Genomic DNA, 208,683 nt, shown 5'->3' on the forward strand with positions numbered 1-208,683 from the left:
TTCATGCGCAGGATGCATCAGTCGCGGTAAAAGCAGTACGGGCACAGCGGGGAAAATATCTGCGTGCCGAGCCGGTGGCAGCACTCTATGAGCAAGGGCGTATTCGCCATGCACGCCGTTTTCCGGAGCTGGAAGATGAGATGTGTGACTTTGCCGTCAACGGCCTGTCGTCAGGCCGCTCACCGGACAGGATGGATGCGCTGGTCTGGGCGCTGCATACGCTTTTGCTTCAGGACACACATAAGCCGAGAATCCGGCAGCTTCGATAAATTTCATAATTAAGGTCGAGTGAGGTGAACATGGTTCGATCATGGGCTTGGTCATGGCCGTGGCGGCATAGTGCTGCCCAAACACAGGAGCAGAAAAGCGCACAGGTGCCTTCTGTAAAAATGCAGCAGGGTTTTGTTGCGCTGCATATGGATGCGCAGGCACGCTGGACAAGCCGCAATTATATGGCGCTGTCGCAGCAGGGTTTCATGCGTAATCCGATTGTGCATCGCTGTGTGAAAATGATCAGCGATGCAGCAGCCAATGTGCCGCTGTTGCTCTATCAGGGAGAGACGGAGCTTGAAGATCATCCGCTGCTGAAATTGCTGCGTGCGCCTCATGAAGGGGCGAGCGGTTCCGGCTTTTTTGAACAGCTTTACGGGCATTTGTTGTTATCCGGCAATGCCTATATCGAGCGGCTGGATTATGACGGGCAGCCAAAGGAGCTGCACCTGCTGCGCCCTGAGCGGGTGACCATTGAAAGTGACAGTAACGGCTGGCCGCAGACTTTGCTTTATCGCAATAATACGGTCAGCCGCCGTATCAGCCTGAATTCAGGTTTTGAGTCCGGATTGTCTGCACGGGCATTGCATTTGCGGCTGTTCCATCCGCTGGACGATCATTACGGTTTTCCGCCTTTGGAAGCGGCTTCTATGGCACTGGATATTCACAATGCCACAGCAGCATGGAACAAGGCTTTGCTCGATAACTCCGCACGGCCTTCCGGTGCTCTGGTCTATGCGCCGAAAGATGGCGGGAATTTAAGCGAAGAGCAGTTTGACCGGCTGAAGACCGAGCTGGAGGAAGGCTATACCGGTGCCGGTGGGGCGGGTAAACCGCTGCTGTTGGAAGGCGGGCTGGATTGGAAAGCCATGGGACTGTCGCCCAAAGATATGGATTTCATTGAGGCCAAGCATGTGGCCAGCCGCGAAATCGCGCTGGCTTTCGGCGTGCCGTCGATGCTGCTCGGTATTCCCGGTGATAACACCTATGCCAATTATGCCGAGGCCAATCGTGCTTTCTATCGGTTGACTATTCTGCCGTTACTGACGCGAACAGCGCAGACACTGAGTAACTGGCTGTGTCCGCAATTTGGCGCGGATCTGCGACTTGAACATGACCATGACCGCATTGACGGGCTTGCCGAGGAACGCGAAGCCTTGTGGCGGCGCATTGGTGCAGCGGATTTCCTGAGTGATGCGGAAAAACGTCAGGCCGTTGGCTACTCTGCTGAGCCGGAAGGAGGGGCTATATGAACCTGTTCAACCAGCCGGATGCACTCACGCAGGAACAATGGATATGGCTCGCCAAAATCACCGGCGCGGTGAGCGGTTCGGCCGTTTCACTGGCCTATATGTTGCCCAAAGGAAAACGCGAGGCGGCAGTGCGTTTCGCAGTTGGTTTGATTTGCGGCATGATTTTTGGCGGGGCAGCCGGTGTTAAAATCGCAGAACAACTGACTTTGAGTAATAGTCTCGGACAGGCGGAGCTGATGTTGATGGGCTCTGCCGCTGCAAGCTTTGCCGCATGGACAGCGCTCGGTTTTTTCAAACGCTTTACCGACCGGCTGAAAAATCAGGTTGGTGGTTCCGTCCGGCAAGAGGGGGAGCATGATGAAGGCTAAGGCAGATCGGCCTCTATGTTTCAGCGGTTATGCCAGCCTGTTTTCACTCACTGATCTGAGCGGTGATATTATTGAGCGCGGTGCTTTCGCCAAGTCCCTGCGACGGGGTGGTAGTGTTCCAATGCTCTGGCAGCATCAGGCCGATAATCCCATCGGCATCTGGACAAAAATCGCAGAGGATCAGCGCGGTCTTTATGTTGAGGGGCAGTTAACGCAAGGTGTGGCGCGTGCCGATGAAGCTTGGCAGTTGATATCCGAAGGGGCGCTGGACGGTTTGTCGATTGGCTTTCGCGCTATTCGCAGTAAGAAGTCAGCCTCAACCGGAAAGCGGCATATTCTGGAAGCCGAGCTTTGGGAAATCTCGCTGGTGACTTTTCCGATGTTGCCGCAGGCGCGTGTTCATCCGGTGCAGAGCAAAAATCACGATGACATGAGTTCCGCGCAGATTATCCGCCATGCGGCGGCCAGTCTGAAAGCGCAAACTTCTTTTTGAAACCTCCGTCCGGTCGGTTTGTACCGTCTTTTTACACCAAGCCCGAAGGGACAGGAAATGACGATCAAACATAAAGCAACAGCCGCTCAACCGCAGATGCTGGAGATTAAGGCGCTGAACAGCCAGCAGGAAGTCGGGCAGGCTTTTGGTGAGTTCATGCAGGCCTTTGAGGGCTTTAAACAGGCCAATGATGAGCGCCTGACCCAGATTGAAAAACATGTCGGGGCTGATGTTCTCACTGTTGAAAAGGTAGAGCGTCTCAACCGTGCAATGGATGAGCAGAAGGCGGCGCTGGATCAATATGTGCTGAAACAGGCGCGTCCTGCGCTTGGTGGTGAGACACGTTCACCGCTCGGTGGTGTTGTGCAGGAGCATAAACAGGCTTTTGATACTTATGCCCGCCGAGGTGATGAGCAGGCATTGCGCGGGCTTGAGCAGAAAGCGCATTCCTATGGTTCGGGGCCTGATGGCGGTTATCTTGTGCCGTCTGAACTGGAAACTGTCATCGGTACACGTCTGGCCGCACTTTCTCCGGTGCGTGGACTTGCAACTGTGCGGCAGGTTTCCGGCGCTGTACTCAAAAAGCCGTTTTCCATCAGTGGTCCTGGTACCGGCTGGGTTGGTGAAGAGGGCGCACGCCCGCAGACCACCAATGCCAAACTTGCCGAGCTGCAATTTCCGACGATGGAAATTTATGCCATGCCTGCGGCGACAGCCAGCCTGCTGGATGATGCGGCGGTGGATGTGGAACAGTGGATTGCCGCAGAGGTTGAGACAGCTTTTGCCGAGCAGGAAAGCGCTGCCTTCATCAATGGTGATGGTGTGAACAAGCCACATGGTTTTCTGGCCTATGATACGGTTGATGAAGCGTCATGGGCATGGGGTAAACTTGGTTGCCTGAAGACGGGCGTTGCCGGTGCCTTACCTGCTTCCAGCCCGTCCGATTTGCTGATTGATCTCGTCTATGCGCTGAAATCCGGCTACCGCCAGAATGCCCATTGGATGATGAACCGTAAAACCCAGTCGGCGCTGCGCAAGCTCAAAGACAGCAATGGCAATTATCTCTGGCAGCCTCCGGCGTCTCTTGGGCAGAAGGCTTCCTTCATGGGGTTTGGTCTGGTGGAAGCGGAAGATATGCCGGATATTACAACCGACAGCACACCGATTGCCTTTGGTGATTTTGCCCGTGGTTATTTGATTGTTGATCGCATTGGTATCCGCGTGCTGCGTGATCCGTATTCTGCCAAGCCTTACGTGTTGTTCTACACCACCAAGCGTGTCGGCGGTGGTGTGCAGGATTTTGACGCGATCAAACTACTGAAATTTGCAGCCTGAATTTGCTGGCGAGGCGGTTTTGCTTGGCCTTTGCAAAGCGCATGAATCATTCTGTCAGAGAGTGATTTTATCTTACTGAATCTATTATAAATTACAGGAGATAGCATGGTTCTCCATCTTATAGCGCCGCCGGTAAAAGAGCCGGTGACGACAGCAATGCTGCGCGATTTTTTACGTTTGTCACCGGATCAGGAAGAAGAGTTGCTGGAGCGCCTGATCCGCATTGCGCGGGAAGTAATCGAGCAGCATTGCAATCTGGTGATGCTGCCGCAGCGCTGGCTGTTGCAACTCGCCAACTGGCCGCAATCGGGCAGAATTGCCCTCTATAAAGCGCCGGTCATTTCCATTGATAAGGTGCAGGGTTTTGATGCTGATGGTACTGCGGTACTGTTCAATGCCGATGACTGGCGGTTGGATACGGACAGTCGTCCGCAGCGACTTTATCTGCGGCGACCGCAGCATATTACCATTTCCCGCGGGCTGGAAGTTGAGCTGACTGCCGGTCTGGCGAATGAGCCTGAAGACCTGCCCGAAACATTGCGCCATGCCTGTCTGGTGCTGGCGGGACATCTCTATGACAACCGCAATTCTTATGAAACGGTGATGCATAACCTGCCGGATATGGTTGCACAACTCGTAGCACCGTGGCTGCGGCGGGGGCGGCTATGAACCTGCAATTCATTGATGCAGGGCAGTTTAAAACCCTGCTGACTTTGGAAGAAAACCGTCCGCTCTTTGATGAGACCGGCGGCTATCAGGAGCAATGGACGGAAATTGCCACGCTCTGGGGCAGGATTGAGCCGAAGAAAACCGGCAGTCAGAACTTTGCCGGACAAGCCATTCCCCATGTCACTCATCTCATCACAACCCGTTATCGCAGCGATATCGCGGTCTCCATGCGTCTCACGCGTGCGGAGCGGCATTTTACGGTTCTGGGGCTGCACGATCCCGATGAAAGTCAGCGCTATCTCATTTGTTCAGTTAGAGCATTTCCAGATTATCTTGAAATATAGGAAATGCTCTAACTGTTTGTTTTTACGCGTATCTTGATCCGAAAACCGTTTCACACTTTTCGGGATACGCTATAGAGAGGAAATCCGATGAATTTTTCTATGCGTTTTATTTTTGAAGCCTTGTTGCGCACTTTGCGTCTTGTCGGCTTGCAGGCCTGTGAACAGGCGCTCTCCAATAAACGAGATGGGCTGTTTTTGAAAAGCCCTGAACCTAAAGCGCCGCCTGTTCAAACCGAACAGGACAACAAGGGATGAACGGCGCGGCGCTTGTTTTGCAAAAGGCGATATTGGCGTGGCTGCAAGCCGCGCCTTTGCTGATGGAGAAACTGCAAGGGCAGGGCATTTACGATCATGTGCCGCCCCATGCGGCGTTTCCTTATATCAGCTTTGGTCAAAGTCAGATTTACGCCTGGGATACCGATAGTGGCACCGGCGAGGAACACAATCTGGTGCTGCATATCTGGGCGCGTTCCAATGGCCGCAGGCAGGTGCTGGAGCTGATGATGCTGGTGGAAGGGCTGATGGAGGCTTTGGCAAGCAGCCAGCAAAAGCCGGATATTGGCGGTTATCATCTGGTCAATCTGACTTTGCAATCCTCACAGACCCGTAATGACGACTTGCGTGACGGTTACAATGGCCAGTTGCGTTACCGTGCGGTGACAGAGAAAATTGAAGGAGCGTAATTTATGGCAGCTCAGAGAGGTAAAGACCTGTTACTGAAAATTGCAGCGGCAGGTGACACATTTCAGACCTGTGCGGGTTTGCGCAGCAAGCGCATTGCGTTCAATGCCGAGACTGTTGATGTGACAGATGCTGATGCTACAGGGCGTTGGCGGCAATTGCTGGCTGGCAGCGGTGTGCAGCGTGCATCGGTCAGCGGTGCGGGTATCTTCAAAGATGCGGCATCGGACGCACTGATCCGCGCGGCGTTCTTCAATGGTGATATTCTGAACTGGCAGATTATTGTGCCGGATTTTGGCATTGTCAGTGGTTTGTTTCAGATCACCGCGCTGGAATATGGCGGCGCGCATGATGGCGAAGTGACGTTTGAAATCGCGCTGGAATCTGCCGGTCTTATCAGTTTCGGAGCGCAGCCATGATGGTCAATGCCAGACGCGGTGAAATTGCAGCCGTTTTAAATGACAGGGATTGGGTTTTGTGCCTGACACTTGGTGCCTTGGCCGGTCTTGAGGCAGCTTATGAGACTGAGGATTTGTCTGCTCTGATTGCCCGTTTCTCAACAGGGCGTTTAAAATCAGAAGATATGATTCGCATTGTCACCGCAGGTTTGCGCGGTGGCGGTCATGATGTGGCCGAGGATGATGTGGCGGATATGCGTATTGACGGCGGTGCTACCGGCTTTGCGCGACTGGTGACGCAACTACTGGAAGTGACTTTTGGCATGACTGCTGAAAATCCGGAAAACGCAGCACAATCAAAAAATTAGAAGCCGTAATTGAATCAATGTCTTTCCCCTGGGATGCGCTGATGCATTTCGGGATGGGACAATTGCGGCTGTCGTCACGGGATTTCTGGTGTTTAAGCCTGCCCGAGATCAGGGCGCTGAGCCAGTCCATGCGCGGTGGCAGGAAAGCGCCGCCGCGTGATGTTTTAAACACGCTGATGCGGGCTTTTCCGGATGGTGGATCATGAATGATACAGGCACACAACAATCAGTCACGGTTTCGGTTGAGGCGGATACCAGCGGCTTTGACCGTGCGCTGGACAATTTGCAGAAGCGTTCCGGTTCCTTTGGACAGAGCCTGACTTCGGCTTTCAAAAGCGCGGTCACATCCGGCAAAGGGCTGGACGATGTGCTGCGCGGGCTGGCTTCCAATATGGCTTCCATGGCGCTGGATGCGGGGATGAAGCCGTTGCAGGGATTATTCTCCTCGATGTTCTCCGGCTTGATGGGCGGGCTTGGCGGCTTGGGCGGAGTTAAGCCTTTTGCCAAAGGCGGTGTGGTTTCCAGTCCGACATATTTCGGATTGGGCCGTGGATTTGGCGTGGCCGGTGAGGCGGGTGCCGAGGCGATTTTGCCATTGGCGCGTGGCAGTGACGGCAGTCTTGGCGTGGCTATGGGGAGTGGCGGCGGAGGGCGATCCATGCAGATTAATTTCAATATGTCATCGCCCGATGCTGCTTCCTTCAGCCGTTCGGAAGCGCAGGTCAGTGCCATGCTGGCGCGTGCAGTGCGCCATGGCACCAGACGTATGTGAAAGGGCGCATTATGCAGGATTTATCTTCATTTCATGATGTACCTTTTCCGCTCGGTATTTCTTTCGGGGCAACCGGAGGGCCGGAATGGCGTAATGAGATTGTCAGCCTGACCTCGGGACACGAAAAGCGTAATGCACGCTGGTCGATGTCGCGCCGCTTTTATGATGCCGGAACAGGGTTGCGTTCGCTCAACGATCTGCGTGCTGTGTTGCGTTTTTTCGAGGCGCGGCGTGGTTCACTTTATGCGTTCCGGTTTCGTGATCCGTTTGATCATCTCTCATCGGAACAGGATGCACCGCCGCAACCAACAGATCAGTTTCTGGGGCGGGGAGACGGCACGACACGGCAATTTCAGCTGGCGAAACATTATGGTGATTATCAGCGCATTATTACCAAGCCTGTGTTGAGCACCGTGCAGTTGGCAGTGGAGGGGGAGGTGCTTGCGGCGGATGCATTCAGCGTGAATTGGCTGACAGGCATAGTGGAAATTCACGAGGATCATGTGCCACCGCCACAGGCAAAAGTGACTGCGGGTTTCCTGTTCGATGTGCCGGTTCGCTTTGATACGGACAGGCTGAGCGCCAGTATTGCCAGTTTCAAAGCTGGTGAAATTCCATCCATTCCGATTGTTGAGGTGAAGTGATGCTGACACTCGATCCGGCACTTGAATCACATTTGCAGAGTGATGTGACAACACATTGTTTTGCATGGATTTTGCGCCGCAAAGACGGTGAGGTTTTTGGCTTTTGTGACCATGACAGAACATTATCCGTGCATGGGATAAAGTGCTTTCCGCAAAGCGGGATGAATGGTTCTGAGGCAGGAAGCCAGCTTGGACTCGCGGTAGACAGTTCCGAGATCGAAGGGGCGCTGACCAGTGACGCTTTGACTGATGCGGATATTGAGCGCGGGCTTTATGATGGTGCGACTGTTGAGACTTATCTGGTCAACTGGGCGCAGCCGGAGCAAGCGGTATTATTGCGCAGCAGCGTGATCGGCAAAATTACACGCAGCGGCATGAATTTTACCGCTGAACTGAAAAGCAGTGCGGCTCTGCTGGATCGTGTTTTCGGGCGGCGTGCCAAACGCGGTTGCGATGCGGAATTTGCAGATAAGCGTTGCGGCATCAATCCGGCCGATCCGCGCTATGCGGGTGAGGGTGTGGTGGAGCTTGTCAACGGACAGGATCTGGTGGTCTCAAATCTGAGTGGTTTTACCTCGCACTGGTTTGAGCGCGGGAGCCTGCACTGGTTGAGCGGGCAAAATCAGGGCAGCGTGAATAATATTGTCTCGCACCTTAAACAGGGGGATGCGGCAAGTCTGATCCTTCAGGAACTGCCGGTCTATGACGTTCAGATCGGTGATCGTTTTCGTGTGCTGGCGGGATGCGACAAGAGCTTTCAGCAATGCCGTGACCGTTTTGCCAATCATGAGAATTTTCGTGGCTTTCCGCATATTCCCGGCAATGATGCTGCCTATGGTTTTGCCGGTGGTGAGGGGAATTTTGACGGCGGGGTGCTCGTGCCATGACCGCTGCCCCGTTGAATGACAAAGTGCTGGCGATTGCTGAAAAATGGCTTGGCACACCTTATCGTCACGGTGCCAGCCGTTTGCAGGTGGGGTGCGATTGTCTGGGGCTGATACGCGGTATCTGGCGCGAGCTTTATGGTACAGAGCCGGAGGATGCCGGCACCTATTCCCGCGACTGGGCAGAGCTTGCCCAAGATGAGCCGCTGATTGATGCTGCACGTCGGCATATGCATTTAAAGCCGCAATCAGAGATGCAGGCCGGTGATCTCTTGATCTTTCGCTGGCGGGATGGTGTGGCTGCCAAGCATTTAGGAATCATGGCGGAGAATAACCGCTTCATCCATGCCTATGAGGGGCATAGTGTGACGCTTTCTGCGCTGGTTCCGCAATGGCGGCAGCGTATTGCAGCAGTTTTCTCCTTTCCAAATCCTTCGGTTTGAAGACAGGTCATTTCTCGCATGAGTACAGTGGTTCTTCAGGCGGCAGGTAGTATGATCGGCGGGCTGTTCGGCCCCGTTGGCGCGGCAATCGGCAGTGCGATCGGCGCTATGGGCGGCTATATGATCGACAATGCGCTGATTAATTCAACGCGGCGTATCGAAGGGCCGCGTCTCTCCGGTACACGTCCGATGCAGGCGGAAGAAGGGGCTGTTTTGCCTGCCGTTTATGGCACTATGCGTGTCGGCAGTACGCTGATCTGGGCGACCCGTTTCGAGGAAGAGAAAACCACCACCCGTCAAGGGGCGAAAGGTGGTCCGAAAACCACCACTTACAGCTATTATGTCAATGCCGCTTTTGCGGTGGCGCAGGGCGAGATTTCCGGCATCCGGCGCATCTGGGCAGATGGCAAGGAGCTGGATCAGACGCAGGTCACACTTCGTGTCTATAAGGGGACTGAAACGCAGCAGCCTGATCCGTTGATTGAAGCACGACAGGGGGCGGGGAAAGCACCTGCCTATCGCGGCACAGCCTATGTGGTGTTTGAACATCTGCCGATTGATGCCTATGGCAACCGTCTGCCACTTTTGCAATTCGAGGTCATGCGCAGTGTTGGCAGGCTGGCGCTGGATATTCAGGCCGTTGCGCTGATCCCCGGTGCAACGGAATTTGGTTTGTCGCCGCAGATGGTGCGCGATGAACCGCGCCCCGGTGAAACACGCGCGTTGAACCGTAATACTCTGCGGGCGCAAAGTGACTGGTCAGCATCACTGGATGAGTTACAGGCGCTGTGTCCCAACCTGAAAACAGTTGCTCTGATTGTGCCGTGGTTCGGCACCGATCTGCGCGCGGGAGAATGCCGGATTTTGCCCGCTGTTACAGCGCGGGAAGCGAGAAAACCGAGCCATCACTGGCGTGTCGGTACAGTCGATCGTGCATCTGCCCATCTGATTTCCGATAATGGCACAGAAAAAGCCTATGGCGGGACACCGAGTGATTTCTCGGTCATCGCTGCAATCAAAGATGCCCGACAGCGTGGACTGAAGGTCACGCTTTATCCGTTTATTATGATGGATATTCCTGCCGATAATCAGTTGCCTGCGCTGGATGGTGAGGGCTTTCAACCTGTCTATCCGTGGCGCGGCAGAATTGGCGTGCCGATCGGAGTGGATAAAACAGCGGATGCAGCGCTTCAGCTTATCCGTTTTTCCAATGGCATGAACGGCTATAAGAATTTCATCCGCCATTATCTGGAGCTGGCGCATGCTGCCGGTGGTGTTGATGCTTTTCTGATCGGCTCGGAATTGCGTGGCCTGACACAAATCCGCAATGAAAAGAATGATTTTCCGTTTGTCAGCACTTTGTGCGAACTGGCTGATAATGCACGCACATCTTTAGGTGCCGATTGTAAAATCACCTATGGTGCGGATTGGTCTGAATATTTTGGCTATCACCCGCAGGATGGCAGCGGCGATGTGTTCTTTCACCTTGATCCGCTCTGGGCGCATCCGGCAATCAATGCCATCGGTATTGATAATTATATGCCGCTGAGTGATTGGCGTGACGGGGATGAGCGCAGCATTGATCCGGCTTTTCCCGCTTCTGCCTATGATGAAAGTGCTTTGCAAAACGCCATTGCCGGAGGTGAGGGCTATGACTGGTATTATGCCTCGGATGCAGACAGGCATGCCCGCAAACGCACGGCAATAACGGATGGTCTGGCGGGCAAGTCGTGGGTATTCCGTTATAAGGATTTGCGCTCATGGTGGCAGAACCAGCATTTCAACCGCATCAATGGTGTGGAGCAGACACAACCTACCGCATGGCAGCCAATGTCCAAGCCATTCTGGTTTACAGAACTTGGCTGTGCGGCCGTTGATAAAGGGCCGAACCAGCCGAATGTATTTCCTGATCCGAAATCCTCGGAAAATGCTGTGCCATATTTCTCCGATGGCTCGCGCAGTGATATTGCACCGGATCGTTTTTTGCGCGCGCATTTTGCCTATTGGAATGCTGCCGGAGAGCATAATCCGGTGTCGCCGCTCTATGGCGGTGCAATGCTTGATCCGGCGCAGATTTATGTCTGGGCATGGGATACGCGCCCGTTTCCGGAATATCCTCTGAAAGCGGATATCTGGGGCGATGCCGCCAATTGGGCAACTGGGCATTGGCTCAATGGCCGTCTCAGTGGTGTGGCGCTGGATGAATTGTTACTGGCTTTGCTGAAAGATTTCGGGCTTGAAGGGCTGGCTGATTGCTGTGGCGTTGAAGGCTATCTGTCCGGTTATATTACCGATAATCCGGCAAGTGGCAGAGCATTGCTTGAACCGCTGATGGATATATTCGGCGTGGTGGCTTTTGAGCAGGTTAAGGGAAATCAGAGACTGGTATTCCGCAGTCTCACACAGCGCCAGAATCCCGTTGCCATTCAGGATTTTGCACTGGAAGGCGATCAGTCATTGCCGGTGCGTATTCTGGATGATGTGGAAGAATTGCCTGCAAGCGCGGAGATTTATTTCAGCGATGCTTTGCGGGATTATCAGTCCGGCAGTGCCTTGGCGCAAAAATCCGGCTGGCAGCGTGCCGGTCACGAAAGTCTGTCTCTATCTGCTGCGATGGAAAGCGGACAGGCGCAGGCACTGGCCGAAAGCTGGCTGGAAAGAAAACGGGCTGAACGCCGTACCGTTGCTTTTTCTGTGCCGTGGTCGCAAGCAGGTTTGACGGTTGGTGACAGGCTGCGTGTGCCTGAACTGGCCGGAAGTCGTGATTATGTCATTGTGAGCTTTGAGGACGGAGCGGCAAGGCGGGCTAAAGCCGTAGCGCTTGCACCGGCTTTACGTCGCCCTGACCGCACCCGTATGCCAGCGGTGCCTGTTTCCGGTAGTGTGACTGCTGGCCCGCCGCTGTTTCATATGCTGGATTTGCCGATGTGGCCCGGAATTGAAAATGAGAGCAGTCAGTTTCGCATCGCTTGTTATGCCAAGCCGTGGCGGGGCGTGGCGCTTTTTGCCTCGCCGGAAGCGAGTGGCTATCAATTGCGCACAGTGATCCCCTATGCCGCAATCATGGGGGAGCTGACTACAGAACTTGCAGGTGCATCCAGCGGTCGTTTCATGCATCAGCAGAGTTTCGATATTCGTCTATATCACGGGGAATTACATTCTCAGTCTGTGTTGCAAGTGCTGAATGCGGCTAATACCGCTCTGGTGCAAAATAGCGCTGGCGGATGGGAGATTCTGCAGTATCAGGAGGCAGAAGAAATTGCTGCCGGTCACTGGCGGTTAAAGTCTTTGCTGCGCGGACAATCGGGAACAGAACCGGAGGCCGGTATTGTCAAACCCGCAGGTGCGTCTTTTATTTTGCTGGATGATCGGGTTGTTCCGGCAGGGTTGCAGAAGACTGAAAACGGTTTGATGCTGAACTGGCGTGCGGGGCCATCCGGTCGGGACTTTTCGGATGATTATTTCAGTACCCAATCCGCTGCCGGTGGCATGAAGGCCTTAAAGCCTCTGAGTCCGGTTCATGTCAGATACAGACCACAGCTAAACGGGGATATGCATTTTCAGTGGATCCGGCGCGGACGCATTGATGCGGATAGCTGGATGGGGGAGGATATTCCTCTCGGAGAGGCGGCAGAAAAATATCAGGTGCAGCTGTGGCAGGATGGGGTGCTGTTGGAAAAAGCGGAAGTAACCCGACCGCATTATGTTTATTCCGGTCAGGTGCAACACGGTGTGCATTTGCGTTTGGAGGTCGCTCAGATCAGTCAGAGTTCCGGCGCGGGAGAGGCGGCTTCACTATCGTTTCGTTACTAAAACCAGTTGTGACAAATATTTTCCAGCACACACGTTGAATTGAAAACGGACTGATCCTTCGTAATTGACAGTTTTTAATGAATTTGGCAGCTTTGCCGCAGTTATGAAGACTTTCGTTTTTAGGGAACTAATGTTAACGAAAGAAAAATCTAAGCATTTCCGGCAGTACAACAGAATGACCGTCCGGAAATAGGGTGAAACGATGTGAGCGGTTCCCGTGAACCTGTCGTTAATGGAAACGCTCCGGATGAGTACCGTTTGTTTGAGACACAAGATTGTTCATTCAACATTCAGGTAAGAGGCGTTAAAGTGAGCGTTATGATGACACAGAAACCAGTTCGCACATTTTTCGCTGCTTTTACTCTGCTCACCGGTATGACCGCAGCAGTTTTTACAAGCATTGTTCCATCTGCGGGCGCCGCAGGCTTGCAACGGCACGTACCTGCCGGTTTGCAACAGGCGCAGCCGCATATCATTCGCGTTGCCGGTGATTGTGCTGCCATCGGACAGCAGGTTGCTGCACAGCAGGGCGGTACGCTGACCAAAGCAACAGCTGCTGTTCAGAACGGCGCGCCGGTCTGTATTGTGGTTGTGCTGGTACCCGGACGTGACGGTGAACGTCCGCGCCGTGTGGAAGTTGCAGTACCGGCCAAATAAAGCGGAAGCTTTAAAGTTTCGCCTGTAACTTACCGGACACTGACTTGTAATTCTCCCGTTTGCTCATTCTTGTAATGTGCTGTAAAAACAGATGCTGTCTGCATGGCAGACGGCACGCTGTATTATCGCTCCGAAAGACTGAAAAGGTTTGCTGATGAGAATTCTGATTGTTGAAGATGATAAGGATCTTAACCGTCAGCTGGCTGAAGCTCTCCGTGATGCAGACTATGTGGTCGATTGTGCTTTTGACGGCGAAGAAGGCCATTTTCTCGGCGATACTGAACCTTATGATGCGGTGATACTGGATATCGGCCTGCCGCAAATGGATGGGATCAGTGTTGTAGAGCGCTGGCGCCGTGAAGGCCGTTCCATGCCGGTGCTGATGCTGACAGCGCGTGACCGCTGGAGTGACAAGGTTGCCGGTATTGATGCCGGTGCTGATGATTATGTGGCGAAACCATTTCACATTGAAGAAGTTCTGGCGCGGTTGCGCGCTCTGATCCGCCGTGCGGCTGGCCATGCTTCATCGGAAATTGTCAGCGGTAAACTTGTGCTGGATACAAAGGCATCCAAAGCAACGGTTGACGGTGCAGCTTTGAAGCTGACCTCTCATGAGTTCCGGCTTTTGTCTTATCTCATGCACCATATGGATGAAGTGATTTCCCGTACAGAACTGGTGGAGCATCTATACGATCAGGATTTCGACCGCGATTCCAATACGATCGAGGTTTTTGTCGGACGTCTGCGCAAGAAGATGGGCGTGGATATGATCGAGACCGTTCGCGGTATGGGATATCGCATCCGCTCTGACAATAATGATGGCAGTAAAGACTGAGATGCCGTTGTTTTCCGGGAAAGTCTTTGCTCTCGGTTTGCGCTCGCTGGCACTGCGTGTGGTAACGCTGTCAACATTATGGGTTATTATTGCCCTTGTTGTCGTTGCCACGCTCATTCAGTCACTCTATCGGGATGCGGCAGAGCGCAGTTTTCAAAGCCTTTTATCCGCACATCTTTATAGTCTCGTCGGGGCGGTCAGTCTGACGCCGGAGGGCGAGCTTTACGGTAAGCCGGAGCTTGGTGAAATACGCTATGCCAGCGCTGATTCAGGCTGGTATTGGTCGGTTGATCCTGTGTCTGCAAGTGTGCGCGGGCATCTGGGCTCGGTTTCATTGGGCTCAAAAATAATTCCTGTAAAGTCGGTTTCTGAAGCACCTTTCGACCAGTCATTCATGCGCAGTTATGTCGTGCAAACCAGCACAGGCGAGGATCTTTCTGTCGTTGAAACAGAGGTTGTTCTCGACAGTACGGATAAAATTGCCCGTTTCCGCGTGATGGGTAATCTGAATGAGGTGAAAGAAGAAATCAGCGATTTCCGCAACCGGCTTTATATCTATCTGGGGCTGTTCGGCCTTGGCAGTATTCTGATTAATGCGGCAATTATTCTGTTCGGTTTACGGCCGCTGGATCATGTGCGTCGCACATTGGCGGATATCCGTGAGGGAAGAAGCAATCGTGTTGATGCGGACTTGCCTTTGGAAATCGCACCGCTCGCGCAGGAAATGAATGCCCTGATAGAAAATAACCACCGTATTGTGGAGCGGTCGCGGACGCAGGTGGGCAATCTCGCGCATTCTCTGAAAACGCCGCTTTCTGTGCTGATGAATGAAGGCCGCAATATTGGCGGCCGTCAGGGGCAGTTGGTGATAGAGCAGAGTGATGCAATGCAGGTGCAGATCCAGCATTATTTGCAGCGTGCACGCGTTGCAGCCCAGCGGGACAGTGTTGTGTTCAGGGCTCCGGTCACACCGGTGCTTGAGCGCATGATTCGTGTGACGGCTAAGCTTAATCCGCATTTGAAGGTTACATTTTCCAATCAGTTTCCCGCTGCAATCTTTGCCGGTGAAAAAGAAGATCTCGAAGAAATCGTCGGAAATATTATGGAAAACGCGGCCAAATGGGGGCGTTCAAAAATTCATCTGTCGCTGCGAGCCGCTCAGAAACCGGATGCAGGTGAAGGGGCAAGCAATCAGTTTGAAATCCTGATCGAGGATGACGGAGAAGGTCTACCTGCGGATAAAATGGCTGAAGCGCTGAAACGTGGGAAGCGCATTGATGAAAGCAAGCCCGGTACAGGTTTGGGACTGGCAATTGTTCAGGATACGGTCAGGGAATATGGCGGGACTTTGGGGCTGAGTAAGGCATCTTTGGGTGGTCTTGCCGTGCAGATTACTTTGCCTGCAGTTTTAAGCTGAGCTTTGCTTTTAGCCGGTTTCAGGTATAAATGACCGCAGTCAGGCGCGTTATTCCTGATTTTGTTTTGTGTTGAGATGTCAAGGGAATGATTGCAGAGTGTGCTTTCAGCAGTCATAATGCTCTGCAAAGCGTTGCTGACAGGATGTTAAATTGCTCATGAAGTCGTCTTCCGTAGGTACATTGCGTAAACTTACTTTTATTCTTCCGCTGTTTGCTCTGACAGCCTGCTCCACATTGAACGCTTCAACATCAGGTTCGCCATCCCGAAATCCGCTGGCCGGAGGATCGGTCAGCAATGCGGTGCTGGCGCCGATGGGAAATGGTATTCTGGGCACTGCCGGTTCGCAGCTCGCAGCGTCTGACCGCAGATCGGCAATCGAGGCGGAATATAAAGCGCTGGAATATGCACCGAAAGGTGAAGCGGTTTCATGGAAGGGGCGTTCTGGCAAAGCGTCCGGCGAGGTAACTGCTGCGCAGCCATATCAGGTCGGTTCCCAGAATTGCAGGCAATATAGCCATAGTTTTACCGTTGACGGAGCACCTCAGCTGGTGCGTGGCACTGCCTGTCGTAATGATGATGGTAGCTGGACACCGCTGACCTGATTTAGCCTCTGTGCAAAACTTAAATAAGGCAGGTTTTGCACAGAACTGAACTGCCGGACAGCTTTGCGGCCAAATGACCTATACCCTGATAATTTGCCAACAGGCAGTTGGTTTTACCGGGCAGGTAGATTAAGTCTCCGGTCATGGATTTCTGGCTTGTTTCTGCACTTTTAACTTTCGCTGCAATTCTTATCGTCATGTTGCCTCTGACACGAAAAGACACCGTGTCCGTGGCTGAGGGCGAGGAAGACCGCTCGGTTTATATTCAGCAGCTGAAAGAGATTGATTCCGATCTGGCGCGTGGCCTGCTGGATGAGCAGTCGGCTGAACAGGCGCGACTCGAAATATCCCGTCGTATTCTTAAGAATGACCGTCGTATGACGGATGCGGCTGCAGGTGTTGAAGGCAAAGCTGTGGGCGCTGCTGAAAAGAAATATCTGTTCAGCGCAAGTGACCGTTGGGCGATTATTCTTGTCTTATTGTTTATTCCGGCAGTCAGCTGGGGTGTTTATGCTGCAATCGGTACGCCTGATCTGCCTGCGCAGCCACTGGCTGAACGCAAAAACACAATGATTCAGGATAAAAGCGCAGCCGAACTGATCGCACAGGCCGAAGCGCATTTGGCAAAGACGCCGGATGATGGCCGTGGCTGGGCGATACTTGCGCCGATTTATCTGCGCATTGGCCGCGTTGACGATGCCATTAATGCCTACCGCAAGGCTCTGGAACTGCTTGGTGATGATGTTGATCGTCTGATCGGTCTCGGGGAAGCCCTGACGATTAAAGCCAACGGGCAGGTCACTGAAGAGGCTCTTGCTCTCTTCGAGAAAGCCGGAACAATCGAACCGTCCGACATGCGTCCGCCTTTGATGAAAGCACGGGCATTGCTGCAGGCCGGTAAGCGGGATGATGCAATCAATGTCTTGCAGATCATTCTCAATACATCACCTGAAGATGCACAATGGCGCGCTGATATTGAGCAGACGATTGCCAATCTGAAATCAGGCGGCGCGGCTCCTTCAGCTGCACCGTCGCAGGCTACGCAGACACCGGCAGTTCAGGCACCAGGTCCGACAGCTGAAGATGTAGAGGCTGCTGCCGCCCTGAGTGAGCAGGGGCGGAAAGATATGATCCGTTCCATGGTGGATGGTCTGGCTGCAAAACTACAAGATAACCCGACGGATATTGATGGCTGGGAGCGTTTGCTGCGCGCATATGTCGTGCTTGGTGAGCGTGATAATGCTGCCGAAGCTTTGCGAAAAGCTGTTAAAGTTCTGCCGGAAAATGACCGGAAGCGTCTTACACAGGTCGCCTCCCGGTTAGGACTGGATACGACGGGAGTTCAGAAGTGACCCATAGTCAGTTATCGGCATCACCCTCTGCAGAAAACCACACGCCGCGGGTTTCACAGGTTATGCGCAACCGCAAACGCAAGCGTCTGATTTTGATCTCCGGCGCCATGGCCGTTTTGGCGCTGGCTATTGGTCTGGTGCTGATCGCCTTCAGTCAGGATATTCGCTATTTCCGTACGCCTGATGATGTAACGGCAGAAGATATTGCATCGGGTGCGCGTTTCCGTCTTGGTGGTCTGGTTGAGGCCGGCTCTGTAGTGCGCGGCGCGGATAAGCATGTGCAATTTGCCGTCACAGACACGCTGAAACAGGTGACTGTCACCTATGAAGGCATTTTGCCTGATCTGTTCCGTGAGGGGCAGGGCGTTGTCGCAGAAGGCCGTTTTACACCCGATGGTGTTTTTATCGCAGATAATGTTCTGGCAAAGCATGACGAAAATTACATGCCGAAAGATGTTGCAGACAGTCTGAAAGAAAAAGGTGTCTGGGAAGAGAACTAAGCTGCTCTTAAGCAGGCTGTGTTTGAAACTCCCATTCCAAAAGCTGAATATTGCGTGTTTCGGATGCGCAATATTCAACAGGCAGGATAAATAGAATGAGCGTTGAAATCGGACATTTCGCACTGGTACTGGCACTGGCTTTGGCCTTGGTGCAGTCCTTTTTGCCGATCATCGGAGCAAAACGGAATGATTCCCGATTGATGAGCGTTGCAGAACCTTGTTCTGCGGCCGTGTTTGCATTGGTTCTGTTATCGTCGGCAATGCTGGTCCATGCCTATGTTACTTCTGATTTCTCAGTGCTTAATGTGGTTGAAAACTCCCACTCGCTGAAGCCTTTACTGTTTAAAATTACCGGTGTTTGGGGCAATCACGAAGGCTCGATGATGCTCTGGGTGCTGATCCTGACATTTTTCAGTGCGCTGGTTGCAGTCTTTGGCAGTAATCTTCCGAACACATTGCGGGCAAATGTTCTGGCTGTGCAGGGATGGATTGCGACGGCATTCTTAAGCTTCATTCTTTTCACATCCAATCCGTTTATCCGGATTATTCCGGCACCGATTGAAGGACAGGATCTCAATCCTATCCTGCAGGATATCGGCCTCGCCATTCATCCGCCAATGCTTTATCTCGGCTATGTCGGCTTTTCAGTTTGTTTTTCCTTTGCTGTTGCTGCGCTGATTGACGGTCGCATTGATGCCGCATGGGCACGCTGGGTACGGCCTTGGACGCTGACCGCGTGGATTTTTCTGACCGGCGGTATCTCAATGGGCTCTTACTGGGCTTATTATGAACTGGGCTGGGGCGGCTGGTGGTTCTGGGATCCGGTTGAAAACGCATCTTTCATGCCATGGCTGATCGGTACTGCGCTTCTGCATTCCGCAATTGTGATGGAAAAACGCGGCGCTTTGAAAATCTGGACGATTTTGCTGGCTCTGCTGACATTCTCGCTGTCATTGCTTGGGGCATTCCTTGTGCGCTCGGGCGTGCTGACTTCGGTACACAGCTTTGCCACCGATCCGGGACGCGGCTTGTTCATTCTCGCTATTCTGGTGTTCTTCATCGGCGGTTCACTGGCGCTATTTGCCTTGCGTGCACAGACATTGACGACCGGAACAATGTTCCAGCCGGTTTCGCGTGAAGGTGCGCTGGTGCTCAACAATCTGTTCCTGAGCACGGCGACGGCAACTGTGCTGATCGGTACGCTTTATCCGCTTTTGCTTGAGGCAATGACCGGAACCAAGATTTCCGTCGGCGCTCCGTTTTTCAATATGACTTTCGGCCCGCTGATGATCCCCTTGCTGGCAGCCGTACCATTCGGCCCGCTGCTGGCATGGAAACGCGGCGATCTCTATGCGGTGGCACAGCGTCTGATGTGGGTTTTCGGCCTGTGTCTCCTGAGCGTGGGACTGGTTCTTATTCTGATTGATCCGCGCGCTGTCTGGGCTGCTTTCGGTATTGGTCTGGGTCTGTGGGTTATTCTTGGCAGCCTGATGGATATCGTGACCAAAGCCGGTTTTGGCAAAGTTGAGCTTTCGCGGGCATTCCCGCGCTTGCTGGGGCTGCCGCGTTCGGTATTCGGCACTGCTCTGGCGCATATGGGGCTTGGCATTACCTTGCTGGGTATCGTGATTGTAACCAGTTTCGGTACGGAACAGGTTGTCACCATGAAGCAGGGGGAAACGGTTGCTTTCTCCGGTTATCAGTTACGTTATGATGCGCAGCAGCCTTTTGCCGGTTCAAACTATACGGAAGATCAGGGGCTGTTCTCTCTGCTCGACAGCAGCGGCAATACAATCGGCAATGTTATGGCTGCAAAGCGCTTCTATCCGGCGCGTAATATGCCGACAACTGAAGCCGGTATTCTGACCCGTGGTGTTAATCAGTATTATGTTGCACTGGGTGATGCTCTGGAAAATGGCGGCATGGTCGTGCGCCTCTGGTGGAAACCATCGGTCACGCTGATCTGGCTTGGTACGGTTGCTATGGTTCTTGGCGGGCTCTTGTCTCTGATGGACAGACGTCTGCGTGTCGGTGCTCCGGCCAGAGCTAAAAAGACGGTGAAAGCAGTAAGCGGGGTGGCATGATGAGCCTGTTGAAAAATCTGTGCAGCCGTTCCTTCTGCATCTTGCTTATTGCTGTGAGCATCGCCGCCGGTAGTATTCTGACTGCAAATGTTCAGAAGGCATGGGCGGTAAATCCGGATGAAATTCTGGCTGATCCTGTGCTTGAAAAACGTGCACGTGATCTGTCTGCCGGTTTGCGTTGCATGGTGTGTCAGAACCAGTCGATTGATGATTCCGATGCCGATCTGGCGCGTGACCTGCGTTTGCTGGTGCGTGAGCGTCTGGTACAGGGCGACAGCGACGAACAGGTTATTGATTTTCTGGTGTCGCGTTATGGCGAGTTCGTGCTTCTCAAGCCGCGTCTCGACAAGCAGACAATCATCCTGTGGAGTTTCCCTGTCATTATTCTGATTATTGGTATCAGCACTATCTGGTTTTCACGACGTAAGGCCGGTAGCACACAGCCACAGATCGTTCCGCTGAATGACGAGGAAAAACAACGTCTTCAAAATCTTCTGGACGGCAAATAACCGGAATTTCGTAACCTTACGAAAAATTCATGTTTCAGAAATTATCCGGTAATGTTCGGTAAGCTATCTCTTGTGAGGAATAGTTGATAATCTTTAGCTGGTTATCTGCCCTCTCAGGAGATATTTTATGTCTGATATTAAGTCATCTTCCCGTCGTCCGCTGACCCGCATTTTCTTGTCCGCCGCTCTGGCCGGTACAATTCTGGCGACTGGCCCTCTGGCATCAATCTCGTCTGCGCAGGCAGCTCCGGTCAGCGTGACTGCTCAGGCTCAGCCTGGTTTTTCTGAACTGGTTGAAAAAGTTCGCCCTGCCGTTGTGAGTGTGCGCGTGAAAAGCGATGTGCAGAACACACGCAATGATCGCACCCAGTATTTTGGCGGTAATGGTCTTGACCAGTTGCCGGACGGCCATCCTCTGAAGCGCTTCTTCAAAGAATTCGGTAATCCTTATGGTCCTGATGGCGAACAGGCACGCCCGAATAAGCGCCAGAAGCGCGGTGATCGCGGCCATGCCCGTCCGTTTGCTCAGGGCTCAGGCTTCTTCATTTCTGAAGACGGCTATGTCGTCACCAATAACCACGTTGTGACAGACGGTGATTCATTCTCCGTTGTGATGGATGACGGCACCGAACTTGACGCCAAGCTGATCGGCACTGATGCCCGTACAGACCTTGCCGTGCTGAAAGTCGATGACAAGCGCAAATTCACTTACGTTGCTTTTGATGATGACAGCACTGTCAAAGTCGGGGACTGGGTTGTCGCCGTAGGTAATCCGTTCGGCCTTGGCGGTACTGTGACTGCCGGTATTGTTTCTGCCCGTGGCCGTGATATCGGTGCAGGCCCTTACGATGACTTCATCCAGATTGATGCGGCGGTAAACAAAGGTAACTCCGGCGGCCCTGCTTTTGATCTGACCGGTAAGGTTGTCGGTATTAACACCGCAATCTTCTCGCCATCGGGCGGCAGTGTTGGTATTGCCTTTGCAATTCCGGCATCAACTGCAAGCAAGGTTGTGGATCAGCTGATTAAGAAGGGCTCGGTTGAGCGCGGCTGGATCGGTGTGCAAATTCAGCCGGTGACCAAGGAAATCGCAGATTCGCTCGGTCTTGCAGAAGATAAAGGCGCAATCGTTGCCGAACCTCAGGCTGACGGTCCTGCCGCTAAAGCGGGTATCGTTGCCGGTGATGTGATTACGGCAGTGAATGATGAGACCGTGAAAGATCCGCGTGATCTGGCTAAGAAAGTTGCTGCGATCAATCCGGGCGAAAAAGCCAGCCTGACGATCTGGCGCAAAGGCAAGGCTGAGACTGTCAGTATTGAAATCAAAGCCTATCCGGATGACCAGAAACAGGGCGACAAGAGCGCTGCTACATCTTCTGGCGAGAGTGAAACCCTTGATGATTACGGCCTCACAGTCACACCGGATGACAGCGGCAAAGGCGTTGTTGTAACCGATGTTGATCCGGACAGCGATGCAGCTGACAAGGGCATGCGCGCAGGCGATACAATAGTGACCGTGAATAATAAGGATGTGAAATCCGCATCTGACATTAACGCAGCGATTAAAGATGCTGTGAAAAACGGACGCAAGGCAGTTCTGCTGCAGGTTCAGCGTAATGGCCAGAACAGCTTTGTTGCTCTGCCGGTTGATCAGGGCTGATCTGTTCTGATAGGTTGAAATAAGAAAAGGCGGTGCTTGAACAGTGCCGCCTTTTCAAACATTTACACTCTGCTTTGAGGGTTGCTGATGCGTATTTTGATTATTGAAGATGACCGCGAAGCGGCACGGTATCTGGAAAAAGCATTTGCTGAAGCCGGACATATTGCTGATGTCGCCGGTGATGGCGAAACCGGCTATACGCTGGCAGAGAATAATCATTATGACGTGCTGATTATTGACCGGATGCTGCCGAAGCGTGACGGGCTTTCTGTCATTGCCGGATTACGCGCACAGGGGCAAACCACACCGGCGCTTATTCTTTCAGCTCTGGGGCAGGTGGATGACCGTGTGACAGGTCTGCGTGCAGGCGGTGATGATTATCTCACCAAGCCTTATGCATTCTCGGAGCTGCTGGCGCGGGTTGAGGTTTTGCAGCGCCGTGTCAGCCCGAAAGAGGCAGACACAGTTTACCGCGTTGGTGATCTGGAACTCGACCGTCTTTCCCATACGGCACGCCGTGCCGGTACCGAGATCAATTTACAGCCGCGCGAATTTCGCCTGCTGGAATATCTGATGCGTCATGCGGGACAGGTGGTAACCCGCACGATGCTGCTGGAGAATGTCTGGGATTATCACTTCGACCCGCAAACCAATGTGATCGATGTCCATATCTCGCGCCTGCGCTCCAAAATCGAAAAAGATTTTGACGAGCCTTTACTGCATACCGTGCGCGGAGCCGGTTATATGCTGAAGGCGGGAACATCCGCAGCCAAATCCAAAGTGGCGGACAGCCAATGATGAACCGGCTGAGCGCCTTGCTGAGCACGACAGCCGTCCGGCTGTCGGCTTTATATTTGTTGCTGTTTCTGCTCAGTGCAATGGCGCTGTTTTTCTATATGACCAACCTGTCGGTCAATTTTCTGACTGCGCAAACACAAAAAGCATTGCTCGATGAAGTGACAAGCGTCACGCAGTCTTATGAGCGCGGTGGTATTCCGCTGCTGGTGCGCACGATTGACCGGCGCTCCCGCCAGCCCGGTGCTTTTCTATATCTGATTTCTGATCCTGCAGGGCGTATTCTCTCCGGCAATGTGGAGAGTCTTGAGCCGGGCGTGCTGGATATTAGCGGCATGTCTGACCGGCCATTCACCTATATGCGCTATGGCGAACAGGGTAATGCCGAGAAACACAAGGCAATTGCCATTGTCTTCGCTATCCCGAATGGTATGCGCGTTCTGATCGGCCGCGATCTGAGTGAGCCGGAGCTGTTCCGCGATATTATGCGCCGTGCTTTGGTGCTGGCGCTGGGCATCATGGGAATTGGCGCTTTCCTGATCTGGTATTTTGTCGGTCGCAGGGCGTTGTTACGTCTCAAACAGGTGTCCAGTTCCTCACAACGCATTATGGCCGGTGATCTGGGTGAACGTCTGCCGGTTAGCGGTTCCGGTGATGAATTTGACCGGCTGTCGATCAATCTGAACGCCATGCTGGGACGGATTGAAGAACTGAATGACGGGCTGAAACATGTCTCGGACAATATCGCCCATGATCTGAAAACGCCGCTGACGAGACTACGTAATAAGGCGGAAGCCACACTTTCCGGCCAGAAGGACAACACGGAGTATCGTGCCGCTCTGGAAGATATTATTGCCGAATCCGATCAGCTGATCCGTACGTTCAATGCAATCCTGATGATTTCGCGCCTTGAGGCCGGTTACTCATCCGAGAATATGGAAGTGCTGCCGGTTAATCCGATCCTGCATGATGTGGCAGAGCTTTATGAACCGGTTGCGGAGGATGCGGGGCTGGAGCTTGTTGTTGAAGCCGGTGCGGACATCAGCCTGCGGATCAATCGTGAATTGGTTGGCCAGACCATTTCCAATCTGATTGATAATGCGATCAAATATTCACCGGTTGCGGATGAGGGCGGTGAAAACCGGACAAAGATCACTGTGGCGATGAAGCAAGAGGGCGATCAGATATTAATCAGCGTTGCCGATCAAGGCGCGGGTATTCCAGAGGCAATGCGCGAACAGGCGACAGAGCGTTTTGTGCGCCTTGAGGAAAGCCGCACGCAACCGGGCTCCGGTCTTGGTCTCAGTCTGGCAAAAGCGGTGATGAAACTGCATGGCGGCAGTCTGATGCTTGAAGATAATTCACCGGGACTGCGGGTTGTTCTTGCTTTTCCTGCCCTGCCTGAGACAAAACAGTAATCAGGTAGGAATCTACAGCGCATCCCGAAAAGTGCGTAGCGGTTTTCGGATAAGATGCGTGTGGAAACAGGAATGCATCCCGAAAAGTGCGTAGCGGTTTTCGGATAAGATGCGCGGCAACAAAGGGACAGAGCATTTCTTCTGTTTTAAATGAAACGGGAAATGCTCTGGGGGTGGAATTGCAGCATGACCGGTGTTTTGTTTTTTGATAGTTCGCTGAAATCTCTGACAGTTCCCGATCCGCAACAGGCAAAGATTTACCTGCAAAATTTAACAAGAGCGGCGGCGGAGCGCGGATGCAGTGCTCTGAGCCGCTATCTTGAAACCGCAGATGAAACCGGATTTTTATCAGCAATTCTCGATTGCTCATCTTTCCTGAGGGAAGTGACAGAAACCTGTCCTGAAATTCTGGAAAGCCTGTTTACTGCACCACTTGATGTACTGCTGGCAAAGACCTTGGAGCAGATTTCTGCTCTGGGTATTGATCCGGAAATGACGGAAAATCGCTTGATGACGGAACTGCGCCGTCTCAAGAAAACAGCTCATGTGCTGATTGCACTGGATGATCTGGCAGGCTTTGCTGATGTGATGCAGACCACCGATCGCCTGAGTGATCTCGCAGAGGCCAGCCTACGCGCTGCCGTACAATTCCTGCTGCTTGAAAGCGATGCAAAAGGCAAGCTGGCATTGCCGGATCGCAATAATCCTGAAAAAGACAGCGGGCTGATTGTGCTTGGTATGGGGAAGTTCGGCGCAAGGGAGCTGAATTATTCTTCCGATATTGATCTGATTATTTTTATCGACAGTGATCGTCCGGCCATTACCGACCCTTACGAATGTGTTGATCTGTTCTCACGCATGGCGCGGCGGCTGGTCAAGATTTTGCAGGACAGAACGGCGGACGGTTATGTCTTCCGTGTGGATTTGCGTCTGCGCCCTGACCCCGGAGCAACGCCGCTGGCTATTCCGGTGAGCGCAGCACTGCATTATTATGAGGGGCGCGGCCAGAACTGGGAACGCGCGGCGATGATTAAAGCGCGCCCTGTCGCCGGTGATATCGCTTCGGGCGAGCAATTTATCAAAGAACTCGCGCCCTATGTCTGGCGCAAATATCTCGATTATGCGGCGATTGCCGATATTCATTCGATCAAGCGTCAAATCCATGCGCATCGCGGTCATGGTGATATTGCTGTGCGCGGCCATAATGTGAAACTCGGGCGCGGCGGTATCCGCGAGATCGAGTTTTTCGTTCAGACCCAGCAGCTGATTGCAGGCGGGCGCTTTCCTGAATTGCGCGGCTCGCAAACGCTGGCGATGCTGACCAAGCTCTACGAGCGTGGCTGGGTGGGTGAAAATGCCCGCGATCAGCTGAGCCGCAATTATCAGTTTCTGCGCAATGTTGAGCACCGTATTCAGATGGTGGCTGATGAACAGACGCATATTCTGCCGGAGGATGATGAGGGTTTCAGCCGCATCGCTTCGATGATGGGCTATCCGGATAATGAAAGCTTCACAGCGGAGTTTTTGGCCGTTCTGCGCACTGTTGAAAAGCATTATGCGGCATTGTTTGAGCAAGCGCCGGAACTTGGCAGCAGTGGCGGCAATCTGGTCTTTACCGGCGAGACGGACGACCCTGATACGCTGCAAACTTTGTCACAGCTTGGTTTTGAGCGTCCGAGTGATATTTGCCGGATCATCCGCACATGGCATTTCGGCCGTTATCGCGCAACGCAAACGGCAGAAGCACGTGAACGCTTAACCGAACTCACACCCGCCTTGCTGAATGCTTTTGCAGCAACTGAGCGTGCCGATGATGCTCTGTTGCGGTTTGATGGTTTTCTACAAGGTTTGCCGTCGGGTATTCAGCTTTTCAGCCTGTTGCAGTCCAATCCGGCGCTACTTAATCTGTTGGTACTGGTGATGAGCGCGGCACCGCGTCTGGCCGAAATTATCACCCGTAAGCCGCATGTCTTTGACGGTATGCTGGACCCGCGCATTTTCTCCGAATTGCCAACGCGCAGCTATCTCGAAGAGCGGTTGGATACTTTCCTCACCCATGATGAACCTTATGAAGAAACGCTCGATCGTTTGCGTATTTTTGCGGCCGAACAGCGGTTTCTGATCGGCATTCGCTTGCTGACCGGTGCGATTGACGGTGTGCGTGCGGGCAGGGCTTTCTCTGATCTGGCCGAGCTGATGATCGATCGTGCGCTGAGTGCGGTGATGAAAGAATTCACCATCCGCCATGGCCAGATTGCCGGTGGTCGCATTGCAGTGTTGGCCATGGGAAAACTGGGAAGCCGCGAACTCACCGCCGGTTCCGATATTGATATCATCCTGCTCTATGATCACGATGCGGATGCTGACTATTCGGACGGTGAGAAGCAGCTTGCCGCATCGCAATATTATATCCGTCTGACACAGCGCCTGATCGCGGCATTGTCCGCGCCTATGGCCGAAGGCGTGCTTTATGAAGTGGATATGCGCCTGCGCCCAAGCGGCAATAAAGGGCCGGTGGCAACCCATATCGAGGCTTTCGGAAAATATCAGCGCAATGATGCATGGGTATGGGAACATATGGCGCTGACCCGTGCCCGCGCCATTGCCGGTGACCAGTCCTTCCGCGACGAGATTGATGCGGAGGTCGATGCTATTCTCGCCATTCCTTCAGAGGTCAAAAAGACTGCTAAGGAAATGACCGATATGCGTGCGCTGATTGCCAGTGAAAAACCGCCGCGTGACAATTGGGATTTGAAACTACGTTCCGGCGGTTTGATTGATCTGGAATTTATCGCCCAGTTCGCAGTGCTGACAGGGCAGGTGGCGACAGAGACCCGTCACACTTCCACAGAGCTAAACTTGCGTCATCTGAAGCCGGATTTTTCCAGTCCTGCACTGGCCGAGGAACTGGCCACAGCCCATCATTTCTACAGCAATCTCACGCAGATCATTCGACTGTGTGTTGATGATAATACGGGGCGGGAGGATTACCTGCCGGGCTTGCTGGAATTGCTGTGCCGCGCTGCTGAATTGCCGGATATTGCCCATGTCGAACATCAGCTGGATCAGACGACAGATACCGTGTCAAAAGCCTTTAAACAATTGCTTAAAGGCTGATCTCACGCGGCAACATCATTGCTGATCTGGTTTGTACCGGCAGGCACAACGCGGTCAGGAATACGCACGGAAACAATGGTGCCCACACCTTCTGTCGAGCAGATGCGCAGGGCACCATTATGCAACTCAGCCAATGAGCGTGAGATAGCAAGACCAAGGCCGGAGCCTGTATGGGTCTTGGTGAACTGGTTTTCCACCTGTTCAAACGGATGACCGAGCTTCTTCAGCGCGTCGCGCGGAATACCGCAGCCGGTATCCTTGATGGTGAGGATCAGCGCACCATTGGTCTTGCGGGCGCGCACCAGAATGCGGCCGCCATCACCGGTAAATTTCACCGCATTGGACAGAAGATTAATCAGCACCTGCTTGATCGCACGGCGGTCAGCGCTGGCGGTGATCGTGTCGGCAATGCTGGTTTCAACCGCAATATGCTTCTGCTCTGCCTGTAGAGAGATCACGCGCACGGTTTCTTCAATCAACGGATAGAGATCAATCTCTTCGCGATCCAGAGAGAAATGACCGGCTTCAATCTTCGACATATCGAGAATGTCATTGATAACATTGAGCAGATAATTGCCGCTGGTATGAATGTCGTGAATATATTCCGCATAACGCTCGGAGCCGAGCGGGCCGAATGTGCCTGCCGAGATCATTTCGGAGAAACCGATAATCGCATTGAGCGGTGTGCGCAATTCATGGGACATATTGGCAAGGAATTCGGACTTGGCACGGTTCGCGCTTTCCGCACGTTCCTTTTCTGTCGCATATTTGGAGGCCAGTTCTGACAGCTCGCGCACGCGGTCTTTCTCCGCTTTACGGGCAAGGCTCAGATCCTGAATGGTCGCCATCAGACGGCGCTCACTATCCACCAGACGTTCCTGATGCAGCTTCAGCTGGGTAATGTCTGTACCAACCGATACCAGACCACCGTCCTGTGTGCGGCGTTCGTTGACCTGCAGCCAGCGGCCATCGCCAAGCTGGCGCTCGAAAGTCTGCGCACCACTGCGGTCATTTTCATTGGCCATGCGGCGTTCAAAGGCGGCAGGACGCAGCAGCGGTTGAATATCTTCGCGGGTTACACCGGCTTTCAGAGCTGTAGCAGGCAGGCCAGCATATTCATTATATTTGCCGTTTGACATCACCAGACGGCTCTCGGCATCCCAGAGAACGAAAGCCTCGGAAATGCTTTCAATCGCCTCACGGATGCGCAGATCGGCTTCTGCTGTCGCCTGCGCAAAGCGGTGCTGTTCGCTGACGTCAAAAGCAATACCAACCAGATGCACATCACCTTCATTGGCGATTTCCGCACGTACGCGCATCCACACCCAATAGCCGTCGGCATGGCGCATACGCAGCACTTTGTCGACCTGACGCAATTCGCCGGACATTACCTGCGTGGCGATTTCGTAGAGATCACCATCCACCGGATTAACAATCGCGGCTACATCGCCGAAGGACAGCACACTGTCTACCGCTTCATAGCCGAGCATTTCATACATTGAGCGCGACCAGTACATGCGTCCGCGCGCCATATCCCAGTCCCAGAGACCGCAACGACCGCGCGCCAGTGCCAGATCAATCCGCTTCTGAATTTGATGGGAAAAATCATCGGCATCGCGGGCACGCGCTGCCTGAGAAAAATAAGCGTAAAGAATAGCCAGCAACACGCCGGCGGTCGCAGCAAACAGCGTAATATTCAGCGAGAGAACCTGTCGCCAGTCTTTAAAAATTGCTTTTTCAGTGTTGAAAGTCAGAACAGAAAAGGCACCGGCCGCAGCAGCCTGCACATTCTGCGGTTCAACCTTTTCAGCGGCTGCAAAAGCAGCTTCACTGCGATATTTGACAGGCAATACACCGGCGCGGCTGCCAAACATCAAGAGCGGCTGTGCTTCGGTGAACAGCGTCTCGGCCTGAATGCCGAGCAACTGACGGCCGCTCAGAGCGGCAACGATCTTTGAGTTTTCATCGAGAATGGCAAGTTCATGACCTGCATTAATCAAGCCCTGCGAACGCAGTTCAACCAGTAAATTCTGGATGGAACTATAGTCACCGTCGCTGTCCGCAGGCGGTACAGATTCAATCTGTTTTTGCAGCTTCGAAGCGACATGCGCGGCAGTCAGCGCCATTTGGTGGCGGGCATCGCTTTCGATCTCGTCACGCTGATTGAGCAGCGACAACATGCGCGCACCGGCGAGAATAATCAGAAAAGCAATAATCAGCACCGGCACGACGCGGCGCAGCAACGGCTCAAGGGAAAGGAGCTTGCGGTAGGCAGGGCCCGACAACAGATAAACATAGCCGGAAAGCTTGAAACGCTTGCGCTGGCTTTGTCTTTCTGAGGTGTAACGGACACCATTCGGCGCGCGGTACGCGTCGGTATTTGCCATCCTGTGGCCCTCATCTGAGTGGTTGCTTTTGAAGTGATTCGGGGTGAGAAATCCGAATAACCCTAATGAATCAAATGTGATTCGCTGTGTCCAGTGCTTTTAATTAATAATTAATAAAAAACCTGCGCCGATTCGAAGGTGATTCGATCAGTTTTCGGAAGGTGACACGTGAGGTCAGTGCTGCATGATTCTGATTTGATTCAGAAATACACTGCTGTTCAGTCTTTATCGTAAAACATTGTGTTCTTTTTAAAGCGTTTCCTGAAATGCAGAAGACGAGTGCGGAAGTTCTGATTGAGATTCCGCACCCGTCTTTTGTCAGGCCAGCATGCGTTCTGTAATATCACGCACATCAGCTGAGAGGTTTTCAGCCTGAGCGATGGTTTCCAGTGCTGTTTTCAGGTGGTCGCGGCGTGCCGGTTCCAGCGTTTTCCATGAGCGCAGGCTGGTCAGCAGGCGCGACGCCAATTGCGGATTTTCACGGTCGATTGTCAGGATCAGATTGGTGAAAAACGCATAGGTTTTGCCGTCCGGCCGGTTGAAGCCGGTCGGATTGCCTGCTGCAAAAGCACCAAGCAAAGCGCGTGTTCTGTTAGGATTGTCGAGCGAGAACAGCGGATGCTGCATCAGTTGCTGCACAGTTTCCAGCGCATCAGGAGCAGGGCGGCGCGCCTGCACACCAAACCACTTGTCCATTGCCAGCGGTACATTGCCATAGTCTTTTTCAAACTGTGCCAAGGCCTGTGTCGCATTGTCATGACCGTAAAAGCGATGCACCAGCAAGGTCAGAGCCGCAATTTTGTCTGTCATATTGTCAGCGTCATTGAACTGGGCATAGACACGCGCAGGGTCGTTATCCGAGGCTGCAAGATAGCTCAGCAAGACTGCTTTGAGCGCGCGTTTTCCTGCACCTTCCGCATCCGGTGTGAAAGCTGCTTTGTCTTGCAGGCTCGCATAGGTTTTGGCGAACAGCGCAGCATTCTGCGCGGCAATCACGGAGAGCAGTGCTTCTCTGCTGCTGCGGATCAGATCAGGATCAATATTGCTGCCAAGCTCGCGGGCAATATCCGCTTCTTCCGGCAGGGACAGACACAGCGCGCGGAAAGCGTGATCCAGTGTCTCATCCTGCACCAGTTCAGCCAATAATTCTGCCAGTGCCGGATCAAATGCGACCGGCTCCTGCAGCCGCAGTTTTTCAACATTGCTCATAATGGCAGTGCTCATCAGCTGATGAATGACCTGCCAGCGGCCAAAAGCATCACTGTCATGACGGGCAAGAAACAGCTGCTCCCCACGGCTCAGTTGCTGGCTGAGATGCACCGGCGCGGAGAAACCGCGCAACAGCGAGAGAACCGGCTTTTCAGCAATATTGTGGAATGTCCAGCTTTGTGATGCTTCCCGCAGATGCAGGACATCGCCTTCAAGTCCTGCACCCTCATGGGAAGTAACAGCGATATCTTTGCCATCGGCACCGATCAGCCCGAATTTGACCGGAATATGCATAGGCTGCTTATGGCTCTGGCCCGGTGTCGGATCCGTCTTTTGCGCCAAAGTGAGGCGCAGGCTCCGGCTTGCGGCATCATAGTCACTGCTGACAGTCACAAGCGGTGTACCTGCCTGATCGTACCACAGCGCAAAATGGGCGAAGGAGCGACCGGTCACATCCTCAAAACATTTGATGAAATCTTCAATCGTCGCAGCTTCACCATCATGGCGGCTGAAATAGAGATCAAGTCCTTTATAGAAAGATGCATCACCAATAATGGTGCGCAACATACGGATCAGCTCACTGCCTTTTTCATAAACGGTTGCCGTGTAGAAATTATTGATCTCGCGATATTCTTTCGGCCGTACCGGATGCGCCAACGGGCCACCATCTTCCGGAAATTGCTGTGCTTTGAGGATTTTCACCTCGTCAATACGATGAACAGCGCGGGAGCGCATGTCACTGGAAAATTCGTGGTCGCGATAAACGGTCAGGCCTTCTTTCAGGCAAAGCTGAAACCAGTCACGGCAGGTAATGCGGTTGCCCGTCCAGTTGTGGAAATATTCATGAGCAATCACCGCTTCGATACCGGCATAATCCGTATCAGTGGCCGTCTGCGGATCAGCGAGAACATATTTATCGTTAAAGATATTCAGGCCTTTATTCTCCATTGCGCCCATATTGAAATCGGACACGGCAACGATGTTGAAAATATCGAGATCATATTCGCGGCCATAGACTTCTTCATCCCAGCGCATGGAGCGTTTCAGCGCATCCATTGCATAGGTCGCGCGGTCTTCATTGCCGTGCTCGACATAGATATTCAGCGCGACTTGCCTGCCGGACATTGTGGTGAACTGATCGCTGATCGACCCGAGATCACCGGCAACCAGCGCAAAAAGATATGACGGCTTGGGGTGCGGGTCATGCCACAGCGCATAATGACGGCCATTGGCGAGATCGCCGCTTGCTTCAAGATTGCCGTTGGAGAGCAGAATTGGCGCAGCCTGTTTGTCTGCCTCAAGACGAACCGTATAGACCGAGAGAACATCCGGCCGGTCGGGGAAATAGGTTATGCGGCGAAACCCTTCCGCTTCACATTGGGTCGTATAGACATTGCTGGAACGATAAAGCCCCATCAGCTGCCGGTTGGTTGCCGGGTTGATCCTTGTGACAATCTCCAGCGTAAACGCGCTCTGTTGCGGCAGGGAGCGGATGGTCAGCAGTTCCGGCGTTGGGGTATAATCGCTGACCGGCTGGTCATTGATCTGCAGGCTCACCAGTTCCAGCTCATCGCCGTCCAGTATCAGCGGCGCGGTGAGGGAAACACCGTCGCGGCGCTCAATCGTCAGGCGGGCTGTGACAATGGTTTTTTCCGGATCAAGCTGATAATCCAGCTCGGTTTTGCGTATCAGGTAATCTGACGGGCGGTAATCTTCGAGGCGAAAGACATGACCTGTATCGGTACGCATAACTGCTCCTGAACTGACTTAAAACATATGGATATGAAGCTAAAACATTTCGTGGACGGGTGAAACCGCCTGTGACGAGAAATTCCTGTGATTGTTTCAAATGATAATATGAAGCGCCCGTTTCGCCAGCACGATCAGTATGGTTTTCAGGGCTGATAAAGTTTTTGGAATTTCCCGAAAATTCTACAAATAGGGGTAGCAAACTACCTTCAACCAGCTATGGTGTTTGCATATAAAAAGAGGGAGTCTGCCGTACCGGATTTGACGGCAGTTAAGGAATTTTCATTGTGAATGCCCCTGAGCGCCATCTGCCTTTGGCAGATACACCCGCCGCTGCAGATGAACCAAGGCCATTGCTTGGTATTGCCTGCAAAGTTACATCTGTCTTCATTTTTGTGCTGATGTCGACACTGCTGAAATCCGCAGAAGGCATACCTGCGGGAGAACTGGTGTTCTTCCGCTCGTTCTTTGCGATTTTTCCGGTTGTGATCTATCTGGCCTATACGCATCAGCTGCAGGGCGCGATGCAGACCTCGGATATTTTCGGCCATATCTGGCGCGGGCTTGTCGGAGTTATGTCCATGCTCAGCGGGTTCTATGCGCTGACCTTGCTGCCTCTGCCGGAAAGCATTGCCATCAATTACGCATCCCCGCTGATGATCGTGGTGCTGAGCGCAATTTTCCTGAAAGAACAGGTGCGCATTTATCGCTGGAGCGCGGTGCTGATCGGCTTTGTCGGTGTGCTGATTATTGTCTGGCCGCGTCTCAGCCTGTTTTCCGGCGGTGGTGTGAGCCATGGCGAGGCGGTCGGTGCGGTCTTTGCGCTGATCGGGGCTTTGTCATCGGCCGTTGCCATGATGCTGGTGCGCAAACTGGTGAAGCGTGAGCGTACCGCAACGATTGTGATCTATTTCTCGATCACCTCAACGGTAATTGCATTATTTACAATGCCTTTCGGCTGGGTCGTGCCGCAATGGTGGCAGCTGGCGCTGTTGATTGCAGCGGGCTTTGCAGGCGGCATTGCGCAGATTTTCTTGACTGAATGTTACCGTCACGCGGATATGTCCACCATCGCTCCGTTTGAATATACATCCATGTTGCTCGGTCTTGGTATCGGTTATGTGGTTTTTGGCGATGTGCCGACACTGCCGATGCTGATCGGCAGCACAATTGTGATTGGCGCGGGTATTTTCATCATTTTCCGCGAGCATAAATTGTCAGGCAGAAAACTGAGAAGGAACTGAAAAACTTAGAGCATAATTCCTTAAATTTGGATCAGTTTAAGGTAAAACTATGCTCTACTTTTAAAGTGTTAGAGCGACCTTTGTGCGCCCAACGGGGCGTCCGACGCTCTAGTCCTTGATGTTTTCAGTTGAACTGTTTTCTGCTGGGTTTTCTTCTGTTTCTTCCTCCGGCACATCGCTGCGCGGATCCATCTGATAGCTTTCAGGCGTATTGATATTCTTGGTCGCCTGATATTTGAATTCGGTTTTCTGATCGCTGATGGCAGGGCGTTCGCGCAGGCTGATGCGCCATAAAGCATGCAGCCCATAGGCTGCAAAACAGATAATCAGCGTTACCGGCATACCGGTCTTGCCGAAGCTCTCCATCATCCGCGCGGCAATCTGCGGGCCAATCATATTGCCGATGCCATAAACAATCAGCAAGCCGCCGGAAATTTTAACGAACTCATTGGCTTCCGCATAGTCATTGGCATGAGCGACATTGAGGCTGTAAATCGGAAACAACACCGCCCCCATCAGGAAAATGACCATATAGCCGCTCAGGCCGTCTGCCGGTGAAAACAGCATCAGACCCAGAGACAGAATAACGCCGATAATACCGCTCAGCACCATGACATAACGGCGGTCGACAAAATCCGAAAAACGCCCCAGCGGATACTGAAAAATCGCTCCGCCGATCATCGCTGTAACCAGCATTGTCGCGATGCTTAAATTATCGAGACCATTCATCTGGCCGTAAATCGGCGCCAGAATATTCCACGCACCGGCAATAATGCCGGACACAAGTGAGCCGACAACAGCTGCGGGAGAGCGCTTATACAGGCCTTTAATATCCAGCGAAACCTGTGTCAGCGGCTTCGGCGACTCCGCGCGCGACAGGGCGGTCGGGATCAGAGCGAAGCTGTAAATCAGGGTGCAGATGATAAACAGGGTCTGCGTGGAAGGATCACCAAAAGGCAGAATATATTGGCCGGACATGGTGCCGACCATGGTGGTGATCATATAGACCGAGAAGATCATGCCGCGGCTGTCATTATTGACGCGCTCATTCAGCCAGCTTTCCACCACCATATAGCCGCCTGCCAAAGAGAAACCGGCCAGCCCGCGAAAGGCCATCCATGCGATCGGGTCGATAATCAGCGAATGCAGCAGAAGCGACATGCCGAGAATGGTCAGCAAAACGGTAAAGACGCGAACATGCCCGACATTGCGCACGAAGATCGGCACCACCAGACAGCCCGCTGTAAAGGCGAGGGAATAGAATGTCCCCATCCAGCCGATTGTAATGGTTGACCAGCCTTCCATACCGGCGCGGATCGGCAGCAGCAGACCTGCCAGACCACCGGCCATAAGCATCAGAAGCGTACTGAAAAGAAGCGCTGTAATCGGCAACAACTGAGCTGGCATGGATTTATCCGGACACTGAACCTGCAAGAGCAGGCTATCGTAAATGCGAAAATATTCAGCGACGCTTTATTGTAAAAAACAATGCAGGGATACTGGCATTTTTAGTCGGGAATGAAATTCTTTTTCACGGATGTTTATGTCGCATTTAAACTGGTGATGCAGCTAGAGCGGTTTGCGTCCAGACTGGATTATAGCGCTCGCTCTAGATTCTTTATTTGGTCGCATTATCACGGGCGTCAAGTTGATCCAGCTTGACTGTGAAATGCTCTAGAGCGCCGTGTGCCAGACTTGGCACACAAAACTCGCTCTAACACTTTAAAATGAGAGCATAATTTTACCTCAAACTGATCCAAGTTTAAGGAATTATGCTCTGGTCAAACGGCATTCTCGGCCAGACGCATTTTGACCATCAGCCAGTCTTCCCATGCGAAGCGTTTTTGAGCCGGTGTGCGTAGCAAATAATCCGGATGCAGGCTTGGCATAATCGCAACGCTCTGCTCTCCGGCAGTCGTGAGACTGTGCCAGTTACCGCGCAATTTATAAATCGGCTCACGGGAGCCGGTCAGGGCTTTGGCAGCAGGATCACCCAGTGCAACAATCACTTTAGGTGCAACCAGTTCAATCTGCCGGTCAAGAAACGGGCGGCATAAGTCCAGTTCCAGCGGTGTCGCAGGGCGATTACCCGGCGGACGCCATGGCAATGTATTGGCCAGATAGGCTTGTTCGCGCGTCAGATTAATAGCGGCAAGGATGCGGTTGAGCATCTGCCCTGCAGGGCCGGAGAAGGGAATACCTTCCAGATCATCATCACGCCCCGGCGTGTCACCGATCACCATCAGTTCTGCATCAGCAGTCCCGTCAGCAAAGCAGATATTCTTGGCGGTGAATTTCAGGCGGCAGCCGTCAAAACCGGCCATTGCCTGTTGCAGGTCATCAAGGCTGGCAGCGCTGCGGGCAAGCTTGCGGGCATCTTCCAGCAAAACTTCCGGTGCAATAGCAGCCTGTGCAGGCACAGATGCTGCGGCCTGCGGCTTTTGCTGCGTACGGTTTGCTTGCGGTGCATCACTGCGTGCCTGAGACTGCATGCCACCTGCCTGTGCAGATGTGGCATTGCGCATAGAATTATCAGGCTGGGCTGTGCGTTTCGGCTGTGCAGCTGCCAGTGTTGCAGCCTCTGCAAAACGGTCAATTGGTGCATCACTCAGCGCGGAATCCACGCCGGCTTCCGCATAGAAGCGAATCAGATCTTCCCAATTGGCTGTGATTGCAGTGTCTGACACACGATTGTTCCGGTTTTAGGCTTGTTTACAGTTCTGAGGTCGCAAATTGCAGAAGCTTTGGCAAGGGCTTTCGGGCATGCCTGTTTAAAAACCATTTACATTTACGTAAACGTCAATATTATAGTGATCTGTTAGTGAACAAACGTCATGATCTGAGGCGATTTTGGACAATAGGACGCATTTGAACTGTGTTACAACTCTGTATCAGGTGGAGATGAAGCATTTCATCGTCCTTTGATCAGCACGATAATGCGGCAATTAAAAGAATAGAACGAGCGCAGCGGATGTGATGAACACGATACGCTCTGGTTTATAAAAAACGGGAACCCAAGCTGCGCCCGATGCTATGGAGGTATAAATGAACAACGAACACGAACTTCCTGAACGGGAAAGTATGGAGTTCGACGTTGTGATCGTCGGCGCAGGCCCTGCCGGTCTTGCTGCGGCGATCCGTTTGAAACAGAATAATCCGGAACTCTCCGTCGTGGTTCTGGAAAAGGGCGGGGAAGTCGGTGCGCATATTCTGTCCGGCGCTGTTGTTGATCCGGTTGGTATCGACAAGCTGCTGCCTGACTGGCGCGAGGAAAGCGATCATCCTTTCAAAACTCCGGTAACGGATGACCAGTTTCTGGTGCTCGGGCCTGCGGGTTCTGTAAGATTGCCGAATTTCGCAATGCCGCCGCTGATGAATAATCATGGCAATTATATTGTGTCGCTGGGCAATGTGGCGCGCTGGCTGGCTACCCATGCGGAAAATCTCGGCGTGGAAATCTATCCGGGCTTTGCTGCTGCCGAAGTGCTTTATAATGATGCCGGTGCTGTAACCGGTGTCGCGACCGGTGATATGGGCGTGGAACGCAATGGCGAGCCGGGGCCGAACTACACACGCGGCATGGAACTGCACGGTAAATATGTGCTGTTTGCCGAAGGTGCACGCGGCTCTCTCTCCAAGCAGGTGATTGCAAAATACAAGCTGGATGAAGGCCGTGAACCGGCCAAATTCGGTATCGGCCTGAAAGAACTTTGGCAGATTGATCCGTCGAAGAGCAAGCCGGGTCTGGTGCAGCATTCTTTCGGCTGGCCGCTGGATTTGAAAACCGGTGGCGGTTCCTTCCTTTACCATCTGGAAGACAATCTGGTGGCTGTCGGTTTTGTGGTGCATCTCAACTACAAGAACCCGTATCTGTCTCCGTTTGAAGAGTTTCAGCGTTACAAGACACATCCGACGATCCGTCCGACTTTTGAAGGTGCCAAACGCATCTCCTATGGCGCGCGCGCGATTACTGAAGGCGGCTGGCAGTCTGTGCCGAAACTGACTTTCCCAGGCGGTGCGCTGATCGGTTGTGCGGCCGGTTTTGTGAACGTGCCGCGTATCAAAGGCTCGCATAATGCGGTGCTGTCGGGAATTCTTGCGGCGGATAAGGTTGCGGAAGCGATTGCTGCCGGTCGTGCGAATGACGAAGTTATCGGCATTGAAAATGAATGGCGCGACAGCGCTATCGGCAAAGATCTGAAACGCGTTCGCAATGTCAAACCGCTGTGGTCGAAATTCGGTACCATTATCGGTGTGGCGCTGGGCGGTCTGGACATGTGGACAAACCAGCTGTTTGGCTTATCTTTCTTCGGAACGCTCAAGCACGGTAAGACTGATGCGGCGGCGCTGGAACCGGCAGCCAAGCATAAGCCAATCAGCTATCCGAAGCCTGATGGTGTGGTGAGCTTTGACCGTCTGTCGTCAGTGTTCCTGTCGAGCACCAACCATGAAGAAGATCAGCCGGTTCACTTGCAGGTCAAAAATCTGGAACTGCAGCTGAAATCCGAACATGATGTTTTTGCGGGGCCTTCAACACGCTATTGCCCCGCGGGTGTTTATGAATGGGTTGAGAAGGACGGCAAGGAAACTTACGTCATCAATGCGCAGAACTGCGTGCATTGCAAAACCTGTGACATCAAAGACCCGAACCAGAATATTAACTGGGTTACGCCACAAGGCGGCGAAGGACCGGTTTACGCAAATATGTAATATTTGCAGTAATAAACCGTGTCCGTCTCGACCGCCGTAATCAAGAATGTCGGCGAAGGACCGGTTTACGCAAATATGTAATATTTGCAGTAATAAACCGTGTCTGTCTCGACTGCCGCAATCAAGAATGTCGGCGGGGTCCGGTTTGAGTAAACATGAATAATACAAAAACGGCGCCCTGAAAGGCGCCGTTTTTTATTGAGAAATCAGTGTCAGATGCGGACAGCTTCCGGCGTAGTCTGCGGATTGTCTTCCGCCGGTTCGGAAACTGAAGTCGGAACTGAAAACTCCAGCAACAACGGAAAATGATCTGAGCCGAGCGATTCACCGGTGCGGATATTATGCAGTGTCACAGTCTCATTGATGAGAATATGGTCGATCGGCAAGCCGATCCAGTGGCGCAGACTATCCGGCAGACGGGTTGTCAGCCATGTTGCACCTGCACCGGCAATGCGTTTGGTTTCGGTGAGCATTTCATATTGGCGCAGATTGTAACTCCACGGGGCAGCATTGAAATCACCGGCGATAATCACCGGAATACCGTGAGGATTGGCCATCGGCTCCAATGCAGGGCGCAGCATTTCAAACTGCTGTACCTGTTTAAACGGCCACGGCCAAGACTGATGCAGTGACGAGACAAGTACATTGGTGCCGCCAAGATTAACAAGAGCTGTGGCCAATACGCCGTCACCGGTGCAGACCGGAGAGCCGAAATCGGCAAAAGGTCGGCGCGAGAGAATACCGACGCCCCATCTTTTCGGCAATGTGCCGCATTGGTGGCGGTAAGGATAGCTGCCTTCCAGTATTTTAAGCCATGGCTGCCACAGCTCAGAACCTTCCTGATAGGTGATAATATCCGGCTTATAGCGTGCCACAGCTTGCAACAGGGCTTTCGGATCATCATTATTTTGCAGCAGATTAATCTGCATCAGCCTGTAGGTAACATTTCCGTCTTGTGCTGTTGCCGGTTGTGATGAGCCTGCCCAGTTCACCGTTGTTGAAAAAGCGCTGAGGCCGAGCAGTGTCACCATTGCCGCTTCACGACGCAGGCTGGTGAAAAGCAGAAAAATTCCGCCAAGAGCCATGATTGCTGCAATATGAGCGCGAAAATGCGCAAAACTGTCCAGCGCCGGATGCACACGGCCAAAGAAACCCAGCACCAGCGGAACCGAGAGCAGAACTAAGAAGATCAGCAGTGCAAAGAGCAGGGGAGATGTGCGTTTTGAAGCAGGAATTGGTTTTTCGCCGGACATAGAGACCACAGAGCAAGAGAAACAAGTATGACAGCACTGTTGGCTGTGAAAAGCAGCTTTATCAAGGCGCACTGCTCTGCAAATAGTCTTGCAGAGCAGTGTTGATTGAAGCGCTTACTGGAATGCAGTCTCGAAGAAGCTGCGTAGTTTTCGTGAATGCAGGCGGTCTTGCGGCATAGCGGCAATTTTTTCCATGGCGCGGATGCCGATCTGCAAATGCTGGGCTACCTGTTTCTTGTAGAAGTCAGTCGCCATGCCCGGCAATTTCAGCTCGCCATGCAAAGGCTTGTCAGACACGCAGAGCAAAGTACCGTATGGCACGCGGAAGCGGAAACCATTGGCCGCAATCGTGGCCGATTCCATATCCAGAGCCACAGCACGGGATTGGGAAAGCCGCTGCACTGGACCGCGCTGGTCACGCAATTCCCAGTTGCGGTTGTCAATCGTGGCAACGGTGCCGGTACGCATGATGCGTTTCAGCTCATAGCCCTCAAGACCGGTGATTTCCTCAACCGCATCTTCGAGAGCCACCTGAATTTCGGCCAGAGCAGGGATCGGCACCCAGATCGGCAGATCATCATCAAGAACGTGATCCTCACGCACATAGGCATGGGCAAGCACATAGTCGCCGAGCTGCTGGCTGTTGCGCAAACCGGCGCAGTGACCAAGCATCAGCCATGCATGCGGGCGCAGTACAGCAATATGATCGGTAATGGTTTTGGCATTGGACGGGCCGACACCGATATTGACCATGGTAATGCCCGAACCATCCGGCTTGACCAGATGATAGGCCGGCATTTGCGGCAAGCGCGCAGGCTCTGCACCTTGTGAAGGCGAGCTGTTACCGGCAAAAGTGACAAGATTGCCCGGTTCAACAAATTTGGTGAAGCCGCCGCCGCCCTCTGCCATTAATTTGCGGGCATAGGTGCAGAACTCATCCATATAGAACTGGTAGTTTGTGAAAAGCACATAGTTCTGGAAATGCGACGGGCTGGTTGCGGTGTAATGCGACAGGCGCTGCAAAGAATAATCCACGCGCTGACCGGTAAATGGTGCCAGCGGCATGATTTCCAAAGTCTGGAACTCGGTATCACCATTAGCAATACTGTCATCGGTATTGCCGAGATCCGGCACATCAAACATATCACGCAGCGGATATTTGAAAGCATCGGATACAGATGATTCTACATAAGTGCCTTCCAGAAAGGCAAAATGCAGCGGGATCGGCGTGGTGGATTCCTGAACAGTCACCGGAACACCGTGATTTTTAATCAGCAGACGGATTTGCTCCATCAGATAACTGTCGAAAAGATCAGGACGGGTCAGCGTGGTGGCATATTCACCCGGCAGGCTGACATGACCATAGGCCAGACGTGTATCCACATGGGCGAAGCTGGCCGTTGAAAAGCAAAGCTCAGGGTAGAACGCACGGAAACGCTGCGGTGCAACTTCGCCTTTGGCAACCTTATGAAAGGCATCACGCAGAAAGGCAGTATTCCGGTCATAGAGAGCACGCAATGCGTCAACCGCAGCGCGGGCATCCGTAAATGATTGAGGAGCGACTGGCTCCGGTGTGGCTATACCCGCAGAAATCAGATCTGAAACAGGATTGCCGGAAAAAGTGTCGATTCTTTTGCTCATGCGCTACTATAAGCCGGAATTCTTACAGTTTATATGGCAAGCTTTGCGCTGCGCCTCCGGTTTTGCAGAATGGTTAAACGGGGCGTTATTTCTGCAGGCTGACCACAAGAACCAGACCGGTTGCGGTAACTTTTCCACCGGTATTGGCGGCAATGCCGGTAAAAGCAGCAACTGGGGCTACAAAGAACAGGCTGAACACTGCAATGCGCATGGCGAGATAACATGTGTCGGTCAGAGTGCTAAGAAAATTCGCGGACATCATGGCAGCATCTCCTTGTCCTGTGATTTTGTGATTGTTGCTGCCTGTGCAGGGCGGGAGGTTTCTGTTTGCAGGAAAGAATATGACAATGCCTGAGCCATATGACCGGCGCGGTTTGCATGATTTTCATTCATCAGCAGCAGGCTGAGAAATACCGTGCCGAGTGCGAACAGGCTGATAATGGTAAACCGGTGATACAACATCGCTTGGCCCCCTTTTGGTCGAACATGTCGCTGCGGATATGATGATGTGCGACACGATCTGGTCAGGAATGATCCTGTTATCCGTAATCTAACGGCGGCGGGCTGAACTCTTTCTGAGAGGGGTGTTCATCGGGCGTTCAAATTCCTGAAATTGCATTAAGCATATATTTTTCAACGTGAAACGAAATTTGGTTTTATGGATTGCCTAATCTGTAGTCATGACTATATATTGTTTGCAACCGGACAATCACGCATATAATCATGATGTTTGTCCTTACCGGTTTCACCGGAGTATAATTTCTTAAACCGGAAACAGTTTAACTTGAAATTATGCTCTCATTTTAAAGTGTTGGAGCGCGTTTTGTACGCCGATGGGTGTACGGCGCTCTAGTCAGGAGCTGATCTCTATGAGTGCCGAGCCTAAAACCCAGACGAAGCCGATTGAACTTTATTACTGGCCGACACCGAACGGCTGGAAGATCAGCATCATGCTGGAGGAACTGGGTGTTCCTTATGAAGTGAAATATGTGAATATCGGTAAAGGCGATCAGTTCGAGCCGTCATTTCTGAAAATCGCACCGAATAACCGTATGCCTGCGATTATTGATCCGGAGGGGCCGGATGGCCAGCCGATTTCGGTTTTTGAATCCGGCGCTATTCTGCAATATCTGGGGCGTAAATTCGGTAAATTCTATCCGGCAGATGAACGCAAGCGCGTAGCCGTTGACGAATGGCTGATGTGGCAGATGGGCGGGCTTGGACCAATGTCCGGTCAGGCAGGACATTTCCGCGTCTATGCACCGGAAAAAGTCGAATATGGTATCAATCGCTATACGAATGAAGTGAACCGGCTCTACGGCGTATTGAATCGTCAGCTTGAAGGCCGTGATTATATTGCCGGCGATTATTCCATAGCCGATATGGCCTGTGTGGGCTGGATCAGCGCCTATAAAAACTACGATCAGAAGCTGGAAGATTTCCCGAATCTGAAGCGCTGGTATGAGGCTGTCACAGCCCGTGCTGCGGTGCAGCGCGGTATGGAGCTGGGCAAAGCTGAACGCGAGAAAAGCAATCTTGCGACGGATAAATCAGCGCAGAGCGTTTTGTTCAATCAGAAAGCGCGCTGATCATAAAATAAAGCGTTGCGCAATCATCATCCGCAACGCTTTTCATTTGTCTTACTGGCGTGCCAGTTTTTCGGTCTTGCAGATCAGCCCGCCTGCCACACAACCGGCCAGCGATAATGTGCTGCCGCTGACACTGGCTTTACCGGAATAGGTCTTGCCTTCGTCAAGCTTATTGACGGTGCCTTTATAGCTGCCGTCTTTACCGCTCATTTTGCCGATGGATTTGCCTTTATATTCACCGTTGAGCACGGTGCCGCAATAATCCTCACCGCCGCAGCTTTTATATTCAATGATAGTGCCGGATGTACGTTTCCACGTACCGACAATCGGTTCCGCTGCCAGAGCAGGGCCGAACGACAGTGTCAGAGCTGTCATTGCAAACAAGATTTTCTTCATCAGTTCCTCCCGAAGATGCGTAATATGTGATGGGCATATTATTTACGCTCACGTAAACGTAATCCAAAGAATGGCGCTTGAAAAGAGCCGATTTTGCATTGCGCAAATCTCACTTCTGTTCGGCATCGTAACGAGCTGATGTGATTATTGGTTAGCAGCAGGTTTAAATTATCCTGTGCTTAAAAGTCGTGATTTTTGCAGAAGTCCCGCAAAACCGGCAGAGTTATTCTTAATGAATTCTGATGTTTACCCATTGTTTGGATTTTGTTGATTGCCCGTTAAGGATGGTATTTAACGGCGATTTCAACTCTTTCCGTCATCTTGTTCATAACAACAGCAGAGATCTGCACGGGCTTTCCGGCTCTAAGCGGACCGCAGTTTAACAGGACAGGATGAGAACAATGTTTGCACGTTTCAGCGCGAAGTCAGAGAATAATATCAATGCCATGCAAGCCGAAATGCTGTTTGAAACCGGCATGATGTATTATGCAGGGCGTGATTGCGTGGCAGACCGTATCGAAGCCTATAAATGGTTCAATATTGCAGCCATCCGTGGTGATGACCGTGCTCTGCCGATGCGCAGTAAATTGTCAGAAATGATGAGCAAGCCGGAGCTGGTGCGTGCCCTGCGTGAGGCACGTGAATGGATGGCGCGTCACTGATCCCGCCATCCGCTTTCTTTTTAATTTGTGCCAGATACCGACTTCTCTTTAACTTGTGGCCAGATATCGGCCGGGCTTGTGGTTGATTGCAATAATAACATTCATGACCACAGCGCCGATCAGCGAAATCGCAACCTGTTGCGGGGACAGGTAGAACAGCGATACGGCCATCAGAACCAGATCCAGAGTAAGCTGCGACCAGCCGGCGCGGATATTGTAATTATCCTGCAGATAAAGAGCCAGAATATTGATGCCGCCGACACCGGCACGGTGGCGGAACAGGGCAAGCACGCCCATTCCCATCAAAGTGCCGCCCATAAAAGCGGCAAAAACCGGTTGCAGGTTGGAGAAATCCACCCACATCGGGAACAGGCGGGTAAAGAGCGACATCAGCGCCACCGCCACAAAGGTGCGGATTGTGAACCGCCAGCCCATGCGCTTGATAGCCAGATAATAAAAAGGCAGGTTGATCAGGAAAAACACCAGAGCAAACTGCCAGTTGGTTGCATAATGCACGAGAAGAGCCACACCGGCTGTGCTGCCGGTCATTAGTTTGGCTTGCGCATAAAGGGTTAGTCCGAGGCTTACAAAGCTGGTGCCGATCAGCATCGCCACAACATCTTCATAGAAGCGGTGTCTCTCGGTCACAGATATTGGTGATAGAGCCGGAATCGCATCCGGAGTTGTGACTTCAGCCATGAAAAAAGACCCTGCAACATGCTGCTGCGGCGTAATTTAAACGTCGGACAGGATATTGTTTAAAAGAAAACTGAAAAACAGCAGAACCTTCATTGATCTCTGCCACTGGCATTATTTAGCCGATAACCGGTGCAAAATCAGCGGTGAGAAAATTGTTATTTTTAACGTGTCAATAGCGATTTATGAGCAAAATCCGGCTTTTTATATGCCAATAATTGCGCGAATATTTTGCTGGGGCGATGGTGAAGTGGCGAAGGGGAATATGTATAGGCCAAGTTAAAAAGGCTGATTTACAGCGTTTTACTGCCCTGAAATGCATCTGAGTTACAAAATATTGCACCTCAGGATATTATAAAAATGCTATGTTTGAGAGCTATAATATAAACAATCACAATGTTGTCTCACAGCGCGTCAACTCTTTTCAGAATTTGTGAAAAGGTTTTGCGTGCGGAATATTATACGATATTGACAGAAAAACGCTTTAGGCACAGTGTTTTAAAACCTAATCAGGAGAACAGAGATGAAAATTCAAACTCTCAGCCGCCTTGGCGGCGCAGCATTGCTGACAGGAATGGCCGTCTTTGTGCTGTCTTCACCGGCAAGTGCGCTGACAATGGCAGAATGCAGCACGAAATATCAGGCTGCAAAAGATGCCGGCACGCTCGGTACTATGAAATGGAATGATTTCCGTAAAGCGCAGTGTGGCACTGATGCTGCAACTCCGGCATCTGCGGCTCCGGCCAAACCGGCAACAACTGCTGCAAAGCCTGCCAAACAGGCGGCGCCTGCTGCTGACAGCGCAGATGCTGCCAAAGGCCTGACAATGCAGCAATGCTCTGCAAAATATAAAGCAGCTCAGGAAACAGGTTTGGCGACCGATCTGAAATGGAATGCTTTCCGTAAAGTTGAATGTGGTCCGGGTGCTGATCCTGAAAAAGTAACATCCGTATCAACAAAAGAGCCAGCAGCTCCGACTGTTGCTGCGCCAAGCGGTGTTAAATTCCCGTCTGCGGTTTCCGCAAAATATGCGAATGAAACTGAAGGCAAGCAGCGTATGAAAACCTGTCTGGATCAGTATTATGCCAATAAGAGCGCGAATTCTCTGAATGGTCTGCGCTGGATCCAGAAGGGCGGCGGTTATTACAGCCTTTGCAATGCACGTCTGAAGGGCAATTCCTGATCTATTTATCAGGCCTAGATTATGAAAATAAAAAGGCCGCCTCAGTTTTGAGGCGGGCCTTTTTGTAAAGATTGCATTTTGCTCTGATCTTATGCACCTGCCAAAAACTGCTTCAGGCTTTTTCAGTTTTCTTTGCGGGTTTGGATTTGGCTTTTACAGCGGCGGGTTTTGTTGTTTTTTTAACCGCGCGCTTTGGCGCTTCTGTCGCGGCCGCTGCTTTGCTCATCAGTTTCTTAGCTTGAGCAATCCAGTTTTCCCGTTCAGCACGTCCGGCAAAACCGGTAGTGCGGTTCAGCCATGTGATCTGATCCGCATTCAGATCGGTAAGCTGGTCATAATGAAAAATACCGGCATTATATAGTTTAGCCTGAATTGCGTTACCTATACCGGTAATCTGGGTCAGATCATCAGCTTTGTCCTGTCGCGGTTTTCTCAGGCGCTCCGGTTCGGAAGGGGCTGGCGGTGCCGGTGTTTCTGCTGCCGGTGAGGGCGCTGCAACTGCTTCGGCAGGGTTTGCTTCCGCAGCTTTAGACGCAATATGAATAACAGGATTATGAGCAGGGCCGACCGGCTCCGCATCCGGTACAATCTTTTGCGTGGCTTTTGTGGTTTCTGTTGCGGCCGGTGTTTTAATGACTGGCTGTGCCGCACTCTCTTGTTTGGGTGGGCTTGCCTTCACCGGTGCTGCGGGAGCCGGTTTTTTCTCAGGCTCTTTGCTTTTGGGCGTCACTGCTGTTGCAGGCGGGATAATGCTTGCTGCCGGTTGCTTTGCCTTTGCCGTCGTCAGCTTGCTGTAAACTAAGCCGAGGAGAAATACGATTACACCGATCAGGGCGATCCAGAGTAAAAAATCCATATAATTCTCCTTGTGAAACGTGTCGGGCAGGGCAGGTGAATGCGATGCATTCTGACTCATCCTGATCAGCCTGCTGATTATCATTGGCTGTTTTAAAGCAGGGCAGAGGATAAGTGTGCTGTAAAATATAGCAGATCGCCGCCGTCTGCAAAATGCCACGCATTATAAAGCGTGGGGATAAAGACCAGACATATAAATACCGCTTGTTATTTAAAGTCAGTTTTAGAGCATGTTGCGCAAAAGCGGATGCCGGTTTCCGATAGTGATACGCACTGGAATGCACAAAACAGAAAACCCGGCAGCGTGAGCTGCCGGGTCTCTGTAACCTTACGGTCTGTTCTAAGTCGTAAAACTTAGAAAGAACGCTGGAAGCGGATCATACCACCCCAAGCATCTTCGCCGCGAACAGCTGTAGCATACTTGTCGGTGTCTTTCCACTTGGTGTAGGAAACTTCAGGAGTAATTGTGAAGCCTGGAACCAGCTGGTAAGCTACGTTTGCAGTGTAAGCCTGTTTGCCGAAATCTTCGTAAGCAGCCTGCAGGTTGAAAGTAGCTTTGTCGGTTGCCTTGTACTTCAGACCACCCCAGACAGCCCAATCGCCGCCCCAGTTGCCGTACATGCCAACAGCTTCTTCATAAGAAGCGTAACCGCCCTGTACCCATACGGAGAATACATCAGTTACGTTTACATCGAGGCGAACTTTACCAGCCCACTCTTCGATTTCAGAGTCGTAAGCTGCAACACCAGCGATCGAACCCCAAGCCTGTTCGAACTTCAGACCACCAACAACGTGTGGCATGTAGTCGTTGATTACGCCGTTGTAAGATTTTCCGTTTTTGCCAACGGTTGAATTCTTCCAAGTGAAACCATCGCCATTTTCATCAGACAGATCTTCGCCCTGTTCAGCGGAGATGATTGCCGAGAAGCCATTGCCACCAGAGAAGGTGTAGCTGATCAGATTGGTGTCATATGCACCTGGCGATACAACGTCATCGTTGATTACGTCGCCGAGGTAGCCGGTGAAAGTGTGGAATGCGGATTCATCTTTACCGATGCGCAGGCCGCCCAGTTCGATGTAAGCATATTTCAGCTTATCCTGTTTGAAATCGCCGTCGCCGAATTCAAAACGGTTTTCGGTGAAGGTCTTCAGTGTACCAAGTTCAGTTTCAGTTGCTGTGTGTGTACGCAGGGTGAAACGAGTGTTGGTTGACCAAGTTTCGCGGTCACGGCCGTTGTAAACATCGTCGCCGCCTTTGAAGTCAGCGCGAACATAACCGGAAAGACGCAGGCAGGTTTCTGTGCCTGGAATGTAGAAGTAGCCAGCGCCGTAAGCGTCGCAAACGCGTACATATTCAACAGCTTCTGGTTCTGGTGCAACGATGGCGTCGGCAGCCTGAGCGCCGGTTGCTGCAACGAGAGCGGCAGCGGAGCCGAGAAGAAGGCTCTTAATGTTCATTTCTGACCTCCAGTCAAAGTTTTAAATGGGTCTGGGCATTTTGTTTTGGCTGAAGGACAACCTGTCCCCATCCCCTTGGATGAAAAAGTCGCTACCGAAGCGCTCCTTCTTCTGCCCTCAAGATACTCGTGCTCAGTTTCGTTGCAACACTGAAAACGCATAACGAGGGGGTAAGATGTTGCTATCGACATATCGTGTTGCAGAAAAGACACGAAACACCCCCTAGGTACCGGATTTTATTTATGTTTTGTTTATATTTATTAAAATAAATTAACGAAAATTTGCCGCTTTTGCGGGGTTTTCAGATGTTTCCACAGGCTGAAACAGTGTTGCACGCCAGAGAAGACCTGAATTGAGCCATCCGATTTCATCCTCTTATAGACGTAATATTGGCCGGTGATTTGCCCTGTTCGTGCCCGTGAATCAGTTGTGGCACATCAAGTGCTTTGATTCTGTGATTTTGATTCCGTTTTATGTGTTTTAAAACAGGTCTCTCTTTATAGGGGGGCATAAACTGCAGAAAACTATCGGAATTTAATGCCTTTTTTGAAATCATCCTGTTGATGGATAAGATTTTTTGGCTCCGGATGCGTAAAGTGCTTGAACTCATGATTATTACCGGCTATTGCGCCTTTACCGGAGAGGTGGCCGAGTGGTCGAAGGCGCTCCCCTGCTAAGGGAGTATACCCGGAAGGGTATCGTGGGTTCGAATCCCATCCTCTCCGCCATTGTTTCATATAAAACTGATTTTTACGCAGCTGGCAGAATTCATTCTTGCCGGTTTTTTTGTATTTTACGCGCTTTTTATCCCGCGTTTTTGATGACCAATTTTAGGGTTTTAAAAATAAAAGATTCCATGGCGTTTTGTAACGCATTGAAAATATTTGAATTTTTATGATTGCGTATGTTTCTGACTGGAGGTCAGAAATGAACATTAAGAGCCTTCTTCTCGGCTCCGCTGCAGCTCTCGTTGCAGTATCCGGCGCTCAGGCTGCCGACGCCATCGTTGCACCAGAACCAGAAGCTGTTGAGTATGTACGCGTTTGCGACGCTTACGGCGCTGGCTACTTCTACATTCCAGGCACAGAAACCTGCCTGCGCATCTCCGGTTATGTTCGTTTTGATGCGTCTGCTGGTGATGATGCTTATTCTGGTGAGGATCGTGAGAGCTGGGGCACAAATACCCGTTTCACACTGCGTACACACACAGCGACCGAAACAGAACTTGGTACGCTGAAGACTTTCACCGAAAACCGCTTTAACTTCGGTAATGGTCGTGATGGCAGCTTTACCTCGTATAATGCGAGCACTAATAAGTTTGAAAAAGGTAGTGGTCACACTCTGAAGCATGCTTACATTCAGCTTGGTGGTCTGATGCTCGGTAAAACCGACTCCGCTTTCCATAGCTTCACTGGCTACCTCGGCGACATCATCAACGATGACGTGGTAAGCGCAGGTCTCTACAATACCAATCTGGTTAGCTACACCTTCACCGGTGGTAACGGCTTCTCGGCAATCATCTCCGCCGAACAGGGTGAAAAAGTTGCCGCCTTTGCGAAGGGTAACGGGCTTCCAATCGGTTACGACGCTGTAATCGACGATTACATGCCACACGTTGTTGGTGGTCTGAAATTTGAACAGGCTTGGGGTTCGATCGCTGGTGTTGTAGCTTACGACGCTGAAATCGAAGAGTGGGCTGGTAAAGTTCGCCTCGATGTAAACGTAACAGACCAGTTCTCCGTATGGGTACAGGGCGGTTATGCTTCTTACGAACTGCCAGTTGGCATGTACGGTAACTGGGGCGGCGATTGGGCTGTCTGGGGTGGCGCGAAATTCAAAGCAACTGACAAAGCTACATTCAACGTACAGGCTGCTTACGAAGATTGGGGCAAAACAGCTATTGCTGCAAACGTAGCTTACCAGCTGGTTCCAGGCTTCACCATTACTCCAGAAATCAACTACACAACCTGGAAGAAAGATCATCCAGTACGTGTACTTGGTGGCGAAAAAGACGCATTCGGTGGTATGATCCGCTTCCAGCGTTCTTTCTAAGCCATTGGTTTAGTTCGAAAAAAAGATACCAGCGGCTATGTCGCTGGTATTGTCGTCTCAAATGGGGCGTTCAAGCGGGGACCATCTTTAACGAGATGCGCTTATACAAATACCAGATGTAAATTTTTGTATTGATGGGGCGGACTAAGACTTTTCGAGGGGGCATATCAGAAAATCAACCAGAGTGGTTATATAATGCTGGCCTCACAAAAATGTTACTCAGACTTGTTTTATAAAGTTTCTGTCTATAAAGCTCCAAGTCGATCAAACGGCTGGGGGGCCTTATGATGGAGCTGAATCGGGACATTTCTTTCGAAAATTCTGAGAATTTTACGCCTGTAATGGGCTATAATCTCAGTTTTACGTCATCCAATACAAAAACACATCGCATTGTGAATCAGTACTCAGTTACTGATTTATCCGAGCGCTATCTCAATATTTTATGGGACGACGGGTCTCATAAATATAATGTGAGATTATTTCTCGGTGAAATTAATGAGATTCTGAAGGGGGAGCGTTTCAGCGGCTTTAGTCAGGAAATGCTCGACAGAATTATCGGTTCCCTGCGTGAACGCAATAACAGCAATGCAACCATTAATAGAAAAATGGCTGCACTCAGCAAGTTGTTGCGAAAGGCGTATAAGATGGGGGACATCTTTAGCCTGCCGGAATTCATTCGTCAGAAAGAGCGGGCAGGGCGAATTCGTTTTCTTGAACTTGAAGAAGAGGCACGTCTTTTCGCTGCGATTAAAGCACGTTGCGAAAACAGCTATCGGCTGGCCGTGTTTCTGGTTGATACCGGTTGCCGTCTTGGTGAGGCAATCGGCCTGACGTGGAATGATTTACACGATCCACGTGTCACTTTCTGGCTAACCAAGTCAAACCGGAGCCGTACTGTTCCCTTGACCAAACGTGCCAGAAAAACCTGTAAAATACCGGTTGAACGCCATAAAGGGCCATTTTCCATGCTGACGCAGGTCGAATTCCGCGCAGTGTGGAATGATGCCAAATATGAAGTGGGTCTAGGTACGGATACACAGGTTGTTCCGCATATTCTACGCCATACATGCGCGTCGCGTCTGGTTCGTGGTGGTATTGATATTCGCCGTGTGCAGATGTGGCTTGGTCACCAGACATTGCAGATGACAATGCGTTATGCACATCTTGCCACCAATGATCTGGATAGCTGCGTAAAAGTGCTGGAAGTTCGCTAAAGATTTCAACGAATTCACGCTGTTTCCTGTAGTCTCGGCGTTGCTGATTGGGGCAACAGCAGTGTGAAGTGTTCAGAAATCCGGTGCGGTGTCCGGATTTGACAGAATATGTATAGCGGCTTTGAGGAGGGTTCGTATCCGGTAATCGTGCGCACTGCATGATTTGCTCTAAACTGTTATAGAAGCTTGCTTTCTTGAGTAAGAACGCGTTTTGGTGCGGACTTTTTGACAGCAGCCATTGATTAAAGCTGTGCTTATCTGCATTGATGGCGGGCAGATAATCAATTTACAGGATTTATGAAGATGACTGCTGGCGTTGAACGTCTGTTTCTGTTTTTCTCCGGTTTATCCGGTGCTGCTGCAATGACAAGCTATGCAGCATCTGCACACGGCAATCATGCGTTTTTAGGAGTTGTAGCGCCGATTCTGTTGGGGCATGCAGCTGCTTTTTTGGGTTTTTCTTTTTTAAGTGCACGCAGTCGCGCCATTTACTGGGCAGGCATTCTGGTGCTGCTCGGTCTTGTTTTATTCGCGGGTGATTTGATCTTGCGTGATCTGACAGGCAACAGATTATTTGCTATGGCCGCGCCGACAGGGGGCACACTGATGATTGGCGGATGGTTGATGACGGCTCTGTGTGCATTCATCCTTTCAAAAAAATAATATCATCACAGTCATTTTTCCCGAAAACCTTGGAAAATAAGATATCTCGGACGGGAGAAAGACTGGATTTTCCATACAAAAAAGCCGCGCTGTCAGCTGACTGCGCGGCTTTTTTGATTGTTATAGCCGGAAAATTTATCCGCGCCGGCCGCTTATCAGATCCTGCTGAATATTGGCATTGCCATAGAGACGGGATTTATAGACGGCGTAATTCTCCATCACCCGCTGCACATAGTTACGGGTTTCTGTGTATGGAATACGCTCAATCCAATCGACAACCTGATCGAGATTCTGCCCGCGCGGATCACCATATTTGGCAATCCATTCACTGGCGCGTCTCGGGCCTGCATTATATCCGGCAAAAGTCAGGATATAGGAGCCGTTGAAACGCTCAATCTGTTCGCCGAGATAATGCGCACCTAAAGTGGCATTATAAGCGGCATCAGTGGTCAGGCGCTTGTCGGAATAAGCAAGACCTGCGCGCTGGGCGACGCCTTTTGCCGTGCCCGGTAACAATTGCAGCAGGCCGCGCGCACCGGCGCTGGAAACTGCTGAAATATTGAATTCACTTTCCTGACGGGCAATCGCATAGGCGAGGGCGGCGCCGGAGCCTTTAATATTCGCATTGGCCGGAATGGCACCTGTCGGATGCGACAATGCTCCGACATCGAGACCGCGACCGGCAGCGATCTTGCCGACGCGCAGTGACAGGTAGTGATTGCTGTTGCGTTCAGCCATAACGGCGAGAAGCGCCAGTTCACCTGTGCTGCTCAGTTCCTGCGCCATATTGATGTACAGGCTCTGCGCGCGATTACCATAGCCGATGGATTCGAGACGGCGGATTGCACGAACCGGTTCGCGGCTGTCAAAACGTTCACGATCTACGGCGCTTGGTTTCGGATAAGGCAGCTGCAGAACATTATTGCCAAGTTTGGCTGCCGCCAGCTGGCCGTAGAACGATGTGCCGTAATAGGATGCACGCTGATACATTTGCTTTGCATTACCGCCGCCACCGGATTCTGCGGCACGACCCATCCAGTAATAGGCGCGGGATGCAGACATCGGACGCGAGGAAATTTCAGCAATACGGCTAAAATGTTTTTGCGCGGTAGAGGCATCATTCAATGCACGCAGAGCATACCAGCCTGCATGGAATTCTGCATCTGCAGCCATAGTCGGTGTTTCCGCACTGTGAGCAGCGGCTAAGCGATAAGCAATTTGCGGCTTGCCAATATCCAGTAATTCACGGGATAAAACGCGGCGCTCAATCCACCATGCATCCGGATCAACCAGTGATCTTGCATCACGCGGTGCCTTCAGCATCAGATTGGCAGCTTCCGTATAGCGCTCGGAGCGGCGCAGATACTGGATTTTTGCAAATAAAAACGCAGGATTTGACTGCCATGAACTATGAACAGCATTAAGCTTTTGCGCGGCATCCGGTGCACGCTTGCTGACAGCGGCATAGGCTGCATAAAGCGATTCCGCATTGGCTGATGCGGCTAAACGCGATGCTGATGACAGACGGTTATCATATAACATGCGCAGAAAACGTGTCTGATGATCTTCTTTGGTCAGAACGCCGGAAAATTCACGCAAAATCAGCGTTTCGTCTTTTGTATCAAGCTTGGCGCGTGCCCACCACGGCGCAAGCAACTGGCGTGCCTGTGCGCGGTTTCCGCTGGCAAGATAAGCGCGACCCAGCAGGATCATACCTTCGGTGGTCTGCGGTTTGCGGTTTCCGAGATAGGAAATCACGGTGCCGGCAGTGGCATTTTCACGGTAAAGTGCCCGTTCTGTGTTGCGCTGAACTGTGGTCATACCAGGCCAGTCACGCAGTTCCGCGGCGGCAGCAACATAGTCAGCACTCGACAAGCCGTCTGCACCGGACAGAGCCAGAGCCCATGTCAGGATATGGCGGTCGAGATCATTGGCGGACATACCGTTGCGGATTGCCAGCGCACGGCGTGCATCTTTTGAAGACAGGGCATCCAGTGCGGTTTTCAGGCTGCCGCTCATGGCGGCCGGTGCCTGCGCACGTGGTATCGTGGCGGTGGTTGTCGGATCCGGCCGCATCATCGGCGCGGGCATATTACGCATCGCTGTTGGCGCAAAAGGGCGCAGCAATGGCGTCGGCACATTTTCAGCTTCCTGCGCACCGGCTGTCAGCACATTTCCTGCCATGCTTGCACTTAAAAGTGTAAGGGCTAAAAAAAACTGATCTGGTCGCTGTCCGAAAAGTGCAAATTTACGCATTACAAATCCGTTATAACCGTGTTGAAGCAAATTTAAGGCAGATTATTAAGATATCCGAGTGAAAACTGAGAGTTATAGAAATGTCGCTCTTAGTGGTCAGAGGTTCTGAATATGCTGTTGAATGCTGCCGGTCTTCTGTACTTCCAATTATAGGTCAGACCTGTGAAGGCAATGTTAATGAAGCCTTACCTGAAAGACGGGTTGATATCGTTTTTAATCATAAATTCATCGTGATTTGCGCCCCAATTTTGCCGGTATTGACTGTTGTTTCTCAGAAGAACGGGGATGAATTGCAAATCACTTGCTGACAGGTTTTCGTCACTATGTATAAAATATTTCGTCGGACTGACGAAATACGCGTTTATTTTTATCATAGCGATGAAATGCCTATGAATATGCGTAAATTTGCTTGATGCAGCAGTTTTGCAGGACTATGGTGCAGCACTTTTCACGAACAGGTGGTGGTGCCATCATTCTGTACGCGGCTGCGAGGCCTGTATGGATGGTCGTTCTATGGCATTTGTAGTGAATATAATAACATTCTTATGGGCTGTATACTAGAAACCATTATATATGCGGTTTGAAATTGCATACAGGCAGCGCAGGGCTTTTTTGATTTTGCAAAATCAAAAATTGCCGGAGATGCGGGGCTGATATTATCAGTCCGGATTTTCTTCTGCGTCACCTGATCTACAATATTAGAGCGCGTGTGCCCGATCGGGTGCATAAAACCCGCTCTAACACTTTAAAATTAGAGCATACTATTCCGGGATTGCAAATCCGGCGTAATAAACTGCATTATCGGTCGATTTTTCGCTGATATGTAATTCATATTAAAACACAGGCAAACTTTTGGGAGTACCCGATGCTTAAGGGCTCAATCACGGCTATCGTCACACCTTTTACAGAGCAGGGTGGTTTTGACGAAAAAGCGTTCCGTGGCCTTGTAAACTGGCAGATCGAGGAGGGGACGCATGGCTTTGTACCGGTTGGTACAACTGGCGAAACTCCGACACTGTCCCATGATGAGCATAAACGGGTAATCGAGGTTTGCGTTGAAGAAGCGAAAGGCCGTGCGCAGGTTATAGCCGGCGCCGGTTCTAATAATACTGTTGAAGCTATTGAGCTTGCCCAGCATGCGCAAGGTGCTGGTGCTGATGCTGTTCTGGTTGTGACACCTTATTATAATAAGCCAAATCAGCGCGGGCTTTATGCGCATTTTTCCGCTGTTGCCAAGGCGATTTCAATTCCGCTGGTGATCTATAATATTCCGGGACGCTCGATCATTGATATGACACCGGAAACAATGGGCGCTCTTGTGCGCGACCACAAAAATATTGTTGGCGTGAAAGATGCAACCGGTAAAATTGAGCGTGTCTCTGAGCAGCGTGCAACTTGCGGTACAGACTTTATTCAGTTGTCCGGCGAAGATGCCACGGCTCTGGGTTTCAACGCTCATGGCGGTCGCGGCTGTATTTCCGTAACATCCAATATTGCACCGCGTCTTTGCGCGCAGTTTCAGGAAGCCTGTCTGGCCGGTGATTATGCAACAGCACTGACAATTCAGGATCGTTTGATGCCGTTGCACAAGGCCTTGTTTATGGAGCCGAACCCTTCAGGCGTTAAATATGCGCTGGCACGTACCGGACGCATTACCAATCATCTGCGCCTGCCTTTGATGCCTGTTGAGGCTGAAACCGCAGAGAAAATCGATGCAGCGCTGCGTCATGCAGGTCTGCTCAATCAGTAATTCTGCGCAATCGGCACAACTAAACAGTTTACGCTGTTTATTTTGCTGCAAATCATCTATCGCCTGCCGGTACATGAATATTGAACCGGCAGGCTTTTTTTATTCAGCTTGTTGCAGTTTAAGCCGGAAAAGCTCTGGATTCTAAAGTGGTCGCATTATCACGGTCGTCAAGTTCATCCAACTTGACTGTGAAATGCTCTAGTAAAGTTGCGGATCAGATATATATTGCTGCCATGAATACGAAAAAAAATGCACCTGCACGCAAAGTCATCGCAGATAACCGCAAAGCGCGTTATAATTTCGAGATACTTGAAGTGATTGAAGCGGGCCTGGTTCTCTCGGGAACCGAGGTTAAATCTTTGCGCTCCAATCAGGCAAATATCGCTGAAAGCTATGCCAGCTTTGAGAATGATGCGTTCTGGCTGATTAATTCCTATATTCCTGAATATACGCAAGGCAATCGTTTCAATCATGATCCGCGGCGGTTGCGCAAATTACTGCTCAGCGAGAGAGAGATTGTGCGTCTGGCCAATTCCATCGCCCGCGACGGGATGACAGTTGTGCCGTTGAAGCTCTATTTCAACGAGCGTGGCCGTGCGAAGCTCGAAATCGCTCTGGCACGCGGTAAGAAACTGCACGACAAGCGCGAGACGGAAAAGAACCGTGACTGGAATCGTGAAAAATCACGATTGCTCCGTGATCGCGGGTAATACCCGAAATATTAAAGCCCTGTCTCAGACAGGGCTTTTTTATGAGCTCACTTCTGGGGATTATCGTTCAGATAATCGCGCACATTGCTGAATACATTACGGAACATGGCTTCCGTGAGAACACCGGTATTGGTGTTGTAGCGCGAGCAATGATAGCTGGAGAAAATGCGCAATTGACCGATATCTGTTTGTGCGCCGTGGCCGAATTTATGTTTTGAGACCGGCTGGCCAAGGGCGCGGATTGTCGATTGATGGGCAATGGTGCCAAGCGTGACGATCGCCTGCAAATTTGGCAGGCCGGTAATGAACGGCGATAAAAACTGGCGGCAGGTATTGATCTCGGCGCCGGTCGGTTTGTTCTCCGGCGGCACGCAGCGAACAGCATTGACGATAGCGCAATCATTGAGCGTCAATGTATCATCAGGGCGCGCTTCGAAATTGCCCTGAGCAAAGCCATAATCTTTCAATGTGGAATAAAGCAGGTCACCGGCATAATCACCGGTAAAGGGGCGGCCGGTACGGTTGGCACCGCGTAAACCCGGTGCAAGGCCGATAATCAGCAGGCGTGCCCGATCGGTAAAGGCGGGCAGGGTGGTGGTGCAAACCGCTGTTGCACTGTTCTGCGGATCTGTCGGCAGAAATGCAGGAACCGGGGCATTATGCCATGAAGACTCATTGCCCCGCCAGACTTGAATAAAGTCGTGAAGGCGGGGGCAGAATGCGCAATCGCGGGATGGTTCCGGATACTGCAAAATAAGTCAGAAGAGCTTAGTACAGCTCTTCTTCCTCTTCAAAACGGCGAGCCGGACGCTCAGAGGCTTCGCGGCTGATTTCAGACTTCAGGGTCACCAGATCAAGGAAATGGTCTGCCTGACGGCGCAGCTCATCGGAAATCATTGGCGGCTGTGTAGTGAGTGTCGAAACAACGCTCACTTTGCGGCCGCGACGCTGCAATGCTTCCACGAGGCAACGGAAATCGCCGTCGCCGGAGAAGATTACAAAGTGATCGACGGTTTCAGTCAGCTGCATGGCATCGACAGCAAGTTCGATATCCATATTGCCTTTTACCTTGCGGCGGCCGGTTGCATCAGTAAATTCTTTGGCAGCTTTGGTAATGACCTTGTAGCCATTATAATCAAGCCAGTCGATCAGGGGGCGGATGGATGAATATTCCTGATCTTCAACAAGTGCAGTATAGTAATAAGCACGCAGCAAGTAACCGCGCTTCTGAAAAGCTTTCAACAATTTGCGGTAATCAATATCAAAGCCAAGTGTCTTGGATGCAGCGTAAAGATTGGCGCCATCGATAAAAAGCGCGATTTTTTCGCGTGAATCAAACATTTTGATAATTATCCATTCTTCAGCAAATAATATTTTGCTGATTAATTGTCCGCACTTTTCAATTTTTAGTTTTGAAAAAAGCCTCTCCTAGTTTGCGTTCTAAGGCGCATCTACAGAAAGGCAAGCAATCACAGGTTGTTTTTATTGCCGTATTTGGAAAAGACAGGGAAAATGTGTGATTAAGATATCACAAATATCATATAAATGAAATCTATTCATTTGGGAGCAAGAGTATAAACGATTTAGAGGACTTTATTGCAGGTTTTTCAAAGCCCGCAGAACAGCGTGGATTTTAAAAGATCGGGAGCGATTCTGTGGGGTTTTGTGACGGAAAAATGAAGTCTCAAGGCTATGAGAGCTGTGTTTGCGCACAGATATGGAAAATCAAAACCGCTCTATGTGCGCTTTTGCTTGTTTTTTGTGTCAAGTGGCGTTATGGAAATCGAGAATTCCTGAATTAATTTTGAGATATGAAAGGGGCGATCTATGGCCCGCGTTACCGTTGAGGATTGCGTTGACAAGGTAGACAACCGCTTTGAGCTGGTTCTGCTTGCCAGCCATCGTGCACGTCAGATCTCTCAGGGCGGTCAGATTACCATTGATCGCGACAACGATAAAAACCCGGTTGTTGCGTTGCGTGAAATCGCTGACGAGACCCTGTCACCGGGCGATCTGAAAGAAGACCTGATCCACTCGCTGCAGAAGCATGTGGAAATTGACGAACCGGAAGCACCGGCACCATTGCAGATCAGCGGCGCTCTGGACGAACTGGGCGGCGAAGTTGTTGTCGGCGCAGAAGACATCGTGACATTCGACAGCATGAGCGAAGAAGATCTGCTTGCTGGTATCGAAGGTCTGGTTGCACCGGAAAAGAGCGACGATTACTGATTTTTGTTGAGGCGCTTTAAGCTGTTTCAACAGATATCCGGCATTGTTTTCAGATTGCCGGTGTCAGTAAAGACCGGATTATTAAAGCGCTGCAGAACATTCTGCGGCGCTTTATTTTGTGCGCATCAGGCGGCTCCTTGGGTTAGAGCGCCGTGCGCCCCATTGGGCGCACAATGGTCGCTCTAACACTTGAAATTAAGAGCATAATTTTAACTTAAACTGCTTCAAGTTTAAGAAATTATGCTCTGGCCGTTAAAATGCCGCATGAAAAATGCCGGTAGATGCCGGATTATTATATGCTTTAAAACCTGTAGTGCTTTGTGCCGGTTGCGTTTTACAGTAAATTCCGGAGTCGTGACGCCGGTGTCGCTATGTATGATTTGTTTGATGCGCGGGTAAGAGGAGTGCAGGCTGATGATGCGCCAATATGAGCTGGTTGAGCGGGTGCAGCACTATAAGCCTGATGTGAATGAGGCGCTGCTGAATAAGGCTTATGTTTATGCGATGCAGAAACATGGCAGTCAGAAACGTGCGTCCGGCGATCCTTATTTTTCCCATCCGCTGGAAGTTGCGGCAATCCTCACAGATATGCGTCTTGATGAGGCAACCATTGCCATTGCGCTGCTGCATGACACAATTGAAGATACTGACGCGACCCGCGCTGAGATTGACCAGCTTTTCGGCCCTGAAATCGGCAAGCTGGTTGAAGGTCTGACCAAGCTTAAAAAACTCGATCTGGTTTCCAAAAAAGCCGTGCAGGCGGAAAATCTGCGCAAACTTCTGCTGGCGATTTCCGACGATGTGCGCGTGTTGCTGGTGAAACTGGCTGACCGTCTGCACAATATGCGCACCCTTGGCGTGATGCGCGAAGACAAACGTCTGCGCATTGCCGAAGAAACCATGGATATTTATGCGCCGCTGGCCGGTCGCATGGGTATGCAGGACATGCGCGAAGAGCTGGAAGAACTGGCCTTCCGTTATATCAATCCGGAAGCATGGCGTGCGGTGACTGACCGCCTTGCGGAACTGATGGAAAAAAACCGTGGTCTGCTCAGCAAGATTGAGACAGATCTGGCGACATTGTTTGCCGAAAAAGGCCTGCATTCTGATGTTTCCAGCCGGCAGAAAAAGCCTTGGTCGGTTTTCCGTAAAATGGAAACCAAAGGCCTGTCTTTCGAGCAGCTTTCCGATATTTTCGGCTTCCGCGTAATCGTTGATAATGTTGATGATTGTTACAAGGCGCTGGGGATTATTCACCGCACATGGTCAATGGTGCCGGGGCGTTTCAAAGATTATATTTCAACGCCGAAGCAGAATGATTACCGTTCAATCCACACCACAATTATCGGGCCGTCCCGTCAGCGCGTAGAGCTGCAAATCCGCACCCGCGCCATGGATGATGTGGCGGAATATGGTGTGGCAGCCCATTCGATCTATAAAGACGGCCGCAGCAATACGGTGCCAACCGCGATTTCCACGGAATCCAATGCCTATGCATGGCTGCGCCGTACGATTGAGGCGCTGTCTGAAGGTGATAATCCGGAAGAATTTCTCGAACATACCAAGCTGGAATTGTTTCAGGATCAGGTTTTCTGCTTCACGCCGAAGGGCCGCCTGATTGCATTGCCGCGCGGCGCAACACCGATTGATTTTGCCTATGCGGTGCATACGGATATTGGCGACTCCACCGTTGGCGTGAAGATCAATGGCCGCATGATGCCGCTGATGACCGAGCTTAAAAACGGCGACGAGGTGGATATTATCCGCTCCAAGTCGCAGGTTCCGCCTGCGGCATGGGAATCCATTGTGGTTACCGGTAAAGCGCGCTCGGCAATTCGTCGTGCAACGCGCGCTGCCGTGCGCAAGCAATATTCCGGTCTGGGTATGCGTATTCTGGAACGGGCATTCGAACGCGGTAACAAGCCGTTCAGTAAGGATTTGCTCAAGCCTGCACTGGCACGGCTGGCGCGCAAAGATATTGAAGATGTTTTTGCCGCGGTTGGTCGCGGCGAGCTGGCTTCCGGCGATGTGCTGAAAGCGGTTTATCCGGATTATCAGGATACGCGCGTGACAACGGGTAGTCCTGCGAAAACCGGCGAGAAGGGCTGGTTTAACCTGCAAAATGCTGCCGGTATGATCTTTAAGGTACCGGAGGGTGGTAACACTGAGGATGTGCAAAAGCAGGCGGCAGCGCAAAATCATGCTGTGCCGATCCGCGGTGCGAATTCGGATTTGCCGGTGCGTTTCGCGCCGGAAGGCGCTGTTCCGGGCGATCGTATTGTCGGAATTTTGCAGCCGGGTGTCGGCATCACGATCTATCCGATCCAGTCTTCTGCACTGACCGCCTATGATGACCAGCCGGAGCGCTGGATTGATGTGCGCTGGGATATTGACGGCGAAATGCATGAACGTTTTCCTGCCCGTATCTCCGTCTCCGCCATTAATTCACCGGGTTCACTGGCAGAGATTGCACAGGTTATTTCGGTCAATGATACGAATATCCACAATCTTTCCATGGTGCGCACCGCGCCTGATTTTACAGAAATGATTATGGATCTTGAGGTTTGGGATCTCAAACATCTCAACCGCATTATTACGCAATTAAAAGAAAGCGCCTGTGTGAGCGATGCACAGCGCGTTAACGGATAAGAGGCTTCTATGAATACTGAAGATGTGCTGGGCGTGTTTCGTGAGGCAGGTGCCATTCTTGAAGGGCATTTTATTCTGACTTCCGGTCGCCGCAGCCCTGTTTTCCTGCAAAAAGCGCGGGTGTTCATGCATGCCGACAAGACGGAAAAACTGTGCAAAGCGCTGGCTGAAAAGATCAAAGCCGCGGATCTCGGTCCGATTGACTATGTGGTCGGCCCTGCAATCGGCGGTCTGATCCCGTCTTATGAAACTTCACGCCATCTCGGCGTGCCGTCGATCTGGGTCGAGCGTGAAAATGGTGTTTTCAAACTGCGCCGTTTTGAACTGCCGGAAGGCTCCCGCGTTGTGATCGTGGAAGATATTGTGACCACCGGTCTGTCTATCCGCGAGACAATTGATACGCTGCGCGATTTGAAGGCGGAAGTTGTGGCTGCTGCCTGTATCGTTGACCGCTCGGCAGGTAAAGCCGATGTCGGCACCAAGCTGATCGCACTGGCTGAATATGAAGTGCCGTCCTATGATAAGGATAATCTGCCGCCGGAACTGGCAGCGCTTCCAGCCATCAAGCCGGGAAGCCGTAATATCTGAGCTAAACCATGACGCTCTGCTGATTTTCAAAGCGTTTTTTGACGCAGGGCGAGGCGGGATATGGAAATTTGCGAACATTCATGCCATGAGGAACATAGTCTTCGTGGCATGAACAGCTATCGGCTTGCCTCATTAAATTATTGTTGCACATAAAACCCGTCGGGGTGCCAGAGCATTTAGCGTCCGCGATAATACGACGAATTAAAAAACCAGAGCGTGTCCCGAAAAGTGCGAAGCGGTTTTCGGATAAGATACGCGTTAAAACAAAGAGTTAGAGCGTGTCGCGGAAAAGCGGGCACCGGTTTTCCGATAACGACAAGTGTAAAAACAAGGCATCATCGTGGTTTCAGTTCTTACAGCTCAGACAATGCATAGCCAGCGTCACCGTGACCCGTGCGGAGCCTGCGTTGATTGTGAAGTGCGTAAAATGGCGATCTGTGCCGCTTTGCAGGATGATGCGCTGCATGCGCTGGAGGCAATCATGTCTTCACGCAAGCTTGAAACCGGCGAAATGCTGGTGGAAGAGGGCGCACCGAAGCTGAAAGTTTTCAGCCTGACTTCCGGTCTGCTGCGTTTGTTTACATTGCTGCCGGACGGCCGCCGTCAGATTTCCGGCTTCCTTTATCCGGGCGATTATCTCGGTCTCGCCGATGACGGGACTTATTCCCAGACGGCTGAAGCTGTTGTGCCATCCACATTATGCTGCTTTTCCGTAAATGAGATGGACGAGCTGATGGATCAGCATCCGGCATTGAAAGACCGGCTCTATGTGATGACGCGTGAGGCTTTGCGCCAGTCGCGGGATAATCAGCTGGTGCTCGGGCGTCTTGCACCTGTTGAGAAACTGGCCTCTTTCCTGCTGGTGCTCTCAGCACAGGCGAAACGTGTCGGCCATCCGGACAATCCGGTACATTTGTCGATGAACCGCACGGATATTGCAGATTATCTCGGCCTGACAATTGAAACTGTCAGCCGTTGCTTCACAAAATTGCGCACTCAGGGTCTGATTCATTTGCCGGATGCCAATACGGTGAGCATTCTCTCGCATCGCTCGCTTTCAGCCGTTGCCGGCACTGAATTCAAAAGCTGATCTCTGACAGTTTTAAGAATGTGTCCTGCGTTTGCCCCCTAAGGCAGACGCAGCTTTTTGCATTTTATTGGGATTTTCCTGAACCCGCGCTCGCGTAATATCGGCGCGGGATTTTTATTCATGTCTTTATTTTATTGATTGAGGAGGGGCTATATGCGCCGGTCATTATTGATTTCTGGTCTGCTGATCTCTGTGTTCAGTACATCTGCCAATGCTGAAATCATTTTAAATCGTGGCAATAATGGCGATCCGTCCTCGCTCAATCAACAACTGACATCAACGGTCGATGAGGCGGCGCTTCTCGCCGATCTTTATCAGGGGCTGGTGATGGAAGATGCCAAAGGCGCAATCATCGCCGGTGTTGCACAATCATGGGAAATGTCACCGGATGGCGTGCGCTATATTTTCCACCTGCGCGATAATGCAAAATGGTCGAATGGTGATCCGGTTACCGCGCAGGATTTTGTCTATTCTTTCCGCCGTATTATGAACCCGCTAACAGCCGCACCCTATGCCAATGTGCTGTTTCCGATCAAAAATGCCGAAGCAATCTCCCGCGGACAGTTGCCGCCTGAGCAATTGGGCGTGGAAGCACCGGATGATTATACGGTGAAGTTCACACTGAAAGCGCCGACGCCCTATTTTCTGCAATTGATGGCACATCACACGGCACTGCCTTTACATCGCAAAAGCGTTGAAAAATACGGCGAAAAATTCACCGCTCCCGGAAATCTGGTGAGCAATGGTGCCTATCAACTGACCAGTTTTGTGCCGAATGACAAAATCATCATGAAGAAAAATCCCTATTATTATGACGCGGATAAGGTCAAAATTGATGTGGTGAACTGGCTGCCTTTTGAAGACCGCTCCAGTTGTATGCGCCGGTTTGAAGCAAAAGAGGTGCAGGTCTGTGCCGATGTGCCTGCCGAGCAGATGGATTATGTACGCAAAAGATTTGGCGCTCAGCTGCGCATTGCCCCGCAACTGGGCAGCTATTTTCTCGATATAAAGGGAGAGGACGGCAGTCCGTTGAAAGATATGCGTGTGCGCCGCGCTATATCCATGGTGATTGACCGGGAATTTATCGCCCGTGAAGTCTGGCGGGGGACAATGCTACCTTCTTATTCTTTTGTACCGCCCGGTATTGATAATTATATCAGCGGCGGGGTGCGTCAGGATTATGCCAATCAGGACATTCTCGACCGTGAAGACAAAGCGAAAGAACTCCTGAAAGAGGCAGGTATCAAGCCGGACAGTCTGACGGTTGAGCTGCTTTATAATACATCCGAGAACCATAAAAATGTCATGGCTGCCATTGCGGATATGCTGAAAAATATCGGCATCAAGGCAAAGCTGAATGAAATGGAAGGCACGACCTATTTCAATTATCTGCGCGAAGGCGGAAAATTCGATCTGGCAAGGGATGGCTGGATCGGGGATTACAGCGATCCGCAAAGCTTTTTGTTTCTCTATAAAAGTGACAGTAGTTTCAATTATGGAAAATGGTTCAATAAAACCTATGACGCTTTGCTGGATAAGGCCTCGGTCACAACCGATCTCAGAGCGCGTGCGGTGATGTTGGCCGATGCTGAGCGCCTGTTGCTTCAGGAGCAGGTTGTCATTCCGCTGTTTACCTATGCGTCACGGGCGCTGGTTTCAGATCAGCTGGAAGGCTGGCACGATAATCTGAACAATGTCCACGCCACACAATGGCTGTCGCTGAAGCCATAGGCACAGACAAATTTTGAGCAAAGGGCGGGGCGTTTCCCCGCTTTTTTTGTTTTACAGCCATTGATCCAGATCAATGCGCTTTTTCACGCCTTTGTTACACCAGCGATAAGGGAGGACGATCCGTTTGCAGAAAACGGATCCGGCAAGCTGTTTTCCCGTTGCGGAGCGGCGGTTATCCGAATGATAAAAGGCTGGAAGTATGATTGACTTTACTGTCGTTGATCTGTCGCGATTGCAGTTCGCTGCAACGGCGATGTATCATTTTATTTTTGTCCCCCTGACGCTCGGCCTCTCATTATTGATGGCGATTATGGAGAGCGTTTACGTCATGACCGGTCGCGACATCTGGCGTCGCATGACCATGTTCTGGGGTGTTTTGTTTGGCATCAATTTTGCCATGGGCGTCGCCACAGGGATCGTGATGGAGTTTCAGTTCGGTATGAACTGGAGCTATTACAGCCATTATGTCGGCGATATTTTTGGTGCGCCGCTGGCTATTGAAGGTCTGATGGCGTTCTTCCTTGAAGCCACATTTATCGGCCTGTTCTTTTTCGGCTGGGCGCGTCTGTCGCGCGTGGCACATCTGGCCGTCACATGGCTGATGGCGCTTGGCGCTAATTTCTCCGCTTTGTGGATTCTGATTGCCAATGGCTGGATGCAAAATCCGGTCGGCGCGGTTTTCAATCCTGATACAATGCGTATGGAAGTCACAGATTTTATGGCTGTGTTGTTCAATCCGGTTGCACAGGCAAAATTCGTGCACACGGTGAGCGCCGGTTATGTAACGGGTGCCATGTTCATCATCGCAATCAGCAGTATCTATCTGCTGCGCGGTAAGCATGTGGAACTGGCAAAGCGTTCTGTGACCGTTGCCGCTTCTTTCGGTCTGGCTGCTGCCTTGTCGGTCGTCGTGTTGGGTGACGAAAGCGGCTATGTGGCCACCGAACAGCAGAAGATGAAAATCGCTGCGATGGAAGCCATGTGGGAAACAGAACCTGCACCGGCCGGTTTTAACCTGTTCGCCATTCCGGGCGACGGCAAAAACAGCTATGAAGTGCATATTCCTTATGTTCTCGGCCTCATCACCACCCGCAGTCTGACAACGGAATTGCCGGGTATCCACGATCTGGTGGATATGGCTGAAAAGCGTATTGAGAATGGTATCAAGGCTTCTGTTGAGCTGGATCGTATCCGTGCCAATCCGAATGATGCTGAAGCCCGTGAAGCTTTTAAGGCCAACTGGCATGATCTCGGCTATGGCCTGCTGCTGAAGCGCTATCGCGATGATATTCAAAACGCCACACCTGAAGAAATCCGCAAGGCTGCGGAAGATACAATCCCGAGTGTCGGTACTTTGTTCTGGTCGTTCCGTGTCATGGTGGCGCTTGGCTTCTATTTCATCGCCTTTTTTGCAATTGCCTTTGTTCTGGCGAGCAGACATCGCATCAATGAACATACCAATCGTGCGCTGCTTAAAATCGCTGTGTTCTCACTGCCTTTGCCGTGGATTGCGATTGAAGCAGGCTGGATTGTTGCGGAATATGGCCGTCAACCTTGGGCGATTGAGGGTGTGCTGCCGACATTCTATGCGGCTTCCAATCTCACTATGACTGATCTGGTCATCAGTCTTGGTTTCTTCCTGACCGTCTACACCACTTTGTTATGCATCATGATCTGGCTGATGGTTCGTACCGTTAAAGCGGGCCCAAAGGAACCGGTACGCCCTGATGTCGATATGGCACAGGATGCGGCCATCCTGAATATGCAGAACAACGGTTAATCAGGCGAAAGGAGCAAGATAATGACAAATATTCCTTTAGATTATGAAACAATGCGCCTGATCTGGTGGTTGCTGCTCGGTGTTCTGCTGATCGGTTTTGCGATCATGGACGGTTTTGATCTTGGCGTGGGCACTCTGCTGCCTTTCGCGGCTAAAACCGATGAAGAGCGCCGTATGCTCATCAATCTGATCGGCCCGACATGGGAGGGCAATCAGGTCTGGCTGATCCTCGGCGGCGGCGCGATTTTCGCTGCATGGCCTGCACTTTATGCGGTGTCCTTCTCCGGCTTTTATCTGGCGATGATTGCCATTCTGCTGGCGCTGATCCTGCGTCCGGTCGGATTTAAATTCCGCAGTAAGGTGGAAAATACCGCATGGCGTTCCACATGGGATTGGGCACTGTTTATCGGTGGTTTCGTACCGGCGCTGATTTTCGGTGTTGCTGTTGGTAATGTTCTGCTCGGTGTGCCGTTCCGTTTCGATAATGCGATGCGCATTTATTATGACGGCAATTTCTTCGGCCTGCTGACACCTTTTGCACTGCTATGCGGTCTGGTTAGCCTGACCATGCTGGTTGCGCATGGTGCAACAGTGATTGTTGCCCGTGTTCCGGGTGTTGTGGCTGAACGGGCACGCAGCTTCGGCAAGATTGCTGCGCTGCTCAGCGTGGTTCTGTTTGCACTTGCCGGTGTGTGGCTGGCCTTTGGTATCAATGGTTATGTCGTGACATCTGTTCAGGATGTTGCGGGGCCGTCCAATCCGATGCTCAAGACTGTGACAACCGGCTCCGGTGTCTGGTTGGAGAATTACACCAAACATAGCTGGATGCTGATTGCGCCTGTGCTCGGCTTTGCCGGTATGGCTCTGAGTTTTATCGCGCTGCATTGCCGCAAAGGTACGCTGGCTTTCTTGTGCAGCAGTGCCGGTATTTTCGGGATCATCAGCACAGCGGGCGTGTCACTGTTTCCGTTCCTGCTGCCAAGCTCGGTCATGCCAAATGCAAGCCTGACAGTGTGGGACGCATCGTCCAGCCATCTGACTTTGTTCATCATGCTCATCGCGACAGTGATCTTTCTGCCGCTCATTCTTCTCTATACCAGCTGGGTCTATAGCGTGATGCGCGGCCCGATTACTAAAGACAGTGTCGATAATACGCCTAATGCTTACTAACCCTTTGAAGAGTAAAGAAAAAGGAACAATGAAATGTGGTACTTTTCCTGGATCCTTGGATTGGGACTGGCCTCTTCCTTCGCAATTTTCAATGCCATGTGGTTTGAATTGCGCAATGACGTGCTGGTGCGCGCCCCGGCGCTTGCGCCGGAAATGAAAAACATGCCGGTTGCGCCGGAAATGAAACTGAACGAACAGGCAGCTGTTGCCGGTAAAGGACAAACAGTATGACGGAGATTGCGGCAAGACATTATGCTTCTCTTGCCGTACCCCGCTATACATCTTATCCGACTGCCGCGGATTTCTCTCCGGCAGTCGGGAAAGATCAGTATGAGGCGTGGTTACGGCGTTTGAGACAGGGGGAACCGGTTTCTCTCTATCTTCACGTGCCTTATTGCCGGGACCTATGCCACTATTGCGGCTGTCACGCCAAGATTGCGCGGCGTGATACTGTGATTGAGGCTTATGCCGATATATTGACCCGCGAAATTCGCCAAGCGGGGCAATATCTGACTGAACGCCCGAAAGCCGTGCATCTGCACTGGGGTGGCGGCACGCCGAGCATTCTTGGTGGCGAGGGCATTGCCCGTATCACGCAGGTGCTGCGTGAGCAGTTCGATTTTGCTGATGATATGGAACATGCTATCGAGCTTGATCCGCGCAAAGTTGACAAGAAACTGTGCCGTGATCTGGCGCAGGTTGGGGTCAACCGTGCCAGCCTTGGCGTGCAGGATCTTAATGCGGATGTGCAGCAGGCCATTGGCCGTGTGCAGCCGATTGAGCAGGTTGAATCTGCGGTCAACTCGCTGTGGCAGGTTGGCATAACCAGCCTGAATTTTGATCTTATCTACGGCCTGCCTTTGCAAACGGTCGCTACATTGCGTGAGACTTGCAAACGTGTGGCGGCATTCCGTCCGAGCCGTATTGCCTGTTACGGTTATGCGCATCTGCCTGCGCGCCGTGCCAATCAGCGGCTGATTGATACCAGCCTGCTGCCTGATGCTGATGCCCGTTTTGAGCAGGCGCAGATCGTTGGTGAGACATTTATGGCTATGGGTTATGAGCCGGTTGGCATCGATCATTATGCCCTGCCGTCTGATGCATTGGCTGTGGCTGCAAAGGCCGGACAATTGCGCCGCAATTTTCAGGGCTACACGGATGATGACTGCCCGACACTGCTCGGTTTCGGTGCATCGTCTATCTCGCAGTTCCGTGAAGGATACACGCAGAATATTGCCGATATCGGCCAGTATAAAGCTGCGGTGCTGTCAGAACGGGCACCGGTAACGCGCGGCTATGCATTTAACGATTCTGACCGCTTGCGGGCGAAGATCATTGAAAAGCTGATGTGTGATTTCCGTGTCGATCTGAATGATGTCGCAGCAGGTGTGAATTTTTCTGATGAACTGGCATTGCTGCGCCCGCTGGCCGCCGATGGTATCGTCACAGTGCAGGGTTCAGTGATTGTGATGGCGCCGGAACATCATTCGCTGGTGAGGCTCGTCGCAGCAGTATTTGATGAGTTCCGTAAGGAATGTGCACATAGTTTTAGTATGGCCATATAAAACCGGCCGGGTTTCAGCATGGTCATCTGATTTTGGCCATGGAAAGAGCTTCGCATTAGCCGCGGGGGCGCGGGCAGATGCGGAGAAGGCAGAGACTGCAGGCTGAAGGGGTAAGCTTCAGCGCGGATTTTGCCTGCAAGAGGCATCGCCTGATCTGCCACGGGGGCGCGGCGGATCAGTGCGATGCTTTTTGTATTCAAAAGCGGTGCAAATTATATGTAAACCTGCCTGATATTATTGGAAAAACTACATTTTCGCGGGACATATAATCTCGTCTCAAGACGCATTATTCAGGCGGCATACTACCTCTTGCCGCATTGCTGCTGTGCTGTCCTCATGCGATAACTATTTGAACTGTTAAAAAAGTCTTAATTCTCGTATAATTGAGATAGCTTCACGGGAGTTTCCCGCCTATAAAGCGAAGCAGTTATGTCTGTGCATCAATGCAGATATACTCAGATTTAGTTAAGGATGGTGGCAGAAAGTCATGTTGTTCAGACGCAGAGAACCCTTGAGTTACAGGGAGCGCCTTCGCACGATGATCTGGCCGCGCCGTTCTTTCTCGCGCTCAATGCGCTATATGGGCAAGCGGATCACCCGTATTACTGCCAGCCCGCATGCTGTTGCGGCAGGTCTGGCCGTCGGTGTTTTTGCGGCTTTTACCCCGTTCTTCGGCTTTCATCTCATTCTTGCGATTGTTCTCGCTTACCTCATTGCCGGTAATATTGCTGCCGCTGCGATTGGCACTGCACTGGCAAATCCGCTGACAATTCCGTTTATCTGGGGCGGCACCTATGAAGTCGGCCGGATGATCGTTGATGAAAACGGTCAGGCACAGGCTTTGCCGCTGACCCGAATTCTGGAAAGCGAAATTTTCAAGCAGATGAGTTTTGCTGAACTGTGGCAGCCGATTTTGAAGCCGATGCTGTTCGGTTCGCTGGTGCTTGGTCTTGGCTGTGCGCTGGCTGTTTACGTGGCAACGCGCTGGGCAACGATCAGCTATCGTCACAAGCGCCTGCAGCGTATTTCATTAAAGAAAAATCTGGCAGAGCAGGGCGCTTCCCGATGATTATTGGTATCGGCAGTGATCTGATTGATATCCGCCGCATTGAAAAAACACTTGAACGCCACGGCAGCCGCTTTACGGAGCGGGTGTTTACGGAGCGCGAGCGTGCCAAGGCTGCAAGCCGTAAGCGTCAGGCGGATACCTATGCCAAGCGTTTTGCCGCCAAGGAGGCTTGTTCCAAAGCTCTGGGTACCGGTCTTTCTCACGGTGTTTTCTGGCGGGATATGGAAGTGATTAACCTCCCCTCCGGCAAGCCGACTATGCACCTTACCAATGGCGCTGAAGTTCGCCTGCAATCCATGATGCCGGAAGGCATGAAGCCTGTTGTGCATCTGAGTATTACGGATGAATATCCGATGGCGCAGGCCTTTGTGATTATTGAAGCCGTACCTGCTTAAAAACAGCGCCCGCACGATCACGGGCGCTTTCGCACATCACAGCATTTTGCGATACTGAATGAAGCCGGATTTATCGGCAACGCGGTCATAGAGTGCCATCGCATCCGTATTGGTCTCATGGGTCAGCCAGTAGACGCGTGAGCAGTCTGCTTCCGCTGCAGCTTGATAAACATGCTCAATCAGTGCGCGACCAAGGCCTTTGCCGCGAACATCCGGATTAACGTAGAGATCCTGCAAATAGCAGTAACCGCCTGTCGACCATGTGGAGCGGTGGCGGATATAATGTACAAAACCGGCAATCTTACCATCAATAATTGCCAGCGCACCATTCATAGGTTCATTCGCATCCAGCAATCTTTGCCAGCTTAAATCGGTGACGTTGTCAGCAATGCTGGTCTTATAAAAATCCTGATAGGCTTTCCATAAAGGCAGCCATGCTGCTTTATCCTGTGCTGTGAAGAGACGGATTTCCACTGGCTGAGACATGATTATGTTTATTCCCCTGCGTTTTGTGCAACGTCCGATCGTCGTTTTATAATGGCATTCGGGCGCTGATTTATGAACATTACGCCAGAGAATACATCATGTCTGTTTGATGATAACCAGAGCGATAGAGCCGGTAAATGCAATAATTTGAACAATTTTCAGGCTCAAAGCTGTCGGCATTTCAGTCGTGAATCGCAAACGAAAATATCAAGAGCCGGTATGGGCTTTTTTACTCAAAAACCGGCATAGGATGCGGGTTTTATGCAACGCAGGCGGGGCGCAGTCCTTTGAGTTGCGAGTTCATGATTGCTTCATGGCTTTGTAGAGGTTAAGAGTCGCACAATAAACGCGCAGAAGCGGAGAAAACCCAGCTTGTCTAACAAGAATGAAGTGAAAAAGTCCGGCGGTGTTGGTGAACTCGTCAGTATTATTGTGCAGGCTTTGCTGCTGGCACTTGTGATCCGTACCTTGCTGTTTCAGCCATTCAGCATTCCGTCCGGCTCGATGCGTCCGACGCTTCTGGAAGGTGATTATCTGTTCGTTTCCAAATATGCCTATGGCTATTCGAAATATTCCCTGCCGCTGTCACCGGATCTGTTTGAAGGCCGCATCTGGGGTGCTGAGCCGAAGCGCGGTGATGTTGTTGTATTCAAGCTGCCAAGCGATACCAATATTGACTATATCAAACGCGTAATCGGCCTGCCGGGTGACAAGATTCAGGTGCGCGACAGCGTTGTTTATATCAATGATGTGGCCGTACAGCGTGAGAAGGTTGGCGAGATTGCCAATCCTGATGTGACTGATGAAAACCGTCCGATTGAAGTCTATCGCGAGACATTGCCGAATGGCATTTCTTACGAAACGCTGGACGTGAATCCGAATGCTATGGGCGACAATACGCGTGTATTCGAGGTGCCTGCCGGTCATTATTTCATGATGGGCGACAATCGTGATAACTCGCTGGATAGCCGCTATTCTGTAGGTTATGTGCCTTATGAAAATCTTGTTGGCCGCGCCAATGTGATCTTCTTCTCCATTTCCGGAAAATACAGCCCGCTGGAACTGTGGCGCTGGCCAACCAATCTGCGGTTCGACCGCTTGCTGAACTGGGTCGGAGCAACGGAAAATCCTAAATCCGTTGTAACGACAAATAACTGATGTGTGTTTTGACGAAATTAAACAACAATAAAGCTGCCGGTCAGGAGCCTGATAATGGTTTCTGATCGCCAGCGTATAAAAATACTGGAAGAAAAAACCGGTCATAGCTTTGTCGATCATGCGCGCCTTGAGCGCGCATTGACGCATTCCAGTGCGCGGCCGCAATCCGGTTCCAATTATGAGCGTCTGGAATTTCTCGGTGACCGCGTTCTCGGACTGATTATTGCGGAAATGCTGTTTGCAGCTTTTCCCGATGCGCCGGAAGGTGAACTGTCCGTGCGCCTGAATGCGCTGGTCAGTGCTGAAGGCTGTGCGTCCGTTGCCGATGAAATCGGTCTGGGTGATCTGATCGAAACCGGTTCCGATATCAAAAGCCTCAATGACAAGCGCTTGCTGAATGTGCGCGCCGATGTGATTGAAGCACTGATTGCCACGATTTATCTGGATGGTGGTTTGGAAGCTGCACGTGGTTTTGTGCTCAAATATTGGGAGCCACGCTCTAAAGTGAGCGATGCGGCGCGCCGTGATGCCAAAACTGAGTTGCAGGAATGGGCGCATCAGCAGGGCAAACAGCAGGGCAAGTTGCAACCTGTTTACCGTATTGTCAGCCGCACTGGTCCCGACCATGAGCCTGTCTTTGTGGTGGAAGTAGCAATTTCCGGTTTTCAGCCGGCAACCGGAACAGGACGTTCCAAGCGTATTGCCGAACAGGATGCCGCTGAAAATCTGTTGCACCGCCAAGGTGTCTGGCAGAAATAACTGATCTTATAAAGTTTCCGTATTTGCGCTAAACTTAAGCACATCCCGAAAAGTGGAAACCGGTTTTCGGAATAAGATGTGCGCTAAACTTACATAGAGCTCGTTAAACCTGCGCAGGTTCTTCAGAGCATTTCCGATACAGCGCTTGGCTTAAAAGAGATAAAAATGACTGAAATCAACCATCCGCAGGGTGACAGCACAACCACAGCAGAAGCACAGACCCGTTCGGGTTTCGTGACGCTGATTGGTGCGCCGAATGCGGGGAAATCCACTTTGGTGAACCGTTTAGTCGGCACTAAAGTGTCGATTGTAACCCATAAGGTGCAGACTACCCGTGCTCTGGTGCGTGGCATTATCACTGAAGATCAGACACAGATCGTGCTGGTTGACACACCGGGTATCTTCAAGCCGAAGCGCCGTCTTGACCGCGCTATGGTCACAACCGCATGGGGTGGTGCCCGTGATGCTGATCTGGTGCTGATCCTGCTTGATGCACAGGGCGGTCTGAATGAGTCCGCTGAGGCTTTGCTGGCCAGTGTTGAAAACACGCATCAGAAGAAAATTCTGATCCTCAACAAAGTTGATCGTGTTGACCCGCCAAAGCTGCTGGAACTGGCACAGGCCGCCAATGAGAAAGTGAAGTTTGAAAGCACTTTCATGATCTCGGCGCTGAATGGTTCGGGCTGTAAAGATCTGCTGAAATATCTGGTTGCCCAAATGCCTTACGGCCCATGGTATTATCCGGAAGATCAGATTTCCGATATGCCGATGCGCCAGCTGGCAGCGGAAGTAACCCGCGAGAAGCTCTATCTGCGCTTGCATGAAGAATTGCCTTATTCCTCGACGGTAGAAACCGAAAAGTGGGAAGAGCGCAAAGACGGTTCGGTGCGTATCGAACAGGTTGTTTATGTCGAGCGCGACAGCCAGAAGAAGATTGTTCTCGGCCATAAAGGTGAGACGATTAAGGCGATCGGACAGGCATCCCGCAAGGAAATGTCTGCTATTCTCGAACAGCCGGTTCACCTGTTCCTGTTTGTGAAAGTGCGTGATAACTGGGGCAATGACCCTGAACGTTACCGTGAAATGGGTCTGGAATTCCCGAATTCCTGAGGTTAACTGATTATGGAGTGGCGCGACGAGGGCATCATTCTCGGCACAAGACGGCACGGCGAAAGCAGTGCCATTGTGGAGGTGATGACCCGCGCCCATGGCCGCCATATGGGTGTGGTGCGCGGCGGCCGCTCCAAGCGTATGCAGCCGATGCTGCAGGTCGGCAATCATGTTTCGCTACATTGGTGGGCTCGGCTCGATGAGCATCTGGGGTCTTACCAGATTGAACCTCTGAGCTTTTCCGCAGCGCGGCTGATTGATCTGCCGGTGGCGCTGTTCGCTATTCAGCTCGCGGCAGCGCATTTGCGTCTGCTGCCGGAGCGTGACCCGCATGAAAATCTCTATGAGACATTGCAGCTCTTGCTGGAGCATTGTGACACGCCGGTTGCTGCCGGTGAGTTGCTGTTGCGTTTTGAACTGATGTTGCTGGAAGAGCTGGGCTTCGGTCTTGATCTCAAAAGCTGTGCCGCAACCGGCGGCACCACTGATCTGATTTATGTCTCGCCGAAAAGCGGACGAGCCGTCTCCCGCGATGCCGGTGCACCTTGGGCGGACCGGTTGCTGGCGATGCCGGAATTTGTCTGCAATTCCCGTGTCAGAGCCGAGACTGTGCCGGATATTTGCACGGCGTTTAAACTGACCGGCTTTTTCTTTACCCGCCATGTGTGGGAGCCGCGCGGGCAGCAACAGCCGGAGTCGCGCTCCGGCTTTATTTCTGCTTTAAATCGGGCCGCTTAATCAGGCTGCCGCGAGTACAGGACGCTGCACGGCTGTTTCGCGGATCGGCAGATGGATAAGCGCTGCAAACAATCCGAGAATAATGCTCAGCCACCACACCGCATCATAGCTGTTATAAAGCTGGTAGAGCGTGCCACCGAGCCAGACACCGATGAATGAGCCAATCTGGTGCGAGAAGAACACCATGCCGCCCAGCAGGCCGAGATGGCGTGTGCCGAACATGGTGGCGACAAGACCATTGGTCGGCGGTACGGTCGAGAGCCAGAGCAGCCCCATAATGGCCGAGAAAATCAGAACACTGGTGCCGGATTGCGGTAACAGAATAAAACCGGCGACGAGTATCGAGCGCAGCAGATAGATCAGCGCCAGCATTTTCGGCTTGGAATGGGTCTGGCCGAGGAAACCTGCACCAAGTGATCCGATAATGTTGAAGAAACCGATCAGCGCCAGTCCCCAGACCGCATAATGCTTATCCACGCCGATATCGGAAATATAGGCCGGAAAATGGGTGGTGATGAAAGCCACCTGAAAGCCGCAAACAAAGAAACCGGCAGTCAGAAACAGATAGCTTTTGTGGCTCAATGCTTCTTTGAGCGCTTCGGAAACAGTCTGCTTGGCATTTGTGTCCGGCATCCGTGCATTGGAGGCATTACCGCGCAGCGGGATGGCCAGCAGAGGCACCAGCAGCATGGCAACGCCAAGCCAGACCAGCGCATCCGACCAGCCAAAACGCTCAATCAGCCCGAGCGAAATCGGTGCAAAAGCGAACATACCCGCAGAACCGGCAGCGGTGCCAAGACCGAAGACCAAACTGCGCTGTTGTGCGCTGACGTGGCGGGCAAAGGCCGAGAGAATAATCCCGTAAGAACCGGCGGCAACACCAAGGCCGACCAGCACACCGCCGCCGATATGCAGGGCAATCGGGGCATCCGCATGTGCCATCAAGAGCAGGCCCGATGCATAGAAAATACCGGACATCAGCAACACGCGCCACGAACCATATTTATCGGCAATCATACCAAAGATTGGCTGACCGGCACCCCAGAACAGGTTTTGCAATGCCATAGCCAGACCATAGGTGCTGCGATCCCAGCCCTTGTCACCGATGATCGGCAGCTGGAAAAAGCCCATTGCCGAGCGCGGGCCAAAGGTCAGAAAGGTGATGAGACAACCGGCGATAATGATCAGCCAGGGCATGGAAGGGCTTCGATAGTCTTGCGAGCGAGTGGACATGCTGTGCGTTCTTTCAGCGGAGATGCCGGTAAATCTATTGTGTAATAGTGATTACAATATTTTTTTTGCGCTTGAAAGAGGTTTGAGTGAGAATGCTTCATCCGCTTGTCTTATTAATTGATTTTGCTGTGTTTTCAAAATTTCTGGTGCTTGGGTTTTGCGCTGTCCGAATAAGTTGATGATTAATTTTACTCACTTTGAGCAAAATAATTTCTTGTCATGAAACTGTAATAGGCATAAAGATTCGCACCACGGTATTGAGCAGTTTCAGGAAAAGTGGGTACCGGTTTTCCGTCCGAAACTGCGTCATAGGAAATGACCGCTTTTATTTTTCAAATCTTTATACTCACTTTGAGTATAAGTGATCGGGTGGCGGTTAAGGGGAACAGGAGAGGGCAGCTTTAATGCTGCTTTATGAGGCAGATTATGACGACAGCCACCACAAAAGAGAACCTGAATAAAGGTGAAATCCGCAGCGCGGCAGAACGTTTTGGCGTGCTGGAAATGCCGTCTTTGGACTATACACCGGAGATCGCTGCAGAAACCGAGCATCTCTATCAGCGCGTGGCGCATCATATCCCGCGCATCGAGTGGCCTGCTTATGCGCCTTATGTGGCGGCGATCAACCGTATCAAAAAACAGCGCAACGCCGTTATCCTCGCCCATAATTATCAGACACCGGAAATCTTCCATTGCGTGGCGGATATTGTCGGCGACAGCTTGCAGCTGGCACGGGAAGCTGCGCGTGTCGATGCCGATATTATCGTGCAATGCGGCGTGCATTTCATGGCGGAAACCTCAAAACTGCTCAGCCCTGAAAAGACCGTTCTGATACCGGATATGAAGGCAGGCTGTTCGCTGGCAGAATCCATCACCGGTGCCGATGTGCGTCTGCTGCGCGAGACTTATCCAGGTGTGCCGATTGTCACCTATGTCAACACTTCTGCTGATGTGAAGGCCGAGAGCGATATTTGCTGCACTTCTGCCAATGCTGTGCAGGTGGTGGAGAGCTTCGGTGTTGACCGCGTGCTCTGCATTCCTGATGAGTTTCTGGCGCAGAATGTGGCGGCGCAGACTTCGGTGAAAGTGCTGACATGGAAGGGGCGCTGCGAAGTGCATGAGCGCTTTACGGCAGAGGAACTGCTGGCTTACCGCGCAGCTGATCCGTCGGTGCAGATTGTTGCCCATCCGGAGTGCCCGCCGGAAGTGGTGGCCGTGGCTGATTTCGCCGGTTCCACCAAAGGCATGATTGACTATGTGCGCGATAATCGTCCGGCCAAGGTTATGCTGGTAACCGAATGCTCGATGGCCTCCAATATTGCAGCGGAAGTGCCGGAAGTGGAATTCGTTAAACCGTGCAATCTTTGCCCGCATATGAAACGCATTACTCTACCGAAAATTCTCGACACGCTGGTGAATATGAGCGGTGAGGTTTTTGTCGACGCAACAATGGCTGTCAAAGCGCGGCAGGCCGTTGAGCGTATGATTAATCTGAAGAACTGACGGCGTGGCGATGAGCACGAAACCCAATCAGATTATTATCGTTGGCGGCGGGCTGGCAGGGCTGTTTTGCGCCCTGCAGCTCAGTCCTTTGCCGGTCACTGTGATAGCGGCTGCTCCCATCGGGCAGGGTGCATCTTCCGCATGGGCGCAGGCCGGTATTGCTGCGGCTGTGTCATCCGATGATACAGTGGAAAGCCATGTAACCGATACGCTGATCGCCGGTGACGGTATTGTGGATGAGGATGTCATTCGCATGATGGCCTCTTCGGCCTCAGATCGTGTACATGATCTTCTCGAACTCGGCGTGCCGTTTGACCGCGATCTGGCCGGTCATTTGAAGGTGTCGCGCGAGGCAGCGCATAGTCATAACCGTATTGTGCGTGTGCGTGGCGATATGGCTGGCCGTGCAATCATGCAGGCTCTGGTTGCCAAAGTGCGGGAAACGCCGTCCATCATACTGATCGAAAATGCTTCGGCTTATCAGCTGATTTCGGATGCTGATGGTATCAGCGGCATTACTATCCGCCGTACAGATGGTTCCGACCAGATTTTACCTGCCCGTCAGGTGGTAATTGCCAGTGGCGGTATCGGTCATCTCTATCAGGTGACCACCAATCCGGCTGAGGCCAGCGGTTCCGGTATTGGCATGGCGGCACAGGCCGGTGCACTTTTGGCGGATATGGAATTTGTGCAGTTTCACCCGACAGCGCTGGATGTGAAGGCCGATCCAGCACCGTTGGCAACAGAGGCGCTGCGTGGTCACGGCGCGCATCTCGTCAATAAAGTTGGTGAACGCTTTATGCTGCGCCACGACAGGTCAGCAGAAATGGCGCCGCGCGATGTAGTGGCACGCGGTATTTATGAGGAGGTGATGAGCGGTCGCGGTGCTTATCTCGATTGCACTCAGGCAATCGGAGAGAGTTTTGCGCAGGAATTCCCGACCGTTTATGCCTATTGTCAGGCCGTGGGCATCGATCCGGCGCGTGATCTCATCCCCGTTGTGCCTGCAGCGCATTATTTTATGGGCGGTATTCTCACGGATATGGATGGTCGCACGACGGTTAAAGGTCTGTGGGCTTGCGGTGAGGCAGCCTCCACCGGCGCACATGGTGCCAATCGCTTAGCTTCCAATTCTTTGCTTGAAGCAGTGGTGTTTGGCGCGCGGGTAGCTGAGGCGATCAGGCAATTGCCGCAGGAGGAATGTGCAGCTCAATCTGTCGTGCAGGTTCTGCCTGCTGCAAATAAAAAGGATTGCACTGCGGCCATGCAGCAATTGCGGGCGGTTATGAGCCGTAGTTTCGGCGTTATCCGCAGGCAGGATCAGATGTTGCAGGGGCTGCAACAAATCCGGCAACTGGCACAGAGTAATCATGATCCGCTATTCGCCAATTGCTTGGCGACTGCCGAAGTGCTGGCCGTATCGGCTTTGGCTCGCAAGGAAAGCCGTGGCGGTCATTATCGCAGCGACTATCCTGAAAGCTCGGTTATCTGGCAACATCGCTCAATGATGACTTTGCAAGATGCTCAGGAAACCTATCAAAAATTAGCGGAAACTGCCTGATGAAAACTGCTTATCCTTCTGTTCTGCCGCGTCCGCTGGTTGAAGAGGCTGTGTGCAATGCCTTGCTCGAAGATCTGGGACGTGCCGGAGATATTACCAGCCATGCCACGATTTCTCCTGAAAAGCAGGCAACAGCAATACTGACTAGCCGTGAGGACGGCGTGCTTGCCGGTCTGGATTTTGTGCGTGCCGCTTTCGCACAGATTGATCCGTCTTTGGATGTTTCGATAGATGTCACAGATGCAACCCGCATCAAAGCAGGACAGGAAATTGCCCGTATCAGCGGTAATGCCCGTTCTATTTTGTCGGCTGAACGTGTGGCACTCAATTATCTGATGGTTCTGTCCGGCATTGCGACTTACACAGCACGCTTCGCGGACAAGATTGCCCATACACAGGCGAAAATCTGTGATACGCGCAAAACCATGCCCGGTATGCGCTCATTTGCCAAATATGCGGTGCGATGCGGCGGCGGTGCCAATCACCGTTTCGGTCTTGATGATGCGGTGCTGATTAAAGACAATCACATTGCCGTTGCAGGCGGGGTCAAGCAAGCGATTGAAGCCGCCCGCAGCTTTGTCGGGCATCTGGTGAAGATCGAAGTTGAAGTCGATACGCTGGAACAGATGGCAGAGGCGCTGTCTGTGCAGGCCGATGTGATTCTTCTTGATAATATGCCGCCGGAAATCCTTGTTAAGGCAGTGGAAATTAATGCCGGACGTGCAAAACTTGAGGCGTCGGGCAATATTAATTTCGACACCGTGAAAGCCGTTGCCGAGACGGGTGTCGACTATATCTCAACCTCGAAAATCACAATGTCTGCACCGACGCTTGATGTCGGGCTGGATATTATCATCACTTGATGAGATAGAGTGCGCACTGGTTTATCAGGGGATGATGATATGCAACTGATCCGCACAATTGCAGATTTACGCACGGCTTTGAGAGCCGAGCGTAGCCGTAGCAAGAGCATCGGCTTTGTGCCGACGATGGGCTACCTGCATATCGGCCATCTCACATTGGTCAAAAACAGCCAGCAGCATTGCGATGTGTCTGTGGTGTCGATTTTCGTCAATCCCACACAATTCGCACCCAATGAAGATCTGGCACAATATCCGCGTGATCTGCCCCGTGATCTGAAATTGCTGGAAGCGCAGGGCTGCGATTATGTTTTCGCACCCGATGTGAATGAGATGTATCCGGGCGGCAGCGGTAAAACATCGACCTATGTTGACGCTGGAGAGCTTTCTTCCATTCTGATGGGAGCATTACGTCCACATCATTTCCGTGGTGTGGCTACGGTCGTGAGCAAGCTGTTTAATATCGTGCAGCCGGATAAGGCTTTCTTCGGCGAGAAAGACTACCAACAGCTCGCTGTTATCAAGCGTATGGTGACTGATCTCAATCAGCCGGTGGATGTGATCGGTGTTCCGACCGTACGTGAACCGGATGGGCTGGCCTGTTCATCGCGCAACAGTCTTTTGAGTGCTGAAGACCGTGCTGCTGCTGTTATCCTGCCGCAGGCGATGCAACAGGCTCAAGTCTTGGTGGATCAGGGCGAGCGTTCGGTTACTGCATTGCGCCATGCTGTTGTCGGTAAATTGCAGCAGGAACCGCGCGGTGAAATTGAGGCCGTGGATATCCGTGATGCAGAAACACTGGCTGAAACAGCGGAGCAGCTCACCGCACCGGCAGTGTTGCTGCTGACTGTGCGTTTTGGCAAAACCCGCCTGATTGACCAGCATGTGCTGCGCTTTTAAAACTTAGTGAGAGTGCCTTGAAAATCAAAGCTCTGTCTGTGGTTGCACCTTCCGGAATTCTTATTGCGCGTGGCGAGAAAACACTGGAAGTCCGCCGCTGGTATCCGGATATCACACCGGATGAGGATCTGCTGATTATCGAAAACCGGCATTATCTTCGTCAGGACAGTGAAGAAGATCCGGATGGGCATGCTGTTGCTTTAGTGCGAGTGAAGGCTGTGCGGACATTCGAGCGAACGGACATCACTGCGGCCCGCGCTTCTTACTATGAGGACGGTTGGCTGGCGTGGGAGCTGACAAATATACGTCCGGTATTATGTGATCAGAAGGTGATCGCAGCCAGAGGTATTTATCAGGTTGAGTTGGACGATGTGTTGTTGACGTCCGGCACGCTTGAGCAGGAAGAGTAAGGGAGAGAGCCATGAGTGTTCAGAAACAAATCCGCCGTATCACGGTGCCGGAAATCCGCGCCCGCAAAGGCGGTGTGCCGCTGGTCTCTCTCACGGCCTATCATGCTCATACAGCTGCAATTGTCGATCGCTATGCGGATTTTATGCTGGTGGGTGACAGTGTCGGCATGGTGATGCATGGCATGGAGTCGACCATTGGTGTGTCTCTGGAAATGATGATTATGCACGGACAGGCGGTCATGCGTGGCTCATCCCGTGCGCTGGTCGTGGTGGATATGCCGTTCGGCTCCTATGAGGAGAGTCCGCAGGTGGCGTTCCGTAATGCGGCGCGGATTATGGCAGAGACTGGTTGTGGTGCTGTTAAGCTTGAGGGCGGCGTGCAAATGGCTGAAACGATCAGTTTTTTGACCAAGCGCGGCATTCCGGTGCTGGCGCATATCGGCCTCACTCCGCAAGCCGTGCATGTGATGGGCGGCTATAAAGTGCAGGGGCGCGATCAGGCGCTGTGGGAATTAATCAAACAAGATGCGCAGGCGGTTGCCGATGCCGGTGCTTTCGGCATTGTGCTGGAGGGTATTGTCGAGCCACTGGCACGTGAGATTACCGTGCAGGTTGCGGTGCCGACGATTGGTATCGGTGCATCAGCGGAGTGTGACGGGCAAATTCTGGTGCTGGAAGATATGCTCGGTCTGAATGACAAGCCTGCCAAATTTGTCCGCCAATATGGTGCCATTGGTGCAGCTATTGACGAGGCGGTGAAAGCCTATGCGGAAGATGTGAAAAGCCGCAGCTTTCCTAATGAGCGGCATATCTATCGCTAAATCATCTATCGCTGAGACAGCGTTACCTTTAAGCCCGGTGCTGGGCGCTCTTCCAGAACCGCACGGCGGAAACGGTAGAGTGCGGCCGGTCTTCCGCGTTGCTGGCTGAGGCTGGCACCGGTCGGCTCAACCAGCTCGGCATTTTCCACCAGACGGCGGAAATTCTGCTTATGCAGATGACGGCCGGAGATCGCCTCAACGGTTTCCTGTAATGCTGTGAGGGTGAAACAATCGGGCATCAGCTCGAAAATCACCGGACGGTATTTCAGCTTGGCACGCAGACGGGCAATTGCGGTTGCGAGAATGCGGCGATGGTCGAACACCATGGCTTTGCCGGTATGGCGTTGCAATTCGTCCAGCTGTGCGCTCGGGCTGACTGTGCCGTCAATAGTTGCTTCCCGCACCAGACCGGCTTCATAAAGCAGTTCGTAGCGTTCCAGCACGCGCTCCTCATCCCATTGAATACCATCGGTGCCAAAGGCAAGACGCAAACGTGTCAGGCGTGGTAGCTGATGCAGATCATAGGCCGGATGGCTGCGCTTGTCGCTTTGCGCCCATTCGCGCAAGGCGGGGATGATAAGCTGGTCAATAAGCGGCGGCTTGCCGCTGCGCCAGTCTTCCCACGGCAGAAAATCATACCAATATTGCCAGTCATTATCCGGCTGTTCGCCGTTCTGACGGGTCAGTGCCAGATAGCCGACAGAAATCACATGGGTATCATCGGTCGGCATGGCAGATTTGGCACGGCCACGGTCGCCGAATGTATAAAGTTGCTCTACATAGCCGAGGCGCAGAGCCGTTTGCGCTTCCACCCATAGCCGCAAACCCATTTCTAATGTGCGATGTTTTAGCGGATCAAACCGTCCGTAAGGGAGTGAAAGCGCGGCAGACATTTCGTGTGCTGCGGGCATTTCATGGTCGTCAGAGCAGAGAATAACCGGACGGTTATTGTTGATTGTAACCACTGCAGCACTCAAACCCACCTCAACGACAGCGGAAACATCAGCCATGAATTTGTGTCTCCAATGCGTTGAATCGGTTGATAAAAGCCTGTTCTATCTCTGCGGTTGGCCGTGGTGATAAATCAAAGTGACCGGCATGGAAACCGCGCGGACGACCAAAAAACTCTGCAGCCTCTGCCGTGCTGAAACCAGCCAGCTCTGTTGCTTCAAAATAAGCGGAAACAATGTCAGCTTTCTTAATCGCTTTTTTTAAAACTGCAGGCACGGTTGCAGGCAGGGAGAAGCGCAGATGAATGGCTGTTTCCAGTCGCGCTTCAATCTGTTTATAGGCACCGCCCATCACCGCCTTGAAGGGCGAGATCATATCGCCGATCACATATTCCGGTGCATCATGCAGCAAGGCCAGCAGCTGATGCTGCAAAGGAGCAGCCGGATTTTGCTCACGGAAAATCTGTTCCACCAGCAGCGAATGCTGCGCTACAGAATAGGCGTGATCACCACGGGTCTGGCCGTTCCAGCGGGCAACACGCGCCAGCCCATGGGCAATATCACTGATTTCAATATCCAGCGGTGATGGATCAAGCAAATCCAGCCTGCGGCCTGACAACATACGCTGCCATGCCCGAACCGGTTTTGTTTTGGCACCGCCGGATACTGCCATCAGTCTGCCGCTCCTTCGGGGAAGGTGAATTTAGCATAGGCAGGAATTGTCAGGCTGACCTCTGTTTCACCGGCAAGCAGCGGAATGTTTTTATCGAGCGCGTCTTTAACGCGGTCGATGCGAACCAGAGCGAGCGCGTTGCTGCCGTTGACACTGCGCAAGGTGCCAACCTCTTTGCCACCGGCAGTAATCGGCGTGTCTGATGCGGGCAGATCGGCCTGCGCCGTCACCTGCAAAATTCGGCGTCGTGCAGTGCCGCGATGTTGCATGCGGGACACGACTTCCTGTCCGACGAAGCAGCCCTTCTTGAAGGATACACCGCTGAATTGCTCGAAATTAATATCATGCGGGAAAACATCATTCATGATGAAATCCGCACCGCCTTCGGCAATGCCATAGTGAATACGCAAAGTTGCCCATGCATCGCGATCAGATTGCGTGGCGGGGGAGGCGCTGCCGCTCTCAGCATAATGACGCAGGACATTCGCTTCTTCAGGGAAACGCTCATCGCGCACGGTCTGATAGCTCTCAAGGCTAATTGAATCACTTTCTGAACTGCCTGAATCAGTTTTCCAGCTCAGTCTGATAATTGATTCATTTAAAACGATAATTTCCGCTTTGGCACGCAGGCGATAAAGCGTGAGACGTTTGGCAAAAACCTCTGCCACATCCTTCGCAATATCAATGCGGAAGCCATCCTCAATACGCGAGATCAGAAAATCGAACTGGATTTTACCCTGCGGACTCAGCAATGCCGAAACACGCAGAACGCCGTTTTCGAGGGAGGTCAGATCAGCTGTGAAAATGGATTGCAGAAATGTTTCCGCATCGGGACCACGCACGAGAATCTGTGTGCGGTCGTCGAGATTTCCGGTTGGTCCGGTAAACAGAGTTAAAGGTTCTGTCGTTGTCATATCAACTTTCCGGTTTATAAAGCAGTGCAGATGCAATTATCTTGATATTCATCGCTTTGTTACGTAAGCCGCATTGCGAGTAATCGCAAGTCAGGAACAGCGAGTTATCGCAAGACAGGAGAGCCGCGAATGACCACAACATTCGATACGATTTTCAAAGGTGCAACGGTAGTCAATCATGACGGCAGTGCCGTTCGTGATATCGGCGTTAAAAACGGTCGCATTATCGCTATCGGTTCCCTGTCAGAGAATGCCGCAGGCGAGGTTATCAACTGTACCGGCCTGCATATTTTGCCGGGCGTTGTGGACAGTCAGGTGCATTTCCGTGAGCCGGGTCTGGAGCATAAAGAAGATTTGCAGACCGGTTCGCTTGCAGCAGTACTTGGCGGTGTGACCTCTGTTTTCGAAATGCCGAATACCAAGCCGCTTACAACTTCTCCTGAAGCGCTGGCTGACAAAGTAAAACGCGGAACCCATCGCATGCATTGCGATTTCGCTTTCTGGGTTGGCGGTACACGTGACAATGCTAAAGATGTGCCTGAGTTGGAGCGCCTGCCGGGTGCTGCGGGTATCAAGGTTTTCATGGGCTCTTCAACCGGCGATCTGCTGGTGGAAGATGATGAAGGTGTGGCTTCCATTCTGCGCAATACACGCCGCCGCGCAGCTTTCCACTCGGAAGATGAATTCCGCCTGCGTGAACGTGAAGGTCTGCGTGTTGAAAACGATCCGTCCAGCCATCCGGTCTGGCGCGATGAGATTGCAGCACTGACCTGCACCCAGCGTTTGGTGCGCATTGCCCGCGAAACCGGTGCGCGTATCCATGTGCTGCATATTTCGACTGCGGAAGAAATTGAATTCCTGAAAGATTATAAAGATGTGGCAACCTGTGAAGCGACACCGCATCACCTGACACTGTCTTCGGAAGATTATAAAACACTCGGCAATCTCATTCAGATGAACCCGCCGGTACGCGATGCACGTCACCGCGATGGTATCTGGCAAGGTATCGGGCAGGGCGTTGTCGATGTACTTGGTTCCGACCATGCACCGCATACGCTGGAAGAAAAGCAGAAGCCTTATCCGGCATCGCCATCGGGCATGACAGGTGTGCAGACACTGGTTCCTATCATGCTCGATCATGTGAATGCCGGTCGCCTGTCACTGGAACGCTTTGTTGATCTGTCGTCTCACGACCCGAGCCGTATTTTCGGTATGTCTCGTAAAGGTCGCATTGCAGTCGGTTATGATGCGGATCTGACGATTGTTGATATGAAACGCAGCGTAACCATTACTCATGAACAGGCTGGCTCCAAGGCTGGCTGGACACCATATCATGGCAAGACAGTCACCGGCTGGCCTGTTGGTACTATCGTACGCGGTCATAAAGTGATGTGGGAAGGTGAGATCGTTAATCCTGCACTCGGTGAGTCTGTGGAATTTGTTGAGGCACTTCCGAGAAATTAAGAAGAACTCGCTTTACAGAAAATTATAAGAGACCGCATTATCCGATAATGCGGTCTTGTGCATTTTAGAGTGCGCTTCTTTAGATTTACGACTGATCAATGAGTTTGTGTGTATTGATGCAGTATGAAAACACAATCGTCTGTCCTGAATCATTATTTTCGTCCTGTAGAGTTGGCCCTGCTGGGGATCATTCTTATTACGCTGCTTGCAGATGCCGTTCTGCTTCTGAGTTCAGGGCAGAAAGTATTTTACTTCGCTTATAGCGGACAGCTTATCTTTGCTGCATTGATGTTCGGATTGAGTTTCATATACCGCTGGCGCGGGCGTAGCGAGCGCATTGCCACTGTTACGATGAGCACTGGCTTGTTTATGATTTTTACTTCGGCAATGGCACTGCTGAATTATTTGTTCTTACCCAATTTACGCCCGACACTTGATCTTTGGCTTGTCTCACTGGATGCCAGCCTTGGCTATAACTGGGTGGACGCTGTGACATGGAGTGTCAGCTATCCTTTGGTTAATGATATTCTAGGCTATGCTTATTTGTCTAATCTCTATCAGATCGTTATCCTGATAATTTTACTTGGTTTCAGCGGGCGTATTTATGCCTTGCACGGTATGATTTTGACCCTGACGCTGAGTGGAGCTGTTACCGTCCTGTTCTGGATACTTTTTCCCTCGATCGGGCCGAGTGCGTTATTTCCGTTGCCTGAAAGCGTGATTTCAAAATCTCAGCAGATTGTAGGGACTGCATATGGCAAGGAACTAACTGATCTTCTGTATAATGGTACAGCAATGATTATGCCGAATGATGCACGTGGACTGATTTCATTTCCGTCTTTTCATACGGTTATGGCGCTGGCGGGCATGTGGTATTCCCGTTCAGTCAAGTGGCTGTTTCCGTTTTTCCTGCTTTTGAATTTGGCAGTGCTACCAGCCGTCTTGGTTCATGGCGGACACCATCTTGTTGATATACCGGCAGGTATGGCTGTTTTTGCTCTGTGTGCATGGGCAACAGAGCGTTTTCAGCAGCGCTTTGACAGACAGGGAAAAACGATCGTCAGTCGCCGGCTACAAAAAACTTCCATGAGCCATCCGGCGTAATGCCGAGACGGTAGAAAATATAGGCACCGACGCCCTTCATTTCTTCAAAGTCACCGGCAGTCACAATCTGATACAGCTCAACCATCTGCCGGTCGTCCAGCTTGTCCAGCGGGTAGGCGAAGAAATACGGCCAGACATAAACTTCATTCGGTGTACCGGCATCGAGATGCGCGTAACCAGACTCAAGAAGGTCTACGAGAATAGCCAGCAATTCCTGACCATTGCTGTCGCCGGAAAGGCTTTTGAGAAATTCCAGCGGTGTACCGTCATATTCACCGAGCGAAAGCATCGGGCTGGTTTCGCCGCCGTCACCGAGCAATGGTTTCAGCGCATCAATCTTTCCGGCTTTGGCAATATCGAGAATTTTCTTGCGGGTGTCCTGCACAGCTTGCGGAAGCTTGGAATAGTCATAGGAGACTTCCGGAATCTTACCTTCCGGTGAAACATGCGGACGGGTAATGTCGCGCTCCGGGCTGCCGTTTTCAGAGGCTGCGCCGGATTCAGGTGCTCTGTAGGTTTCAGTCGGTACCTGACGCAACGGCCCCGGCAAAGGCACCTGCGCCGGATTGACCTCTTCGCCGCCTTCACCGGCAGGTGTTTCGCTCAATGCTAAAATTTGTGGTTTTCCGCTCAAAGTTCCGGCGGAGGCCGGTACTGAGACAGATGCGGCAATCATGGCCAGAGCCAGACCGGAGAGGAAAGACGTGCTCAGAAATTTATCTGAGCTGAGTTTGCTCGGCCAGTGGCGGGATGAAAGCAACATCAGAAACTCCGGAAGAGAAATATATATTCAAAATAAATGTTTACGGCATCCAATAGCACAAATTATGACGGATGCCGACTGTGCTCGGGAAATTACTGCAAAATTACTGTAAAATACGGTTGGGCAGAAACTCACCGGCAATGATCTGCTCGCGCAATTTATCGAGCAGGCCAAGCGCCGCATCTTCGCCTGTGCTGCGCAGAAGTTCGGTCAATGCATTGGCAAAAGCAGCCTCTGCGAGAATCTCCGGTTCAATGCCTTCTGAAATCCCGTCAGCCCAGGCTTCATGCTGATATTCGATCGCCGCCTGTTTTTTCTCATGGGCAATCAATTCATCGAGGTCTGTCGGAGCATGATTCATTAAAATATCACCTTGGCTTTATGCCGTTGGACACTGCATCGCAGAAGACGGACAGGACTTAGCTAAAGAAAGTGCTGTCATAGAGCCATTCAGAGCAGAAACGACTATCTGAAGACCGTTTCTTACACCATCAGCCGACGCATCACCATCAATAATTTAATCTCTTGTTAACAGATTGCGATGGTTTGTGAATGGCAGATTTCGCCTTTATTGCAATGAATGAAGTTTTGGTTAATTGCCGTAATGGGCAACCAGTCCTTCAGAGAGCTTTTCACCCTGTAGTTTAAACCGGTCGATTGCTTTCAGCGCCTGATCGGTACATTGGCTGTAATTATCAGCATAGCTGCGATAGTTGTTGTTAAAGGCTGAAACCAGATTTTTACGCCGCGTTTCATCAGCTTTTTCAGCGGTGAGCAATTCATTCATCTGATCGCGCCAGAGACTGGTTTTGTCGCCGCAAAGATTGCTCAAATAGTGGAGGGAGCCGAGGGTGCCTGCCAGCTGGATCATCTGGCTTTCATAGGGCGGGCCGCTGGTTTCCTGTGTTTGTGCCTGTGCGGAAAGAGCGGAAACAGAAAATCCTGTAACCAACAGGAAGCTAATAAGAAATCTGGTCATACATATACTCCGCGCCTTCACTATAAATTGTGCAGTAATCAGGCTGTTTCAAGGCGCTCAGCCTTCTTCCTGCAGAATACGGCGAGCAAAAGCCAAGGTGCTGACGGTCACAATATGCTGCAGCATATCCTCAACTGTCAGCCAGTGCAGCGAAACAGCATCATCACCGGCCTGTTCCTGTCCGCTGAGGTCATAAGCGCGGAAAATGCAAAGATTATAGACCTTGCCGTAAAGCCCTTCCTGAGACAGATCAATTGTATCGACCAGCCGCAGGCGGTTGCAGTGCAAGCCGGTTTCTTCTGTGAGTTCACGCCGTGCGGCCTGTTCGGCATTTTCTCCGGCTTCAACTCCGCCACCCGGAAAAGCGAGTGAACCTTTGAGCGGCTCCTTGCCGCGTTTCACCAGCAGGAAGCGGTTCTCCTTGCGGCAGATGATGGAGGCACCATGGGCGATGAGCGGGTGAGGGGAAATGTCCTGTATCATAGAATGAGTGGTAAAAACCTGCCCGCAGATTTGCAAGCTTTGTTTATCAGGTATCTTGACCTTTACGGTAAAACTCGCAACACCAAATATTATGTGTGGACGTTTTGCATTACTGGCAACAATTGATGAGGTGGAGGCGCAGTTCGGCGTGATTGTCGATGAAGCCTTTCCGCCGCGCTATAATATTTCACCGACCCAACCGATCATGATTGTGATGAATGGTGAAACACCGGCACCCGGCAGCAACAGGCCGGATCGTATTGCAATGCTGGTACGTTGGGGCTTTGTGCCGTCATGGACAAAAGACCCGCTGAACTTTCCGCTGATGATTAATGCCCGTTCCGAGACCGCGCATGAAAAGCCGTCTTTTCGTACAGCGATGGAGCACCGGCGTAGCTTGCTACCGGTGAGTGGTTTTTATGAATGGCGTAAACTCGGTGACGGCAGAAAACAGGCCTATTGGATACGTCCGCGCCATGGCGGAACCATTGCTTTTGGTGCGTTGATGGAAACATGGGTGAGCGGTGACGGTTCGCAGATGGACACGGCAGCCATTCTGACGACAGCTTCCAATCATGCATTATCGCACATTCATGACCGCCTGCCGCTGGTGATCCATCCTGAGGACTATCAGGAATGGCTGGATTGCAAACGCAACCGTGCCAAGGATGTAAAGCATTTGCTCAAGCCGGTGCAGGATGATTTTTTTGAGGCGATTCCCGTCTCGGACAAGATCAATAATGCCCGTTATTTTGCTACAGATGTGCATGAGGTAGTGGAAGAGCTGACAGTTTCTCAGGAAACAGTCGTCAAAAAACCGGCTAAACCTAAAAAGCCTGCTGTCAAAAAGAAAACAGATGACAATGATGACCAATTCAGTATGTTTTAATTAATTCTTTCAAAAACATAACTGACAGCGCATCCCGAAAAGTGGTTGCCGGTTTTCGGGTAGGATGCGCGTTGATGTAAAGTTTGCATCCCGAAAAGTGGTTGCCGGTTTGCGGATAAGATGCGCGTCAATTTAACAAGAACGAGTCTATCGTGGGAACAGCAGCAATTTCGGGCTTTCTGCTCGGACTATCCTTGATTGTCGCCATTGGTGCGCAAAATGCCTATATTCTGAGACAGGGACTGCTGCGTCAGCATGTGTTTATTCTCTGTCTGATCTGTGCTCTGTCCGATGCCTTTCTGATTGCCGCAGGCGTTGCAGGGCTGGGCACACTGATCGCAAAGTCCCCTTCATTGATTACAGTGGTGACCGTCGGCGGCGCGGCTTTTCTGTTCTGGTATGGTCTGTCTGCTTTTCGCCGTGCAATGCATCCTGACGGGTTGCTTGCCGGCAATGGCGGTGCGGTCAGCCTGAAAGCTGCAGTCGGGACTTGTCTGGCGCTGACTTTCCTCAATCCGCATGTCTATCTTGATACGGTCGTACTGGTCGGCAGCCTCTCTGCCCGTTTTGAAGGGCAGGCGCGTCTGGCCTATGGGCTGGGTGCGATAACAGCCTCTTTTGTCTGGTTTTTCTCGCTCGGCTATGGTGCCCGATTGCTGCAGCCGTTTTTCGCCAAACCTTCTGCATGGCGTATTCTCGACTGCATTATCGGCATCATTATGTGGGCGATTGCGTTCAGCTTACTTAGCCGCCTGTTGTGGCCGTAAGGCTTTATCTGACGGCAGATAAGAAACGTGCAGCCGTTTCTCGTCACGGTGGCTGCGCGGTGCCGACCGCAGAGCTGCCGCCAAAAATGCAGGGCCGATTGCACGATACTGCTCGGTAAGCTGATCTTTTTTAGATGCGCTGAAGATCTTTTTCATAATGTTTCCTTCCCTAACTCAGAGCTCCCATTATCGTGAAAAATAGGACTGAAGCATGGCTGGAAATGTGCAAATTCGGGCGCAAATCTGGGTAATGTCACGGCGGTAATGCCGCGTGTCATGATTACTGCCGGTCACAAAAATCTCTGAGCTGTCTCTTGACGCGGCACAGGATCAGAGAGATAAGTGCTGTCATGAAAACACCATTCGCAAACACCATTTGTATTATTGCGGTCATTATTCGCTAGCAGATTGCTGGCTCGGATGTTTTCGTCTTCCTTTTCCTTTTGAAGCAGACAAATGCACCGGCCAGCAGGCTGCGCAAGTCTTGTTTGTGCTTTAGAACCGTATGTTAAAGGGAAGTCAGATGTCTGCCACTGAATTGCGTTTGTATAATACGCTGACCCGCAGGAAAGAGGACTTTGTTCCGATCAATCCTGATCATGTGCGCATGTATGTCTGCGGCCCGACAGTTTATGATTTTGCCCATATCGGCAATGCGCGTCCGGTGATTGTATTTGACGTGCTGTTCCGTCTGCTGCGCCATGTTTATGGTGAGAGCCAAGTGACTTATGCGCGTAACCTCACTGATGTGGACGACAAGATTAATGCGCGTGCCGTGCGCGATTATCCTGATCTGCCGCTGAATGAAGCTATTCGCAAAGTCACTGAAAGCACCAATGCGCAGTTCCAGAGCGATGTAACAGCGCTTGGCAATCTCGAACCATCCAGCCAGCCGCGCGCAACCGAACATCTGGAAGAAATGCGCCAGCTGATCGAACGTCTGATTGAGCGCGGTCATGCCTATGTGGCTGACGATCATGTGCTGTTTGCAGTTAAAACCATGAGCGGCGACCATGGCCCCCGTTATGGTGCGCTTGCCCGCCGCTCACTGGATGAGATGATTGCCGGTGCGCGTGTGGATGTGGCTTCTTACAAGCGCGATGAGATGGATTTCGTGCTGTGGAAACCATCCAAAGAGGGGGAGCCGGGCTGGCCGTCTCCGGCAGGTATTGCGGTTCACGGTCGTCCGGGCTGGCACATTGAGTGCTCCGCCATGTCGATGGCCAAATTGCTGGAGCCGTTTGGCGGCGGTCTGAAATGCGATGATCCGCTGAAAAACACCTTCGACATTCATGCCGGTGGTATTGATCTGGTATTCCCGCATCATGAGAATGAGATTGCCCAGTCATGCTGCGCTTTTGGTTCAGAACGCATGGCCAATATCTGGATGCATAATGGTTTTTTGCAGGTCGAAGGTCAGAAAATGTCCAAATCTCTGGGCAATTTCATCACCATTGATGATGTGCTGAAATCGGAACTGCCGCAATTGTCGGGCACAGATGCGCCAGAGGATTTCCGTCGTCGCTGGACCGGTATGGCTGCACGTCTCTCAATGTTGCAGACCCATTACCGTGAGCCGATCAACTGGACACAGCAGCGTTTGATCGAATCCGGTGAGGAACTGGCGAAGTGGTATCAGGTGATTTCCGAACAGCCGGTGCCTGCTTCTGCGGTTAAGGCAACGGTGTTTGCAGATAGCATTGGCGATGACCTGAACACATGGGCTGCACTCACAGAATTGCGCAAAGCCTATAAACAGGGTGATGTTGCAGCGCTGGTTTCCGGTCTCAACCTGCTTGGTCTTCACGATGCGCAATTGCTGGCTGAGGCTGCACAATATCTGTTCAGCGCTGCGGCAGATGTCGACACGGCAGATGTTGAAAGACAGATCTCCGAGCGTCTGGCATTCATCAACGGAAAAAATTGGGCGGAGGCTGACCGTATTCGTGACTCATTGCTGGCACAGAATATTCAGCTGAAGGACGGCAAAGATCCGGCTAGCGGAGAACGGGTGACAACATGGGAAGTGAAACGCTGAGTGAAAATCCGGTCGCCAGCGGCGGCTGCCAATGCGGTGCCGTGCGTTTTCGTGTGAAGGGGCAGCTGGGCAGTGCATCCATCTGTCATTGTCGCATGTGCCAGAAAGCCTTCGGCAATTATTTTGCTCCTTTGGTCTCCGTTAAAGAGGGGACCTTGGAATGGACGCGCGGAACACGAAAACTGTTCCGCTCATCCAACCATGTGCAGCGCGGCTTTTGTGCCGGTTGCGGCACACCGCTGACCTATGAAGCGCCGGACGGTCTGGCGCTGTCCATTGCGGCTTTTGACAATCCGCAGGAAATTGAGCCGGTCGTGCAATGGGGCATGGAGGGCAGGCTGCCTTATCTGGACAAGCTGAGCACCTTGCCTGCCTATACGACAGAACGTGATCCTGAAAGCGCGGAATTCGTGCGCACTATGGTATCTTATCAGCATCCGGATCATGACACTGAGACATGGCCGCAAGGCCATGCATAAATCTCACGCATAAATACGGATATGGAGGAAAGAACAACAATGAAAAAAGAGCGTATCTATATTTATGATACCACCCTGCGCGATGGTCAGCAGACACCGGGCATTGATTTCTCGGTTGCGGATAAGAAAGCCATTGCCGCCATGCTGGATGATTTCGGCATGGATTATGTTGAGGGCGGTTATCCGGGTGCAAACCCGACAGATACGAGCTTTTTTCAGCGTAAACATACGGCAAAGGCGAAGTTCGCCGCTTTTGGTATGACCAAACGCCCGGGTGTTTCTACCTCCAATGATCCGGGCATGTCAGTGCTGTTACAGGCTTCCAGCGATGTGATCACCTATGTTGCCAAGAGCTGGGACTACCATGTGCATCTGGCGCTTGGCTGCTCTCTGGAAGATAATCTGGAATCCATTACTTCATCAGTCACGGCAGCGCGCATGGCCGGTAAGGAATGTATTGTCGATTGCGAGCATTTCTTCGACGGCTTTAAAGCCAATCCTGATTATGCGCTGGCCTGTGCCAAAGCGGCCTATGGTGCCGGTGCGCGCTGGGTAGTGCTGTGCGATACCAATGGCGGCACGCAGCCGGGTGAAGTCGGTGACATTGTCCGTGCAGTCAAAGCTGTTGTGCCGGGCGAATGTCTGGGTATTCATGCGCATAATGACACGGAACAGGCCGTTGCCGTGTCGCTGGCCGCAATTGATGCCGGTGTGCGGCAGGTGCAGGGCACGCTCAATGGTATCGGTGAGCGTTGCGGCAATGCCAATCTTGTCACGCTGATCCCGACATTGATGCTTAAACCGGTCTGGGCAGACCGTTTCGAAGTCGGCATCAGCATCGATGCCTTGGCAGGTATCACAAAACTTTCCCGCACTTTTGACGATATTCTCAACCGCGCGCCGAACGATCAGGCGGCTTTTACCGGCAGTTCAGCTTTCGCTACCAAAGCGGGTATTCATGCTTCTGCTTTGCTGAAAGAGCCTAAAACCTATGAACATGTGCCGCCGGAAATGGTGGGCAATCATCGCCGTGTCATGGTGTCCGATCAGGGTGGTAAATCCAATTTTATTGCTGAGCTCAACAAGCGCGGCATTCAGGTTGCCAAGGATGACCGTCATCTCGGTACGCTGATCGCGCTGGTCAAAGAACGTGAAGCGCAGGGCTATGCCTATGAAAGCGCGGATGCGAGTTTTGAGCTGCTCGCCCGACAACAACTTGGCGCGGTTCCGCAGTTTTTCCGTGTTGAAGCTTTCCGCTGTATGGTTGAGCGCCGCTATGACAGCAATGGCTGCCTGAAAACCGTGTCGGAGGCGATTGTAAAAATCATCATCGATGGTGAGGAGCACTTGTCGGTGGCAGAAGGTCATGGTCCGGTTAACGCGCTTGACCTTGCATTGCGCAAGGATCTCGGCCGTTATCAGGAAGAACTTGCTGATCTTGAACTGGTGGATTTTAAAGTCCGTATCCTCAATGGCGGTACGGAAGCGATCACCCGCGTTCTGATCGAGTCGCATGATGCCAGCGGCCAGCGCTGGCGCACAGTCGGTGTGTCGGACAATATTATTGATGCATCCTTTCAGGCACTGATGGATTCTGTCGTCTATAAGCTGATGAAAAACCGCGAACTTGCGGGACATATTGCAGCAGAATAAAATTTGCCGTTTGCGGAGCCGATGAAACGGGAGTACCGGTTGTTACTGATGCAATTGTAATGAACGGCTCCCGCTGTAAGAATAAAGCCCGAGACCGGAAATCTGAGGATGGATAACTATGAGTGACCGGTCTCAAGCGGCGATGCCGGAGGCGACACGCGGTTTTATTTTCGCGATGCTTGCTTATTTGTTCTGGGGGCTTTTCCCGTTTTATATGAAAGCGGTTGCCCATATTCCGGTTGTGGAAGTGCTGGCGCATCGGGTGATCTGGTCATTGCCGGTCGCAGCGCTCATTCTGGTGTTTATGGGGCGCACCAAGGATGTTGGCGTAGCCTTGCGCAATCCGCGCACATTGGCAATGGCCTGTCTGACAGCTTCCCTGATCACGTTGAACTGGGGTGTCTATGTCTGGGCGATTTTCAATGATCACGCGCTGGATGCGGCTCTGGGCTATTATATCAATCCGCTGGTCAATGTGCTGCTTGGCGCGATTTTCCTTAAAGAGCGCCTGACAAGAGTACAGCTGGTTGCCGTATTCCTTGCCGCTGCTGCGGTAGTGTTGCTGACTGTAGAGCAGGGCGGTCTGCCTTGGGTATCCATTATTCTGCCGCTGTCATTCGGCTTCTATGGTTTCTTCCGTAAATCTCTGCCGATCGGCCCGTCGCAGGGTTTCATGCTGGAAGTGATTATCCTGTTCATTCCGGCCAGTGCCTATGCAATCTGGCTATACACACAAGGGCAGGATCATTTTGTTACCGGCACACCGGCGGATATTTCTCTGCTGATGCTGGCTGGCGTTGTTACCGCTGTACCGCTGATTATGTATGCGACCGGTGCGAAACTGCTGCGCTACACGACACTGGGACTAATGCAGTATATTACACCGACCATGCTGTTCCTGATCGCTGTTTTCGCCTTCAAGGAACCGTTTAACACAGTGCAGCTTTATGCTTTCGCACTGATCTGGGCAGGGTTGATCCTCTATACATGGTCAATCCTGAAAGAAGCACGGGCAGATAAAATAGCTGCCAAAGCATAAAAGCAGAAATAACAGAACAAATAAAAAGCCCGCTCAAAAGCGGGCTTTTATTTTTCATTATCTGAACAGTTTCACGCCTGATTTTCAGAGGACTTTTTCTCTTCCGCCGCGAAACGGCGCTTCCATGCCAGTGCACTGAAAGGCAGAAATACCAGATAGGCCAAAGCTGTCAGTGTCAGTGTCTGCCAGGTAAAACTCATCAGAAAACCGGCATAGATCACTACGCCGAGGATCAGCGGCATAACAAAGTCACGACGGATAAAGCTGCCTGCGGTTTTGCCGTTATATACCGGCAGACGGCTGACGAGCAAAAAGGCAATCACAATCGTGAAGCCTGCTGTTCCATAGGCCAGAGCCTTGCTTGGCAGCACGCCGAGGAAACCGGAATAAACAGGCAGCAAAACCAGCATCGCACCGGCCGGAGCCGGAACGCCGATGAAGTAATTGCCCTGCCATGCAGGCTGGTTCGGATCTTCCAGCATCACATTAAAGCGCGCTAAGCGCAGGCAGCAGGCAATCGTATAGATCAGTGCGGCAATCCAGCCGAAAGAACCGGCCTGATCCAGCATGAACAGATAGAGCACCAGTGCCGGAGCCACGCCGAAATTGACGATATCGGCCAGAGAATCCATCTGGGCACCGAATTTGGAAGACCCTTTCAGGAGCCGCGCAATCCGTCCGTCAATGCCGTCGAGAAAGGCTGCCAGCAGCACCATAGCCACGGCCTGCTCGAAACGATGCTCAATGGCAAGGCGGATACCGCTCAAGCCTGCACAGATCGCAAGAACGGTAATCAGATTAGGAATGATGATCCGCATCGGAATTTCGGAAAAGCGCGGACCGCGCCCTTCCGTATTGCCATTTGGATCCAGCGGCGGAAAAGGTGCTTCAAGCATCAGGCAATCCGCACGGTTGGCGCAGTGCGCGTTTCATCAAATTCTGCCAGAACGGTTTCACCTGCCACAGCCGTCTGGCCGACAGCAACGCGGGCAACGGCACCTTTTGGCAGGTAAATATCATTACGCGAACCAAAACGGATCAGACCGAAGCGCTCGCCGGTTGAAAGATCTTCACCGGCTTTTGACCAGCAAACGATACGGCGGGCTACAAGACCGGCAATCTGCACTACGGCAACGGTGCCATGGGCGCTGTCGATCAGCACCGAATTGCGCTCATTCTCCGTGCTGGCTTTATCCAGTTCCGCATTCAGGAATTTACCCGGGCGGTGCATCACGGCAGTGATTTTGCCACGCACCGGTGCACGGTTGATATGAACCGAGAACACATTCATGAACACGCAGATGCGCAGCATCGGCTCTGTACCTAGATCCAGCTCTGCCGGCGGAACGCACATGCCAACGGAAGAAATCTTGCCATCCGCAGAGCTGATGACGAGTTTATCATCCAGCGGCGTGATGCGCAGCGGATCACGATAGAAATATATGCACCAGATGGTCAGCACCATCCCTACCCAGAACAAAGGTTCCCACAACCAGCCAAGCAACAGCGACACAACAAAAAATGCTGCGATAAAGGGGTAGCCCTCGCGGTGGATAGGAACAAAAGTATTGCGAATGGTATCGGACAGGCTCATCGGTTTTCCTCAGATTTTCCGCTTCAATAACGCAAAGTAACAGCGTTTAAAATGATTAAGCGCAAACAGCGCAACAAAATTCATGATATTCGTGCTTTATCATAACAAAATGCTCACAGAACATTACCGCAAGCACCGGTTTTGATTTTTTTATATTCCGCATTGATACGGAATCAAAACGGTTCAGGTGATGTTGATATCACCGGAACCGCCATTGCTGCATGCATATACAATGAACAGCCAGTGCGAATATCTGCTGTCATCATAGAGGATCATCGGTGCCCTGTCATTCTCCGGCAGGGGCGCCGCGAATAACAATGCCAAGTTCATCGCTTTCACGAACCTGACGCAGACGGGCCTCCGCTTCATCAGCTTCACGCTGACGATCCCACATGGAAGCATAAAGTCCGCCTTCGACCAGCAGATCACGATGCGTACCGCGCTCGGCAATCTGACCGTCTTTGAGCACGATAATTTCATCGGCGCTGATAACGGTCGACAGGCGGTGCGCAATCACCAGAGTAGTGCGGTCACGGCTGACCAGATCCAGAGATTGCTGGATATCCTGCTCGGTTGCTGTGTCCAGTGCCGAAGTTGCTTCGTCAAGGATCAGGATCGGCGGGGCTTTCAGAATTGTACGGGCAATCGCGACACGCTGCTTCTCGCCACCGGAGAGTTTAAGTCCGCGTTCGCCAACCATCGACTGATAGCCTTCCGGCAATAGCTGGATGAAGCGGTCGATCTGTGCCAGCTTGGCAGCCTGTTCCACTTCCTGCTCAGTCGCCGACGGACGGCCATAGCGGATATTATAGGCAATTGTATCGTTAAACAGCACCGTATCCTGCGGCACCATACCAATCGCATGGCGCAGGCTGACCTGCGACACTTCGCGGATATCCTGCCCGTCAATTGTCACCGAACCCTGCTGTACATCATAGAAACGATAAAGCAGACGGGAGATGGTTGATTTACCTGCACCGGACGGTCCTACAATCGCAATGGTTTTGCCTGACGGTACTTCAAAGCTGATATTGCGCAGGATCGGACGGGACGGATCATAGGCAAAGCTGACATTATTGAAGCGGATTGCCCCTTGTGAGACAGCCAGAGCCGGTGCGTCGGGCTTGTCTTTGACCTCTTCTTCAACTTCAAGAAGATCGAACATCTGCTCAATATCGGTCAGCCCCTGACGGATTTCACGATAGATAAAGCCGATCATATTCAGCGGCAATGACAGCTGCATCAACAGCGCATTGATGAAGACAAAATCGCCGAGCGTATGGGTTCCGGCCTGTACTTCGCGGGCAGACATCACCATCAGGATCATCATGCCGACACCGAAAATCACGGCCTGACCAAAGTTCAGCCAGCCAAGCGATGTCCATGTCTGGGTTGCCGCTTTTTCATAACGTGCCATCGAGCGGTCATAGCGCTCTGCTTCCATGGCCTCATTGCCGAAATATTTGACTGTTTCAAAATTCAGCAGTGAGTCAATTGCTTTGGTATTGGCATCCGTATCGGATTCATTCATTTCGCGGCGGATATTAATACGCCAGTCACTCGCCTTGACGGTGAACCACATATAGAGCCAGACCGTTGCCGCAACCACGATCAGATAGCTGACACCATAGGCAAAACCGAAAATCGCTGCGGTCAGCGCAAATTCCAGCAGGGTCGGTACCGAGCTCAGAATGGTGAAGCGCACAATGGTTTCAATGCCTTTGACGCCACGTTCAATCACACGGGACAGGCCGCCGGTGCGGCGCTCAAGATGAAAACGCAGCGACAATTTATGCATATGCACAAAAGTCCGATAGGCAAGCTGACGCACTGCATATTGGCCGACGCGGGCAAATAACGCATCGCGCAACTGGTTCAGACCGGCCTGAATAATACGTGCCAGATTATAGGCAACGACAAGCATCAAAGCGCCGACAAAAATCTGCGGCACCCAGCTTTCCGGTTTGAAAGAACCATCCAGCGCATTCGTTGCCCATTTGAAAAAATAAGGCACCAGCATCAGCACGAATTTGGCGATGACCAGATAGAAGGTCGCCCAGACGACCCGCATTTTGAGATCATGACGCTCACTCGGCCACATATATGGCCAGAGTTTCGCCAGTGTTTTCAGGGTCTGACCGGATTCTGCCGAGACTGTTTTTTGTTTTTTCATCTTTTTATTTAACGCCACAGACGGTCACTGCTGCCGCCTTCATGCTGTATTGCGGTTTAGAGCATATTTCCTTAACCTTGGATCAGTTTAAGGAAATATGCTCTAATTTTAAAGTGTTAGAGCGAGTTTTGCGTGCCAAGTCTGGCACACGGCGCTCTAAGCGCCGCAGAATTGCTGCAAGTTTCTTCATCGTCTTATCATAGCTGCAGGCGTGATAGAAACAAAACGCCTGCACAATGTTGTGAGGAAGACAAACACGCTCCGGAGAAACAGGATTTACGGTAGTTTCTGCTTCACATCCTGCTCGCTGAGCGGGGTTTTCGGCATGACGAAAACCTGTCCCGGCCAGATCAGGTCAGGGTTCTTAATCTGATCAGTATTGGCCAGATAAATCGTGGTGTAACGCGTGCCGCTGCCATAAGTGCGCTTGGATATTGTCCAGAGATTATCGCCTTTACGGATAATCACCGAGCCTTCCGCTTTTTCCAGAGGCTGTGCCTGTGTCTCTCCGGCAGGCTGGCTTTCCTGAGCGGCCTGTCCGGCATCCGGTTCACTTTGCGCGGCGATTGCAGGAGCAACAGCCGCAATATTCTCACCGGCTTCGCGACGGAAAGGCACACGCGCTGTGGCCAGAATTTTACCGCCCTTATCCATCAGATCAGCACGGATAATATAGTCACCGACAGCAAGCGGCTGCTGGGTCTGCACCAGATAACGCCCCTCAGGGGTGATGACAGCTGTGCCGAGCAAAGTCTCATTGGCTGAGACATTAACCGTCTGGCCACCGCGTGCATGACCGGCGACAAATACCGAGCGGCCTTCAATCTCCACGGCCTCCACGGCAATGCTGACGGCATCCTGAGAATTGCCCTCTGCAAGCCCGCCCTGTACGGCCTGCGACGGCAGCAGGGTAACAGCAGCATCATTACCATGCGCAGCTGCCGGTGCATCTTTATTCTCAGTTGTCTGCGCAGCATTTCCGCCACTGGCCTGCGGCGTAGTAATCATGCGGCTGGCCTGACCAGGCTCTTCAACAAGTGCGAGAACCTGACCATCCGGTGTTGCAGGAACGGAGAGGATCGCGGTCTGCTGCGATGTTGCAACGGAATTATCTTCCGCAGTTGCGCGCAGAACCAGCTGATAATCGCCGCTTTTCAGCGCCTCATCCAGAATAATTGCAAAATCACCGTTCTCACCGGCCTTGGCAGAGCCGAGCACACGGGTTTTGGAAATCACATCAACCACAGAATTCGGTGCGGCTTTACCGGCAATGACCAGTGAGCCGTTACCTTCAAGGCGCAGCACATCAAAAACCGGAACTGTGACACTCTGCTCAGGCACTGTTTTTTCGGGAGCTGTTGGCTTGGTATCCGCCGGTGCAGCAGTATTGGCCGCAGCAGGCTTGTCAGTCTGGGCAGGAGTTTCAGGTTGGGTCGTCGCAGCAGGCTTGTTATCTGTTGCTGTTTTTGAAGCAGGTGCCTGCGGAGGCTGATCCGTTTTCTGCGGAGCCATGCTAAAATATGCAAGAAGACCACCTGCTATAACAACAGCAGCAAAACCGGCAAGCGCATAACGACTATTCTGCATACGGGGCTGACCCTTTTAACACCAAGCTTAAAAAAATATTATAACATGCTGTGTCTGCTTATAAATCCAAATGTATAAGCAGCACATTCGCCAACAACTAGCGCTTTTTTATTGTTACAGCAAGAATATCACATATCAGCGCCAAAATTCTTGTCACATATTGCGCGATAAAATGTCAGCCACGCATGGTTTTCGGTGCAAGGTCATGATTTTAAAAAGACTTCGGGAATAGCGGTGAAAAACCTGGTTTTTATGCCGATTTTTACCAACCGAATTCATGACCGATTTCACCGCATAAACTTGACGGCAAACAGCCCGCGCGCGAAAAGAAAGCATGAGCAAGATTCGATCAATATGTGTCTATTGCGGTTCTTCAACCGGCAATAATCCGGTTTACCGGGAAGCAGGACTGGCTCTTGGCCGCTCCATTGCAGAAAACGGTCTTCGCCTGATTTATGGCGGCGGCACAAAAGGAATTATGGGCGCGGTTGCAGAAGGCGCTTACAAGGCCGGCGGCAAAGTCACCGGTATCATTCCGACATTTCTTCTCAATAAAGAAGCTGACGGCAAGCAGAATGAAATGCTTGATGAGCAGATCATTACCGAGAATATGCATCAGCGCAAACAGCTGATGTTTGAGCGCTCGGATGCCTTCGTCACCCTGCCGGGTGGTATTGGTTCTGTTGAGGAAATCGTGGAAATGATGACCTGGGCACAGCTCGGCCATCATAAAAAGCCGATGGTTTTCGCCAATATCAATCATTTCTGGGAGCCGATGATCGCCATGCTCGATCATATGCGCACAGAAGGCTTTATTCATACCGGCCACCGCGTGCAGCCTAAAATGCTGGATACTGTGGAAGAAATTATCCCTTACATCTTTGATGCAGCTGCCAAAGGCGATGCATCCGGTGATGAAGAGATTATTGCCCGCATGTAAGCAGATTACATGACTATTTAAAAAGCCCCTCAGTGAGGGGCTTTTTTGTTACGTAAATTAAGCTGTGTGGGCGAGTATAAAATCTGCTCTTGCCTCAACGCCTGCCTTAGGCAGTTCCAATAGATTAAAGCCATAATCTTGATAGACTGCCAGCATGGCCTCAAATGTGCGTTCAGCCTCTTGCGGTGATTGCTTACGCTCTTCATCTCCCTGATAAATCTCCGGCCAGTGCGGCGCGATGAAAACGGTTTTATTATAGCGAAAGTGCTTCACTGCCTGATGCACATGATCCGGCACAGGTAGGCCGGAAAGAGAGATGTAACCGGCAATATCGGCCAGCCCGCGGTCAAAAAAATACGGCTTATCAGATATTGTCTGTGTGGCCAGCAGGTGAGAGCGCATTTCCCATGACAGCATCATTTCCGCGAAAAGTGCGGGATCAAGCCACGGCAAAGCCTTGCCGCTGATTTTGACCTGATCCTGAATGATATGTCGTCCGGCTTCCTGACTATGTTGGTACCCCCGCTGTTTGAGAACATTGAGCAGAGTGGTTTTGCCGGAGCCCGGGCCACCGGTAAGTATATAAAAATGATCCATAACAGACCCTTCTGTTTTCAGAGAATTGAAAAATCGGACAGTTCAGAGGGGAAGGCGGCAGGATAAAATGAGGCAGCAGGGAGCTGCGAATTAAAAGAGCCGCGAAGAAAATTATTTGATTGAAAAGACAGGATAAAAACAGTTCTGGCCGGTTATTAATAATCCGGCCAGACGATTATAGGTATGTGTTTATGAAGGCATATGATATTGCAGGAATTTATCCTGACGTACATCATAAAGCTGGCCGGTAATGGTCAGCGCCGGATCGGCGAGCTGCACAATTTTAGCCGCCACATCAGCCGGATGTGGCAGAGTTTCCGGATCTTCACCCGGCATTGCTTTGGCGCGCATTGCTGTGCGCGTAGCACCCGGATTGACGGAGTTAACCCGCAGCGGCATTTGTTTGGTCTCTTCAGCCCATGAGCGCCCCATCACTTCAACTGCAGCTTTGGAAGCTGCATAGGGTGCCCAGAATGCGCGTGCTGTATGGGCGACGCCGGAAGACATGAGAATAGCACGACCGGCATCAGAACGGCGCAACAGCGGATCAACCGAACGGATCAGGCGCCAGATTGAGGTCAGATTGGTGCTGATAACATTGTCAAACACCTTGGCTTCCACATGGCCAACCGGAGAGATTGTGCCAAGCACACCGGCATTGGCGACGAGAATATCCAGTTTGCCCCAGCGGTCATTGATAGATGAGCCGAGCAGGTCAAGAGCAGGCATGTCTTTCAGATCAAGCGGGACAAGGGTTGCTGTATTGCCCATTGCCTGAATTTCATCATCCAGCTCTTCAAGGCCGCCGACAGTCCGCGCAACAGCAATCACATGGGCACCGCGTTTCGCCAGTTCCAATGCCAGAAAATAACCGATGCCGCGGGATGCGCCGGTCACCAGTGCTGTGCGTCCGCTCAGATCAAAGCTCATAAAAATCCACCCGTTTCAGTCTGCATAATGTAAAGGCGGCTGAAAGCCGCCTTTTAGAATTTTAGCCGTTGCTGGAAAGTAATGCGAAATTGTGAATATTCGACAATTCTTCCTGATCAACCAGACGGGTCGGATAGTCGCCCGTAAAATAATGGTCGGTAAATTGCGGAGCTTTCGGATTGCGCTTCTCGCCGCCGACCGCCTCATAAAGACCGTCAATGGAGAGGAATTCCAGCGAATCCGCACCGATATAATCGCACATTGCCTGCAGGTCAGGATATTGGTTGGCCAGCAGCTTGTCTGCATCCGGCGTATCAATACCGTAGAAATCCGGATGATGGATCATCGGGGAGGCCACACGGATATGTACTTCCTTGGCTCCGGCATCGCGGATCATTCGCACGATTTTCATCGAAGTAGTGCCGCGCACAATGGAGTCATCCACCAGCACAACGCGTTTGCCTTCAATGATGGCACGGTTTGCGGAATGTTTCAGCTTTACGCCGAGGGCGCGGATCTGCTGTGTCGGTTCAATAAAGGTACGGCCGACATAGTGATTGCGGATAATGCCGAGCTCAAACGGAATGCCGCTGGCTTGTGCATAGCCGATTGCTGCCGGAGTGCCGCCATCCGGCACAGGTACAACAACATCTGCTTCAACCGGAGATTCTTTGGCCAGATTAATGCCGGCGTTTTTACGCGCAACATAAACATTGCGGCCGCCGACAACGGAGTCAGGACGGGCAAAATAGACATATTCAAACAGGCAAACACGTTCCGGCTTCCGGTTCGAGGCCTTGATGGATGTGGTGCTGATAGAGCCGTCTGCCTGTGTTTCGCAGATGATAACTTCGCCATTTTCCACATCACGGATATATTTTGCACCGATAATGTCGAGTGCGCAGGTCTCGGAGCAGAAAATCGGCTTGCCGTCGAGTTCACCCATAACCAGCGGACGGATACCGACAGGATCGCGCGCTGCAATCAGTTTGGTGCGGGTCATAGCGAGGATCGCATAGCCGCCTTCAACCTGACGGATCGCATCGACAAAACGGTCGCTGGATGACGCAAGGCGCGAACGGGCGATGAGATGCAGCACAACTTCAGAATCAGAAGTGGACTGGCAGATCGCACCGGAGGCAATCAGATGACGGCGCAGGCTCAGACCATTGGTGAAATTACCGTTATGGGCAATGGCGATGCCGCCGACTTCCAGTTCGGCAAATAGCGGCTGCACATTGCGCAGCACAGTCTCACCGGTAGTGGAGTAACGCACATGACCGATCGAAAGATTGCCTGGCAGCTGCTTCAGTGTTGCAGGATTGGTGAAATGATCGCCAACCAGCCCCATGTGACGTTCGGAATAGAAGCGTCCTTCATGATAGGAAACAATGCCCGCCGCTTCCTGTCCGCGATGCTGCAGGGCATGAAGGCCGAGAGCTGTCAGCGTTGCTGCATCCTCATGGCCGAGAATGCCAAAGACGCCGCATTCTTCATGCAAGGCGTCTTCATCAAAGGAAAAACGGGAAGAATTATGAAGCGGTTCTGTGCCGCCGCTCTCTCCTGTGTGAGAGGCGCAGATCTTCTGAGAATGATCTGACGAAATATGGGCGGTTTCACCGGAATGACTTATCATAGCCGCTGGGCCTTTCGATTGCAGAGCAATTAAAAATGCTCTCTATCATAAGAGTGCTTTTGCTGCATAGTCCCAAAACCGAAAGCTTTCCGGTTGCAGTGCCATGCAAAAGGAACAATTCAGAGCATTGCGCAGAGTTCAGACGACTGAGGCTCAAAATGCAGCTCTGATGAAAAGTCTGAGCGGGACATCAGGAAGAGGGTGTTCGGGAGACGATTATGTTTTCTGCTGTTCTCAGCAGGAAAATTGCTCCTTCGCAGACATTACTCCCCATATGTCTCTGATTTTCAGCCTCATATATGGCGGTTAGTCCTTAGACACAACAGTTCTCCTCAGGTTTTAAACAATAGCACAATTTGGTCGCAGTCTGTGTGGATTATTTTATCGCTTGCGTAAGCTGTGATTTCAAATTAATAAACCGAGCGTTCAGTCTATTTTAGAGGTGCGCTATGCGCGTGACAGATCCTGAAAAACATCAGGCAAAGAAACAGATGATTTTGGAGGCGGCGAAAGCCTGTTTCGCGGAGCAGGGGTTTCACCAGACCAGCACGGCACAAATTTGTGCGGCGGCAGGTGTCAGCACCGGAAATCTGTTTCATTATTTCGCAAGCAAGAAAGCAATCATCGCTGCGATTGTTGAAGAAGATTTGCAGCAGACCCAGATATTTGTTGCGGCATTGCGCGAGCAGGAAAATCTTGTGACTGCATTGGACGCTTTTTTTGATGTGGTGCTGGATGTTGCTTCCGATACTGCTCAGGCATCGCTGGCTCTGGAAATTGCTGCAGAGGCAGGGCGGGATGCGGAGATCGGTGTTTTGTACCGGCTGAGCACCCGTGTGATGCGTGAGGAACTGGAATATCTGGTCAGTCTTGGAATGGAGCGCGGACAGTTCAGCCGGCAATTTTCTGCTGCGTCGGTCGTGCATTGTCTGATGGTGATGGTGGACGGTATTTTCAGCCGTGTTTCTGTTGACCCGCAATTTAAGCCTCAGGAACAGAAAGCAGCATTGAAAACAATGATGACGGGCGTGCTTGGTCTTGCAAATGGCAGGGAAGCGCAGAAATGAAATCAGATGTGCCGTCTCCGGCTGCAAAGCCTGTATCCCGTATTGCGGATGTGGATGCCCTGCGTGGTTTTGCACTGCTTGGCATTTTGCAGGTCAATATTCTGGCCTTTTCTTCCGTTTTTTACGGGTTTCCAAACAGCGATGCAGAATTAAGCTTTGGTTTTAACGAGCTCGTGCAACTGATCATCTCAACAATCTTTGAGATGAAGTTCTATCTGCTGTTCTCTTTTCTGTTCGGCTATAGCGTCACGCTGCAAATGCAGTCGGCAGAGCGTGCCGGAGCGGCTTTTGTTCCTCGTTTTTTACGGCGTCAGGCCGGTTTGTGGATTGTAGGCCTGCTGCATGCAGTTCTGCTTTTCCACGGCGATATTCTCACAACCTATGCTGTGCTCGGCGTGGTTTTATTATATTGGCGGAACAAGCCGGATAACACGCTGATTAAAGCTGCGGTGTGGCTGTTTGGTTTAACGGCATTGCTCTGGCTGTTGGTCGGCGCTTTGTTCTGGAACCCGGATCAGACAGACATTGCTGAACTCTTAGCTGAAGCGCAGCTGGCTCATACAGCCTATAGCGGCAGTTTTGGCGCAGTTATCATGCAGCATATAACAGAGCTGCAAACCATGTGGATTTTGCTGTTATTGATACAGGCTCCCTGTGCGCTGGCTATGTTTTTGCTCGGGTTTCTGGCAGGCAGACACCAGTTTTTGGCACAACCGGAGCTGTACAGGCCTTATCTGAAACCGGCAATAAAAGCCGCTATCATGATCGGTTTGCCTGCATCGGTACTGACTGCACTGACAGGTTTGTTTGCAAGCGGTACAGAATGGGAAGTGTTTGGTCTGGCATTGACCCTTGTGACGGCACCGCTGCTGACTTTTGGTATAATCGCGCTGATGTTCCGGCTTTTTGGCACAAAACACGGCCAGTTCTGGCGTGATGTACTGGCTCCGGCAGGACGCATGGCACTGTCCAATTATTTGCTGCAATCGCTGATATGCAGTTTCATTTTCTACGGTTTCGGTCTCGGATTGATCGAGAAAACAACGGCAATTATCAATGTACTGATTGGCTTGTCTGTTTTTACAGTCCAACTGTTTGTGAGCCGGTGGTGGCTGCGCCATTATTATTACGGGCCGCTGGAATGGCTGCTGAGGGCTTTGACAATCGGGCGCTGGCCGGATTTCAGAAAGCCGAATGCCAGACTGGGAGTGTAACAAAAACGCCGGCAGATTTATCTGCCGGCGTTTTTGTTAAATATGTGAACTGGATTTAGTTTGCCGGTTGAGCCGGTACATCATTCTCAGGCACATCCTGTGCGGAAGGCTGGGTGCCCAGTTGCGGCTTCAGGCGCTCAATGATTGCGGTTTCAGGGTCTTCCGGCAGCATATCCACCAACTGCTGGCCAAGGGAATCCAGCATCGGCTTGGATTTGGCATTGGTGATCCAGCTTGGCTGATCTGTAGCCACAAGCCAGTTGAAGAACAGCATTGCAACTACAACCAGCAGAACGCCGCGTGCTGCGCCGAAAATGAAACCCAATGTGCGGTCAAGCGCACCGATACGGCTGTCGATGATGAAATCGGCAATTTTCATGGTGATGATTGATACAACAATCAATGTCACCAGAAAGACTGAACCGGCTGCCGCGATATTCAGAATGGTTTCATTGCTAATATATGGCTGCAGGTAAGGCACGACAGGCTTATAGAAGAAATAGGCGGCCAGAGCTGCCGCAGCCCAGGATGCCACCGAAAGCACTTCGCGCGAAAATCCGCGTACCATGGCCAGAATGGCCGATACGAGGGTTACCCCGATAAGAATTCCGTCTAGCAATGTAATCGGCATCCTGCCTAATTCCTCTGTGTCGGTCTGTCCCTCGGGACATATAATTTCGTGCGGGCATAATTGCCGCAGCTCAAAGATTTACAGTGTCTCGCGTCAGTCCGATAGAGTTGTGACACTTTTGTCGTCGAAAATTAACCTGAATTTCTTTCATAAATCACTAATTCGGGAGCTGATTGCAATTTAAAGCCGTTATAGCCTGTAAAAATTACAGCCTATGTCCGGTTGTTAATGCTCCGCATCCATTATTTTAAGTTGCAGAGAGCCTATGATTCCCGATTTTCAGCAGTAGTGAAACTGTATTAATCTCGGTTCTGCGCATTCTTTCCGGGGCCGGAAGCAGCAATTCGTGCCACCAGATCGGGCAGGGAGCCGGTTTCTGTCAGCGTGAAATTGCGTGGTTTTGACAATTCACCTCCGCCGACTGGCAGAACAGCTTGTTTAAAGCCGAGTTTTTCCGCCTCTTTGATGCGCTGAGCCGCATGGGCAACGGCACGTACTGCGCCTGAGAGACTGACTTCACCAAAATAAACGCTATTGGCAGGCAGCGGAATACCGGCAAGTGACGAGACAAGCGCTGCCGCTACAGCCATATCCGCAGCAGGCTCGGAAATACGATAACCACCGGCCACATTGAGATAAACATCATGCTGGCCGAAGCGCACACCGCAATGGGCTTCCAGCACGGCAAGCGTCATGGAGAGGCGACTGTTATCCCAGCCAACAACAGCACGACGCGGTGTGCCGAGTGTAGATGGAGCGACAAGTGCCTGAATTTCCACGAGAACAGGGCGGGTGCCTTCCATACCGGCAAAAACCGCAGCTCCCGGAGCCTTTTCATTGCGTTCACCGAGAAACAGTTCCGACGGGTTGGAAACTTCCCGCAAACCTTTATCGGACATTTCAAAAACGCCGATTTCATCAGTCGGGCCAAAACGGTTTTTGACTGTGCGCAGGATGCGGTAATGATGGCCGCCTTCGCCTTCAAAATATAAAACGCCGTCTACCATATGCTCAACCACGCGCGGGCCTGCAATCTGACCTTCTTTGGTCACATGGCCGACCAGCACCACGGCAGCACCCGTTGATTTGGCGTAGCGTATCATCGCCTGCGCACCGGCACGAACCTGTGTTACCGAACCCGGTGCGCTGTCGGCCGCATCTGTCCACAGGGTCTGGATGGAATCGATAATCACCAGATCAGGGCGCGGCTTAGTATCAATGGTGGCTAGAATATCCTCGACATTGGTTTCCGCCGCCAGTTCCACAGATGTATCTGCTGCATGCAGACGCTGTGCGCGCAAACGGATTTGTGCCACCGCTTCTTCACCCGATACATAGATGATGCGGTTGCCACGACGTGCCAATGCGGCCGCAGCCTGTGTGAGCAATGTTGATTTACCGATGCCCGGATCACCGCCGACCAGCAGTGCGGAACCGCGGACAAAGCCGCCGCCGGTCACGCGATCCAGTTCACTGATACCGGACTGGATGCGCGGTGCATCTTCAATCTCGCCGGAGAGCGTGGTGAGCGCAACGGCACGGCCTTTGCGCATCGCCATTTTGCCCGGACCCGAGCCGATGCCGCCGGATGTGCCTTCTTCGACAAGTGTGTTCCACTCGCCGCAGCCGTCGCATTTGCCTGCCCAGCGCGAATGCGTGGCACCGCAATTCTGGCAGATGAACTGAATCCGGTTCTTGGCCAAGTTATGCTCTTTCAGTGGTCGTCATATTGTTCAGGCAGATAAGTGCCTTCGGCCAGATCGGTAAAGCGCGTGAATTCCGACTGGAAGGCAAGCTTTACAGTACCGGTAGGACCGTGACGCTGTTTGGCGATGATAACGTCTGCCGTGCCTTTGACTTTCTCAAAGTGCATTTTCCACTCGTCATATTTCGGATCGAATTCGTCGCGTGGTTCAAGGTTTTTGACGTAATATTCTTCACGATACACGAAGAGCACAACGTCCGCATCCTGCTCGATGGAACCCGATTCACGAAGATCGGAGAGCTGCGGGCGTTTGTCTTCGCGGTTTTCTACCTGACGGGAGAGCTGTGACAGCGCAATAATCGGCACGTTCAGCTCTTTGCCAAGGGCTTTAAGACCTGTGGTGATTTCGGTAATTTCCTGCACGCGGTTCTGCGCGGAGGCTTTGGACGAACCGGTCATCAGCTGAATATAGTCAATCACCAGACAATCAAGGCCGCGTTGACGCTTGAGGCGGCGGGCACGCGCAGACAACTGCGCAATGGAGATACCACCGGTCTGGTCAATATAGAGCGGAATACGCTGCATCGTTTGCGTACAGGCGATCAGCTTTTCAAAATCGGTTTCCGAGATTTCACCGCGGCGGATTTTGGACGAGGAAACCTCTGTCTGCTCGGAAATAATACGGGTTGCCAGCTGTTCGGCGGACATTTCGAGCGAGAAGAAGCCGACCACACCACCATTGATGGCTTTCATTGAGCCGTCTGCCAGCTGTTCACCCTGATAGGCCGCAGCAATATTGAAGGCGATATTGGTGGCAAGGGAGGTCTTACCCATACCCGGACGCCCCGCCAGCACGATCAAGTCGGAAGACTGCAAGCCACCCATCTTACCATCCAGCATGTGGATACCGGTGGAAACACCGGAGAGGTGCCCGTCACGCTGGAAGGCTACACCCGCGAGATCAATCGCGGTTTTAACGGCTTCGTTGAAAGGCTGGAAACCGCCGTCATAGCGACCGGTTTCAGCCAGTTCAAACAGGCGGCGTTCGGCATCTTCAATCTGGCTTCGCGGTGCCATATCGACCGGCGCATCATAGGCGACATTGACCATTTCCTCACCGATGCCAATCAGCGAGCGGCGTGTGGCAAGGTCATAGATCGCGCGGCCATAATCTTCCGCATTGATAACGGTTACCGCTTCAGCGGCAAGGCGCACCACATATTGAAACACGGTCATGTCGCCGACTTTATCATCGGCAGGCAGGAAGGTTTTCATGGTCACCGGATTGGCCATTTTGCCGACGCGGATCAGTTCAGACGCCAGTTCATAAATACGGCGATGCAGCGGGTCGTAAAAATGCGGCGGCTTCAGAAAGTCCGAAACACGGTAGAAAGCATCATTATTAATCAGAATCGCGCCGAGAAGAGCCTGTTCCGCTTCGATATTGTTCGGGGCTTCGCGGTAAAGCGAATTCTGGGTGTCCCGTGTCTCTTCAAGTTTGTGAACAGTCGCGTCAGCCATAAAGTTCTGGATCCTTTGCCGCAATCAAGCGGGAATTATCCGGCGAAAAGCCGGACATCAGAGTCTGTTGAAATATGAGTGTAAACAATCTGCCGGTGCAGTTGAAGCGGCTATACCATGATTCACAGCGATTCACAGGCTGCAGCTGCAAGAACTGCCTGTCAGATAGTCGTTGCGTGGGGGCTTTTAACGGGATCAGTCCGCAGTCGCCAGCAAAGACTGGTGGTAGCGGAGCTGGACCTGTCCGGTCAGAAGAAAAATATAGGCTGCCAATTCGCTCAGTTCTTCAAGGTTTTGAGCGGCTGCACCGGTCAGGCCGGTTGTGAGACCAAGATGCTCTTCTGCTGCCGTTGAAATCATCATGCACAGCGTTGCCAGCAAAAATGCACCCCATGGCAACCCGCCGGATTGCTGCAATGGTTTGAGCAATTTATGCGAGCCGTTTTTTAGCATCAGAACCGCTAACAGCAAAACAGAGGCAATCAATGCCGGCATGATGGCTGGTTTGTACCAGAGCTGGCGTGATGAGAAGAAAGGGCCAAGCTCGGAAAGGCTGATTGGCTCAAGGAAAACCGCACCCCAGCTCAATTCCCGAACTGCGCAGATAAACCAGATCAATGCCGCACCGCGCCAGAACCATTTCCAGTCTGAACTGTCGGATTTTTGAAAAATCAGTGCCTGTATCATACCCAGAAATAGCAATATTGCCTGAGCATTTTCAACAGGGCCGTTTTCCCACGATGTCCATGCAGGGAGAATGAATGCCAGCGGATAGGAAGCGAGAAGAACCAGTAATCCTGCTGATAAGACAAGCAGGGTTGTTTTATTCAGGCGTGGGTGCAGCTTGGTTTGCACGCTGGGCATCAGATATTTATCCCTTGAAACAACAGCGCTCCGAAAGATGCGATGCAGGTTTCAGGTAAAAGAGCGCGTAAAAGCAAACAGATAAATGTCTGAAGCGCACCAGCGGTGCAATCGCCGGAACTTCACAATCTCTTGATAAAAACTTTATGAGTAACAGAGTGTCGTCAATTTGTCACAAAACTGCAGCTGTTGACCGCTGCTTTAATAAACCAGATGTTTCGGGCTGGCTTTCTCGCTGCTGCTATCATTGCAGGCTTTGAATTTACGCATTTCCAGTCGCTTAAGCCGCTTTTCCTCCTGCTCAATATAATTACGGGTCAGCGGCACGGCATCCTGTCTGTGTGCAAGCTGTATCTGAAACACCATCATATTCTGCCAGCGGAAGGCGGATTCAGAGCCTGCCAGATAAAACTCCCACATCCGGCAAAAACGCTCATCATAAATGGCTTTTGCTTTATCGCGGTTTGCCATGAAAGCTTCACGCCATGCTTTGAGCGTTTCCGCATAATGCAGACGGAGAATTTCGATATCCGTTATAATCAGTCCCGCATTTTCAATATGCGGCAGGACTTCCGAGAGGGAGGGGATATAGCCGCCGGGGAAAATATATTTACGGATAAACGGATTGGTGACGGAAGGCTCGTCACTGCGACCGATAGAGTGCAGCAGCATGGAACCATCCGGTTTTAGCAATCGCGCAACCTGCTGAAAAAACTCAGCATAATGGGTAACACCTACATGCTCAAACATGCCGACAGAGCTGATCCGGTCGAATTGCTGGTTCAGCTCGCGATAATCCTGCAACAAAAACTGTGCCTGTTGATTCAGCCCGCGCGCTTTTGCCCGTTGATTGGCAATCTGGAACTGCTCCTGAGACAGGGTTACACCGGTAACATCCGCATCAAGAAATTCTGCAAAATACAGACCTAAACCACCCCAGCCGCAGCCGATATCCAGTAATTTATCTTCCGGCTTGATTTGCAGCTTGGCCGCAATATGCCGCTTCTTGGCCAGTTGTGCTTCCGCAAGGCTGGTCTGTGGCGTTTCAAAATAAGCGCAGGAATATTGCTTATCGGGATCAAGAAACAGATCATACAGTTCGCCACTCAGATCATAGTGCCGTTGCACATTTCTGGAAGAGCGTGCCAGCGTGTTCATTTGCTGTAATGGTCTGAAAATTTTGCGTAGTCTGGTTAGGATACGCATCCACGGCTCTTTTGCCGCCGTGGGGCCGGTATTCTCAAAGACCAGCCGGAGAAAGCTGTAAATATCGCCTTCCGGAAAACTGATATCTCCGTCCATGAAACATTCGCCGAGCTTCAGTTCCGGATCAAGAGCGATCGCTCTTTCCGCAGCTTTGTTGTGAAAGGCAAGCGTGACATGCGGCGAAGTGCCGTTGCCGTAAGTGTGTGTCGTGCCATCGGCAAATTGTACTTTAAGATCGCCGCTTGAGATCAGCTTGTTCAGAACCGAATGCAGCATGCTACTCATGTCTCATCCTCCTCCGATCTTGCAGAACCGGTTGAGCGGCGAATGAAGCGGCGAGTTTCCGCGCCTGTATCCGCCTTTCGAGCATTTCCAGAAAAAGTGCAAAGCGGTTTTCGCTGGATAATGCGTCAATACAAAGAGCTAAACACGGTACAGCGCTTTAAGAATAGCCGGTTTTATTGTTCTGGAAAGAGCGGGGCAGAAATAATTACGGAGAGTGTAATCATTTTCGCGTGATGGTTTCATAAATAAACGGGCAATAAAAAAGCTGCACCGGATGTCCGGTGCAGCCTTTCAGATACGAAATCTGTAGGAAAACGCTGATTATGCGTTTTCTTCGCCATCGAAGTCTTCGTCGAAAACTTCTTCAGCCAGAGGCTCTTCTTCGATGCCGTAGATAGCAGCAGCAGTCGACAGATCTTCACCTTTTTCCTGACGCAGAGCTTCGTCAGCTGTACGTGCGATATTGATGGTGATTGTGGCCGATACTTCCGGGTGCAGAACGATCGAGATTGTGTGAATGCCGATTGTCTTGATCGCGTGGTTCAGGTCAACCTGGTTGCGGTTCAGCGAGAAGCCTTCAGCAGTTACAACATCAGCAACGTCACGTGTCGAAACCGAACCGTACAGCTGACCGGTTTCACCAGCCGAGCGAACAACGATGAAGCTCTTGCCGTCCAGCTTGTCAGCAACGGCCTGTGCTTCGGTCTTGCGTTCCAGATCACGGGCTTCGAGCTGAGCGCGCTGGGATTCAAAACGAGCCATGTTGGCTTCGTTGGCACGCAGTGCCTTGCCCTGCGGGAGCAGGAAGTTACGGGCAAAGCCGTCTTTTACAGTAACAGTATCGCCCATCTGACCGAGGCGGCTGATGCGTTCAAGCAGGATAACTTTCATTGGACTATTCCTTGAGTGTTTAAGTTCTGAATGTGTTTATGGTTATGAATTCTGAGACGGATCTTTGGAGAGCGGAGCGCCGCGCGATGTATCGAGCAGGCCGAATACCAGAAAGATCAGTGCAGAGAATGCGAAGATTATGAGCAGAAAATAGGCAAGCCACAGCGCAAACGGACGCCATGTGGCACCGCGTGTCCGCCAGTGAATAATTGCCAGACCGGCCATGATAAAGCCCGCAGCAAGCGCACCGGCGAAAGTGGTGGCGATCATGCTTGCAGGGCCGGACAGGAACATGGAACCGGCAAAGGTCAGTGCGAAAACCAGCAGAGCAGGGCGCGGCATGCGCAATGTTGCAGGCCAGTTATCGCGCGGGCGGCGCAGCACGCCGGAGCGTTCAGTGATGCGCAGCGCGAGATAGAAATTAGCGGTCAGGAACATCAGGCTGGTTGCAGCCTGAATGGCAGGCAGACCGAACAGCAGAAACTGCTGCAGCATTTCACGGAAATCGTCGCTTGCATTGAACTGCGGATCAGAGGCCTGCAGGCTTGCAATCATCGCACCGGTCAGTTCACGCACCATTTCTTCGCCATAGCCGATAATCGAGCCGACGATGATGAAGCTGACAGAAATCAGAAGTGCGAGGCGGAACATAATGTCCGGCAGCGGATACCATACCAGTGCATCTTTAGGGCCGCCCAGTTCCTGAGCAGGCCGCGCAAGACCGGCAAGATAAGCGCCGGTTGCAGCAGGGATGAAACTGGTGAGAGCAATCAGAACCGCAACCATAGGCGCGGCGAAAATCGCAACGGCAATGCTCGCTGTGGCGGCGGCAATCAAACCTGCGGCAGTACCCCAGCCAAGGGCGGCGATAAAAATAGGAAGAGGGGTGAGGACATAGAGAACCATAGCAAGGCCGCTTTGAACCAGCACGCCGGACGCCAGCAGCGCGGCTGCAAGCCCCGCAAGAACACCGGTTCCGATATGTTTGCTATTGTAATTCATCTTAATCCTGCTGTCCTGCCCGGAAGTTTCCGGTTGCAGTTAGAGAACGATCGCTTCAGCGCTCTGTTCCCAACCTGACCTTACGGCCACAAATCATTATTTCTGAAGGTATGAACCGGGGTGTGCGGACACACCCCGAATCAAAAATCTTATTTCACAACATATGGCAGCAGGCCGAGGAAACGTGCACGCTTGATCGCTTTTGCGAGTTCGCGCTGTTTCTTCTGGCTTACAGCTGTAATGCGGGAAGGAACGATCTTGCCGCGTTCAGAAATGTAACGCTGCAGGAGTTTGATATCCTTGTAATCGATCTTCGGTGCGTTAGGACCTGTGAATGGGCAGGTCTTACGACGACGATGGAACGGACGACGGGTCGGGATCTGATTGATATCAACCATTATTCTTCTCCTTCACCGGCAGATTCGTTGTCGCGTGGACGACGCGGACGGCGTGGACGATCGTCATCACGGCCGAAACGGTCTTCACGTTCACGACGGTCATCACGACGGCTCAGCATTGCTGACTGGCCTTCTTCGTGTTCTTCAACACGAATGGTCATGAAGCGGAGAACGTCTTCGTTAATACGCATCTGGCGTTCCATTTCAGCAACTGCAGCAGCAGGAGCATCGATGTTTACCAGTGTGTAGTAAGCTTTACGGTTCTTTTTGATACGATAAGTCAGAGGACGCAGTCCCCAGCTTTCGATTTTCCCGACTTTACCACCGTTAGCTTCAAGAACGCCCTTGTACTGTTCTACCAGTGCGTCAACCTGCTGCTGCGAGATATCCTGTCGGGCAAGGATCACATGTTCATAAAGAGCCATTGTCTTTGCCTTTCTTCAAAAAACCACCATCCGGATCAACGGCTAAGCCTCTGCGACTTGTCTATATCCGTAAAACGGAGAAGAAAGGACGCGGGTCGAGACGATCGAGAGCGGAGACACGGGAGGTTGAAATCGCTAGAATTTCTCCGGATATTTAAATCCGGCCTCCGTTCAGCCCCCAGCTGATGCCGGACAATGACGAGTGCCTATTAGTGGCTTTTTGAGGATTTTGCAACCGGCAAAAGCAAAGCTATGCGCGTTGTGCCGCTTATGCAGGCAAAAACACGGGTTATCGCAGCGGCGTATACGGGTTTTCAGGCGCAAAGACTTGACTTGAAAGCGGCTGAAAGGCACAGGGCGTTGCAGTTATAGATAATTTTATCGTATCCGCAGAGGCAATATAATATATATGTGTGCGGATCGCCAAACACAGATACAAAATAAAGAGGCTTTAATGACTGTAGCATTTACATTTCCGGGACAGGGCAGTCAGGCTGTCGGTATGGGCAAGGCTTTGGCTGAAACCTATCCGGAAGCGCGCGCTGTTTTCGAAGAAGTTGATGATGCGCTCGGTGAAAAACTCTCAACCCTGATGTTTGAAGGGCCGGAAGACCTGCTGACATTGACAGCAAATGCCCAGCCTGCGCTGATGGCAGTTTCAATGGCTGTTATGCGGGTGCTGGAATCACAGGGGCTGAAGCTGCAGGATAAAGTCGCTTATGTTGCCGGTCATTCGCTCGGCGAATATTCGGCTCTGTGCGCTGCCGGTACATTCTCCATTTCCGATACTGCCCGCTTGCTGCGTATCCGCGGCAATGCAATGCAGGCTGCCGTGCCTGTCGGTGAAGGCGCCATGGCTGCAATCATCGGACTTGAACATGCTGATGTTTTTGCAATCTGCGAACAGGCTTCCGCAGAAGGCTCTTGCCAGATCGCTAATGATAATGGCGGCGGCCAGCTGGTTATTTCCGGTTCCAAAGCTGCTGTTGAACTGGCTGCCAAACTGGCATCTGAGCGCGGTGCAAAGCGCGCAATCATGCTGCCGGTCTCCGCACCATTCCATTCCAGCCTGATGGCTCCTGCTGCCAATGCAATGCGTGAAGCGCTGGCAACTGTTAATAAGCAGGCACCTGTTGTGCCGGTAATCGCCAATGTGCGTGTTGCTCCGGTTAAGGATCCTATTGAAATTGCTGATCTGCTGGTTGAACAGGTCACAGGTCAGGTACGCTGGCGCGAGACTGTTGAATGGTTCGCAGGCCACGGCGTAACAACGCTTTATGAAGTCGGTTCCGGAAAAGTGCTGACCGGCTTAGCACGCCGCATCTCCAAAGATGTAACCGGTGTGACTGTCGGCACTGCTGAAGAGATTGATGCTGTCCTGCAAGCTCTGCTTGCATAACTTAAGATGCAGACGCTGCTGGCGTAATCGCTCAGATTTTGAAGCGCTGAAAATAATGTTATAAAGCGGACGAGGATTGTCCGCGTATCAGATTCAAGAGGATTTCATGTTTGATCTGACTGGCCGTAAGGCTCTCGTAACCGGTGCAACCGGCGGTATCGGTGAAGAAGTAGCTCGCGCGCTGCATGCACAGGGCGCTATTGTTGCTCTGCACGGCACCCGCGTTGAAAAGCTGGAAGCGCTGGCCAAAGAGCTGGGCGAACGCGCTTATATCTTCCCTGCGAACCTTTCCGACCGTGAAGAAGTGAAGGCGCTTGGTCAGGCTGTGGAAAAGCAGCTCGAAGGCGTCGATATTCTGGTCAATAATGCCGGTATCACCCGTGATGGTCTGTTTGTACGTATGAGCGATGCAGACTGGGATGCGGTGATCGAAGTGAACCTGACTTCCGTATTCGGCCTGACCCGCGAACTGACCCATCCGATGATGCGCCGCCGCTTTGGCCGTATTATCAATATTACATCCATCGTCGGTGTAACCGGTAATCCGGGACAGGCCAATTACTGCGCTTCAAAAGCCGGTATTATCGGCTTCTCCAAATCGCTGGCTCAGGAAATTGCTTCGCGCAATGTGACTGTGAACTGCGTTGCTCCGGGCTTTATTGAGTCGGCTATGACCGACAAGCTCAATGAGAAGCAAAAAGACACAATCATGTCGGCTATCCCGATGAAGCGCATGGGGCAGGGGTCGGAAATTGCATCGGCCGTTGTCTATCTGGCAAGTAATGAAGCCGCTTATGTGACAGGTCAGACCCTGCACGTAAATGGCGGTATGGCCATGATCTGATGAAGATCCGGCCGGTTTCTGAACGGTTCCGGCCGGAATAATGATGAATAAAAGAACTTTAAAAAGCTGATAATACAGCAATAAAGCTCTTTTTTCTGTTGTTTTAACGGTTTTTGCTCTGTTTCGCTGTGGTTGCTTGTTAAAATGGACTTTGCCAAACAGCAGAACCGTGATAATGCCCCGAATATTGCTGCGCTGCATGTTTTATGCTTCGTGGCGGCTGCAGTGATAAAATATGATTGCGCTTCAACGGCGCAGCAGTTAAATCGCTGCAACTGAAATATATTGTATAATGCGTCTGAAATGCATTTCTGTTTCAGGCATTATGCAGTAGGAATATCCACAGGATGCTTTTCATTGTGATGAATGTTGCAATGGTGAGTTATCTTAACACTTGATTACAATCAGCCATGCCGCTACCAAGGCTATGGTATTAACAGGTCGAGGTCCGACATGAGCGACACCGCAGAACGCGTCAAGAAAATCGTTGTTGAACATCTGGGCGTAGATGCCGATAAAGTAACTGAAGGCGCAAGCTTCATTGATGATCTGGGCGCAGACAGCCTGGACACAGTTGAGCTGGTAATGGCTTTCGAAGAAGAATTCGGCGTAGAAATTCCTGATGATGCAGCTGAAACCATCCTGACGGTCGGCGACGCTGTTAAATTCATCGATAAAGCTTCTGCCTGATTATTTGTATAATCGGCAGGCAGATATCGGGCCGGAAGATCATATCTTCCGGCCCTTATCGTTTGAAGCGCGGAAAATATTTGAATAAGGCTCAGGCAATGTTTTTACTGCCTTTATGCCGGTCAGACAGTTCTGTTTGCGGATCTGTAATTAACCACTCCACAAAAGCGCTGTAACAATCTATTAATTCTGCGTAATTCTAACCCTTGATCGATTCCGGTCGAGATATTACGCGGTTGATTAATCTGTGCCGCCTGCCGCTGGCGAAGACCAGCGAGAAACAGGGTCAGGTGCAGGGAAGGATACATATGAGAAGAGTCGTCGTTACCGGTCTTGGCCTGGTGTCACCTTTGGCAAATGGTGTTGAAGAAACCTGGAAGCGTTTGCTCGCCGGCCAAAGCGCAGCGCGCCGCGTGACCGAATTCGAAGTTGACGACCTTGCCTGTCAGATTGCCTGCCGTATTCCTGTCGGCGATGGCACGGACGGCACATTCAACGCTGATCTCTATATGGAACCGAAGGAACAGCGCAAAGTTGATCCTTTCATCGTCTATGCGGTCGGCGCTGCCGATCAGGCACTGGATGATGCGAACTGGCATCCGGAAAGCGATGAAGACCAGATCCGCACCGGTGTGCTGATCGGTTCCGGTATCGGCGGTATTGAAGGTATTGTTGAAGCCGGTTATACGCTGCGCGACAAAGGTCCGCGCCGTATTTCGCCTTTCTTCATTCCGGGTCGCCTGATCAATCTGGCTTCCGGCCATGTTTCGATCAAGCACAAGCTGCGCGGCCCGAACCACTCCGTGGTCACAGCCTGTGCAACCGGTACACATGCTATTGGTGATGCTGCCCGTATGATTGCTTTCGGCGATGCCGATGTAATGGTTGCCGGTGGTACAGAATCGCCGGTCAGCCGTATTTCTCTGGCCGGTTTTGCTGCCTGTAAAGCGCTCTCCACCAAGCGGAATGATGATCCGACCGCGGCATCGCGCCCATATGATGAAGACCGCGACGGTTTCGTTATGGGTGAAGGTGCAGGCGTTGTGGTTCTGGAAGAGCTGGAACATGCGCTGGCACGCGGTGCGAAAATCTATGCGGAAGTGATCGGTTACGGCATGTCCGGCGATGCTTATCACATCACTGCGCCAAGCGAGAACGGTGAAGGCGCACAGCGCTGCATGGAAGCCGCGTTACGCAGCGCCAAAATCACACCGGATGCTGTTGATTATATCAATGCTCACGGCACATCGACCATGGCTGATACGCTCGAACTGGCAGCAGTTGAACGCGTTGTCGGAGATTCAGCCTCGAAGATTTCCATGTCTTCGACCAAATCCTCGATTGGTCACCTGCTCGGTGCAGCCGGTGCGGCAGAAGCGATTTTCTCGACACTGGCAATCCGCGATAATATTGCGCCTGCTACACTCAATCTCGACAATCCGTCGGTCAGCACCAAGATTGATCTGGTGCCGCACAAGCCGCGCGCCCGTCAGATTGATGTTGCTGTGTCGAACTCGTTCGGCTTCGGCGGCACCAATGCTTCGCTGATCCTGCGCCGCTATCAGGCCTGATACAGCATTTAGCTGATGGAATGAAAAGGCCGCTTTCAGTGAAGGCGGCCTTTTATTAAGAGCCTGTACCGCAACGGGTGAGGCCGTTTTTGAACAACAGACGCAGGCAATCCGTATTTCAGATCAAAATACTCTCTTAAATATGGATTCTTTCTGTCGAAAGCTTTGTTCACGGGTTGCGACATTCGTGCTTTTGCCGCAATTATTGTGCCCACTGAGTGAAGAAACTAAAAATACAGATTAATCGGCTCAGGCCCTTGGTTTTCATTGCCATCGGGTCGGGTTGAACCGGAGTGTAAGTGTGACGTCAGACCAATCATCTGAAAATAAATCTGCTGGTCAGCCTGCCGTTTCTGATAGCGCTGTTCAGAATAGTGCGTCACCATCTCATGCGGGGAGCGCTGCTTCTGCGAGCGCGCATAAGCCTGTCACCTCCGATGAAAATGCAATTGTTGCACCGGTTTCTCCGGAAATCGCCGCAGCACCAGCTGCGCCTGCTTCAGCTCCGGTATCACCATCGGCACCGGCTCAGCCGCAAGCTGCCGTACAAGCTGAAAAACCTGCGGTACCGGATGCGGCTGAACCGGCAACAGGGCCACTGGTTCTGAAATCGGCAAGCGAAGCACTGCGCCCTGAACCGGGTACACCGCCACCGCCGAAGAAGCGCAAGCGTTCGCGTCATGCGCGCAGCCAGATTGTGGTTTTTGCCAATTTCATGCTGTCTACGCTGGTCTTTCTGGTGATCGGCATGGGCGCCTTGTTCTATTTCGGTAAGGTTCAGTTCACGACTGAAGGGCCGCTGTCACAGGATTCGACATTCTTTGTGAAGCGCGGCAGCGGCATCATTGAAATTTCCGACCAGCTGGAACGCGCAGACCTGATTACCGATGCGCGGATTTTCCGCTATGGCGCACGTGCTTATGGTCTGGAAAAGAGCATGAAGGCCGGTGAATATGCCATTCCTGCCCGTGCATCCATGCGCGATATTATGAATATCTTTGTTGAAGGTAAGTCGCTGATGCATTCAGTGACCATTCCTGAAGGCCTGACCGTCCAGCAGATTTTCGACCGTCTTGCCAATAGCGAATTGCTTTCCGGCGACCTGCCGAAAGAACTGCCTGTTGAAGGCAGTCTGGTAGCAGATACGCTGAGCTTCACACGCGGCACACCGCGTGAGGAAGTGGTCAATCGCCTGAAAACCGCGCAGGCCAAACTGGTGGATGAAGTCTGGGCCAAGCGCCGTGACGGTCTTCCGGTCAAAGACAAGAACGAATTTGTGACATTGGCTTCCATCGTTGAGAAGGAAACCGGTGTGGCATCCGAGCGTCCGCATGTGGCTTCGGTTTTCGTAAATCGTCTGAATACCGGTATGCGCCTGCAATCCGATCCGACAATTATTTACGGTATTTTCGGCGGACGCGGCAAACCTGCAGACCGCCCGATCTATAAGTCGGATATCGAAAAAGAAACTGCCTATAATACCTATATTATCAAAGGCCTGCCGCCGACACCGATTGCCAATCCGGGACGCGATGCTCTGGAAGCCGTCGCTAATCCGCTGGATACTCAGGACCTGTATTTCGTGGCAGACGGTACCGGTGGTCATGTCTTCGCGGCAACGCTGAAAGAGCACAATGAAAATGTGCGTAAATGGCGTGAGGTTGAGCGTCAGCGCAAGGAAAATCCGGCAACAGGAACAAACGGCACTGCACCAACGCCGGCTCCGTAAAGCTTGTAATTAAAGATACAGATAAAATATGATGCCGTCCGGCCATCCGGACGGCATTTTTGCAAAAGCCGCTTAAAGATAAACGGCGCAGATAACGGGTTTTAAGATGACAGTACAGAGCATGACCGGTTTCGCCCGCCACACAGCGACATTCATGTCGGGGGCGGATGAGAATGCGCAGACACGGATCAGCTGGGAAATTCGTTGTGTGAACGGTAAAGGGCTTGATGCCCGCTTTCGCATTCCGAATGGTTTTGATGATCTTGAACTGCAATTGCGCACGGCTTTGGGGCGCATTTTTGCCCGCGGATCGTTTCAGGTCAGCCTGACAATTGAAGAGCCGGAGGCGCAGACAGCGCTGGTTATCAATGAGGCTTTGCTGAGCAAGGTTATGCAGACAGCGCAGCAGTTGCAAAACCAATATGGTCTGGCACCTGCCAGTGTGGATGCCGTTCTGAATTTACGCGGTATTCTGGAGCCGCCGCAGGCCTTGAGCGACGATGCAGGTAAAGCGGCTTTGAAAGCCGCATTGCTGTCATCCTTTGATGAAGCACTGGATGCGCTGAAACTGATGCGTTTGCAGGAAGGCAAGCGCCTGTCCGATCTGCTTGGCAGCCATGTTGACCGGATTGCGGAACTGGCAGTGCAGGCGCGTCAGGATACGTCGCGCAGTGCTGAAGCGATCCGTGAGCGTCTTGCAGGGCAGGTGGCATTGCTGCTGGATGCCATGAACAGCAATCGCAGTACGGCCATTGTGCTGGACGAACAGCGTCTGCATATGGAAGCAGCATTTCTTGCCACCAAAGCGGATATTCAGGAGGAGCTTGACCGGCTGGATATGCATGTGGCTGCGGCGCATAAATTGCTCAGCGACGGCGGCCCTGCGGGGCGTAAGCTCGATTTCCTGTCGCAGGAATTCAATCGCGAAACCAATACGCTGTGTTCAAAATCCAATGCGGCCAGCATTACTGCAATCGGCCTTGAGCTGAAAGCGGTTGTCGATCAGTTCCGCGAGCAGGTTCAGAACCTCGAATAGTAAAGATTGCAAGCGTTTCCGCTCCGCGTATAGTGAAGATCAGGTAATGCTTTAATAACTAAAAAACGCCGCAATTGCTGTGAAAAGAGAGAACAAAAGAGACATCATTGCGGCGCAATGATATCAGACATAGCAGTGAATAGAGAATCTGGAGCAGAATAGATTATGGCCATCTCCTTCGTGGAAAATGCTGTCGCACGACGCGGCCTTATGTTGGTCATTTCTTCGCCGTCAGGCGCGGGTAAGTCAACGATTGCACGTTTGTTGCTGGAAGACCGTGATATGGATCTTTCCCTGTCTGTCAGCGTGACAACCCGTCAGCGTCGCGCCAGCGAGATTGAGGGCGTTCACTATCATTTTAAAAGCGTGCGTGAATTCGAGCGCCTGCGTGACAGCGATGCCCTGATTGAATGGGCAGAGGTGCATGGCAATTATTACGGAACGCTGCGTGAGACTGCGGAAAACGCCTTGGCAGATGGCCGTGACATGTTGTTTGACATTGACTGGCAGGGCGCGGAACAGCTTCAGGCCAAAATGCCGGCCGATGTCGTATCGATTTTTATTCTGCCGCCGACCATGAAAGAACTTCAGATGCGTCTGAACCGCCGTGCGGAAGATACGCCTGAAGTGATTGAAACACGTCTGAACAATGCGCGTTTTGAAATCCAGAAATGGAGCAAATATGATTACATTGTTATCAATGAAGATCTGAACCAGTCCTATGCCGCTGTGAAGTCCATTGTTATGGCTGAGCGTCTGCGCCGCGACCGTCGTCCGGGTCTGTTTGAATTCGTCAATGGTTTGCTGGAAGAGCAGCCTTCTTGAGTTCTCAATACGTCTGAAAAGAAAAACCGCCGTAAGGCGGTTTTTTTATATCTCAGAGCTGGTTTGCCAGATGCACAAATTCTTCGACGCTGAGCGTCTCTGCACGGCGCGTCGGATCAATGCCTGCTTTTTTGAGCAGGGTTTCACCACCAAGCGGCTTGAGGCTCTGGCGCAGCATTTTGCGGCGCTGCCCGAATGCCGCTTGTGTTACCCGCTCCAGAAGCTGCGGCGGGCAGGCCAGCGGCTCTTCCCGCGGGATCATATGCACAACGGCAGACGTGACTTTCGGCGGCGGTGTGAAAGCCTGTGGCGGCAGATCAAAAGCGATTTTAGACTGCGTACGCCATCCGGCCAGCACACCAAGACGGCCATAGGCATCATCACCGGCACGGGCAACAATGCGCTCGGCAACTTCCTTCTGGAACATCAGGGTCATCGAGCTGTAAAAAGGCGGCCATGGCTCACTCAGCAGCCAGCCGATCAGCAATTGCGTGCCGACATTATAAGGCAGGTTGGCAATGATTTTCGGCTTTTTGGCCGGATCAGGAAACAGCGCCTTAAAATCCTGCTGCAAAGCATCACCGGAAATGACACGTAAACGCCCCGGATATTCCGCAGCGATTTCCTCCAACGCGGGCAGGCAGCGCTCATCACGTTCGATTGCCGTGACAATGCCGCCCTGAGCGAGAATAGCGCGTGTCAGGCCTCCGGGGCCGGGGCCGACCTCAATCACCGGCTGATCCTGTAGGTCACCGGCCTGTCGGGCAATTTTGGATGTCAGGTTGAGATCGAGCAGGAAGTTCTGGCCGAGGGATTTTTTGGCATTCAGTTCGTGACGTTCAATCACATCACGCAGTGGCGGCAGATTATCAATGCTCATTCAGTCTTGTGTCCGTTTATGATTATGTGCCAGTTCTGCGGCCAGTTTAAGCGCGGCGATCAGGCTGTCCGGTCGGGCAATGCCGCGTCCTGCAATGTCAAAAGCAGTCCCGTGGTCGGGAGAGGTGCGGATGAAAGGCAGGCCGAGTGTTACATTGACCGTTTCATCAAAAGCCAGCGCTTTGGCAGGAATAAGTGCCTGATCGTGATACATGCAGATTGCCGTATCATAGGTTGTCAGCGCCTGTTTGTGGAACATTGTATCCGCAGGCAGCGGCCCGCGAATATTGATGCCTTCGCTTTTGAGCTGCTCGATAGCAGGGCGGATCACAGCATCATCTTCATGGCCGAGCGCTCCGCCTTCACCTGCATGAGGGTTGAGACCGGAGACTGCAATGCGCGGATTTTTGATGCCAAAACGTGTGCGCAGATCATGATCGGTAATGCGGATGGTTTCAATGATCGCAGCTGTTGTCAGTGCTTCCGGCACTTTATGCAGCGGAATATGAATTGTCACCGGCACAGCGCGCAATTGCGGGCCTGCGAGCATCATGACAGGGCGCACTTCAACACCAAGATGACGGGAAGCCAGATGGGCAAGAAATTCCGTATGTCCCGGAAAACCAAAACCGGCTTCGTAAAGCGGTTTCTTGGCAATAGGGCAGGTTGTGACTGCACTGGCCTGACCATCAAGCACATAATGTGTGGCGCGTTCAATCGCTTCGATAATACCGGCGGCATTGGCGGTCTGCGGCACGCCCGGCTTATCAGTTAGCCGGTTGGCCAGAGGTACAACAGGCAGATAATGGCAAAAGCGCTGTGTTGCTTCAGACGGCTGGCAGATGCTGAAAGGAATATCAAGCCCGAGCTGTCTGGCTCTTGCTGTCAGCAAGGACGGGTCGGCAAGGATGAAAAACGGAGGCAGCGCATGCTTTTCCCGCTGCGCCCATGCGGTGAGGGCAATATCCGGTCCGATACCGGACGGGTCGCCGATGCTCAGAGCAACCGGTGCTATGGAAGCCTCTCCATGCTGCGGAAAAACCATTTTATGCTCCGGTTCTGCTGTGTAATGAGGCCGTAAACAGAAAAATACTTAAATCAGATCAGCCACGCAGAATAATCTCTGCGTGGCTTTTTCAGGGTTAGCGATTAACGATTTTCGCTTTTTCGCGCAGTTCTTTGACATATTTCTTGCTGATTTCTTCAGCTTTCTTTTCCTGATCCGCATTGCTGCCGGTGCCTTCCATGGAGAAGGTCAGCTGTGCAACACGGTCATCCGATACAGTGCGCTTGGCACAGACGGCGAGGAATTCAACGCCTTTATCCGTATCCTGAACCGCTGTCGGACGGCCTACAGCTGTTGCTTTCAACTGTTTTGACCATTCCGGCGGTAATTGCAGTTCCAGATGCTTGCCGAGATCACGCACGGTCACATCCAGCATGCCCTTGGTCTGGGAACGTGTTGTTTCACAGCTGGAGAAGCGGTTGCGCAGAGCATTGGCTTCGGAACGGCGTTTCGCCATCGTGCCTGCCGAGCGGCTGGCGGCAGGTACAACGAAAATCACCTGCTGCAATGTATATTCACTGGTTGAAGGCTTTTTACCGCCATCCTTCAGCATGCGCTGAACAGCATCCTGCTCGCTCATCATGCCTTCGGAGCGGAAGCGGGCGCCTATCGCACGGCTCCAGCCCATCTGCACCATGATAAAGGTTTTAAAATGCTTCGGCGTGATACCGGCCTGATTCATCAGCTGGTTAAGCTGCGCAACGCTCATTTTGTTACGCGAGGCAAAGCCTGCATAGGCAGTTTCAATTTCCTGATCCGAAACGACAATGCCGCGTGATTTCATTTCCACGCGTTTGAGCATTTCTTCAACCAGCTCATCCTGAGCCTGCTTGTTGAGATTGCCGCCGCGGCGCTGCAATTTAAGGAAGGCAGCGCGGTTCGCAATATCCACATTGGTAATCGGGTTGCTGTTGACGATCACTTTAATTTCGGCCGCTTTGGCAGTGCCGGTAAATTCCGTCACGCTCAAAGCTGTCATTGCAACAGTACCGGCAAACACAGCAGCCAGAATGCGTTTATTAAAATTCATGCTCATAGTAGCAAATTTCATACCTGGTTTCCCGTTCCGTGCCTCAGGACGTGATCGTCTCCTGATAGGGAGAAGTAATAGATAAAATGACTTCTGTTGTCACATCCTGTCAGGATTTTCATTCTTGTATAGATGAGCAGTTGCAGTGAAACAATCTCTCATCTGTTTAAGAATGCATGAAAACAGCGAATTTCGACCCCGTTTATACCCGCTCTTATCTAAAACTACGCAGACAATCTTTATTCTCCACAGTCAAAGCCTGTGTGATTGCTGCCATTATCCCCTGTTTGCATTGCTGTATTCCGATATACAGATGCGTTCCGAATGAGGATTAGAGTGTAAATCGTACGATTTTATGATGCGTTTATGAAATAAACTGCGTGCAAAACGCAGGTTCAGAGCATATCGCGTTTAATTATATCCACGGTTTTACGCATGTCGTTATCGGGAAATCGGTGCCCGCTTTACCGCGACCAAATAAAGAATCTAGAGCAAGCGCTATAATCCAATCTGGGCGTAAACCGCTCTGGATAAAATTACGGCCCGCATAAAGCAGGCCGTAATATAATTTCTGATTGTCAAACGGGCTTAGAATGAACTGCCCAGATCGCCCAATGTACGGAAGGAAATATTGAAGCCGACCGAGTGGGAAATCTTATCCTGACCCGGACTGCGTGTCTGAATATAGGCCATCGAATAGGTGAAGCACTCATCATCATAGGCCAGACCGGACTGAGCACGTACCAGAGTTTCTGATACGATATCATAGGTACCGGAACCAAACACACGCCAGTTTTCTTTGAAGCGTGTTGAAGCGCTCAGACTGACTTCCTGACGATCATTCGCGTAGCCATAATCCGGCTGCTTGGCAATATAGGCATATTTAACCGAGGCCTGAACAATCTGTCCGCTGTGGCTGGCTTCCACTTCACCGCGCTTGACTTCAAAATTATCTTTGTCAAAGCGTCCGCGTGCCGCAAAAGCGAGACCGGAATTGTTGGACATACCAAGCATTGCAACATAGTCAGAACGCTTGCCTTCAAGACCGGAATCCGCACCGGCACCGGCAAAGTCGCTTTCGGCAAAGGAGTTCAGGCCACCCAGCTGGAAGGACTGACCGGCAAGACCATGGATGGACCAGCCATTATTCATATTGCCGGAATAGCGCAGACCAAGATTGGCGCGAGTGCCACCTTCAACGCGGTCGTAACCGGAGAATTTGTCGCGCTGGAAAAGACTGGTCGCATCAAAGACAAAGCTTTGTGCATCTTCATTCGGCAGACGGCCGGCATAAGGCTCGTCATTGCGAACAAAAATCTGCGCTGTCGGCTCCAGCACTTGTGTCATGCTGGTTGAGGAGAACAGGATCGGCCAGCGAACTTCCAGACCGGCAGTTGCCATGCCGCGGAAAGCCTGCGAACGGATTTCATTCACAGTACCGAATGTATCATTGGTGCTGATGCCAATCGCATCTCCACGCAGAGCGAGGAGAGGGGTAATGACCAGACCCTGCTCGGTGATGAAAGTCCGTTTCCATTCTGCTTCCGTTGTCAGACGGGCACTGGTGCCCTTCATGCCATTCAGGAAGCGGGCAGCGCCGTTCTGATAAATCGTATCAGATGTTTCGCGATAAATGCCCTGCAGATTGCTGGTAATGGTCAGTTCGCCGCCATAGACAGAACCCGGAACAGTATAGAGGTAATCAACACTTGGCAGTACCCAAGGCTGTTTTGAATCAACAGCATAAGGCGAATTTGTATTCGGATTAACGATATCGTTCAGCACATCTTCCTGAACTTTGAACTTGTACAGGTTAATATCCAGATGATTGCGACCGGATATACCGCGCAAATAGACATTTGATGTCAGCGATTCATTACTATAACCGCCGATTTTATAGGTACGGCTGAAATTCTTGTCGGTCTGGGCGATAACATCCCAGCCGAAGCTCCAGCGCGGATTGATTTTGAAGTCGCCCTTGGAGGCAACCATGCCGCGGAAACGCTCTTGCGCATCAACTGTTGCGGAGCCAAACTCTCCCGGCTTCGCCTGATAAATACCCGCTACGCGGATATTATAAGAGCCGTTTTCAAGACGGTGACGCCATTCGGTTTCACTTAAAAAGCCCTGTTTTGTCAGGCCTGTGCCATAAGTGGTGATGTCATAATTCGGAGCCAGATTCCAGAAATAGCCCACCCGCATACCGAAACCCAGCTCGTCTTTATAGAGGAAGCTCGGGAACAGGAAGCCGCTCTTGCGCTTGATGGTCGGGTCAGCAATTTCGAAAGCAGGCAGGGCAAAAAGCGACTTGCCGAACATTTCAAAACGGCCGCCTTCAAAGCGGACAGTTTTCTTGGTGCCGTTCCAGATAATTTTTTTGGCTTTAACCTGCCAGAGAACCGGCTTGCTCGGATCTTTTTCACAGGCACGGCAGGCGGTGTAAACGCCATTATTAAATGTGGTGATTTCACCGAGACTGCGTTCCGCGCTTTCCGCTGCAAAACGTGTGTCATCAACGGTTTCAACGCGCAGGCCGTTTACAAAGCCATCGCGGAAATCATCCGTTACATCGATTTCATCAGAATAAATGCGGTTGCCGTCTTTTTCGACAATTTCAACATTGCCTTTAGCAACCATGCGTTTGGTTTTTTGGTTATAGACAACCTGACGCGCAACCAGACGGTTACCGTCATATTCAATCTGAACATTGCCCGCTGCGGTGACTGTATTCTGATCGCGGTCGACAATCAGATTGTCTGCCTGCAGCAGCATCTTGGCATCAGGATTGGTCTGATACTGGCTACCGAAGTCGTCAGAAGGCGCTGCTTCCTGACTGTAAGCCACGGAAGACATGGAGATGATCACAGAGGTGGAAAAAATGCACGCCAGAGCTGTCCCGCGTGCCAGACGCGTGAAGTACTCAGATACTACCGTGCGGGAGCTACTCAATCCCACTAACCATCCTCCTTATGGAGCAAAAAGGAGATTCCAAAAAATGTTGCAATCAATACCGGTACCCATGCCGCTACAAATGGCGGCACGAATCCTGCCGTGCCAAAGGCTTTGGCAAGTACAGTTACGACATAAAGCACGAACCCGGCAATGATGCCACCCAGAATCATTGCTCCGGACTGGCCGGAACGCACAAATTTTAATGAGACTGTTGCAGCAATCAGCGTCATGGCCATCAAAAGAGCAGGCAAAGCCAGCAAAGACTGGAACTGCATGTCAAAAGCGGTGGCCGAAAAGCCGAAAGAGCGGGCGACTTCAATCTTACGGGGCAATTGCACGAATGGAATCGTGTCGGGCGAAGAAAGTTTTTCTTCGAGAAATTCCGGTTTTAACTGGGTCGGAATCTTTGTGGATAAAAGTTCTTTAGGTTCCTGACCTTCGACAATATGGGTCACATTGGTCAGGTTCCAGTAACCGTCTTCCAGCTGAGCATCACGGGCGTCAAAACGCTCTTTGATTGTCTTGTCTTCATTGAAGACGAAGAAGCTGACACCGGTCAGATGCGTTCCCTGTGCGAGAATGCCCTTGGCGCCGATAATGGTTTCCTGTTCATCAAATTTCTGGCGCAGCCATGGATCGCGCAGCGCTGTAGCCTGATTAACATTGCCGTTTTGCCAGCGCGTGCTGATTTCCAGCGATTTTTCAAAACCATAAGCCGCAAGCGGATTAATGATGAAAATGGTGATGAGGCCGAACAGGAAGGCACCAAGACAGGCAGGCAGCAGAAACTGCCATGCGGAAACACCGACTGAACGCGCTACCACCAGTTCATAGCGGCGGTTCAGCGAAATCAGCGTGGCCATGGCAGAGAACAGGGCCACAAATGGAATAACCTGCTGCATGATGAAGGGAATGCGCATCGCGGAAAGCCCGAGTGCCGCCCATGCCGAATAATCGGGGAGGGTGGAGAGCTTGCTGGCATTTTCCGTAAAATCGAGCAGCAGCGACAATGCAAAAATACCCAGCAGAAAATACAGCGTGGTTTGCACATAGCGCATGAAAAAATAGCGTCCGAGCGTCCAGCCGATCATGACTGACCTCCTGATGTATTTTTCTTGCCGGCAAAGCGCTCATAAAGCGGACGCAGGCGGGCTGTTAATTGTTCGGTTATGTCCTGAATCCTGTCCGACCATGAGGTCGGCAGGCTGAGTGAGCGTCCGCTGAACAATGCATAGAGGCAGACCGCAATGACACCGAGCGGAATAAGATACATGACCGGCACATAGCTCAGATTCTTCTCAGCGCGGTCAGACACAAAATATCCGGCCCAATAGACGATCAGTGACAGCGAGATCGCCGAGAAGGAAGCGGAAACTCGCGCTTCACGATGGGAACGCGCATCGCCAGCCAGAACCAGAGCAATCATGGCGAAAACGAAAGGATAAAGCCAGTTTGTCAGACGTTTATGCAGTTCCGCGCGATATTGCAGTGGCTTGGTCTGAAAAATCGGGTCATTCTTGTCCGGATTGATGAGATAGGACAGGTGACGGTCTTTGGCATAAAGAACCATGTCACCGCCTGTATCTGTAAACTGGCTCAGGTCAAAAGCATATTGATCAAATTTGATGATGGAAACATTGCCGGTTTTAACTTCCCGGCGCTGAATCTCACCATTATTCATCAGCAGAACGTCATTGCCATTATTATTGGCGATAGCGCCATCCAGCGCATAATAAACCAGATCCGTATTGGCATCGCGGGAATCGGCGATGAACATGCCGCCGATGCTGCCGTCTGATTTACGCTCGGCAATCTGCACATAGAGATTATCGGACAATCTGCGGAAGCTGCCTTCCTGCACAACCACATTGATCAAATCTGCGCTCGCATTGGCCAGCATGGAACGCATATTATAGCGTGCATAAGGATCGACGAAATTGGCAACCAGAAATGAAATAACCGCAAGCATGGCAGCAAACAGCAATACCGGCCGGATAACGGCCGTGCGCGGGCTGCCGGAGGCATTGATGACCACCAGCTCCGAATCCTGATTCATGGTGGAGAGTGTCTGCGTGATGGCAATCACCAGTGCAAACGGCATCACCAGAGGGATGACGGAGGGAATAAACAGCGAGAAAAACTGGATGGCTGTTGCCAGAGACTGGCCGCTGGAAGTCAGGAAGTTGATGCGCTGCAATACCTGCACTGTCCACGTAATGCCGATGGCCGCGCAGAACACGGCCAGAAACATTATTCCTACGCGGCGCAGGATGTATCGCTCGATCAGTTTCATATGCTGAATTTACATCCTGAACCTTAGGGCTGAACCTGTTATTATCTGCCGGTTATACAAATTTGCTGACATCTTATAATCGTTTAAAGACGGCACGCAAACGCTTGTCATATAATCCGTGTTTATCATAATCGGGTCTTGGCTAAAAATAGACAAAGAAATTAGGTTAACAAAACACTTATTCGTCAGAGATGGTAATTTATGGCTTGTGGTTTGGTCTTGATAGAGCCACACAATGCATTGAGTTATGCGACTCTGTTTTTACCTATTGGAGTTATTATGTCCAAAAATCCAGTCATCAAGTTCTCGAATTTTTCAGAAAAGCTGAAAGATGTCGTGATTGTACCCGTGAGCAAAGACGGTTCGGTTGCCGCACAGGCAAATCATGTTGGCGGCGAAGGTTTCGTTTCCGGCCTGATTACCAAAGCCGGTTTCAAGGGCAAACTTGGTGCAACGCTTGAAACTTACCTTGCTGACGGTGCAGGCGCAGAGCGTCTGGTTCTGGTTGGTATCGGCGATCCTGCCAAGCTGAAAAATGATGACTGGCTGAAAATCGGCGGCGCGGCATTCGCCAAAATCGGCAAATCCGCTGAAGCCAATGCAATTCTCGCAATTGACGGTCTGGAAATTCCGGCTGAAGCGGCTGCGGATTTTGCTCTGGGCGCACAGCTGCGCGCTTATCGTTTTGACAAGTACAAAACCAAGAAAAGCGACGACAAAGCTGAGGCCAAAGACGTTAAGCTGACCATTCAGGTTGCTGATGCTGCCGGTGCAGAAAAAGCTTACGAAGCCGCGGCTGAAATTGGTGAAGGTGTGCTGCTGGCGCGCGATCTGGTCAATGAGCCTGCAAATGTGCTCGGCCCGGTTGAATTTGCTGCGGAAGCAGAAAAGCTTGAGAAACTTGGTGTTAAAATCACCATTCTCACCGAAAAAGAAATGAAAAAGCTCGGCATGGGCTCGCTGCTCGGTGTTGCTCAGGGTTCTGTCCGTCCGCCGCGTCTGGTTGTTATGGAATGGAACGGTGGCAAAGCCAAAGACAAGCCGGTGGCTTTTGTCGGTAAGGGCGTTGTGTTCGATACCGGCGGTATCTCCATCAAGCCTGCGCTTGGTATGGAAGATATGAAGGGTGACATGGGCGGTGCAGCTGCTGTTACCGGTCTGATGCGCGCTCTTGCCGGTCGTAAAGCTAAGGCCAATGTTATCGGCGTGATTGGTCTTGTGGAAAATATGCCGGATGGCAATGCACAGCGTCCGGGCGATATCGTCACCACCATGTCCGGTCAGACGATTGAAGTGATCAATACCGATGCGGAAGGCCGTCTGGTTCTGGCTGATGCTCTGTATTACACTGCGAAAACCCATAAGCCGCGCTTCATGATCAATCTGGCGACGCTGACCGGTGCGATTGTGATCGCTCTCGGCACCCAGCATGCGGGTCTGTTCTCCAATGATGATGAACTGGCAGAACAGCTGTTTGATGCCGGTCAGACCAGCGGTGAAAAACTGTGGCGTATGCCGCTCACCAAGGAATATGACAAGATCATCGATTCCAAATTCGCAGATATGCGTAACTCGGCCGGTCGTCCAGCCGGTTCAATCACTGCGGCTCAGTTCCTGAAGCGTTTTGTCGGCGATACACCTTGGGCGCATCTGGATATTGCCGGTACTGCGATGGATTCACCTGCCAGCGAGTATAATGAATCCTGGGGTTCGGGCTTTGGTGTCCGTGTTCTGGACCGCCTCGTTCGCGATCATTACGAAGGCTGATAAGCAGTTATCCTGCCACATGATTGGAAAAGCCGGTGTTCGCACCGGCTTTTTTGTATTTTAAAGCATGTCGCGGAAAGACAGACACCGGTTTTCGGCGACATGTGTAAAAACAAGGAGACAGAGCGAGCGCTGTGGCCTCACTTAAACGCGATACACTCCGGCGGAAATAAATACCTCAATAAAAATTGACCGGCGCAATATGAATTTTAATTGTGCGCAGCAACAAGAACTTGTTAAGATGTCACAAAATGTTCATTGAGATGCTGTGTCCGCCGGTTTTGGCACCCCTGAAGGACGGGCTGGCTGTTTATTCCGGATAAAATTGTGTTTCCATCTTATGCTTCGCGCAGTTTCATCAGTGCAATGCTGGTACTGCTTTTATTAAATGTTCTGTTCTTTTTCTTCGTGACAGATTTTGACAATCTTGTCGTCGAAATGGGAGAGGCCGGATTGCTTGAGAATTTGCAACTGGTTTATCTCGGTCTTGCCGCAATCGCGTTTTTCATCGGCGGCCTGCGCAGCGAGGGGCCTGCGCGAATGTTTGCAATCGGTATGTCCGTACTGATGTGGATTTTCTTCTTCCGTGAGTTTGAAATCGAGCCGACAGGGCCGGTAAGTAATTACATTAAATCCCATGCATTCCGCTGGCATGAGGCAATTATCGTCATCGCTTTCGCAGCTATTTATGTTTTCCGTCATTCAGATTATGTGCGCCCTGTATTGACCTTTGTTTTCAGCCGTAAAGCATGGCCTTTTTATCTGGCAGCGGCACTCATCGCTCTCGGCGAGGTTTTTGAGAAAATGCACGGGCTTGCCTTTAACGAGTTTCTGGAAGAAGCACTGGAAAGCCTGAGCTATTTTACGCTGTTGTGCCTTGGTGTGCGCAGCATCACTGCGCCGCAACAGGCACCCCGTTCTGCAACCGCCTGATTATAATCTCCGGTTTTTCTGTATGAGGCGGCCTGTCTGATCGACAGGCCGTTTTGTTTCTGGTTTAAGCTGTTATCCGGTATATATGAGATGCGAGAGGTAAGGGGCGCGGTTCCCTGCATTGGCTGATGGCGGAAATTCTGTTTTATCATCTGACTGAATCCGTTTTGGATGAAGCTTTGCCGGGGCTGGTTGACCGCTCGTTAGAGCGGGGCTGGCGCGTGACAATCCAGATGACATCGGAAGAACGCCGCGATGAACTCGACCGCTTGCTGTGGACATGGAGCAATGCTTCATTTCTTGCTCATGGCACAGATGCGCAGCCTCATGCAGAACATCAGCCCGCCTTGCTCACAACCACCACTGATAATCTGAATGGCGCAACAGTGCGTTTTGTTGTGGAAGGCGCGGAAATCGCGGGTGCTGAGAACTATGATCGTCTGGTGGTTATGTTTGACGGACACGACGCTGCCCAGCTGACCAAAGCGCGAGAGCAATGGAAGAGCCTGAAAGCCGCAGGACATCAGCTGACCTATTGGCAGCAAAATGCAGACCGCCGCTGGGAGAAAAAAGCCTGATGCGTATTTTTTGTATTCTGCTGTTTCTCGTTGGTCTGGCAATTGGTGTGATCTGGCCATGGGCGCAGCGTCATTTCGGCGGCGAGGAAATCGGCACATGGGTGCTCTATCAGCGCGAGGGCGGTTATCAGTCTGCGAAAGTACAATTGAAACCTGAAGATGCGCCATTGCGTATTTTTGTTGATGCGCAACCAATGCAGGGCGTAACCAGCGGACAAAAGCCGTCAGTGCTTAATCTGGCAGTGTCACGTGATGGTGTGCCGGTACTGGCCGAACGCCTCAGTTACAGCCCGAAAAGCGGTAATGAACAGCGTGATCTGCCGCAAAGCGGTGCGGTGATCCGCCAAAGCGCAAAAGATATGGAAACTTTACAGGCCGGCACTTATGAATTCAGCGTGCGGGCGGTGGAAGACGGCTTGTCGCTGACACGGGCTGATCTGGTTTTGCGCCGTGGCGCAACTCCGGTTGACGAGAATATCACCATGATGGGCGTGGTGGTTATGGTGGCCGGTCTCTATGGATTTATGCGTACACGCAGACGGCAGAAAGCCTGAATTGTCCAATAATTAAGCCCGCCGTTTCACAGAACCGCGGGCTTAATCTTTATGGCTCAGATGTGCTGTTAATCAGCCATTGCCTCTTCATATTCCGCAGAATAGGTCAGCCATTTTTCCTCTGCATCAGCCAGTTTGGTTTCAGCGGACTTCAGATCAATATTGAACTGCACAGCTTTCTGGGCATCCTTGGTATAAAGTTCAGGATCTTCCAGTTTGCCTTTCAGCGCCTGAATCTCTTTCTGCAGTTTTTGCATTAAAGACTCGGAATCATTAATCTTTTTTTGCAGAGGCTTAAGCTGTTCACGCTTCTGCGCAGCCTGTTTACGCTGATCTGCTTTGCTGAGTTTTGGTCCTTCATCAACAATAGCGACCTCTTGAATAGCCTCAATAGTGCTGTTCGGTGTGCTTTTATCGCTCAGAACCAAAGAACGGTAATCATCCAGATCGCCGTCATAAGGTTTGACCGTGCCGTTACGCACCAGCCACAGCCGATCCATGGTCGCTTCGATGAGATGACGATCATGGGCGATGAGGATCACAGCGCCTTTGAAATCATTCAGCGCATGAACGAGTTCTTCGCGGCTGTCGATATCCAGATGGTTGGTCGGCTCGTCGAGGATCAGCAGGTTCGGACCATGGAAGGTCGCAAGCCCCATCAGCAAACGTGCTTTTTCACCACCGGAAAGCTCCTTGGCTTTGGTGAGCATCTTTTCCGTTGCCAGCCCCATCTGGGCGACACGGGCACGCACTTTGGCTTCCGGTGCATCCGGCATCAGCTTGCGCACATGCTCAATGGCATTGTCTTCCGGCACCAGATCATCAAGCTGATGCTGGGCGAAGAAGGCAACCTTCAGCGCTGGTGAAAGGGTCAGCGTGCCGCCTTCCGGTTTCAGCCGTCCGGAGATCAGCTTGGCCAGAGTGGACTTACCGTTACCATTGGAGCCGAGCAGGGCAATGCGGTCATCATTATCTATGCGCAGTGAAAGATTGCGCAGGATAGGCTTGCCGGTTTCATAGCCGACATCAGCATTTTCCAGCGCAATAATCGGCGAGGCCGCAACCTTTTCTGCTTCAGGAAAGCGGAATGGCTGCACATGCTCATCATAATGCGCGGCAATCGGCTTCAGCTTTTGCAGAGCTTTCAGACGGGATTGTGCCTGACGCGCTTTGGAAGCCTTGGCGCGGAACCGCTCCACAAAGGACTCCATATGCTTGCGATGGGCTTCCTGCTTCACACGCTGCTTCTGCTGCAATTCCAGCATTTCGGCGCGCTGACGTTCAAACTGGTCGTAATTACCCTTCCAGAAAGTCAGCTTCTTATTTTCAAGGTGCAGAATGGAACTGGTTGCCGAGTTCAGCAGATCGCGATCATGGCTGATGATGATGACAGTGTATGGGTAGCGCTTGATATAGTCGATCAGCCACAACACGCCTTCAAGGTCGAGATAGTTGGTTGGTTCGTCAAGCAGCAGCAGATCAGGCTGGGCAAACAGCACAGCCGCCAAAGCCACACGCATACGCCAGCCACCGGAGAAGGATGAAGCAGGGCGCAATTGCGCTTCCGCATCAAAACCCAGGCCGGAGAGAATGGCGCTGGCACGGGCTTCTGCTGAATGAGATTCAATATCGGCAAGGCGGATATGAATTTCGGAGATACGTGCCGGATCAGTCGCCGTTTCGGCTTCCTGCAACAAGGCAAGGCGTTCTTTATCCGCTTTCAGAACAATCTCGATCAGAGACTCTTCTGTGCCTGGTGCTTCCTGCGCCACCTGACCGATACGGGTGTTTTTCGGGATGGAAATATCGCCGGTATCCGACGACAATTCACCGGTAATCACCTTGAACAGGGTCGACTTGCCGGTGCCGTTACGCCCGACAAAACCGGTCTTTGAACCAGATGGCAGTGTTGCACTGCCATGGTCGATGAGGACGCGTCCGACCATGCGGACGGTTATATCATTAAGGATCAACATAGAGCGGTTTTGCACGGGATATTACAATTGTGCAAGAGGCAAAAACGTCCGGTTATGCTTGTGTTGAGACGGAAATATCAGACGAAGCGGCGGCCGGATTCCGATTTCTGGAAAATCATCATATCCAGTTCCGGTGCCGTATGTTTCAGCATGGTGAGGGCAGCATGAACCTGCCCGCGATAATGGGTCTGATGGTTGAACATATGGGCAAGGGCAGGGGCAAGCCGCTGACTGATGGTGCGCATATCGCTCATATTGAGAAACACAAAACGCCCTGAAACCTCGGCAGGAGAAAGTCCCTCCAGCCATTCCAGAATACGCGTATCCTCCTGCAGACGGGCAGCGCGCAGGTCAGACAAAGCCAGATAAAGAATGGCATCAGGTGTTTTCGGGTGATCGCCTTCACCGGTAAAGCGCTTCATCCACAAGCGGTCATTGCCCAGCAGATGATTAAGCGTGGCATGGACGGATTTGTAATGCAGGCCTGCATCCTGCCGGTATTCACTTTCAGTCAAAGCCGCAACCGCGTCAAAAAGCTGTTTATTGGCCCAGCCATTATAGGCAGCAAGCATCAGAAAATGTTGCTTCATCATCAAGCTCTCATCAAAAACCAAAAACAGCAAAAGACAGCCCGTGCAACACAGAATCGCTGTTATTGTCATGAGCGCTGTTAACTATAACCTGTCTTTGCACTTATAGCAGGCTAAATCACTTTATTATCAGTGTCTTGTCATTCCATTGTATTATGTGAAAGCTATGTATGGCGGCGCAGTTAAAATGATGCTCAGCACGATGAGACAGGACTGAGTAAACAGAAACAGAATGGGGCGCGTTTTCACCGCACTTTCAGCAGCATTTTACAGCAGGTTTAATGATCTTATTTGACTGTAAAAGGCTGTGAGGGTATAGAACGGCACCTTTCCTCTAAATATATACAGGACAAAAATGGCTATCGAACGTACCTTTTCCATGATCAAGCCAGATGCAACCAAGCGCAACCTGACCGGTGCAATCACCGCCAAGCTCGAAGAAGCTGGTCTGCGTGTTGTTGCTTCCAAGCGCGTATGGATGAGCAAGCGCGAAGCTGAAGGCTTCTACGCAGTGCATGCAGCACGTCCTTTCTTCGGTGAGCTGGTTGAAACCATGACTTCCGGCCCGACAATCGTTCAGGTTCTGGAAGGCGAAAACGCAATCCTGAAAAACCGCGAAGTTATGGGCGCAACCAATCCGGCAGATGCTGCTGAAGGTACAATCCGTAAAACCTTCGCTCTGTCGATCGGTGAAAACTCGGTACACGGTTCCGATGCTCCTGAAACAGCTGCTCAGGAAATCACCTACTGGTTCTCTTCGACAGAAATCGTTGGCTAATTTATTTAGTCTTTGATTTAAAAAAGCGCTGCAGCAATGCGGCGCTTTTTTTATATGCAGAGATGTAAAAAAACGGGCACGCTTTTGAAAGCGTGCCCGTTTTAATTCAAAGATCAGACAAATCAGCTGTTATTGGCAAGACGGGCAAGTTCCAGCCCGTTATCTCCCAGCAGATAGAGTTTGCCGTTATTAATGCTGAACTGACGGGTCTGTTTCAGAACGTCAAGGAATTTGGTTTCCTGATCCATCAGGGCAGGCGGGCACTGCATGAATGTGGAGCCGATGGTACCGAAATTCAGCGCTTCACCGGTAATTGTTGCTTTGCCGAAATAACGGTTGCAACCGCCGGAGCCGGACACTTCGCCGCTCGGGGAAATTGACAGGGTTGTCTGGGCAAAATCAATTACACCGGCGCCACGGATATCCTCTGTGAGCCATTCATGATTTTCAAGTGTCAGCGGTGTTTGCAGGCTGGTATTTTTGCGCACATTGACAACACGGATTTCATAAGCGCTGTCAAATTTTTCCGGATTGAACTCATGGCGTGTGTCATTGATGAACCACAGAGTATCACCGGCGCTGATACGTGCCTGCAAGGCATAGGTATGCTTTGCAACGAGCTTGGAAGAATCGAATTTCAGCTCAAACGGAATTGGCGCGGATGGAATATTGCTGAGCTGTTGTTCGGCAATTACCTGTGCCGGAGCATCAGCAAGAGAAACATCCAGCAACTGTACATTCAACGTAGCCTCAGGGGGCAGGGCAATCCGCTCGCGATACATGACAGTGCCACGTATTGTTTTTTCAGATGCAATACTCTGCGTCGGCATGGTTGAGGAAAGGATCATTGCGCTGCCGCCTAAGACGGCCAGTCCTATCAGGGATGCAGCAATGATGCGCGCTTTACCAATCAACATATTCTGTCCTGTTTGTTGCACTGCCAGTTTAGACACTCTCCGTTTTCCAGAAGTTGTCTGAGCTGACATTTTAACCGGCGGTATATTAACGCCAAATGACTAAACACATAATTTACGTTAAGTTTTAACCTTAACACGTGTTGTTATGTGGTTTTCCTCATTGTTTAGCTGCCGGAAATCTTCTTTGATCTGTTTTGGATAATGAAATTGCCGGACGACTAAAAAATGCTCACCAGTCATTTAAACCGGTAATTCTGGAATCAATGCATATCCATGAGTCGTAAGTGCTCTCCGGACTATAGAATCAAATCCGGATAAAACACGAGTTGAATCATATAAATATGCTGTATCAGCTACTGCCCTGATTTTATGGTTTACTTATGGCAATGCAAGTCAGTGCAAATAATTTCACAGGATTGTAAAATATTCAAACGGGATTTTGGCTCAGGCAAAGCTGAGTTGTCTTAGAGCGCCGTGTGCCAGACTTGGCACACAAAGGTCGCTCTAATACTTTAAAATTAGAGCATAACTTTTCCTTAAACTGATCCAAGTTTAAGGGATTATGCTCTAATCCTGCCAGCGCTTCTTCATGTCTTCGTCGCTGGCTTTGGCTTTGACCCAGCCCGACAGCGGATCGCCATTCTCGGGAGCAGGGGTGATCAGATGTTCTTTCTTCCAGAAAGGCGCATCGCTCTTGAGATAATCCATCAGAAATTCTGCGGCTTCAAAGGCGGCCTGTCTGTGCTTGCTGGCTGTGGCGACAAACACAATCTGCTCACCGGCTTTGATGAGACCACTGCGATGAACAATGGTAACGCCTTGCAGCGGCCAGCGTTGCACGGCATCGGCAGCAATACGCGCCAGCTGCGCTTCTGCCATGCCCGGATAATGTTCAAGTTCCAGCGCCTGAAGTGTTTTATTCTCATCACGGCAAAAGCCGGTAAAACTGACAACTGCGCCGATATCTGTGCGCCCTTCGGTCATACGGGCAGTAAGGGCAGCCGCATCAAAGTCATCTTGCGAGACAAGAATAGTCGGCTGCATTGCCTCAGCCTCCGGTCATTGGCGGGAACAAGGCAATCTCATGCGCACCGGCAATCGGCGTGTCATGCTCCACATGTTCCTGATTGATCGCCACGCGGATCACGTCGGAAAAACGCAAAGCATGCGCATAATTCTCATCAATGCCGGAAAGATGGCTCAGCAGGTCAGATACAGTTTTGACAGTCTGAGGCAGATCGAGACTCTCGTCAGATTTGCCGATCTGCTCCCGTACCCATGCAAAATATACCAGTTTGACTGTCATAACGGCCATCAGATCATGTGTTTGATACCGGCACGGAAATAGTCCCAACCGGTATAAAGTGTCAGAATTGCTGAAATCCACAGCAGGATCAGCCCTGTTTCCGTTGTATAAGGCAGGATTTTGTCACCGGCAGGGCCGGCAAGCAGAAAAGCCAGCGCAATCATCTGAATAGTGGTTTTCCATTTTGCCAGCTGCGAAACCGGCACACTGACTTTCAGATCCGCCAGATATTCACGCAAACCGGAAACCAGAATTTCGCGGCAGAGGATGATAATCGCAGCCCAAAGCGTCCAGCCGGCAATAGTGCCGTCGGCGGCCAGCAGCAGCAGAATTGCGGAGACCAGCAGCTTATCAGCAATCGGGTCAAGCATTCGGCCGATACTGGATGTCTGTTTCCACATACGTGCCAGATAGCCGTCGAAGAAATCCGTGATGCTGGCAGCTGCGAACAGGCCAAGCGCCCACCATCTTGCGGTGTCACTGCTCTTCAGATGGCCTTCGAGAAAGAAGCACAGAACCACAAGTGGCACAGCAACGATACGTGCGTAAGTAAGGATGTTGGGCAGTGATAATGTGTGTTTACTCATAGTCCCCTAAAACCCGTATTCTGGATAAGCGTGAGCGGGAAACCCACGACTGGAGAAGTAAGCCTTACGGCTCATGAAAATCTTTAGACGCACATCTTGTCCGAAAATAGTTTCCCCACTTTCGGGATGTGTTTTACGCTACACGACAAATCATTGTCAGCTGGTTACCATCAATCCCGCAATAGGGTAAAAAGCAACACTCAGACCGGCTTTTTAAGGCTTATTATGTGCATATTGCGTCAGATAACCCATTATTGATCGCGGAAGTGGTCATAAATGGTCTGCGCCAGTGCTTCCGAGATGCCTTCAACCTTCATGAGGTCTGCCAATGCTGCGCCTGCAACTGCTTTTGCCGTGCCGAATTCATGCAGCAAAGCACGCTTGCGGGAAGGGCCGATACCGGCAATTTCATCCAGCGGACTTTTGACCATTTCTTTTTTGCGCTTTGCCCGATGGGTGCCGATAGCGAAACGGTGTGCTTCATCGCGCATACGCTGAATGAAATAGAGCACCGGATCACGCGGCGGTAATGTGAATGATGGCTTGCCGCTTATAAAGAACCGTTCACGTCCCGCATCGCGGTCTACACCTTTGGCGATACCGATGGATATGACTTTATCATTGATACCCAGCTGCGTGAGAATGTCACGAACTGCACCGACTTGTCCCTGACCGCCATCGATCAGAATAACATCAGGCCACGCAGGGAAACCGTCATCCGTAATATCGTCTGCATCAGTTTCATTCTCTAAGAGTGTCTTTGGAGCCTGCTCCTCCAGCTCTTTCATATGATCTTTTATCAGCCTGCCAAAACGGCGCTCAATCACTTCGCGCATCATGCCGAAGTCGTCGCCCGGGGTGATCTCCGTGGAGCGGATATTGAATTTGCGATACTGGTTTTTGACGAAACCGTCCTGTCCGGCGACAATCATGCCGCCAACAGCATTGGTGCCCATGATGTGGGAGTTATCGTAAACCTCGATACGGCGTGGAATGCGCGGCAGCTCGAAAGTCTCGGCCATAGCTTTCAGCAGACGCGCCTGTGATGAGGTTTCAGCCAGTCTGCGTCCCAATGTTTCGCGGGCATTGGTCATGGCGTGGTCGACAAGATCTTTCTTCTCACCGCGCTGCGGCACATTGAGCGTCACACGGCGTCCGGCAGACGCTGACAAAGCTTCTCCGAGCAGTTCCTGTTCTTCCACCGTTTCAGACAGCAGGATCAGTTGCGGGCAGGGTTTATTGTCGTAAAACTGGGTGATGAATGCGCCAAGCACTTCCGCCGCCGACAGGGAAGGATCAGCCTTCGGGAAATAAGCGCGGTTGCCCCAGTTCTGTCCGGTGCGGAAGAAAAAGACCTGAATACAGGCCAGTCCGCCTTCCTGATGAATGGCAAAAACATCAGCTTCATCCACGGTTTGCGGATTGATACCCTGATGGGACTGGATATGAGACAGGGCCGACAAACGGTCGCGGAAAATAGCGGCGCGTTCAAAATCCAGTTCCTCAGCGGCAGCACTCATCGCATCACGCATCTGCTGCTGCACGGCTTTGCTGCGGCCGGAGAGAAAGGACTTCGCCTCCCGCACCAGCTCTGAATAATCTGCATCGCTGATTTCATGGGTGCAGGGACCGGAACAGCGCTTGATCTGATGCAGCAGACAAGGGCGCGTGCGGCTCTCAAACATCGAGTCGGCGCAGCTGCGCAAAAGAAAGGCACGCTCCAGCACATTAATCGTGCGTGTGACAGCGCCTGCAGAGGCAAAAGGACCGTAATATTCGCCTTTACGGGAGCGCGCGCCGCGATGTTTGAAAATACCGGGTGCACGGGTATCGCCGGAAATCAGAATATAGGGAAAGGATTTATCATCCCGAAGCAGAACATTAAAACGCGGACGTAAGCGTTTGATGAGATTCGCTTCCAGCAGCAGTGCTTCTGTTTCCGTGCGGGTAACGACAAATTCCATAGTTGCCGTTTCGCGGATCATACGGGCAATGCGGTTGCTGTGTCCCTGACCGCGGGCATAATTGCTGACACGCTTCTTCAGGCTTTTGGCTTTGCCGACATAGAGCACGTCACCCTCACGGTTGAACATGCGGTAAACGCCGGGATTGTTCGGCAGTTTTTTCACAAAAGCATTGATGACATCCGGCCCGCTCAAATTCTGGGTCGATGCGTCAAACTCATCCAGCGCGGAATCCCAGCGGATATTGCTGGCCAGCGCAGATGCAGAGCTTGCCTCCTCGGGGAAGTTGTCTTCGTCATCTCCGGCATCATCTGTCAGTAAGACATCCTCATCCGGCTTCATGTCCGGATGGGCAATATCATTGCCGTTTATGCTTTGTGTCATTCCGAAATACCTGCAATATCCGGCGTTTCCCATGCCAGATGTTGTCCGCCGTCCAGCGCAATCATTTGCCCTGTGACGGACCGTGTTCTCCACAGATAGTCAATCGTCGCGGCAAATTCATCGAGCAGCGGTGCTTTTTTTAGCAGCACTGCATCAACCTGCTTTTCGAAATCTTCAATATGCTGTCTTTCGCTCGGCAATGTCGGGCCGGGGCCGATTGCATTGACGCGGATTGCCGGTGCAAGCGCCTGTGCCAAAGTGCGTGTGGCTGTCCATAATGCGGTTTTGGACAGGGTATAGGAAATGAATTGCGGATTGAGCTTCCATACGCGCTGGTCGGTAATATTGACGATCAGCCCCTGTTTATCTTCCGGTAAAGCCTCGGCCATAGCCTGCGCCAGAAAGACCGGTGCTTTCAGATGTACGGCAAAATGGCGATCCCAGAGATCGTGGGTGAGGGTGCCGATACGGTCGTCTTCAAAAACGGAAGCATTATTGACCAGCAGCTCCACGGAGCCGAAATGCGCTGCCGCTTTGTCCATCAGCGTGGCTACCTGTGCATTGTCCGACAGGTCTGCGGTCACAATAGCTGCTTTGCCGCCTTTATCGCGAATACGTTGCGCCAGTGCTTCTGCCTGTGTGGCGGAGCGGTTGCAATGAATGATAACCGGATAGCCGCGTGTAGCCAGATCCTCAGTTATATGGCTGCCAATACGCTTTGCGCCGCCGGTAATCAGGGTGACGGGTAAAACCTCAGACATAGTCCGCTTGGCAGTCATCGGGGGCAGGCTCCTTTGGTTATGGCATATCCGGCGGGTGAAATGATTCTGACTTCATGTGCATGCAAATCAGCAAATATGATCGCATAGTATCATGGAATAACCTGTTTTAGCGTGAAGGAAAAATGCCTGACAAAAAATCTGTAGAAGATAGGCTGCGGCTTGTTTTTAAGGCTGAAGTTTTTGCAGCTTGCAATACTATTCAAAAAATACGGTAACTATTTAATATTTAAGAAAATGTTGCCTCGTTACATCATCAGTTTCGGTTCGTTTTTCTGCTGCTTTTCTGCCGTTTTCTGGTCGTTTTTGTGCATTTAAGCCAAGACTCTCCTGTCGGATATGACAGGGGAATAATGCCGGATTGAAATATGTTTTTGGCAATCCGGTTCTCATTTTTAAAATTGGAATATTGCAAGGAAATTTTATGAAACATTTTAAAACTCTGGCGCTGGTTTCAGCCTCGGTCCTTTCATTTGCTGTACCGGCTTCGGCAGCTGATATTGTTCGTGCGCAGCCAGACGTTCCTGCTCCGGTTGTGCAGACACCACCGCAGAAAACCTGGGAGGGTGGTTATATCGGACTTTATCTTGGTGCCGGTGCAAATAATTTTAAAAACAAATCCGCTGCCGGTAATCTGAAAAATAACAATGTGAAGCTTGGCGGCTATGCGGGCTGGAACTTCCAGAACGACAATATCGTTTATGGTGTGGAAGGTGATGCCGGTTACAACGGTGCAAAGAAAACCAAAGATGGTCTGAGTGCCCGCAGCGGATTTGACGGCTCTCTGCGTGCCCGTCTTGGCTATGATATGGGCGCAGTCATGCCTTATGTAACTGCCGGTGTTGCCGGTACGCAGGTGCGTTACAGCAATGATGCAGATTCCAGTAAGAAATTTCGTCTTGGCTGGACTGCCGGTGTCGGAGCCGAAACCATGCTGACACAAAATGTCAGTGCACGTCTTGAATATCGCTATTCTGACTTTGGCAAGAAGGATCTCACATTGGGTAATGTTGCTGTGCCATCAGCAAAATTGCAGAGCCACGATATCCGTTTGGGTGTTGGCTATAAATTCTGAAAACCACTCATTTTTCACAGATTCGCCTTAGCGCGTTTGGCTGAGCGGATTCGGATAAATAATGACGCCTATCCTAAGCGATAAAAAAGACGAATGTCGGGATGCGGTTAAGAGGCGGTAAAGAAGGCCGGAATTTTCCGGCCTTCTTTTTTATAAGAAAAACAAGATATAAATTTACTATCAAATAGTTGTGGTGGTTTCGGCCTGTTCGGCAGTGGTTTTGACTGACATGTTTCAGCCATAATAAGGCCGGTTTTTTTCCATGCTACGGCATTTCTGCTGCCGTAATTCAGCGTCATCTTTTGCCTTGTTAAGCAATCTTCTTTCTCCCGCACAGAAATGGATCGGAAGGAAGACGGGGCGTATCGCGTTCAGCTCAGCCGTTACAGGTCAGGTCTGGAGGCTTCGCTGTACAACAGTTTAGAAATTTATAAGGACAAGGCGTATGCGCACTATCAAATCTCTGGCACTTGCTTCTGTTGCGTTGTTGCCGCTTTCGGCCACAGCTTTTGCCGCAGATGCGATTCAACCGCAGACATATGAGCCGGCACCGGTTGTAGATGTTGCTCCTCAGAGCAGCTGGGCAGGCGGCTATACCGGTCTGTATCTTGGCTACGGCATTAACAAATTCAAAACTGACAACTATGTTGGTGATCTGAAAGACAATAATGCCAAATTCGGCGGTTATGCCGGTTGGAACTTCCAGAACGACAATATCGTTTACGGTGTGGAAGGTGATGCCGGTTACAACTGGGCTAAGAAAGAAGAGCTCGGTCTGACTGCGAAGAGCGGTTTTGAAGGCTCGCTGCGCGGCCGTCTTGGTGTCGATATGGGGCCGGTTATGCCTTATGTGACAGCCGGTGTTGCCGGTACGCAGGTTAAATTCTCCGATGCAACCTCATCGCAGGATAAGTTCCGCGTTGGCTGGACAGCCGGTGCCGGTGCTGAAACCTTCCTGACACAGAATGTAACTGCCCGTCTGGAATACCGTTATTCCGATTTCGGCAAGAAAGACTTCCAGCTGGATAGCGGCACTGTCAATGACGGTGGTCTGCAGACCCACGATATCCGTCTGGGTGTTGGCTACAAGTTCTAAGGAATATCTCATTTAGTTGAGATCATGCCTGATAAAAAAGCCGGGAAGCAATTCCCGGCTTTTTTTGTTTTTACGCAGCTTTCGGCAATTGTGCCGCCAGTTCCGGATGCACTTCGGCAAAGCGCTTGACCCAGCGTTTCAGTTTCGGACGGCCACGTTCCCAGCCATTGCCGAAGCGCAAATTGAGATAGCCGAGCGTTGCGGCAATAGCGATGTGCCCGCCATGGATTTTGGTGCCGATACGCGGCGCTGTTTCATTTAGCAGATCGAGCGTGCGTTCTGCCTTTTTCCAGTACCAGTCCAGCACCGGCTGATACACGATTTCTTCAGGGCGCATGCGACGTTCATAGACATGCGCTACCAGCACATCGGCAAGACCATCTGCAATTGCTTCAAATTTTTCAGCATCCAGACGCTTCTCGGCATTGCGCGGAAACAGCTTGTTGCCGGAAATGCGGTTGAGATACTGGGTGATGACGCGGCTGTCGAAAACAGTTTTACCTTCCGGTGTAACCAGCGTCGGAATTTTGCCCAGCGGATTGGCGGCAATCAGTTCTGCCGGTTCTTCGCTGGTCACGACAATATGTTTTTCCAGTTCAATACCGGCATATTGCGCTGCAAGACGCACTTTGGCGCTGAAAGGTGAGGAAGGGGATGTGTAAAGTTTGTGCATGTTGGAACCTGAGATAAGAGATCAACGGTTAGGAAGCAGAGTAACAGAACGGCTGCGGCAGGAATTACGATCCACTTCGCCGCATGAACGGAATTTGAGGCCTTTATCCATACAGATACGCACCTCCTGAAGACGCCTGCGATTGCAGGTCACGGCAATTGCATCTCCGGTTAAACCCGGATTTGCGGCAATGAATGCCTTTTCAACAAGCTGCGGATCAACATTGCGCGGACTTGCGACATTGCGCAAGGCAGGCGGAAAAGTCACAGCCTGATAGGCCTTGCCCAGCGTAGAGAAATAATCGCGCTGGCTGATCCCCGCGCAGGTGCCATGTTTGCGCCATTCATGACGCATCAGACCGGCTGAGGGCATAATATCAGACAGGGATGAGACGATATCCCGTGGCACCGTGTCATTGGCCTGCCGGTGATCGCAGCTTTCGGGAAAACCACGATCATATTGCGGCCACAGACCATGAACGATGAAACCGTAATTACGGCTGGTGCCGCATTGCTGGCGGGCATTGGAGCGGTTGCCATTATCGGCGCAATAGCTTGGTGACCAGCTGAGCGACAGGACATAGAAGTCAAAATTCGCATTGCCGGATGGTGATGGCGCATCCTGCGGCTTAGGTAATGTACGCTGCGGGATTTTATTCTCCGGCCTTAAAACCGGTCTGTCCTGATTGTTCAAAGGGTTGAGTTTGCGCAGATCATTGCCCATGCTCTGCATCAGCTTGTCACTGAGGGATTGTGCTGATGCCGGTATGATAAAAGCGAGTGCGGAGGCTAGCAAAGCCGTGGCAACAGAAAAACAGCCCGTTTTGCTGGGGGCAAACGGGCTGTGTGCTTTCAATCGGATGCGTGACATATGCGGATCAGCGAAGCACGCGGCAGCGGCCGTCATAGACGAACCACTTGTCAAAACCGTCTACACAGGATTCGATATTGCGTCCCATGGATGCCAGCCCCTGACTTTCTTCTACCATATACCAGATATTACGGTTCTCGCCATTGGAGAGCACGGCAGTGGCGCGGCAATAATGGCGCTCAATACCTGACGGATAGGTTTTCGGGTCATAACGTGTTGCGCTGACATTGCTGACGGCATTGATGCTGACAGCAGGCATTTCCGGCACACCGCGCACAAGACGGTCGAACTGTGCGACCGCGCTGTTGATGACGCTTTGTTCGTGGCAGACAGGATCAGTCACGGCAGGGGCAGTTGCAATATAATCCGCAGCCTGTGCCTGAGAAAAAGATCCTGCTGACAGACCTGCAAGCAGCGCGAAAGCAAAAGCGGAGCGTAATGACATGAATCTGTCCTTATTGAAAATTGTTAACCGAAGTTTTTGCCATATTCCTGTGTCGGGTCAAGCCTCAACAACGCACAAGAGAGTGATCATTGGCAAATGAGCACTTATTTTTCCGTCCGCTCTTCGCCGTTGATCCATTCAATCTTATAGCTGCCCTGATTATTCTCTCCGAAAAGCGTTGCCAGCCATGGTGAGATTTTAGTCATTTCTTCCTGCAGCAGATAAGGCGGATTGATGATAATCATGCCGGTGCCGTCAAAGCGTGGTTCCTGCGACGGTGCACGCACAGCCAGTTCCAGACGCAGAATTTTTGGCAGACCGGTTTCTTTCAAATTAGCGATGAAGCGGTTGACCTCGCGGCGGTCTTTCACGGGATACCACAGGGCATAGGTGCCGGTGGCAAAGCGGCGGTGCGCTTTCACCAGTCCTTCAACGAGGCGGTCAAATTCTCCGGCGATTTCAAATGGCGGATCAACCAGCACCACACCGCGTTTTTCCTTGGGTGGCAGATGTGCACCCAGCGCCAGCCAGCCATTCAATTCGGTGACACGGGTCTGGTAATCGCCTTCAAATAAAGCGGCCAGTGTTTTGAAATCCTGCGGATGCAGTTCCAGTGCCGAAAGGCGATCTTGTGCGCGCATCAGTTTTCGTGTCAGCAGCGGTGAACCCGGATAATAACGCAGGCTGTTGCCTTTAACGGTGCTGTTTTCCTGTTCAATGACATCGAGATAAGGCGTAATCAGTTCCAGCACTGCTGCGGGAATAGAGCCTGCTGCTTTGGCGTCAAAAACCTGCTCGATACCGCTGCGCCATTCCAGTGTTTTACCGGCTTCCACGCCACTTAAATCATAGCGACCGATGCCTGCATGAGTGTCGATCACGCGCAGGGCTGCCTCCTTGCGCTGCATATAGAGCAGTACACGGGTCAGAACGATATGTTTGAACACATCGGCAAAATTTCCGGCGTGATAGGCGTGGCGATAATTCATATTCAGTATTTCCGGTGTTCGAAAGCGCGGTGCTGCAGGCAGGATTCAAAGCAGGACGCTTTGTCATGGTCAATGCCATATATCTGTTCAGACGGGATTATGCCATAACCAGCATACCGGATGTGCAGTCAATCTGATTCTGCCTTTTAGACCGGTTATGTAACAGTCCGGTGACGCTCAGCAGTTTCAGGAAAAGTGGTAACCGCCTTCGCGGGGAAAAGAAAACGGCGCTATGTCTGGTTTTGTCGTTCTGATCGTTCTTTTCGGCGCATTGCTGCATGCGAGCTGGAATGTCATCGTCAAATCCGGCACAGATAAATATCTCAATGCCGTTCTGGTCTGCGGTGCTGCCGGTCTGGTGGCGCTGGTGCTGATCCCGTTTTTACCGCTGCCGTTAGCTCCAAGCTGGCCTTATATGATTATATCAACCATTTTTCAGGTCTGTTACCTGTTCATGGTTGCTGCCGCTTACAGCAACGGGGATATGAGTCTGGCCTATCCGCTGATGCGCGGAACGCCGCCTTTGCTGGTTGCTATGGCTGCGGGTCCGCTGATCGGTGAAGTGCTCGGTGCCGGACAATGGCTGGCAATCGGGTTTATTTCCTGTGGTGTCTTAACTATGGCTTTTGGCAGCCGCCGGAAAACGGCGGCAGGGCAAAACACGTCCCGCACCGTGATAATCGCGCTGGTCAATGCCTTATTCATTGCAGGATATACGCTGGTGGATGGTATCGGTGTGCGTGTATCCGGTAATGCGATATCCTATACGCTCTGGGCATTCCTGTTTAACGCAATCCCTGTGGTGAGCTGGGGGATATGGAAATATCGCGGACAGCTTGTCGGGCATATCAGGCAGCGCGGCCATCTGGCGATGATCGGCGGTGCAGGCACGCTCGGCTCTTATGGTCTGGCACTCTGGGCAATGACCATGGCACCGGTTGCGATGGTTGCAGCCTTACGTGAGACCTCAATCCTGTTCGGCATGATCCTTTCTCTCTTTTTGTTACGGGAGCATATCAGCCTGAAACGTCTTGCCGGAGCTTTGCTGATTGTCTGCGGCACAGTGCTGATGCGGCTGGTCTGACAGGACTGATATCCGATAAAAATAAAGCTGTGCTGATTTATCGTCTGTCGGAACGGTTATATTTTTGTATGGTGCTAAAATAACTCCTTCAGGAATTCTTACATGACATTGCGCGTTGCACCCCAAATCGGCCATTCGGCCTGTCCGCATGATTGCCCTTCCACCTGCGCGCTCGATGTTGAAATTCTGGACAGCCATACAATCGGGCGTATTCGCGGTGCCAAGGATAACAGCTATACGGCAGGTGTTATCTGCGCCAAGGTCGCGCGTTATGCCGAGCGCGTTCATCACCCTGAACGCCTGCTGAAACCGCTGATCCGCAAGGGTGCCAAGGGAAGCGGGCAGTGGCAGGAAATCTCATGGGCTGACGCACTGGATCTGACCGCAGAGAAATTTCTGAAAGTCGAAGAACAATATGGTTCCGAGAGTATCTGGCCGAATTATTACGCCGGAACCATGGGGCTGGTGCAGCGCGATTCTATCAATCGTCTGCGCTATGCCAAAAAATATTCCAATATGTTTTCCAGCTTCTGCACCAATCTGGCATGGACAGGCTATATGGCCGGCACCGGCGCTCTGCGCGGACCTGATCCGCGTGAGATTGCCAAGTCCGATTGTGTGGTGATCTGGGGAACCAATGCCGCTGCCACGCAGGTCAATGTCATGACTCATGCGGCACGCGCCCGTAAAGAGCGCGGTGCGAAAATCGTGGCGATTGATGTTTATGAAACCGCGACCATCCGGCAGGCGGATATCGGCATTGTGCTGAAACCCGGTACTGACGGGGCCTTTGCCTGTGCGGTGATGCATGTGTTGTTTCGCGATGGTCTGGCAGATTGGGATTATCTCAACCGCTATACGGATGCGCCTCAAGCACTGGAGCAGCATCTGCAAAGCCGCACACCGCAATGGGCGGAAGCGATCACCGGTGTATCTGTTGAGGATATTGAAGCTTTTGCTCAGTTGGTGGGAACGACAAAACGTACTTATTTCCGTCTGGGTTATGGTTTTTCCCGCCAGCGCAATGGCGCGGTGAATATGCATGCCGCTTCCTGTATCGCCGCTGTAACCGGCGCATGGACACTGGAGGGCGGTGGCGCTTTCCATTCCAATTCCGGCATTTTTGGTATGGATAAATCGGAGATTGAAGGCTCCGCATTTGCCGATCCGTCGGTCAGATCGCTGGATCAGTCGAAAATCGGCCGTGTGCTGACCGGTGACGCAGAAGCGCTCTATGGCGGGCCTCCGGTGATGGCAATGCTGATCCAGAACACCAATCCGGCCAATGTTGCGCCGGAACAGCGTCTGGTACGGCAGGGCTTTATGCGGGAAGACCTGTTTACCGTGGTGCATGAGCACTTCATGACCGATACGGCGAAAATGGCTGATCTCGTGCTGCCTGCCACGATGTTTCTGGAGCATGATGATATTTATCGCGGCGGCGGTCAGCAGCATGTTTTGCTGGGCGCGAAGCTGATTGAAGCGGCGGGTGAGGCTCGGGAAAATATCTATGTTATCAATGAACTGGCTAATCGCTTAGGTGTTGGTCATCTGGATGGTTTCAATCTGCCTGCGCGTCAGCTGGTCGATAATCTGCTGGCTAAAAGCAATATGCCGGATTTTGAAACCATGCGTGAGCAACGCTGGCTTGATAAGCAGCCGGATTTTGAAAAGTCCCATTATCTCGATGGTTTCGCATGGCCGGACGGTAAATTCCGCTTTCGTGTGGACTGGCAGAAACAAACGTCACCGGATCGCCCGCCGCAAGCTATGGGGCTTCAGGGCCCTTTTGCGGACATGCCGGAGTTTCCGGATTATTGGGCAAGTAACGAACTGGCCGATCCGCAGCATCCGTTTAAACTGACCACATCACCGGCACATAATTTCCTCAACTCGACTTTTGCGGAGACACCAACCTCTCTGGCAAAGGAAATTCGGCCGCAACTGCTGATCCGCGACGATGATGCGGCAGAACTGGGGCTGGAAGACGGTGCGCGGGTAAAGATCGGCAATCAGCGCGGTGAGCTGATACTGCATGTCAAAATCCAGCAGGCCACTGATAAATTGAGCGGCAGTAAAAAACTGCGCCGTGGCGTTGTAGTTTCGGAAGGCCTGTTCCCGAATGCATCTTTCGAAGGCGGTGAGGGGATTAATATTCTGACCGGTGCTGATGCGGCCGCGCCGCATGGCGGGACGGCGTTCCACGATATTAAAGTCTGGATACGTCCTCTTATGGAGCAATCGGTGAAGGCTGCCTGACTACCGGAGAAAATTTGTGCTTATCAGAACGCTTATTGAAAGCGATATACCCTGTTTGCAGAAGCTTTACCGCTATCTGGCAACAGATAATGCAGAGATACCTCTCCGGGAGGCTATTGCGCGCTGGGAGTTGTTGAAGTCCTATCCCAACAGCAATATTTTCGTCGTTTGTCTGGAGAACATTCCCGTTGCATCATGTACTTTGGTTGTTATTCCAAATCTGACGCGTAACGGTATGCCCTATGCGCTGATCGAGAATGTTGTAACGCATGAGGATCATCGCAAGCAGGGATATGGCAGGGCAGTTCTGCACAGAGCAATTGAAGCCGCATGGCAGGCCGGCTGCTATAAAGTCATGCTGATGACAGGTTCGAAACAATCGTCAACACTGAAGTTCTATCAGGATGCAGGCTTTGAGCAGAGTAAAACAGGCTTTCAGATCAGAAGACCTAAAACAGCCTGAGATTTCCCGAAACAAAAAAGCCCGCGCCGGTGACAGCGCGGGCTTTGTTCAAAGCATAGCTAAAAATTAGCCTTCATATTTCAGGCGGAAGTTGGAAAGTGCAACAGCAGCATTCAGACCCTTCTGACCCTGAATGGAGATCGGCTGCAGGGAAATGTTCTTCCATGTGCCACCGGTCAGGACATTGGTGCCTGCTCCGATACCGATCGTTGCATTGGCCGATGCGCCGACATAGCTGCCGCGTAGTGCGCCTTCAGGGCGAACGGTTGGTGCCCAGACAGCCCATGCCAGCTGGCCGGCATTGTAGAAGCCGATATCCACACCGATTTTGGTGATCTGGCCGCTATAGCGTTCGGCAGGTGCGCCGCGCTGTGCAGGCTGGAATACGCAATCCAGATCCTGACGGCTGCCAATGATAACGCCGATTGACGGCTGGAAATCGCAGGTCAGAACGCCGACTTCCGAACGTGGCTGAACAACGGCATTGCGGGAGGAAGCCATGTCGGCAGCAGATGCTGAAACAGCAAAAGTACCGGCGGCAAAAAAGGCCATAAGTGCAACAGAGTTACGGAGAGACATGATATCTTCCTCTTCTTATTTTTAGACGCATCCCCGAAAGTGTAAAATAGCTTCCGGTTAAGATGCGTGTTGATACAACCAGAGCATTTCACAGTCAATTTGACGGCCGTGATAATGCGATAAACTAAAGAATCCAGAGCGAGCGCCGTGATCCAACCTGGACGTAAGCCGCTCTAGGTAAAGCGTTTGACCGCTCAAAATCTCTGCCTGAAAAGCGAACCATAATGACGGGAATCATCTGATTGCTGAACATGCAGCACAAATGTGATATGTGGCTATTTAGGGTAATATCGTGGCACGTTAAGAGGAAATTAACAATTTGTTATTTCATCACGCGCTAATGAGTATCTGTGTTGCTGATTTGCCATGCTTTTCAGAACCGGAAGCCATAGCGAAATTACGCAGAGCCTGCGGATAGAGCTGATGCTCTGCGGTCAATACGCGTGCTGCCAGCGTTTTAGCTGTATCGCCCTCAGTAATGGCCACCGCTGCCTGCGCAACAATCGGGCCTTCATCCATACCTTCAGTCACCAGATGTACGGTGCAACCGGCCAGTTTCATACCGGCATCCAGCGCACGCTGATGTGTGTGCAGACCCGGAAACAGCGGCAGAAGGGAAGGGTGAATATTGAGGATACGTCCTTCATAAGGCGCAATGAACCGGCCGGATAGCAGGCGCATATAGCCTGCAAGGCAAACTATATCCGGAGCGATTGCAGCCAGTTGCGCAAGAATGGCATCTTCATGCGCTTCTTTGGAAGCATAGTCTTTGCGGACAAAAACATGGGTCTTGATGCCTGCGGCCTGAGCTTTCGCCAGACCGCCTGCTTCTGCCTTGTCGGAGATGACGGCAACAACTTTTGCCGGATAATCCGGTGCCTGTGCCGCGCGGATCAGCGTCTCCATATTGGAGCCGCCGCCGGAGATGAAAATGACCACGCGTTTGCGCGGTGCTGAAGGCACGTGGCTCATAGGGAAAGTGTGCCCTGATAAACGACGCCCTGATCTTTTGCCTCACGCGCAATCATGCGGCCGAATGTGACAACAGTTTCGCCTTCGGCTTTCAGTGCCTGAGCAACAGTTTCCGCTTTGTCAGCAGAGACAACAACAATCATGCCAACGCCACAGTTGAAGGTGCGCAGCATTTCATGCGCTTCAACACCGCCGGTTTTGGCCAGCCATGAGAAAACAGCCGGAACCGGAATCGCAGACAGATCAATTTCAGCCGCCAGTGCTTCCGGCAGAACACGCGGAATATTGTCAGGGAAGCCGCCGCCGGTAATATGCGCGAGTGCTTTAATCGCGCCGGTCGAGCGGATAGCCGACAGCAGGGATTTCACATAAATGCGGGTCGGGGTGAGCAGGGCTTCACCCAATGTCTTATCGGCAGCAAAAGGCGCTGCATCCTGCCAGCCAAGGCCGGACAGTTCAACAATGCGGCGTACCAGCGAGAAACCGTTGGAATGAACACCGGAAGAACCAAGACCGAGAATAACATCACCGGCTTCCAGATCACCGGCAGGCAGCAGCTGACCGCGCTCTGCGGCGCCAACCGCGAAACCGGCGAGATCATAATCACCGTCGCGGTACATGCCCGGCATTTCAGCGGTTTCACCGCCGATCAGCGCACAACCGGATTGCAGACAGCCTTCGGCAATGCCTTTAACAATCGCTGCACCCTGTTCAGGATTGAGTTTGCCGGTGGCAAAATAATCGAGGAAGAACAGCGGCTCTGCGCCCTGTACCACGAGGTCGTTGACGCACATGGCAACCAGATCAATACCAACTGTGTCGTGACGATCTGCATCAATAGCAATTTTCAGCTTGGTACCGACACCGTCATTGGCCGCTACCAGAACCGGATCTTTAAAGCCTGCGGCTTTCAGATCAAACAATCCGCCGAAGCCGCCGATTTCCCCGTCAGCACCCGGACGGCGCGTGGAGCGCACCAAAGGCTTGATCTTGTCGACCATGCTGTTGCCCGCATCAATATCCACACCGGCATCGGCATAGGTCAGGCCATTTTTCGCGTCAGCGGCTGCAGGGGATGGGGTTTTCGACTGTGGCATTGGTAGCTCCCGATACACAGCGCAGCCGTAAGGCCGATGGAAGAACGGCAGGGCAGGCTGCGGTTAATGCTTCAAGCAGGCGCAATGACACGAGATTGCTTTATCCGCAAGCATCTTTCGTCATTTTTAACTGATAAACACCATGTTATGAGATGAGCAGAGCATATGTCGCAGTCAATTTACTCTGTCGCTGCAATGAAAGCAGGTGTGATAGGTCCTAGAGCGGTTTACGTCCGTATTGGATCATAGCGCTCGCTCTGGATTCTTTATTTGGTCGCATTATCACAGCCGTCAAGTTGATCCAGCTTGACATAATCAAGAAGTCAAGTTGATCCAACATGACTGTGAAATGCTCTATCTTGACCGGAGGCTGAAATGCGACATATTCAGACTTTTTAAGCAATGGCGGTTTTATATGAGCAAATCGGATACCACACCACCTAAATCGCCATCCCCTCGTGCATCGCGGGCAAAGTCGGAAGCGCTGGTCAAAACCACGCCGCAACAGGTTATCATTCCCGCGACTGAGAATGAAGTGCGTCTGGATGTGCAGGTCAGTGCACTCGGTGCAACCGTGCGTAAACAGGCTTTTTTCTGGCTGTTTGCAACGGTTGTTTTTGTTCTTTTCCTGACCGTGTTCAGTTCCATTTTGCTGCCCTTTGTAGCCGGACTTGCTCTGGCTTACTTTCTTGACCCTGTGGCCGACCGGCTTGAGCGTTTCGGGATGTCGCGTCTGGTAGCAACCGTGGTTATCCTGATTACCTTCGTCTTTGTGCTGGTGCTGGGGCTTATCATCATCGTGCCGGTGCTGGTTACACAGCTGGCCGAGTTCATTTCGAAATTCCCGGGTTACTTTACGCAGCTCCAGTCGCTGATCGCCCATCAGGATTCTGAATGGCTGCAGAAATATCTCGGCATTAACAGCACGGTCATCAAAGATAATCTGAGCGGATTTCTCAAGCAGGGAGCCGGTTTTCTGACCACTTTGCTGCAATCGCTGTGGAATTCCGGCAAGTCGTTGATCGATATTGCCGGTCTGTTTGTGGTGACACCGGTGGTTGCGTTCTACATGCTTCTCGACTGGGACCGCATGGTCAATACGATTGATTCATGGGTGCCGCGCGATCATGTGAAAACTGTGCGCCAGATCGCCCGTGAGATGAATGATGCGATTGCCGGTTTTATCCGCGGTCAGGGTACGCTGTGTCTCATTCTCGGAACATTTTACGCTGTCGGCCTGACGCTTACCGGTTTGAATTTCGGCTTGCTGATCGGCCTGTTCGCCGGTCTTATCAGCTTCATTCCCTATATTGGCTCGATTGTTGGTCTGGTGCTGGCTATCGGTGTAGCGCTGGTGCAGTTCTGGCCGGATTGGGTGATGGTTGTTATCGTCGCCTGTGTGTTCTTTGCAGGCCAGTTTATTGAAGGTAATATTCTGCAACCGAAATTGGTGGGCAAATCTGTTGGCCTGCATCCGGTATGGCTGATGTTTGCACTTTTTGCCTTTGGTTCGTTCCTTGGCTTCACGGGGATGCTGATTGCTGTGCCTGCTGCGGCGGCAGTCGGGGTGCTGGTACGCTTTGCAATCGGGCGGTATCTGGAATCGCCGATGTATAAAAGCAGTAACGGAGAAAACTGAGCCGGAAGTTTTCAACAGCTTTGTCCACAGGCTTGTGGGTCACGGGGATAAGCTCAGACAACCGGCGCATTCGTGCCGGTTGTGCTTTTCTAAAGGGGGGAAAGCAGTTACTGCATCATTCTGACCTGTATTTTGAAGATTTGACAGGTTCTGTGATGGAACAGCTTGAACCCCGCCCCGAAATCATGTGATGAATTTGTATGATTTGTAAGCAGGCCGGAATTCGGGCTAATAATTTTGGGTAATTATGTCTGCTGAGCACCGACAAATGCCGCTCATTCTTCAGCATGAGCCAGGCTTTACGCGCGATGATCTGGTTGTCACCGGATCGAACCGTGCGGCTGTCGATCTGATTGATCGCTGGCCGGACTGGCCGTCGCCTGTCGCGCTGCTTGTCGGACCAGCCGGAGCCGGTAAGACGCATCTGGCGGCCATCTGGCGCAGCCAGAATGATGCGGCAATCCTCGATCCGCATGATATTGATGCACAGTCACTGGAAATCGCTGCACAGCGTCCGGTGCTGATTGATGATATCGGCGCAGAAGCTTTCGATGAAACCGGTCTGTTCCATCTGATTAACACCATTCGGCAGACTGCAGGCAGCTGCGAAAACGGTCAGTCGCAGGCATCATTGCTGATGACGTCGCAATTACAGCCGTCGCAATGGAATGTGTCGCTGCCTGATCTGGTCTCCCGTCTTAAAGCGGTGACAATTGTCGATATTTCCGAGCCGGATGATTATCTGCTGAGCACAGTGATTTACAAGCTGTTCGCCGATCGTCAGGTCAGTGTTGATCCGGCGGTTATCAGCTATATTGTCAGCCGTGTTGAACGCTCGCTCGACAGTGTGATTGTGCTGGTTGATCTGCTCGATCATATGGCTCTGCAGCAAAAAAGCCGGATTACCAAAGCGCTGGCAATACAAGCTTTGCAGGCAATGGCGGATGCATTGCCTGACACTTCATCTCAAAACTGATTTTTTTTATTTGCCGACCGGCTGTTGCGGATAAACCGGCGCAACCAGTCTGCTATTCTGTGTTTTCGCTGTGGTGCCACTATTGTTTGGTGCTGCGGCAGGGCGGATTGACCCTGTGGTCATACCGGAATGTTGAGAAGCTTGCGGTGCGGAGACTGCACGAAATGAGCGTGCCTGCGCCTGTTGATTTTTGATAATCAGCTGATCTTCCTGCACCCAGCCAATAATATTGGTGGATGGTACGACAACACGGTGCCAGCGTCCGACTTTGGCATAGGAGCGCATCTCGCGGCCTTTTTCGACGCGGCCGACAGTCTTGGCCTTGTCCCATGCTTTTTCGTGAATGGTCAGATCCTGTCTGGCAATAATTGCTTTCGGCACTTTGAATGCACCGCTGGCATGGCGGCTGTTGTCATCCGGTGCGGATTTTCCGACCGGAGGCAAAGCGGGCATGGTGTTCTGCGGTGCAGGTTTTGGCGGTACGATCTGAACTGCTGCCGGTTTGCTATCCGGACGTGGTGCAAGAGCGGCAACCTGCTTCGGAGGTGACTTCTGTTCACTGGCAACGCTCTGGCCGATATTCAACGGCGGCCTGCGTATCGGAGATGGCGGTGTCACAGCCGGTTCAGTATTTCTGGCGGTCTCCGCATTCCTGCTCTGAGACTGCACCGTTCTGCGTTCTGAACTGGCTGTAGCAGTCGAACCGGAACGGGATGCGGAACTATTGGTCGCTGTGCGGAACAGTCCTGATACACTGGCAGACGGGCTGCGGCTTTGCGATGTCGCCCAGAGTGCTGCAGCACCAATCACCACAATTGCACCAACGGTCAGAACAGCCGTCGTGGACTGACCCGAGCTTTTGCCGCGCGTCGGGCGCTTTTTGCGGGAGGTGGTTTTTCTCGGAGCCATATGTCTGCGCCTTTATATCGGTCAGCATTCAGATGCACTGAACCAAGCTGAGTATTTCGAATCTGCCTGTATTAAGCTACCGCGCGAATCTTCGTATTTGGTTACTATGCTCACCTTTTGTTCTCTGTGTCCGGCGTAAAATAACTTATTTTCGGCACAATATCGGCCAGAAACAGTCCCGAAGCAGGCGCAGCATTTTTGCGCGGCCGCTTCTGACCGCGCCGGATTAACCAGCCATCTGCAGCTGACCATTACACACGGCCTGTGTGCAGAGGAAAATATGGAGCGTATGAAACAAAATGAAAAAGCTTGTTTTGACATTGAGTGTTCTCGGCACCGTTCTGGGATTGTCAGCAGCGCCGGTCTTTGCGGGACAGACCGCAGCCGCTGCCTCGAAAACTGACATGACAAAAATGCAGCATGGCACGGATAAGGCTGCCGGCGGGCCGGGCATGATGATGGATGCGGCAGGCGGAAAAATTCTGACCACTGCAGAAGGGCACACGCTGTATACGTTCGATAAGGATAGCGGCGGCATGTCCAATTGCGATGCCTCATGTCTGAAAATCTGGCCGGCCTATCATGCCTCCGCCAAAACCAAAGCGGTTGCGCCATGGTCCAAGGTGAAGGCTTCAGACGGTAAGGACATGTGGGCTTATAACGGCAAGCCGGTTTATACCTATATTAAAGACAAGAAAGCCGGTGATATGGAAGGCGATGGTGTCGGTGGCAACTGGCACGTTATCAAATAAAATTTGTGTTTCCGCTCTGATATAGGTCTTGCTCATCGGATTGAAATATTTGATGGGCAGGACTTTCTGTGTGCTAGAGCGCCGTGTGCCAGACTTGGCACACAAAGGACGCTCTAACACTTTAAAATTAGCGCATAATTTCACCTTAAACTGATCCAAGTTTAAGGAATTATGCTCTATCTTCCCCGCGTAACAGGAATGGAAAACTATCTTGAGGGAGTGATATGGCACATATTTTTCGGCGGGCTGAAGAGCGGGATCTCATTGAAATTGTGGCCATGCTTGCCGATGATGTTTTGGGGGCAGCGCGTGAGGATCAGTCCGTACTGCTGAACAAAGCCTATCTGGATGCCTTTGCCGCAATCGGGCGGGACGAGAACCAGTTCTTGCTGACTGTCGAAGCTGACGGACAGGTTGCCGGTTGTCTTCAGCTCAGTTTTATTCCGGGTCTTTCAAGGCTTGGGATGTGGCGCGGGCAGATTGAAAGCGTGCGGATTGCCCGTGATTATCGCGGGCAGGGCTTGGGCAGGCAGATGCTGGAATGGGCAATCGGTCAATGCAGGGAAAAAGGCTGTGGTCTGGTGCAATTGCACACGGATGTCTCGCGCAAAGATGCGATCCGTTTTTATGAGCAGCTTGGTTTTAAAGCCAGTCACGCCGGAATGAAGCTGGCTCTCTAAAATATTTGCAATCATTTGCATCGAATATGCTGCTGCTGCGTTATTGTCAGACCGGAGTATTTTCTCTGAACCGCTTTGAAACAGGAGATACAATCAATGGTAGATACTGCAAAAATCAAAGAGCATTTTGAAGTGATCGGTGCAGACGGTGTTCACGTTGGCATCGTCGATCATGTGGAAGGTGGCCGTATCAAGCTCACGAAAAACGATGCCGGCGCACATCATAAGCACCATCATTATATTTCACTGGGGCTGGTTGCTGATATTGAAGGCAACAAGGTTCGCCTTTCAGCCAATGCTGATGTTGCGATTACCTTCGAGGAAGAGAAAGACGGTAAAGCCGCTATGTGAAGCTGCTCCGGTTCTCCGATAATTAAACCCGCCATTTCCTGAATGGCGGGTTTTGTTTTTGCAATGTTTAATAAGTGTAGAAAAGGATCGGAATAAATCCTGCGGTCTGCAAATGCTCGACCGTTTCAAAAAACGGAAATGCAACAAAGAACACCAGCCCGTCAAAGAAGGTATTATAGAGCGTTTTCGGACGGATGGTCAGGGTTTCCACATCTCTGTAACCGGAGAAACGCGGGAAAAAGCGCGGCACTTCAAGCTTATAATCGCGATAAGGCTGGCCGAAAGTGTTTTCGAGATAGCCTTCCTCGGCAAGAATAACGAACAGGAATGTGATGTAGCAGGCGATTGCCAGCAGGAGCGCGACACCGAGACTGCCGGTGAGGCAGCCGATACCGAATGCACCGATTGTGCTGAAAACATAAAGCGGATTGCGGCTCAGGGAATAGGGGCCGGTGCGAATGATCTGCGCGCCTTTGTGGCCGCCGATATATAATGTGCACCACATGCGGCCGAGAATGGCCACCATGATAAAACCGAGGCCGAAGGCTTCAATATATTCATGAGTACCGCGCGGCCATGCAGAGCGTACGAAAAGCAAAGCAAGGAACAGGAGAACTATAATAACCGCTACGGCAAGGCGTCGGCGTGCCTGATAGCGGCTCATTTCTTTCATGGATTGCATTGGGCAGGACCTGTGTCTGTGGATTTACTATCATGGAAACAGAGTCATTATCGCAGAGAGGATCGTCTGTTATGACGATCACATATCTGTTCTTCAGAAAGCGGATTATTTTATGTCCGTATTTATTCCTTGCCCGAATGTAGACGATTTAACCGCGTGGCCCAAACAGGATGATGCCTGCACCGGCGAGTGCCAGCATACCGCCGGTAATGTCCCATCTGTCCGGCGAGAAATCCTCTGCCAGCCGCAGCCATAATAATGAGGCGATAATATAAATGCCGCCATAGGCCGCATAGGCACGGCCTGCAGCCTCAGCATCAATAAATGTGAGCAGCACAGCAAACAGGATCAGGGATGCAATGCCCGGCAGCAAAAGCCATACGGGTTTATCCAGTCTCAGCCATGCCCAGAACGCAAAGCAACCTGCAATTTCAGCAACCGCAGCCAAAGCATAAATAAGAATCTGTGAGACGGGGTTCATAGCTGGCGGTACTCCTGATATCTGCATGTAATCTCATAAAGCATAATAATCTTACCGGTTTAAGAAATCGCACAATCATTTCAAAACGGAACAGAGAGTGATGAGATTGTTCATTTCCTGTTCAATTTCTGTGTTCTAGAACCTGCACTGCGAGCGTATATTGGTGAGACTGCTTCGGTGGCCGGAAACTGTATCTGCTCTGTTTTATTAAAGGCTTCACCATGAGCATCAGCTCATACAGGAAGGAAATTCAAATGAGCACAATGTCGATTGCGACAAATCTGTCCCGCGCCGTGTTGTTTCTGGCAGTCGTTGCCAGTGCTTACACAGTTGATACCGGAACAGCATCAGCTCAGGAAGTACGGCAATGTGCCTCTGAAGGGGGCGTGTGCCGCATTCCTTATCCGACAGAAGTAATCTACGGCAGCGGAAGACGGGCAACATCGCGCTTTATTAATCAGCCGCAGGTGCGTTGCTCGAACTCTGTTTTCGGCGACCCTGCACGTGGCAGAGCCAAAACCTGCTCTTATGTTGTTCGTTATGACGGACGTGACCGCGGCGGTTATGGACGCGATCGTGACGGATATGGCCGTGATCGTGACGGTCGTGGCGGCTATGGACGGGATCGTGATAATGACCGTGAATGGCAGCGTTGTGCACGCGAAGGTCAGTATTGTGATTTCTCCGGCCGCAAGCGCGTACGTTACGGCACACAGGATCGCTTCGTTGAGCGTGTATTCCGTGGCGGCGTAAATTGTGACAACCGCACATTCGGTGATCCGGATCGCGGCGTGGCGAAAAGCTGCTATGTCCTCGATTGAGATTGATGCATAGTGAACCCGATAAAAAAACCGGAGCTTTTCAGCTCCGGTTTTTTGTTTTTACTTGGCGAATTCAACAGAAGGTGGTGTGATCTTCGGGCTGAGAGGTGCTTTTTTCAGCTCTTTTGCATCCAGATCAAAGCTTTTGATATCGATGCCGCGCAGAACCTGATCATCATACATTTTTACATAGTATTTTTGATTTTTCAGATCGGCAATCGTTGACCACTGGGTGTATTCCAGCGGAATTTTCAGCTCTTTTGCGGTCTGAATCCAGCCTTTCGGAATATCGAAATTGTTGAGAATGTGCTCGGTCAGACGCACAGCATCATCCCCGCTCGGCTGTTTTTCAACTGTTTGCACATAGGCCGCGGCGCGCACAAAACGCGATGGCGGGGTCGAGTCACCCGGAATGCCAAGCAAGCCTGATCCCTGACCCAGCGGTGAGAATGTCGTGCCGGCGATTTTGAGATCCGGTGCATTGAGCGGCGACATTTTCAGGAAGTTTCTGAGATTGGTCATATGCCAGTCAAAAGACGGCGAATTGGTCATAACACCGACAGGATTGTCGTAAATCTTGAGCTTGCCATCAACCGGTTCAATCACAATCGAAGCGCCGCTGGCATCATGAATTGTATAATGCAGTGGTGGCGCAAACCCCATTTGTGGCTGAACGACATTAATGACGCTCATATCCTGAATGGCGGCTTTGACTTCTTCAACGGTTGCGAAATTGGTCAGAACCCAGCTCAGAACATCCCATGGTGCCAGAGATTTTTCTTTGTCGGTCTTGGAGCCGTCGGCATAGCCTGCAAATTCAGGGAAATACAGAACGCCACCGGCAAGACCTTTTTCATTCATACCGTCAACAAGTGTGGTCTCGCCAAGGGCATTCATGCCGATGGCAGCATATTTACCCTTCCAGCTCATGCCGGCTTTGCCGTCGGCACCGGTTGTGTGCAGCGTATAGGCGCGCGGAATAACCAGAGCATTGGACTGCAGCTCAATTCCGAATTCCATAGTGCGGGCATAAATGCCGCTGCCGTCGGTTGTCGGCAACAGAAAGCTGGTGCAGGCAGCTGCCGCATAGGGCGCTGAAACAGCGGCAATAACAGTCAGGGCGGTGGCGGATTTGACAAATTTGTTCTTAAGGAAGTACGGGAAACTCGGTTTCAAAAGGATGCTCCTTCCAGAGAAATGGACAAAAACTTTTATCACGCTTTGTGTGAATCAGATATGAAGAAATCTATTGAAAAATTGGTTTAATCTTGATCTTATTCTGGTGATTTCTCAAAGTGTAAATATAGACAGTGCAGTTATATCGTTTTGCAGGCATTGCTTATTGAGGGGCGATAAAAATATGAAGTGTTTATCAGGAATCAGTACTGCACATATTATCTTTGCCGCATGTATAAGTGCTGCAAGCATCGCCAGCGGGCAGGCTCTGGGTGCCGATATTCTGACACCGCAGCCTGTTGCCAAATTTGATGAGCGACGCTGGAAAGTGATTGTCAGTCCTTACATCTGGGCGGCTTCTCTGGATGGTCATGCCAATATTATGGGTCGCCGTACCAATATTGATGTGCCTTTCTCGGATATTTTCGAGAATCTTGATTTCAGCGCCATGGGCAATGTGGAAGTCACAAACGGCCTCTATGGGGTGTATTTTGACGGACAATATACCAAAACCAGTCAGGATGAATCATTCCATGACCAGACTTTGGGAGCGGATGTTACGATGACAACGCTCTCCGCCGGTGCGTTTTTCCGCGCGGTTGAAGTGCCGCTGGAAGGCGAAACTGTTTTCGGTACGCAGCGGGTGTTTGCGATTGAGCCGACTGCCGGTCTGCGCTGGACGCAGCTTAAAGTCGATTTCATGCTGGATCGCTGGTCTGAGCGTCGTAAACTGGAATGGACGGATCCGTTCATCGGAGCGCGTATTCAGGCGGATCTGACGGATCGCTGGCATTTATTTGCTGAGGCGGATGTCGGCGGTTTCGGTGCCGGTGCAGATTTGAGTGCGCAGGGGCAGGCCTATCTCGGCTATCGCACACATATCTTTAATCAACCGGCACTACTGCGCTTCGGTTACAGGGCGCTGTATCAGGATTATGATGGCGGCGATGTGCTCGGTCATAGATTCAAGTGGAATGTTACCGAACACGGGCCTGTTGCCGGTGTCTCACTGGTTTTCTGAGTTTGCTGAGTTAGCCGCTTGCCTGTTTGATCGGGCAGGCAGCTTGTTTTTGTTTAGAAGCTGATTTCAGCAGAGGGCTTAACTGCTACGGATGCAGCATCGGTGCCAAAGCCATTCAGTGTTTCATTATGGTGCTTCATAATATCCGTATAAAGCAGAGTGTCAGAGTCACCCGTCATATGACCATCTGCAAGCAGGGTCACGTCATAGCCCAGTGAGATGGCACGTCTCACTGTCGTATCAACGCAGAACTGTGTCATGCAGCCGCCGGTAATGAGATGCGTGACATCATGGTCTTTCAACCGGTCTACCAGCTCTGTTTCGAGAAACGAATCCGAATATTTCTTGTGAACAAGGATATCATTGCCCGTGGCAGCGATTTCCGGACGCAATTCCCAGCCTGCAGTATCCTTTTCAAGTCTGTGGCCTTTGGCGCCGTCATGCTGGATCAGAAAAACAGGGATATTGGCATCATGTGCCTTTTGCTTCAGCGCCTGAAGCCTGAATACGGTTTCATCCAGCACGGCTTCAAGTTCAGGCATTCGTTGCGCTGACGCTTTACCGGTAATGATTGCCTTCTGAACGTCGATAATCAGGAGTGCAGTTGTCATTCTGTCAGAAACCTTGCCTTGGAATTTGTCTGCGATGCTTGTGTTATAAAATAGCAGAAACCGGACCAGAGACTAATTTAAATGGTTAGAGCGAGTTTTGCATGCCAAGTCTGACACACGGTACTCTATTGATAAATATCCCGCTCGCAGGCTTTCGCAATTTTCGCAGTAATATCTTCAACATCAGTCAGATCAAACATAACCTCGACAGGCGGAGTGTCGATGCGCACTGATAGCATGCTGTTATTTTTCAGCTGTTTTATGAATGGTACAGATTCTTCATCAGACCACAGGCCGACGGACATGAAGTTCGCAGAGCGCTTCCAAAGCATGGTTTGCGGGGCTTCATCGCCTGTTCTGTGAGTGACTTTGGTGGTTTCTGCCGCGCTTGAAGTGCCGGTCGTAAGAATTGCTGAAATTGTGGAATTGTGGCAGCGAAGCCCGAGAGCAACCGAGTCGAGCATGACTATTTTATTTTCACTGCCTCTGGGCAGCAGAAAAGCGGATATTTGCGCACTGTCATCAACAGGGGATCTGTCTTCAGAGATGTGCCAGCTCTGAGATAGTGAGGGCTGATTTGTTTTTGGGAAAAGCTTGTCAAAGCAGGCCAGCCGCTGTGCAGGGTCTTCAATCACACTGCATGAATTTGCTGAGGTCTGGGCTACGGCATTGGTTGCCCATAATGCAAATATGGCCATACCGGTCAGTATTATGCGCATTTATACCCCCATCCATACAGCGCCATAAAACGGAACAGACGAGCAGAGTAGCTTTGCTTGTCTGCGGTGCTGTTCCGCTTGTTTTTGTTGTCAGATTAAGCTGATTTTTTGCGGCGCAGAAGCGTGGCAATGCCGCCTAAGAGCAGGCCGAGACCTGCGCCGATCAGGCCGAAGCTTAAGGCGTTGGAGCCGATATCGGACTGGTTGGCTGATGCAATAGAGGCCGCTGCTGTTGTAGCATCAGAGCCCCCGGCTTTTGCGTCCATCATTGCTACCATGCCTGGCTCGGAGCATTTAGGCAGAAGTGAATTCTTGGCTTCTGCGCTGTTAGCATAAGTATCCGATACGATTTTTTCGCATCTTTGCTGATCGGCAAGCGATACAGAACTGGTGCCGAATTGCAGATACAGACCTGCTGCAAGGACGAGAACGCCGAGGCCGGTCAGGATAACAGGGCGGGATGAGGAATTTGCCTGAGCCATTAAGATTACCTTATTATGTTATGATGTTCGGAATAGAGTTGGAGTTTTATGCCAAGGCAAGTCTTTTCTCAGACTGAAATGCTGAAAACAGGCCGCTATCAAGCATTATGCAATAATCAGATTGCGTCCCTGCCGCTTGGCAATATACATTTTCTCATCTGCTTCCAGTAAAGACTGATCGAGATTGAAACCGGCTTCGCACAAAGTGACACCAATACTGGCAGTGATGCTGACAGTTTTATTGTCGGAAGCGACAATACGCAGAACACTTATTTCCCGACGAATATTTTCTGCATATTGATAGATGAAGCTGACATCCGCGCTGTTGATGAAGACGCCGAACTCCTCACCGCCCAATCTTCCGGCAAAGCCGTTTCTCAGACTCAGGCGATTGAGCAGTGCGCCGATACGGCGCAACGCCGCATCGCCGGTTGCGTGGCCATATGTGTCATTGATGGTTTTGAAATGATCGAGATCGATAAACAACAGACCGCCGGTTTGCTGACTGCTGCTCGCTGTGATGAGCTTGTCAAAAAAAGTAGAGCGGTTCAGGACGCCGGTGAGACTGTCTTCGCGCGAATGTTTGATGAGCAGCGCATTGGCTTTTTCAAGCTCCTCCTGAATTTCCAAAGCTTTATTTCGCGCAATCCTGAGGCGTTCCGTATTCAGATAGTGCAATGCAGACATCGGAATAGCGGTCGCAAGCGGACAGACAATCGTCATGATAAGTCCGGCTCCGGCCAGTTGCCCTCCCATCATGGGGACAAAAATACTGGTGATAATGAGGGTAAATATAAGCGCCAGCGCACCTGTTGCTAATGCTTTGAATAGAATGCGCCAATAATTAATCATATTTCGTGCTTCAGTATTGAAAGTCCGGCAGGAGAGAAATCGCGGGAGTTACTTTTAGCACGCCAGCTTCATTTTCTATAGATACTAATGAAACTGATTTCTGCGTCAGTCACGCAGCTTTTGTTACAACGGAAATATTGTGAGATATCAGCTCAAAAGATAAGAAACTTAATTCTTTAAATGAGCTTTTTATTCTTCTTCGGGGAAGGGGAGCTTCTGTTGTGAATGACAGTTATTTGCGAATTTGAATCACCGCAACGCAGGCGGGATAGGACTTAAACCGGACAAAATACCGGAAGTCTGTAATCTGAAATCTTATGTAAAAAATTGAGTGAATGGCGATCCCGACTGGATTCGAACCAGTGACCGTCGGCTTAGAAGGCAGGAACTAATTTAATTAAAACAATGCTTTAAATGTAAAATGAGGCTGTTTAGCTGGTTAGAAGATCAATGGGTTACAGTGATTTTGTAAACTAAAATCACTGCCCCTTTTTCTCCATTTTTAGAATCACTGCGTCGTTCGTTTGTTCATCATGCGCGAGATAGTGGGCTTCCAGCACTCTGGTCACGTCTTTGATAGAATGGCCGGATGCTGCAGCAATTTCCTCAACAGTGGCTCCGCTTCTACGTGCCTTGGTGATGAACGTTCCTCGCAGATCATGGAAGGTTACGCCGGTGATTCCGGCTCTTTTAATGGCGCGACCCCATGAGGTTTTAAACCCGTCGCTTGTCCATGGTGTCCCCTGACTGCTCGTGAGTATTGTCACAGACTGTTTGTCCATAGAATCAAGCATTGTTTTTAAGGTTGAATACACGCGAATTGTTACGCGCTTTCCTGTTTTGGATTGCTTTAGCCGGATGTGTTGACCGTCATATGCAGACCACGTGAGGTTTAGGATGTCGCCTTGTCGTTGGCCTGTCCATAAGGCCAGCATTAGGGCATGGATCAGGTTGTCGCTGAGTGCTTTGTTTGCAAGTTCGATCTGTTCATCTGTCCAGATGATATCAGCGCGAGTGCCTTTCCAGAGCCTGCCGCCACCAGTGCATGGATTTCGTGTAATCAGCTCCATATCAAGCGCCCACGAAAAAACGCGCTTCACCACAGCCCATGCCCTGTCAGCCTTGCGTGGTGTCTGTGCCATGGTATCTCGCCAGTCCTTGAAGACAGATCTAGCACCATGCTCATTAAGTGCGATGATCGGCATATCACCAAACTCGGATGACAATTGAGCCAGAAAAGGATCATAATCCCTTTGGCTGACTGCGCTGAGATCCGTGTAGGCCGGTGAAGTCTTATACTGGACAATCAAGCCAGCAAGGCTGTCGTTATCTGGTTGCACAGCTGCTTTGGATATTGCGTGAAACTCAGAAACAAATCCCGCAGGGTCTATGGTCGGGTCTACCATAAGACGCGGACCACCCCGCCATGCATAGTAGTACGTTTGCGTTTTGCCACCTGCCAAACGCTTTTTGACTTTATGCAGCCCTTTAAGTGGTACGCGCATGTTTTCGTGCTTTCCATGCCTCTAAGGCTGACATTGTAGAATAATCGGTATTGCGATCCAATGAAGTCAACCATTCATCAAGGCGTAACCGTAAAAACCTTTGTCCTCGCGTTGAAGGTGTAAGCGCCACCGGTCTGACAGGGCAGACTTCCTTGAAGGTTTCTGTAGAGAGGCCGCAATATGCTGCAGCTTGATTTAATGGCATGGCTGCAGGCCAGTAAGGCTGGTTTTTCATGGTTTACCTCCTTCCGGTGCGAGTGGTGAGGCGTTGAGCATGGCCTCGAATACCCATGCGGCCATAGCTGCTTTTGGTGGAACGTGATCAACATCTCCGCAGCCTATTGGAACCGGCAAGCCACGCTGTTCGCACCAGAATTTCAAATTCCTTTCTGACGGCCTGCCACCGGTAAGCCACATCATTAAATGACGAGCCGAGAAGGTCATTTCTTCTGTTTGCTTATTCAGAGTGGAGAAGATGGTATCAACGGCCGCGGTTGCCATACCCTCAAGATACCGAGGGTCTGGGATAGGGTTATTGCCACCAGACTTTTCAATCGCCATTTGATAGGCAACTTCTTTAATGAGTTCATCTCTGGTCACTCCCCACCTCCTTGCGCCAAGGCGGTGCGACGCGAGCGTAGCACCACTAGTGTGATAGATGCTGCCGCAACCACCCAGTATTTGCCCATCGTTTGACCAAGTACGTAATCTAATGATCCGAAAGCAATCAGCAGGAATAGGGCGCTGTCTACGTATGAACCGACTAACCCACTGACAACGACCGCGATCGGCATCCCTTTCTTCCGTAGTGGGGTGTAGATCGCAAGATTGCAAAGTTCAGCGACTGCAAATGATGTCACTGACGCCGTCACGAGTGCTGCTGGTGCAAACATCCACGACAATGCGGCGCCAATAACGATTGCTAACAGAGACGCTTTCACGCCTCCTACCTCCTGCACGAAGTCTCTTAGCACAATCGCTGCGCCAACAACGAGAACGCCACTTGGGGCATACTGACCGAAGCCGACCGGGATCACGCATGGACTGTGCGGAGAGCACGATCCAACGTTTTCAATCATCCAATTTGCCAATGGCACAGTTGCGGCGAAAGCTACTGTAAGGGAGAGCGCTCTCATTTCAGCACCTCGCGAACATAATTTACCGCTTGCTCAAATGACGTGCATACCTCATGCGAGTGATATAGCAGCCACGGTGAAAGCCCTTGTTTCCCGTGCTTGGAAACCACGACGACAAGTTTTCCACGCTCCCAAGCATAGAGAATTTCCATGCTCGTACCGACGCTTGGCTTGTCATAGTTGACCAAGATTACATCTGAGTTGATGACATCGATCTTGTCAAATTCAACGATCTGATTGATGCTCTCATGTTCTCGTCCACGATAGTCGCGGCGCATCGGATCGAGTGTTGGTCCATCCCAAATCGTTTTTACCAACTCGCGCCAGTCTTTGCATTCCTCGTCTGTACAGCCATTAATTGGACCGCAGAGGTAAATTGTATTAAGCGACTTCATAGAAGATATCCTGTTGCTCTGGTCGTAAAGACCAATTGATGGGACACTGAACGGCGTCGATCCGGCGCGCCATTCGTTCTGGATCTTTTTCATTACCGATATTTTTGAAGTTGCGAGCGACATTTGTGCTATCCGCACTGGCAAATGGCCACCTGTCCCCACACATTTCTAATCCACGCAACATGTGGATCCAAGGAAGTTTCCCAGTCTTAGCGAGAGCATTGAAAGCAGCATCTGCTCGACGGCACCAATCATCTGATCCGACCTGCCAGTAGCGCCCTGAACTGCCGAAACATATCCGCGGCCATTTGTCGGAAAGCTCAAGAAGGTAATCGAGTGACAAAGCCATATGCCAAACAGGAGCACCCAACGAGCCAAAAGGCCATGTTGCTATCAAATCTCGCTGATCGGCTTCTGTGCCGTCGATCACGTCGGGAATTACTGCCCAATGAGGGTGGCCTAAACGCGGCTCAAGCCAACCGAAATACTTTGTCCAATCCACAGCCTTGCCTTGCGTAAATGCTGTAAAGGCACCACTATCCCACATAACCGATTGACCATGTGCTAAGCACCAATCTGCATCTCCGGGATTGGCGAAGGAAACGCAGAAATGTTTTCCTGCCAGTTTAAGCAGTTCATTACGTGGGGTAAGTGGAGTTCCGTGATAATGGATTGTCATTTACTCCCACCTCCTTGCGCCAAGGCTGCGCGGCCTGCGTGACGGTTGCGTTTTGCCGCTTTACGCGCACGTTTTGCTTCTGCATTCGCAATATGCAGAGCGTGGTTTGATGGCAGTTCGCGGTAAATTGTTTTCTGCGTCCACTTTGGCAAAACCTTTTCGCCGGAATTTAAGATTTCGAAACTTGGGACGGCGTAGCGATCAATTAGATAAGGTGGAAAATAACTCATTTGCCTGCCTCCTGCGCCAAGGCTGCGCGGCCAGCGAGCCTGTCCAGCCTATCTAATCTTTCGCGAATACTGTCCGTGAAGCGGAAAACGGCTTCAGGATTAGCTTCAGAACCTCGGTTTTCTGCATAATCCAGCAATTCCGCTGCCCAATTAGACGCATTTTTAGCGATATACGCGCACTGTTGTGCAAACTTTGCTTTGGTCAGCTTCATTTGCCTGCCTCCGAGGTCGGGGCGCGGGGGACATGATATTTACCTGACATTATATGCGCTCCTGTGGCTGGATTGGCTCATAAAGTGAGCGGCGGTGCTGAACTATCTTGGTGAGTGGAGGCTTTGGATGCTTCTTGCCGGAAAGCTTTGATGACAGGCGCTTTGCGCCGATATGCTTCCCGCGAACGCTTGCAACTTTTGCTTTCTCTGCTACGTCCTGCCTTGTCTTTTTAATGTGGCAGTGAGAGTGGGCAGGGGCTAAGTTGCTTTCACGGTTTTCGCCACCGTTAATCAGTGCAATTCGGTGATCTGCCTCCCATGTTTCAAAGGGGGCTTTGATCGGCAGATTACAGCAGTGGCAGATACCAGTTGCACGATCAAAAACCCTCTGGCTCACGCGTGGCGGGATTTTCGTGTCGTCAGTCTTGCCGATCCATTCTTTGACTGTACGAGCCATCAGCGCCCCCAATCCAGAGAGCCATTGCGATATGGAATGCCGCGCTCAATGGCGACGATTACAGCTGTGGTTCTGAGCAGCTCCCGCTCAAGGTGGCTGTATCGCTTCTTGTCCTTCTTGGCTTTGGCGATAGTGGCCTTGAGAGTCTCAGCTGTGGCGCGAAGCTCTAGCAATGGATCATCGTGAAGGCCAAGAAGCTTGCGCAGTTTTGAAATGAGGAACTGAATAATCATGCCGCCTCCATAAGGTAGCCTTGGCGGCGGGTGTCGGTGAGGGGGATATGATGATCGGCGCACCACGCCAGCGCGTATTCAAGCAAAGAGGCGGCGCGTTTAACTGACATGCGGGCGGTGCTTTCGCGAATGTTTACGAATTCACCTTCAAGCCCCGGCACAAATTCGACTTCGCCCTGCGTTGCTTTTGTGTGACCGGATACAAGCAGAACTTTCCATTCTTCCGGTTTTCGCGGTTTGCCAGCCCACTCAAAGCCAGACTTCGCAATGTCAGAACAAATTGAATGAAAGAAATCATTCTGCCCTCCGCTTCTGGTTGGTGGTGCAAATGTTGCTGTGTGGCCGTCAGGGAGTGCCATGAGCGCTCTGATTGCATTCTGGCGAACCTGCGGATTTACGATGGTGTAACGCTGCTTTTCCATGAGGTGCCTCAAAACGGAATGTCATCATCGAGGTTGTCGTCAAAACCACCGCCAAATCCGCCAGATTGCTGGCTGTAGGACTGTTCGGACTGGCGTGATTGGTTTTGCTGTTGGCCTTCGCCGCGACTGTCGAGCATCTGCAATTCGCCGCGGAACTTCTGCAGAACAATCTCGGTCGTGTAGCGATCGTTGCCGTTCTGATCCGACCATTTACGGGTTTGCAGCTGGCCTTCGATATAAACCTTGGCACCTTTTTTCAGGTACTGTTCTGCAACTTTGGCCAGATTTTCGTTGAAGATTACAACGCTGTGGTACTCAGCCTTGTCTTTACGTTCACCAGTCTGGCGGTCTCTCCAGCTTTCATTTGTAGCTACTCGGAGATTTGCGACAGGTTCGCCGGAATTAAGGCGACGAATTTCAGGGTCAGCGGTTAGATTGCCGACCAGAATGACTTTATTGACTGAACCGGCCATTATGCTGCTTCCTTCAAGCTTGGGGCGCAAACGTTTTTCAGCGCAGTGATTTTGTTATCGATTTCAGACAGGAACTCGGAGACTTCGGCCTCAAGGCTTGCAATCAGATCATCATCACGCTCAACGCGCTTTACAAAGAGGCGCATTTCTTCCGGCATCCGTGGGTCAAAAGAAACGAAGTCACACCACTTGCGACCGGTGCATGCCATCTGCCACATCATTTGTTTGACGTACTTGGCCGGAGCTTTCCCGCTCAGCATTGTGTCGATATGCGTTGATGTGTTCGGGCATTTGATCTCCACCAGACCGTCAGTCCCGACCAAGCCGTCAGGGCTGGCGCCAGTCATTTCGATTGATGGATGGGCGATAAAGGCGACTTGCTCCACAAGCTCATTTGCGTGGAATTGATAAGCAAGTCGCGCCTCCGGTTCTTGTTCATTGCCCCATTGGATTGAGCTATTTGTGCATGTTGCCTCGACGGAGCCGGTCAGACGCTCTGCAATGAGCTGCGCCATGTAATTCGCGCGTGATGCCGATACACCTGTTTTCACCTTCGCTGTCACATCGGAAACACGGGAGGCGGTGACCTTGCCAAGGCGCAAAGCATGCCATTCGTCTGAACCCTGAATAATGTTATCCATTTGCGCGGCTTTCTTTGGTCAGTTTTAGTTTCTTTTTAGCGCTCTCAAATTGGGCTGCTGGCAGCTCTTTCACCGCATCAACTTTGTAGAACTGGCACCAGACGGCGACATTCATCCCAACGTCATTAATAAGAGAGAGAAGTTCATCACGTTGTGCATCTGTGATTGGGGTATTCGACGCCTCGTCAGCTTTCGCGCCGTCATCGTCATCAGCAACGGCCAGTCCGAGCGCCGCCTTGAGCGTATATCGCTGCAAGTACGTGACTGTTGAGCCAATAGCCTGAATACTGTTCTTGTTGCCGGAGTTATCTCCGCTGGCGGCAAGCGTCGTTTCTTCGGAGTAACCGTCTTCATGCGCAATTATGCACGTTACAGATATTAAGCCGTTTTCTTGGTTGGTACGAAACCGATAGGAGAGGCCGTGGCTTGACAGGATCGGCGTAATCGTCGCTGAGATTTCAGCCAAATCCTCGAAGTTGTAATGTGTCCGGACATTAGTTTTCCCTGTAAAATCAACAGTCCGATTTTTCTTAATTGTTGGAAGCTCAGACTTGGCAGCAGCTATTGCTGCGTCGAATGCCTTCCGTGATGCGACAGCCTGCAAGCGCTCATGAAGCGACATGATGCTAGTTAAGGCCTCTGGTGTCGCTCCCTGCTGAATTGCCAAGGTAAGCGCGTCGAATGTATTGATTACATTGCTACGTGGCTGCGCAGTCGGCGGGGTATGTGTATGAATTTCAAGTGCGGCGCTCATGCAAATGCTCCGATATAAGTGAGGAAAACAGCCACAAAGATTGACATTGAGGCGAAGGCGCAGAGGTCTTGGATAAATCCGTTCATGCCGCCCTCAGTTCTGGTGTGGTGATTTTTTCAATCTTGTAGCCAAGCGCTTCCGCAAGGCGTTCGAAGTGCTCGGCAACGTGTGAGCCAGCCATTGGCCAGTCCTGAGTTGCGCCGGACAGCCGGAACGCATGCGCCATAGCGGCATCTTGAGAAATGTTAGCTGCGAGAGTGGAAACGCGGTAATAATTGACCATCACGCAGCCCTCGGCATTTCTTCGGCGTAATCTTCAACTACGCGACCGATAAGCCAGTCATCATCCTGTGCCTGATCAGCGACCATATGGGCGATTTTGTTGAGGACAGGAGAACCGTTGAACAGGCTGATACCGTCTTTATAGACGCCTTCAACTGTTATGCGTGGTTCACAGCCTTCCATTGAGAAGGACACATCAAGCTCAACTTCATCCTGAAAAATAACAAAGCCAAGCACTGGGTCATGCAGTTCTGCGCTGTATGCATAAAGGCTCATGGGTTCTCTCCATCGTTTAGCGGATCGGCGGATGCTTCTTCGCGCTGTTGATGGATGTATCGTAGGAAATATCCTATATCATGTCAATAGGAAATCCTACATGTAGGAAATTTAAGTTGCCTATGCTCTTGCCCCGCTCCCCAGTCATGCTAGAATCAGGGCAGCAAAAAGCCCGCACGAGGCGGGCGACCATAATTAGTAGTTAATGATGATTAGGGGATGCGCATTAACCATGTTACTCTGTCCTTGCCCTCTCTGCGGAATACTCCCAAAAGAGGGCGGGAGGATACTAAAGTGAATAAATCCACACAGAGGAATGTAATCGACAAAGCAGATATTTCGATTATTAATAATGCGCTTTCAGAAATCTGCGCCGCCACATTCATTGAATTAAAAAGTGAAGAAGGGCAGGCAATAGCGAATTCCGTTGTTCGCGAATACATGGTCGGCCATCATGATCCGAAAGAGCTGGTAGATTTGATGCTTAGGCGAATTAATATGGCCGATAAGTTAAAACGAAAACGTGAGCGGATTATAGAGCACTAGATCAAACGCAAATTCTGAGCGCCGGAAAACTGGCGCTTTCTGCATATTCAACTAATGCAAATTTTATCAAATTATTTCTTCTCGCTACTCGCGAATTTTCTCGTCATAGAGTTATGTACCGCATACGTCTTGAAAGCTGGTCGCTTCTCTATAATTCGTTAGAAAATTCTAACGCAATGGGAGGGAAATATGTCAATCGCAGCAAGCAAAAACAGCTCGGTCAAGAGGGATATGAGGTTAATTAATCTTGCGGTATCTCATGTTTGCTCAGTGACCGATATCAATCTGAGTAGCAGGAAAGGCCTTGCTTTACAGAAGGAGGCCTTACATCAGTATTCAATGGGGCATAATTCTCAAATGGATCTGGTTGATGCGCTACTTATTTGCGTTCTTAAGGAAAAGCTACGGGGGGAAAAAAATGCAAAACGCAATCGTAAGGCGGAGTTATTAGCACTTAAGCGCAAAAGAAAAGCGCCTGAGTGACCGGCGCTGTAAAATATATAATGGTTCATCACGCTGCAATACGATAGCTATCAGATGGACTATCTGCAGAGATCACCTGATTGACTGAGGACGATAATATTTGTCGCATGGCAGCATCTGTGGCTTTGTAATTTTCTAAAACAATTACAGTTTTGGGAGCGCTATCCATAATTGTTATGTCGCCCATTTTAAGGTGGGCTGCAGCAATAGCATTAAAAGATGGAGATACGTATTCATATGCAGCGATTACATGGCTGTTTTCGATATAAGCTCCATCGACTTTCCATTCTTTTGTTGCACCCAAGATACCTACGTCAAACGAGGCTTTTTTGCCAAAAGCTTCGATCATTTTTTGCTCAAATAGCTGCCTTGAAGGCTTAATGCGAATCAGATCCGCGGAAAATATTGTCTTTTCAATTGATTGAGATGAAGCATTTGCAATCAACATAACCGCAAATGGTAGATTTAACGTAGGAATTTTGTTTAGAAAAAACGCGTGGTTGTCGTATTCAATTCCTGAGCGTCTTGCAGTTGCTCCAGCGACTTTAAAAAATATATCTTTGATACCCATTGTTTCAGCGAGGCAAGCGGCATAACCATCATCTGACACAAGATAGTTATTATTTATTTCGTCAATTCTAACGACAACCGATGTGCCGTTTGGGTATAAGACCCCTGTACTAATAAAGGCTGATTTGCCTGAGATTTTTGCAAACGACAGCTGTTTTGCAACGCTATGTGCAATCTTCTCAAGATTATGATTTAAAATGTTAGCTGTGGAGACCATGGCGGTGTAGGTATCCCTTTAACGTCTGGGCATTTCCAAATCTCGGAACATAATTCAAGGTACTCCGAAAAAGATGATATTGCACGAGGTAAAGGCGTCGCAACGCCTTTGTCTGACTGGTCGAATGCCCCTATACCTAATGGCTTGTTTAAATCATATGGATGCCAGCGATCAAAGTATTGTTGCAATCCATATGGGGATGGAGCTGTCGCAGAGTTAACATGGGGACGCAATGGCCTCCATTCAATTGGGTTAACTCTGAGGGAGCGCTTCATGCGTGGTGGGCGCACTTCAATCTGGCCATAAACATCTTCTTCCCATGTTTCTTTAGGAGTTGTAATCCTTATGGAAACACCACCCCCAAGAATGCCATTTAACTGAATTGCCGTAACATAACGTAGCTTTCCAGAGGATCGGTCTGTGTATTCATCCCACTTTGAGAAGTCATCAAAGGTTTTTTCAGACTTATTCACTGTGTCCAAGAAGTTAAATATTTGGTCAATTTGATGTGAGTTCATTTCCCCCGCCGCAACAATTATCGTTTTTACATGAGTAGCCGATTCCTATCCGATCATCCACAACTCTAAATATGATCACTTGTTTCCCCAATTCCCCACGTCACCACATCTAGTGCGTCCTTAACCATCCGTTAAAAATCTGTTCGCTTGCGTTAAATCGTTCTTGATATGTTCACTTTATCTGGTCAAGATAAAGCTGAATCAGTCGCTGGGAGTTTGCGTAATGGCTGAACTGTATGTGGTGCAGAGTTTTAATCAGGCTAAAGGCTGCTACTCGCCGGATGCTCCTATTCAAGTGCAGGATGCTTCACAAGCACGTCGGCTGGCAGAAAGGCTGTCATTATACAAAGCGGCTGTAATTGCCTTTGTCAGAGTGGCCGACATCAATACGGGTGATTACTCTGTTCCAAGGCTTTTGGTTGCAATTGGTGAGCTGCCGGAGGAGATTTTAGAGCTGGAGAGGGCGGATTAGCGCCCGCTGTATTTACCAACGACACGGTGACAGTAAGGGAACGATGCGCGGTATTCGGTGAAATCCTTTGCAGGATTGTATTGCCTAAGCTTCCACTCGAAGTCATTAAAGCCAACCAAACGCTTAATGATGCATTCTGCTTCGTTGGCCGGTGGAACATGAAATAAAATCACGTCTTTTCCACGAGCTGGTGGCAAGTGAGGGTGAACAAGTGCCATATCCCCTTGCTCATAAGCTGGCTCCATGCTGTCGCCAACAATATAGACGCCATAAGCATCTTTGACGTTTTCAAGAATGGCTGGCCGCTTCACATAGTCGATTGCATCAAAGGTGATAATTGTATGCCCATCGCCACCCATTGCTGCAGCGTAGATAGGGAAGTCACGATTGCCGACCAGTTCTTTGCCGGGGATTATCGTTGGTGTGAAGCCTTTGGCGCGAGCTTCCGGCGTTGAGTTATCGAGGGGATCTAGTCGCAAAGAACTCTCAGGAATTCCAAGGATAGACGAAAGCGTCGCCCTATCACGCTCATGTAGCTCTTTAGGGGAGCCTTTCGTGATGAATTGCTGAATATAGGTTTGATTACGCCCGATTTGCTTTGATAGCTCACTGAGCGACAAGCCTTTTTCTTCAGATGTTTTAATGATGAGTTCGCGTACTTTATCCATAGGCATATTATAGGATAATCCCTATTTTATTGCATGTAGGATTTTTCCCTTGATTTGCAGGATAAATCCTATAATCTGATCTCCTATGAATGAGATCGAAACTTTCCGACAAAATATTGAACAGTTTATCGCCTCTGAAGGCATCTCTGCCACAAAATTCGGACGCAAGTTCGCAAACGACCCTCTTTTTGTTTTCCAAATTCGGGAAGGTCGAGAGCCGAGAGTGAAAACTCGTCTCCGCGTTCTCGAAAACATGGAAAAAGAAAGTCGCGCAGCATGAGCCACGCGACCCCATTCATCAGTTTCATATCACCGGTCACTCCTCCCACCGGTGAGGCCGAGACGGCTTTGCTCCCCCGCTTGATCGTCTCGGCCATCAATTCCCGTTCTTTGGCGGTGTATCTGCGCATGCCTGTTTTTATTCAGTATGCGCAGCGCAATCTTTCCCACTGGCTCCATGCACTGGTTGCTCCTGTCTCGTTTGTCCCTCGCAAGGTCAAACTTAGCAAAGGAGCCACCCATGAACGTGGGAATTTCATCCAAGAACGTGGATTTTTCAGCCAAGGAGCCGACGATGACTGATGTCGATATGGCCGCTTCTCTGCTGGACGAAATCATTGGTCAGCGCGGAGTACGCGAAACGATCAAGTCCATGTTGGAGCGGGCGTATTCAGATTTGAGTAAGCGCAACGGTGCGTGGACGCGCCGCAGAGTGAGGGCTGTCTTCAATAAAGAAGCTAGCAGGATTGAAAACAGAGAAATCGAAGAAATGAAGGCAATCCTCGATGGGAGAAGAAAACAAGCCGCATATCGCGCCGAAACCGCCCGTCTTGCTTCGCTGGCTGTCATTCAGTCGGCGGCACAAGATTGCGGTCAGCTTTAGAACGTGGGCTGCAGGTGCAGCTGAATGGATTTGTCCGGAGTTGAGAGAATGATGAAATTTGAATTGCCATTCCCTCCTACTGTTTGGGACATCTATGTCGGCTGGGGCAAAACCCGCCGCAAGTCCCCTGAATATGCCAAATGGGTGCAGGATTGCGGATGGTTTATCCGTGGGCGCAATGACCGGATTGATACACCGTTTTCACTCTGTGTTGCCCTCAAGCGCCCGCACAGTCGGATGGACTTAGACAATCGTCTCAAGCCCATTCTTGATGTTCTCCAACATTATCAAGTGATCAAGAACGACAATCTCTGTGAGCGTATCACCATGACATGGGATGCGGACATCAAAAGCGATTGCGTAGTCATTGTTCAACGCGCTGAGGAGGCGCTGGCAGCATGAGCCGGTGGTTCAGACACTATGCAGGTATGATGCGTGATGAAAAGCTCGTTACTGTAGCCATTCGCTCAAAGCAGTCTGTTGAGCGCGTTGTCTGGGTATGGGGTGCCATTCTCGAAAGCGCAGCGGAGATTGATGATGCTGGACGATTTGAAGTCGATGCCGCCGAGGTCGCTTACTTTCTGCGGGCGGATGAGACTGACATACTCAATGTTATGGATGCCCTTGAGCAGTCTGGCCGCATTGCTGCCAGTTGTGTGGTCAAGTGGGGCGACCGTCAGTATCAATCGGATAAGTCCGTTGAGCGCCAAGCTCGTTATCGTGAGCGGCAACGGGCAAAAAAGAGCAATAATAACGAGGTCTTGGAAACTAGTGACGTAACGGTGACGTCACGTGACGGCGCGGTGACGCCCCAAGAGACAGATACAGAAACAGATAATACTTCTTCACTACGTTCAGAAGTTAAGGCGCGAGCGCCCGAAAAAGCATCTGTCCAAAACGAATTGATGAAGGTCTTAGATCAGGATCACGCCAAGGCTGTGATCGATCACCGAAAAGCTCTTCACAAACCGCTGACGTTGCGCGGAGCTGAACTTCTCGCCAAGCAATTCGCCAAATGCTCAGACCCCAACGCCGCGGCTGATGCGATGATTGAGAACTGCTGGCAGGGCTTCAAGCCTGAGTGGCTGATTAATCGTCAGCAGGCGCAGCGCCGCGATAATCCGGCCAGCCGCAAATTAACCCACACCAATATCTGGGCTGATGCCCTGCGCGAAGAAGGGATTCTCCCGAATGAACCAGATAGCCACAGCACAGACGTACTCGATGCAGGTTACGGAAACCGACATCAAGAAAGCAATGTACATCCTCTCCGTATTGCCAGCGCGGGGCGCTACTGATCCGAACCTGACCCGTGGTGTTTATCTCAAGGCGCTGGAAGGTGTGACCCGTCACAGTCTGGAAGTTGCGACCGATAACATCATCAAAGGCCACTCCAATCTCGAGCATGGTTTCATGCCGTCACCACCAGAGCTTCGCCGCGAGTGCGAACGAGTGATGAAGCCCATCAATGACAGTGAGCGATATGTGCGTGAAGTCGATCAGGCAAGGGCAGAAGCCAAAGGTCGTAAGCATAGCAGTCCAGTCGACGCGACCAAAAACAGAGACATTCTGGCCGTGAATATCGATCACGGCACATGGACAACCACGGGCAGGCGCACATTCCCAGACGGTTCATTGTGGGAAGCCAAGACAGGCACGGTTTATGGACCGGTCAACAATGCATTCAAACAGGCAGGAGCCGCATAATGAAAACAGAAGTGGATTTTGGATGCCGCGGCTCCAGTGTTGAGAATGTTAGTATCTATCGCGGGATGAATCCTAAACTTGTTCGCCGCGTGTGGGCAGAGCGCAGACGTGCTGAAGCAAAAGCAAAGCTGGCCATGGTAACGAAAAAATCCGCCCCAAGGATTAAGGATACCGTTGATGCAGCGCCTATGCCGGAAGTTTATGAAGCTGCACAGCAGGCCATTGGAATGGGCTTCGATAGCGTCAAGCAAGCCCGTGAGATCGTGGCGTATCTGTATGAAATTCCTGTTGAGCAAATGAACGCCAAAACGCGACAACACAGAATTTCAAAGGCACGTCACGCTGCCATATGCGCAATCAAACTGCGCTGGCCTGAAACATCTCTGCCATTCCTCGCCAAGCACTTTGATGTCGATCACACGACAATTCTGTACGCACTTAAAAAACAAGGCATTGAAACCGCAAACCCAGCATTAGCAGCATAAGGATTAAGCCATGAGTGATCCGGTCAATCATCCGCAGCATTACACCAGTCACCCGTCCGGCGTGGAGTGCATCACCATTACTGAGCATATGGGATTTAATCTTGGCAATGCCTTGAAATATATCTGGCGCGCCGATCTCAAGGGCAATTCTTTGCAGGATTTAGAAAAGGCAGTTTGGTACGTGCAGCGCGAAATCGCTTTGCGGAAGAAAGCTTAGAAAAGGGATAACATGGCTGCACCATCAAAAGAACAGCGTAAAGCAATCTCTCGTGGTGAGGTGGGAACCCTCAAATCCGATATTCGGGTGCATCGCGTTCCGAACCCGTTTTATTCACCGGATCACTCGGGCGAGAGCTGGAATCCGCCGAAGATCAAAGCCTATGTGAATATCAAGGAGAGTGCTGTCGGTACTCTCTATTCGCGCGGGCATATCAATGATGCGCAATGGGCGGCAGCAGGGCGGTTCCGCCAATATTGGGAGCGGTCAGGCGCGAAAGGCACAATTGCCATTGACTATGGCCGTGAGCAAGTGGACGGCGGCAAGGGCATTGACCCATTACCGGACAGCATGATTGATGCGGTACAGAGGTTGAATGAATGCAAGCCTGTGCTTGGCCGCAAAGCCTTTGACCTGATGATCAAGGTCGTCGGGCAGGGCATGGAGATAAAGGATATGGCAGAGAGCCAGCGCGACAGGAAGACAATTGGCGATTACATCAAGGATGGTCTGGACGAGCTTGCTGTGCATTGGGGGTATAAAACACAATAGGCTGTTGCCCGTGTACGCGGAATATACTATATTTTGTATTGTGGTGATTTGCGTTTAACGCGCAATCCGATTTGAGAGGCAGCTTAAAGGCTGCCTTTTTGATTCAGGATTTTATCTTATACTTTGAAAAAACAATTCCAAAAGAGAAGGTAAGCGCAATACCTATAGCAATTCCCATAACTGTGTTGTCGGAAGAAGAGACGATAAGTGAAGCTGCTACAACAAAACCAATTATCGCCCCAAAAATGAAACCCGTTACGGTCATTTCTGTCCCCTTCTAATCTAGTTTAGTATTGAGTAATTACTGTCAAGTTATCAAAGCTAGTTCTTTTATGTGGAAGAAACTGCTCCGCCTTCATTTTCCCACTCGTTTATCTCTTTGGTTTCGTTAGGATAATTGAAGATATGGCGTCGTAATATGATGCGTAAACGCCTTTCATCATATGTGCCTCTTTCAAATCGATGAACAAGTAAACGCTCTGCGATAATATCGTTTTCCGCAAGTTCACCGGTAATGCGTACTTCATCAAGAAGACGAGCAAGCATGTTCAGATTATGTGATGTTAAATAAGTGGAAGACATGCTGTCCTCCTTTGGTTGCGGCTCCAGTGTGCTGAGCCATCAATGGCAGCGCTGGATAAAAAACAGCGCTTAAAGAGGATGTGCTTATTTTAGATAAATAGCAACTAAGGCGACTTAGTGGTGCTAATAGGATTGAAATATTCCCTATTTAATTCAAAAACTTATTTAGAACACAATCCACTTCTATAGATAAGTTCAGGCAATGCTAATGAGCACTGGAACGCGTCTGTCGCTCGCAAATGTCTTCATCAATTTAAGCTTTTGACCACGGATGTACTGGCACTGGCAATTTAATGATGAGTAGGAAGGTCGGTGCAGTTTTGCCCCGGCCTTTTTTATTTTTGGATGAATACCGTATTTCTTACTGGTTGATTTGTTCGTATTTTTATCCGCGCAGTAAGAGTACAGAAATGAGGACTAGGGTAGGCGCGAAAACGCCTACCTCCATTAGTTAGCCGATATTTTCGGCTATTTCTTTTGCTTGCCAGTATCTTTTACTTGGGTAAGGAAGCGACCTGTCATTGTGTTAGATGACGGCTCAATAACGGTTGATTTGTCCTTCTTCGGTTTTCGCACTTCGCGATTACCGCGTATTTGGCCTTTTGCCATGATGGACACTTTCTTGCTTATGAGCGGAAAATTCCAGAAATGGGCAGATATCTGCTCAGATCATTTTGCTCAACAATTAATCTTATCATTAATATTGGTCGAAGGCGCTTTAATTCGTAAGAATTTGGTGTTTCGTCAGTTCAGGTTGCGTAGACTAGCTTGGTCGGCGGGAAATAATTTATGAAATTCCTAGAATTCACCTTTCAATCATTCTGGCACTTTAGCGGCATGCTAATTCTCATGTGGATCGCTCTCGCTGGCATTGCATGGATTGCAGCCGCAGCAAGGGGTAAGTGATGACTGATGAAGCGCCGGTAACAGGCAGGCCGACAGATTATAGTCAGGACATAGCTGATCTGATCTGTGAGAGGCTGGCAGACGGGGAGAGCCTACGCAGCATTTGTGAAGATGAAGCTCTCCCAGCTCGTTCTACGGTTTTCAGATGGCTTTCATTGCATCCTGAGTTTTCAGACCAGTACGCACGCGCACGCGAGGCACAAGCAGACGCTATTTTCGATGATATCCTTGAAATTGCCGATGATGGGCGCAATGACTGGATGGAGCGCCAGAACGAGGACGGCGAAAACATTGGCTGGCGTGAGAATGGTGAGGCATTGCGCCGGTCAGCTTTGCGTGTCGATGCTCGTAAATGGATGGCTGGTAAACTGCGCCCGAAGAAATACAGCGACAAGCTTGATCTGAATGTTTCTGGATCGCTCCAGTCTATGCCAGAGGAGCAATTAGATGCTCGGATCAATGAGTTACTCGGAAAAATTGGAGCTGGAAAGCTTGCTTGCCGAGAGAGCGCACCGGAAGAAGGTGAATAGGCTCAAAGGGTATGAGCCTTATCCAAAGCAGATAGAATTTCATAATGCAGGCGCTTCTTATCGGGAGCGCCTTTTTGCTGCCGGTAACCAGTTGGGCAAAACCCTATCCGGTGCGGCAGAAGTTGCCATGCACCTCACCGGTGAATATCCGTTCTGGTGGCAGGGCTTACGCTTTGACCATCCGATTGTGGTGATTGCAGGCTCCGAGAGCGGTGAGCTGACCCGCGATGGTGTGCAGCGCTTGCTTGTTGGTCAGCCAGACCGCGAAGAAGAATGGGGCACAGGTTTTATCCCGAAACGCTGCATTCAGCGCACGACGCGCAGACAAGGTGTTTCCAATGCCATTGATACGGTGACGGTCGGGCATGTGAGTGGCGGGGCTTCATCCCTGTTGTTCAAGTCCTATGACCAAGGCCGCTCTAAATGGCAGGCCAATACGGTGCACTTTGTCTGGTTTGACGAAGAACCGCCCTCAGACGTTTATTTTGAGGGTATCACGCGCACGAACGCCACTAAAGGCAGTGTGATGATGACCTATACGCCGCTTAAAGGTATGTCGGCGGTTTCTGCACGGTTCTTTCTTGAAGATGCGCCTGATCGCATCAAGATCATGATGACCATTCAGGATGCGCTGCATTACTCGCAAGAGGAACGCGACCGCATTATTGCCAGTTATCCGGCACATGAACGGGAAGCACGCACCAAGGGCATACCAACACTGGGTTCCGGTCTGATCTTTCCGGTGGTGGAAGAGGATATTGTGGTGCAGCCGTTTCCGATTCCCGCCCATTGGGTGCAGATCGGCGGTATCGACTTTGGTTGGGATCACCCGACTGCTGCCACCAGCCTCGCATGGGATCGGGACAGCGATATTGTCTATGTCACCAGAGATTACCGCAAACGCGAGGCAACGCCGCTTATTCATGCAGCAGCATTGAAGCCATGGGGCGCATGGCTGCCGTGGTCGTGGCCACACGATGGCTTGCAGCACGATAAAGGTTCCGGCGAGCAGCTTGCCAAACAATATAAAGAGCAGGGCATGAAGATGCTGCCGCAACGTGCGCAGTTTCTGGATGGCTCCAACGGCGTTGAAGCCGGACTGTCAGACATGCTGTTGCGGATGCAGACGGGACGCTGGAAAGTGTTCTCGACCTGTCAGGACTGGTTGCAGGAGCGCCAGACCTATCACCGTAAGGACGGCAAAGTTGTGAAGGAACGTGATGACGTGATTTCAGCGTCCCGTTACGCACTGATGATGTTGCGGTTTGCCAAGCAGGCACCGCCACCGGAAACCAACCGCGCTTATCGAGGGTTTGGGGCAAATACCGGTTCAAGTTGGATGAGTGGGTAAAATATGGCTGAAAAAGCAAAAGACAGCGAAGCGATATTTGACCGGCTCAAAGGCTGGTACAAAGATGATATCGATAAAACACGGGCTTGGCGCAAGAACGCTAAAGAGCACTTCGATTTTGTTGCTGGCAATCAGTGGTCAGATGATGATCTGGCAGCAATGCAGGAGCAGAAACGCCCCGTCCTGACGTTTAACAATATTGCGCCGCTGGCAAATGCTGTTGTCGGCTCAGAAATGAACAACCGCCGTGAAATGCGCTTTATCCCGCGAGAGCAGGGTGATGCACATGCGAATGAAATTCTGACAGCTGGTGGCGAGTGGTTTCGTGATGAAGCCAATGCCGAATATGAGGATAGTGAAGCCTTCCGCGATGTGATTATCGGTGGTCTTGGCTTCATGGATACGCGCCTCGACTATGAGGATGACCCTGACGGCGCGCCACTGGCCGAACGGATTGACCCGTTTGAAATGGTGTTTCCGGCAACTGCCCGCAAGCTCAACATGACCGATGCGCCGCGCATGTTCCGCGTGCGGGAAATGAGCATTGAAGAAGCGCAAGATATGTTTCCGGATATGCCCAAAGAAGCGCTGCACGCCGGTTGGGCACGTGATGATGCAGGGCGGGACAATCCGCATCAAGTGAACCACGGCAATCGCTATTCTGATGATAATCAGGGCGAGCGGACATTCGAGGCAGGTGAGAAGGTTGTTATTGTTGAGGCGCGGTGGCTGGAACGTGAGCCGTATTATCGTGGCCTTGATCCGCAAAACCCACAGGCTATGCGTGAATATACGGCTGCCGAGGTCAAACAGATCAATAAGGAAATGCCGGAGCTTGTCCCGAGCTTGAAGCTGGTGCGCCAGATGCGCAAAGTGGCAAGGCGTGCTTTCCTTGGCAACAGCCTATTGGCTGAGATTGATAGCCCTCTGGCACCGCAAGGTCGTCTTGGTTGGGATGTTATGACCGGCTATTTCGACACTAAAGACGGGCTGTTTTACGGTATTGTTCGCGCTGCAATTGATCCGCAGCGCTGGACGAACAAGTTCTTTAGCCAGATCATGCATCTGCTCAACTCTCAATCCAAAGGCGGGTTGCTGGCGGAGAAAGAGGCTTTCGATAATATCCGTCAGGCTGAAGAAACATGGGCAAGTCCGGATGCAATCACATGGGTGAATGCCGGAGCGTTGCAAAGCGGGCAAATCCAGCCCAAACCACCGGCGCAATTCCCGCAAGGCTTTTTCGCACTGTTCAATGAGAGCAAGGAAGCGATTACACAGGTTACCGGTCTCTCACGGGAGTTTATCGGTACGCGCGAGGTTGATCAGGCTGGTGTGCTGGAAAACACCCGCAAGCAGTCATCGCTTGGGGTGCTTGCCTCCTTGTTCAATGCATTGCGGCTTTATCGCAAACGGCAGGCTGAGACTATCCTCTATCTCTTGCAGAATTATCTGTCGGATGGCCGCCTAATCCGTGTCGTTGGTAAAGGGCAGGAACAATATCTGCCTTTGGTTCGCCAAGCCGACAAGAAATACGACATCATCATTGATGACAGCCCGACCAGCCCGAACGAGAAAGAGCGCACTTGGGCGGTGATGCAGAGCCTATTCCCGCTGATCGGTAATATGGTCACGCCGGATATTCTGCTTGAGCTTCTGGAGCTTTCACCGCTGCCAGCCTCACTTGTGGCAAGCATCAGAGAGCGCTCTAAACAAGCGCAGGAACAGCAAAGCCAGCAACCGCCGCAGCCTTCTCCGGAAGAAATTGCGGCTAAAACTAAGGCGGAGAGCGCGCAAGCTGATCTGGCTGTTAAACAGCAGCTCGGGCAGATGAAATTGCAGGAAAAAGCGACTGATCTTATGGTCACGCAGCGCAAAGCTGAAATTGAGGCCGGTACTGCAGAGCAAAAAGCCAGACTGGATGCGCAACGATTAGCCATTGAAGAGAGCCGCAACGCAATCCGCCGTATTTCAGAGGCGCGGCGCGGCTCAGCCATTTAACAAATAGCAGGGGTAAGCCCTGTTCTCGCTGAACCGAGCGCTATCGGTTGCCGTTGGTCACGTCAGACTATTCTCAAGGAAAAATCATGTCGGATATGGAAGAAGGCAAGCTCTCTGCTGAGGCAGAGGCTTATTTTTCGTCGGGCGGTGAAGTGCTGCCGGAAGATAAACCGAATACAGCTATCGAGCAGCCGGAAACAAGCGCTGTTCAGGAGCAGCCACAGCCGGAAGCCCCTGTGACAGATGGGGACAGCGCTGAGCAGGAAGGTGATCCGAACCGTACCGTGCCTTATGGTGCACTCAGCAAAGAGCGTAGCAGGCGCAAGGAAATTGAGGCTAAACTGCAAGCTGAAATAACAGCGAAAGCAGTCCTTGAAGACCGTTGGAACACTCTCGCTCAGGCAATGCGGCAGAATGGTGAGGCTGCGGCTGTCGACGATGATCCGGAACCAGATCCGACTGTTGATATCTTCGCCCATATGCAGTGGCAGGGTCGGCAGAATAAGAAAGTGCTCGAAAAAATTCAGGAGCGAGAAACCCAAGCTGCACAACAGCAGCAGGTTCAGGCTCAGGAAAGAGCTGTTGCTGATTACTGGCGGGATTCATGTCAGGAATTTGCAACTCAGTCGCCAGACTATGGGGATGCTGTACATTTTCTGTCCGAAACCCGTGACAAGCAGTTGCAGTCTATGGCGGCGGCTTATCCTCAGTTCCAGACGCAAGAAGGGCGTAATCAGCAAATGAACGCCGAGCTGCGTGATATCGTAATCACGGCGGCAAAAACCGGCCAGTCACCTGCACAGGTGATTTATAATATGTCCAAAGCATACGGCTTTACTGGTGCCGCTCCGGCTCCAAATGCAGCCGCAGAACAGCTAAAGACAATTCAGGATGCGCAGTCGCGTAATAAAACAGTTGCTCAGGCAAGTGGCGCGCCAAGTGGTGATGTACTGACCTCTCAAGCGATTGCAGACATGTCGCCGGAAGATTTCGAGCGGTGGTACACCAAGCCTGAAAATCAGACACGTCTTATCAAGGTGCTTGGCGGTTGTTGAGCACGGCAATGAAGCCTCGGTATGCTTTCAAACTGCCCTTCGTTTTTCGGGACGTCAGACCGAACCGCAGCAGGCGTGATCCTGCTTTCCGCTTAGCCGCGCGGCGTGATGCGCAAGCATTAACTCAAATTCCCAATCAGATTTTGGAGGTTTAGCCCGATGGCTACCACTGTTCAGCCTGTCAATGATGCATTGACTGTAAAACTCTGGTCTCAGCGTATGGATGTTGAGGCACTCAAAGAAACAACTGCCTATCAGTATATGGGCGAAAAGGCCGGTTCTCTGTGCCAGATCATGACCGAAACCAAAAAAGGTGCCGGTGACCAGATCACATGGGGCATTCGTATGTTGGCTACCGGTGACGGTACGACCGAAAACGAAGTGCAGGAAGGCAATGAAGAAAGCCTGACACGCTTCAATGATAAAATGGTGATCAACGAACTTGGTCATGCCCATCGTGTTCGCAATGAAGGCACCATCGATCGCCAGCGCGTGCCTTACAATATGCGTGAAGAAAGCTATGACAGCCTGAAGGACTGGATGGCTGACCGCATTGATACATGGTTCTTCAACCAGCTTGCAGGCAATACATTTGTCACCAATGGCAAATATACCGGCTTCAATGCGACCATTGCCCCAAGTGCAGGTCGTATCCTGCGTGCCGGTGGTAAAGCCACGGATCAGGCACTTGTGGCTGCTGATGTGTTTAAGCTGCAAATGATCGACGATGCTGTGAACCGTGCGAAAAACGCGGCTCCAATGGTACGTCCGATCAAGGGCTTGGGCGCGGATATTGATTATGTCTGCTTTATCCATCCGGATCAGACGCTCTCAATGCGCAAGGACGTGGCAACGGTCGGCAACTGGTTTGACTTGCAGGGCAAGCGCTTGCAGGGCGGTGATATCGACAAGAACGGTCTCTATACCGGTGCGCTCGGTGTTTATAACCGTACGCTGATTGTTGAGAACAGCCGTGTACCGCTTGGCATCGATGCAACCGACCCGGCAAGCCTCAAGCAGAAAGCCAATACCCGCCGTGCAATATTCTGCGGTGCGCAGTCGGCCTCGATGGCGTTTGGTAAAGACGGCGGCAAAAACAAGTTCAAATGGGTGGAAGACCTGTTTGACTATGATCGTGAACTTGGTGTTCGTGCCAGCATGATCGGCGGCCTCAAGAAGACCGTTTATGACGGTGTGGATTACGGCACTGTTGTATTGACCTCTTTTGCTGCACCGGCTGCATAAATCCTGATTGGGCGGGGTCATTCCCGCCCTTTCTCTTTTGTGAAAGGCGAGGTCATATGGCGATTACAGTTGTAACATCGGGGCCGAATTTTACCGGTGGCGATTATACATTTCCGCAACTTATCGCAGATATTTCCCGCGATGTAGACGATACGACCGGTGAATATACTGCTGATATCCAGCGCGCGATTGCGGCTTCAATCCGTTATTGCGAGCGCGAAGCCTATTATTTCAATGAAACCCGTGATGTGACGTTCAATACCGTTGCCGGTCAGCAATGGTATGGCGCACCAGCTCATGAGCAAATCCCGCGCCTTGTGCATATTCAGGCGGCTTATCGTGAGGATCATGCAGGAAATGTGCTCGATCTGCGCCGTGCTACACCGGAAGAAATGGAACTGGTTTCAGATCGTAATGCCGCCAAAGGCGAACCGGTTTCCTATACCTATTTCAATCAGCAATTGCGCCTCTATCCGGTGCCGGATGATGCTTATAAAATCCGCTTGCAGCTTGGCGCATATCGTCTTGCACCATTGACCAGCTTTGAAATCCCCAATGCATGGGTGACTGAGGCCTATGACCTTATCAAAGCCCGCGCCAAATATATTTTGGCTAAAGATACGCTCAAAGACCCGCAGGTCGCCACAGAAGCGCTAAGTGATTATCAGGATCAGCACAAAACTTTGAAGCGAGAAACAACCTCACGCAATGCGCGAGGAGTTATCCGTGCGACAGCGTTTTGAGGGATTAAACTATGCCGACAATCCCATTTGCAGAATTTCGCCCCGATGTTTCTGATCTGAACGGAGCTTACACCGGTGATGTGAACAATGTGCTCTGCGCTGACGGGTCTTATATCCCGTTTCCTCAGTTTAAACCTTTGTCGCAAGCGCTGCCTACTGCCTGTCTCGGTGGATTTATGGCGCGCGATGATCTGGGCGGCACCTATATTTTTGCAGGCACAGCAACGGGGCTTTTTCGGCTGGATAATACCGATCTGGGATGGGTCAATATATCTAAGACCGGCACGCAGTATAATGCCAGCCGAGAGGCACGATGGTCATTTGCACAATTCGGCAACTTTGTGATTGCAGTAAATGAAAACGACAATCCGCAGGTGATTGAGCTTGGTCAGGCGCTATTCCGTGATCTTGGCGGCAATCCGCCCCGTGCTGCGATTGTGCGCGTCTGGGGTGATTTTGTTGCTCTGATGGGGCTGCCTGCGCATCCGCGCCGTGTATGGTGGTCTGGTTTAAATGATGCAGAGCACTGGACTGTTGGTAGCAAGAATTGCGATTATCAGGAGTTTCCTGATGGTGGCGTGGTTCAAGGTTCAACTGAGGCGACGAACCCGCTTGTGTTTCAGGAAAAAGCAATCCGGCGGGTGACCTTTGTTCCAGGCTCGGTTGAGATATTCACCTTTCAGAAAATTCATGATCAGCGCGGCGCGCGTTCACGTCTTTCTATCGCGTCGCGTGCAAATCTGGCTTTTTATGCTGACGAGGGCGGGTTCTTCCAGATTGCTCCTGACGGCTCTATGGCCAATATCGGCTTTGAAAAAGTTGACCGCACGGTTTTTGATCAGGTGGAATGGTCGGATACTGCTGAAATCATGGGCGTTGTCGATCCGTTTTATTCGCGGGTTTATTTTGCAATCCGGCGCTTCGGCAATGAGAATTACAATCAGATTTATATCTATGATTGGGCACTCAGTCGTTGGACAAAGGCTGATATTGCCGCATCCATGCTCATGTCTGCTGCCACACTTGGTTATACGCTGGAAGGGTTGGACGCAGTTTCAACTTCGATTGATGCTCTGCCTTATTCGCTTGATGCCCGTTCATGGCAGGGCGGTTCTCCGGTGCTGGCGGCTTTCACACCGGAAGGCGCGCTTGGCTTCTTCAACGGCCAGACGCAGGAAGCTGTGATTACCACGCAGGAGGTTGGCGATACCACAGGCGGCGTGACACGTATTCATGAAACCTATCTGATTGCCGATACAGATGATGCCCGCTTGGCGATTGGTTCACGCTTTCGCCGTTCAGAAGCTTTTCGCTGGCAGGATGAGCAAGTGCCATCCTCACGCACCGGCATGTACCGGCGGATGTCACGCTCACGGTTTCACAAGGTCAAAGTCCGCATTCCTGCAGGTTCGATCTGGACGCACGCGCAAGGCATTGAAACCAAAATCAGCACGGCAGGTATGAAATGACACTCGACATTCATCTGACAAACGATTGGCCGCCGGAGCGTATTGCGCATTATGGCCGACAAATCACTGCCTCCATGCAGCAAATGGTAGCGCGGTTTCCCAAGGACATTGAGATTAAGTCACTGATGAAGGAAATCCTGTCAGGTGAGCGCCAGCTTTGGCTGATCCTCGATGGCGAGGACTATGTTTCCTTTGTGCTCACTGAAATCAAACATAATCAGGCAACAGATCACCGCACAATCATGGTCACAGTGTTGGCCGGTGAGGATGGTTTGGACAGCACGCCATTGATTGAAAAAATCGAACAATATGGCCGTGATCAGGGTTGCCACGAATGCAGCGTTCTTGGCCGCTTGGGCTGGAAACGTGCATTAGCAAAACAGGGCTATGGCGCTGAGCTGGCAATGTTTCGGAAAGGACTTGCATAATGGGTAAAAAAGGCGGCTCACAGACACAGACAACCGAGAATAAGCCGCCTGCATGGGCGGCTCCTTTGTTTCAAAAGTCTGCCAGCGAGGCAATGGATCTTTATAACAGCGGTAAAGGTGGCAATGTCTATCAAGGCCAGACCGTTGCCGATCTTGGAGCCAATACGCAGGCCGGTATTGGTAGCGTCATGAATGGTGGCGCTGATTATGGTGCCTTGCGTGATCAAGCTGGACAACCAACCAGTGCGCAATCCAATTTGCAGGATTATGCCTCCGGCAAATATCTCAAAGAGGGTAATCCCTATTATCGTGAGCGGTTGAATAACGAGATCAGCTCAGCCAATGATCTGATCCAGAGCCAGTTTGCCGGATCAGGGCGCTATGGCTCCGGCGCGAATACCGATGTGCTTGGCAAGAACACCACTAATATGCTGCTGCAAGGGTTGGAGAGCGATTACAACCGTGCAATGGATAATCAGTTCAAGGCTGTTGGAGCGATTGATGCGGCCAACGCGCAGTCTATTCAGAACCAGCTTGGCGTGGATGCCGCGCAGCTTGGTCGTGGTCAGGCTCAGATCGGTGCCGGACAAATTCAGGATAAGAATGCGCAGGATAAGCTGCAGGCTGATTATGCCAAATGGCAGGCAGAGGATATGCAGGACTGGACACGGCTCGGTCTGTTGCAGAGTGCTGCTGCCGGTTCTGCGGGTAATTACGGTACCAATGTTCAGACCGTTAATCAGCCATCTAATCCGCTTGGTGCTATCGGGGCGATTGGCTCACTCTTTGCTAAATCTGACGCGCGTCTCAAAGAGCATATCGTACAGACCGGCACTTATGAGAATGGTCTGCCAATGTATGAATTCAATTATAGGGGCGAACCCACACGCTTCCGTGGCCTGATGGCGCATGATGTGGCCGATAAGTATCCGGATGCGGTTGTGTTGGAAGATGACGGCTATCTGGCGGTCAATTACGACGCTCTCGGCATTAACATGGAGGTGGTGGCGCATGTTTAATGCTTTGAAAGGCGCAGGCAGCGCCATGAACACCATTGCGCAACCAACAGCTGCCGCCAGCGGTGGATTTCTCAGTGGTATCGGTGACAAGCTGGAAAGTTTTCAGCAGGCAATTGCTGGCACGCCGGAGAACCGCAATATGTTCTCTCAAGCCTTGCAGGATATGAGCGGCGGCAAACTCGGTAAGTATCGCTCTGAAATGACGGACGCAGAAAAGAGCAGGCAGGATTTGCTTGCCCAGATCGGACAGAACCAGCCCAAAGCACAGTTCTCACCGGTACAGATGGCAGGCGGTCAGCAGGGGAACCTGCTCTCAGCCTATATCGCCCAGATCATGGGGAAAGGTGGACAAGTATAATGCGCAATCTTCTTACAAGTTTTATGGATCAGCGCGAAACCATCGGCAATTTGCTCGCGCCATTCCTCACCGGTCAACCACAACAGTTTGCGCCGCAACCAAATCCGAACATGCTTTTGCAGGGAGCAGAAGCTGCACAGCAGCCAGCCCCGCCATTATCTGCACCAATAGATGTGTTGCAACAGCAGGTCGCACAGGTCCCGCGAGCGGTTGACCCAATGCCGACACACTCAACATCCCAAGCAATGCCAGCACAGCCGCCACAGTCCAAATCTGGCGGCTTTTTTGATGGCCTGTCCAAGTTTGGAGAAAGCGATTTTGGTCAGCGTTTGGGCGATATGTTTCTGGGCTGGGGCATGGGCGGTACTATGCAGGACAGCCTGTCAAAAGGCAGTCAGATGATTGCCGCCGGTAATCAGGACAGGAAAACGAAGAAAAACCAGAACCAGACTGTTGAATGGCTGAAAAGCAAAGGGATGGATGAAAGCGAAGCGCAGGCCGTTGCCAGTGACCGCGCTTCTCTCAACGCCTATCTGATCGCCATGCGCAAAGGTGTTGATCCGATGCAGGCACTCCAACAGCGCAAGATGGAACTGGAAATTCAGAAGCTGGATAACCCTCAGCTTTCACCATCCGATCAGCTTGCCCGTGAGAAATTCGAGTGGGAGAAAAACAACGGTGGTGGGGCTACTGAATATGGTCTTAATCCTATTTGGGGGCAGGATGATCAGGGCAAACCAGTTTTGGGCGTTCTTGGTAAAAACGGTTCTTTCAAGCAGGTCGATACAGGCGGGTTTGATATTTCGTCCGGTACTGAACAAATCGATCTTGGTGATAGTTATGCCATTAAGGACAAGCGCTCCGGTCAGATTATTGGCTCCGTTCCTAAAAATCTTGCAAATGCCGAGAAAGAAAAAGTCGTAGGAAAGGCGCAGGGAGAGGCTTTCACTGCGCTTCCTTCTGATCTTGCGAGGAGTGAACAAACGATTGCTGATATTGATACACTGCTCTCACATGACGGGTTATCTGCAATTGTGGGGCCTGCTGACCAGTACCGTCCCAATTGGACAATGGGAGCAAGTGGGCGTGATGCATTGACCTATCTCAAAAAGCTTCAAGGCGGCGCGTTTCTTCAGGCATTCGGCATGCTCAAAGGCGGTGGCGCTATCACTGAAATTGAAGGCGCAAAAGCGGAAGCAGCAATGGCGAGAATGGATCGCTCGCTAAGCGAGGATGATTTTAAAACTGCGCTAAAGGATTTTCGAAGCGCAGTCTCAGACGGCATGCAGAAATTAAAGCAGAAAGCTGGTGGAAACACAGATGCAGCGTATCCTCCTGCTGGCACAGCCAAAGTTAACAGTCAGGCTGAATTTGATGCTCTGCCGAGTGGAACACAATTTACGGCACCGGATGGAAGTATTCGGAGGAAACCATAATGGCAAATTGGTGGGAAGCTGCGCCTCTTGTTGAACAGACACAGACAGACACAGCAGGCGGCAACTGGTGGGAGGCTGCCCCACTGGTTGAACAATCTGCACCACAGCCTCAGGCTGATGATCAGTCTGGTTATGGCTCGCAGATGTTTTCAGGCCTGATGGAAGGTGCGACAGGCGCACTGGGCGCTCCTGTTGATCTGATGAATAATTTCGTCGTTAAGCCAGCCGTCAGCGGCGTAAATGCGCTTTTCGGTACGAACATTAAAGCCTCTGATGCGCCTCTCGGTGGCTCCTCTGGATTGCGTCAAGGGCTGGCAATATCTCCAGAAAGTGATGACAGCGGTCAACAATTCGCCCGCCGTGTCTCACAATCCGTAGGTGGTGCAATCGTGCCACTCGCTGGAACGGCGCAGACCGCAGGGCAGCTTGCCGCAGGACTTGGTGCAGCGGCAGGTGGTGGCGTTGTCGGCGCAACAGCGCAGCAACTTTTCCCTGATAATATCGGGGCTGAAATTGCCGGTGAATTACTTGGCGGTATCGGTTCGGGTGGTGCGATTGCTGGTATAGCAAACCGTTCCGCCCGCAAAGCAGCAGAAAGGTCTATTCCATCTATTGAGCAGCTCAAACAGGGCGCAAAAGACGCTTATGAGGCGGCAGATAATGCAGGCGTTGTTTATTCTCCTAATGCTATCGAAAAACTCAAAAGCACTATCGTGCCTGAACTTGCGGACTTTGGTTATAGGCCAGACTTACATAGTGGTGTGAAAAATGCTCTCGATGTGATCGGCGAACTTTCAGGAAAAAATATTACGCTGAAAGGCTTGGAGCAGGCACGCAAGGCGATGGGGGCAGGTTATAAAGGCCCACTTTCAGATTTCAGGAAAGAGAATAATGCCGCACTAAAAAAAGTGATAGATTCTTTTGACAATATGGTCACAAAGCCGGGGCGTGGAGATATCCTTATGGGAAATCAGCAAGAGGGCATTAGAGCGCTGCAACAAGCCCGCAATCTGTGGCAGAGATCAGCCAAGGCCGAACAGATTGAGTATGCATTTAACAAAGCAAAAGATCGCGCTGGCAAAGCCGGAACCGGTGGTAATATTGACAACACCATACGGCAGGAAATCGATAAGGTACGCCAAAAAGGTAAGGGCTTCACTGTGGGTGAACAGCGAGCTATGGCGGAAATCGCCAATGGAACGGCGGTGCGTAACCTATTGCGCTTAGGCGGAGGGCTGTCTCCTACGCGCGGCGGATTGCCTCTTTTACTCAATGCAGGGGCGGCACTTGGAACCGGCGGGCTATCCCTTGCTGCAAGCGGTGGCGGATTAGCAGCAAAGATGGCAGCGGATCACAGTACGAAAAGCGCCGTCGATAGATTATCAGCGCTTATCCGTTCAGGAGGTAACGCACCTAAGTGGACTACTGGTGAGTTAAACAATCGGATTATTGAGGCGTTATTAGCGTCGCAAGCTGCCAGCCAATCAGATAAAAAATAAAGGCGAACCTTAAACTAATAACATTTACCAGAGGCGCCATAAAAGCAAGGATAGGAGGAGTACGATCATCCACACACCGACTTCTATATTGTTGAGGCGGCGACGGATGCCAACAAGATTAAAATTAGTTACCTCTTGCGGACTTATAGCTTTCCCTTGTTTGGAAGCGTGTTCATATATTTTGTCTACTCTTTTATCGTGGCTGTCTGACCATTCACCGAATATCATTAATCCTCCATCTAGCTATCTAATTATGCAGTCTATTTGGTTCATTTGTCGGCCTTAGTTGGATCGTGGTCTATTTGCTTCATGAATAGAGAATATCTGAAGGTGTAGAATAATGGAACAGACTAAAGAGATTGAACAACACGAACTGCACCGCCAATTAGAACTTCAACGTCAGTATCTGGATTTCCTTGCCAATACTGTTGAATATTTGTCTCAAGAGCTTTCAAAGGTGACAAAGCATCTACATTCAGAGCCCATATCAAGCTGTACTTGGTACGAAACAAAGCAGGTAATCGGCCGCCCACTTCGACCGGCTCAACTTGGTGAAGCACCGATAGTCTCGCAAATTGTGCCATGTAATTTCTTGCAGACTCCTCATCCTCAAGGCAAAAAACACAATTTAGGCGGCTAGGGGCATTGGGTTGAAGTGTCCTTCTTCCGTACTCCATCGCCAATTCTGCAAAATCTCTCTGCACGTTGCCAGCATCTGCCCAGTCGTGCATTTCAACTAAGCGCCCCCAATTCCCAGCCTCTATAATACTGCCTGCACCTAATTTTATTGGCGCACAGTGAAAATACGTATTCTGAACCATGATTCTTGCCCCGCTTAATATTGGGATACTTGAATCAATTCTACACCATGTCCACAGCCTCGCTTTTGCGGGGCTTTTTTATTGGAGAAAGCCATGTCCTTTGACTTCAAAAAGTATGCTGTCGGAGGGGCGATGCGGCCTGATAGCTTCTCAGGACTGGATCAGGGCTTTGCTTCTGCACTGTCCAATATGTTTGCGGCTGCGCCGCCGGAGATTGCACAGCATTTGCGCATTACTTCCGGTTTTCGTTCTCCTGAGCGCCAAGCACAGCTTTGGCAGGATGCATTAACGAAATACGGATCACCGGAAAAAGCGAGGAAGTGGGTAGCGCCTCCGGGGCGATCCAATCACAATCATGGTCATGCTGTCGATCTGAAATATCTCGATCCGTCTGCAACGACATGGGCGCATGAGAATGCCGGTCGGTTTGGGCTGGCTTTCCCGCTTTCAAATGAGAACTGGCATATCGAGCTTGCGAGCAGACGCGGCGGCAAACCTGATCCGGCACTGGTTGCCAGCGCTCCGCCTTCACAGACCGCCCTCCCTTTGCCGAGCAGCGCAACTCCACAGGCATGGCTTACATCGCAGCCGCAAGCAAATAACGAACCGGTGCCAGCCTTTGCGGAGGCAGTCGCCACTGAGCCAAACCGCTCACAATCCAGCCTCAACGCACTGTTGCAAGCCTTTGGTCAACAGCAGCCGGAAGCATCGCCGTTTTCGCCGGTTCAGTTCTCCGGCGTTTCTCCCAACCAGTCCAATGCTCTCGCTGCACTTGTGGCTTCAATCAAACAAGGACGCGTATAATGCCGGTCAAAGATTATAGCACTACACCGTCAAATAACACGGCCATCAACAGGATTAACATTGCTGAAGGGTGCGCCCCATCGAATATCAACAATGCGATCCGACAGCTTATGGCCGATCTGGCAGACAAGCAGGCACTGAAAGCCTTTCTCAATGTTGTGATTGGTACGGATGTGCAGGCTTATGATCCAAAGCTTTACAATATGGTCGTGCCTGTTGGCGGAACAATCGAATGGAACGGCGATACGGAGCCGGAAGGCTGGATGTTCGAGGACGGACGCGCATTGTCCCGCACAACTTATCCGGCACTGTTCGCTGTTCTTGGCACAAAATGGGGGGCTGGAAACGGTACGACGACTTTCAATATCCCTGATAGTCGGGGGCGCGTTGTAGCTGGCATTAATCGCGGAACCGGCAGGCTCACCGCTGCGTACGGTGGGGTTGACGGTGATGTTCTTGGCGCTGTGGGTGGCTCGCAAACCCATGTCCTGACGGAAGCGCAGATGCCAAGTCACCGGCATGAAGGCAATACCAATCAATCCGGCAGGCACTGGCACCATTATACAGGCGCAGCCACGAACGTGAATTACGGTGGCGACCGCCCATCTGGCACCGGAGGCAACAGCAAGTCGGCGACAGACGAAGCCGGTGAGCATTCCCACTATGTTGAGACAAATTACAAGGGCGGGAACCAACCGCACAACAACGTTCAGCCGACGATTATCAAAAACAAGATTATTCGGGTGCTGTGATGGAAAAAACATCTCCTACTCCACAGGCGATTTCCGGTGTCTCAGATACGAGAAGCATCCGTGTCCTGCTCCTTGCGAACGGGCAACAGGTGCATGCGCCGTTAGACGGCCTTTTGAAACCTCTCGCTGACCGAATAACAGAACTTGAAGCCCGCCTTACTGCGGCTGGCTTATAAGAGGTGACGCATGGTTGATATTCCTTATCATACCCATCAATTTGACATTCCCACCGCATCTGAGGGTGAAATCCGCACTGGCGTAGAAGCCGGTAAAGCTATCACGCCTGATAAGCTTTTCCCTGTGCTTGCAGACAAGGCCGATAAGTCTACCACCCTTGCCGGATATGGCATTGTTGATGCCGCGACCAAAGAGCAGGGGCAGAAGGCAGATACGGCAGTGCAGCCTGCACAGGTTTCCGCTGTGGGCTTTTCAGGTCGCTATGACGATTTGCTGAATAAGCCTTCGCTTGGTAGTGCTTCGGGGCTGAATGTTGGCACGACTGCGGGAACTGTTGCAGCAGGTGACGATGCCCGTATCGTTAATGCCGCTCAGAAAAGCATCACTGTAACTGCCGGAGCGGGGCTGAGCGGTGGCGGCACTTTGGCTGCAAATATCGCTCTTGCCCTTTCCTCTACGTCACTCGCCTCGCTGGCTTTAGCAGATACCGCTGTTCAACCTTCAAGAAAGCTTACAGCCGGTACGGGACTGACGGGTGGTGGCGACTTCTCCGCTGACCGGACAGTGGCACTGAGTGCTGCAAGTATTGCGTCTCTTGCAAAAGCTGACACCGCCGTGCAACCGCCAGCAATCGCTAATTTTGCAACGAAGGCGGAACTGACTGCTGGACTGGCTACAAAGCTTGATACTGGTGCTCAAGCTGCGGACAGTGCGAAACTACAGGGTTTTACAGCTCTCACGCTTCCAATCTCGACAGCAACGCAAACTGCACTGGATGGAAAGGCAACCACAGTGCAGGGCGCAAAAGCTGACACTGCTGTTCAGCCGTCTGATCTTGGTGCTCTGGCAACTAAAAGCAAAGTCGCGACGACAGATATTGATGCTACTGGCTCAACAGCGGGCGGGGCATTGTTAACGCGCGGCGGTGTATGGGTTGATCCGTCCGGTGGCGGTGACATGTTCCGTGCAACATATGACCCGAATAACAAGGCCACCGATGCTTTCAGCATGGGCAGTATGGTCGAAACGACATCTGCCAAAGTTATGACCGCAGCTGAGCGAACAAAGCTTGCAGGCATTGCCACCGGTGCGACGGCAAATACAGGAACGGTAACAAGTGTCGGGGTTGCTGTACCAGCTGGTTTATCTGCAACTGGTGCGATTACCACGAGCGGCACAATCACTATCTCATACGCTGCCGGATATCAGGGTTACACCACTGCGGAAGCAAGCAAGCTGGCCGGAATTCCTGCTGATGCGGATAAGACACCGCCACTTGCAGCGGTAGCCACGACTGGCAGTTACGGCGATCTGTCGGGTAAACCTGCGACTTTCCCGCCATCCCCTCATACTCACACACCTGCTGAAGTCGGCCTTGGCAACGTGGCCAACAAAACAGAAGCGCAAATGGTGGCTTCGGGGGCGATTGCTGATGCATTAGGCGGCAAACTTGGCACGGGAGAAAAGGCTGCGGATAGCGCCAAGCTAGACGGGAAAACTCCTGCAGAACTTCCAGTATCGACTGCGCAACAGTCAGCGCTAAACAGCAAACAGAACAATTTGGGTTATACACCTATCAATAAGGCTGGAGACACTTTTACCGGCGATGTAAACATGCTGTACTCCGATACGCGACGGGGGACTGCATATACACAACAGGCAATGCAGGGGTTCGGCTGGTCGTCTGGATTTGTTCCTTGGCGCATCATCTTGAACGGAGATGAAAGTCTTGCTTGGTGGGCTTACGACCCAAACAATGGCAACGCCCGCGGCCAGAGAATGTTTCTGTCGCAGGGTGGAAATCTTGCCATCAATGGTAGCCTTTCAAAAGGCTCTGGTACTTTTCTTATTGACCACCCACTTGCTCCTGAGGATAAAAACCTCCGTCACGCTTTCACTGAAGCGCCTGAGAACCTGAATATTTACCGCGGTGTTGTCCGTCTTGTTAACGGCAAGGCAACCGTGAACATTGATGAATATTTCGGCATGATGTTCGGTACGTTCTGGGCATTGAATACGGATATCATGGTGTCAGCTCTGCAAAATCAGGAAGGCGGCACAGCTGTTTGGCCTGAGAGCAAAATGACCGGCGGCATATTGAACATTACTTGTGCTGATACAGCCTGCAATGATGAAATCGCTTGGATGGTTACAGGGCGGCGTAAAGACCCGTATGTACTGTTTGTTGATCCGAATTGTGAGCACGGTACCGGTCGTTTCATCCCTGAGTTTGAAAAAGAGGCCTAACATGAGCACTGTGACAGTTGTCGATCATGAACGTATCGGGAAAAAAGGCTTCCCTATGCACCCGGAAGCGTATCCTGATTTTGCACTACCCATGAAAGAAGTTCCGGTCGAAGACATTGAGGGTGGCGACATTCCCGGAGCAGAATTAACGCCAGAACAGCAACGCGCCCTGATGCCGCCAATCAGCAAGCGCCAGCTTCGTCTGACATTAGTGCGCAACGGTATCAGCTTGTCTGACCTCAACGCGGCTATTATCGCAATGGGTTATGAAGCTGTAATCGAGTGGCAAGACGCTTCTGAGTACCGGCGTTTGCACCCATTGCTCAACCAAGTGGCAGCGCATCTGTCGTTAACGCAAGAGCAGGTTGATGTAATGTGGCAGCAGGCGTTAAGCGCTTAAAACGAAAACAGCCCCAGACGTTGATCTGAGGCTGTAATTTAGTTCTATAAGAGGGATTAGAACTTGTAGTTTACACCGATGCGAACTTCGCTGAGGTTTGTTTTGAAGCGACGTTCACCAGATGCAGCAGGGAAGTTAGGATCTGTAATAGTGACGTTTTTCTTGCCAAAATTCGAGTAAAGATATTCAGCCTTCAAAGTCCAGTTATTTGTCACAGCATATTCAAGACCTGCACCTACGCTATAACCAATGGAGGTTTTTGAAGCCGAATTTTCAAATGATGGACGAGCTGTGCCAGCACGGCATGAAGTGCTTCCTGCTGGGAAGCCTCCAAGAGCGTTTTTATCTGAACATCCTACAGTATGCTTCATATCAGCCCAAGCCAGACCGCCCGTAATATAAGGCATGAAGCGATCAGCAGCATAACCGAGACGAGCCCGAACTGTACCATGTGTGCCGATTTTGTCTTGTGTGTAATATGTGCTGTATGCGTCGGTATCATTCCAGTTCTTCTTTACGCCGCTGAAAGAAATGTCAGCTTCCGCACCAAGAACCATATTATTGTCAAACTGGTAGTTGTAACCAGCTTGAATGCCGCCAAGTCCGCCCTTCATTTTCTTTTCTGGGGAGCCAAGATTGTTAACGTCATTGGTTTTGCCCCAGCCGTAGCCAGCATGCGCACCAATGTAGCCGCCTGTCCAGGAGAAGGTGTCAACCACAACTGGTGCTGGTTCGTTATAAACTACGGCATCGGCGGCCATAGCGGAGCTGGTGAACAAAAGTGCGGCGGATGCTGCAAGGGTAAGGCTTTTAAACATATTGATCTCCCAAAAGATAATTCTTGAGTTATTTTCTACACTGGCAAGTGAAAAATAGCTGTTACATGACAGCAACAGTCATGTGAAAACGCATATTCATTTGTCTGTAGCAGTTAAGCTTTGTAATTATTATTTTCAACAATGAACTGATGCCTCGCTTTTGCGGGGCTTTTTTTATGAAAGGAACGCTATGCGTGAGACCTTAACGACCGCGCTTGACCTGATGTTTGGTCATGAGGGCGGATATGTGAATAATCCGAAAGACCCGGGCGGTGCCACGAAGTACGGCATCACACACAGGACATTGGCCGCTCACCGTGGTGTTGCCAGCGTTACACCTGCACAGGTCAAAGCGCTCACCAAGGAAGAAGCTGCAAAGATTTATCGGCGCTCCTATTGGGTGCAATCCGGCGGCGATCTGCTTCCGGTTGGCATTGACTTCATGGCTTTTGACTATGGTGTGAACAGTGGCCCAGCACAGGCGATTAAATCGCTACAACGGATTGTTGGCGTGACGGCTGATGGTATCGTCGGCGCTCATACCGTTGCGGCTGTGAAGGCATATAAGGGCGATCTGATCGCCGCTTATGCGGCGGAGCGTCTTCGGTTCATGAAGACATTGAAAACTTGGCCGGTGTCTGGTCGGGGTTGGCAAAAGCGGGTGATCAGTGTGGAGGCGCAATCACGTCAGCTCATACGGGGATTCCAAGTAAATACCGATGTGAATACTTCCTCGGCTAAGGCCAACCCCAAAGATCAATCTCTCATGGAAACATTTAAAAAGCCAGAGGCATGGGCATCAATTGGCGGCCTTTTATCCGGTCTTGGCGGTATGGCTTCCGGCTCGGGTCCGATCCAATGGGCGCTTGCAATTATCATGGTCGGAGCATTTGCCACCGGTGTTTATTTCCTCATCAAGCGCATGCAGGATCAGGCGGCATGAAGATCAACTTTCAACACATCACTGGTGCGGTTATCGGAGGGGCAGTTTCAGGCCTCTTTTTTTATGCGCTCGGGCAACATGACGGCAAACAGGATGCGGCATTAAAAGCTGCTCAAGCTGTCACACAGGCAATTCAGAGCAGGGCAGGGATTAATGAGAAAATCGACAATTTGGACAGCTTTGCTCTGTGTGTTGAGCTTGGCGGGGTGCGCGACCAGTGCGAGCAATTGCGCGGGCTGGCAGGAAATCAGCCTTAAACCGGAAACAGCTGTGTATCTGGCAGGTAATGATGCGCAGGCGGGCAAAGGCATTGCTGGTCATAATGTATACGGGAACAAGGCGGGGTGCTGGTGATGTCGCCAACAGAGAATGATTTCGATCTTCGTTCCCGCGTTGTAAATCTTGAGCAGCAGCTGACCGGTATTCTCCCGCGCCTTGTGGTTCTCGAGAAGTTTCAGGTTCAATCTGAAATAGCAGATGCACGCAAAGACGAACAATGGAAGCATATGGACAACCGGTTTAACGATCTTGAGAAGAAAATATCCGGTGTAAGTGATACTCTGGCTAAGGTCGTTTGGCTTATAATAAGCGCTTTGATCCTTGGGGTTGTCAGCTTCATGATAAAGGGTGGTTTTAATGTGGCTTAATGTTGCTCTTTGGTTTTGATTTCTTTGTTTTTGAAGGCGGTGTGATCGCTGCTTGAGCAAGTCTTTGCGCTTTTAATCGAGCGGTTTTCTCATCGCGAAGTTTCACATTTTCTTCGATTTCATCGGAGATACGTGCATGAACACTGCTTTGAAGCTGCGTTTTCTCAAAGGCAATTTCTGCATTTTGACGTAATAAGCTATGCATTGATTTCATCTGGTAGCCAATCTTGATGTG

General features: G+C 51.4%; 220 protein-coding genes, 1 tRNA gene and 1 pseudogene (1 of these 222 running past the window's edge). 127 read left to right on the top strand and 95 right to left on the bottom strand.

Annotated features, from left to right (window positions below; translation table 11 throughout):
* The 29 genes from JNC80_RS10270 to JNC80_RS10410 all read left to right on the top strand — a co-directional run.
* Nucleotides 1–269, top strand: partial view of a DNA-packaging protein gene (locus JNC80_RS10270; protein ID WP_445482807.1) — the 3' end only. 1,069 nt of this gene lie to the left of the window's left edge; only the last 269 of its 1,338 coding nucleotides appear in the window; its start codon lies beyond the left edge, outside the window; it ends in the stop codon at nucleotides 267–269.
* Between the two features lie 30 nt (nucleotides 270–299).
* Nucleotides 300–1,523 carry a phage portal protein gene (locus tag JNC80_RS10275; protein ID WP_376710258.1) on the top strand — a complete coding sequence of 408 codons (1,224 nt, stop codon included), beginning with the start codon at nucleotides 300–302 and terminating at the stop codon, nucleotides 1,521–1,523.
* The gene (locus tag JNC80_RS10280; protein ID WP_376710259.1) at nucleotides 1,520–1,891 is read left to right on the top strand and encodes a DUF6107 family protein; all 372 of its coding nucleotides are present in this window, start codon (nucleotides 1,520–1,522) and stop codon (nucleotides 1,889–1,891) included. Before JNC80_RS10275 ends, JNC80_RS10280 begins: the two co-directional genes overlap by 4 nt.
* The gene (locus JNC80_RS10285; protein ID WP_376710260.1) at nucleotides 1,878–2,384 is read left to right on the top strand and encodes an HK97 family phage prohead protease; all 507 of its coding nucleotides are present in this window, start codon (nucleotides 1,878–1,880) and stop codon (nucleotides 2,382–2,384) included. The genes JNC80_RS10280 and JNC80_RS10285 overlap by 14 nt, the downstream gene beginning before the upstream one ends.
* 63 nt (nucleotides 2,385–2,447) lie before the next feature.
* On the top strand, nucleotides 2,448–3,719 hold the full coding sequence (locus JNC80_RS10290) for a phage major capsid protein (RefSeq protein ID WP_376710388.1): 1,272 nt from the start codon (nucleotides 2,448–2,450) through the stop codon (nucleotides 3,717–3,719).
* 105 nt (nucleotides 3,720–3,824) lie between these two features.
* The gene (locus JNC80_RS10295) at nucleotides 3,825–4,388 is read left to right on the top strand and encodes a head-tail connector protein (RefSeq protein WP_376710261.1); all 564 of its coding nucleotides are present in this window, start codon (nucleotides 3,825–3,827) and stop codon (nucleotides 4,386–4,388) included.
* Nucleotides 4,385–4,732: a phage head closure protein gene (locus JNC80_RS10300; protein ID WP_376710262.1), complete on the top strand. Its 348-nt coding sequence runs from the start codon at nucleotides 4,385–4,387 to the stop codon at nucleotides 4,730–4,732. Before JNC80_RS10295 ends, JNC80_RS10300 begins: the two co-directional genes overlap by 4 nt.
* A gap of 87 nt (nucleotides 4,733–4,819) precedes the next feature.
* On the top strand, nucleotides 4,820–4,987 hold the full coding sequence (locus JNC80_RS10305) for a hypothetical protein (protein ID WP_225687363.1): 168 nt from the start codon (nucleotides 4,820–4,822) through the stop codon (nucleotides 4,985–4,987).
* Nucleotides 4,984–5,415: a DUF3168 domain-containing protein gene (locus tag JNC80_RS10310; protein ID WP_376710263.1), complete on the top strand. Its 432-nt coding sequence runs from the start codon at nucleotides 4,984–4,986 to the stop codon at nucleotides 5,413–5,415. The genes JNC80_RS10305 and JNC80_RS10310 overlap by 4 nt, the downstream gene beginning before the upstream one ends.
* Nucleotides 5,416–5,418: 3 nt before the next feature.
* Nucleotides 5,419–5,832 carry a phage major tail protein, TP901-1 family gene (locus JNC80_RS10315; protein WP_022710014.1) on the top strand — a complete coding sequence of 138 codons (414 nt, stop codon included), beginning with the start codon at nucleotides 5,419–5,421 and terminating at the stop codon, nucleotides 5,830–5,832.
* Nucleotides 5,829–6,179 carry a gene transfer agent family protein gene (locus tag JNC80_RS10320; RefSeq protein WP_075654558.1) on the top strand — a complete coding sequence of 117 codons (351 nt, stop codon included), beginning with the start codon at nucleotides 5,829–5,831 and terminating at the stop codon, nucleotides 6,177–6,179. Before JNC80_RS10315 ends, JNC80_RS10320 begins: the two co-directional genes overlap by 4 nt.
* A gap of 17 nt (nucleotides 6,180–6,196) precedes the next feature.
* Nucleotides 6,197–6,385: a phage tail assembly chaperone gene (locus tag JNC80_RS10325; RefSeq protein ID WP_376710264.1), complete on the top strand. Its 189-nt coding sequence runs from the start codon at nucleotides 6,197–6,199 to the stop codon at nucleotides 6,383–6,385.
* On the top strand, nucleotides 6,382–6,951 hold the full coding sequence (locus JNC80_RS10330; RefSeq protein WP_376710265.1) for a phage tail tape measure protein: 570 nt from the start codon (nucleotides 6,382–6,384) through the stop codon (nucleotides 6,949–6,951). Before JNC80_RS10325 ends, JNC80_RS10330 begins: the two co-directional genes overlap by 4 nt.
* A gap of 11 nt (nucleotides 6,952–6,962) precedes the next feature.
* Nucleotides 6,963–7,595, top strand: coding sequence for a phage distal tail protein, Rcc01695 family (locus tag JNC80_RS10335; protein ID WP_376710266.1), 633 nt, complete (start codon nucleotides 6,963–6,965; stop codon nucleotides 7,593–7,595).
* Nucleotides 7,595–8,482: a phage/gene transfer agent baseplate hub protein gene (locus JNC80_RS10340; RefSeq protein ID WP_376710267.1), complete on the top strand. Its 888-nt coding sequence runs from the start codon at nucleotides 7,595–7,597 to the stop codon at nucleotides 8,480–8,482. Before JNC80_RS10335 ends, JNC80_RS10340 begins: the two co-directional genes overlap by 1 nt.
* Nucleotides 8,479–8,922 carry an NlpC/P60 family protein gene (locus JNC80_RS10345; RefSeq protein WP_376710268.1) on the top strand — a complete coding sequence of 148 codons (444 nt, stop codon included), beginning with the start codon at nucleotides 8,479–8,481 and terminating at the stop codon, nucleotides 8,920–8,922. Before JNC80_RS10340 ends, JNC80_RS10345 begins: the two co-directional genes overlap by 4 nt.
* Nucleotides 8,923–8,940: 18 nt before the next feature.
* Nucleotides 8,941–12,735 carry a baseplate multidomain protein megatron gene (locus JNC80_RS10350; RefSeq protein ID WP_376710269.1) on the top strand — a complete coding sequence of 1,265 codons (3,795 nt, stop codon included), beginning with the start codon at nucleotides 8,941–8,943 and terminating at the stop codon, nucleotides 12,733–12,735.
* A 321-nt stretch (nucleotides 12,736–13,056) separates the two neighbouring features.
* Nucleotides 13,057–13,392 carry a hypothetical protein gene (locus JNC80_RS10355; protein ID WP_306401681.1) on the top strand — a complete coding sequence of 112 codons (336 nt, stop codon included), beginning with the start codon at nucleotides 13,057–13,059 and terminating at the stop codon, nucleotides 13,390–13,392.
* Between the two features lie 154 nt (nucleotides 13,393–13,546).
* Entirely contained in the window at nucleotides 13,547–14,227 is a 681-nt protein-coding gene (locus JNC80_RS10360) for a response regulator transcription factor (protein WP_022710005.1), read from the top strand.
* Between the two features lie 88 nt (nucleotides 14,228–14,315).
* The gene (locus JNC80_RS10365; protein WP_151158930.1) at nucleotides 14,316–15,644 is read left to right on the top strand and encodes an ATP-binding protein; all 1,329 of its coding nucleotides are present in this window, start codon (nucleotides 14,316–14,318) and stop codon (nucleotides 15,642–15,644) included.
* A gap of 157 nt (nucleotides 15,645–15,801) precedes the next feature.
* On the top strand, nucleotides 15,802–16,248 hold the full coding sequence (locus JNC80_RS10370) for an RT0821/Lpp0805 family surface protein (protein WP_220159327.1): 447 nt from the start codon (nucleotides 15,802–15,804) through the stop codon (nucleotides 16,246–16,248).
* 143 nt (nucleotides 16,249–16,391) lie between these two features.
* Nucleotides 16,392–17,600: a c-type cytochrome biogenesis protein CcmI gene (gene ccmI, locus JNC80_RS10375; RefSeq protein WP_376710270.1), complete on the top strand. Its 1,209-nt coding sequence runs from the start codon at nucleotides 16,392–16,394 to the stop codon at nucleotides 17,598–17,600.
* Nucleotides 17,601–17,662: 62 nt separating this feature from the next.
* On the top strand, nucleotides 17,663–18,100 hold the full coding sequence (gene ccmE, locus JNC80_RS10380; protein WP_376710389.1) for a cytochrome c maturation protein CcmE: 438 nt from the start codon (nucleotides 17,663–17,665) through the stop codon (nucleotides 18,098–18,100).
* Between the two features lie 95 nt (nucleotides 18,101–18,195).
* A complete protein-coding gene (locus JNC80_RS10385) occupies nucleotides 18,196–20,184 on the top strand; it encodes a heme lyase CcmF/NrfE family subunit (RefSeq protein WP_376710271.1) in 1,989 nt (662 codons plus the stop codon).
* Nucleotides 20,184–20,693, top strand: coding sequence for a cytochrome c-type biogenesis protein (locus JNC80_RS10390; protein WP_376710272.1), 510 nt, complete (start codon nucleotides 20,184–20,186; stop codon nucleotides 20,691–20,693). The genes JNC80_RS10385 and JNC80_RS10390 overlap by 1 nt, the downstream gene beginning before the upstream one ends.
* Before the next feature lie 127 nt (nucleotides 20,694–20,820).
* On the top strand, nucleotides 20,821–22,353 hold the full coding sequence (locus JNC80_RS10395) for a Do family serine endopeptidase (RefSeq protein WP_022709998.1): 1,533 nt from the start codon (nucleotides 20,821–20,823) through the stop codon (nucleotides 22,351–22,353).
* An 87-nt stretch (nucleotides 22,354–22,440) separates the two neighbouring features.
* Nucleotides 22,441–23,151, top strand: coding sequence for a response regulator transcription factor (locus JNC80_RS10400; protein WP_022709997.1), 711 nt, complete (start codon nucleotides 22,441–22,443; stop codon nucleotides 23,149–23,151).
* A complete protein-coding gene (locus JNC80_RS10405; RefSeq protein ID WP_376710273.1) occupies nucleotides 23,148–24,566 on the top strand; it encodes a sensor histidine kinase in 1,419 nt (472 codons plus the stop codon). The genes JNC80_RS10400 and JNC80_RS10405 overlap by 4 nt, the downstream gene beginning before the upstream one ends.
* A 186-nt stretch (nucleotides 24,567–24,752) precedes the next feature.
* Entirely contained in the window at nucleotides 24,753–27,683 is a 2,931-nt protein-coding gene (locus JNC80_RS10410; protein WP_376710274.1) for a bifunctional [glutamine synthetase] adenylyltransferase/[glutamine synthetase]-adenylyl-L-tyrosine phosphorylase, read from the top strand.
* A 2-nt stretch (nucleotides 27,684–27,685) separates the two neighbouring features.
* Here the strand turns inward: JNC80_RS10410 and JNC80_RS10415 are convergent, their stop codons facing one another.
* Both JNC80_RS10415 and pepN read right to left on the bottom strand, forming a co-directional pair.
* On the bottom strand, nucleotides 27,686–30,070 hold the full coding sequence (locus tag JNC80_RS10415) for a PAS domain-containing sensor histidine kinase (RefSeq protein ID WP_376710275.1): 2,385 nt from the start codon (nucleotides 30,068–30,070) through the stop codon (nucleotides 27,686–27,688).
* Between the two features lie 318 nt (nucleotides 30,071–30,388).
* Nucleotides 30,389–33,028, bottom strand: coding sequence for an aminopeptidase N (gene pepN, locus JNC80_RS10420; RefSeq protein ID WP_376710276.1), 2,640 nt, complete (start codon nucleotides 33,026–33,028; stop codon nucleotides 30,389–30,391).
* A 314-nt stretch (nucleotides 33,029–33,342) separates the two neighbouring features.
* On the opposite strand from pepN, the gene JNC80_RS10425 reads away from it, so the two are divergent.
* Nucleotides 33,343–34,272, top strand: coding sequence for a DMT family transporter (locus JNC80_RS10425; protein ID WP_075654813.1), 930 nt, complete (start codon nucleotides 33,343–33,345; stop codon nucleotides 34,270–34,272).
* 108 nt (nucleotides 34,273–34,380) lie between these two features.
* Here JNC80_RS10425 and JNC80_RS10430 read toward each other — a convergent pair whose 3' ends face one another.
* Both JNC80_RS10430 and JNC80_RS10435 read right to left on the bottom strand, forming a co-directional pair.
* On the bottom strand, nucleotides 34,381–35,679 hold the full coding sequence (locus JNC80_RS10430) for an MFS transporter (protein WP_376710277.1): 1,299 nt from the start codon (nucleotides 35,677–35,679) through the stop codon (nucleotides 34,381–34,383).
* Between the two features lie 374 nt (nucleotides 35,680–36,053).
* Complete coding sequence (locus JNC80_RS10435; protein ID WP_376710278.1) at nucleotides 36,054–36,959, bottom strand: uracil-DNA glycosylase; 906 nt, start codon at nucleotides 36,957–36,959, stop codon at nucleotides 36,054–36,056.
* A 358-nt stretch (nucleotides 36,960–37,317) separates the two neighbouring features.
* Between JNC80_RS10435 and JNC80_RS10440 the strand changes: the two genes are divergently transcribed.
* Nucleotides 37,318–38,982: an electron transfer flavoprotein-ubiquinone oxidoreductase gene (locus tag JNC80_RS10440; protein WP_376710279.1), complete on the top strand. Its 1,665-nt coding sequence runs from the start codon at nucleotides 37,318–37,320 to the stop codon at nucleotides 38,980–38,982.
* A 212-nt stretch (nucleotides 38,983–39,194) separates the two neighbouring features.
* Here JNC80_RS10440 and JNC80_RS10445 read toward each other — a convergent pair whose 3' ends face one another.
* The 4 genes from JNC80_RS10445 to JNC80_RS10460 form a co-directional block, all read right to left on the bottom strand.
* Nucleotides 39,195–40,235 carry an endonuclease/exonuclease/phosphatase family protein gene (locus JNC80_RS10445; protein WP_376710280.1) on the bottom strand — a complete coding sequence of 347 codons (1,041 nt, stop codon included), beginning with the start codon at nucleotides 40,233–40,235 and terminating at the stop codon, nucleotides 39,195–39,197.
* Between the two features lie 114 nt (nucleotides 40,236–40,349).
* A complete protein-coding gene (locus tag JNC80_RS10450; protein WP_022712262.1) occupies nucleotides 40,350–41,876 on the bottom strand; it encodes an AMP nucleosidase in 1,527 nt (508 codons plus the stop codon).
* A gap of 85 nt (nucleotides 41,877–41,961) precedes the next feature.
* On the bottom strand, nucleotides 41,962–42,138 hold the full coding sequence (locus JNC80_RS10455) for a hypothetical protein (protein ID WP_022712261.1): 177 nt from the start codon (nucleotides 42,136–42,138) through the stop codon (nucleotides 41,962–41,964).
* Nucleotides 42,135–42,338: a hypothetical protein gene (locus JNC80_RS10460; RefSeq protein WP_151158116.1), complete on the bottom strand. Its 204-nt coding sequence runs from the start codon at nucleotides 42,336–42,338 to the stop codon at nucleotides 42,135–42,137. The genes JNC80_RS10455 and JNC80_RS10460 overlap by 4 nt, the downstream gene beginning before the upstream one ends.
* Nucleotides 42,339–42,745: 407 nt before the next feature.
* Here JNC80_RS10460 and JNC80_RS10465 point away from each other — a divergent pair, with 407 nt between their 5' ends.
* Complete coding sequence (locus JNC80_RS10465) at nucleotides 42,746–43,465, top strand: glutathione S-transferase family protein (protein WP_022712259.1); 720 nt, start codon at nucleotides 42,746–42,748, stop codon at nucleotides 43,463–43,465.
* Between the two features lie 51 nt (nucleotides 43,466–43,516).
* On the opposite strand, the gene JNC80_RS10470 is transcribed toward JNC80_RS10465, so the two are convergent.
* A complete protein-coding gene (locus JNC80_RS10470; RefSeq protein WP_022712258.1) occupies nucleotides 43,517–43,861 on the bottom strand; it encodes a DUF2147 domain-containing protein in 345 nt (114 codons plus the stop codon).
* A gap of 401 nt (nucleotides 43,862–44,262) precedes the next feature.
* On the opposite strand from JNC80_RS10470, the gene JNC80_RS10475 reads away from it, so the two are divergent.
* The gene (locus JNC80_RS10475) at nucleotides 44,263–44,523 is read left to right on the top strand and encodes an SEL1-like repeat protein (protein WP_022712257.1); all 261 of its coding nucleotides are present in this window, start codon (nucleotides 44,263–44,265) and stop codon (nucleotides 44,521–44,523) included.
* Nucleotides 44,524–44,571: 48 nt separating this feature from the next.
* Here the strand turns inward: JNC80_RS10475 and JNC80_RS10480 are convergent, their stop codons facing one another.
* Entirely contained in the window at nucleotides 44,572–45,222 is a 651-nt protein-coding gene (locus tag JNC80_RS10480) for a YitT family protein (RefSeq protein WP_075654578.1), read from the bottom strand.
* A 520-nt stretch (nucleotides 45,223–45,742) separates the two neighbouring features.
* Between JNC80_RS10480 and JNC80_RS10485 the strand changes: the two genes are divergently transcribed.
* Nucleotides 45,743–46,402, top strand: a complete 660-nt coding sequence (locus tag JNC80_RS10485; protein ID WP_376710281.1) for an antifreeze protein — start codon at nucleotides 45,743–45,745, stop codon at nucleotides 46,400–46,402.
* Nucleotides 46,403–46,514: 112 nt separating this feature from the next.
* On the opposite strand, the gene JNC80_RS10490 is transcribed toward JNC80_RS10485, so the two are convergent.
* Together JNC80_RS10490 and JNC80_RS10495 are read right to left on the bottom strand one after the other, a co-directional pair.
* The gene (locus JNC80_RS10490; protein ID WP_376710282.1) at nucleotides 46,515–47,258 is read right to left on the bottom strand and encodes a helix-hairpin-helix domain-containing protein; all 744 of its coding nucleotides are present in this window, start codon (nucleotides 47,256–47,258) and stop codon (nucleotides 46,515–46,517) included.
* Nucleotides 47,259–47,611: 353 nt separating this feature from the next.
* Nucleotides 47,612–48,715 carry a porin gene (locus JNC80_RS10495; protein ID WP_376710283.1) on the bottom strand — a complete coding sequence of 368 codons (1,104 nt, stop codon included), beginning with the start codon at nucleotides 48,713–48,715 and terminating at the stop codon, nucleotides 47,612–47,614.
* 638 nt (nucleotides 48,716–49,353) lie between these two features.
* Here JNC80_RS10495 and JNC80_RS10500 point away from each other — a divergent pair.
* The 4 genes from JNC80_RS10500 to JNC80_RS10515 all read left to right on the top strand — a co-directional run bounded on the left by JNC80_RS10500 (nucleotide 49,354) and on the right by JNC80_RS10515 (nucleotide 52,644).
* Nucleotides 49,354–49,443: transfer RNA gene (locus JNC80_RS10500), tRNA-Ser, on the top strand.
* Between the two features lie 199 nt (nucleotides 49,444–49,642).
* The gene (locus tag JNC80_RS10505) at nucleotides 49,643–50,767 is read left to right on the top strand and encodes a porin (RefSeq protein ID WP_376710284.1); all 1,125 of its coding nucleotides are present in this window, start codon (nucleotides 49,643–49,645) and stop codon (nucleotides 50,765–50,767) included.
* Nucleotides 50,768–51,054: 287 nt separating this feature from the next.
* Nucleotides 51,055–51,981 carry a tyrosine-type recombinase/integrase gene (locus tag JNC80_RS10510; protein WP_028233875.1) on the top strand — a complete coding sequence of 309 codons (927 nt, stop codon included), beginning with the start codon at nucleotides 51,055–51,057 and terminating at the stop codon, nucleotides 51,979–51,981.
* A gap of 363 nt (nucleotides 51,982–52,344) precedes the next feature.
* Entirely contained in the window at nucleotides 52,345–52,644 is a 300-nt protein-coding gene (locus JNC80_RS10515) for a DUF423 domain-containing protein (RefSeq protein ID WP_376710285.1), read from the top strand.
* Nucleotides 52,645–52,779: 135 nt separating this feature from the next.
* Here JNC80_RS10515 and JNC80_RS10520 read toward each other — a convergent pair whose 3' ends face one another.
* Complete coding sequence (locus JNC80_RS10520; RefSeq protein WP_376710286.1) at nucleotides 52,780–54,828, bottom strand: lytic transglycosylase domain-containing protein; 2,049 nt, start codon at nucleotides 54,826–54,828, stop codon at nucleotides 52,780–52,782.
* A 937-nt stretch (nucleotides 54,829–55,765) separates the two neighbouring features.
* On the opposite strand from JNC80_RS10520, the gene dapA reads away from it, so the two are divergent.
* Nucleotides 55,766–56,650: a 4-hydroxy-tetrahydrodipicolinate synthase gene (gene dapA / locus JNC80_RS10525; RefSeq protein ID WP_022711956.1), complete on the top strand. Its 885-nt coding sequence runs from the start codon at nucleotides 55,766–55,768 to the stop codon at nucleotides 56,648–56,650.
* A 233-nt stretch (nucleotides 56,651–56,883) separates the two neighbouring features.
* Nucleotides 56,884–57,360, top strand: coding sequence for an SsrA-binding protein SmpB (gene smpB / locus JNC80_RS10530; RefSeq protein ID WP_121992884.1), 477 nt, complete (start codon nucleotides 56,884–56,886; stop codon nucleotides 57,358–57,360).
* A 47-nt stretch (nucleotides 57,361–57,407) separates the two neighbouring features.
* Here smpB and JNC80_RS10535 read toward each other — a convergent pair whose 3' ends face one another.
* Both JNC80_RS10535 and JNC80_RS10540 read right to left on the bottom strand, forming a co-directional pair.
* On the bottom strand, nucleotides 57,408–58,112 hold the full coding sequence (locus JNC80_RS10535; protein ID WP_376710287.1) for a uracil-DNA glycosylase: 705 nt from the start codon (nucleotides 58,110–58,112) through the stop codon (nucleotides 57,408–57,410).
* 16 nt (nucleotides 58,113–58,128) lie between these two features.
* Nucleotides 58,129–58,701 (bottom strand): LabA-like NYN domain-containing protein, encoded by a 573-nt coding sequence (locus JNC80_RS10540; RefSeq protein ID WP_022711959.1) that lies wholly within the window; start codon nucleotides 58,699–58,701, stop codon nucleotides 58,129–58,131.
* Between the two features lie 486 nt (nucleotides 58,702–59,187).
* Between JNC80_RS10540 and rpoZ the strand changes: the two genes are divergently transcribed.
* The 11 genes from rpoZ to acpS all read left to right on the top strand — a co-directional run bounded on the left by rpoZ (nucleotide 59,188) and on the right by acpS (nucleotide 71,626).
* Nucleotides 59,188–59,589 carry a DNA-directed RNA polymerase subunit omega gene (gene rpoZ, locus JNC80_RS10545; protein ID WP_022711960.1) on the top strand — a complete coding sequence of 134 codons (402 nt, stop codon included), beginning with the start codon at nucleotides 59,188–59,190 and terminating at the stop codon, nucleotides 59,587–59,589.
* 414 nt (nucleotides 59,590–60,003) lie between these two features.
* A complete protein-coding gene (locus JNC80_RS10550) occupies nucleotides 60,004–62,238 on the top strand; it encodes a RelA/SpoT family protein (protein ID WP_376710288.1) in 2,235 nt (744 codons plus the stop codon).
* Nucleotides 62,239–62,247: 9 nt separating this feature from the next.
* Nucleotides 62,248–62,826, top strand: coding sequence for an orotate phosphoribosyltransferase (gene pyrE, locus JNC80_RS10555; protein ID WP_022711962.1), 579 nt, complete (start codon nucleotides 62,248–62,250; stop codon nucleotides 62,824–62,826).
* A gap of 367 nt (nucleotides 62,827–63,193) precedes the next feature.
* Entirely contained in the window at nucleotides 63,194–63,916 is a 723-nt protein-coding gene (locus tag JNC80_RS10560) for a helix-turn-helix domain-containing protein (RefSeq protein ID WP_028233878.1), read from the top strand.
* Between the two features lie 153 nt (nucleotides 63,917–64,069).
* Complete coding sequence (locus tag JNC80_RS10565; protein WP_376710289.1) at nucleotides 64,070–65,647, top strand: peptide ABC transporter substrate-binding protein; 1,578 nt, start codon at nucleotides 64,070–64,072, stop codon at nucleotides 65,645–65,647.
* Nucleotides 65,648–65,846: 199 nt separating this feature from the next.
* Nucleotides 65,847–67,427, top strand: a complete 1,581-nt coding sequence (locus JNC80_RS10570; protein ID WP_221720880.1) for a cytochrome ubiquinol oxidase subunit I — start codon at nucleotides 65,847–65,849, stop codon at nucleotides 67,425–67,427.
* A gap of 21 nt (nucleotides 67,428–67,448) precedes the next feature.
* Nucleotides 67,449–68,597: a cytochrome d ubiquinol oxidase subunit II gene (gene cydB / locus JNC80_RS10575; protein ID WP_376710290.1), complete on the top strand. Its 1,149-nt coding sequence runs from the start codon at nucleotides 67,449–67,451 to the stop codon at nucleotides 68,595–68,597.
* 33 nt (nucleotides 68,598–68,630) lie between these two features.
* On the top strand, nucleotides 68,631–68,828 hold the full coding sequence (cydX, locus tag JNC80_RS10580) for a cytochrome bd-I oxidase subunit CydX (protein ID WP_376710291.1): 198 nt from the start codon (nucleotides 68,631–68,633) through the stop codon (nucleotides 68,826–68,828).
* Complete coding sequence (hemN, locus tag JNC80_RS10585) at nucleotides 68,825–70,162, top strand: oxygen-independent coproporphyrinogen III oxidase (RefSeq protein ID WP_376710292.1); 1,338 nt, start codon at nucleotides 68,825–68,827, stop codon at nucleotides 70,160–70,162. Before cydX ends, hemN begins: the two co-directional genes overlap by 4 nt.
* Nucleotides 70,163–70,649: 487 nt before the next feature.
* Nucleotides 70,650–71,231 (top strand): DUF2062 domain-containing protein, encoded by a 582-nt coding sequence (locus JNC80_RS10590; RefSeq protein WP_022711969.1) that lies wholly within the window; start codon nucleotides 70,650–70,652, stop codon nucleotides 71,229–71,231.
* Nucleotides 71,228–71,626, top strand: coding sequence for a holo-ACP synthase (acpS, locus tag JNC80_RS10595; RefSeq protein WP_075654593.1), 399 nt, complete (start codon nucleotides 71,228–71,230; stop codon nucleotides 71,624–71,626). Before JNC80_RS10590 ends, acpS begins: the two co-directional genes overlap by 4 nt.
* Before the next feature lie 36 nt (nucleotides 71,627–71,662).
* Here the strand turns inward: acpS and JNC80_RS10600 are convergent, their stop codons facing one another.
* Nucleotides 71,663–72,112, bottom strand: a complete 450-nt coding sequence (locus JNC80_RS10600) for a GNAT family N-acetyltransferase (RefSeq protein ID WP_376710293.1) — start codon at nucleotides 72,110–72,112, stop codon at nucleotides 71,663–71,665.
* A 372-nt stretch (nucleotides 72,113–72,484) separates the two neighbouring features.
* On the opposite strand from JNC80_RS10600, the gene lepB reads away from it, so the two are divergent.
* The 4 genes from lepB (at nucleotide 72,485) to recO (ending at nucleotide 75,877) form a co-directional block, all read left to right on the top strand.
* The gene (gene lepB / locus JNC80_RS10605) at nucleotides 72,485–73,270 is read left to right on the top strand and encodes a signal peptidase I (protein WP_022711972.1); all 786 of its coding nucleotides are present in this window, start codon (nucleotides 72,485–72,487) and stop codon (nucleotides 73,268–73,270) included.
* Nucleotides 73,271–73,324: 54 nt separating this feature from the next.
* A complete protein-coding gene (rnc, locus tag JNC80_RS10610) occupies nucleotides 73,325–74,029 on the top strand; it encodes a ribonuclease III (protein ID WP_151158086.1) in 705 nt (234 codons plus the stop codon).
* 165 nt (nucleotides 74,030–74,194) lie between these two features.
* On the top strand, nucleotides 74,195–75,139 hold the full coding sequence (gene era / locus JNC80_RS10615; RefSeq protein ID WP_075654595.1) for a GTPase Era: 945 nt from the start codon (nucleotides 74,195–74,197) through the stop codon (nucleotides 75,137–75,139).
* A 12-nt stretch (nucleotides 75,140–75,151) separates the two neighbouring features.
* A complete protein-coding gene (gene recO, locus JNC80_RS10620) occupies nucleotides 75,152–75,877 on the top strand; it encodes a DNA repair protein RecO (RefSeq protein WP_075654596.1) in 726 nt (241 codons plus the stop codon).
* On the opposite strand, the gene JNC80_RS10625 is transcribed toward recO, so the two are convergent.
* Nucleotides 75,878–77,110: an MFS transporter gene (locus tag JNC80_RS10625; protein ID WP_220159358.1), complete on the bottom strand. Its 1,233-nt coding sequence runs from the start codon at nucleotides 77,108–77,110 to the stop codon at nucleotides 75,878–75,880.
* Nucleotides 77,111–77,536: 426 nt separating this feature from the next.
* Between JNC80_RS10625 and nadA the strand changes: the two genes are divergently transcribed.
* The 6 genes from nadA to panB are packed head-to-tail and all read left to right on the top strand — an operon-like array spanning nucleotide 77,537 to nucleotide 83,165.
* Nucleotides 77,537–78,613, top strand: coding sequence for a quinolinate synthase NadA (gene nadA / locus JNC80_RS10630; RefSeq protein ID WP_116089315.1), 1,077 nt, complete (start codon nucleotides 77,537–77,539; stop codon nucleotides 78,611–78,613).
* Nucleotides 78,614–78,623: 10 nt separating this feature from the next.
* Nucleotides 78,624–80,174 (top strand): L-aspartate oxidase, encoded by a 1,551-nt coding sequence (locus JNC80_RS10635; protein WP_376710294.1) that lies wholly within the window; start codon nucleotides 78,624–78,626, stop codon nucleotides 80,172–80,174.
* Nucleotides 80,174–81,037, top strand: a complete 864-nt coding sequence (gene nadC / locus JNC80_RS10640) for a carboxylating nicotinate-nucleotide diphosphorylase (protein ID WP_376710295.1) — start codon at nucleotides 80,174–80,176, stop codon at nucleotides 81,035–81,037. The genes JNC80_RS10635 and nadC overlap by 1 nt, the downstream gene beginning before the upstream one ends.
* A 39-nt stretch (nucleotides 81,038–81,076) precedes the next feature.
* Nucleotides 81,077–81,934, top strand: a complete 858-nt coding sequence (panC, locus tag JNC80_RS10645; RefSeq protein ID WP_376710296.1) for a pantoate--beta-alanine ligase — start codon at nucleotides 81,077–81,079, stop codon at nucleotides 81,932–81,934.
* 17 nt (nucleotides 81,935–81,951) lie between these two features.
* Nucleotides 81,952–82,344, top strand: a complete 393-nt coding sequence (locus tag JNC80_RS10650) for an ASCH domain-containing protein (protein WP_075654601.1) — start codon at nucleotides 81,952–81,954, stop codon at nucleotides 82,342–82,344.
* Between the two features lie 11 nt (nucleotides 82,345–82,355).
* Entirely contained in the window at nucleotides 82,356–83,165 is an 810-nt protein-coding gene (gene panB, locus JNC80_RS10655; RefSeq protein ID WP_376710297.1) for a 3-methyl-2-oxobutanoate hydroxymethyltransferase, read from the top strand.
* A 5-nt stretch (nucleotides 83,166–83,170) separates the two neighbouring features.
* Here panB and JNC80_RS10660 read toward each other — a convergent pair whose 3' ends face one another.
* The 3 genes from JNC80_RS10660 to ygfZ are packed head-to-tail and all read right to left on the bottom strand — an operon-like array spanning nucleotide 83,171 to nucleotide 85,702.
* Nucleotides 83,171–84,175: an NUDIX hydrolase gene (locus JNC80_RS10660; protein ID WP_376710298.1), complete on the bottom strand. Its 1,005-nt coding sequence runs from the start codon at nucleotides 84,173–84,175 to the stop codon at nucleotides 83,171–83,173.
* Nucleotides 84,168–84,788, bottom strand: a complete 621-nt coding sequence (locus JNC80_RS10665; protein WP_075654604.1) for a YfbR-like 5'-deoxynucleotidase — start codon at nucleotides 84,786–84,788, stop codon at nucleotides 84,168–84,170. Before JNC80_RS10665 ends, JNC80_RS10660 begins: the two co-directional genes overlap by 8 nt.
* Nucleotides 84,788–85,702: a CAF17-like 4Fe-4S cluster assembly/insertion protein YgfZ gene (gene ygfZ, locus JNC80_RS10670; protein WP_376710299.1), complete on the bottom strand. Its 915-nt coding sequence runs from the start codon at nucleotides 85,700–85,702 to the stop codon at nucleotides 84,788–84,790. The genes JNC80_RS10665 and ygfZ overlap by 1 nt, the downstream gene beginning before the upstream one ends.
* Nucleotides 85,703–85,831: 129 nt before the next feature.
* On the opposite strand from ygfZ, the gene JNC80_RS10675 reads away from it, so the two are divergent.
* Nucleotides 85,832–87,166, top strand: a complete 1,335-nt coding sequence (locus JNC80_RS10675; protein ID WP_376710300.1) for a dihydroorotase — start codon at nucleotides 85,832–85,834, stop codon at nucleotides 87,164–87,166.
* Nucleotides 87,167–87,289: 123 nt separating this feature from the next.
* Entirely contained in the window at nucleotides 87,290–88,270 is a 981-nt protein-coding gene (locus tag JNC80_RS10680) for a phosphatase PAP2 family protein (protein WP_376710301.1), read from the top strand.
* On the opposite strand, the gene JNC80_RS10685 is transcribed toward JNC80_RS10680, so the two are convergent.
* The 4 genes from JNC80_RS10685 to JNC80_RS10700 all read right to left on the bottom strand — a co-directional run bounded on the left by JNC80_RS10685 (nucleotide 88,227) and on the right by JNC80_RS10700 (nucleotide 90,495).
* On the bottom strand, nucleotides 88,227–89,033 hold the full coding sequence (locus JNC80_RS10685; RefSeq protein ID WP_376710302.1) for a hypothetical protein: 807 nt from the start codon (nucleotides 89,031–89,033) through the stop codon (nucleotides 88,227–88,229). The two genes, JNC80_RS10680 and JNC80_RS10685, sit on opposite strands and share 44 nt — an antisense overlap.
* A gap of 103 nt (nucleotides 89,034–89,136) precedes the next feature.
* Nucleotides 89,137–89,394, bottom strand: a complete 258-nt coding sequence (locus JNC80_RS10690; protein WP_022712213.1) for a hypothetical protein — start codon at nucleotides 89,392–89,394, stop codon at nucleotides 89,137–89,139.
* Nucleotides 89,395–89,625: 231 nt separating this feature from the next.
* The gene (locus JNC80_RS10695) at nucleotides 89,626–90,012 is read right to left on the bottom strand and encodes a TIGR02301 family protein (protein WP_376710303.1); all 387 of its coding nucleotides are present in this window, start codon (nucleotides 90,010–90,012) and stop codon (nucleotides 89,626–89,628) included.
* Between the two features lie 57 nt (nucleotides 90,013–90,069).
* The gene (locus JNC80_RS10700; protein ID WP_376710304.1) at nucleotides 90,070–90,495 is read right to left on the bottom strand and encodes an NUDIX hydrolase; all 426 of its coding nucleotides are present in this window, start codon (nucleotides 90,493–90,495) and stop codon (nucleotides 90,070–90,072) included.
* A gap of 91 nt (nucleotides 90,496–90,586) precedes the next feature.
* On the opposite strand from JNC80_RS10700, the gene JNC80_RS10705 reads away from it, so the two are divergent.
* Entirely contained in the window at nucleotides 90,587–91,384 is a 798-nt protein-coding gene (locus JNC80_RS10705) for an SOS response-associated peptidase (protein ID WP_376710390.1), read from the top strand.
* A gap of 152 nt (nucleotides 91,385–91,536) precedes the next feature.
* Entirely contained in the window at nucleotides 91,537–92,151 is a 615-nt protein-coding gene (locus tag JNC80_RS10710; protein WP_376710305.1) for a LysE/ArgO family amino acid transporter, read from the top strand.
* Here JNC80_RS10710 and JNC80_RS10715 read toward each other — a convergent pair.
* Nucleotides 92,125–92,307 (bottom strand): hypothetical protein, encoded by a 183-nt coding sequence (locus JNC80_RS10715; protein ID WP_116089219.1) that lies wholly within the window; start codon nucleotides 92,305–92,307, stop codon nucleotides 92,125–92,127. The genes JNC80_RS10710 and JNC80_RS10715 overlap by 27 nt on opposite strands.
* A 367-nt stretch (nucleotides 92,308–92,674) precedes the next feature.
* Here JNC80_RS10715 and cysS point away from each other — a divergent pair, with 367 nt between their 5' ends.
* The 4 genes from cysS to rarD all read left to right on the top strand — a co-directional run bounded on the left by cysS (nucleotide 92,675) and on the right by rarD (nucleotide 97,360).
* Complete coding sequence (cysS, locus tag JNC80_RS10720; protein ID WP_376710306.1) at nucleotides 92,675–94,189, top strand: cysteine--tRNA ligase; 1,515 nt, start codon at nucleotides 92,675–92,677, stop codon at nucleotides 94,187–94,189.
* Nucleotides 94,171–94,668 carry a GFA family protein gene (locus tag JNC80_RS10725; protein WP_151158054.1) on the top strand — a complete coding sequence of 166 codons (498 nt, stop codon included), beginning with the start codon at nucleotides 94,171–94,173 and terminating at the stop codon, nucleotides 94,666–94,668. Before cysS ends, JNC80_RS10725 begins: the two co-directional genes overlap by 19 nt.
* 39 nt (nucleotides 94,669–94,707) lie before the next feature.
* Nucleotides 94,708–96,321 (top strand): citramalate synthase, encoded by a 1,614-nt coding sequence (cimA, locus tag JNC80_RS10730; protein WP_376710307.1) that lies wholly within the window; start codon nucleotides 94,708–94,710, stop codon nucleotides 96,319–96,321.
* 118 nt (nucleotides 96,322–96,439) lie between these two features.
* Nucleotides 96,440–97,360: an EamA family transporter RarD gene (gene rarD, locus JNC80_RS10735; RefSeq protein ID WP_376710308.1), complete on the top strand. Its 921-nt coding sequence runs from the start codon at nucleotides 96,440–96,442 to the stop codon at nucleotides 97,358–97,360.
* Nucleotides 97,361–97,431: 71 nt separating this feature from the next.
* On the opposite strand, the gene pssA is transcribed toward rarD, so the two are convergent.
* From pssA to JNC80_RS10755, 4 genes are all read right to left on the bottom strand, one after another.
* Complete coding sequence (gene pssA / locus JNC80_RS10740) at nucleotides 97,432–98,256, bottom strand: CDP-diacylglycerol--serine O-phosphatidyltransferase (protein ID WP_022712203.1); 825 nt, start codon at nucleotides 98,254–98,256, stop codon at nucleotides 97,432–97,434.
* Nucleotides 98,256–98,954: a phosphatidylserine decarboxylase gene (locus JNC80_RS10745; protein WP_075654616.1), complete on the bottom strand. Its 699-nt coding sequence runs from the start codon at nucleotides 98,952–98,954 to the stop codon at nucleotides 98,256–98,258. Before JNC80_RS10745 ends, pssA begins: the two co-directional genes overlap by 1 nt.
* 286 nt (nucleotides 98,955–99,240) lie before the next feature.
* Nucleotides 99,241–101,127: an ABCB family ABC transporter ATP-binding protein/permease gene (locus tag JNC80_RS10750; protein ID WP_075654617.1), complete on the bottom strand. Its 1,887-nt coding sequence runs from the start codon at nucleotides 101,125–101,127 to the stop codon at nucleotides 99,241–99,243.
* A gap of 276 nt (nucleotides 101,128–101,403) precedes the next feature.
* A complete protein-coding gene (locus tag JNC80_RS10755; RefSeq protein WP_376710309.1) occupies nucleotides 101,404–102,714 on the bottom strand; it encodes an Ig-like domain-containing protein in 1,311 nt (436 codons plus the stop codon).
* Nucleotides 102,715–103,048: 334 nt separating this feature from the next.
* Between JNC80_RS10755 and JNC80_RS10760 the strand changes: the two genes are divergently transcribed.
* Entirely contained in the window at nucleotides 103,049–103,654 is a 606-nt protein-coding gene (locus JNC80_RS10760) for an LOG family protein (protein WP_022712198.1), read from the top strand.
* A gap of 57 nt (nucleotides 103,655–103,711) precedes the next feature.
* Here JNC80_RS10760 and JNC80_RS10765 read toward each other — a convergent pair whose 3' ends face one another.
* The 3 genes from JNC80_RS10765 to purF form a co-directional block, all read right to left on the bottom strand.
* Entirely contained in the window at nucleotides 103,712–104,251 is a 540-nt protein-coding gene (locus tag JNC80_RS10765) for an AAA family ATPase (RefSeq protein WP_376710310.1), read from the bottom strand.
* A 189-nt stretch (nucleotides 104,252–104,440) separates the two neighbouring features.
* The gene (locus tag JNC80_RS10770) at nucleotides 104,441–105,181 is read right to left on the bottom strand and encodes an SDR family NAD(P)-dependent oxidoreductase (protein ID WP_075654620.1); all 741 of its coding nucleotides are present in this window, start codon (nucleotides 105,179–105,181) and stop codon (nucleotides 104,441–104,443) included.
* Nucleotides 105,182–105,242: 61 nt separating this feature from the next.
* Nucleotides 105,243–106,817: an amidophosphoribosyltransferase gene (gene purF, locus JNC80_RS10775; RefSeq protein ID WP_022712195.1), complete on the bottom strand. Its 1,575-nt coding sequence runs from the start codon at nucleotides 106,815–106,817 to the stop codon at nucleotides 105,243–105,245.
* A 449-nt stretch (nucleotides 106,818–107,266) separates the two neighbouring features.
* Between purF and JNC80_RS10780 the strand changes: the two genes are divergently transcribed.
* Nucleotides 107,267–107,884 (top strand): TetR/AcrR family transcriptional regulator, encoded by a 618-nt coding sequence (locus JNC80_RS10780; protein WP_376710311.1) that lies wholly within the window; start codon nucleotides 107,267–107,269, stop codon nucleotides 107,882–107,884.
* The gene (locus JNC80_RS10785) at nucleotides 107,881–109,098 is read left to right on the top strand and encodes a DUF418 domain-containing protein (RefSeq protein ID WP_376710312.1); all 1,218 of its coding nucleotides are present in this window, start codon (nucleotides 107,881–107,883) and stop codon (nucleotides 109,096–109,098) included. Before JNC80_RS10780 ends, JNC80_RS10785 begins: the two co-directional genes overlap by 4 nt.
* 55 nt (nucleotides 109,099–109,153) lie before the next feature.
* Here the strand turns inward: JNC80_RS10785 and JNC80_RS10790 are convergent, their stop codons facing one another.
* From JNC80_RS10790 to rpsF, 9 genes are all read right to left on the bottom strand, one after another.
* Nucleotides 109,154–109,729, bottom strand: coding sequence for a CvpA family protein (locus JNC80_RS10790; protein ID WP_022712192.1), 576 nt, complete (start codon nucleotides 109,727–109,729; stop codon nucleotides 109,154–109,156).
* Nucleotides 109,730–110,028: 299 nt separating this feature from the next.
* Entirely contained in the window at nucleotides 110,029–111,432 is a 1,404-nt protein-coding gene (radA, locus tag JNC80_RS10795) for a DNA repair protein RadA (RefSeq protein ID WP_376710313.1), read from the bottom strand.
* An 11-nt stretch (nucleotides 111,433–111,443) separates the two neighbouring features.
* On the bottom strand, nucleotides 111,444–112,955 hold the full coding sequence (locus JNC80_RS10800) for a replicative DNA helicase (RefSeq protein ID WP_075654624.1): 1,512 nt from the start codon (nucleotides 112,953–112,955) through the stop codon (nucleotides 111,444–111,446).
* Nucleotides 112,956–113,150: 195 nt separating this feature from the next.
* A complete protein-coding gene (locus JNC80_RS10805; protein WP_376710314.1) occupies nucleotides 113,151–113,819 on the bottom strand; it encodes a hypothetical protein in 669 nt (222 codons plus the stop codon).
* Nucleotides 113,820–114,020: 201 nt separating this feature from the next.
* On the bottom strand, nucleotides 114,021–115,310 hold the full coding sequence (locus JNC80_RS10810) for a cyclopropane fatty acid synthase (protein WP_376710315.1): 1,290 nt from the start codon (nucleotides 115,308–115,310) through the stop codon (nucleotides 114,021–114,023).
* Nucleotides 115,311–115,631: 321 nt separating this feature from the next.
* Nucleotides 115,632–116,201, bottom strand: coding sequence for a 50S ribosomal protein L9 (gene rplI / locus JNC80_RS10815; RefSeq protein ID WP_022712186.1), 570 nt, complete (start codon nucleotides 116,199–116,201; stop codon nucleotides 115,632–115,634).
* 42 nt (nucleotides 116,202–116,243) lie between these two features.
* Nucleotides 116,244–117,203, bottom strand: a complete 960-nt coding sequence (locus JNC80_RS10820) for a DUF2232 domain-containing protein (RefSeq protein WP_022712185.1) — start codon at nucleotides 117,201–117,203, stop codon at nucleotides 116,244–116,246.
* A gap of 149 nt (nucleotides 117,204–117,352) precedes the next feature.
* Nucleotides 117,353–117,601 carry a 30S ribosomal protein S18 gene (gene rpsR, locus JNC80_RS10825; protein ID WP_022712184.1) on the bottom strand — a complete coding sequence of 83 codons (249 nt, stop codon included), beginning with the start codon at nucleotides 117,599–117,601 and terminating at the stop codon, nucleotides 117,353–117,355.
* Entirely contained in the window at nucleotides 117,601–118,026 is a 426-nt protein-coding gene (rpsF, locus tag JNC80_RS10830) for a 30S ribosomal protein S6 (protein ID WP_022712183.1), read from the bottom strand. The genes rpsR and rpsF overlap by 1 nt, the downstream gene beginning before the upstream one ends.
* A gap of 454 nt (nucleotides 118,027–118,480) precedes the next feature.
* Between rpsF and fabD the strand changes: the two genes are divergently transcribed.
* The 7 genes from fabD (at nucleotide 118,481) to gmk (ending at nucleotide 126,120) form a co-directional block, all read left to right on the top strand.
* The gene (gene fabD, locus JNC80_RS10835) at nucleotides 118,481–119,425 is read left to right on the top strand and encodes an ACP S-malonyltransferase (protein ID WP_376710316.1); all 945 of its coding nucleotides are present in this window, start codon (nucleotides 118,481–118,483) and stop codon (nucleotides 119,423–119,425) included.
* 106 nt (nucleotides 119,426–119,531) lie between these two features.
* The gene (gene fabG, locus JNC80_RS10840) at nucleotides 119,532–120,269 is read left to right on the top strand and encodes a 3-oxoacyl-[acyl-carrier-protein] reductase (RefSeq protein WP_376710317.1); all 738 of its coding nucleotides are present in this window, start codon (nucleotides 119,532–119,534) and stop codon (nucleotides 120,267–120,269) included.
* A gap of 453 nt (nucleotides 120,270–120,722) precedes the next feature.
* A complete protein-coding gene (locus JNC80_RS10845; RefSeq protein ID WP_002963616.1) occupies nucleotides 120,723–120,959 on the top strand; it encodes an acyl carrier protein in 237 nt (78 codons plus the stop codon).
* Nucleotides 120,960–121,267: 308 nt separating this feature from the next.
* Entirely contained in the window at nucleotides 121,268–122,530 is a 1,263-nt protein-coding gene (fabF, locus tag JNC80_RS10850; protein WP_151158030.1) for a beta-ketoacyl-ACP synthase II, read from the top strand.
* 472 nt (nucleotides 122,531–123,002) lie between these two features.
* Nucleotides 123,003–124,259 (top strand): endolytic transglycosylase MltG, encoded by a 1,257-nt coding sequence (mltG, locus tag JNC80_RS10855; protein WP_376710391.1) that lies wholly within the window; start codon nucleotides 123,003–123,005, stop codon nucleotides 124,257–124,259.
* A 106-nt stretch (nucleotides 124,260–124,365) separates the two neighbouring features.
* Nucleotides 124,366–125,295, top strand: coding sequence for a YicC/YloC family endoribonuclease (locus JNC80_RS10860; protein ID WP_376710318.1), 930 nt, complete (start codon nucleotides 124,366–124,368; stop codon nucleotides 125,293–125,295).
* A 165-nt stretch (nucleotides 125,296–125,460) separates the two neighbouring features.
* On the top strand, nucleotides 125,461–126,120 hold the full coding sequence (gene gmk / locus JNC80_RS10865; RefSeq protein ID WP_075654629.1) for a guanylate kinase: 660 nt from the start codon (nucleotides 125,461–125,463) through the stop codon (nucleotides 126,118–126,120).
* 52 nt (nucleotides 126,121–126,172) lie between these two features.
* Here the strand turns inward: gmk and rsmA are convergent, their stop codons facing one another.
* The 6 genes from rsmA to lptF form a co-directional block, all read right to left on the bottom strand.
* The gene (rsmA, locus tag JNC80_RS10870; protein ID WP_376710319.1) at nucleotides 126,173–127,000 is read right to left on the bottom strand and encodes a 16S rRNA (adenine(1518)-N(6)/adenine(1519)-N(6))-dimethyltransferase RsmA; all 828 of its coding nucleotides are present in this window, start codon (nucleotides 126,998–127,000) and stop codon (nucleotides 126,173–126,175) included.
* A complete protein-coding gene (pdxA, locus tag JNC80_RS10875) occupies nucleotides 127,001–128,044 on the bottom strand; it encodes a 4-hydroxythreonine-4-phosphate dehydrogenase PdxA (RefSeq protein WP_075654631.1) in 1,044 nt (347 codons plus the stop codon).
* A 97-nt stretch (nucleotides 128,045–128,141) separates the two neighbouring features.
* Entirely contained in the window at nucleotides 128,142–129,095 is a 954-nt protein-coding gene (locus JNC80_RS10880; protein WP_028233922.1) for a SurA N-terminal domain-containing protein, read from the bottom strand.
* Between the two features lie 588 nt (nucleotides 129,096–129,683).
* Nucleotides 129,684–132,050, bottom strand: coding sequence for an LPS-assembly protein LptD (locus JNC80_RS10885; protein WP_376710320.1), 2,367 nt, complete (start codon nucleotides 132,048–132,050; stop codon nucleotides 129,684–129,686).
* Nucleotides 132,050–133,138, bottom strand: coding sequence for an LPS export ABC transporter permease LptG (lptG, locus tag JNC80_RS10890; RefSeq protein WP_225687496.1), 1,089 nt, complete (start codon nucleotides 133,136–133,138; stop codon nucleotides 132,050–132,052). Before lptG ends, JNC80_RS10885 begins: the two co-directional genes overlap by 1 nt.
* Entirely contained in the window at nucleotides 133,135–134,340 is a 1,206-nt protein-coding gene (gene lptF / locus JNC80_RS10895; RefSeq protein ID WP_075654634.1) for an LPS export ABC transporter permease LptF, read from the bottom strand. The genes lptG and lptF overlap by 4 nt, the downstream gene beginning before the upstream one ends.
* 279 nt (nucleotides 134,341–134,619) lie before the next feature.
* Here lptF and JNC80_RS10900 point away from each other — a divergent pair, with 279 nt between their 5' ends.
* The 4 genes from JNC80_RS10900 to JNC80_RS10915 all read left to right on the top strand — a co-directional run bounded on the left by JNC80_RS10900 (nucleotide 134,620) and on the right by JNC80_RS10915 (nucleotide 138,172).
* Nucleotides 134,620–136,107 carry a leucyl aminopeptidase gene (locus JNC80_RS10900; protein WP_213597275.1) on the top strand — a complete coding sequence of 496 codons (1,488 nt, stop codon included), beginning with the start codon at nucleotides 134,620–134,622 and terminating at the stop codon, nucleotides 136,105–136,107.
* Between the two features lie 327 nt (nucleotides 136,108–136,434).
* Complete coding sequence (locus JNC80_RS10905; protein ID WP_075654635.1) at nucleotides 136,435–137,040, top strand: hypothetical protein; 606 nt, start codon at nucleotides 136,435–136,437, stop codon at nucleotides 137,038–137,040.
* Nucleotides 137,041–137,168: 128 nt separating this feature from the next.
* Nucleotides 137,169–137,618 (top strand): DNA polymerase III subunit chi, encoded by a 450-nt coding sequence (locus JNC80_RS10910; protein WP_022712167.1) that lies wholly within the window; start codon nucleotides 137,169–137,171, stop codon nucleotides 137,616–137,618.
* Complete coding sequence (locus JNC80_RS10915) at nucleotides 137,618–138,172, top strand: hypothetical protein (protein WP_376710321.1); 555 nt, start codon at nucleotides 137,618–137,620, stop codon at nucleotides 138,170–138,172. The genes JNC80_RS10910 and JNC80_RS10915 overlap by 1 nt, the downstream gene beginning before the upstream one ends.
* Before the next feature lie 68 nt (nucleotides 138,173–138,240).
* Here the strand turns inward: JNC80_RS10915 and JNC80_RS10920 are convergent, their stop codons facing one another.
* A complete protein-coding gene (locus JNC80_RS10920; RefSeq protein WP_376710322.1) occupies nucleotides 138,241–140,148 on the bottom strand; it encodes an ABC-F family ATP-binding cassette domain-containing protein in 1,908 nt (635 codons plus the stop codon).
* Between the two features lie 77 nt (nucleotides 140,149–140,225).
* Nucleotides 140,226–140,738: a DinB family protein gene (locus JNC80_RS10925; RefSeq protein WP_306402291.1), complete on the bottom strand. Its 513-nt coding sequence runs from the start codon at nucleotides 140,736–140,738 to the stop codon at nucleotides 140,226–140,228.
* A 355-nt stretch (nucleotides 140,739–141,093) separates the two neighbouring features.
* Here JNC80_RS10925 and ndk point away from each other — a divergent pair, with 355 nt between their 5' ends.
* Nucleotides 141,094–141,516 carry a nucleoside-diphosphate kinase gene (gene ndk / locus JNC80_RS10930; RefSeq protein ID WP_075654638.1) on the top strand — a complete coding sequence of 141 codons (423 nt, stop codon included), beginning with the start codon at nucleotides 141,094–141,096 and terminating at the stop codon, nucleotides 141,514–141,516.
* Nucleotides 141,517–141,638: 122 nt separating this feature from the next.
* On the opposite strand, the gene JNC80_RS10935 is transcribed toward ndk, so the two are convergent.
* From JNC80_RS10935 to JNC80_RS10960, 6 genes are all read right to left on the bottom strand, one after another.
* The gene (locus JNC80_RS10935) at nucleotides 141,639–142,433 is read right to left on the bottom strand and encodes a YbaY family lipoprotein (RefSeq protein WP_075654639.1); all 795 of its coding nucleotides are present in this window, start codon (nucleotides 142,431–142,433) and stop codon (nucleotides 141,639–141,641) included.
* A 567-nt stretch (nucleotides 142,434–143,000) separates the two neighbouring features.
* Nucleotides 143,001–143,477 carry a molybdenum cofactor biosynthesis protein MoaE gene (locus JNC80_RS10940; RefSeq protein WP_376710323.1) on the bottom strand — a complete coding sequence of 159 codons (477 nt, stop codon included), beginning with the start codon at nucleotides 143,475–143,477 and terminating at the stop codon, nucleotides 143,001–143,003.
* A gap of 4 nt (nucleotides 143,478–143,481) precedes the next feature.
* Entirely contained in the window at nucleotides 143,482–143,739 is a 258-nt protein-coding gene (moaD, locus tag JNC80_RS10945; RefSeq protein WP_028233918.1) for a molybdopterin converting factor subunit 1, read from the bottom strand.
* Nucleotides 143,740–143,747: 8 nt separating this feature from the next.
* On the bottom strand, nucleotides 143,748–144,326 hold the full coding sequence (gene pgsA / locus JNC80_RS10950; protein ID WP_022712159.1) for a CDP-diacylglycerol--glycerol-3-phosphate 3-phosphatidyltransferase: 579 nt from the start codon (nucleotides 144,324–144,326) through the stop codon (nucleotides 143,748–143,750).
* Nucleotides 144,327–144,577: 251 nt separating this feature from the next.
* Nucleotides 144,578–146,632 (bottom strand): excinuclease ABC subunit UvrC, encoded by a 2,055-nt coding sequence (gene uvrC / locus JNC80_RS10955; protein ID WP_376710392.1) that lies wholly within the window; start codon nucleotides 146,630–146,632, stop codon nucleotides 144,578–144,580.
* A 38-nt stretch (nucleotides 146,633–146,670) separates the two neighbouring features.
* Nucleotides 146,671–147,453 (bottom strand): SDR family oxidoreductase, encoded by a 783-nt coding sequence (locus JNC80_RS10960; RefSeq protein ID WP_376710324.1) that lies wholly within the window; start codon nucleotides 147,451–147,453, stop codon nucleotides 146,671–146,673.
* Nucleotides 147,454–147,877: 424 nt separating this feature from the next.
* Between JNC80_RS10960 and JNC80_RS10965 the strand changes: the two genes are divergently transcribed.
* Nucleotides 147,878–148,528 carry an outer membrane protein gene (locus tag JNC80_RS10965; RefSeq protein WP_376710325.1) on the top strand — a complete coding sequence of 217 codons (651 nt, stop codon included), beginning with the start codon at nucleotides 147,878–147,880 and terminating at the stop codon, nucleotides 148,526–148,528.
* A 107-nt stretch (nucleotides 148,529–148,635) separates the two neighbouring features.
* On the opposite strand, the gene JNC80_RS10970 is transcribed toward JNC80_RS10965, so the two are convergent.
* Nucleotides 148,636–148,827, bottom strand: a complete 192-nt coding sequence (locus JNC80_RS10970) for a hypothetical protein (protein ID WP_376710326.1) — start codon at nucleotides 148,825–148,827, stop codon at nucleotides 148,636–148,638.
* A gap of 146 nt (nucleotides 148,828–148,973) precedes the next feature.
* Between JNC80_RS10970 and JNC80_RS10975 the strand changes: the two genes are divergently transcribed.
* A complete protein-coding gene (locus JNC80_RS10975; RefSeq protein ID WP_022712154.1) occupies nucleotides 148,974–149,624 on the top strand; it encodes an outer membrane protein in 651 nt (216 codons plus the stop codon).
* A 70-nt stretch (nucleotides 149,625–149,694) separates the two neighbouring features.
* On the opposite strand, the gene JNC80_RS10980 is transcribed toward JNC80_RS10975, so the two are convergent.
* The 4 genes from JNC80_RS10980 to JNC80_RS10995 form a co-directional block, all read right to left on the bottom strand.
* Nucleotides 149,695–150,297 (bottom strand): glutathione S-transferase family protein, encoded by a 603-nt coding sequence (locus JNC80_RS10980; protein WP_376710327.1) that lies wholly within the window; start codon nucleotides 150,295–150,297, stop codon nucleotides 149,695–149,697.
* Nucleotides 150,298–150,318: 21 nt separating this feature from the next.
* The gene (locus tag JNC80_RS10985; RefSeq protein WP_376710393.1) at nucleotides 150,319–150,948 is read right to left on the bottom strand and encodes a ribonuclease T2 family protein; all 630 of its coding nucleotides are present in this window, start codon (nucleotides 150,946–150,948) and stop codon (nucleotides 150,319–150,321) included.
* A gap of 226 nt (nucleotides 150,949–151,174) precedes the next feature.
* Entirely contained in the window at nucleotides 151,175–151,612 is a 438-nt protein-coding gene (locus tag JNC80_RS10990) for a phage portal protein (protein WP_220159395.1), read from the bottom strand.
* A gap of 104 nt (nucleotides 151,613–151,716) precedes the next feature.
* Nucleotides 151,717–152,601 carry a 23S rRNA (adenine(2030)-N(6))-methyltransferase RlmJ gene (locus JNC80_RS10995; protein WP_022712150.1) on the bottom strand — a complete coding sequence of 295 codons (885 nt, stop codon included), beginning with the start codon at nucleotides 152,599–152,601 and terminating at the stop codon, nucleotides 151,717–151,719.
* A 232-nt stretch (nucleotides 152,602–152,833) separates the two neighbouring features.
* Here JNC80_RS10995 and JNC80_RS11000 point away from each other — a divergent pair, with 232 nt between their 5' ends.
* From JNC80_RS11000 to JNC80_RS11010, 3 genes are all read left to right on the top strand, one after another.
* Nucleotides 152,834–153,685 carry a DMT family transporter gene (locus JNC80_RS11000; protein WP_376710328.1) on the top strand — a complete coding sequence of 284 codons (852 nt, stop codon included), beginning with the start codon at nucleotides 152,834–152,836 and terminating at the stop codon, nucleotides 153,683–153,685.
* Nucleotides 153,686–153,787: 102 nt separating this feature from the next.
* Nucleotides 153,788–155,944 carry a molybdopterin oxidoreductase family protein gene (locus JNC80_RS11005; RefSeq protein WP_376710329.1) on the top strand — a complete coding sequence of 719 codons (2,157 nt, stop codon included), beginning with the start codon at nucleotides 153,788–153,790 and terminating at the stop codon, nucleotides 155,942–155,944.
* Nucleotides 155,945–155,960: 16 nt separating this feature from the next.
* Nucleotides 155,961–156,407 (top strand): GNAT family N-acetyltransferase, encoded by a 447-nt coding sequence (locus tag JNC80_RS11010; protein WP_376710330.1) that lies wholly within the window; start codon nucleotides 155,961–155,963, stop codon nucleotides 156,405–156,407.
* A 66-nt stretch (nucleotides 156,408–156,473) separates the two neighbouring features.
* On the opposite strand, the gene JNC80_RS11015 is transcribed toward JNC80_RS11010, so the two are convergent.
* The 3 genes from JNC80_RS11015 to purM all read right to left on the bottom strand — a co-directional run bounded on the left by JNC80_RS11015 (nucleotide 156,474) and on the right by purM (nucleotide 159,055).
* On the bottom strand, nucleotides 156,474–156,986 hold the full coding sequence (locus JNC80_RS11015; RefSeq protein WP_121992813.1) for a DUF992 domain-containing protein: 513 nt from the start codon (nucleotides 156,984–156,986) through the stop codon (nucleotides 156,474–156,476).
* 330 nt (nucleotides 156,987–157,316) lie between these two features.
* Nucleotides 157,317–157,958: a phosphoribosylglycinamide formyltransferase gene (gene purN, locus JNC80_RS11020; protein WP_376710331.1), complete on the bottom strand. Its 642-nt coding sequence runs from the start codon at nucleotides 157,956–157,958 to the stop codon at nucleotides 157,317–157,319.
* Nucleotides 157,955–159,055: a phosphoribosylformylglycinamidine cyclo-ligase gene (gene purM, locus JNC80_RS11025; RefSeq protein ID WP_376710332.1), complete on the bottom strand. Its 1,101-nt coding sequence runs from the start codon at nucleotides 159,053–159,055 to the stop codon at nucleotides 157,955–157,957. Before purM ends, purN begins: the two co-directional genes overlap by 4 nt.
* 547 nt (nucleotides 159,056–159,602) lie before the next feature.
* Between purM and JNC80_RS11030 the strand changes: the two genes are divergently transcribed.
* Together JNC80_RS11030 and hdaA are read left to right on the top strand one after the other, a co-directional pair.
* Complete coding sequence (locus tag JNC80_RS11030; protein ID WP_051139079.1) at nucleotides 159,603–160,694, top strand: AI-2E family transporter; 1,092 nt, start codon at nucleotides 159,603–159,605, stop codon at nucleotides 160,692–160,694.
* Between the two features lie 247 nt (nucleotides 160,695–160,941).
* Entirely contained in the window at nucleotides 160,942–161,670 is a 729-nt protein-coding gene (hdaA, locus tag JNC80_RS11035) for a DnaA regulatory inactivator HdaA (RefSeq protein ID WP_116089182.1), read from the top strand.
* Nucleotides 161,671–161,676: 6 nt separating this feature from the next.
* Here the strand turns inward: hdaA and JNC80_RS11040 are convergent, their stop codons facing one another.
* Nucleotides 161,677–162,579: a hypothetical protein gene (locus JNC80_RS11040; protein WP_376710333.1), complete on the bottom strand. Its 903-nt coding sequence runs from the start codon at nucleotides 162,577–162,579 to the stop codon at nucleotides 161,677–161,679.
* A gap of 299 nt (nucleotides 162,580–162,878) precedes the next feature.
* Here JNC80_RS11040 and JNC80_RS11045 point away from each other — a divergent pair, with 299 nt between their 5' ends.
* The 3 genes from JNC80_RS11045 to JNC80_RS11055 all read left to right on the top strand — a co-directional run bounded on the left by JNC80_RS11045 (nucleotide 162,879) and on the right by JNC80_RS11055 (nucleotide 164,362).
* Entirely contained in the window at nucleotides 162,879–163,331 is a 453-nt protein-coding gene (locus JNC80_RS11045; RefSeq protein WP_225687525.1) for a COG4315 family predicted lipoprotein, read from the top strand.
* 224 nt (nucleotides 163,332–163,555) lie between these two features.
* Entirely contained in the window at nucleotides 163,556–164,011 is a 456-nt protein-coding gene (locus JNC80_RS11050) for a GNAT family N-acetyltransferase (RefSeq protein WP_376710334.1), read from the top strand.
* A 96-nt stretch (nucleotides 164,012–164,107) separates the two neighbouring features.
* Complete coding sequence (locus tag JNC80_RS11055) at nucleotides 164,108–164,362, top strand: DUF2171 domain-containing protein (RefSeq protein WP_376710335.1); 255 nt, start codon at nucleotides 164,108–164,110, stop codon at nucleotides 164,360–164,362.
* 67 nt (nucleotides 164,363–164,429) lie between these two features.
* On the opposite strand, the gene JNC80_RS11060 is transcribed toward JNC80_RS11055, so the two are convergent.
* Together JNC80_RS11060 and JNC80_RS11065 are read right to left on the bottom strand one after the other, a co-directional pair.
* The gene (locus JNC80_RS11060) at nucleotides 164,430–165,044 is read right to left on the bottom strand and encodes a methyltransferase family protein (RefSeq protein ID WP_075654656.1); all 615 of its coding nucleotides are present in this window, start codon (nucleotides 165,042–165,044) and stop codon (nucleotides 164,430–164,432) included.
* A gap of 148 nt (nucleotides 165,045–165,192) precedes the next feature.
* Complete coding sequence (locus JNC80_RS11065) at nucleotides 165,193–165,525, bottom strand: YnfA family protein (protein ID WP_022712137.1); 333 nt, start codon at nucleotides 165,523–165,525, stop codon at nucleotides 165,193–165,195.
* Between the two features lie 254 nt (nucleotides 165,526–165,779).
* Here JNC80_RS11065 and JNC80_RS11070 point away from each other — a divergent pair, with 254 nt between their 5' ends.
* Nucleotides 165,780–166,346: a hypothetical protein gene (locus JNC80_RS11070; protein WP_376710336.1), complete on the top strand. Its 567-nt coding sequence runs from the start codon at nucleotides 165,780–165,782 to the stop codon at nucleotides 166,344–166,346.
* Nucleotides 166,347–166,406: 60 nt separating this feature from the next.
* Here JNC80_RS11070 and JNC80_RS11075 read toward each other — a convergent pair whose 3' ends face one another.
* A complete protein-coding gene (locus JNC80_RS11075) occupies nucleotides 166,407–167,522 on the bottom strand; it encodes a linear amide C-N hydrolase (protein WP_376710337.1) in 1,116 nt (371 codons plus the stop codon).
* Nucleotides 167,523–167,706: 184 nt separating this feature from the next.
* Here JNC80_RS11075 and JNC80_RS11080 point away from each other — a divergent pair, with 184 nt between their 5' ends.
* Nucleotides 167,707–168,543, top strand: coding sequence for a hypothetical protein (locus JNC80_RS11080; RefSeq protein WP_376710338.1), 837 nt, complete (start codon nucleotides 167,707–167,709; stop codon nucleotides 168,541–168,543).
* Nucleotides 168,544–168,596: 53 nt separating this feature from the next.
* Here the strand turns inward: JNC80_RS11080 and JNC80_RS11085 are convergent, their stop codons facing one another.
* The 20 genes from JNC80_RS11085 to JNC80_RS11180 all read right to left on the bottom strand — a co-directional run bounded on the left by JNC80_RS11085 (nucleotide 168,597) and on the right by JNC80_RS11180 (nucleotide 178,902).
* Nucleotides 168,597–169,154, bottom strand: coding sequence for a cysteine hydrolase family protein (locus JNC80_RS11085; RefSeq protein ID WP_376710339.1), 558 nt, complete (start codon nucleotides 169,152–169,154; stop codon nucleotides 168,597–168,599).
* A gap of 125 nt (nucleotides 169,155–169,279) precedes the next feature.
* Nucleotides 169,280–169,852: a type VI secretion system-associated protein TagO gene (locus JNC80_RS11090; protein WP_376710340.1), complete on the bottom strand. Its 573-nt coding sequence runs from the start codon at nucleotides 169,850–169,852 to the stop codon at nucleotides 169,280–169,282.
* A gap of 116 nt (nucleotides 169,853–169,968) precedes the next feature.
* Complete coding sequence (locus tag JNC80_RS11095) at nucleotides 169,969–170,355, bottom strand: hypothetical protein (protein WP_022712129.1); 387 nt, start codon at nucleotides 170,353–170,355, stop codon at nucleotides 169,969–169,971.
* A 105-nt stretch (nucleotides 170,356–170,460) separates the two neighbouring features.
* Complete coding sequence (locus JNC80_RS11100) at nucleotides 170,461–171,078, bottom strand: GGDEF domain-containing protein (RefSeq protein ID WP_175576066.1); 618 nt, start codon at nucleotides 171,076–171,078, stop codon at nucleotides 170,461–170,463.
* Nucleotides 171,079–171,686: 608 nt separating this feature from the next.
* Nucleotides 171,687–172,712, bottom strand: coding sequence for a tyrosine-type recombinase/integrase (locus JNC80_RS11105; RefSeq protein ID WP_376710341.1), 1,026 nt, complete (start codon nucleotides 172,710–172,712; stop codon nucleotides 171,687–171,689).
* Nucleotides 172,696–172,947: a hypothetical protein gene (locus JNC80_RS11110; protein ID WP_075654663.1), complete on the bottom strand. Its 252-nt coding sequence runs from the start codon at nucleotides 172,945–172,947 to the stop codon at nucleotides 172,696–172,698. Before JNC80_RS11110 ends, JNC80_RS11105 begins: the two co-directional genes overlap by 17 nt.
* On the bottom strand, nucleotides 172,944–173,312 hold the full coding sequence (locus JNC80_RS11115; protein ID WP_376710342.1) for a hypothetical protein: 369 nt from the start codon (nucleotides 173,310–173,312) through the stop codon (nucleotides 172,944–172,946). The genes JNC80_RS11110 and JNC80_RS11115 overlap by 4 nt, the downstream gene beginning before the upstream one ends.
* A complete protein-coding gene (locus JNC80_RS11120) occupies nucleotides 173,309–173,848 on the bottom strand; it encodes a VUT family protein (RefSeq protein WP_376710343.1) in 540 nt (179 codons plus the stop codon). Before JNC80_RS11120 ends, JNC80_RS11115 begins: the two co-directional genes overlap by 4 nt.
* Nucleotides 173,845–174,243: a nucleoside 2-deoxyribosyltransferase gene (locus tag JNC80_RS11125; RefSeq protein WP_376710344.1), complete on the bottom strand. Its 399-nt coding sequence runs from the start codon at nucleotides 174,241–174,243 to the stop codon at nucleotides 173,845–173,847. Before JNC80_RS11125 ends, JNC80_RS11120 begins: the two co-directional genes overlap by 4 nt.
* A complete protein-coding gene (locus JNC80_RS11130) occupies nucleotides 174,230–174,922 on the bottom strand; it encodes a hypothetical protein (RefSeq protein ID WP_376710345.1) in 693 nt (230 codons plus the stop codon). The genes JNC80_RS11125 and JNC80_RS11130 overlap by 14 nt, the downstream gene beginning before the upstream one ends.
* Nucleotides 174,919–175,152 (bottom strand): hypothetical protein, encoded by a 234-nt coding sequence (locus JNC80_RS11135; protein WP_376710346.1) that lies wholly within the window; start codon nucleotides 175,150–175,152, stop codon nucleotides 174,919–174,921. Before JNC80_RS11135 ends, JNC80_RS11130 begins: the two co-directional genes overlap by 4 nt.
* Nucleotides 175,149–175,364, bottom strand: a complete 216-nt coding sequence (locus JNC80_RS11140; RefSeq protein ID WP_376710347.1) for a hypothetical protein — start codon at nucleotides 175,362–175,364, stop codon at nucleotides 175,149–175,151. Before JNC80_RS11140 ends, JNC80_RS11135 begins: the two co-directional genes overlap by 4 nt.
* 49 nt (nucleotides 175,365–175,413) lie before the next feature.
* Complete coding sequence (locus JNC80_RS11145) at nucleotides 175,414–175,821, bottom strand: HNH endonuclease (protein ID WP_376710348.1); 408 nt, start codon at nucleotides 175,819–175,821, stop codon at nucleotides 175,414–175,416.
* Nucleotides 175,821–176,054, bottom strand: a complete 234-nt coding sequence (locus JNC80_RS11150) for a hypothetical protein (protein WP_376710349.1) — start codon at nucleotides 176,052–176,054, stop codon at nucleotides 175,821–175,823. The genes JNC80_RS11145 and JNC80_RS11150 overlap by 1 nt, the downstream gene beginning before the upstream one ends.
* Nucleotides 176,051–176,476 (bottom strand): recombination protein NinB, encoded by a 426-nt coding sequence (locus JNC80_RS11155; RefSeq protein ID WP_151157913.1) that lies wholly within the window; start codon nucleotides 176,474–176,476, stop codon nucleotides 176,051–176,053. Before JNC80_RS11155 ends, JNC80_RS11150 begins: the two co-directional genes overlap by 4 nt.
* Before the next feature lie 8 nt (nucleotides 176,477–176,484).
* Nucleotides 176,485–176,949 carry a single-stranded DNA-binding protein gene (ssb, locus tag JNC80_RS11160; protein WP_376710350.1) on the bottom strand — a complete coding sequence of 155 codons (465 nt, stop codon included), beginning with the start codon at nucleotides 176,947–176,949 and terminating at the stop codon, nucleotides 176,485–176,487.
* A complete protein-coding gene (locus tag JNC80_RS11165; RefSeq protein WP_376710351.1) occupies nucleotides 176,949–177,590 on the bottom strand; it encodes a lambda exonuclease family protein in 642 nt (213 codons plus the stop codon). The genes ssb and JNC80_RS11165 overlap by 1 nt, the downstream gene beginning before the upstream one ends.
* Entirely contained in the window at nucleotides 177,583–178,344 is a 762-nt protein-coding gene (locus tag JNC80_RS11170; protein ID WP_376710352.1) for an ERF family protein, read from the bottom strand. The genes JNC80_RS11165 and JNC80_RS11170 overlap by 8 nt, the downstream gene beginning before the upstream one ends.
* 82 nt (nucleotides 178,345–178,426) lie before the next feature.
* A complete protein-coding gene (locus JNC80_RS11175; protein WP_376710353.1) occupies nucleotides 178,427–178,627 on the bottom strand; it encodes a hypothetical protein in 201 nt (66 codons plus the stop codon).
* On the bottom strand, nucleotides 178,627–178,902 hold the full coding sequence (locus JNC80_RS11180; RefSeq protein ID WP_220159419.1) for a hypothetical protein: 276 nt from the start codon (nucleotides 178,900–178,902) through the stop codon (nucleotides 178,627–178,629). Before JNC80_RS11180 ends, JNC80_RS11175 begins: the two co-directional genes overlap by 1 nt.
* A 294-nt stretch (nucleotides 178,903–179,196) precedes the next feature.
* Here JNC80_RS11180 and JNC80_RS11185 point away from each other — a divergent pair, with 294 nt between their 5' ends.
* Nucleotides 179,197–179,448, top strand: a complete 252-nt coding sequence (locus JNC80_RS11185) for a hypothetical protein (RefSeq protein ID WP_376710354.1) — start codon at nucleotides 179,197–179,199, stop codon at nucleotides 179,446–179,448.
* Nucleotides 179,449–179,637: 189 nt separating this feature from the next.
* Nucleotides 179,638–179,931 carry a hypothetical protein gene (locus JNC80_RS11190; RefSeq protein WP_225689170.1) on the top strand — a complete coding sequence of 98 codons (294 nt, stop codon included), beginning with the start codon at nucleotides 179,638–179,640 and terminating at the stop codon, nucleotides 179,929–179,931.
* A 28-nt stretch (nucleotides 179,932–179,959) separates the two neighbouring features.
* Here JNC80_RS11190 and JNC80_RS11195 read toward each other — a convergent pair whose 3' ends face one another.
* Together JNC80_RS11195 and JNC80_RS11200 are read right to left on the bottom strand one after the other, a co-directional pair.
* Nucleotides 179,960–180,718, bottom strand: a complete 759-nt coding sequence (locus tag JNC80_RS11195; protein ID WP_225689172.1) for a hypothetical protein — start codon at nucleotides 180,716–180,718, stop codon at nucleotides 179,960–179,962.
* Complete coding sequence (locus JNC80_RS11200; RefSeq protein WP_376710355.1) at nucleotides 180,694–181,236, bottom strand: hypothetical protein; 543 nt, start codon at nucleotides 181,234–181,236, stop codon at nucleotides 180,694–180,696. The genes JNC80_RS11195 and JNC80_RS11200 overlap by 25 nt, the downstream gene beginning before the upstream one ends.
* Before the next feature lie 223 nt (nucleotides 181,237–181,459).
* Here JNC80_RS11200 and JNC80_RS11205 point away from each other — a divergent pair, with 223 nt between their 5' ends.
* Nucleotides 181,460–181,708 carry a hypothetical protein gene (locus JNC80_RS11205; protein WP_376710356.1) on the top strand — a complete coding sequence of 83 codons (249 nt, stop codon included), beginning with the start codon at nucleotides 181,460–181,462 and terminating at the stop codon, nucleotides 181,706–181,708.
* Here JNC80_RS11205 and JNC80_RS11210 read toward each other — a convergent pair.
* Nucleotides 181,705–182,382: a S24 family peptidase gene (locus JNC80_RS11210; protein WP_376710357.1), complete on the bottom strand. Its 678-nt coding sequence runs from the start codon at nucleotides 182,380–182,382 to the stop codon at nucleotides 181,705–181,707. The genes JNC80_RS11205 and JNC80_RS11210 overlap by 4 nt on opposite strands.
* Nucleotides 182,383–182,461: 79 nt before the next feature.
* On the opposite strand from JNC80_RS11210, the gene JNC80_RS11215 reads away from it, so the two are divergent.
* From JNC80_RS11215 to JNC80_RS11255, 9 genes are read left to right on the top strand one after another with little or no spacing between them, the layout of a single operon-like run.
* Nucleotides 182,462–182,656, top strand: a complete 195-nt coding sequence (locus JNC80_RS11215) for a hypothetical protein (protein WP_376710358.1) — start codon at nucleotides 182,462–182,464, stop codon at nucleotides 182,654–182,656.
* Nucleotides 182,653–182,958 (top strand): hypothetical protein, encoded by a 306-nt coding sequence (locus JNC80_RS11220; protein WP_376710359.1) that lies wholly within the window; start codon nucleotides 182,653–182,655, stop codon nucleotides 182,956–182,958. Before JNC80_RS11215 ends, JNC80_RS11220 begins: the two co-directional genes overlap by 4 nt.
* Nucleotides 182,951–183,259 carry a hypothetical protein gene (locus JNC80_RS11225; RefSeq protein WP_238481584.1) on the top strand — a complete coding sequence of 103 codons (309 nt, stop codon included), beginning with the start codon at nucleotides 182,951–182,953 and terminating at the stop codon, nucleotides 183,257–183,259. Before JNC80_RS11220 ends, JNC80_RS11225 begins: the two co-directional genes overlap by 8 nt.
* Nucleotides 183,260–183,307: 48 nt before the next feature.
* The gene (locus JNC80_RS11230; RefSeq protein WP_221722360.1) at nucleotides 183,308–183,661 is read left to right on the top strand and encodes a RusA family crossover junction endodeoxyribonuclease; all 354 of its coding nucleotides are present in this window, start codon (nucleotides 183,308–183,310) and stop codon (nucleotides 183,659–183,661) included.
* A complete protein-coding gene (locus tag JNC80_RS11235; RefSeq protein WP_376710360.1) occupies nucleotides 183,658–184,557 on the top strand; it encodes a phage replication initiator YdaU family protein in 900 nt (299 codons plus the stop codon). Before JNC80_RS11230 ends, JNC80_RS11235 begins: the two co-directional genes overlap by 4 nt.
* The gene (locus tag JNC80_RS11240) at nucleotides 184,517–184,966 is read left to right on the top strand and encodes a hypothetical protein (RefSeq protein WP_221722362.1); all 450 of its coding nucleotides are present in this window, start codon (nucleotides 184,517–184,519) and stop codon (nucleotides 184,964–184,966) included. Before JNC80_RS11235 ends, JNC80_RS11240 begins: the two co-directional genes overlap by 41 nt.
* Entirely contained in the window at nucleotides 184,966–185,451 is a 486-nt protein-coding gene (locus JNC80_RS11245) for a helix-turn-helix domain-containing protein (RefSeq protein WP_376710361.1), read from the top strand. The genes JNC80_RS11240 and JNC80_RS11245 overlap by 1 nt, the downstream gene beginning before the upstream one ends.
* A gap of 10 nt (nucleotides 185,452–185,461) precedes the next feature.
* Nucleotides 185,462–185,668 (top strand): DUF3310 domain-containing protein, encoded by a 207-nt coding sequence (locus tag JNC80_RS11250; protein WP_376710362.1) that lies wholly within the window; start codon nucleotides 185,462–185,464, stop codon nucleotides 185,666–185,668.
* Nucleotides 185,669–185,680: 12 nt separating this feature from the next.
* On the top strand, nucleotides 185,681–186,220 hold the full coding sequence (locus tag JNC80_RS11255) for a hypothetical protein (protein WP_022710417.1): 540 nt from the start codon (nucleotides 185,681–185,683) through the stop codon (nucleotides 186,218–186,220).
* A gap of 103 nt (nucleotides 186,221–186,323) precedes the next feature.
* Here JNC80_RS11255 and JNC80_RS11260 read toward each other — a convergent pair whose 3' ends face one another.
* A complete protein-coding gene (locus JNC80_RS11260; protein ID WP_221720123.1) occupies nucleotides 186,324–186,485 on the bottom strand; it encodes a hypothetical protein in 162 nt (53 codons plus the stop codon).
* A gap of 65 nt (nucleotides 186,486–186,550) precedes the next feature.
* Entirely contained in the window at nucleotides 186,551–186,802 is a 252-nt protein-coding gene (locus JNC80_RS11265; protein ID WP_221720124.1) for a hypothetical protein, read from the bottom strand.
* Between the two features lie 905 nt (nucleotides 186,803–187,707).
* On the opposite strand from JNC80_RS11265, the gene JNC80_RS11270 reads away from it, so the two are divergent.
* From JNC80_RS11270 to JNC80_RS11325, 12 genes are all read left to right on the top strand, one after another.
* Entirely contained in the window at nucleotides 187,708–188,238 is a 531-nt protein-coding gene (locus JNC80_RS11270; protein ID WP_376710363.1) for a terminase small subunit-like protein, read from the top strand.
* Entirely contained in the window at nucleotides 188,168–189,589 is a 1,422-nt protein-coding gene (locus JNC80_RS11275; RefSeq protein ID WP_376710394.1) for a terminase large subunit domain-containing protein, read from the top strand. The genes JNC80_RS11270 and JNC80_RS11275 overlap by 71 nt, the downstream gene beginning before the upstream one ends.
* 3 nt (nucleotides 189,590–189,592) lie before the next feature.
* Nucleotides 189,593–191,587 carry a portal protein gene (locus JNC80_RS11280; RefSeq protein ID WP_376710364.1) on the top strand — a complete coding sequence of 665 codons (1,995 nt, stop codon included), beginning with the start codon at nucleotides 189,593–189,595 and terminating at the stop codon, nucleotides 191,585–191,587.
* Between the two features lie 86 nt (nucleotides 191,588–191,673).
* A complete protein-coding gene (locus JNC80_RS11285; RefSeq protein WP_376710365.1) occupies nucleotides 191,674–192,642 on the top strand; it encodes a hypothetical protein in 969 nt (322 codons plus the stop codon).
* A 159-nt stretch (nucleotides 192,643–192,801) separates the two neighbouring features.
* Nucleotides 192,802–193,887, top strand: a complete 1,086-nt coding sequence (locus JNC80_RS11290) for a N4-gp56 family major capsid protein (RefSeq protein ID WP_376710366.1) — start codon at nucleotides 192,802–192,804, stop codon at nucleotides 193,885–193,887.
* Between the two features lie 56 nt (nucleotides 193,888–193,943).
* A complete protein-coding gene (locus JNC80_RS11295) occupies nucleotides 193,944–194,630 on the top strand; it encodes a phage adaptor protein (protein ID WP_376710367.1) in 687 nt (228 codons plus the stop codon).
* An 11-nt stretch (nucleotides 194,631–194,641) separates the two neighbouring features.
* A complete protein-coding gene (gene bgtE / locus JNC80_RS11300; protein WP_376710368.1) occupies nucleotides 194,642–196,099 on the top strand; it encodes a gene transfer agent protein BgtE in 1,458 nt (485 codons plus the stop codon).
* Complete coding sequence (locus JNC80_RS11305) at nucleotides 196,096–196,527, top strand: hypothetical protein (RefSeq protein WP_075657635.1); 432 nt, start codon at nucleotides 196,096–196,098, stop codon at nucleotides 196,525–196,527. Before bgtE ends, JNC80_RS11305 begins: the two co-directional genes overlap by 4 nt.
* Nucleotides 196,527–197,546: a tail fiber domain-containing protein gene (locus tag JNC80_RS11310; RefSeq protein ID WP_075657634.1), complete on the top strand. Its 1,020-nt coding sequence runs from the start codon at nucleotides 196,527–196,529 to the stop codon at nucleotides 197,544–197,546. The genes JNC80_RS11305 and JNC80_RS11310 overlap by 1 nt, the downstream gene beginning before the upstream one ends.
* On the top strand, nucleotides 197,539–197,904 hold the full coding sequence (locus tag JNC80_RS11315; RefSeq protein WP_116089440.1) for a hypothetical protein: 366 nt from the start codon (nucleotides 197,539–197,541) through the stop codon (nucleotides 197,902–197,904). The genes JNC80_RS11310 and JNC80_RS11315 overlap by 8 nt, the downstream gene beginning before the upstream one ends.
* Nucleotides 197,904–199,340, top strand: a complete 1,437-nt coding sequence (locus JNC80_RS11320) for a hypothetical protein (protein ID WP_376710369.1) — start codon at nucleotides 197,904–197,906, stop codon at nucleotides 199,338–199,340. The genes JNC80_RS11315 and JNC80_RS11320 overlap by 1 nt, the downstream gene beginning before the upstream one ends.
* Complete coding sequence (locus JNC80_RS11325; RefSeq protein ID WP_376710370.1) at nucleotides 199,340–200,839, top strand: hypothetical protein; 1,500 nt, start codon at nucleotides 199,340–199,342, stop codon at nucleotides 200,837–200,839. The genes JNC80_RS11320 and JNC80_RS11325 overlap by 1 nt, the downstream gene beginning before the upstream one ends.
* 350 nt (nucleotides 200,840–201,189) lie before the next feature.
* On the opposite strand, the gene JNC80_RS11330 is transcribed toward JNC80_RS11325, so the two are convergent.
* Nucleotides 201,190–201,660, bottom strand: coding sequence for a DUF2441 domain-containing protein (locus JNC80_RS11330; RefSeq protein ID WP_376710371.1), 471 nt, complete (start codon nucleotides 201,658–201,660; stop codon nucleotides 201,190–201,192).
* A 132-nt stretch (nucleotides 201,661–201,792) separates the two neighbouring features.
* Between JNC80_RS11330 and JNC80_RS11335 the strand changes: the two genes are divergently transcribed.
* The 4 genes from JNC80_RS11335 (at nucleotide 201,793) to JNC80_RS11350 (ending at nucleotide 206,040) form a co-directional block, all read left to right on the top strand.
* A complete protein-coding gene (locus JNC80_RS11335) occupies nucleotides 201,793–202,464 on the top strand; it encodes a M15 family metallopeptidase (protein ID WP_376710372.1) in 672 nt (223 codons plus the stop codon).
* The gene (locus tag JNC80_RS11340) at nucleotides 202,464–203,216 is read left to right on the top strand and encodes a phage tail protein (RefSeq protein WP_376710373.1); all 753 of its coding nucleotides are present in this window, start codon (nucleotides 202,464–202,466) and stop codon (nucleotides 203,214–203,216) included. Before JNC80_RS11335 ends, JNC80_RS11340 begins: the two co-directional genes overlap by 1 nt.
* Before the next feature lie 186 nt (nucleotides 203,217–203,402).
* Nucleotides 203,403–205,640 carry an autotransporter outer membrane beta-barrel domain-containing protein gene (locus JNC80_RS11345; protein WP_116089432.1) on the top strand — a complete coding sequence of 746 codons (2,238 nt, stop codon included), beginning with the start codon at nucleotides 203,403–203,405 and terminating at the stop codon, nucleotides 205,638–205,640.
* Nucleotide 205,641: 1 nt separating this feature from the next.
* Nucleotides 205,642–206,040: a hypothetical protein gene (locus JNC80_RS11350; protein WP_376710374.1), complete on the top strand. Its 399-nt coding sequence runs from the start codon at nucleotides 205,642–205,644 to the stop codon at nucleotides 206,038–206,040.
* A gap of 56 nt (nucleotides 206,041–206,096) precedes the next feature.
* Here the strand turns inward: JNC80_RS11350 and JNC80_RS11355 are convergent, their stop codons facing one another.
* Nucleotides 206,097–206,858, bottom strand: a complete 762-nt coding sequence (locus JNC80_RS11355; protein WP_116089430.1) for an outer membrane protein — start codon at nucleotides 206,856–206,858, stop codon at nucleotides 206,097–206,099.
* Nucleotides 206,859–207,048: 190 nt separating this feature from the next.
* Here JNC80_RS11355 and JNC80_RS11360 point away from each other — a divergent pair, with 190 nt between their 5' ends.
* The 3 genes from JNC80_RS11360 (at nucleotide 207,049) to JNC80_RS11370 (ending at nucleotide 208,448) form a co-directional block, all read left to right on the top strand.
* Nucleotides 207,049–207,801, top strand: coding sequence for a glycoside hydrolase family 108 protein (locus JNC80_RS11360; protein ID WP_376710375.1), 753 nt, complete (start codon nucleotides 207,049–207,051; stop codon nucleotides 207,799–207,801).
* Nucleotides 207,798–208,058, top strand: a complete 261-nt coding sequence (locus JNC80_RS11365; protein WP_116089429.1) for a hypothetical protein — start codon at nucleotides 207,798–207,800, stop codon at nucleotides 208,056–208,058. Before JNC80_RS11360 ends, JNC80_RS11365 begins: the two co-directional genes overlap by 4 nt.
* Nucleotides 208,059–208,154: 96 nt before the next feature.
* Nucleotides 208,155–208,448 carry a hypothetical protein gene (locus tag JNC80_RS11370; protein WP_116089428.1) on the top strand — a complete coding sequence of 98 codons (294 nt, stop codon included), beginning with the start codon at nucleotides 208,155–208,157 and terminating at the stop codon, nucleotides 208,446–208,448.
* Here JNC80_RS11370 and JNC80_RS11375 read toward each other — a convergent pair.
* Nucleotides 208,435–208,683, bottom strand: a pseudogene (locus tag JNC80_RS11375) (hypothetical protein); the annotation flags it as partial. The gene JNC80_RS11370 and the pseudogene JNC80_RS11375 overlap by 14 nt on opposite strands.

The organism is Pseudochrobactrum lubricantis, from assembly GCF_041929865.1.
GTDB lineage: Bacteria > Pseudomonadota > Alphaproteobacteria > Rhizobiales > Rhizobiaceae > Pseudochrobactrum > Pseudochrobactrum saccharolyticum.

Excerpts from the sequence above, each read along its gene's own strand:
- JNC80_RS10275 (WP_376710258.1), top strand. The coding sequence starts at position 300 with ATGGTTCGATCATGGGCTTGGTCATGGCCGTGGCGGCATAGTGCTGCC.
- JNC80_RS10280 (WP_376710259.1), top strand. The coding sequence starts at position 1,520 with ATGAACCTGTTCAACCAGCCGGATGCACTCACGCAGGAACAATGGATA.
- JNC80_RS10285 (WP_376710260.1), top strand. The coding sequence starts at position 1,878 with ATGATGAAGGCTAAGGCAGATCGGCCTCTATGTTTCAGCGGTTATGCC.
- JNC80_RS10295 (WP_376710261.1), top strand. The coding sequence starts at position 3,825 with ATGGTTCTCCATCTTATAGCGCCGCCGGTAAAAGAGCCGGTGACGACA.
- JNC80_RS10300 (WP_376710262.1), top strand. The coding sequence starts at position 4,385 with ATGAACCTGCAATTCATTGATGCAGGGCAGTTTAAAACCCTGCTGACT.
- JNC80_RS10305 (WP_225687363.1), top strand. The coding sequence starts at position 4,820 with ATGAATTTTTCTATGCGTTTTATTTTTGAAGCCTTGTTGCGCACTTTG.
- JNC80_RS10310 (WP_376710263.1), top strand. The coding sequence starts at position 4,984 with ATGAACGGCGCGGCGCTTGTTTTGCAAAAGGCGATATTGGCGTGGCTG.
- JNC80_RS10315 (WP_022710014.1), top strand. The coding sequence starts at position 5,419 with ATGGCAGCTCAGAGAGGTAAAGACCTGTTACTGAAAATTGCAGCGGCA.
- JNC80_RS10320 (WP_075654558.1), top strand. The coding sequence starts at position 5,829 with ATGATGGTCAATGCCAGACGCGGTGAAATTGCAGCCGTTTTAAATGAC.
- JNC80_RS10325 (WP_376710264.1), top strand. The coding sequence starts at position 6,197 with ATGTCTTTCCCCTGGGATGCGCTGATGCATTTCGGGATGGGACAATTG.
- JNC80_RS10330 (WP_376710265.1), top strand. The coding sequence starts at position 6,382 with ATGAATGATACAGGCACACAACAATCAGTCACGGTTTCGGTTGAGGCG.
- JNC80_RS10335 (WP_376710266.1), top strand. The coding sequence starts at position 6,963 with ATGCAGGATTTATCTTCATTTCATGATGTACCTTTTCCGCTCGGTATT.
- JNC80_RS10340 (WP_376710267.1), top strand. The coding sequence starts at position 7,595 with ATGCTGACACTCGATCCGGCACTTGAATCACATTTGCAGAGTGATGTG.
- JNC80_RS10345 (WP_376710268.1), top strand. The coding sequence starts at position 8,479 with ATGACCGCTGCCCCGTTGAATGACAAAGTGCTGGCGATTGCTGAAAAA.
- JNC80_RS10350 (WP_376710269.1), top strand. The coding sequence starts at position 8,941 with ATGAGTACAGTGGTTCTTCAGGCGGCAGGTAGTATGATCGGCGGGCTG.
- JNC80_RS10355 (WP_306401681.1), top strand. The coding sequence starts at position 13,057 with ATGACACAGAAACCAGTTCGCACATTTTTCGCTGCTTTTACTCTGCTC.
- JNC80_RS10360 (WP_022710005.1), top strand. The coding sequence starts at position 13,547 with ATGAGAATTCTGATTGTTGAAGATGATAAGGATCTTAACCGTCAGCTG.
- JNC80_RS10370 (WP_220159327.1), top strand. The coding sequence starts at position 15,802 with ATGAAGTCGTCTTCCGTAGGTACATTGCGTAAACTTACTTTTATTCTT.
- ccmI (WP_376710270.1), top strand. The coding sequence starts at position 16,392 with ATGGATTTCTGGCTTGTTTCTGCACTTTTAACTTTCGCTGCAATTCTT.
- ccmE (WP_376710389.1), top strand. The coding sequence starts at position 17,663 with ATGCGCAACCGCAAACGCAAGCGTCTGATTTTGATCTCCGGCGCCATG.
- JNC80_RS10385 (WP_376710271.1), top strand. The coding sequence starts at position 18,196 with ATGAGCGTTGAAATCGGACATTTCGCACTGGTACTGGCACTGGCTTTG.
- JNC80_RS10390 (WP_376710272.1), top strand. The coding sequence starts at position 20,184 with ATGAGCCTGTTGAAAAATCTGTGCAGCCGTTCCTTCTGCATCTTGCTT.
- JNC80_RS10395 (WP_022709998.1), top strand. The coding sequence starts at position 20,821 with ATGTCTGATATTAAGTCATCTTCCCGTCGTCCGCTGACCCGCATTTTC.
- JNC80_RS10400 (WP_022709997.1), top strand. The coding sequence starts at position 22,441 with ATGCGTATTTTGATTATTGAAGATGACCGCGAAGCGGCACGGTATCTG.
- JNC80_RS10405 (WP_376710273.1), top strand. The coding sequence starts at position 23,148 with ATGATGAACCGGCTGAGCGCCTTGCTGAGCACGACAGCCGTCCGGCTG.
- JNC80_RS10410 (WP_376710274.1), top strand. The coding sequence starts at position 24,753 with ATGACCGGTGTTTTGTTTTTTGATAGTTCGCTGAAATCTCTGACAGTT.
- JNC80_RS10415 (WP_376710275.1), bottom strand. The coding sequence starts at position 30,070 with ATGGCAAATACCGACGCGTACCGCGCGCCGAATGGTGTCCGTTACACC.
- pepN (WP_376710276.1), bottom strand. The coding sequence starts at position 33,028 with ATGCGTACCGATACAGGTCATGTCTTTCGCCTCGAAGATTACCGCCCG.
- JNC80_RS10430 (WP_376710277.1), bottom strand. The coding sequence starts at position 35,679 with ATGCCAGCTCAGTTGTTGCCGATTACAGCGCTTCTTTTCAGTACGCTT.
- JNC80_RS10440 (WP_376710279.1), top strand. The coding sequence starts at position 37,318 with ATGAACAACGAACACGAACTTCCTGAACGGGAAAGTATGGAGTTCGAC.
- JNC80_RS10445 (WP_376710280.1), bottom strand. The coding sequence starts at position 40,235 with ATGTCCGGCGAAAAACCAATTCCTGCTTCAAAACGCACATCTCCCCTG.
- JNC80_RS10450 (WP_022712262.1), bottom strand. The coding sequence starts at position 41,876 with ATGAGCAAAAGAATCGACACTTTTTCCGGCAATCCTGTTTCAGATCTG.
- JNC80_RS10455 (WP_022712261.1), bottom strand. The coding sequence starts at position 42,138 with ATGATGTCCGCGAATTTTCTTAGCACTCTGACCGACACATGTTATCTC.
- JNC80_RS10460 (WP_151158116.1), bottom strand. The coding sequence starts at position 42,338 with ATGTTGTATCACCGGTTTACCATTATCAGCCTGTTCGCACTCGGCACG.
- JNC80_RS10465 (WP_022712259.1), top strand. The coding sequence starts at position 42,746 with ATGAGTGCCGAGCCTAAAACCCAGACGAAGCCGATTGAACTTTATTAC.
- JNC80_RS10470 (WP_022712258.1), bottom strand. The coding sequence starts at position 43,861 with ATGAAGAAAATCTTGTTTGCAATGACAGCTCTGACACTGTCGTTCGGC.
- JNC80_RS10475 (WP_022712257.1), top strand. The coding sequence starts at position 44,263 with ATGTTTGCACGTTTCAGCGCGAAGTCAGAGAATAATATCAATGCCATG.
- JNC80_RS10480 (WP_075654578.1), bottom strand. The coding sequence starts at position 45,222 with ATGGCTGAAGTCACAACTCCGGATGCGATTCCGGCTCTATCACCAATA.
- JNC80_RS10485 (WP_376710281.1), top strand. The coding sequence starts at position 45,743 with ATGAAAATTCAAACTCTCAGCCGCCTTGGCGGCGCAGCATTGCTGACA.
- JNC80_RS10490 (WP_376710282.1), bottom strand. The coding sequence starts at position 47,258 with ATGGATTTTTTACTCTGGATCGCCCTGATCGGTGTAATCGTATTTCTC.
- JNC80_RS10495 (WP_376710283.1), bottom strand. The coding sequence starts at position 48,715 with ATGAACATTAAGAGCCTTCTTCTCGGCTCCGCTGCCGCTCTCGTTGCA.
- JNC80_RS10505 (WP_376710284.1), top strand. The coding sequence starts at position 49,643 with ATGAACATTAAGAGCCTTCTTCTCGGCTCCGCTGCAGCTCTCGTTGCA.
- JNC80_RS10510 (WP_028233875.1), top strand. The coding sequence starts at position 51,055 with ATGGAGCTGAATCGGGACATTTCTTTCGAAAATTCTGAGAATTTTACG.
- JNC80_RS10515 (WP_376710285.1), top strand. The coding sequence starts at position 52,345 with ATGACAAGCTATGCAGCATCTGCACACGGCAATCATGCGTTTTTAGGA.
- JNC80_RS10520 (WP_376710286.1), bottom strand. The coding sequence starts at position 54,828 with ATGGCAGGAAATGTGCTGACAGCCGGTGCGCAGGAAGCTGAAAATGTG.
- dapA (WP_022711956.1), top strand. The coding sequence starts at position 55,766 with ATGCTTAAGGGCTCAATCACGGCTATCGTCACACCTTTTACAGAGCAG.
- smpB (WP_121992884.1), top strand. The coding sequence starts at position 56,884 with ATGAATACGAAAAAAAATGCACCTGCACGCAAAGTCATCGCAGATAAC.
- JNC80_RS10540 (WP_022711959.1), bottom strand. The coding sequence starts at position 58,701 with ATGTTTGATTCACGCGAAAAAATCGCGCTTTTTATCGATGGCGCCAAT.
- rpoZ (WP_022711960.1), top strand. The coding sequence starts at position 59,188 with ATGGCCCGCGTTACCGTTGAGGATTGCGTTGACAAGGTAGACAACCGC.
- JNC80_RS10550 (WP_376710288.1), top strand. The coding sequence starts at position 60,004 with ATGATGCGCCAATATGAGCTGGTTGAGCGGGTGCAGCACTATAAGCCT.
- pyrE (WP_022711962.1), top strand. The coding sequence starts at position 62,248 with ATGAATACTGAAGATGTGCTGGGCGTGTTTCGTGAGGCAGGTGCCATT.
- JNC80_RS10560 (WP_028233878.1), top strand. The coding sequence starts at position 63,194 with ATGCATAGCCAGCGTCACCGTGACCCGTGCGGAGCCTGCGTTGATTGT.
- JNC80_RS10565 (WP_376710289.1), top strand. The coding sequence starts at position 64,070 with ATGCGCCGGTCATTATTGATTTCTGGTCTGCTGATCTCTGTGTTCAGT.
- JNC80_RS10570 (WP_221720880.1), top strand. The coding sequence starts at position 65,847 with ATGATTGACTTTACTGTCGTTGATCTGTCGCGATTGCAGTTCGCTGCA.
- cydB (WP_376710290.1), top strand. The coding sequence starts at position 67,449 with ATGACAAATATTCCTTTAGATTATGAAACAATGCGCCTGATCTGGTGG.
- cydX (WP_376710291.1), top strand. The coding sequence starts at position 68,631 with ATGTGGTACTTTTCCTGGATCCTTGGATTGGGACTGGCCTCTTCCTTC.
- hemN (WP_376710292.1), top strand. The coding sequence starts at position 68,825 with ATGACGGAGATTGCGGCAAGACATTATGCTTCTCTTGCCGTACCCCGC.
- JNC80_RS10590 (WP_022711969.1), top strand. The coding sequence starts at position 70,650 with ATGTTGTTCAGACGCAGAGAACCCTTGAGTTACAGGGAGCGCCTTCGC.
- acpS (WP_075654593.1), top strand. The coding sequence starts at position 71,228 with ATGATTATTGGTATCGGCAGTGATCTGATTGATATCCGCCGCATTGAA.
- JNC80_RS10600 (WP_376710293.1), bottom strand. The coding sequence starts at position 72,112 with ATGTCTCAGCCAGTGGAAATCCGTCTCTTCACAGCACAGGATAAAGCA.
- rnc (WP_151158086.1), top strand. The coding sequence starts at position 73,325 with ATGGTTTCTGATCGCCAGCGTATAAAAATACTGGAAGAAAAAACCGGT.
- era (WP_075654595.1), top strand. The coding sequence starts at position 74,195 with ATGACTGAAATCAACCATCCGCAGGGTGACAGCACAACCACAGCAGAA.
- recO (WP_075654596.1), top strand. The coding sequence starts at position 75,152 with ATGGAGTGGCGCGACGAGGGCATCATTCTCGGCACAAGACGGCACGGC.
- JNC80_RS10625 (WP_220159358.1), bottom strand. The coding sequence starts at position 77,110 with ATGTCCACTCGCTCGCAAGACTATCGAAGCCCTTCCATGCCCTGGCTG.
- nadA (WP_116089315.1), top strand. The coding sequence starts at position 77,537 with ATGACGACAGCCACCACAAAAGAGAACCTGAATAAAGGTGAAATCCGC.
- JNC80_RS10635 (WP_376710294.1), top strand. The coding sequence starts at position 78,624 with ATGAGCACGAAACCCAATCAGATTATTATCGTTGGCGGCGGGCTGGCA.
- nadC (WP_376710295.1), top strand. The coding sequence starts at position 80,174 with ATGAAAACTGCTTATCCTTCTGTTCTGCCGCGTCCGCTGGTTGAAGAG.
- panC (WP_376710296.1), top strand. The coding sequence starts at position 81,077 with ATGCAACTGATCCGCACAATTGCAGATTTACGCACGGCTTTGAGAGCC.
- panB (WP_376710297.1), top strand. The coding sequence starts at position 82,356 with ATGAGTGTTCAGAAACAAATCCGCCGTATCACGGTGCCGGAAATCCGC.
- JNC80_RS10660 (WP_376710298.1), bottom strand. The coding sequence starts at position 84,175 with ATGGCTGATGTTTCCGCTGTCGTTGAGGTGGGTTTGAGTGCTGCAGTG.
- JNC80_RS10665 (WP_075654604.1), bottom strand. The coding sequence starts at position 84,788 with ATGGCAGTATCCGGCGGTGCCAAAACAAAACCGGTTCGGGCATGGCAG.
- ygfZ (WP_376710299.1), bottom strand. The coding sequence starts at position 85,702 with ATGACAACGACAGAACCTTTAACTCTGTTTACCGGACCAACCGGAAAT.
- JNC80_RS10675 (WP_376710300.1), top strand. The coding sequence starts at position 85,832 with ATGACCACAACATTCGATACGATTTTCAAAGGTGCAACGGTAGTCAAT.
- JNC80_RS10680 (WP_376710301.1), top strand. The coding sequence starts at position 87,290 with ATGAAAACACAATCGTCTGTCCTGAATCATTATTTTCGTCCTGTAGAG.
- JNC80_RS10685 (WP_376710302.1), bottom strand. The coding sequence starts at position 89,033 with ATGTTGCTTTCATCCCGCCACTGGCCGAGCAAACTCAGCTCAGATAAA.
- JNC80_RS10690 (WP_022712213.1), bottom strand. The coding sequence starts at position 89,394 with ATGAATCATGCTCCGACAGACCTCGATGAATTGATTGCCCATGAGAAA.
- JNC80_RS10695 (WP_376710303.1), bottom strand. The coding sequence starts at position 90,012 with ATGACCAGATTTCTTATTAGCTTCCTGTTGGTTACAGGATTTTCTGTT.
- JNC80_RS10700 (WP_376710304.1), bottom strand. The coding sequence starts at position 90,495 with ATGATACAGGACATTTCCCCTCACCCGCTCATCGCCCATGGTGCCTCC.
- JNC80_RS10705 (WP_376710390.1), top strand. The coding sequence starts at position 90,587 with ATGTGTGGACGTTTTGCATTACTGGCAACAATTGATGAGGTGGAGGCG.
- JNC80_RS10715 (WP_116089219.1), bottom strand. The coding sequence starts at position 92,307 with ATGAAAAAGATCTTCAGCGCATCTAAAAAAGATCAGCTTACCGAGCAG.
- cysS (WP_376710306.1), top strand. The coding sequence starts at position 92,675 with ATGTCTGCCACTGAATTGCGTTTGTATAATACGCTGACCCGCAGGAAA.
- JNC80_RS10725 (WP_151158054.1), top strand. The coding sequence starts at position 94,171 with ATGGGAAGTGAAACGCTGAGTGAAAATCCGGTCGCCAGCGGCGGCTGC.
- cimA (WP_376710307.1), top strand. The coding sequence starts at position 94,708 with ATGAAAAAAGAGCGTATCTATATTTATGATACCACCCTGCGCGATGGT.
- rarD (WP_376710308.1), top strand. The coding sequence starts at position 96,440 with ATGAGTGACCGGTCTCAAGCGGCGATGCCGGAGGCGACACGCGGTTTT.
- pssA (WP_022712203.1), bottom strand. The coding sequence starts at position 98,256 with ATGCTTGAAGCACCTTTTCCGCCGCTGGATCCAAATGGCAATACGGAA.
- JNC80_RS10745 (WP_075654616.1), bottom strand. The coding sequence starts at position 98,954 with ATGAGCCTGTCCGATACCATTCGCAATACTTTTGTTCCTATCCACCGC.
- JNC80_RS10750 (WP_075654617.1), bottom strand. The coding sequence starts at position 101,127 with ATGAAAAAACAAAAAACAGTCTCGGCAGAATCCGGTCAGACCCTGAAA.
- JNC80_RS10755 (WP_376710309.1), bottom strand. The coding sequence starts at position 102,714 with ATGCAGAATAGTCGTTATGCGCTTGCCGGTTTTGCTGCTGTTGTTATA.
- JNC80_RS10760 (WP_022712198.1), top strand. The coding sequence starts at position 103,049 with ATGAGCAAGATTCGATCAATATGTGTCTATTGCGGTTCTTCAACCGGC.
- JNC80_RS10765 (WP_376710310.1), bottom strand. The coding sequence starts at position 104,251 with ATGGATCATTTTTATATACTTACCGGTGGCCCGGGCTCCGGCAAAACC.
- JNC80_RS10770 (WP_075654620.1), bottom strand. The coding sequence starts at position 105,181 with ATGAGCTTTGATCTGAGCGGACGCACAGCACTGGTGACCGGCGCATCC.
- purF (WP_022712195.1), bottom strand. The coding sequence starts at position 106,817 with ATGATAAGTCATTCCGGTGAAACCGCCCATATTTCGTCAGATCATTCT.
- JNC80_RS10780 (WP_376710311.1), top strand. The coding sequence starts at position 107,267 with ATGCGCGTGACAGATCCTGAAAAACATCAGGCAAAGAAACAGATGATT.
- JNC80_RS10785 (WP_376710312.1), top strand. The coding sequence starts at position 107,881 with ATGAAATCAGATGTGCCGTCTCCGGCTGCAAAGCCTGTATCCCGTATT.
- JNC80_RS10790 (WP_022712192.1), bottom strand. The coding sequence starts at position 109,729 with ATGCCGATTACATTGCTAGACGGAATTCTTATCGGGGTAACCCTCGTA.
- JNC80_RS10800 (WP_075654624.1), bottom strand. The coding sequence starts at position 112,955 with ATGGCTGACGCGACTGTTCACAAACTTGAAGAGACACGGGACACCCAG.
- JNC80_RS10805 (WP_376710314.1), bottom strand. The coding sequence starts at position 113,819 with ATGCCCAGCGTGCAAACCAAGCTGCACCCACGCCTGAATAAAACAACC.
- JNC80_RS10810 (WP_376710315.1), bottom strand. The coding sequence starts at position 115,310 with ATGAGTAGCATGCTGCATTCGGTTCTGAACAAGCTGATCTCAAGCGGC.
- rplI (WP_022712186.1), bottom strand. The coding sequence starts at position 116,201 with ATGAAAGTTATCCTGCTTGAACGCATCAGCCGCCTCGGTCAGATGGGC.
- JNC80_RS10820 (WP_022712185.1), bottom strand. The coding sequence starts at position 117,203 with ATGAATTACAATAGCAAACATATCGGAACCGGTGTTCTTGCGGGGCTT.
- rpsR (WP_022712184.1), bottom strand. The coding sequence starts at position 117,601 with ATGGTTGATATCAATCAGATCCCGACCCGTCGTCCGTTCCATCGTCGT.
- rpsF (WP_022712183.1), bottom strand. The coding sequence starts at position 118,026 with ATGGCTCTTTATGAACATGTGATCCTTGCCCGACAGGATATCTCGCAG.
- fabD (WP_376710316.1), top strand. The coding sequence starts at position 118,481 with ATGACTGTAGCATTTACATTTCCGGGACAGGGCAGTCAGGCTGTCGGT.
- fabG (WP_376710317.1), top strand. The coding sequence starts at position 119,532 with ATGTTTGATCTGACTGGCCGTAAGGCTCTCGTAACCGGTGCAACCGGC.
- JNC80_RS10845 (WP_002963616.1), top strand. The coding sequence starts at position 120,723 with ATGAGCGACACCGCAGAACGCGTCAAGAAAATCGTTGTTGAACATCTG.
- fabF (WP_151158030.1), top strand. The coding sequence starts at position 121,268 with ATGAGAAGAGTCGTCGTTACCGGTCTTGGCCTGGTGTCACCTTTGGCA.
- JNC80_RS10860 (WP_376710318.1), top strand. The coding sequence starts at position 124,366 with ATGACAGTACAGAGCATGACCGGTTTCGCCCGCCACACAGCGACATTC.
- gmk (WP_075654629.1), top strand. The coding sequence starts at position 125,461 with ATGGCCATCTCCTTCGTGGAAAATGCTGTCGCACGACGCGGCCTTATG.
- rsmA (WP_376710319.1), bottom strand. The coding sequence starts at position 127,000 with ATGAGCATTGATAATCTGCCGCCACTGCGTGATGTGATTGAACGTCAC.
- pdxA (WP_075654631.1), bottom strand. The coding sequence starts at position 128,044 with ATGGTTTTTCCGCAGCATGGAGAGGCTTCCATAGCACCGGTTGCTCTG.
- JNC80_RS10880 (WP_028233922.1), bottom strand. The coding sequence starts at position 129,095 with ATGAATTTTAATAAACGCATTCTGGCTGCTGTGTTTGCCGGTACTGTT.
- lptG (WP_225687496.1), bottom strand. The coding sequence starts at position 133,138 with ATGATCGGCTGGACGCTCGGACGCTATTTTTTCATGCGCTATGTGCAA.
- lptF (WP_075654634.1), bottom strand. The coding sequence starts at position 134,340 with ATGAAACTGATCGAGCGATACATCCTGCGCCGCGTAGGAATAATGTTT.
- JNC80_RS10900 (WP_213597275.1), top strand. The coding sequence starts at position 134,620 with ATGTCCAAAAATCCAGTCATCAAGTTCTCGAATTTTTCAGAAAAGCTG.
- JNC80_RS10910 (WP_022712167.1), top strand. The coding sequence starts at position 137,169 with ATGGCGGAAATTCTGTTTTATCATCTGACTGAATCCGTTTTGGATGAA.
- JNC80_RS10915 (WP_376710321.1), top strand. The coding sequence starts at position 137,618 with ATGCGTATTTTTTGTATTCTGCTGTTTCTCGTTGGTCTGGCAATTGGT.
- JNC80_RS10920 (WP_376710322.1), bottom strand. The coding sequence starts at position 140,148 with ATGTTGATCCTTAATGATATAACCGTCCGCATGGTCGGACGCGTCCTC.
- JNC80_RS10925 (WP_306402291.1), bottom strand. The coding sequence starts at position 140,738 with ATGAAGCAACATTTTCTGATGCTTGCTGCCTATAATGGCTGGGCCAAT.
- ndk (WP_075654638.1), top strand. The coding sequence starts at position 141,094 with ATGGCTATCGAACGTACCTTTTCCATGATCAAGCCAGATGCAACCAAG.
- JNC80_RS10935 (WP_075654639.1), bottom strand. The coding sequence starts at position 142,433 with ATGTTGATTGGTAAAGCGCGCATCATTGCTGCATCCCTGATAGGACTG.
- JNC80_RS10940 (WP_376710323.1), bottom strand. The coding sequence starts at position 143,477 with ATGCAGCCGACTATTCTTGTCTCGCAAGATGACTTTGATGCGGCTGCC.
- moaD (WP_028233918.1), bottom strand. The coding sequence starts at position 143,739 with ATGACAGTCAAACTGGTATATTTTGCATGGGTACGGGAGCAGATCGGC.
- pgsA (WP_022712159.1), bottom strand. The coding sequence starts at position 144,326 with ATGAGTAAACACACATTATCACTGCCCAACATCCTTACTTACGCACGT.
- uvrC (WP_376710392.1), bottom strand. The coding sequence starts at position 146,632 with ATGAAGCCGGATGAGGATGTCTTACTGACAGATGATGCCGGAGATGAC.
- JNC80_RS10960 (WP_376710324.1), bottom strand. The coding sequence starts at position 147,453 with ATGACTGCCAAGCGGACTATGTCTGAGGTTTTACCCGTCACCCTGATT.
- JNC80_RS10965 (WP_376710325.1), top strand. The coding sequence starts at position 147,878 with ATGAAACATTTTAAAACTCTGGCGCTGGTTTCAGCCTCGGTCCTTTCA.
- JNC80_RS10970 (WP_376710326.1), bottom strand. The coding sequence starts at position 148,827 with ATGACGCTGAATTACGGCAGCAGAAATGCCGTAGCATGGAAAAAAACC.
- JNC80_RS10975 (WP_022712154.1), top strand. The coding sequence starts at position 148,974 with ATGCGCACTATCAAATCTCTGGCACTTGCTTCTGTTGCGTTGTTGCCG.
- JNC80_RS10980 (WP_376710327.1), bottom strand. The coding sequence starts at position 150,297 with ATGCACAAACTTTACACATCCCCTTCCTCACCTTTCAGCGCCAAAGTG.
- JNC80_RS10990 (WP_220159395.1), bottom strand. The coding sequence starts at position 151,612 with ATGTCATTACGCTCCGCTTTTGCTTTCGCGCTGCTTGCAGGTCTGTCA.
- JNC80_RS10995 (WP_022712150.1), bottom strand. The coding sequence starts at position 152,601 with ATGAATTATCGCCACGCCTATCACGCCGGAAATTTTGCCGATGTGTTC.
- JNC80_RS11000 (WP_376710328.1), top strand. The coding sequence starts at position 152,834 with ATGTCTGGTTTTGTCGTTCTGATCGTTCTTTTCGGCGCATTGCTGCAT.
- JNC80_RS11005 (WP_376710329.1), top strand. The coding sequence starts at position 153,788 with ATGACATTGCGCGTTGCACCCCAAATCGGCCATTCGGCCTGTCCGCAT.
- JNC80_RS11015 (WP_121992813.1), bottom strand. The coding sequence starts at position 156,986 with ATGTCTCTCCGTAACTCTGTTGCACTTATGGCCTTTTTTGCCGCCGGT.
- purN (WP_376710331.1), bottom strand. The coding sequence starts at position 157,958 with ATGAGCCACGTGCCTTCAGCACCGCGCAAACGCGTGGTCATTTTCATC.
- purM (WP_376710332.1), bottom strand. The coding sequence starts at position 159,055 with ATGCCACAGTCGAAAACCCCATCCCCTGCAGCCGCTGACGCGAAAAAT.
- hdaA (WP_116089182.1), top strand. The coding sequence starts at position 160,942 with ATGTCTGCTGAGCACCGACAAATGCCGCTCATTCTTCAGCATGAGCCA.
- JNC80_RS11040 (WP_376710333.1), bottom strand. The coding sequence starts at position 162,579 with ATGGCTCCGAGAAAAACCACCTCCCGCAAAAAGCGCCCGACGCGCGGC.
- JNC80_RS11045 (WP_225687525.1), top strand. The coding sequence starts at position 162,879 with ATGAAAAAGCTTGTTTTGACATTGAGTGTTCTCGGCACCGTTCTGGGA.
- JNC80_RS11050 (WP_376710334.1), top strand. The coding sequence starts at position 163,556 with ATGGCACATATTTTTCGGCGGGCTGAAGAGCGGGATCTCATTGAAATT.
- JNC80_RS11055 (WP_376710335.1), top strand. The coding sequence starts at position 164,108 with ATGGTAGATACTGCAAAAATCAAAGAGCATTTTGAAGTGATCGGTGCA.
- JNC80_RS11060 (WP_075654656.1), bottom strand. The coding sequence starts at position 165,044 with ATGCAATCCATGAAAGAAATGAGCCGCTATCAGGCACGCCGACGCCTT.
- JNC80_RS11065 (WP_022712137.1), bottom strand. The coding sequence starts at position 165,525 with ATGAACCCCGTCTCACAGATTCTTATTTATGCTTTGGCTGCGGTTGCT.
- JNC80_RS11070 (WP_376710336.1), top strand. The coding sequence starts at position 165,780 with ATGAGCACAATGTCGATTGCGACAAATCTGTCCCGCGCCGTGTTGTTT.
- JNC80_RS11080 (WP_376710338.1), top strand. The coding sequence starts at position 167,707 with ATGAAGTGTTTATCAGGAATCAGTACTGCACATATTATCTTTGCCGCA.
- JNC80_RS11085 (WP_376710339.1), bottom strand. The coding sequence starts at position 169,154 with ATGACAACTGCACTCCTGATTATCGACGTTCAGAAGGCAATCATTACC.
- JNC80_RS11090 (WP_376710340.1), bottom strand. The coding sequence starts at position 169,852 with ATGGCCATATTTGCATTATGGGCAACCAATGCCGTAGCCCAGACCTCA.
- JNC80_RS11095 (WP_022712129.1), bottom strand. The coding sequence starts at position 170,355 with ATGGCTCAGGCAAATTCCTCATCCCGCCCTGTTATCCTGACCGGCCTC.
- JNC80_RS11100 (WP_175576066.1), bottom strand. The coding sequence starts at position 171,078 with ATGACGATTGTCTGTCCGCTTGCGACCGCTATTCCGATGTCTGCATTG.
- JNC80_RS11105 (WP_376710341.1), bottom strand. The coding sequence starts at position 172,712 with ATGCGCGTACCACTTAAAGGGCTGCATAAAGTCAAAAAGCGTTTGGCA.
- JNC80_RS11110 (WP_075654663.1), bottom strand. The coding sequence starts at position 172,947 with ATGAAAAACCAGCCTTACTGGCCTGCAGCCATGCCATTAAATCAAGCT.
- JNC80_RS11120 (WP_376710343.1), bottom strand. The coding sequence starts at position 173,848 with ATGAGAGCGCTCTCCCTTACAGTAGCTTTCGCCGCAACTGTGCCATTG.
- JNC80_RS11125 (WP_376710344.1), bottom strand. The coding sequence starts at position 174,243 with ATGAAGTCGCTTAATACAATTTACCTCTGCGGTCCAATTAATGGCTGT.
- JNC80_RS11130 (WP_376710345.1), bottom strand. The coding sequence starts at position 174,922 with ATGACAATCCATTATCACGGAACTCCACTTACCCCACGTAATGAACTG.
- JNC80_RS11135 (WP_376710346.1), bottom strand. The coding sequence starts at position 175,152 with ATGAGTTATTTTCCACCTTATCTAATTGATCGCTACGCCGTCCCAAGT.
- JNC80_RS11140 (WP_376710347.1), bottom strand. The coding sequence starts at position 175,364 with ATGAAGCTGACCAAAGCAAAGTTTGCACAACAGTGCGCGTATATCGCT.
- JNC80_RS11145 (WP_376710348.1), bottom strand. The coding sequence starts at position 175,821 with ATGGCTCGTACAGTCAAAGAATGGATCGGCAAGACTGACGACACGAAA.
- JNC80_RS11150 (WP_376710349.1), bottom strand. The coding sequence starts at position 176,054 with ATGATTATTCAGTTCCTCATTTCAAAACTGCGCAAGCTTCTTGGCCTT.
- JNC80_RS11155 (WP_151157913.1), bottom strand. The coding sequence starts at position 176,476 with ATGGAAAAGCAGCGTTACACCATCGTAAATCCGCAGGTTCGCCAGAAT.
- ssb (WP_376710350.1), bottom strand. The coding sequence starts at position 176,949 with ATGGCCGGTTCAGTCAATAAAGTCATTCTGGTCGGCAATCTAACCGCT.
- JNC80_RS11165 (WP_376710351.1), bottom strand. The coding sequence starts at position 177,590 with ATGGATAACATTATTCAGGGTTCAGACGAATGGCATGCTTTGCGCCTT.
- JNC80_RS11170 (WP_376710352.1), bottom strand. The coding sequence starts at position 178,344 with ATGAGCGCCGCACTTGAAATTCATACACATACCCCGCCGACTGCGCAG.
- JNC80_RS11175 (WP_376710353.1), bottom strand. The coding sequence starts at position 178,627 with ATGGTCAATTATTACCGCGTTTCCACTCTCGCAGCTAACATTTCTCAA.
- JNC80_RS11180 (WP_220159419.1), bottom strand. The coding sequence starts at position 178,902 with ATGAGCCTTTATGCATACAGCGCAGAACTGCATGACCCAGTGCTTGGC.
- JNC80_RS11190 (WP_225689170.1), top strand. The coding sequence starts at position 179,638 with ATGTCAATCGCAGCAAGCAAAAACAGCTCGGTCAAGAGGGATATGAGG.
- JNC80_RS11195 (WP_225689172.1), bottom strand. The coding sequence starts at position 180,718 with ATGGTCTCCACAGCTAACATTTTAAATCATAATCTTGAGAAGATTGCA.
- JNC80_RS11200 (WP_376710355.1), bottom strand. The coding sequence starts at position 181,236 with ATGAACTCACATCAAATTGACCAAATATTTAACTTCTTGGACACAGTG.
- JNC80_RS11205 (WP_376710356.1), top strand. The coding sequence starts at position 181,460 with ATGGCTGAACTGTATGTGGTGCAGAGTTTTAATCAGGCTAAAGGCTGC.
- JNC80_RS11210 (WP_376710357.1), bottom strand. The coding sequence starts at position 182,382 with ATGCCTATGGATAAAGTACGCGAACTCATCATTAAAACATCTGAAGAA.
- JNC80_RS11215 (WP_376710358.1), top strand. The coding sequence starts at position 182,462 with ATGAATGAGATCGAAACTTTCCGACAAAATATTGAACAGTTTATCGCC.
- JNC80_RS11220 (WP_376710359.1), top strand. The coding sequence starts at position 182,653 with ATGAGCCACGCGACCCCATTCATCAGTTTCATATCACCGGTCACTCCT.
- JNC80_RS11225 (WP_238481584.1), top strand. The coding sequence starts at position 182,951 with ATGACTGATGTCGATATGGCCGCTTCTCTGCTGGACGAAATCATTGGT.
- JNC80_RS11230 (WP_221722360.1), top strand. The coding sequence starts at position 183,308 with ATGATGAAATTTGAATTGCCATTCCCTCCTACTGTTTGGGACATCTAT.
- JNC80_RS11235 (WP_376710360.1), top strand. The coding sequence starts at position 183,658 with ATGAGCCGGTGGTTCAGACACTATGCAGGTATGATGCGTGATGAAAAG.
- JNC80_RS11240 (WP_221722362.1), top strand. The coding sequence starts at position 184,517 with ATGTACATCCTCTCCGTATTGCCAGCGCGGGGCGCTACTGATCCGAAC.
- JNC80_RS11245 (WP_376710361.1), top strand. The coding sequence starts at position 184,966 with ATGAAAACAGAAGTGGATTTTGGATGCCGCGGCTCCAGTGTTGAGAAT.
- JNC80_RS11250 (WP_376710362.1), top strand. The coding sequence starts at position 185,462 with ATGAGTGATCCGGTCAATCATCCGCAGCATTACACCAGTCACCCGTCC.
- JNC80_RS11255 (WP_022710417.1), top strand. The coding sequence starts at position 185,681 with ATGGCTGCACCATCAAAAGAACAGCGTAAAGCAATCTCTCGTGGTGAG.
- JNC80_RS11260 (WP_221720123.1), bottom strand. The coding sequence starts at position 186,485 with ATGACCGTAACGGGTTTCATTTTTGGGGCGATAATTGGTTTTGTTGTA.
- JNC80_RS11265 (WP_221720124.1), bottom strand. The coding sequence starts at position 186,802 with ATGTCTTCCACTTATTTAACATCACATAATCTGAACATGCTTGCTCGT.
- JNC80_RS11270 (WP_376710363.1), top strand. The coding sequence starts at position 187,708 with ATGACTGATGAAGCGCCGGTAACAGGCAGGCCGACAGATTATAGTCAG.
- JNC80_RS11275 (WP_376710394.1), top strand. The coding sequence starts at position 188,168 with ATGAGTTACTCGGAAAAATTGGAGCTGGAAAGCTTGCTTGCCGAGAGA.
- JNC80_RS11280 (WP_376710364.1), top strand. The coding sequence starts at position 189,593 with ATGGCTGAAAAAGCAAAAGACAGCGAAGCGATATTTGACCGGCTCAAA.
- JNC80_RS11285 (WP_376710365.1), top strand. The coding sequence starts at position 191,674 with ATGTCGGATATGGAAGAAGGCAAGCTCTCTGCTGAGGCAGAGGCTTAT.
- JNC80_RS11290 (WP_376710366.1), top strand. The coding sequence starts at position 192,802 with ATGGCTACCACTGTTCAGCCTGTCAATGATGCATTGACTGTAAAACTC.
- JNC80_RS11295 (WP_376710367.1), top strand. The coding sequence starts at position 193,944 with ATGGCGATTACAGTTGTAACATCGGGGCCGAATTTTACCGGTGGCGAT.
- bgtE (WP_376710368.1), top strand. The coding sequence starts at position 194,642 with ATGCCGACAATCCCATTTGCAGAATTTCGCCCCGATGTTTCTGATCTG.
- JNC80_RS11305 (WP_075657635.1), top strand. The coding sequence starts at position 196,096 with ATGACACTCGACATTCATCTGACAAACGATTGGCCGCCGGAGCGTATT.
- JNC80_RS11310 (WP_075657634.1), top strand. The coding sequence starts at position 196,527 with ATGGGTAAAAAAGGCGGCTCACAGACACAGACAACCGAGAATAAGCCG.
- JNC80_RS11315 (WP_116089440.1), top strand. The coding sequence starts at position 197,539 with ATGTTTAATGCTTTGAAAGGCGCAGGCAGCGCCATGAACACCATTGCG.
- JNC80_RS11320 (WP_376710369.1), top strand. The coding sequence starts at position 197,904 with ATGCGCAATCTTCTTACAAGTTTTATGGATCAGCGCGAAACCATCGGC.
- JNC80_RS11325 (WP_376710370.1), top strand. The coding sequence starts at position 199,340 with ATGGCAAATTGGTGGGAAGCTGCGCCTCTTGTTGAACAGACACAGACA.
- JNC80_RS11330 (WP_376710371.1), bottom strand. The coding sequence starts at position 201,660 with ATGGTTCAGAATACGTATTTTCACTGTGCGCCAATAAAATTAGGTGCA.
- JNC80_RS11335 (WP_376710372.1), top strand. The coding sequence starts at position 201,793 with ATGCGGCCTGATAGCTTCTCAGGACTGGATCAGGGCTTTGCTTCTGCA.
- JNC80_RS11340 (WP_376710373.1), top strand. The coding sequence starts at position 202,464 with ATGCCGGTCAAAGATTATAGCACTACACCGTCAAATAACACGGCCATC.
- JNC80_RS11345 (WP_116089432.1), top strand. The coding sequence starts at position 203,403 with ATGGTTGATATTCCTTATCATACCCATCAATTTGACATTCCCACCGCA.
- JNC80_RS11350 (WP_376710374.1), top strand. The coding sequence starts at position 205,642 with ATGAGCACTGTGACAGTTGTCGATCATGAACGTATCGGGAAAAAAGGC.
- JNC80_RS11355 (WP_116089430.1), bottom strand. The coding sequence starts at position 206,858 with ATGTTTAAAAGCCTTACCCTTGCAGCATCCGCCGCACTTTTGTTCACC.
- JNC80_RS11360 (WP_376710375.1), top strand. The coding sequence starts at position 207,049 with ATGCGTGAGACCTTAACGACCGCGCTTGACCTGATGTTTGGTCATGAG.
- JNC80_RS11365 (WP_116089429.1), top strand. The coding sequence starts at position 207,798 with ATGAAGATCAACTTTCAACACATCACTGGTGCGGTTATCGGAGGGGCA.
- JNC80_RS11370 (WP_116089428.1), top strand. The coding sequence starts at position 208,155 with ATGTCGCCAACAGAGAATGATTTCGATCTTCGTTCCCGCGTTGTAAAT.